The 192,789-nt window shown below is 64.7% G+C and carries 176 protein-coding genes and 2 pseudogenes; 86 read left to right on the forward strand and 92 right to left on the reverse strand.

Annotation, left to right across the window (positions count from 1 at the left end; genetic code table 11):
- Positions 1-166: 166 nt before the first annotated feature.
- The 5 genes from rnd to AC1RR3_RS29295 form a co-directional block, all read right to left on the reverse strand.
- A complete protein-coding gene (gene rnd / locus AC1RR3_RS29275) occupies positions 167-1,318 on the reverse strand; it encodes a ribonuclease D (protein ID WP_492827173.1) in 1,152 nt (383 codons plus the stop codon).
- A 412-nt stretch (positions 1,319-1,730) separates the two neighbouring features.
- Entirely contained in the window at positions 1,731-3,062 is a 1,332-nt protein-coding gene (locus tag AC1RR3_RS29280; RefSeq protein ID WP_492827175.1) for an ABC transporter substrate-binding protein, read from the reverse strand.
- Positions 3,063-3,073: 11 nt separating this feature from the next.
- Positions 3,074-3,943 (reverse strand): carbohydrate ABC transporter permease, encoded by an 870-nt coding sequence (locus AC1RR3_RS29285; RefSeq protein ID WP_492827177.1) that lies wholly within the window; start codon positions 3,941-3,943, stop codon positions 3,074-3,076.
- Positions 3,940-4,890: a carbohydrate ABC transporter permease gene (locus AC1RR3_RS29290; RefSeq protein WP_492827179.1), complete on the reverse strand. Its 951-nt coding sequence runs from the start codon at positions 4,888-4,890 to the stop codon at positions 3,940-3,942. Before AC1RR3_RS29290 ends, AC1RR3_RS29285 begins: the two co-directional genes overlap by 4 nt.
- 1 nt (position 4,891) lies before the next feature.
- On the reverse strand, positions 4,892-5,743 hold the full coding sequence (locus AC1RR3_RS29295; protein WP_492827181.1) for a phosphodiesterase: 852 nt from the start codon (positions 5,741-5,743) through the stop codon (positions 4,892-4,894).
- Between the two features lie 255 nt (positions 5,744-5,998).
- Here AC1RR3_RS29295 and AC1RR3_RS29300 point away from each other — a divergent pair, with 255 nt between their 5' ends.
- Both AC1RR3_RS29300 and AC1RR3_RS29305 read left to right on the forward strand, forming a co-directional pair.
- Entirely contained in the window at positions 5,999-7,012 is a 1,014-nt protein-coding gene (locus tag AC1RR3_RS29300) for a M23 family metallopeptidase (RefSeq protein WP_492827183.1), read from the forward strand.
- Between the two features lie 16 nt (positions 7,013-7,028).
- Positions 7,029-7,349 (forward strand): DUF805 domain-containing protein, encoded by a 321-nt coding sequence (locus AC1RR3_RS29305; RefSeq protein WP_492827185.1) that lies wholly within the window; start codon positions 7,029-7,031, stop codon positions 7,347-7,349.
- 11 nt (positions 7,350-7,360) lie between these two features.
- Here AC1RR3_RS29305 and AC1RR3_RS29310 read toward each other — a convergent pair whose 3' ends face one another.
- Together AC1RR3_RS29310 and AC1RR3_RS29315 are read right to left on the reverse strand one after the other, a co-directional pair.
- Positions 7,361-7,786 (reverse strand): hypothetical protein, encoded by a 426-nt coding sequence (locus AC1RR3_RS29310; RefSeq protein WP_492827187.1) that lies wholly within the window; start codon positions 7,784-7,786, stop codon positions 7,361-7,363.
- Between the two features lie 12 nt (positions 7,787-7,798).
- Complete coding sequence (locus tag AC1RR3_RS29315) at positions 7,799-9,274, reverse strand: protein adenylyltransferase SelO (RefSeq protein WP_492827189.1); 1,476 nt, start codon at positions 9,272-9,274, stop codon at positions 7,799-7,801.
- 195 nt (positions 9,275-9,469) lie between these two features.
- Here AC1RR3_RS29315 and aspS point away from each other — a divergent pair, with 195 nt between their 5' ends.
- The gene (gene aspS / locus AC1RR3_RS29320) at positions 9,470-11,242 is read left to right on the forward strand and encodes an aspartate--tRNA ligase (RefSeq protein WP_492827191.1); all 1,773 of its coding nucleotides are present in this window, start codon (positions 9,470-9,472) and stop codon (positions 11,240-11,242) included.
- Positions 11,243-11,395: 153 nt separating this feature from the next.
- On the opposite strand, the gene AC1RR3_RS29325 is transcribed toward aspS, so the two are convergent.
- A complete protein-coding gene (locus AC1RR3_RS29325; RefSeq protein WP_492827193.1) occupies positions 11,396-13,366 on the reverse strand; it encodes an aq_1923 C-terminal domain in 1,971 nt (656 codons plus the stop codon).
- Between the two features lie 247 nt (positions 13,367-13,613).
- Between AC1RR3_RS29325 and AC1RR3_RS29330 the strand changes: the two genes are divergently transcribed.
- The 4 genes from AC1RR3_RS29330 to AC1RR3_RS29345 all read left to right on the forward strand — a co-directional run bounded on the left by AC1RR3_RS29330 (position 13,614) and on the right by AC1RR3_RS29345 (position 20,541).
- Positions 13,614-15,923: an NADP-dependent malic enzyme gene (locus AC1RR3_RS29330; protein WP_492827195.1), complete on the forward strand. Its 2,310-nt coding sequence runs from the start codon at positions 13,614-13,616 to the stop codon at positions 15,921-15,923.
- 297 nt (positions 15,924-16,220) lie between these two features.
- On the forward strand, positions 16,221-16,673 hold the full coding sequence (locus AC1RR3_RS29335; RefSeq protein WP_492827197.1) for a DoxX family protein: 453 nt from the start codon (positions 16,221-16,223) through the stop codon (positions 16,671-16,673).
- A gap of 236 nt (positions 16,674-16,909) precedes the next feature.
- The gene (locus AC1RR3_RS29340) at positions 16,910-18,292 is read left to right on the forward strand and encodes an outer membrane protein (RefSeq protein WP_492827199.1); all 1,383 of its coding nucleotides are present in this window, start codon (positions 16,910-16,912) and stop codon (positions 18,290-18,292) included.
- A gap of 242 nt (positions 18,293-18,534) precedes the next feature.
- Positions 18,535-20,541, forward strand: a complete 2,007-nt coding sequence (locus tag AC1RR3_RS29345; RefSeq protein ID WP_492827201.1) for a tetratricopeptide repeat protein — start codon at positions 18,535-18,537, stop codon at positions 20,539-20,541.
- Between the two features lie 66 nt (positions 20,542-20,607).
- On the opposite strand, the gene AC1RR3_RS29350 is transcribed toward AC1RR3_RS29345, so the two are convergent.
- Positions 20,608-21,723: a helix-turn-helix domain-containing protein gene (locus AC1RR3_RS29350; protein ID WP_492827203.1), complete on the reverse strand. Its 1,116-nt coding sequence runs from the start codon at positions 21,721-21,723 to the stop codon at positions 20,608-20,610.
- A 344-nt stretch (positions 21,724-22,067) separates the two neighbouring features.
- On the opposite strand from AC1RR3_RS29350, the gene AC1RR3_RS29355 reads away from it, so the two are divergent.
- Positions 22,068-24,590, forward strand: coding sequence for an autotransporter domain-containing protein (locus tag AC1RR3_RS29355; RefSeq protein ID WP_492827205.1), 2,523 nt, complete (start codon positions 22,068-22,070; stop codon positions 24,588-24,590).
- Between the two features lie 62 nt (positions 24,591-24,652).
- Here the strand turns inward: AC1RR3_RS29355 and AC1RR3_RS29360 are convergent, their stop codons facing one another.
- The 4 genes from AC1RR3_RS29360 to AC1RR3_RS29375 form a co-directional block, all read right to left on the reverse strand.
- Complete coding sequence (locus AC1RR3_RS29360) at positions 24,653-25,216, reverse strand: dihydrofolate reductase family protein (RefSeq protein WP_492827207.1); 564 nt, start codon at positions 25,214-25,216, stop codon at positions 24,653-24,655.
- 7 nt (positions 25,217-25,223) lie between these two features.
- Positions 25,224-26,231 (reverse strand): polysaccharide deacetylase family protein, encoded by a 1,008-nt coding sequence (locus AC1RR3_RS29365; RefSeq protein ID WP_492827209.1) that lies wholly within the window; start codon positions 26,229-26,231, stop codon positions 25,224-25,226.
- Between the two features lie 163 nt (positions 26,232-26,394).
- Complete coding sequence (locus AC1RR3_RS29370) at positions 26,395-26,964, reverse strand: glutathione peroxidase (protein WP_492827211.1); 570 nt, start codon at positions 26,962-26,964, stop codon at positions 26,395-26,397.
- Between the two features lie 93 nt (positions 26,965-27,057).
- A complete protein-coding gene (locus AC1RR3_RS29375; RefSeq protein WP_492827212.1) occupies positions 27,058-28,698 on the reverse strand; it encodes a L,D-transpeptidase in 1,641 nt (546 codons plus the stop codon).
- 208 nt (positions 28,699-28,906) lie between these two features.
- On the opposite strand from AC1RR3_RS29375, the gene AC1RR3_RS29380 reads away from it, so the two are divergent.
- The gene (locus tag AC1RR3_RS29380; protein ID WP_492827214.1) at positions 28,907-29,455 is read left to right on the forward strand and encodes a CreA family protein; all 549 of its coding nucleotides are present in this window, start codon (positions 28,907-28,909) and stop codon (positions 29,453-29,455) included.
- Here the strand turns inward: AC1RR3_RS29380 and AC1RR3_RS29385 are convergent.
- Complete coding sequence (locus AC1RR3_RS29385; protein ID WP_492827498.1) at positions 29,445-29,654, reverse strand: hypothetical protein; 210 nt, start codon at positions 29,652-29,654, stop codon at positions 29,445-29,447. The genes AC1RR3_RS29380 and AC1RR3_RS29385 overlap by 11 nt on opposite strands.
- A gap of 416 nt (positions 29,655-30,070) precedes the next feature.
- Between AC1RR3_RS29385 and AC1RR3_RS29390 the strand changes: the two genes are divergently transcribed.
- Positions 30,071-30,232, forward strand: coding sequence for a hypothetical protein (locus tag AC1RR3_RS29390; protein ID WP_492827216.1), 162 nt, complete (start codon positions 30,071-30,073; stop codon positions 30,230-30,232).
- Positions 30,233-30,266: 34 nt separating this feature from the next.
- On the forward strand, positions 30,267-30,629 hold the full coding sequence (locus AC1RR3_RS29395; protein ID WP_492827218.1) for a hypothetical protein: 363 nt from the start codon (positions 30,267-30,269) through the stop codon (positions 30,627-30,629).
- A gap of 12 nt (positions 30,630-30,641) precedes the next feature.
- Here the strand turns inward: AC1RR3_RS29395 and AC1RR3_RS29400 are convergent, their stop codons facing one another.
- Complete coding sequence (locus AC1RR3_RS29400) at positions 30,642-30,887, reverse strand: DUF6719 family protein (protein WP_492827220.1); 246 nt, start codon at positions 30,885-30,887, stop codon at positions 30,642-30,644.
- 67 nt (positions 30,888-30,954) lie between these two features.
- Positions 30,955-32,424, reverse strand: a complete 1,470-nt coding sequence (gene pdxR, locus AC1RR3_RS29405; protein ID WP_492827499.1) for a MocR-like pyridoxine biosynthesis transcription factor PdxR — start codon at positions 32,422-32,424, stop codon at positions 30,955-30,957.
- A 75-nt stretch (positions 32,425-32,499) separates the two neighbouring features.
- On the opposite strand from pdxR, the gene AC1RR3_RS29410 reads away from it, so the two are divergent.
- The 5 genes from AC1RR3_RS29410 (at position 32,500) to kynU (ending at position 37,728) form a co-directional block, all read left to right on the forward strand.
- Positions 32,500-33,225, forward strand: coding sequence for a pyridoxamine 5'-phosphate oxidase family protein (locus tag AC1RR3_RS29410; RefSeq protein ID WP_492827222.1), 726 nt, complete (start codon positions 32,500-32,502; stop codon positions 33,223-33,225).
- A 52-nt stretch (positions 33,226-33,277) separates the two neighbouring features.
- Positions 33,278-34,555 (forward strand): ArgE/DapE family deacylase, encoded by a 1,278-nt coding sequence (locus tag AC1RR3_RS29415; protein WP_492827224.1) that lies wholly within the window; start codon positions 33,278-33,280, stop codon positions 34,553-34,555.
- 278 nt (positions 34,556-34,833) lie between these two features.
- Complete coding sequence (locus tag AC1RR3_RS29420) at positions 34,834-35,643, forward strand: hormone-sensitive lipase (protein WP_492827226.1); 810 nt, start codon at positions 34,834-34,836, stop codon at positions 35,641-35,643.
- A gap of 34 nt (positions 35,644-35,677) precedes the next feature.
- Positions 35,678-36,517, forward strand: coding sequence for a tryptophan 2,3-dioxygenase (gene kynA, locus AC1RR3_RS29425; RefSeq protein ID WP_492827228.1), 840 nt, complete (start codon positions 35,678-35,680; stop codon positions 36,515-36,517).
- Positions 36,518-36,525: 8 nt separating this feature from the next.
- Positions 36,526-37,728 (forward strand): kynureninase, encoded by a 1,203-nt coding sequence (kynU, locus tag AC1RR3_RS29430; protein ID WP_492827230.1) that lies wholly within the window; start codon positions 36,526-36,528, stop codon positions 37,726-37,728.
- Between the two features lie 83 nt (positions 37,729-37,811).
- Here the strand turns inward: kynU and AC1RR3_RS29435 are convergent, their stop codons facing one another.
- On the reverse strand, positions 37,812-38,624 hold the full coding sequence (locus AC1RR3_RS29435; protein WP_492827501.1) for a cobalamin-binding protein: 813 nt from the start codon (positions 38,622-38,624) through the stop codon (positions 37,812-37,814).
- A gap of 119 nt (positions 38,625-38,743) precedes the next feature.
- Here AC1RR3_RS29435 and AC1RR3_RS29440 point away from each other — a divergent pair, with 119 nt between their 5' ends.
- The gene (locus AC1RR3_RS29440) at positions 38,744-39,142 is read left to right on the forward strand and encodes a PaaI family thioesterase (protein ID WP_492827232.1); all 399 of its coding nucleotides are present in this window, start codon (positions 38,744-38,746) and stop codon (positions 39,140-39,142) included.
- Positions 39,143-39,294: 152 nt separating this feature from the next.
- Positions 39,295-39,906, forward strand: coding sequence for a GNAT family N-acetyltransferase (locus AC1RR3_RS29445; protein ID WP_492827234.1), 612 nt, complete (start codon positions 39,295-39,297; stop codon positions 39,904-39,906).
- A gap of 78 nt (positions 39,907-39,984) precedes the next feature.
- Here the strand turns inward: AC1RR3_RS29445 and AC1RR3_RS29450 are convergent, their stop codons facing one another.
- Positions 39,985-40,290, reverse strand: coding sequence for a hypothetical protein (locus tag AC1RR3_RS29450; RefSeq protein ID WP_492827236.1), 306 nt, complete (start codon positions 40,288-40,290; stop codon positions 39,985-39,987).
- Between the two features lie 103 nt (positions 40,291-40,393).
- Positions 40,394-41,080 (reverse strand): DUF2161 domain-containing phosphodiesterase, encoded by a 687-nt coding sequence (locus tag AC1RR3_RS29455; protein ID WP_492827238.1) that lies wholly within the window; start codon positions 41,078-41,080, stop codon positions 40,394-40,396.
- Between the two features lie 157 nt (positions 41,081-41,237).
- Here AC1RR3_RS29455 and AC1RR3_RS29460 point away from each other — a divergent pair, with 157 nt between their 5' ends.
- On the forward strand, positions 41,238-41,585 hold the full coding sequence (locus AC1RR3_RS29460; protein WP_492827503.1) for a hypothetical protein: 348 nt from the start codon (positions 41,238-41,240) through the stop codon (positions 41,583-41,585).
- Here the strand turns inward: AC1RR3_RS29460 and AC1RR3_RS29465 are convergent, their stop codons facing one another.
- Complete coding sequence (locus tag AC1RR3_RS29465) at positions 41,586-42,266, reverse strand: SDR family oxidoreductase (RefSeq protein WP_492827240.1); 681 nt, start codon at positions 42,264-42,266, stop codon at positions 41,586-41,588. It abuts the gene before it with no gap.
- A gap of 23 nt (positions 42,267-42,289) precedes the next feature.
- Positions 42,290-43,033 (reverse strand): tyrosine-protein phosphatase, encoded by a 744-nt coding sequence (locus tag AC1RR3_RS29470; protein ID WP_492827242.1) that lies wholly within the window; start codon positions 43,031-43,033, stop codon positions 42,290-42,292.
- A gap of 68 nt (positions 43,034-43,101) precedes the next feature.
- Here AC1RR3_RS29470 and AC1RR3_RS29475 point away from each other — a divergent pair, with 68 nt between their 5' ends.
- Positions 43,102-43,428, forward strand: coding sequence for an MliC family protein (locus tag AC1RR3_RS29475; RefSeq protein WP_492827244.1), 327 nt, complete (start codon positions 43,102-43,104; stop codon positions 43,426-43,428).
- Positions 43,429-43,539: 111 nt separating this feature from the next.
- Here the strand turns inward: AC1RR3_RS29475 and AC1RR3_RS29480 are convergent, their stop codons facing one another.
- Both AC1RR3_RS29480 and AC1RR3_RS29485 read right to left on the reverse strand, forming a co-directional pair.
- The gene (locus tag AC1RR3_RS29480) at positions 43,540-43,743 is read right to left on the reverse strand and encodes a DUF2735 domain-containing protein (protein WP_492827246.1); all 204 of its coding nucleotides are present in this window, start codon (positions 43,741-43,743) and stop codon (positions 43,540-43,542) included.
- Entirely contained in the window at positions 43,721-44,008 is a 288-nt protein-coding gene (locus tag AC1RR3_RS29485) for a hypothetical protein (protein WP_492827248.1), read from the reverse strand. The genes AC1RR3_RS29480 and AC1RR3_RS29485 overlap by 23 nt, the downstream gene beginning before the upstream one ends.
- Before the next feature lie 275 nt (positions 44,009-44,283).
- Between AC1RR3_RS29485 and AC1RR3_RS29490 the strand changes: the two genes are divergently transcribed.
- From AC1RR3_RS29490 to AC1RR3_RS29510, 5 genes are all read left to right on the forward strand, one after another.
- On the forward strand, positions 44,284-45,318 hold the full coding sequence (locus AC1RR3_RS29490) for a glutamine synthetase beta-grasp domain-containing protein (RefSeq protein ID WP_492827250.1): 1,035 nt from the start codon (positions 44,284-44,286) through the stop codon (positions 45,316-45,318).
- A 199-nt stretch (positions 45,319-45,517) separates the two neighbouring features.
- Positions 45,518-46,219, forward strand: coding sequence for a GrlR family regulatory protein (locus tag AC1RR3_RS29495; protein ID WP_492827252.1), 702 nt, complete (start codon positions 45,518-45,520; stop codon positions 46,217-46,219).
- A gap of 19 nt (positions 46,220-46,238) precedes the next feature.
- Positions 46,239-46,925, forward strand: coding sequence for a substrate-binding domain-containing protein (locus tag AC1RR3_RS29500; RefSeq protein ID WP_492827254.1), 687 nt, complete (start codon positions 46,239-46,241; stop codon positions 46,923-46,925).
- Between the two features lie 32 nt (positions 46,926-46,957).
- On the forward strand, positions 46,958-47,779 hold the full coding sequence (locus AC1RR3_RS29505) for a tetratricopeptide repeat protein (RefSeq protein WP_492827256.1): 822 nt from the start codon (positions 46,958-46,960) through the stop codon (positions 47,777-47,779).
- A 277-nt stretch (positions 47,780-48,056) separates the two neighbouring features.
- Complete coding sequence (locus tag AC1RR3_RS29510; RefSeq protein WP_492827258.1) at positions 48,057-48,761, forward strand: GrlR family regulatory protein; 705 nt, start codon at positions 48,057-48,059, stop codon at positions 48,759-48,761.
- A gap of 24 nt (positions 48,762-48,785) precedes the next feature.
- Here the strand turns inward: AC1RR3_RS29510 and AC1RR3_RS29515 are convergent, their stop codons facing one another.
- Positions 48,786-49,721 carry a hypothetical protein gene (locus AC1RR3_RS29515; protein ID WP_492827260.1) on the reverse strand — a complete coding sequence of 312 codons (936 nt, stop codon included), beginning with the start codon at positions 49,719-49,721 and terminating at the stop codon, positions 48,786-48,788.
- A 333-nt stretch (positions 49,722-50,054) separates the two neighbouring features.
- On the opposite strand from AC1RR3_RS29515, the gene AC1RR3_RS29520 reads away from it, so the two are divergent.
- The 3 genes from AC1RR3_RS29520 to AC1RR3_RS29530 all read left to right on the forward strand — a co-directional run bounded on the left by AC1RR3_RS29520 (position 50,055) and on the right by AC1RR3_RS29530 (position 53,533).
- Positions 50,055-50,849, forward strand: a complete 795-nt coding sequence (locus AC1RR3_RS29520; RefSeq protein ID WP_492827262.1) for a hypothetical protein — start codon at positions 50,055-50,057, stop codon at positions 50,847-50,849.
- 59 nt (positions 50,850-50,908) lie between these two features.
- The gene (locus AC1RR3_RS29525) at positions 50,909-51,679 is read left to right on the forward strand and encodes a hypothetical protein (protein WP_492827264.1); all 771 of its coding nucleotides are present in this window, start codon (positions 50,909-50,911) and stop codon (positions 51,677-51,679) included.
- Between the two features lie 231 nt (positions 51,680-51,910).
- On the forward strand, positions 51,911-53,533 hold the full coding sequence (locus tag AC1RR3_RS29530; RefSeq protein ID WP_492827266.1) for an ABC-F family ATP-binding cassette domain-containing protein: 1,623 nt from the start codon (positions 51,911-51,913) through the stop codon (positions 53,531-53,533).
- Between the two features lie 52 nt (positions 53,534-53,585).
- Here the strand turns inward: AC1RR3_RS29530 and AC1RR3_RS29535 are convergent, their stop codons facing one another.
- Positions 53,586-55,805 (reverse strand): alkaline phosphatase family protein, encoded by a 2,220-nt coding sequence (locus AC1RR3_RS29535; RefSeq protein WP_492827268.1) that lies wholly within the window; start codon positions 55,803-55,805, stop codon positions 53,586-53,588.
- 256 nt (positions 55,806-56,061) lie between these two features.
- On the opposite strand from AC1RR3_RS29535, the gene AC1RR3_RS29540 reads away from it, so the two are divergent.
- On the forward strand, positions 56,062-56,937 hold the full coding sequence (locus tag AC1RR3_RS29540; protein WP_492827270.1) for an MBL fold metallo-hydrolase: 876 nt from the start codon (positions 56,062-56,064) through the stop codon (positions 56,935-56,937).
- A 43-nt stretch (positions 56,938-56,980) separates the two neighbouring features.
- On the opposite strand, the gene AC1RR3_RS29545 is transcribed toward AC1RR3_RS29540, so the two are convergent.
- From AC1RR3_RS29545 to AC1RR3_RS29560, 4 genes are all read right to left on the reverse strand, one after another.
- Positions 56,981-58,072, reverse strand: a complete 1,092-nt coding sequence (locus AC1RR3_RS29545) for a type II asparaginase (RefSeq protein ID WP_492827272.1) — start codon at positions 58,070-58,072, stop codon at positions 56,981-56,983.
- A 242-nt stretch (positions 58,073-58,314) separates the two neighbouring features.
- On the reverse strand, positions 58,315-58,563 hold the full coding sequence (locus AC1RR3_RS29550) for a hypothetical protein (protein ID WP_135216116.1): 249 nt from the start codon (positions 58,561-58,563) through the stop codon (positions 58,315-58,317).
- A 93-nt stretch (positions 58,564-58,656) separates the two neighbouring features.
- A complete protein-coding gene (locus tag AC1RR3_RS29555) occupies positions 58,657-59,532 on the reverse strand; it encodes a dienelactone hydrolase family protein (protein WP_492827275.1) in 876 nt (291 codons plus the stop codon).
- A 25-nt stretch (positions 59,533-59,557) separates the two neighbouring features.
- On the reverse strand, positions 59,558-60,520 hold the full coding sequence (locus AC1RR3_RS29560) for an alpha/beta hydrolase (protein ID WP_492827277.1): 963 nt from the start codon (positions 60,518-60,520) through the stop codon (positions 59,558-59,560).
- Between the two features lie 127 nt (positions 60,521-60,647).
- Between AC1RR3_RS29560 and AC1RR3_RS29565 the strand changes: the two genes are divergently transcribed.
- From AC1RR3_RS29565 to AC1RR3_RS29575, 3 genes are all read left to right on the forward strand, one after another.
- Positions 60,648-61,325 (forward strand): nitroreductase, encoded by a 678-nt coding sequence (locus tag AC1RR3_RS29565; RefSeq protein ID WP_492827279.1) that lies wholly within the window; start codon positions 60,648-60,650, stop codon positions 61,323-61,325.
- A gap of 269 nt (positions 61,326-61,594) precedes the next feature.
- A complete protein-coding gene (locus tag AC1RR3_RS29570; RefSeq protein ID WP_492827281.1) occupies positions 61,595-63,610 on the forward strand; it encodes an FIST N-terminal domain-containing protein in 2,016 nt (671 codons plus the stop codon).
- A gap of 123 nt (positions 63,611-63,733) precedes the next feature.
- Entirely contained in the window at positions 63,734-63,937 is a 204-nt protein-coding gene (locus AC1RR3_RS29575) for a hypothetical protein (RefSeq protein ID WP_492827283.1), read from the forward strand.
- Between the two features lie 27 nt (positions 63,938-63,964).
- Here the strand turns inward: AC1RR3_RS29575 and AC1RR3_RS29580 are convergent, their stop codons facing one another.
- From AC1RR3_RS29580 to AC1RR3_RS29590, 3 genes are read right to left on the reverse strand one after another with little or no spacing between them, the layout of a single operon-like run.
- Positions 63,965-65,086 carry an HD-GYP domain-containing protein gene (locus tag AC1RR3_RS29580; RefSeq protein WP_492827285.1) on the reverse strand — a complete coding sequence of 374 codons (1,122 nt, stop codon included), beginning with the start codon at positions 65,084-65,086 and terminating at the stop codon, positions 63,965-63,967.
- A gap of 50 nt (positions 65,087-65,136) precedes the next feature.
- Entirely contained in the window at positions 65,137-65,481 is a 345-nt protein-coding gene (locus tag AC1RR3_RS29585) for a PilZ domain-containing protein (protein WP_492827287.1), read from the reverse strand.
- Complete coding sequence (locus AC1RR3_RS29590) at positions 65,478-66,584, reverse strand: DUF2336 domain-containing protein (protein WP_492827289.1); 1,107 nt, start codon at positions 66,582-66,584, stop codon at positions 65,478-65,480. The genes AC1RR3_RS29585 and AC1RR3_RS29590 overlap by 4 nt, the downstream gene beginning before the upstream one ends.
- A gap of 300 nt (positions 66,585-66,884) precedes the next feature.
- Here AC1RR3_RS29590 and AC1RR3_RS29595 point away from each other — a divergent pair, with 300 nt between their 5' ends.
- Together AC1RR3_RS29595 and AC1RR3_RS29600 are read left to right on the forward strand one after the other, a co-directional pair.
- Positions 66,885-67,832, forward strand: a complete 948-nt coding sequence (locus tag AC1RR3_RS29595; protein WP_492827291.1) for an AraC family transcriptional regulator — start codon at positions 66,885-66,887, stop codon at positions 67,830-67,832.
- A 37-nt stretch (positions 67,833-67,869) separates the two neighbouring features.
- Positions 67,870-68,460, forward strand: a complete 591-nt coding sequence (locus AC1RR3_RS29600) for an NADPH-dependent FMN reductase (RefSeq protein WP_492827293.1) — start codon at positions 67,870-67,872, stop codon at positions 68,458-68,460.
- 131 nt (positions 68,461-68,591) lie between these two features.
- On the opposite strand, the gene AC1RR3_RS29605 is transcribed toward AC1RR3_RS29600, so the two are convergent.
- Positions 68,592-70,673: a methyl-accepting chemotaxis protein gene (locus AC1RR3_RS29605; protein WP_492827295.1), complete on the reverse strand. Its 2,082-nt coding sequence runs from the start codon at positions 70,671-70,673 to the stop codon at positions 68,592-68,594.
- A gap of 120 nt (positions 70,674-70,793) precedes the next feature.
- A complete protein-coding gene (locus AC1RR3_RS29610; RefSeq protein ID WP_492827297.1) occupies positions 70,794-71,234 on the reverse strand; it encodes a DUF1810 domain-containing protein in 441 nt (146 codons plus the stop codon).
- A 190-nt stretch (positions 71,235-71,424) separates the two neighbouring features.
- On the opposite strand from AC1RR3_RS29610, the gene AC1RR3_RS29615 reads away from it, so the two are divergent.
- The 3 genes from AC1RR3_RS29615 (at position 71,425) to AC1RR3_RS29625 (ending at position 79,102) form a co-directional block, all read left to right on the forward strand.
- Entirely contained in the window at positions 71,425-72,390 is a 966-nt protein-coding gene (locus tag AC1RR3_RS29615; RefSeq protein WP_492827299.1) for a DUF2778 domain-containing protein, read from the forward strand.
- Between the two features lie 64 nt (positions 72,391-72,454).
- A complete protein-coding gene (locus AC1RR3_RS29620) occupies positions 72,455-72,712 on the forward strand; it encodes a hypothetical protein (RefSeq protein ID WP_071914482.1) in 258 nt (85 codons plus the stop codon).
- Positions 72,713-73,105: 393 nt separating this feature from the next.
- Complete coding sequence (locus tag AC1RR3_RS29625) at positions 73,106-79,102, forward strand: autotransporter domain-containing protein (RefSeq protein ID WP_492827301.1); 5,997 nt, start codon at positions 73,106-73,108, stop codon at positions 79,100-79,102.
- Positions 79,103-79,238: 136 nt separating this feature from the next.
- On the opposite strand, the gene AC1RR3_RS29630 is transcribed toward AC1RR3_RS29625, so the two are convergent.
- Positions 79,239-81,095: a tannase/feruloyl esterase family alpha/beta hydrolase gene (locus tag AC1RR3_RS29630; RefSeq protein ID WP_492827303.1), complete on the reverse strand. Its 1,857-nt coding sequence runs from the start codon at positions 81,093-81,095 to the stop codon at positions 79,239-79,241.
- Between the two features lie 417 nt (positions 81,096-81,512).
- Between AC1RR3_RS29630 and AC1RR3_RS29635 the strand changes: the two genes are divergently transcribed.
- Both AC1RR3_RS29635 and AC1RR3_RS29640 read left to right on the forward strand, forming a co-directional pair.
- Positions 81,513-82,100: a MarR family winged helix-turn-helix transcriptional regulator gene (locus AC1RR3_RS29635; RefSeq protein WP_492827305.1), complete on the forward strand. Its 588-nt coding sequence runs from the start codon at positions 81,513-81,515 to the stop codon at positions 82,098-82,100.
- A 138-nt stretch (positions 82,101-82,238) separates the two neighbouring features.
- Positions 82,239-83,330: a TRAP transporter substrate-binding protein gene (locus tag AC1RR3_RS29640; RefSeq protein WP_492827307.1), complete on the forward strand. Its 1,092-nt coding sequence runs from the start codon at positions 82,239-82,241 to the stop codon at positions 83,328-83,330.
- Positions 83,331-83,451: 121 nt separating this feature from the next.
- Here the strand turns inward: AC1RR3_RS29640 and AC1RR3_RS29645 are convergent, their stop codons facing one another.
- The 6 genes from AC1RR3_RS29645 to AC1RR3_RS29670 all read right to left on the reverse strand — a co-directional run bounded on the left by AC1RR3_RS29645 (position 83,452) and on the right by AC1RR3_RS29670 (position 88,634).
- Positions 83,452-84,231 (reverse strand): ABC transporter ATP-binding protein, encoded by a 780-nt coding sequence (locus tag AC1RR3_RS29645; RefSeq protein ID WP_492827309.1) that lies wholly within the window; start codon positions 84,229-84,231, stop codon positions 83,452-83,454.
- Positions 84,219-85,274, reverse strand: a complete 1,056-nt coding sequence (locus AC1RR3_RS29650) for a dihydrodipicolinate synthase family protein (protein ID WP_492827311.1) — start codon at positions 85,272-85,274, stop codon at positions 84,219-84,221. Before AC1RR3_RS29650 ends, AC1RR3_RS29645 begins: the two co-directional genes overlap by 13 nt.
- 6 nt (positions 85,275-85,280) lie before the next feature.
- The gene (locus AC1RR3_RS29655; protein WP_492827313.1) at positions 85,281-86,102 is read right to left on the reverse strand and encodes a GNAT family N-acetyltransferase; all 822 of its coding nucleotides are present in this window, start codon (positions 86,100-86,102) and stop codon (positions 85,281-85,283) included.
- Positions 86,089-87,126 (reverse strand): NAD-dependent epimerase/dehydratase family protein, encoded by a 1,038-nt coding sequence (locus tag AC1RR3_RS29660; protein ID WP_492827315.1) that lies wholly within the window; start codon positions 87,124-87,126, stop codon positions 86,089-86,091. The genes AC1RR3_RS29655 and AC1RR3_RS29660 overlap by 14 nt, the downstream gene beginning before the upstream one ends.
- 14 nt (positions 87,127-87,140) lie before the next feature.
- Positions 87,141-87,911, reverse strand: a complete 771-nt coding sequence (locus AC1RR3_RS29665; protein WP_492827317.1) for an ABC transporter permease — start codon at positions 87,909-87,911, stop codon at positions 87,141-87,143.
- 75 nt (positions 87,912-87,986) lie between these two features.
- The gene (locus tag AC1RR3_RS29670; protein ID WP_492827319.1) at positions 87,987-88,634 is read right to left on the reverse strand and encodes a TetR/AcrR family transcriptional regulator; all 648 of its coding nucleotides are present in this window, start codon (positions 88,632-88,634) and stop codon (positions 87,987-87,989) included.
- Between the two features lie 100 nt (positions 88,635-88,734).
- Between AC1RR3_RS29670 and AC1RR3_RS29675 the strand changes: the two genes are divergently transcribed.
- The 5 genes from AC1RR3_RS29675 to AC1RR3_RS29695 all read left to right on the forward strand — a co-directional run bounded on the left by AC1RR3_RS29675 (position 88,735) and on the right by AC1RR3_RS29695 (position 92,213).
- A complete protein-coding gene (locus AC1RR3_RS29675; protein WP_492827321.1) occupies positions 88,735-89,739 on the forward strand; it encodes an ABC transporter substrate-binding protein in 1,005 nt (334 codons plus the stop codon).
- A gap of 269 nt (positions 89,740-90,008) precedes the next feature.
- Complete coding sequence (gene minC, locus AC1RR3_RS29680) at positions 90,009-90,707, forward strand: septum site-determining protein MinC (protein ID WP_492827323.1); 699 nt, start codon at positions 90,009-90,011, stop codon at positions 90,705-90,707.
- Positions 90,708-90,726: 19 nt separating this feature from the next.
- A complete protein-coding gene (gene minD, locus AC1RR3_RS29685; protein WP_492827325.1) occupies positions 90,727-91,542 on the forward strand; it encodes a septum site-determining protein MinD in 816 nt (271 codons plus the stop codon).
- Positions 91,539-91,820 carry a cell division topological specificity factor MinE gene (minE, locus tag AC1RR3_RS29690; protein ID WP_008144923.1) on the forward strand — a complete coding sequence of 94 codons (282 nt, stop codon included), beginning with the start codon at positions 91,539-91,541 and terminating at the stop codon, positions 91,818-91,820. The genes minD and minE overlap by 4 nt, the downstream gene beginning before the upstream one ends.
- Before the next feature lie 207 nt (positions 91,821-92,027).
- On the forward strand, positions 92,028-92,213 hold the full coding sequence (locus AC1RR3_RS29695; RefSeq protein WP_492827327.1) for a hypothetical protein: 186 nt from the start codon (positions 92,028-92,030) through the stop codon (positions 92,211-92,213).
- Between the two features lie 25 nt (positions 92,214-92,238).
- On the opposite strand, the gene AC1RR3_RS29700 is transcribed toward AC1RR3_RS29695, so the two are convergent.
- On the reverse strand, positions 92,239-92,496 hold the full coding sequence (locus tag AC1RR3_RS29700) for a hypothetical protein (protein WP_492827329.1): 258 nt from the start codon (positions 92,494-92,496) through the stop codon (positions 92,239-92,241).
- Positions 92,497-92,599: 103 nt separating this feature from the next.
- A complete protein-coding gene (locus AC1RR3_RS29705; protein WP_492827331.1) occupies positions 92,600-92,986 on the reverse strand; it encodes a hypothetical protein in 387 nt (128 codons plus the stop codon).
- 130 nt (positions 92,987-93,116) lie between these two features.
- On the opposite strand from AC1RR3_RS29705, the gene AC1RR3_RS29710 reads away from it, so the two are divergent.
- Positions 93,117-93,902 (forward strand): SDR family NAD(P)-dependent oxidoreductase, encoded by a 786-nt coding sequence (locus AC1RR3_RS29710; RefSeq protein ID WP_492827333.1) that lies wholly within the window; start codon positions 93,117-93,119, stop codon positions 93,900-93,902.
- A gap of 1 nt (position 93,903) precedes the next feature.
- On the opposite strand, the gene AC1RR3_RS29715 is transcribed toward AC1RR3_RS29710, so the two are convergent.
- The gene (locus AC1RR3_RS29715; protein ID WP_063683845.1) at positions 93,904-94,134 is read right to left on the reverse strand and encodes a DUF6894 family protein; all 231 of its coding nucleotides are present in this window, start codon (positions 94,132-94,134) and stop codon (positions 93,904-93,906) included.
- A gap of 359 nt (positions 94,135-94,493) precedes the next feature.
- Positions 94,494-95,483 carry a hypothetical protein gene (locus AC1RR3_RS29720; protein ID WP_492827335.1) on the reverse strand — a complete coding sequence of 330 codons (990 nt, stop codon included), beginning with the start codon at positions 95,481-95,483 and terminating at the stop codon, positions 94,494-94,496.
- Positions 95,484-95,840: 357 nt separating this feature from the next.
- Between AC1RR3_RS29720 and AC1RR3_RS29725 the strand changes: the two genes are divergently transcribed.
- Together AC1RR3_RS29725 and AC1RR3_RS29730 are read left to right on the forward strand one after the other, a co-directional pair.
- A complete protein-coding gene (locus AC1RR3_RS29725; RefSeq protein ID WP_492827337.1) occupies positions 95,841-96,437 on the forward strand; it encodes a L,D-transpeptidase in 597 nt (198 codons plus the stop codon).
- Positions 96,438-96,559: 122 nt separating this feature from the next.
- On the forward strand, positions 96,560-96,760 hold the full coding sequence (locus AC1RR3_RS29730; protein ID WP_492827339.1) for a hypothetical protein: 201 nt from the start codon (positions 96,560-96,562) through the stop codon (positions 96,758-96,760).
- 22 nt (positions 96,761-96,782) lie between these two features.
- On the opposite strand, the gene AC1RR3_RS29735 is transcribed toward AC1RR3_RS29730, so the two are convergent.
- Positions 96,783-97,214 carry a COG4315 family predicted lipoprotein gene (locus tag AC1RR3_RS29735; protein ID WP_492827340.1) on the reverse strand — a complete coding sequence of 144 codons (432 nt, stop codon included), beginning with the start codon at positions 97,212-97,214 and terminating at the stop codon, positions 96,783-96,785.
- A gap of 170 nt (positions 97,215-97,384) precedes the next feature.
- The gene (locus AC1RR3_RS29740; RefSeq protein WP_492827342.1) at positions 97,385-97,849 is read right to left on the reverse strand and encodes a MarR family winged helix-turn-helix transcriptional regulator; all 465 of its coding nucleotides are present in this window, start codon (positions 97,847-97,849) and stop codon (positions 97,385-97,387) included.
- A gap of 103 nt (positions 97,850-97,952) precedes the next feature.
- Here AC1RR3_RS29740 and AC1RR3_RS29745 point away from each other — a divergent pair, with 103 nt between their 5' ends.
- From AC1RR3_RS29745 to AC1RR3_RS29755, 3 genes are all read left to right on the forward strand, one after another.
- Positions 97,953-99,875, forward strand: coding sequence for an FAD-binding monooxygenase (locus AC1RR3_RS29745; protein ID WP_492827344.1), 1,923 nt, complete (start codon positions 97,953-97,955; stop codon positions 99,873-99,875).
- Between the two features lie 144 nt (positions 99,876-100,019).
- Positions 100,020-100,988 carry an SH3 domain-containing protein gene (locus AC1RR3_RS29750; protein ID WP_492827346.1) on the forward strand — a complete coding sequence of 323 codons (969 nt, stop codon included), beginning with the start codon at positions 100,020-100,022 and terminating at the stop codon, positions 100,986-100,988.
- Between the two features lie 245 nt (positions 100,989-101,233).
- Positions 101,234-101,461 carry a hypothetical protein gene (locus AC1RR3_RS29755; RefSeq protein WP_492827348.1) on the forward strand — a complete coding sequence of 76 codons (228 nt, stop codon included), beginning with the start codon at positions 101,234-101,236 and terminating at the stop codon, positions 101,459-101,461.
- Positions 101,462-101,475: 14 nt separating this feature from the next.
- Here AC1RR3_RS29755 and AC1RR3_RS29760 read toward each other — a convergent pair whose 3' ends face one another.
- The gene (locus AC1RR3_RS29760; protein ID WP_492827350.1) at positions 101,476-101,754 is read right to left on the reverse strand and encodes a DUF3551 domain-containing protein; all 279 of its coding nucleotides are present in this window, start codon (positions 101,752-101,754) and stop codon (positions 101,476-101,478) included.
- A 112-nt stretch (positions 101,755-101,866) separates the two neighbouring features.
- Here AC1RR3_RS29760 and AC1RR3_RS29765 point away from each other — a divergent pair, with 112 nt between their 5' ends.
- Both AC1RR3_RS29765 and AC1RR3_RS29770 read left to right on the forward strand, forming a co-directional pair.
- Positions 101,867-102,073 (forward strand): hypothetical protein, encoded by a 207-nt coding sequence (locus AC1RR3_RS29765; RefSeq protein ID WP_492827352.1) that lies wholly within the window; start codon positions 101,867-101,869, stop codon positions 102,071-102,073.
- Positions 102,074-102,160: 87 nt separating this feature from the next.
- Entirely contained in the window at positions 102,161-102,526 is a 366-nt protein-coding gene (locus AC1RR3_RS29770) for a hypothetical protein (RefSeq protein WP_492827354.1), read from the forward strand.
- 19 nt (positions 102,527-102,545) lie between these two features.
- Here AC1RR3_RS29770 and AC1RR3_RS29775 read toward each other — a convergent pair whose 3' ends face one another.
- Together AC1RR3_RS29775 and AC1RR3_RS29780 are read right to left on the reverse strand one after the other, a co-directional pair.
- Entirely contained in the window at positions 102,546-103,115 is a 570-nt protein-coding gene (locus tag AC1RR3_RS29775; RefSeq protein WP_492827505.1) for a TetR/AcrR family transcriptional regulator, read from the reverse strand.
- Positions 103,115-103,459: a DMT family transporter gene (locus AC1RR3_RS29780; RefSeq protein WP_492827356.1), complete on the reverse strand. Its 345-nt coding sequence runs from the start codon at positions 103,457-103,459 to the stop codon at positions 103,115-103,117. Before AC1RR3_RS29780 ends, AC1RR3_RS29775 begins: the two co-directional genes overlap by 1 nt.
- 243 nt (positions 103,460-103,702) lie before the next feature.
- Between AC1RR3_RS29780 and AC1RR3_RS29785 the strand changes: the two genes are divergently transcribed.
- Both AC1RR3_RS29785 and pdxY read left to right on the forward strand, forming a co-directional pair.
- Positions 103,703-104,344: an FMN-binding negative transcriptional regulator gene (locus AC1RR3_RS29785; protein ID WP_492827358.1), complete on the forward strand. Its 642-nt coding sequence runs from the start codon at positions 103,703-103,705 to the stop codon at positions 104,342-104,344.
- A 48-nt stretch (positions 104,345-104,392) separates the two neighbouring features.
- The gene (pdxY, locus tag AC1RR3_RS29790; protein ID WP_492827360.1) at positions 104,393-105,211 is read left to right on the forward strand and encodes a pyridoxal kinase; all 819 of its coding nucleotides are present in this window, start codon (positions 104,393-104,395) and stop codon (positions 105,209-105,211) included.
- Between the two features lie 4 nt (positions 105,212-105,215).
- Here the strand turns inward: pdxY and AC1RR3_RS29795 are convergent, their stop codons facing one another.
- On the reverse strand, positions 105,216-106,499 hold the full coding sequence (locus AC1RR3_RS29795) for a hypothetical protein (protein WP_492827362.1): 1,284 nt from the start codon (positions 106,497-106,499) through the stop codon (positions 105,216-105,218).
- Positions 106,500-106,856: 357 nt separating this feature from the next.
- Here AC1RR3_RS29795 and AC1RR3_RS29800 point away from each other — a divergent pair, with 357 nt between their 5' ends.
- Positions 106,857-107,111: a hypothetical protein gene (locus tag AC1RR3_RS29800; RefSeq protein ID WP_492827364.1), complete on the forward strand. Its 255-nt coding sequence runs from the start codon at positions 106,857-106,859 to the stop codon at positions 107,109-107,111.
- Here the strand turns inward: AC1RR3_RS29800 and AC1RR3_RS29805 are convergent.
- Positions 107,108-107,431 carry a hypothetical protein gene (locus AC1RR3_RS29805; protein WP_492827366.1) on the reverse strand — a complete coding sequence of 108 codons (324 nt, stop codon included), beginning with the start codon at positions 107,429-107,431 and terminating at the stop codon, positions 107,108-107,110. The two genes, AC1RR3_RS29800 and AC1RR3_RS29805, sit on opposite strands and share 4 nt — an antisense overlap.
- Here AC1RR3_RS29805 and AC1RR3_RS29810 point away from each other — a divergent pair.
- Positions 107,430-107,576 carry a hypothetical protein gene (locus AC1RR3_RS29810; protein WP_220008240.1) on the forward strand — a complete coding sequence of 49 codons (147 nt, stop codon included), beginning with the start codon at positions 107,430-107,432 and terminating at the stop codon, positions 107,574-107,576. The two genes, AC1RR3_RS29805 and AC1RR3_RS29810, sit on opposite strands and share 2 nt — an antisense overlap.
- On the opposite strand, the gene AC1RR3_RS29815 is transcribed toward AC1RR3_RS29810, so the two are convergent.
- The gene (locus AC1RR3_RS29815) at positions 107,543-108,127 is read right to left on the reverse strand and encodes a bifunctional transcriptional activator/DNA repair enzyme AdaA (protein ID WP_492827369.1); all 585 of its coding nucleotides are present in this window, start codon (positions 108,125-108,127) and stop codon (positions 107,543-107,545) included. The genes AC1RR3_RS29810 and AC1RR3_RS29815 overlap by 34 nt on opposite strands.
- 129 nt (positions 108,128-108,256) lie before the next feature.
- Between AC1RR3_RS29815 and AC1RR3_RS29820 the strand changes: the two genes are divergently transcribed.
- The 3 genes from AC1RR3_RS29820 to AC1RR3_RS29830 all read left to right on the forward strand — a co-directional run bounded on the left by AC1RR3_RS29820 (position 108,257) and on the right by AC1RR3_RS29830 (position 109,680).
- Positions 108,257-108,673: a nuclear transport factor 2 family protein gene (locus tag AC1RR3_RS29820; RefSeq protein WP_492827371.1), complete on the forward strand. Its 417-nt coding sequence runs from the start codon at positions 108,257-108,259 to the stop codon at positions 108,671-108,673.
- Between the two features lie 87 nt (positions 108,674-108,760).
- Positions 108,761-109,573, forward strand: coding sequence for an EamA family transporter (locus tag AC1RR3_RS29825; RefSeq protein ID WP_492827372.1), 813 nt, complete (start codon positions 108,761-108,763; stop codon positions 109,571-109,573).
- Positions 109,546-109,680 (forward strand): hypothetical protein, encoded by a 135-nt coding sequence (locus AC1RR3_RS29830; RefSeq protein WP_492827373.1) that lies wholly within the window; start codon positions 109,546-109,548, stop codon positions 109,678-109,680. The genes AC1RR3_RS29825 and AC1RR3_RS29830 overlap by 28 nt, the downstream gene beginning before the upstream one ends.
- A gap of 23 nt (positions 109,681-109,703) precedes the next feature.
- On the opposite strand, the gene AC1RR3_RS29835 is transcribed toward AC1RR3_RS29830, so the two are convergent.
- Positions 109,704-110,054, reverse strand: coding sequence for a zinc ribbon domain-containing protein YjdM (locus tag AC1RR3_RS29835; protein ID WP_492827375.1), 351 nt, complete (start codon positions 110,052-110,054; stop codon positions 109,704-109,706).
- Between the two features lie 245 nt (positions 110,055-110,299).
- On the reverse strand, positions 110,300-111,133 hold the full coding sequence (locus AC1RR3_RS29840; protein ID WP_492827377.1) for a PhzF family phenazine biosynthesis protein: 834 nt from the start codon (positions 111,131-111,133) through the stop codon (positions 110,300-110,302).
- A gap of 79 nt (positions 111,134-111,212) precedes the next feature.
- Here AC1RR3_RS29840 and AC1RR3_RS29845 point away from each other — a divergent pair, with 79 nt between their 5' ends.
- Positions 111,213-111,488: a hypothetical protein gene (locus tag AC1RR3_RS29845; RefSeq protein ID WP_492827379.1), complete on the forward strand. Its 276-nt coding sequence runs from the start codon at positions 111,213-111,215 to the stop codon at positions 111,486-111,488.
- Positions 111,489-111,534: 46 nt separating this feature from the next.
- Here the strand turns inward: AC1RR3_RS29845 and AC1RR3_RS29850 are convergent, their stop codons facing one another.
- On the reverse strand, positions 111,535-112,242 hold the full coding sequence (locus tag AC1RR3_RS29850; protein ID WP_492827381.1) for a hypothetical protein: 708 nt from the start codon (positions 112,240-112,242) through the stop codon (positions 111,535-111,537).
- A 240-nt stretch (positions 112,243-112,482) separates the two neighbouring features.
- A pseudogene (locus AC1RR3_RS29855) lies at positions 112,483-112,950 on the reverse strand (lytic transglycosylase domain-containing protein); the annotation flags it as partial.
- Between the two features lie 288 nt (positions 112,951-113,238).
- On the opposite strand from AC1RR3_RS29855, the gene AC1RR3_RS29860 reads away from it, so the two are divergent.
- Positions 113,239-114,219: an ornithine cyclodeaminase family protein gene (locus tag AC1RR3_RS29860; protein WP_492827383.1), complete on the forward strand. Its 981-nt coding sequence runs from the start codon at positions 113,239-113,241 to the stop codon at positions 114,217-114,219.
- Between the two features lie 45 nt (positions 114,220-114,264).
- Entirely contained in the window at positions 114,265-115,272 is a 1,008-nt protein-coding gene (locus AC1RR3_RS29865) for a Bug family tripartite tricarboxylate transporter substrate binding protein (RefSeq protein ID WP_492827385.1), read from the forward strand.
- A gap of 12 nt (positions 115,273-115,284) precedes the next feature.
- Here the strand turns inward: AC1RR3_RS29865 and AC1RR3_RS29870 are convergent, their stop codons facing one another.
- The 4 genes from AC1RR3_RS29870 to AC1RR3_RS29885 all read right to left on the reverse strand — a co-directional run bounded on the left by AC1RR3_RS29870 (position 115,285) and on the right by AC1RR3_RS29885 (position 122,275).
- On the reverse strand, positions 115,285-115,800 hold the full coding sequence (locus tag AC1RR3_RS29870) for a ParB N-terminal domain-containing protein (RefSeq protein ID WP_492827387.1): 516 nt from the start codon (positions 115,798-115,800) through the stop codon (positions 115,285-115,287).
- A 232-nt stretch (positions 115,801-116,032) separates the two neighbouring features.
- Positions 116,033-116,662: a hypothetical protein gene (locus AC1RR3_RS29875; protein WP_492827388.1), complete on the reverse strand. Its 630-nt coding sequence runs from the start codon at positions 116,660-116,662 to the stop codon at positions 116,033-116,035.
- A gap of 183 nt (positions 116,663-116,845) precedes the next feature.
- Positions 116,846-118,246 carry a KAP family P-loop NTPase fold protein gene (locus AC1RR3_RS29880; protein ID WP_492827390.1) on the reverse strand — a complete coding sequence of 467 codons (1,401 nt, stop codon included), beginning with the start codon at positions 118,244-118,246 and terminating at the stop codon, positions 116,846-116,848.
- Positions 118,247-118,507: 261 nt separating this feature from the next.
- Positions 118,508-122,275, reverse strand: a complete 3,768-nt coding sequence (locus AC1RR3_RS29885; RefSeq protein ID WP_492827392.1) for a vitamin B12-dependent ribonucleotide reductase — start codon at positions 122,273-122,275, stop codon at positions 118,508-118,510.
- 760 nt (positions 122,276-123,035) lie between these two features.
- Between AC1RR3_RS29885 and AC1RR3_RS29890 the strand changes: the two genes are divergently transcribed.
- Together AC1RR3_RS29890 and AC1RR3_RS29895 are read left to right on the forward strand one after the other, a co-directional pair.
- Positions 123,036-123,932 carry a DMT family transporter gene (locus tag AC1RR3_RS29890; RefSeq protein WP_492827394.1) on the forward strand — a complete coding sequence of 299 codons (897 nt, stop codon included), beginning with the start codon at positions 123,036-123,038 and terminating at the stop codon, positions 123,930-123,932.
- 78 nt (positions 123,933-124,010) lie between these two features.
- Positions 124,011-125,183, forward strand: a complete 1,173-nt coding sequence (locus tag AC1RR3_RS29895) for a tetratricopeptide repeat protein (protein WP_492827396.1) — start codon at positions 124,011-124,013, stop codon at positions 125,181-125,183.
- A gap of 1 nt (position 125,184) precedes the next feature.
- Here AC1RR3_RS29895 and AC1RR3_RS29900 read toward each other — a convergent pair whose 3' ends face one another.
- The 3 genes from AC1RR3_RS29900 to AC1RR3_RS29910 all read right to left on the reverse strand — a co-directional run bounded on the left by AC1RR3_RS29900 (position 125,185) and on the right by AC1RR3_RS29910 (position 128,693).
- The gene (locus AC1RR3_RS29900; protein WP_492827398.1) at positions 125,185-127,440 is read right to left on the reverse strand and encodes a CHASE3 domain-containing protein; all 2,256 of its coding nucleotides are present in this window, start codon (positions 127,438-127,440) and stop codon (positions 125,185-125,187) included.
- Positions 127,437-127,859 carry a response regulator gene (locus AC1RR3_RS29905; RefSeq protein WP_492827400.1) on the reverse strand — a complete coding sequence of 141 codons (423 nt, stop codon included), beginning with the start codon at positions 127,857-127,859 and terminating at the stop codon, positions 127,437-127,439. The genes AC1RR3_RS29900 and AC1RR3_RS29905 overlap by 4 nt, the downstream gene beginning before the upstream one ends.
- A gap of 246 nt (positions 127,860-128,105) precedes the next feature.
- On the reverse strand, positions 128,106-128,693 hold the full coding sequence (locus AC1RR3_RS29910) for a BA14K family protein (protein WP_492827401.1): 588 nt from the start codon (positions 128,691-128,693) through the stop codon (positions 128,106-128,108).
- Between the two features lie 234 nt (positions 128,694-128,927).
- Here AC1RR3_RS29910 and AC1RR3_RS29915 point away from each other — a divergent pair, with 234 nt between their 5' ends.
- On the forward strand, positions 128,928-129,335 hold the full coding sequence (locus tag AC1RR3_RS29915) for an NADH:ubiquinone oxidoreductase subunit NDUFA12 (protein ID WP_492827403.1): 408 nt from the start codon (positions 128,928-128,930) through the stop codon (positions 129,333-129,335).
- Between the two features lie 519 nt (positions 129,336-129,854).
- On the opposite strand, the gene AC1RR3_RS29920 is transcribed toward AC1RR3_RS29915, so the two are convergent.
- Entirely contained in the window at positions 129,855-130,541 is a 687-nt protein-coding gene (locus AC1RR3_RS29920) for a DJ-1/PfpI family protein (protein ID WP_492827405.1), read from the reverse strand.
- Positions 130,542-130,633: 92 nt separating this feature from the next.
- On the opposite strand from AC1RR3_RS29920, the gene AC1RR3_RS29925 reads away from it, so the two are divergent.
- On the forward strand, positions 130,634-131,572 hold the full coding sequence (locus tag AC1RR3_RS29925; RefSeq protein ID WP_492827407.1) for a GlxA family transcriptional regulator: 939 nt from the start codon (positions 130,634-130,636) through the stop codon (positions 131,570-131,572).
- On the opposite strand, the gene AC1RR3_RS29930 is transcribed toward AC1RR3_RS29925, so the two are convergent.
- Positions 131,569-132,567, reverse strand: coding sequence for a Na+-dependent transporter (locus AC1RR3_RS29930; RefSeq protein ID WP_492827409.1), 999 nt, complete (start codon positions 132,565-132,567; stop codon positions 131,569-131,571). The two genes, AC1RR3_RS29925 and AC1RR3_RS29930, sit on opposite strands and share 4 nt — an antisense overlap.
- 16 nt (positions 132,568-132,583) lie before the next feature.
- The gene (gene lipP1 / locus AC1RR3_RS29935) at positions 132,584-133,531 is read right to left on the reverse strand and encodes a LipP1 family hormone-sensitive lipase (RefSeq protein ID WP_492827411.1); all 948 of its coding nucleotides are present in this window, start codon (positions 133,529-133,531) and stop codon (positions 132,584-132,586) included.
- A gap of 207 nt (positions 133,532-133,738) precedes the next feature.
- Between lipP1 and AC1RR3_RS29940 the strand changes: the two genes are divergently transcribed.
- Positions 133,739-134,797, forward strand: a complete 1,059-nt coding sequence (locus AC1RR3_RS29940; protein ID WP_492827413.1) for a DUF2155 domain-containing protein — start codon at positions 133,739-133,741, stop codon at positions 134,795-134,797.
- A 7-nt stretch (positions 134,798-134,804) separates the two neighbouring features.
- Here the strand turns inward: AC1RR3_RS29940 and aat are convergent, their stop codons facing one another.
- From aat to AC1RR3_RS29990, 10 genes are all read right to left on the reverse strand, one after another.
- A complete protein-coding gene (aat, locus tag AC1RR3_RS29945; RefSeq protein ID WP_492827415.1) occupies positions 134,805-135,485 on the reverse strand; it encodes a leucyl/phenylalanyl-tRNA--protein transferase in 681 nt (226 codons plus the stop codon).
- Between the two features lie 50 nt (positions 135,486-135,535).
- Positions 135,536-136,639: a sensor histidine kinase gene (locus AC1RR3_RS29950; RefSeq protein ID WP_492827417.1), complete on the reverse strand. Its 1,104-nt coding sequence runs from the start codon at positions 136,637-136,639 to the stop codon at positions 135,536-135,538.
- Positions 136,636-137,076, reverse strand: a complete 441-nt coding sequence (locus AC1RR3_RS29955) for a response regulator (protein WP_492827419.1) — start codon at positions 137,074-137,076, stop codon at positions 136,636-136,638. Before AC1RR3_RS29955 ends, AC1RR3_RS29950 begins: the two co-directional genes overlap by 4 nt.
- Entirely contained in the window at positions 137,073-138,590 is a 1,518-nt protein-coding gene (locus AC1RR3_RS29960; RefSeq protein ID WP_492827421.1) for a sensor histidine kinase, read from the reverse strand. Before AC1RR3_RS29960 ends, AC1RR3_RS29955 begins: the two co-directional genes overlap by 4 nt.
- A 106-nt stretch (positions 138,591-138,696) precedes the next feature.
- A complete protein-coding gene (gene accC / locus AC1RR3_RS29965; protein WP_492827423.1) occupies positions 138,697-140,055 on the reverse strand; it encodes an acetyl-CoA carboxylase biotin carboxylase subunit in 1,359 nt (452 codons plus the stop codon).
- A gap of 59 nt (positions 140,056-140,114) precedes the next feature.
- Complete coding sequence (gene accB, locus AC1RR3_RS29970; protein WP_492827425.1) at positions 140,115-140,603, reverse strand: acetyl-CoA carboxylase biotin carboxyl carrier protein; 489 nt, start codon at positions 140,601-140,603, stop codon at positions 140,115-140,117.
- A gap of 37 nt (positions 140,604-140,640) precedes the next feature.
- On the reverse strand, positions 140,641-141,108 hold the full coding sequence (gene aroQ / locus AC1RR3_RS29975; RefSeq protein ID WP_492827427.1) for a type II 3-dehydroquinate dehydratase: 468 nt from the start codon (positions 141,106-141,108) through the stop codon (positions 140,641-140,643).
- Positions 141,109-141,366: 258 nt separating this feature from the next.
- Entirely contained in the window at positions 141,367-142,188 is an 822-nt protein-coding gene (locus AC1RR3_RS29980; protein ID WP_492827429.1) for a DUF1236 domain-containing protein, read from the reverse strand.
- Positions 142,189-142,445: 257 nt separating this feature from the next.
- Positions 142,446-143,213, reverse strand: coding sequence for a DsbA family protein (locus tag AC1RR3_RS29985; protein WP_492827431.1), 768 nt, complete (start codon positions 143,211-143,213; stop codon positions 142,446-142,448).
- Between the two features lie 100 nt (positions 143,214-143,313).
- The gene (locus AC1RR3_RS29990) at positions 143,314-144,717 is read right to left on the reverse strand and encodes a M48 family metalloprotease (protein WP_492827433.1); all 1,404 of its coding nucleotides are present in this window, start codon (positions 144,715-144,717) and stop codon (positions 143,314-143,316) included.
- 201 nt (positions 144,718-144,918) lie between these two features.
- Between AC1RR3_RS29990 and AC1RR3_RS29995 the strand changes: the two genes are divergently transcribed.
- The 3 genes from AC1RR3_RS29995 (at position 144,919) to AC1RR3_RS30005 (ending at position 148,172) form a co-directional block, all read left to right on the forward strand.
- Positions 144,919-146,106 carry a pyridoxal phosphate-dependent aminotransferase gene (locus AC1RR3_RS29995; protein WP_492827435.1) on the forward strand — a complete coding sequence of 396 codons (1,188 nt, stop codon included), beginning with the start codon at positions 144,919-144,921 and terminating at the stop codon, positions 146,104-146,106.
- A gap of 90 nt (positions 146,107-146,196) precedes the next feature.
- On the forward strand, positions 146,197-146,754 hold the full coding sequence (locus tag AC1RR3_RS30000; RefSeq protein ID WP_492827507.1) for a biotin transporter BioY: 558 nt from the start codon (positions 146,197-146,199) through the stop codon (positions 146,752-146,754).
- Positions 146,755-146,837: 83 nt separating this feature from the next.
- Positions 146,838-148,172, forward strand: a complete 1,335-nt coding sequence (locus AC1RR3_RS30005; protein WP_492827437.1) for a dicarboxylate/amino acid:cation symporter — start codon at positions 146,838-146,840, stop codon at positions 148,170-148,172.
- Positions 148,173-148,197: 25 nt separating this feature from the next.
- Here AC1RR3_RS30005 and AC1RR3_RS30010 read toward each other — a convergent pair whose 3' ends face one another.
- Positions 148,198-149,082 carry an SDR family oxidoreductase gene (locus AC1RR3_RS30010; RefSeq protein WP_492827439.1) on the reverse strand — a complete coding sequence of 295 codons (885 nt, stop codon included), beginning with the start codon at positions 149,080-149,082 and terminating at the stop codon, positions 148,198-148,200.
- A gap of 92 nt (positions 149,083-149,174) precedes the next feature.
- Between AC1RR3_RS30010 and AC1RR3_RS30015 the strand changes: the two genes are divergently transcribed.
- Positions 149,175-150,011, forward strand: coding sequence for a helix-turn-helix transcriptional regulator (locus AC1RR3_RS30015; protein WP_492827441.1), 837 nt, complete (start codon positions 149,175-149,177; stop codon positions 150,009-150,011).
- 49 nt (positions 150,012-150,060) lie between these two features.
- Positions 150,061-152,157, forward strand: a complete 2,097-nt coding sequence (locus tag AC1RR3_RS30020; RefSeq protein WP_492827443.1) for a tetratricopeptide repeat protein — start codon at positions 150,061-150,063, stop codon at positions 152,155-152,157.
- 53 nt (positions 152,158-152,210) lie between these two features.
- Here the strand turns inward: AC1RR3_RS30020 and AC1RR3_RS30025 are convergent, their stop codons facing one another.
- From AC1RR3_RS30025 to AC1RR3_RS30035, 3 genes are all read right to left on the reverse strand, one after another.
- The gene (locus AC1RR3_RS30025; RefSeq protein ID WP_492827445.1) at positions 152,211-153,335 is read right to left on the reverse strand and encodes an alpha/beta hydrolase family protein; all 1,125 of its coding nucleotides are present in this window, start codon (positions 153,333-153,335) and stop codon (positions 152,211-152,213) included.
- A 157-nt stretch (positions 153,336-153,492) separates the two neighbouring features.
- Entirely contained in the window at positions 153,493-154,725 is a 1,233-nt protein-coding gene (locus AC1RR3_RS30030; RefSeq protein WP_492827447.1) for an NAD(P)/FAD-dependent oxidoreductase, read from the reverse strand.
- Positions 154,726-154,752: 27 nt separating this feature from the next.
- The gene (locus AC1RR3_RS30035) at positions 154,753-156,249 is read right to left on the reverse strand and encodes an amidase (protein ID WP_492827449.1); all 1,497 of its coding nucleotides are present in this window, start codon (positions 156,247-156,249) and stop codon (positions 154,753-154,755) included.
- 208 nt (positions 156,250-156,457) lie between these two features.
- Here AC1RR3_RS30035 and AC1RR3_RS30040 point away from each other — a divergent pair, with 208 nt between their 5' ends.
- Positions 156,458-157,105: a helix-turn-helix domain-containing protein gene (locus AC1RR3_RS30040; RefSeq protein ID WP_492827450.1), complete on the forward strand. Its 648-nt coding sequence runs from the start codon at positions 156,458-156,460 to the stop codon at positions 157,103-157,105.
- Positions 157,106-157,168: 63 nt separating this feature from the next.
- On the opposite strand, the gene AC1RR3_RS30045 is transcribed toward AC1RR3_RS30040, so the two are convergent.
- Positions 157,169-159,541, reverse strand: coding sequence for an Rne/Rng family ribonuclease (locus AC1RR3_RS30045; RefSeq protein WP_492827452.1), 2,373 nt, complete (start codon positions 159,539-159,541; stop codon positions 157,169-157,171).
- A 45-nt stretch (positions 159,542-159,586) separates the two neighbouring features.
- Between AC1RR3_RS30045 and AC1RR3_RS30050 the strand changes: the two genes are divergently transcribed.
- The 9 genes and pseudogenes from AC1RR3_RS30050 (at position 159,587) to AC1RR3_RS30090 (ending at position 171,951) form a co-directional block, all read left to right on the forward strand.
- Positions 159,587-160,345 carry a hypothetical protein gene (locus AC1RR3_RS30050; RefSeq protein WP_492827454.1) on the forward strand — a complete coding sequence of 253 codons (759 nt, stop codon included), beginning with the start codon at positions 159,587-159,589 and terminating at the stop codon, positions 160,343-160,345.
- Positions 160,346-160,954: 609 nt separating this feature from the next.
- Complete coding sequence (locus AC1RR3_RS30055) at positions 160,955-162,250, forward strand: N-acetylmuramoyl-L-alanine amidase (protein WP_492827456.1); 1,296 nt, start codon at positions 160,955-160,957, stop codon at positions 162,248-162,250.
- A gap of 275 nt (positions 162,251-162,525) precedes the next feature.
- Positions 162,526-165,036, forward strand: a complete 2,511-nt coding sequence (locus AC1RR3_RS30060) for a penicillin-binding protein 1A (protein ID WP_492827458.1) — start codon at positions 162,526-162,528, stop codon at positions 165,034-165,036.
- A gap of 109 nt (positions 165,037-165,145) precedes the next feature.
- Positions 165,146-166,277 (forward strand): peptide chain release factor 2 gene (gene prfB, locus AC1RR3_RS30065; RefSeq protein ID WP_492827460.1). Its coding sequence is split into 2 segments (ribosomal slippage): positions 165,146-165,214 and positions 165,216-166,277, totalling 1,131 coding nucleotides; the frame shifts between segments, so codons are not numbered across the junction.
- Positions 166,278-166,279: 2 nt separating this feature from the next.
- Positions 166,280-167,161: an NAD(P)-dependent oxidoreductase gene (locus AC1RR3_RS30070; RefSeq protein ID WP_492827462.1), complete on the forward strand. Its 882-nt coding sequence runs from the start codon at positions 166,280-166,282 to the stop codon at positions 167,159-167,161.
- A 13-nt stretch (positions 167,162-167,174) separates the two neighbouring features.
- A complete protein-coding gene (locus AC1RR3_RS30075) occupies positions 167,175-168,050 on the forward strand; it encodes a DMT family transporter (RefSeq protein WP_492827464.1) in 876 nt (291 codons plus the stop codon).
- Between the two features lie 171 nt (positions 168,051-168,221).
- Positions 168,222-169,250 (forward strand): hypothetical protein, encoded by a 1,029-nt coding sequence (locus AC1RR3_RS30080; RefSeq protein WP_492827466.1) that lies wholly within the window; start codon positions 168,222-168,224, stop codon positions 169,248-169,250.
- A gap of 445 nt (positions 169,251-169,695) precedes the next feature.
- Positions 169,696-170,607, forward strand: coding sequence for a DMT family transporter (locus AC1RR3_RS30085; RefSeq protein WP_492827468.1), 912 nt, complete (start codon positions 169,696-169,698; stop codon positions 170,605-170,607).
- Positions 170,608-170,716: 109 nt separating this feature from the next.
- Positions 170,717-171,951: pseudogene (locus tag AC1RR3_RS30090) on the forward strand (ABC transporter substrate-binding protein).
- On the opposite strand, the gene AC1RR3_RS30095 reads toward AC1RR3_RS30090, so the two are convergent.
- From AC1RR3_RS30095 to AC1RR3_RS30115, 5 genes are read right to left on the reverse strand one after another with little or no spacing between them, the layout of a single operon-like run.
- Positions 171,952-173,232, reverse strand: coding sequence for an O-antigen ligase family protein (locus AC1RR3_RS30095; protein WP_492827470.1), 1,281 nt, complete (start codon positions 173,230-173,232; stop codon positions 171,952-171,954).
- Positions 173,233-173,234: 2 nt separating this feature from the next.
- Positions 173,235-174,623, reverse strand: a complete 1,389-nt coding sequence (locus AC1RR3_RS30100) for a glycosyltransferase family 4 protein (RefSeq protein WP_492827472.1) — start codon at positions 174,621-174,623, stop codon at positions 173,235-173,237.
- Entirely contained in the window at positions 174,620-175,360 is a 741-nt protein-coding gene (locus AC1RR3_RS30105) for an ABC transporter ATP-binding protein (protein ID WP_492827474.1), read from the reverse strand. Before AC1RR3_RS30105 ends, AC1RR3_RS30100 begins: the two co-directional genes overlap by 4 nt.
- Positions 175,361-175,363: 3 nt before the next feature.
- The gene (locus AC1RR3_RS30110) at positions 175,364-177,292 is read right to left on the reverse strand and encodes a glycosyltransferase (RefSeq protein WP_492827476.1); all 1,929 of its coding nucleotides are present in this window, start codon (positions 177,290-177,292) and stop codon (positions 175,364-175,366) included.
- A gap of 7 nt (positions 177,293-177,299) precedes the next feature.
- The gene (locus AC1RR3_RS30115) at positions 177,300-177,464 is read right to left on the reverse strand and encodes a hypothetical protein (protein WP_492827478.1); all 165 of its coding nucleotides are present in this window, start codon (positions 177,462-177,464) and stop codon (positions 177,300-177,302) included.
- Between the two features lie 125 nt (positions 177,465-177,589).
- Between AC1RR3_RS30115 and AC1RR3_RS30120 the strand changes: the two genes are divergently transcribed.
- Together AC1RR3_RS30120 and AC1RR3_RS30125 are read left to right on the forward strand one after the other, a co-directional pair.
- Positions 177,590-178,477: a DUF6502 family protein gene (locus AC1RR3_RS30120; RefSeq protein ID WP_492827480.1), complete on the forward strand. Its 888-nt coding sequence runs from the start codon at positions 177,590-177,592 to the stop codon at positions 178,475-178,477.
- Complete coding sequence (locus AC1RR3_RS30125; protein ID WP_492827482.1) at positions 178,474-179,685, forward strand: DUF5666 domain-containing protein; 1,212 nt, start codon at positions 178,474-178,476, stop codon at positions 179,683-179,685. The genes AC1RR3_RS30120 and AC1RR3_RS30125 overlap by 4 nt, the downstream gene beginning before the upstream one ends.
- Before the next feature lie 57 nt (positions 179,686-179,742).
- Here the strand turns inward: AC1RR3_RS30125 and AC1RR3_RS30130 are convergent, their stop codons facing one another.
- From AC1RR3_RS30130 to AC1RR3_RS30140, 3 genes are read right to left on the reverse strand one after another with little or no spacing between them, the layout of a single operon-like run.
- Positions 179,743-182,853, reverse strand: coding sequence for an efflux RND transporter permease subunit (locus tag AC1RR3_RS30130; RefSeq protein ID WP_492827484.1), 3,111 nt, complete (start codon positions 182,851-182,853; stop codon positions 179,743-179,745).
- Between the two features lie 11 nt (positions 182,854-182,864).
- Positions 182,865-183,989 carry an efflux RND transporter periplasmic adaptor subunit gene (locus AC1RR3_RS30135; protein ID WP_492827486.1) on the reverse strand — a complete coding sequence of 375 codons (1,125 nt, stop codon included), beginning with the start codon at positions 183,987-183,989 and terminating at the stop codon, positions 182,865-182,867.
- A gap of 17 nt (positions 183,990-184,006) precedes the next feature.
- On the reverse strand, positions 184,007-185,536 hold the full coding sequence (locus AC1RR3_RS30140) for an efflux transporter outer membrane subunit (protein ID WP_492827488.1): 1,530 nt from the start codon (positions 185,534-185,536) through the stop codon (positions 184,007-184,009).
- A 240-nt stretch (positions 185,537-185,776) separates the two neighbouring features.
- On the opposite strand from AC1RR3_RS30140, the gene AC1RR3_RS30145 reads away from it, so the two are divergent.
- A complete protein-coding gene (locus AC1RR3_RS30145) occupies positions 185,777-186,424 on the forward strand; it encodes a TetR/AcrR family transcriptional regulator (RefSeq protein ID WP_492827490.1) in 648 nt (215 codons plus the stop codon).
- 38 nt (positions 186,425-186,462) lie between these two features.
- On the opposite strand, the gene AC1RR3_RS30150 is transcribed toward AC1RR3_RS30145, so the two are convergent.
- Together AC1RR3_RS30150 and AC1RR3_RS30155 are read right to left on the reverse strand one after the other, a co-directional pair.
- Entirely contained in the window at positions 186,463-187,827 is a 1,365-nt protein-coding gene (locus AC1RR3_RS30150) for a M23 family metallopeptidase (protein WP_492827492.1), read from the reverse strand.
- Positions 187,828-187,937: 110 nt separating this feature from the next.
- Positions 187,938-188,618, reverse strand: coding sequence for a peroxiredoxin (locus AC1RR3_RS30155; protein ID WP_492827494.1), 681 nt, complete (start codon positions 188,616-188,618; stop codon positions 187,938-187,940).
- Positions 188,619-188,813: 195 nt separating this feature from the next.
- On the opposite strand from AC1RR3_RS30155, the gene AC1RR3_RS30160 reads away from it, so the two are divergent.
- On the forward strand, positions 188,814-192,635 hold the full coding sequence (locus AC1RR3_RS30160; protein WP_492827496.1) for a YhdP family protein: 3,822 nt from the start codon (positions 188,814-188,816) through the stop codon (positions 192,633-192,635).
- The last annotated feature ends 154 nt before the right edge of the window (positions 192,636-192,789 follow it).

The following is a 192,789-nucleotide window of genomic DNA, read 5'->3' on the forward strand; positions in this document are numbered from 1 at the left end:
CCAAAACCGAAATCTCTCGATCAGCGAATTAGTGGACTTGCACAATTGCGAGGAGCGAAGCGACGAAGCAATCCAGACTGCCTCCACGGAAAGATTCTGGATTGCTTCGCTGCGCTCGCAATGACGATGCGGTTGGCATTGCGCCAGCCACAAAGGTGCCCGCGGGCTATTCCGCCCGCTGAACCCCGATCACGCGACCCTTCTCGATCGCCAGCGCCAGCTCGCCGCGCTTGAGCTTCAAGGCGGCGTCGCCGAACAGCTCGCGGCGCCAGCCGCGTAGCGCCGGCACGTCGGCCGCGTCATCGGCTGCGATCTCTTCGAGATCGTCGACGGTTGCGATCACCTTGCTGGCGACGGCGTGGCGCTCGGCGGTCATGCGCAGCAGCACCTTCAGCAGCTCGACGATCGCGGCGCCATTGTTGTTGTTGCGCGGCTTCTCCAGCTTCGGCAGCGTGGCGTGATCCCGCGCCAGCCCGCGCTCGACTGCGGCGACGATGTCCGCGCCCCATTTGGATTTCTCAAAACCCTTCGGCACCGAGCGCAAGTTCGCGAGCTTCTCCAACGTGTTCGGCGCATGCGTTGCGATGTCGCTGACGGCTTCGTCGCGCAGCACGCGGCCACGCGGCACGTCGCGGCTCTGCGCTTCCTGCTCGCGCCAGGCGGCGACTTCCATGAGCACCGCGAGATCCTTCGGCTTGCGCACCCGCGTCTTCAGCCGTTCCCAGGCGCGCTCGGGGTGGAAATCGTAGGTCTTGGGCGAAGTCAGAACCTCCATCTCGATGGAGACCCATTCGCTGCGGCGGCGCTTCTTCAAATCGGCATCGAGGGCGGCAAAGACGTCGCGCAGATGCGTGACGTCGGAGACCGCGTAATGCATCTGCTCCTTGGTCAGCGGCCGGCGCGACCAGTCGGTGAAGCGATGGGTCTTGTCCGGGCGGTGTCCGGTGACCTTCTCGACCAGGGCGTCATAGGCGATGCTGTCGCCATAGCCGAGCACCATGGCCGCGACCTGGGTGTCGAACACCGGGTGCGGAATGATGCCCGCCTGGTGCCAGATGATCTCGATGTCCTGGCGGGCGGCGTGGAACACCTTCAGCACGCCCTCGTTGCCCATCAGCTCGAAGAACGGCTTGAGGTCGATGCCCTCGGCCAGGGCGTCGATGACGATGGCTTCCTCGGGGCTGGCCATCTGCACCACGCATAGCAGCGGGTAGTAGGTGGTCTCGCGCAGGAACTCGGTATCGACGGTAATGACGGGGTGCTTGGCCATCCGGCTGCAGGCAGCCGCGAGGTCAGCGGTGGTGGTAATCAAATCCATGAACGGCCCATGACAAGTACATCAGCCGTTCTGCCGAAAGCGCTGTGATGTCAAGGGGCTCTAAGCGAATTCGAGCCTTGCATCGGGCTGGAATCGCGTCTTTCCGACGAAATTCCTATTCGTAACGGACCCGATTCGAGGATTTGCGGGCGCAGGGCAGCGCCACCACGACCACGCACATGGCCACCAGCGCCAGTCCCAGGAACTCGAAAACCAACAGATCCACGGCAAAACCCCTCGGAAACATTGCTAAACTTGTCTGGGGTGCGTTGAGGGTCTGTTAAGCGTCATGGTTACCGGCGGCGGGGGCGGCCGGATGGTGGACGGGGGGTTAACGGGGGGCAACCGCTCAAACGAATTCGGCGCCCCGTATGACGGAGCGCCGATATCCGTTTGCCGTTGCAGCCGGCCCTTACGGCAGCTTCAGCGAGGTCTCCGCATTGTACGGCTTCAGCGTCTCATCCGCGGCCTTCTGAGCGGCGACAAGGGCTTCCTTCGGCTGCTTCTTGCCGTTGAGGACCAGCATCACCTCGTCCTCCAGGGTCTTGCGGACAGGCACGGTCTTGTAGGTCGCAAACCACGGCTTGGCGACCTCGAGCTGCTCGACGGCGGTCTTGGCGTCCGGGTTCTTGTTGAGGAAGTCGACCATGTCGGGTGTCTTGTAGGCGGCCATGTTGGGCGCGAAATAGCCGGTGGCGCGGCTCCACCAGGCGCTCTTCTCGGGCGAGGTCATCCACTTGATCAGCGTCCAGGCGGCCTTCTGCTTGTCGCCTTCGAGGCCTGCCGGAACGATCAGCGAGGCGCCGCCGATCGGCACGGCGTTGCGGACGTTGCGCGGGATGAAGGCGACCTTGTAGTTGAACTTGGCGTTGTCGCGCACATAGGTCAGCGAGCCCGTCGAGAGCATCATCATCGCGGCGTTGCCGGAGATGAAGGAGGTGCTGACGGCCGGACCGGGCGTGGCGCCGGGCGGATGCACCTTGTGCTTGGTGACGAGGTCGTTCCACCAGGTCAGCGCGCCCAGCATCGAGGGCGTGTCGTAATAGACCTCGCCGCCGAACTCCTCGTTGTAGTAGCGCCCGCCATTGGTCATGGTGAGCGTTTCCATCATCCAGCCGCAATAGTCGTAGGCGCAGGGGATCGCGATGCCCCATTGGGTCACCTTGTCGCCCTCGCGCTTGGTGAGCTTCTTGGCCCAGTCGGTGAGCTCGGCCCAGGTCTGCGGCGGCTTGCTCGGATCAAGGCCGGCTTCCTTGGCCTTGTCGGCGTTGATGTAGAGCAGCGGCGTCGAATTGTGGAAGGGCACGCCGTAGACCGAGCGGTCGATCACCGCGTTGCCCTGCAGCGCCGGGAAGAACTGGCCCAAAAACTTTTCTTTGGTGGTGCCGTCGGCGGCGATCAGCGGATCGAGATTGGTGAGCTCGTTCTCGATCTGCATGTCGAGCAGGAAGTTCGCGGACATGATCACGGCGGCGGGCGGCTTGCCGGCCTTGATCGAGGCGCGTGTCTTGATCAGCGTGTCGTCATAGGAGCCGGTGTAGACGGCGGTCGCCTTGATCGCGGGATGGGTTTCGTTGAACTCCTTGATCAGGGTGCCCATGTCGCGGGCGAGCTTGCCGTCGACGGGAACGGGGAAGAACAGGTCGATCTCGGTCGGACCTTCGGCCATCGCCGGGACGGCGAGGGCGCCGGCCATAGAGCCTGCCATAGCAATGCCAAGCATAAGCCTGCGGGAAAACAGCATCGAAAAATCTCCTATTTGATGCCTGAGGTGACGAAAGAACTGATGAAGCGTTTCTGGAAGATCAGGAACGTGATGAGCAGCGGCGCGATCACCATCAGCGTGCCGGCGGCGATGGTGCCCCAGGCCTGCGTGCCTTCTGCCGTGGCGGTGAACACGGAGAGACCGACGGTGAGCGGCCGCTTGTCCGGCGAATTGATCACCATCAGCGGCCACAGGAAGTCGTTCCAGTGGCTGGTGACGGAGATGATCGCGAAGGCCGAAAAGCTCGGCATCGACAGCGGCACGTAGATGTGGCGGATGCGCTGGAACAGGCTGGCGCCGTCGATCAGGGCGGCATCTTCCAGCTCGGTCGGGATCGCCTCGAACGCCTGGCGCATCAGGAAGGTGCCGAAGGCCGAGGCGAAGAACGGCATCATCACGCCGGTCAGCGTGTCATAGAGGCCGAGCTGCGCCACGATGGTCAGGTTCGGCACGATCAGCAGCACCGGCACCAGCATCAGCTGCATGAGGAAGAGATAGAAGATCAGCGACTTCCCGGCGAAGTCGAGCCGCGCAAAGGCAAAGCCCGCCAGCGTGATCGTGACGAGCTGCACGAGCAGGATGCCGGTGCAGATGATCGTGGTGTTGAGGGCATAGCGCGGGAAATCACCGATCTCCCAGGCGTCCCTGATATTGTCCAGCGTCGGTTTCAGGCTCGGCATCAGCTCGGCCATGGTGTTGATGCCGTCCGAGGCAGGGCGCAGCGTCGCCACGCCCATCCACAGGAACGGGATCAGCCAGACGATCGCGAGCAGCACGGTCAGCGCAAAGCCGAGCTTGGGCGTGATCTCGCGGCGCGTGGCGAGCGGGGCGTCTCTAAGCAGCCAATCGATCAGTGTCATGCCCCGCCCTCGCGGCTCGCCATGGTGCGGAACGAGAGCGCGGTGAGGCCCATCAGCGCGGCGAGCGTCAGCAGCGTTGCCGCCGAAGCCTTGCCAACGTCGTAGTGCTCGACCGCCTGCTGATAGATGTAGAACAGCACGAGATTGGTCGCGTTCGACGGCCCGCCCTTGGTCATGACGAAGACATGGTCGACCTGCGTCACCGCATTGAGGATTGCGATCACGGTGACGAACAGGAAGGTAGGCTTCAGCTCCGGCAGGATGATGTGGCGCAGCCGCTGATACGGACCTGCGCCGTCGAGATGCGCGGCCTCCATGACATCCTCCGGCACGGACTGGAGGCCGGCGAGGAAGAACAGCATGTAATAGCCGGCGTTCTTCCAGATCGTGATGACCATGATCGCGTAGAGCGCGATGTCGGAATCGCCGAGCCAGTTCGGCAGCACCGGAAGCAGGCGGCCGATGTAATAGTCGAGCAGGCCGACATTGGGCAGGAAGATGAACAGGAATAGCGCAGACGCCGCGACCATCGGGATCAGCACCGGCAGGAACAGCGCGGCGCGAAGCGCGCTGCTCACCGCGCTGGTGCGCGACAGCGCCAGCGCGAACAACAGCGCTAGGCCGATGCTCGGGATCGCGGTGCCGACGGCGTAGATCAGATTGTTGACGACAGCGCCGGTGAAGGCGGGGTCGGCCAGCACCGCGGCGATATTGTCGACGCCGACGAAACGGATTGGCGCCTTGGGCGTGGCGCGCTGATACAGCGCGTCGATGATGACGCGCCCCATCGCGCCATAGGTGAACAGCGCGAGGAAGACCAGCGAGGGCAGCAGCAGCAGATAGGCAGGCAGCGAGGCTTTGAAGCGGCCCACGAACCGCTTCAGGACGTGCAGGCGCGGTGCCGCCGAAGTCGCGACCGGGAGAGCCGCGGGTTCAGCGAGGCTCATGTCATCGCGCCGGGAAGTTGAGCGCATAGGCGCGGCCGTCCACTCCGGCCGGTGGCTCGAAGGGGAAGCGCAGATTGGTGTCGAGGAAGTCGTGGCTGTGCACGACGAGGTTCTGATCGTCGATCAGCACCACGCCATAGGCCGGCGGCTCGTGGCTGGCGAGATGCTCGGTTGCGGTGGCGTCAAGCTCGAACCAGACCTGGTGGTTGGTGCCGCGCAGCGTCGAGAACGGGATCTTGCCGTAGCTGCCGAAGATCGGCCGGTGCACATGGCCGAAGAAGAGATGGCGGATGCGCGACCGGTAGGGCGCGATCACCTCGGCGAACTCCGCGCTCTGTGCCAGCGAGATTTCGTCCATCGCGTGCACGCCGACCGGGAACGGCGGATGATGCATGAACACGACGAACGGCATGTCGGCGGGCGCAGCGGCCAGCGTGCTCGCGAGCCAGCCGAGGCGCTTTGGGCACATCTCGCCGGCGTGGCTGGTCTCGTCGAGCGTGTCGAGGAAGACGAACAGGCCGTGCTCGGTGGTGCGCGTGCCCTGCACGAAGCCGTTTGGGTCGCGCGGCGCGGCCTTCAGGCCGTCGAGGCAGGCCACGCGCTTGTCGTGATTGCCGACCATGGCGATGTAAGGGATTTTCAGCGCCGCCATGGCGTCGGCGAAATTGGCGTAGGATTCAGCCTCGCCCCAATGGGTGAGGTCGCCGGTCACGACTGCGAAGGCAGCATCGGACTGGTGCGTGTTGATGTCGGCAATCGCCGCATCCAGCCGGGCGCGCGGATCAAGGCCATAGAGCTTCAGTCCGGGGTTCGCGAGATGCGTGTCGGTGATGTGGATGAATTTGAAGGGCATGGCGCGCTTTGTCGGGACTGTTGGAGGTTGGGCGCCTCCGGCAAGACGGCGCTGACAGGCCGTTAGAGCGCGAGTGTTTCAGTTTGATGACAGCGGTTCCGGCGGCGTGCCGATCATGTGGACAGGCCTGGACCAGCCGCCTGCCGCGGGATGACCTGTCCCGATTGAGGCGCGCGGCGCGGTCTACCTTGCCGCGAAGATGCGGCTATGGTTTGCTCAGGCTGCACATTGCATTTGCATCACGAGATCCTTCGCATGGTGACGCCGCGTGTTTTCCGCCAGTCGGGATGGCTTGCTGCGCTTCTGCTGCCGGTCCTTCTCTGTGCCATCTCCGATGTGGCCCGCGCCGAATTCAACTTCGCTCGCTACAGGGAGACCGATCTCGACGAATTCCTGGCACGGCAGCGGCCGACCGCCGGCCGGGACGTCTATCCGATGTCGCCTGTGAAGCTCGACGTCACGTTGGCTTCCCCTGGCGGGCCGTGTCCGAGCCAGGATTTCATGCGATCGCTGATCACGAGCGGCATGCCCAAGTCGGGCGCCGACGGCTTGCAGGTGACCAACTGCATCACGGTGCGCTCCGCCGGGGGACGTGAGCTCAAGGTCTTCATCCAGGATGTGGTCTACGGTTTTCTTCCGCAGGAGGTGCAGGTCGGGGACAAGCTGTCGCTCTATGCGATCCACATCTACACGTCGCCGGAAGGGCCGGGCCTTCTCGTCAATGAATTCCTGACCCCGAAAAGCGCTCCGCGTGCGGACACGCCGCCGCCGAACAAGGCGATGACGTCCTGCGGATGCTGGACCCAGGACGAGCATCCTGGCATCGATTACACCATGGAGAAGGCGGGCGGTCCGGTGGCGGCGATGGCGGACGGCGTCGTCGTCAAGATCGAAACCAGCGAGCAGGCGCCGGCCGATCTGCCTGTTATCGGCGGCTGTGGCCGCTACGTCGTGCTCAAGCACACTTATCCCAATGGCGGCATCATCTACACGCGTTACGTCCAGCTCGGCCGCATCAATGGGCCGAAGGGCGTGCCGCTCGCGGTTGGCGCGACCGTCAAGGCCAAGGACCCGATCGGCGAGATCGGTCCCAGCAAGGTGCTGCATTTCGAACTCCGCCCCGTCGGTCCCGGCAACACGAGGGCGGACAAGGCGTGGGCCGAGCGCTACGCCAAGGTGCCTGACATGGAATGGTCGCGTTACAATCCGGTCGATCCGCAGAAATTCGACGCAGCATCGTTCGGCGGAGTGAGGAAGGCGACGAAGTAGGGTGAGGGCGCCTGTCGTGGAAGTCTTACGGTTCCTGTTTTCATTCAGGGGACGCGTCAGCCGGTTCGATTATGTGTTTCGCTTCTTGATCCCGCTGGTTGTTGTTCATGCTGCGGTGATCGCTCTTGTCCCGCCACTTCAGTTTAACGTGGCATTCGGTGTCGTCGTTTTGCTCTCGCTCTGGCCGAGTTGGGCTGTCGGTGCCAAACGTTGTCACGATCGAGGGCGCTCAGGCTGGTTTCAGCTGATCGTGCTCATTCCCATCGTGGGACCGCTACGGCTAATGGTCGAGTTGGTCTTCCTGCCTGGCGTAGACACGACGATCAGTCGGTCATAGGCCGCAAACGCTCAATTCGGTTGTTTCGATGCCAGATATTTCGTCCAGCTGTTGAGCAAATCGGCAGCGCCCGCCTGACTTTCAACTGGTGCGATCCAGTCGGTCGCTTCGCGCGACAATTCGAGAGCGTCCAACACCTCGCTGACGAGTGGCTCAACCCCGTACTTAGCGAGATGCGACGCCTCGACATATATCGTCGGCCCCTTTGCGCCGTGATACTTCACCGAATATTCCAGCTCCGACACGAGCACCACACGTCCGGAAGAAAGCCTCAGCAGCATCCCGCTGGCGGGACCAAGCCCGTCTTCCTCCCAATGATCGATGTTGAAGCTAAAGCGACCAGCAATGTTGGCGACGCTTACGACAAGGCTAGCGATGGGCCAGTCGGTGGTTGAAAACCGGTAATCCGGAATTTGCACGACCTTGGCCTCAGGCATCCGCTCGTCGCCTCACGTCCCGCAGAACGTCTGCAACACCCGCTGATCCGGCAGCGGCGGATCGGCGTAGGCTGCGTAGTCAGGCTGGTCATCGAACGGCTTGGCGAGCACCTTCACCAGCTCCTCGAACGGCGCGTAGTCGTCGTTGTTGACGGCGGCCTGGATCACGGCCTCGACGCGATGGTTGCGCGGGATGAAGAGCGGGTTGACGGCGTGCATGGCGGTCTGCCGCTCGGCCGCGGATTGCGGCTCGGCCGCGAGACGCTCATGCCAGCGCTTGGCCCACTCATCGAAGGCTGCGGGGTCCGTGAACTGCGCGCGCGCGTCGTCCGCTACGGGATCTCCTGCAGCGTCCCCCAGCTTGCGGAAGGTGAGGGTGAAGTCGGCCTGGTTCTTCGCCATGGCGTCGAGCAGGTCCTGGATCAGCGCGTCGTCGCCGTCGCGCTCCGTGAACAGGCCGACCTTTCTGCGCAAGCCTGCCTGATAGGCCGTGCTGAACGTCTCGGAGAAGGCGCCGAGAATGTCCTGGGCCTCCGCGACCGCCTTGTCCTGGTCATCGGAGAACAGCGGCAGCAGGCATTCGGCAAGGCGCGTCAGATTCCACAGCGCGATGCGCGGCTGGTTGGCGTAGGCGTAACGGCCCATCTCGTCGATCGAGGAGAACACCTGCGAAGGGTTGTAGGCGTCCATGAAGGCGCAGGGGCCGTAGTCGATGGTCTCGCCGGAGATGGAGCTGTTGTCGGTGTTCATCACGCCATGGATGAAGCCCACCAGCAGCCAGCGCGCGACGAGGTTTGCCTGGCGCGCCACGACGCCGGCGAGCAGGGCGTGATACGGCCGCTCGGCGTCGATCAGTTCGGGGTAATGACGGGCGATGACGTGATCAGCCAGCCGGCGGACCGCCTCGGTGTCGCGGCGCGCGGCAAAGAACTGGAAGGTGCCGACCCGGATATGGCTCGCGGCAACGCGCGTCAGCACCGCGCCGGGCAGCACGGTTTCGCGCATGACGTGCTCGCCGGTGACGACGGCGGCGAGCGAGCGCGTGGTCGGGATGCCGAGCGCGTACATCGCTTCGCTGACGATGTACTCCCGCAACACCGGCCCGAGCGCGGCGCGGCCATCGCCGCGGCGGGAGAACGGAGTGGGGCCCGAGCCCTTGAGCTGGATGTCGCGGCGAAGGCCGTCCCTGTCGATGATCTCGCCGAGCAGGATGGCGCGGCCGTCGCCGAGCTGAGGCACGAAATTCCCGAACTGGTGGCCGGCATAGGCCATGGCGATGGGATCGGCGCCTGAGGGAACCGTTTTGCCGGCCAGGATCTCGGCACCCTCCGGGGTCTCCAGCATATCAGGATCGAGCCCGAGCTGGACCGCCAGGGGGCGGTTCAGCTTGATCAGCCGGGGGGCGGCGACAGGGGTTGGCGCGACGCGGGCGAAGAAGTTGTCCGGCAGCGCCGAATAGGAGTTCTGGAACGGGAAATGGACGGTCATGGAGGTAAAGATAGGCGGGGAACGCCTGATGGCAAAGGCTTGAGGTCCAATCGGCCAAAAATGGGCCTTTTGGGCCCAAAACAGCCCGTTCCCTTGGTTGCCGCTTTGGTCCTCCCGAGGTAAACCCTGCCGCAACTTTCGGACCGGCTGCCTCAGCCGTCCGATTCGATCCTCAGACATCATTTTGGGACGACCATGCATCGCTACCGGTCACATACATGCGGCGCGCTCCGCGAGAGCAACATCGGCGAGACGATCCGCCTCTCGGGCTGGGTCCATCGCGTTCGCGACCATGGCGGCGTGCTGTTCATCGACCTGCGCGACCATTACGGCCTGACCCAGTGCGTGGTCGATCCGGACTCGCCGGCGTTCTCGCTGGCCGAAAAGCTGCGCTCGGAATTCGTGGTCAAGATGGACGGCAAGGTCCGCCGCCGCCCCGAAGGCACCGACAATGACGATCTGCCGACCGGCAAGATCGAGATCTATGTCAGTGAGATCGAGGTGCTGGGCCCCGCCGGCGACCTGCCGCTGCCGGTGTTTGGCGACCAGGAATATCCTGAGGACATCCGCCTGAAGTACCGCTTCCTCGATCTGCGTCGCGAGAAGCTGCACCAGAACATCATGACCCGCGTCGAGATCATCAAGTCGATGCGCCGGCGCATGGAGGGGCAGGGCTTCTTCGAGTTCAACACCCCGATCCTGACCGCGTCCTCGCCGGAAGGCGCGCGCGACTTCCTGGTGCCGTCGCGCATCCATCCCGGAAAATTCTACGCGCTGCCGCAGGCGCCGCAGCAGTACAAGCAGCTGCTGATGATGTCCGGCTTCGACCGCTACTTCCAGATCGCGCCCTGTTTCCGCGACGAGGACCCGCGCGCCGACCGCTTGCCGGGCGAGTTCTACCAGCTCGACGTCGAGATGAGCTTCGTCACGCAAGAGGACGTCTTTGCGGCCATGGAGCCCGTCATCACCGGCGTGTTCGAGGAGTTCGCCAAGGGCAAGCCGGTGAGCAAGAACTGGCGGCGCATCCCGTTCGCGGAAGCCTTGCGCAAATACGGCAGCGACAAGCCGGACCTGCGCAACCCCATCGAGATGCAGGACGTCTCCGAGCATTTCCGCGGCTCCGGCTTCAAGGTCTTTGCGCGCATGCTCGAAGATCCCAAGAACCAGGTCTGGGCGATCCCGGCACCTGGCGGCGGCAGCCGCGCCTTCTGCGACCGCATGAACTCGTGGGCGCAGGGCGAGGGCCAGCCCGGCCTCGGCTACATCATGTGGCGCGAGGGCGGCGAGGGTGCCGGCCCGCTTGCGAACAATATCGGGCCTGAGCGCACCGCCGCGATCCGCGCGCAGATCGGCGTCAAGGAAGGCGATGCCGCCTTCTTCGTCGCTGGCGACCCCGACAAGTTCTGGAAGTTCTCTGGTCTTGCCCGCAACAAGGTCGGCGAGGAATTGAACCTCACCGACAAGGAGCGGTTCGAGCTCGCCTGGATCGTCGACTTCCCGATGTACGAGTACAACGAGGACGACAAGAAGGTCGACTTCTCGCACAACCCGTTCTCGATGCCGCAGGGCGGCCTCGACGCGCTGACGGGCCAGGACCCGCTGACCATCAAGGCGTTCCAGTACGACATCACCTGCAACGGCTACGAGATCGCCTCGGGCGGCATCCGCAACCACGTGCCGGAAGCGATGGTGAAGGCGTTCGAGATCGCCGGCTATGGCGAGCAGGAAGTGGTCGACCGTTTTGGCGGCATGTACCGCGCCTTCCAGTACGGCGCGCCGCCGCATGGCGGCATGGCGGCGGGCGTCGACCGCATCGTGATGCTGCTCTGCGGCACCACCAATCTGCGCGAGATCTCGCTGTTCCCGATGAACCAGCAGGCCATGGACCTGCTGATGGGCGCGCCGTCGGAAGCGACGACAAAACAGCTCCGCGAGCTGCATGTGAAGGTGAATTTGCCGCAGAAGTAAGTCTCGTGCCCCGGACGCAGCGCAGCGTCTCTTCGACGGTGCGCTGCAGAGCCGGGGCCCACACCTCGGCATCAGCGGCCTCTCTGGGTCCCGGCTCTGCGCAGCGTCACTGCGTGCCGCAGCGCGTCCGGGACACGAGATCAACCAGCTCTCCTACAGCCCCGTCGACGCCTCGATCCTGAACTGCGCCAGCGCGACGATCGGCTCGTGGTTCAGCACGTCCATGAGCTGAAGCACCGGCACCTTGCCGAGCGGCGTCAGCTTGATGGTCATCGTCTGTCCCGATGTCGCGACGAAGCCCGCGAGCGCGTCCACCGCCACCCTGGCGTCGAGATTGGAGGCCGCGATCCGCTCGCCCTGGGCCCGGATCATCTCGACGATGGCGCTGCGCGCGGCGTCGCGGCTGACATTCTGGATCCGCGCGAACTGCGCCACGACGAGATCGACGACGCCGCTGTCGCGCAACGAAAGCTCGATCGCGCCGGTCTCGATCTGCGCCGCCTGTCCGATCACCTGCGCCGCATCGAGCGAGAACACGCCGCGCGGCACGTTGGCGAGCGCGAGGCGGACTTGCGCCCTGGCAAGGTTGGCGAGGTCAATGGTGGCGGGCGTGAGCGCGAAGGTGCCGGACGACTCGGTCCATGCCGCGCCGAGATCGAGGTCGATCCCGAGCTTGTCGACGCCGGCCATGGTCAGCGCCCGCTGCGCCGGATTGGTCGGGTCGGTGGGGGTGACCATCTTCACGACCAGATTGGCCTTGCTCGGGATCGACCCGACCAGCTGGCCCCAGTTCAGCCGGATCGTATCGATGGTGACGGGCTGCCGCGTGTTCTTGAAAGGAGAGACCACGCCCTTGATCTCGGCGCCGTCGAGCACGCGGAACAGGCCCAGCATCTGATCGGGCGAGGGGGGCTGCCCGGGATTGGTGAGGCCTGCGGCCCAACGCATCAGGTTCGCCAGGCTGAGCGATTTGAGCGCGAAACGCTCCATCTTCACCTGGCCTTGCGGCGTCGGAGCATCGAGGCCCTCGAGCGCGAACTCGCCGTCCTGGTACTTGATCGCCCTGAGCCGGGGCGTCCCTTGCGGCGTCGTCATCGAGATCGTGCCGATCTCGATCTTGCCGACGCGCAGGCCCTCATAGAAGCCGGCGACCTTTTCCAGCATCTCGCGCGATTGCGCCGGCGTCGGCAGAACGGAGCGGTCCGCCGGCAGCAGCGCCAGGATCTCGGCCGGGCGGAATTTCGACGGCTGGACGGCGATGTCGGAGACGGCAATTCCGTCGATCTGCATGCGCATGCCCAGCGTCGACGTCGCCACATAGGCGCCGCTCGAGATCTGGCCGTAGACGCGATGATAGCTGTCGTCGCCCGCCTTCTGCGGATCGAGCGCGGCGGCGATCGCGGTCGAGTCGAAATCATTGATGATGATGGTGGAGATCTCGCCGGTCAGCTTGTCGGTCTTGCCCGCCTGCTGCACGTTGATCGTGAAGGTGGCGCGGTCCACCTTCATCGCATCAGCCTTGCCTCCGGCGAGGTTCTGGACCGCGAGGGCCGAATAGACGACCTCGCCGCTGCCGCCGGCGCTGTTACCGGCATCGAAATTGATGTTGATGGTCGGGGCGGTGACGGAGGTTGCGCTCACGCCCGCGTACTGATCGAGCACAAATCGGTACATGTCGATCAGGGAGCCGGACGCCGGCGCGCTTTGAACGTGCAGGGGACCGGCGAAGTCCCGCAGGCTCAGCTGAGGGATCTTGTAGGCGACTTTCAACTTCCCGGGGCCGAGCTCGTCCAGCGCGACCTCGAAGCCCGAGATCTCGATGCTGTCAGCCGCAAAACGCGTCTCGTCGACCTGGCGGACGCCGGCGCCCTTGATGGCACCGATCTTGACGCGCGCCTGGGGCTGGTTGGCGGGCTCGACCGCGATGTCCTCGACCGTCAGCGTCCGGCTCGACAGGTCGAAGGCCACCTTGCCGTGGCTCGCTTTGCTGCCGCCGGCGCGGAGCCGGTCGAACGCGGCTTCGACCTCGGCGGTGGCGCGGTGCTGGGCGTAGAGATTGAAGCCGAACCACCCGCCGGCAGCGAGCACGACGAGTGCGATCAGACCGATCAGAATTCGCTTCATTCCCAGCTCCAGTTGCTCGTTTTGCACTGCGCAACCTGGCATATTCGCGAAATACCGCGCGGTCCAGGGAAAGCTAGCGCTATCAGATATTTGACCATGCGCCCTGTTGATGAGGGCGCAATCGGATGTTGCCACCGGGCCTTCGGCCGTGCTTCATCCCGTTTCCACGGCCCGGAAATACCGTCCGCTTTGGACGGCCACTCCGGATGATGCATTTTGAGGCCGGTAACGCGAGGCAAGACACCGCATGTCGTCCTATTCTGATGATCTCCACCAGGCGGCGCTGGCCTATCACCGACTGCCGCGCCCCGGAAAACTCGAGATCCAGGCGAGCAAGCCGCTTGCCAACCAGCGCGACCTCGCGCTTGCCTATTCTCCGGGCGTTGCCGCTGCCTGCATGGAGATCGCCAAGAACCCGGCGGAAGCCGCGACCCTGACCACCCGCGCCAATCTGGTCGCCGTGGTCTCGAACGGCACCGCGGTGCTCGGCCTCGGCAATATCGGCCCGCTGGCCTCCAAGCCCGTGATGGAGGGCAAGGCCGTCCTGTTCAAGAAATTCGCCGGCATCGACGTGTTCGACATCGAGATCGCCGCCGACACCATCGAGCGCGTGGTTGAGACCGTGGCGGCGCTCGAGCCGACCTTCGGCGGCATCAATCTGGAAGACATCCGCGGACCGGAATGTTTCGAGATCGAGGCGCAGCTGAAAGAGCGCATGAAGATCCCGGTCTTCCATGACGACCAGCACGGCACCGCGATCATCGTCGCGGCCGCCGTCACCAACGCGCTCCGGCTCAACGGCAAGAAGCTCTCCGACGTGAAGATCGTGGCATCGGGGGCAGGGGCCGCGGCGATCGCGACCCTCAACCTGCTGGTCTCGATGGGCGCGCAGCGCAAGAACATCTGGGTCTGCGATATCGACGGCCTCGTGCACGAAGGCCGCAACACCACGATGGACCGCTGGAAGGCGGTCTATGCGCAGAAGACCGACAAGCGCACGCTTGGCGACGTCATCGGCGGCGCCGACATCTTCATCGGGCTCTCGGCACCGGGTGTGCTCAAGCCTGAGATGGCCAAGGCGATGGGCGACAAGCCGCTGATCATGGCGCTCGCCAACCCGACGCCGGAGATCATGCCGGAGGAGGCGCGCAAGGTGCGCCCCGACGCCATGATCTGCACCGGCCGCTCCGACTATCCGAACCAGGTCAACAACGTCCTCTGCTTCCCCTTCATCTTCCGCGGCGCGCTCGACGTCGGCGCCAGCGCCATCAACGAGGAGATGAAGCACGCCGCGGTCGAGGCGATCGCGCAGCTCGCGCGCGAGGCGCCGTCGGATGCGGTCGCGCAGGGTTTTGACACCGGCGAGACGCAGGGCTTCGGCCCGGGCTCGTTGATTCCGAGCCCCTTTGATCCACGCCTGATCCTGCGCATCTCGCCGGCGGTCGCGAAAGCCGCGATGGAATCGGGCGTCGCAACGCGCCCCATCACCAATTTCGACGAATACACCGCGCTGCTCGAGCGCTTCGCCTTCCGCTCCGGCCTCGTCATGAAGCCGATGTTCGCCAAGGCCAAGACCCAGCCGGTGCGCGTGATCTACGCCGAAGGCGAGGACGAGCGCGTGCTGCGCGCCACGCAAGTAGTGCTGGAGGAGAAGCTGGCGACGCCGATCCTGGTCGGCCGTCCGTCGGTGGTCGAAGCACGCATCAAGCGCTTCGGCCTGTCGATCAAGGCGGGCAAGGATTTCGACCTCGTCAATCCCGAGGACGATCCGCGCTACCGCTCCTACGTGCAGTCCTATGTCGAGGTCGCCGGCCGCCGCGGCGTGACGCCGGATGCGGCGCGCACCGTGGTGCGCACCAACAACACCGTCATCGCGGCGCTGGCGGTGACGCGCGGGGAGGCGGATGCGATGCTCTGCGGCGTCGAGGGCCGCTATATGAGCCATCTGCGCCACGTTCGCGAGATCGTCGGCTTCTCGCCGGGGATCGTCGACTACGCGGCGCTGGCGCTGCTGATCACCAGCAAGGGCGCGTTCTTCATCGCCGACACGCAGGTGCGGCCCAATCCGAGCGCGGAAGAGCTCGCCGAGATCGCATCGCTCGCCGCGGTCCACGTCCAGCGCTTCAACATCAAGCCGAAGATCGCCTTCGTCTCGCATTCGGATTTCGGCAGCTACGATACCGAATCCTCGCGCAAGATGCGCCGGGCGACCCAGCTGTTGAAGGAGAAGCACCCGGAGATCGAGGCCGACGGCGAGATGCAGGGCGACACCGCGCTTTCGGTGGCTGCGCGAAAAATGGTGCTGCCGCACTCCAAGCTGGAGGGCGAGGCCAACATCATGATCATGCCGACGCTGGACACCGCCAACGTCGCCTACCAGATGATCAAGTCGCTGGCGGATGCGCTCCCCGTCGGCCCGATCCTGATCGGCCCGGCGCGTCCGGCACATATCCTGACGCCCTCGGTCACCGCGCGCGGCATCCTGAACATGACGGCCGTCGCGGTGGTGGAAGCGCAGGAGCGCGCCGCCCGGCAGCAGCCGACGTTGTTTACGTAGGATGCCGTCTTACCCTCTCTCCTTGTGGGAGAGGGTGGCTCGCCGCGTTAGCGGCGAGACGGGTGAGGGGTCTCTATCCACGAGTCCCACTGCTATTGAATTCGCGGATAGATACCCCTCATCCGGCGCTTCGCACCACCTTCTGCCACAAGGAGAGAAGGTGCACCGCCCGCGCCAACTTTGAATTACTTTCAGTTCGCCATTTCCCCGTTTGTAAACCGGCGCACGACTCATCATAATCGCGCGGTAGTCTCGTCAAGACGCCGATTTCAAAAAGCCTGAGCCAAGAGGCCGATCATGCCAGCGTTCGTGACTTTCGGGCGAATCCTGTTCGCCGTGCTGTTCATCTACACGGGCGCAACGAAGTTGTTCGCCATCCAGGCGACGGCGGATTTCATCGCCACCAAGGTCGTGGTGCCAGATGTGATCGCGCCTTACGCCAAGCAGGTCGAGACGCTGACGGCCATGACCACGCCGCAGCTCTTGGCCATCGCGGTCGGCGGGCTCGAGATCATCGCGGGGCTGATGATCGCGCTGAACTTCGGCGCGCGGTTCTTCGCGATGCTGATGATCGTCTATATCGCGGTCTCGACCGTCCTGTTCTCCGATTTCTGGAATCAGGCGGCGCCCGACAACGCCAAGATGCTGGTCGACGCGCTGAAGAATCTCTCCATCATCGGCGCGCTGTTCATGATCATGGGTTATGGCCGTGCCACGCGTTCGGCAGAAACGGCCTACGGCGACGTGTAGCCGAGTCGAGGCTTTCAGAACGTCTTGGCGCGTCCATCGCGTGAACCCTCATTCACACATTATGGCTTTAAGATCACAGCGATTCCACAAAATCTTCGCCGCTGTGAATCGCGCGCGCCTGCGGGCTTGTCGAACTCTGCGAGTGAAGAATATTAGCGCTCGGGCGGTTGCGTGTCTGCAACCGGAGGCGACGGGGGCGGGACTTGGTTCATTCGAAGCGACGGGCAGCGCGTGCGGTGGCTGTTCTGGGGGCGGCGCATGTTGCAGCCTTTACTGCAACGGCGGCGGGCGCTGCTGACTTGCCCGTGAAGGCGCGGCCGCTGGCTGCGCCCGTGGCGAACTGGACCCAATTCTATGTCGGCGGTGGCCTCGGCTTCGACTTTGCGACGGGCCGGTCGCGCCTTGCGCCGGCTGGCGGTGGGGCGGATTTGTTCAATCTCGACGGCTTGCAGGGCGCCGATCTCGGTCTGTCGGCCTTCGCCGGCTTCGACGTCCAGGTCGCGCCGCGCGTCGTGGTCGGCGGCTTCGTCGATTACGACTGGTCGCGCCAGCGGACGACGGCTAGTGCATCGAGCCCGTTCTTCTTCGGCCAGAGCCTGAGCGCCGCGCTGCCGTCGCTCGACCAGGGCTGGACCATCGGCGGCCGCGCCGGATTCCTGGTGACGCCCGATATCCTGCTCTACGGCCTTGCCGGCTACAGCGAGATGCGGATCAACAACTGGAACCTGAACTACGTGATTTTCGGCGGTCCGTCGTTCACGGTTCAGGAGCCGGCGCTGACCTCGCACGGCTACACGGTCGGCGCCGGCGCGGAATATCGCCTCGCCAATAACGTGTCATTGCGCGGCGAATACCGCTATGTCGCGCTTGGCCAGCAGACCACGGTCGATCCGCTTGGCGCGGTCTGGACCACCGACCTGTCCCAGCATGTGGTCAGGATCGGCGCGGCCTATCGTTTCGGCCAGTTCGGCGGGCCTGCGACCGCAGCAGCAGCGCCGGTGCTGAATCCGACCTGGACGGGCGTCTATGTCGGCGCGGGCATCGGGGGCGACGTCATCACGCCCCATGTCGCCGGCTCGTTCGCCGGCGTGCTGGATATCAATGCGTCCGGTCTCGGTGGCGCCGATGTCGGCGGCACCTTCACCATCGGCTACGATCGCCAGGTCGCGCCGAAATGGGTCATCGGCGCATTCGGGCTGATCGATGCCGGAACCAATGGCGGCGCCAAGGTCAAGGCATCTGGCGCAGGTGTCGAGATCTCGTCGGATCTGGCCGCGGTGAAGTGGGGATGGACGGTCGGCGGACGTGTCGGCTATCTCGTGGCGCCGGAGACGATGGTCTATCTGCTCGGTGGCTATAGCGGAACAACCGCGCAGTCGATCTCGTACAATTTCCTCGGATTTCCCGGCACCGCTCCGACGCGGGAATATCACGGCGCGACGTTCGGCGGCGGCTTCGAGCGCTTCTTCACCGACAGCATCTCGGCCCGCGCCGAATATCGCGTGACGCATCTCGGAACGCGAGACGATCTGGCGTCGGATTTCATGACCAGCCTCAGCGCCGGCGGCACGGTGCACACGCTGCGCGGCGTGCTGGCCTATCACCTTCCGGCGCCGTAGGTCCCTTCGTAGGGTGGGTCAGCTTGGCGGTCGCGCGAAGCGCGGGCGCCGGGCGTAACCCACCAACGCTTCTCACCGCGGATACAGAAGTTGGTGGATTACGCCTTCAGCTACTCCACCCTGCCGCTCGCCGCCTGAGCAGCCGACCCGTGGACGCTCGCGGCGTGTCCAGCTTCGCGCAAGGTCGTTGCTGCAGGATGATTGGGAGCGAGTCATCGCGTCGATGATGGGGCCCCCTCATAATGTTTGCCGAAGCGTCGTCAGGCCCTGTGTCATTCGAGGCCGCTCTCGCGCATCATCGCGCAGGCCGCCTGCCGCAAGCCGAGGCGATCTATCGGCAGATCCTGGCATCCGAGCCGGATCATGTGGACAGTCTTCACCTTCTGGCGGTTGCTTCGCTCCAGGCTGGTCGCCCCGACACCGCGCTCGATCTCACCATCCGAGCCGTCAAGCTGCAGCCTCGCAACAGCATCTATCACGGCAACATGGCTAGCGCCTTGCGTGCGCTCGGACGAAGGGACGAGGCCATCGCGAGCTACCGGGAAGCGCTGCGGCACAAGCCCGACAATCTGGATGCGCATAATCAGCTTGGCATCTTGCTGGGCGAATGCGGCGACCTCACGGGCGCGGAGGCTCATTGCCGGCTCGTGCTGAGACATCCTCCCGGCCTCGACCTCAACGTCGCGCGCGCCCATGTCGATGCCCGTTTCAATCTCGCCAATCTGCTGGTGAGGCGGAAGCAGTTCGGCGATGCGATCAGCGAGTTTCGGCATGTGTTGCGGCAGAAGCCGGATTTTGCGGCGGCCCATTGCAACCTCGGGGCTGTGCTGTTCGATCTGTCCGCGTTCGAGGAATGCGAGCGCTGCTATCGCGAAGCCTTGCGCTTCAACCCGAAATTTGCGGAGGCGCATGCCAATCTTGGTGGTCTGCTCGTCAAATTGGGGCGCCTCGACGAAGCGGAGGTCAATCTTCGCGAAGCCTGCAAGCTCAAGCCAAATTTCCCCGAGGCCTTGAACAATCTCGGTGACCTGCTGCGACTGCAGGGACGTCTGGAAGAGGCAGAGGCGTGCTGCAGGGAAGCTCTGCGTCTGAAGCCGGACTATGTCCAGGCGCAACTGACCCTTGGCAATGCCCTTCGCGAGTCCGGTCGATTCCACGAAGCGGAGCCCTGCTATCGGGCCGCTCTCAATCACAATCCGGGCTGGCCGGAGGCGCTCAATAATCTCGGCACCCTGCTGTTCGATCTTGGGCGGCCTGACGAAGCCATTCGAAGCTTGCGAGCGGCGGTGTCGCAAAGGCCGGATTATCCCGATGCGCATTTCAACCTCGGGGTCTCGCTGTTGCTGGCCGGCCAGTTCGACGAAGGCTGGCGGGAATACGAGTGGCGGTGGAAGCAGGAGACGAAGAAGCCGTTTCTCCGCGGCTTCAGCCAGCCGCACTGGGATGGCGGCGATATCGGCGATCGGGTCCTGCTGTTGCATGCGGAGCAGGGGCTGGGCGATACGCTCCAGTTCTGTCGCTTCGTGCCGGCAATCGCGGCGGGGCGGCGGGTCGTCGTCGAGGTGCAGCGGCCGCTGATGCCGCTGCTGGCGGGCCTACCGGGTTTCGAGAGCATCGTCGCCCGTGGTGATCCGCTGCCGCCATTCGATCTACATTGCCCGCTGGTGAGCCTGCCGCGGGTTCTCGGCACCACGCTCGACACCATTCCGCAGCAGGCCTATCTCCGGGCCGATCCGCAACGCGCGGCGGCCTGGCGCCAGCGCGTCGCGCAGCTCGATGGCATCAGGGTCGGCCTCGTCTGGGCAGGCAATCAGACGATGAGCGGCGACCGGCGCCGATCCATGCCGCTCGAACGATTGTCAGAGCTGGCGGACCTGCCGGGGGTCAGTTTCGTCTCGTTGCAGAAGGGACCGGCGGCCAGCCAGTCGCCGCCGCCCGGTCTGTCCCTGCATGATTGGACCGGCGATCTCCACGACTTCGGCGAGACCGCCGCGCTGATCGAGGCCCTCGATCTGGTCATCGGTGTCGATACCGCGGTGGTGCATCTTGCCGGCGCGCTCGGCCGGCCTGTCTGGCTGCTCAATCGCTTCGATCGGTGCTGGCGGTGGTTGCTGAACCGCGACGACAGCCCCTGGTATCCGAGCTTGCGGCAATTCCGGCAGCCTCAGCCCGGCGATTGGGGCAGCGTCCTCCAGGACGTGCGCGTCGAACTCCAGAAATGCAGTTCGCCCCGAACCACCGTCGCGTGACGTCGCGCGCGAAGCAGGGTTGCTCTGCGCTCTGCCCATCCTCGTAACGACATGCTTTCCGAGCTATCAATCCGCACTCGGAGGCGCGATTTCGCGCATCCACCGGGAGATCGTCGCACTGTTCGTCGCGTCCGTGCCGCGCTGTACACCGAGCAATGCGGCCTCGCGCGCGGCGCGTGGGGTGATGCCATAGGCGGCCTTGAAGGAGCGGGCGAAATGCGCGTCGGTGCCGAGTTGCCAGCGCCGCGCGACCTCGCTGATCCTCAGGCTCCGCGCATCTGAATTGGCGAGGTCGAAGAAGGCGCGGTGCAGTCGGCGGCTGCGGATGTAGTCGGCGACACCGCCCACCGGCGCGAACAGCCGGTACAGCGAAGCCCGTGACAGGCCGAAATGGGCGCCGACCGATGAGGCCGACAAATCCTCGCTGGCAAGGCCAGCCTCGATGTGCTGGCGGATGCGCATCAAAGACGGGCTTGCCGTGGCCGAATGGTCGGCGTCAGCCTCGACGCGCTCGAGTTCGTTGCGCAGGCACGCGGCCAGCAGCGAGACCGTGCCCTCGACCACCGATTGACATTCGTCGAGTGTCATCCGGGGCGCAAATTCGAGCAGGGCGGTGAGGGGCCCCGCGAGGAGCCTTGCGATCACGCCGCTGCCCGGCAGCACAAGGCCGTGCAAGTCGTCGATCCGCAGGAGATGGGTGCCGAACATCGGGCGCGGCACGACCAGCGTGACATTCTCGAACGCCGTCGCCTTGGTCTCCAGCGGTTGGGCTAGGTCGAACAGGCAGATGTCGCCGGCGCGCACGCTGATCGGTCTGGCGCCCGCGATGCCGTCAAAGCCACCTGTCACATAGAGCTGGAGGATGATGTGGTCGACACCGCTGCGTGCAATCGTCTCCGGTGTGCGGCGGAAACGCTGACCGCTGGCCCGGCTCAACCCGATCAGCACAGGCCCCATGGCATAGGAACTGATGTCGGCGCGGAAGGGGCCCGGTTCGTCGGCGGCGAGTTCGTCAACGTCGAACAGCGTTGCGACCGCCTCGCGCCAGGCCGCGACATTCGCGTCAGTCTCCATTTGATCCGCGGCGAAGCCGAATGCCGGCAGCAGGGATGAAACCGGGGCGGCATCGCCCATCGGTCCGGATGATTCCTTCGGACCTGTCGTCGTGCGGTCGTCGGTCATGGTGGCGTGGTCGTGTCTCGATCGTCTTGGATGGTCGGGGCAAAGGCGGCGCCGTCCTGCCCGCCCATTGATGACAGGGGGTATAGGGAGATATCCGGAGCAGGGAAAGTCGTTCGTTTGTATACGAATCCTGCCGGTATCGTGGGGTGCGCAGCACCCGATCGGCGGCCTCGCCACGCCCCGAAGCCATCGGGCTTTTGCTCTTTTGTCTCAGTCTATTGATGCGGCGTTTCCAGGCCGCCCGCTCGTATTGACGCTGCGTCATGGACGCTCGAATAGCGCCCCGGGCACCGGGAGACCGGGTCCAGGACGGCATGATGCCGAAAGCGGGGCTAAGGACTGCAATGGTGTTGCGTGTTGATCTCGGGGCGGTCTTCGCGGGCCGGTCCGCTGACGGGTGGGTGAGCGCGTCGGTACGCTCGTTGACCGCCTGGCTCAGCACTTCGGCTCTGGTAACGGCGGCGCTGGTCGTGACCGTATCGCCCGCCGAAGCGATCGACGCAACCTGGCTTGCCACGCCCGGCTCGGGTACCTACGCGGCGGGATCGAATTGGAGCGGCGGCAGCGTGCCTGACGGCACCGCTTCGTTCGGAGCGTCCAGCATCACGAACCTGAGTATTCTAAGTATGCAATCGGTCGGCGGATGGACCTTCAACGCCGATGCAGGAAATTACGTGATCACCGTTGACGGTGAAGTGTCGTTGCGTTTTCTCGACGCCGGCATTGTCGTCAACGGCGGCAGCGTCGTGCTCGACATCAATGTCAGCGGCGTCAGGTTTGGCAACAACAGCACGGCGGGGACCGCGACGATCAATGTCAACGACGCCACGCTGTCCTTCACCCAGAGCGCCACCGCCGGCAACGCCGTCATCCGCAGCGACGGCGAGATCAATTTCAGGAACACCAGCACCGCCGGCAATGCCAGTATCAGCAATACAGGCACGGTCTATTTCGACGATGCAAGCACGGCCGGCAATGCCACGATCGCCAATACCGGCACAGGAACGATCTATTTCCACGATACGAGCAGTGGCGGAACGGCGCGCTTCATCAACAACGCCGACATCGACGTGTCGGACCGCTCGTCTCCCTTCATCACGATGGGGTCGATCGAAGGCTCCGGCACCATCTATCTCGGCTCGACGACCCTCGAGGTCGGCGGCAACAACCTCTCGACCGTCTATTCCGGCGTGCTGCGCGACGGCGGCAGTGGCGAGGGCTCGGGTGGCTCGCTGACAAAGGTCGGCACCGGCACGCTCACCCTGACAGGCACGAGCACCTATACCGGTGGTACCGTCGTTGCCGGCGGCGTGCTCGATGTGGAGGGATCCCTCAACGGGACCTCGTCCGCGACGGTGCAATCCGGCGCCGTGCTGATGGGCGCGGGCAGCATCGTGTCGCCGACGGTGGCGATCGATGGCGGCGGCACCCTCGCGCCGGGCAATGGCAGCGCGGGAAGCATGCTGACGATCGACGGCAGTCTCGCCTTTGCGTCCGGCGCGTTCTACCTGGTGCAGGTGAGCCCGTCGGCCGCCGCCTCGACGACGGTCACGGGAACGGCGGATCTGGGCGGCGCCACCGTGAAGGCAGTGTTTGCTCCCGGCAGCTACGTCTCGAAGACCTATACGATCCTCAGTGCGGCCGGCGGCGTCTCCGGAACGTTTGTGTCGCTCATCAACACCGGTCTGTCATCGAACGTCCATAGCTTGCTGAGCTATGACGCCAACAACGTCTATCTGAACCTCGCGCTCGATTTCGCGATCGCGCCAGACCTCAACGTCAACCAGCGCAATGTCGGCAACGGGCTGACGAACTCGTTCAACCGGAACGGCGGCATTCCCGGCGTCTATGCGGCATTGTCGGCGGGCGGGCTGACGCAGGCCTCCGGGGAGCTCGCAACACGCGTGCAGCAGACGACGTTCGAGGCGATGGGGCAGTTCGTCGGTTTGCTTGCCGGCCGCGGCGAGCCGGACTGCGCCGTGCCCGACGTCCAGGGCAAGCCTCGGCCGTGCCGCGAGGCTGCGCGTTGGAACATCTGGGCGTCCGGCTTCGGCGGGGCGCAGGAGAGCAACGGACATGCTGCTCTCGGATCGCACGATGCGACGAGCCGTGTGTTTGGGACCGCCGTCGGGGCCGATTACCGGCTTTCGGCAAATACGCTAGCCGGCTTTGCGCTGGCCGGCGGCGGGACCAATTTCAGTGTGAGCGGCCTCGGCAGCGGGCGTTCCGACCTGTTCCAGGCCGGCGCTTACATGCGGCATGTCAACGGGGCGGCCTATATCTCCACGGCACTGGCCTATGGCTGGCAGGACGTCACCACGGATCGGACCGTGGCCATCGCCGGTTCAGATCGCCTGCGCGCCGGGTTCAACGCCAACGCCTGGTCCGCGCGAGCCGAGGGCGGTTACCGGTTCGCTCCGCCCTGGATGAACGTCGGCGTCACGCCCTATGTGGCAGGGCAGTTCACCACCATCGCCTTGCCGGCCTATGCGGAGTCCGTGCTTTCAGGCAGCAGCGCGTTTGCGCTGACGTATGATGCGAAGAGCGTGACCGATCCCCGCACCGAACTCGGCATCCGCACCGACAGGGTTCTCGGCGTGAGCGACGGTGTCCTCACGCTGCGCGGACGACTTGCATGGGGGCACGATTTCAATCCGAACCGGACGATGGCCGCAACTTTCAGGGCGCTGCCTGACGCGAGCTTCGTCGTCAACGGCGCTGCGCAGGGGGCGGACTCCGCGCTCGTGACGGCCGCCGTCGAAAAGAAATGGCTGAGCGGCTGGTCGGCCCTTGCGGCTTTCGAGGGCGAATTTTCGAACGTGACGCGGTCCTATACTGGCAAGGGCGTCGTTCGTTATGCGTGGTGAAACCATAAGATAATTGCTGGTAGCAAAATACCGGTACTGTGCATGGGGTTGTTTTGCGAGTTTTAAGTGGAGCCTCTCGCCGGCCGCCACGGCGTGACGGTCACCTCATGCGCCGCGTCGAGCAGATACGGCGCCCCCGGCTTCAGCCCGTGTGACGCCAGCACCTCATGTGGCGTCCGCTCCGGCACGCCGACAAAGCAGCCTTCACCGCCGGGCAGCCGCACATGCGGAGCTTCCGACAGCCAGAACGTGTCGTAGCGGTCCATGAACATGTCGAACACGACGGGGCCGCCGATGATTGCGACCGTGCCGGACGAGACGTCGGCGAAAGCGCAGGCCTCCTCGAAGCTCGCATGCTCGGGATTCCACAGCGTCGCGTTCGGCATCTCCGGATCGACGGTGAGCGCCTTGATCTTGCGGGTGAGGATCAGCCGCTTGCGCTTCGGCGAATTCGGCTGCTGCTCGTGCGAGTGTCCGCCGTGCACGACGATCGCGGCGCGATCGAGCGCCTGCTCGAAAAAGCGCTTGTCGCCTTCGAAGACCAGCGTGGGCGGCATGATGTGCGACGGATCGGCAAGCATGCCGTCCGCCGATATGATGACGTAACCTTCAAACCGGAAAGACAAGTGCAGTCTATTCCGAGACCGTCGTCACGACGCTGTTGACCGGCCGGGTGCTCACCGTCGGCAGCTTGACGTCCTTGAGCAGCTCCTGGTCGTATTCGGGCAGCGTCGAGGCCGGGAATTTGGCGCGCATCGCCACCACCTTGTAGCCACCGGCCTTCAGGCGCTTGAGCAGCTCGGGCAGGGCTTCGGCGGTGTGCTTCTGGAAGTCGTGCATCAGGATGATGCCCTTGCCCTTGCTGTCGAGCTTCTTCATCACGGTCTCGATCACCTTCTCGGGCTTCGAGGCCTTGAAGTCGAAGGAGTCGATGTCGCAGGAGAAGATCGCGGTGTTGCGGTTGCCGAGATAGGTGACCATCTCCGGCGGATGCTGGAGCGCCGGGAAGCGGAAGAACGGCGAGGGCGAGATGCCGCCGAGCGCCCACTTCACCGCGGAAAGACCTTTCTCGATCTCTTCCTTGCGCTGCGCTTCGGTGAGCTTCTTGTTGTTGAGATTGGCGTGCGACCAGGTGTGGGTGCCGACCGTGTGGCCGGCCGCATAGACCTGCTTGAGGATCTCCGGCTCATAGGTCGCGTGCTTGCCGATCGAGAAGAAGATGCCGGTGGTGCATTCGTCGGCGAGCGCCTTCAGCACGGCGGGCGTGTTCTTCGGCCAGGGGCCGTCGTCGAAGGTCAGCACGACCTCCTTGTCGCGCAGGAAGTCGAGCTCCTTGAAATGCTCGAAGCCGAAGCCGGGACCGCCTGTCGTGTCAATCTCGACGGTGCGGGCGACGCCGAGCGCGCCCAGCGTGTTGCAGGCCGCGCGGGCCGGCTGCGGCGCCTGTTGCGGCGGGGGCGGATTGACGAAGCCCGCTGGCGCGGCGGCTACCGGCGCGGGAGCAGGTGCTGCGGCGGGCGTTGCAGCCGGTGCGGCTTGCGTGGCTGCCGCGGGCTTTGCGGCCGGCGTCTGCGACCATGCCGCGCCGGTCATGCCTAAAGACATCGCGCTTGCCAGAATTAGTCCTGCCGCCACACGCATGGTGTTGTCCTCGAGATTGATCCCGTTGTTCTGCCGTGGCTTTTCGCTTCCGGCAAAACCATCCTGCCCCAAACGATCCTAGCCTAGATGGTGGGCCCTCGCCATTGCAACGGCTGTTTGGCAACCCGCCACAATTGTGCCCAACCGGATTGGGCGCGGCGCGTCAGCTGTCGGCCAGCGCCTTGGCGACCGCTGTCTTGACCCGTGTGTCGGTGGGCTCGACCGCGGAGGCAAAGACCTCGGCAATATAGCCGTCACGGCCGATCATATATTTGTGGAAGTTCCAGCGCGGAACATCCTTTGGTCGCGCCTCGGCGGCCCATTTGTAGAACGGATGCGCCTTGGCGCCGACCACCACGGCCTTGGCCGCGATCGGGAAGGTAACGCCGTATTGGTGGTGCGCGGTCTCCGTGATCTCGCTCGTGCCGCCCGGCTCCTGGCTACCGAAATCGTTGGAGGGCACGCCGATCACGGTGAGCCCGCGCGCGCGAAACTCGCTCCAGAGCTCTTGCAGGCCGGCATATTGCGGCGTGTAGCCACAGAGTGATGCGGTGTTGACCACCAGCAGCGGCTTGCCGGCGAACGCGGCGAGGCGGATGTCGTCGCCGGAGAGCGCCGGGAAGGAGAAGGCGTAGGCGGGGATGCGGCTCATGCCGCCATCGGCGAGCGCGCGCGTGACAGGCGCGAGCGTCCCTGCAAGCGTCGCGATCAGCATGGTCCTGCGGTTCATCATGACGGAATCCCCCCGAAATGATCGAGGGAGGATGTTACATCGCCGCTGCGTGCCGGACTCGTCAACACCGCGTTATCGGGAGCGACAGCGCCTCTAGTACAGGCGGACGATGAAATCAGTGCCTTCGCCGGTCTCGCCCTGGTTGATGCCCTGATCGGAGACGATGATCGAGCCGCCGGAGGTCAGCATCTCGTTGACCTTCGCCATGGTGTCGGCGGGGATCGAGATGCGGTCGAGCGCTTCAGCCGGGCTGTCCGGCGTGACCACCGGCTTTGCGGCGACGGGGATCACCGCGGCGCCACCCTTGCGGCGCGTCACGCGGCTGTCATCCTCGCGCGCGGCGGAACGCGCGGAGACGGGCAGCGACACCACCGACCAATGCAGCGCATTGGAATCGGCCTTGTCGACTTCGGCGGTGAAGACATGCGTGCCGAGCGGGCGGTCGCTCGCGGCGATCGTGATCGGCACATCGAACAGCGGCGCAAAGTTCTGCCGCACGTAGAGCTTGGAATCCTTGCGGCTGATGAAGACCGCGATCTGGCCGGCCCGCTTGGGCGCGTCCGGCTTCGCGGCCGGCGCGGGATCCGCGACCCGGCTCTCGTCCTTCTTGGCATCAGGCGCAGGCGCCGTGGCGGTGACGGCTGCGTCAGGCTTCTTTGCGGTGTCGGCCGCTTCAGTCTTGACGGGCTCGGATTTGGTCGGCTCGGATTTGCTGACGTCCGACGTGGACGGTTCGCCCTTGGCTGGTTCGGTTTTCGCAGCCTCGACCTTGTCGGCGCTCGCGGCTTCTTCCGACTGCGGCTTGGCCGCGTCAGATGCGTCGGCCGTCGTGGTTTCGGACTTCGCTGGCGCGTCAACCTTGTCGGTCGGTGCCGTGGTTTCCTCGCGCGCCGGCGCATTGCCGGTGGTCACATCCGACATCACGGTGTGGCCGACCGACGAGCGCAGTTCGAGCACGCTGTCCGCGCTCGCGGTCTTTGTCTCCTGCGGCTTGGCTTCGGTGACCTTGGCTCCGGCCGCACCCTTGTCGGCCTTGTCGCCGATATTGGTCGGCGACTCCAGGCTGGCCGCGGGCTGTGGCGGTACGCGCACGGAGGCGAGCAACTGGTGCTGGAAGCTGTGCGGCGTCATCTCGCCCGGCGTGACGAGCACGCGCGCGCCCATCTTGGTCCAGTTCCACATCTTCACGGCGAACGCCATCGGCATGCGGATGCAGCCATGCGAGGCCGGATAGCCCGGCAGCACGCCGGCATGCATGGCGACGCCGGACCAGGTGATCCGCTGCATATACGGCATCGGCGCGCCGCTATAGATGTTGGAGTGGTGGAATTTGTGCTTCTGGATGACGCTGAACACACCCATCGGCGTCGAGTGGCCCTTCATGCCGGTCGACACCGGAGATTCCGCGAACACGCCATTGGTGTCGTAGACAGTCACCTTCTGCCGGTCGATCGAGACGACGATGACGAGCGGGCCTTGCGGTTTGGTGCCGACTTCCTTCTCGGCAACCACATCCTTTTTCTTGCTGGAGGCGCCGTGTTTCGGCGGCTTCTGTCGCGGCTCTTCAGGATGCCGTTCCTGCCGGCCGTAGGAGCCGTCGGAATAATCGTTCCAGTAGTAAAATGCTGCTTCCGCCTGGCTCGCCGTGCCGATCGCACCCGCCGCCGTCAAAATGGCGACCTGCCAAAGCCGCGCCGGCTTGGCAGAAACACCGGACCCGTTCACGCTATTCATCCTCGAATCCATAATCCAAATCAGACGTTAGTGTCGCAGAGGGGATACGCGTTCACCAGCAGGGCAGTTCTGCCGTCAGCTACTTTTGTCCAAGACGTAGCAAAAAAGCCTCACAGAGCGGTAAACGGCGGCCGCGATCGGGCCCCCGTCACCTTCCTGTCCGGCTGTCGCGTTCCTACATTAAGGGGACTCGTTACCGGAGAACTTCATGTCATCCCGTTTCCCCGGTCTTTCCGGCATCCGCTTGAAAGGCCTTGCTTTATTCCTCCTGGCTCTGGCCATGCCCATGGCTTCCGCGTCCGCCGCCGATGAGCCCGATCTGATCTTCCGCCGCTCCACCGTATTCAAATGGATGAGCCCGAACGACAAGCTCGCGACCTACGGCCTCGACGATCCCGAAGTCGATGGCGTCGCCTGTCATTTCACTGTGCCGGAGAAGGGCGGTTTCAAGGGCTGGCTCGGCCTTGCCGAGGAGGTCTCGGACATCTCGCTCGCCTGCCGCCAGATCGGTCCGATCAAGTTCAAGAACAAGATGGAACAGGGCGACGACATGTTCCGTCAGCGCCGCTCGCTGTTCTTCAAGAAGATGCAGATCGTGCGCGGCTGTGACGCCAAGCGCAACGTGCTGGTCTACATGGTCTATTCGGACAGGCTGATCGAGGGCTCACCGAAGAACTCGACCTCGACCGTGCCGATCATGCCGTGGGGACCGGCCGACGCCAACGTCCAGAAGTGCGGCGAATTCTTCACTCAGTAATGACGGTACGACCGGCGCGCGGCTTTGCGAGATGCGAGCCGGTCAGGCGCACGAACATCTGCGGCGCGGCCTCATAACCGCGGCTCGATTGCAGCGCCATTTCGCCAGGCGATGTGGCGCTGCTGCGGACTTGTCGTTGATCTCCGCGGTCCGTTCGTTGGTCCGCCTCGCGCGTCGTTGCGCGATCTTGCGCCACCATGATGGCCATTCCTCACGTGAATGCGCCCGGTGATCCGGGCGTCTCGGTTTCGATGGCTTGGGTCGCAGCCGAAGCGCCCCCGGTTCGACAGGGCCCAACCTTCGTTTGGCGTCTCTTCAGCAGAAAAACGTAAAACCCATGTGAAGCGTGCAAGGCGCGCGCATGACGATGCCCGCGTCCGGAGCACAGCCGCACTTGAACGAGGACTTGCCTCGTCACTTTGAGCTGAGGCGCAACCTGACTGAAATGATTGGCATTTTCCGAGAATTGTTTCGTCCCCACGGACCGGACGAAACAATTCGCACGAAGACGAAACCATTTTCCGCTTTTGGCGCATCACGCGCGAAACCGCCCATGGTTATCAGCTTCATAACGACGACGGCGCACCGCCGGCCTCGGAATTGAGGGACAAGACCATGCGCGCGCTCAGCTTCATCCTTGCTTTCGGTTTCGTGCTTGCAGGTTCGTCCTTCGCGGGCACGCCCGACGGCAACCTCCCGGGGATCGGCACCTTCCAGTACAGCGGCTCGCCGGTCATCGCTCCCGCACCGCAGCTCGTGGTCGCCGCACGCTTCTGATCGCCAACAAGAAAATCAGCCGTCAAAGGCCATCATGTTCCGTCGTCTCAGCGCCGCAGCGTTCATTTGTCTTCTGACGATCAGTTCCGTCCAGGCGCAGGTGCGCTCCCCCTCCAGGTTGCCTGATCCCCGCACCGAGTTCGTGAGGCAGTGCGCGCCGCGCATGCTCGGTCGCTGGGAGCATCCGGAAGCAGTTTGCGGCTGCCTGCATGATCATGCCGCCGCCGTCGTCGAGGACCGTGATCTGCGCGAGGCGCTGCTGCGCGGGATCAGCGAGACCGGCGTTCCGACGATCGAGACCGATTGGGTGCCGATGTCCAAGCAGGGCGAGATCGGGCCCACCTTCACCAAGATCGCCAAGCCGACCTTGCAGTGCATGTTCGATCCGGCGAAGTAGCGTCTCAGATTATCATTTCGACTTCGGACCGTGTCGCGGCACGCAGGAACTGGTGCGGGCGACCCCCTTCTCGGTCATCTTCGCGCCGCGCACCTCCTTGACCTGTCCGGCCGGGCAGGTTCCATCATCCACGAGCACACGCTGACCAAGCTTGAGATCGGCGATATCCTCCACACGCCCGACCGTGGCGGCACGCGCCGTCGATGCAAGCGCGCTGGCGATGAGGAGCGAGAGGCAGGCCGCGCGACAGAGTGACATGGTGAGGACTCCCGGAATCGATGCCGCAATGTAGGGAGCGGTCACCGATTCTGATAGGGAAGCTTCGTCACGCTCGCCGGGCCGACCTGCCTTTCACGCGCAGCGCCGCGCGCGATTCCCGCGCGAGCCGTTCCGCGGACGTCACGAGCTCGGGAACCGCGTGTCCCGAAAATCCCAGCACGAAGCCCGGCAGGGGGCGTGCGCGTGAATAGGTGTCGGCCAGCAGCCAGCCTTCCGCACCGGCCGCCCGCTTCGCTTCTGCGGCCACCGACAGATCAACCGACGGATCGAAGCGGGCGACAAGGTGCAACCCTTGCGACGGCACCGGCACGGACAGGACGCCGTCGGATCTGGCTTCCAGCGTCTCAGCCAGCGCATCGCGCGCTTCGCGATAGAGTTTTCGCACGCGCTTGAGGTTTGCGGCAAACGCGCCGGAATTGAGCATGTCCGCCACCGCGCCTTCCATCAGCGTGCCCGGAAAGCGGTCGAGCGCGGCGCGCGCGGCGGTCACGTCGGCGATCAGTCGCTCGGGCAGGGCGCAATAGCCGATGCGCAGGCCCGGAAACAGCGTCTTGGCGAACGTGCCCATGTAGATCACGCGCTGGAGATGATCGATGCCGGCGAGCGACATCAGCGGTGCGCCGTCATAGCGGAACTCGCTGTCGTAATCGTCCTCCAGCACGAAGGCGCCGGCCTGTCTGGCCCAGTCAAGTAACTCCAGCCGCCGCGGCATCGACATCTGCACGCCCAGCGGAAACTGGTGCGACGGCGTCACATAGGCCGCGCGTGCGTTCGGCCCCGCAGTTCGCCCCTTGGCGATGCGCATCCCATGTTCGTCCACGGGAACGGGGACGGCGCGATAGCCGCAATGCGCGATCGTCTTGCGCGCGGCGGGATAACCTGGGTCTTCGCACCAGACCTGGTCGTTCGGCTTGAGGATCGCGCTTAGCACGATGCGCAGCGCATGCAGCGTGCCTGAGGTCAGCATGATCTGGTCGGGGTCGCAGCGCAGGCCGCGCGCCGACAACAGATGATCGGCGATCGCGGCACGCAGCTCGCGGCTGCCGCGGGGATCGCCATAATGCAGATGCTCGGATCCGAACGCGCGCATGCGCCGGCCGACGAAGGCGCGAAAACGCTGCAGCGCGCGCTCGTCGATATGGGTACAGCCGAGCGCGAACGCGCCCTGTCGTGGTGCCTCGACCACGATCTTCGCTTTCTTCGGCCCGGCCGCAGGTGCGGGAATGCGCGCGGCGACGAAGGTGCCGGAGCCGACGGTGGCGTCGGCAAAGCCGTCGGCGATCAGACGTTCATAGGCGGTGACGACGGCGTTGCGCCGAAATCCGGTTTGCTTCGCCAGCGTCCGCGACGGCGGCAGCGGCTCGCCGGGTTTGACGAGGCCGGAGACGATCATCTCGCACAGCGCCTGATACAGCCGGTGCGCCGCGGAAGCGCCTGGCGTGATGTGGGGACCGGTGAGGTCGAGCGGCAGCTCGGCTTTGGCCGGTGAGGACGAATTGGTCGGAATTTTTTGCATGGAATTGGCACTATCGCAGACCAAATCCATGGCTACAACTCTCCTGGAATTGTTCCAGTCCCGACAGGAGCGGCCGTGAGCCAGACCGAAAGCCAGAATTCCTATCCGACCTCGGCGCGCAACCAGGTCAAGCGCCGTCATGACCGCGGCTTCTACGATCACGACACGGTTCACCGCATCCTGGATTCCTCGATGATGTGCCACGTCTCCTATGTCATCGACGGCCAGCCCTATTGCACGCCGACCTTCTTCTGGCGCGAGGGCACTAAGCTCTACTGGCACGGCTCGAGTGCCAGCCGCATGCTGCGCAACCAGACCAGGGGTGAGCGCGTCTGCCTGACGGTCGCGCATCTCGACAGCCTCGTGCTGGCGCGCTGCGGCTTCAATCACTCCGCCGATTACCGCGCGGTGATGGCATTCGGCACAGCCTATCTCGTTACCGATCCCGAGGAAAAGGAGCGGGCGGTGATCGCCATGGTCGACCGCTTCTTCCCGGATCGCACCGCGAGCCTGCGGGCAAGCAACACGCAGGAGATCAAGGCGACCTCCTTCATCGCCATGGAGATCGAGGAGGCCTCGGCAAAAGTCCGCGCCAAGGGTGTCGCCGACGATGATGAGGATTACGAATTGCCGATCTATGCCGAGCGCATTCCGGTGCGCACCGTGCTCGGTGCGCCCGAGCCGTGTCCGCGCCTGCTGGACGGCGTCAGCCGGCCTGCGACGCTCAATGGCTATTCGGAGGGCCGGCTGCTCGAAGATGCATTGCGGGAAGCTTATTTTGTGGAGTACCCGAACGGCTGAAATCGGCTAGCTTGCGCGCTCTTCGATTTGTTTGAACGTCTGGAGCAGCCTGATGAACGCCGAAACGCAGCAGAGGATTCTTGACGCCGTCGATGCCGGCTTCGAAGCCCAGCTTGCGACCACCCGTGATTTCGTCGCGATCCCGTCGACCCGCGGGGCCGAGGGACCGTGTCAGGACATGATCGGCGACCTCCTGCGCGAACGCGGCTACGAGGTCGACGACTGGCACATCAACGTCGACGATCTCAAGGATCTGCGCGGCTTCGGACCGATCGAGTATGACTTCTCGAAGGCGCGCACCGTTGTCGGCACGTATCGTCCGAAGACCGAGGCCGGCAAGTCGCTGATCCTCCAGGGCCACTGTGACGTGGTGCCGGCGGGCCCACTGGAATTGTGGGACACCCCGCCATTCTCGCCCGTCATCAAGGACGGCAAGATGTTCGGCCGCGGCGCCTGCGACATGAAGTCGGGCACGATCGGAGCGCTCTATGCGCTCGATGCGATCAAGGCCGCGGGCCTCAAGCCGACCGCGCGAATTCACTTCCAGTCCGTCATCGAGGAGGAGAGCACCGGCGTCGGCGCGCTCTCGACGCTCCAGCGCGGCTATCGTGCCGATGCCTGCTTCATCCCCGAGCCCACGGCCGGCAAGATGGTGCGCTCGCAGGTCGGCGTGATCTGGTTCCGCCTGCGCGTGAAGGGCCATCCGACCCATGTCGCCTTTGCCGGCTCGGGCTCCAATGCGATCATGGCGGCCTATCATCTCGTCCACGCCCTGCAAAAGCTCGAGATCGAGTGGAACGAGCGCGCCAAGGCCGACCGTCATTTCAAGACGCTGAACCACCCGATCAACTTCAACCCTGGCATCATCAAGGGCGGCGACTGGGCCTCCAGCGTTCCGGCCTGGTGCGACGTCGACTGCCGCATCGCGATCCTGCCGGGCTGGTCGGTGGCCGATCACCAGAAGGAGATTTTGGCCTGCGTTGCCGCTGCCTCGCGCAACCACCGCTTCCTCGCCAACAACCCGCCTGAGGTGGAATGGTCCGGCTTCCTGTCGGAAGGTTATGAGCTCACCGATTCCGCCGCACCGGAAGCCGCCTTCGGCAAGGCCTTCAACAAGGTCTATGGCGGCGCGGTCGAGGACCTCGTCTTCACCGCGCTCACCGACACACGTTTTTACGGTCTCAATTACGGCATCCCGAGCCTCTGCTTCGGCGCCAGTGGCGGCGAGATGCACGGCTTCAACGAATATGTCGAACTGGACTCGCTGAAGAAGACGACCAAGGCGATGGCGCTGTTCATCGCGGAATGGTGCGGAGTGGAGAAGGCATAGCGAGGGGCTCGGCTCTCTCCGCCGTCATTGCGAGGAGCTCTTGCGACGAAGCAATCCAGAGTCTTTCCATGGAGGCAGACTGGATTGCTTCGCTGCGCTCGCAATGACGGAGTGTGCTGCTAATTCCTCAGGATGAGGGGAAATATCTGGCCGGTCTGCTGCCCAATCCACCGGCTTTCCCAGATACTTTAAGCTTAAAATAAAGACTAGGATGCCGGCCCCTCCGGTGGCAGACTGGCGCCCGATCGCAGGGCTTTGAGTCCGCCGAAGGAGTCACGATGCGCGATTGGGATGACGCTTATGCCAATTCGGCCCATATCCCGGGCTCGGACAAGATGCCGGCACAGTGGGCGGAGCGGGCGGCGGCCTACCGCGCCAGTCTGAAGGAATTCCGCGCCGACATCGCCTATGGCTCCGGCGAACGCCAGCGCTTCGACCTGGTCCTGCCTGACGGCGACAGCAAGGGCCTCGTCGTCTTCGTCCATGGCGGCTACTGGATGCGCTTCGACAAGTCGACCTGGACGGACCTGGCCGAAGGCGCGCGGCATCATGGCTGGACGGTCGCACTGCCGAGCTACACGCTGACCCCCGCTGCGCGCATCTCCGATATCACCGCAGAAATCACCGCCGCGATTGCGAAAGCGGCCTCGCTCGTTGCAGGCCCGATCCGGCTCGCCGGCCACTCCGCCGGTGGCCATCTGGTCACGCGCATGCTGTGCGACGACAGCCGGCTCGAGCCCGCCGTCTACAACCGCATTGCCGGCACGCTCTCGATCAGCGGCCTGCACGATCTGCGTCCGCTGCTCAAGACTGGGATGAACGAGACGCTGCGCATGACCATGGAGGAGGCGACGCTCGAAAGCGCGGCGCTGCATCTGCCGCGCGGGCATTCGCCCGTGACCGCCTGGGTCGGCGGTAGCGAGCGGCCCGAATTCATCCGCCAGTCCGACCTGATGGCCAATGTCTGGACCGGATTCGACGTGCCGACGCGCCTCGTGGTCGAGCCTGCGCTGAACCATTTCACCGTCATAGACGGTCTCAAGGATCCGTCGTCGCAGATCACCGCGCGCCTGATCGGCCTCGACTGATGAGGCGGGGGATGATCGATCGAGAGGACCAGCCATGACGTCCAGCGATTACGATCCCGCAAGCGAAGGCGCCGAGACCGATTTTGCCCGGCGCATGTCCTATGGCGATTATCTGGGGCTGGATAAGATCCTGGGTGCGCAGCATCCGCTGTCCGAGGCGCATGACGAGATGCTGTTCATCATCCAGCATCAGACCACCGAGCTGTGGATGCGGCTTGCCATCCACGAGCTCAGCGCCGCGCGCCGCGCCATTGCCAAAGACGAGGTGCAGCCCGCGATGAAGATGCTGGCGCGGATGTCGCGCATCTTCGAGCAGCTCAACGGCGCCTGGGACGTGCTGCGCACGATGACGCCGAGCGAGTATACACGCTTTCGCTCGCAGCTCGGCCAGTCCTCCGGCTTCCAGTCACGTCAGTACAGGCTGATCGAATTCCTGCTCGGCAACCGCAACCACGCCATGCTGAAGCCGCACGCACACGATGTGGAAACGACGAAGCTGCTCGAAGCCGAGCTCGCGATGCCGAGTCTCTACGACGAGGTGCTCCGGCTTGCCGACCGCAACGGGCTGAAGATGCCGGCGGCGGTGCTGTCACGCGACGTCCGCGAGACCCACAGTTTTAACGAGGGCGTGCTGCAGGCCTGGCGTATCGTCTACGAGGCGCCGGAGACGCACTGGATGCTCTACGAGCTCGCCGAGAAGATGGTCGATTTCGAAGACTATTTTCGCCGCTGGCGCTTCAACCACGTGACGACGGTCGAGCGCGTCATCGGCTTCAAGCGCGGCACCGGTGGCACCAGCGGCGTCAGCTATCTCAAGCGCATGCTGGAGGTCGAGCTGTTTCCCGAGCTCTGGCGCGTCCGCACCATTCTGTAGAAATCCCCATGACCCGATATCGCGTCTACGACGACACCAAGGCTCTGTTCCATCTGCCCGACGGCGTGATCTATCTCGACGGCAATTCGCTCGGCGCATTGCCGCTGGGTGTTGCCGAGCGCGTCGGCCGCGTCATCACGACCGAATGGGGCAACGAGCTGATCCGCGCCTGGAACACGGCAGGCTGGTATGCCCAGCCGCGCCATGTCGGCGATCGCATTGCGCGGCTGATCGGCGCTGAAGCCGGCTCCGTGATGGTCGGCGATACGCTGTCGTTGAAAGTCTATCAGGCGCTCGCGGCTGCGCTCGACATGAGCGCGTCGCGCAAGATTGTCCTGTCCGACACCGGCAATTTTCCGACCGACCTCTACATGGCCGAGGGCCTGATCGCGACGCTCGGGCGCGGCCATCAATTGCGCCTGGTCGCGCCGGAGGCGATCGAGGCCGCGTTGTCGGAGGAGATCGCGGTGCTGTACATCACCGAGGTCGATTACCGCACTGGCCGCCGTCACGACATGGCGAAGCTGACCGCGAAGGCGCGTGCGCTCGGCATCGTCACGGTCTGGGATCTCGCGCACTCCGCCGGCGCATTGCCGGTCGATCTCGCCGGCTGCGGCGCCGATTTCGCCGCGGGCTGCACCTACAAATACATCAACGCCGGTCCCGGCGCGCCGGCCTTCCTCTACGTCGCGCCGCGCCACGCCGACACTGCGCGTGCCGCTCTGTCCGGCTGGATGGGCCATGCAAAGCCGTTTGCGTTTGAGCTAGGCTATGCTGCCGCCGGCGGCGTCGAACGTATGCGCGTCGGTACGCCTCCGGTGCTGGCGATGGCGGCGCTGGAAGCCTCGCTCGACATATGGGACCGCGTTGACATTGCCGAGGTGCGCGCGCGTTCGCTGGCGCTTGGCGATCTCCTGATCGCGGAGGTCGAACGCCGCTGTCCCTCTTTAAAGCTCGTGACCCCGCGCGCTCACGTTCAACGTGGTTCGCAAGTCTCGTTCGCCTTCGACGGCGGCTACGCCGCGATGCAGGCGTTGATCGCCCGCGGCGTCATCGGCGACTTCCGCGCGCCTGACATCATGCGGTTCGGGATCACGCCGCTGTATATCGGCGAGAGTGAGATCGTGCAGGCAGCCGAGATCATCGAAGAGGTGATCGCAGGCGAGGTGTGGCGCCGGCCGGAATATCAGGTCGCGAATGCGGTGACGTGAGCACGGCAGGTTGCCCCAAGCGTCATTGCGAGCGTAGCGAAGCAATCCAGACTGTCTCCGTGGAAGGATTCTGGATTGCTTCGCTACGCTCGCAATGACGGGATGAGAGAGGCCGGCCCACCCCACAACGCCGTCACGATCGCATCGAGTCCGTCCGTCAGCGCCGCCGGTCCAGGCTGTAGAATGATCGTGGACTTGATCTCGACGATGCGATCGTCGCGTACGGCCGGAATTTCACGCCAGCCGTCGCGGGCGCGGATGCGGGCACGGACCACCTTCTTGCCGCACCATGACGCGAGGATCACGTCGGGGGCGGCCTCGCGGACGGCTTCGGCCGAAACGATACGATCCTTCGCTGCCTGCCGATGGCGCAGCTCCGGGAACACATCCTCGCCGCCGGCGATCTCGATCAGCTCCGACACCCAGCCGATTCCGGAGATCAACGGATCGTCCCACTCCTCGAAATAGACCTTTGGCCGCGGCGAGGGGCGGGACGTTGCGGCGATCGCGGCGAGGCGGCGTTCGTAGCCTTGCGCGAGTTCCTCCGCTCGTCCGGCCGCCCCGACCAGCGCGCCCAGCGTCCGGATCATTGCGAGGATGCCGGAGACGTCGCGCTGATTAAAGACATGGACATCGACGCCGGCGCGCACGAGATCGGCGACGATGCCGGCCTGGAGATCGGAGAAGGCGAGCACCAGGTCCGGCTCCAGCGCCAGGATCTTCGGGATGTCTGCCGACACGAACGCCGATACCCTCGGCTTCTCACGGCGCACCTGCGGCGGGCGAACGGCGTAGCCGGAGACCCCGACGATGCGATCCTGCTCGCCGAGCAGATACAGGGTCTCGACCGTCTCTTCGGTCAGGCAGACGATGCGGCGGGGCGGGTAGTGACGCATGGTGAGACCATATGCGCTCATGCCGCCGCCGATGTCACGGCGGCCATGACCTCCGACGTCATTGCTTTGCCGCACGGAGCTATTCACCTTGAGACAACAACGAATTGGGAGGAGATCCGATGACGCCGCTCGAGAAACTTAAAGCGATGAAGATGCCGTTCGCCGAGCTCAAGGGCGTCGAATTCGTCGAGGCCGAGAAGGACCGCGTGGTGGCGCGGATGACGGTCAGGCCCGATCTCTGCACCCTCCACCACACCATTCATGGCGGCGCGGTGATGGCGTTCGCCGATTCCGTCGGTGCGGCCGCGACCGTGATTAATCTGCCCGAGGACGCCAAGGGCACCACGACGCTCGAGAGCAAAACCAACTTCATCGGCGGCGCGAAGGAGGGAACCACGGTGATCGCCACGGCCACCCCGGTTCACAGGGGTCGCCGCACCCAGGTCTGGACCACCCGGCTGGAAACCGAGGACGGCAAGCTGGTGGCATTGGTGACCCAGACGCAGCTGGTCCTGTAAGACTACGGGGCTTTGATTTTATTAACGAATTAGTCGTTTCCAGTGCTCGAAACTTGGGCAGGTTCCCGTCTTGAAAAACTTGTTGCGATGCACAATATAGGAGGTCTAGGGATTCGAACGCCTCCTCGAGGGACACCAAGAGGAGTTTTGACGTGGTACTTGAAGAGACCGCCCGCACGACGTCCGTTCCGGGCTATGTGCGGACCCTGAGCCAGCAGGAAGAATTGCCGCTTCTGCGCGATCACCTGCTGAGACTCGATGCCGGAAGCCGGCACGACCGTTTCAACGGTTTTCTCGACGACAGTTTCATCGAGCGTTACGCCGCCCGCTGCGCCGAGGACGGCACTGTCATTGTCGCCTACATCGTCGATGGCGTGGTCCGTGGTGCGGCCGAGCTGCATCCGCCGGAAGGCGATTCGCTGCCCGAGGTCGCCTTCAGCGTGGAGGCCTCCGCGCGGCGCCAGAACGTCGGCACGATCCTGTTCAGCCGCCTGATCGCGGAGGCGCGCTGGAAGGGCTACAAGAAGCTGCGTATCACCACGGGTGCCGAGAATCACGCCATGCGGGCGCTCGCCAGGAAGTTCGGGGCGCATCTCGCCTTCCGCCATGGCGAATCGACCGGCACGATCGATCTGGCCAAGACGCCGGAAGCTGAACTCGCCGAGCTCGCAGCGGCGCCATTCAAGGCCGGGCGCGCTCTTCTCAGCTTCAATTCGACCTGCTGGAAGATCATCTCCAGCATGTACGGCAATCGCGCCGCCTGACGCCAAAAGCGGACTGGAATCAAAAAGCGGACCGGCGATGCCGGTCCGCTTTCGTATTCTGGATCGAGAAATCGACGCTCAGGTGCCGGTGCGTGTGCTGGCGCCGAAGCGGCGGACGACGCGGCGTTCGACCACCACCGAGCGCTGCGCGCCCTGTTCGCCGGCAATCACGCGCGTGGCGGTGATGCGGCTGTTGGTGCGGGCCTGCTTTTTCACCTCGGCCTGGACGACATCGAGCGGCATCCCCATCAGAGCTGCGGCGATCTCGGCCTGCTGCTCCTGGTCGTCGGTGATGCCGACGGCGGCGAAGATCGCCTCGTCCAGGGTGGGCGGGTCGTGACGCACGCGCCGCGTGCCGTACTTGGTATTCCAGTCTGCGCTCATGGGGGCCTCGTTTCGATCCGGGATACCTAGTGCCGCCTATGTTGCATTGCAATATGAATTTGGTGTGGCATCTCAGCTATTCACGGCTTGCATTGATCCTGTGTCAGGGCGGTGACGGAGCACCTGCGTTGATCTCAATTTTTTGCTGCGGCCAGCGCTTCAGCGCGGCATGTCCGGCCGCGGTGAGCCCGTAGATTCCCCGCTCAGTGCGCTCGAACCAGCCATACACGTTGTTAAGCATGATCTTGCCGGCATCGGGACAGCGCACGCGCAAATCGCGCACCCGCTGCGGCCCGTCGGCGAGCGCCGAGGCACAGGCCAGCGCCTGCTGCCGATAGGCGGTCATGATCGGCGCACGCGTGCTGCCGCCCAGCACTGGGTCGCCCTGGCGGCGCTGATGCTCGGAAACGAGGCGCGAGCGTTTCTTCGGTTCGCGGCGCGGCGCGGCGGTGGGTGGCTTCACCAGCACCTCGACCTGGCCGCGGTCGGTTACTCCGAGCATACCGAAGCCGAGGCGGCGGCAGAGATTGCGATAGCGCGCGTCGCTCTCGCGCCCTTTGCCGCGGATCGACATCTTGGCGGCAATCCAGACCTCATCGCCGGCCGGCGCGCGGTCGACGGCCTGGAGGATCAGCTCGAGATTGAAGGCGACCTTGAGCTCGCCGATCACCACGACCGGCGGATCGCCGGCGCTGAGGCCGACCAGATCGCAGCCGCCGATCTCGCCCTTCACGGTGAAGCCGAGCTGTTCGAGGAAGCGTTTGACGGGCAGGTAGAGCGCGGTTTCCAAAGGTAGCGTCCGAGTCTTGCGTTCCGAGTCTTGCGTTCCGATCGGAGAATCAGTTGCGGTCAGTTTAGCCCGGATCGGACTCGGGGCTCCCCGCTATTTGATCGGGAACGGATGGTCCGGCTATCCTGCGGGCGGGACAGTCGGGCGCTTGACGAAGATGACAATCCGGAACGGGCTCTATCACATCCGCATCGAGATGCTGGATGCCGTCCAGGGCGGCAATCAGGGCGTCATGGTGCTGCGTGACGGCACCATGCGTGGCGGCGATTCATTCTTCTTCGCCTATGGCAGCTACACCTCGGCCGACGGCAAGTGGAAAGGCGAGCTGACCAACGAGGAACATTCGCCTTCGTTCGACCAGCGCCCGGTGTGGGGCCGCAAAGTCGTGACCATCGGCTTCAGCGGCACCTATAGCGACGAGACCGCCTATGGCGAGGGCATCGCGCTCGCCGGCAAGCAGAGCATCCGCTTCAAGGGCAATCTGCGGCTATTGGTGCCGGATTGATTACACCCGACCGCCGACCGGGATCAGCGCACCGGTGATGCCGCTCGCGGCGTCACTGGCGAGGAACAGGATCACCTCTGCGAGTTCCTGCGGCGTCACCCATTTGGAAAAATCCGCTGTCGGCATATCGGCGCGGTTGGCCTTGGTGTCGATGATCGACGGCAGCACCGCGTTGACGGTGACTTTGCCCTTCCACTCGCCGGCGAGCGCCTCGGTGAGGCGATGCACGCCGGCTTTCGATGCGGCATAGGGGCCCATGCCGGAACCTGCCTGGAGCGCGCCCATGGCGCCGATGTTGACGATGCGGCCGGCATTGGACGCAGCCAGATGCGGCAGTGCTGCACGCGAGGCGTTGAGCGCGGTCAGGACATTGAGTGCATACATGCGCTGCCAGGTCTTGATGTCGCCGTCGCCGACGCTCTCGAAGGCGAAGCCGCCGGCGATGTTGATCAGCGCGTCGAGCCGGCCAAAGTGCTTGGCCGCCGCATCAACCGCCGCCGTCGCCTGCGCCGCGTCGGACAGATCGACGCCGCCGATCTCGATGCTGTCAGGGGTTGCTGGTAATTGCGAGGGCGCGTGATCGATGCCGGCGATCCGTGCGCCGCGGGAATGCGCGACCTCCGCAACCACTTTGCCGAGAGCACCCAGCGCGCCGGTGACGATCAGCACCTTGCCTTGCATTGTTGTTCTCCCGACGATGCGGCCTACGATTGCAGATAGCGCGCCTTTAGCGCAGTGCGCTCTGCTGTGCCGAGCATGAGCCCGTCGCGCAAGTAGGTTTCGAGATCGCCATAGTCGCGGCTGACGGCTTCGAAAGCGGCCGCAAGGTAGGAGGCTTCGACCGAACCGATGGCGCTGCGCACGTCCTCGGGCAGATCGGTGGCGGCCGTCGCATCGCGCCGGTAGAACTGGTTGGTCAGCAGATAGTCTTCGGCAATGACGTCATCGGCGACGCCCAGCGCACGCAGGATCAGCGCGCTCGCAAAGCCGGTGCGATCCTTGCCGGCGGTACAATGGATCACCAGCGGCGCGCGGTCTTCCAGCAGATGGCCGAACAGCGCGCGAAAGCTGTGCGTGTTGTGGCGGACATAGTTGCGGTAGGATTCGCGCATGATCTCGAGCGCGACCGGTGCGGTCAGCGTGCCCCTTGCGAGCTCGGCGCGCAGTGCGGCGACCACGGTCGGCTCGATCGGCAGCGAATGCACGGTGATCTCGTTCACGACGCAGACGCCGGCTGTACGCTCCTCGACCCCGCGAAAGTCGAAGGCGCTGCGCACGCCGAGCGCGCGGACGACCTCGATGTCGGCCGCGGTGAGCTGCCCGAGATGATTGGAGCGGAAGATGTGTCGCCATCGCGTGGTGCGGCCATCGCTGGTTGGGTAGCCGCCGAGATCGCGAAAGTTGCTGGCGCCTTGCAAGGCGAGGTGGCGGGCAGGGGAATCTGGCATGAGATCAGCTTGGGTTATGTTTCCACTGGACGCTCGACGGCGTCCTTGAATGCATTCAGGGGGCAATCATGGGCCGGCACAAGGCCATTGTTTTGGCGATCACCATGCTCGCGGGCGGAATGATCAGTGCGCGGCAGGCGGACGCGCAGACGTTCCGGACCTATCGCTGCGCGGATGGTACGCGGTTCATCGTCGGGTTTTATGACCACGACACACGTGCCTTCCTCCAGATCGACGGCGAGCCTGCCACGCTGGAGAAGCGGCTGGCGCTGTCTGGCGCGCGCTATTCGGGGGCAGGGATCACGTTGAAGATCGGCAAGACCGGAGCAACCACGGTCAAGCATCTGAAGCGGCCGGTTACGGCCTGCGCCGTGATCGAGAAGCCCGGGCTCTAGCCGGGAGGCCGGCAAGAATCAAAAAGGGTCGAAACTTCGTTGTTTCGACCCTTTTTCAAACTTCCGTCAGTCGCTCCTGAGAGCGCGGCGGTACTGAACCAGACGCAGGCATCAGCGTTCCCATTTCGGCTTCGCCTCGTCGACGGCCTCTTGATGGTACCAGCTTCCGCTGCAGATCGTCTCGTTCACGGGAAGCGAGAGACGGTCGGCTGGAAGGCGGGCCTCACCATAGCGGCGACCTCCGAGAGCCGCGCGGCCCCCGGCGGGGAATTGATAGATCTTTGCAGATCCCTCACTCAGACCATTGTTCATCATTGCGATATCTCCTCGGGTCGAAGCGCTTGGCCTCCATGCTGCGCCCGACTCGTTTGATTGTGGTTACTGGAATCCCCATATCGGCCGCGCGCCCCAAAATGCAAAGTGCTGAAAAGAAAATCAGTTTCGGCTCATTTTCTAGGCAGTTTGCTTTCTGCATCCTCCGAGGCATCAGGTGGGTGACTAACGCTTGAGCCATTGCGAAGGTTGCTGGCGATGGCTCGGAGACTTTGCGAATATTGCCGGACGTTGATGCGCGTTTCATCGGCAACCTCCAGCACAGGCCTGCCTGCTCCAGAATCGGGCGTTTTCCGCGGGATTTTTGCGGTGCAGCTTCACGCAAAGGTGCGCCGCTATGACGCACGCCGCTGTGGACGGCAGGTCGGCGGCGAGGGGCAAGTGGCCGGGGTGGAAAACCTCTCGCTATGCGGCCTTTTGGCACGTTAAATGCTTGTAAACGGTCGGCCGATAGTGGCCGGGTAAACAATCGTGCGGGGGCCCTTGGGCCCCCACCTTTCGCATCATCTACAGAGAGGCTCAATGACCAAGTATAAGCTCGAGTACATCTGGCTCGACGGATATACGCCGACTCCGAACTTGCGCGGCAAAACACAGATCAAGGAATTCGCGTCGTTCCCGACGCTCGAGCAGCTTCCGCTCTGGGGCTTCGATGGCTCCTCCACCCAGCAGGCCGAAGGCCACAGCTCCGATTGCGTGCTGAAGCCGGTCGCCGTCTTCCCGGACGCCGCGCGCACCAACGGTGTGCTGGTGATGTGCGAAGTCATGATGCCCGATGGCAAGACCCCGCACGCCTCCAACAAGCGCGCCACCATTCTCGACGACGCCGGCGCCTGGTTCGGCTTCGAGCAGGAATACTTCTTCTACAAGGACGGCCGTCCGCTCGGCTTCCCGGCCTCCGGTTATCCGGCGCCGCAGGGCCCGTACTACACCGGCGTCGGTTTCTCGAACGTCGGCGACGTCGCCCGCAAGATCGTCGAAGAACATCTCGACCTCTGCCTCGCGGCCGGCATCAACCATGAAGGCATCAACGCGGAAGTCGCGAAGGGCCAGTGGGAATTCCAGATCTTCGGCAAGGGCTCCAAGAAGGCCGCTGACGAAATGTGGATGGCCCGCTATCTGATGATGCGCCTGACCGAGAAGTACGGCATCGACATCGAGTTCCACTGCAAGCCGCTCGGCGACACCGACTGGAACGGCTCCGGCATGCACGCCAACTTCTCCACCGAGTACATGCGTACCGTCGGCGGCAAGGAGTACTTCGAGGCGCTGATGGCCGCGTTCGACAAGAACCTGATGGACCACATCGCCGTCTACGGCCCGGACAACGACAAGCGTCTGACCGGCAAGCACGAGACCGCGCCGTGGAACAAGTTCAGCTACGGCATTGCCGACCGCGGCGCATCGATCCGCGTTCCGCATTCCTTCGCCAATAACGGCTACAAGGGCTATCTGGAAGACCGCCGTCCGAACTCCCAGGGCGACCCATACCAGATCGCTTCGCAGATCCTGAAGACGATCGCGTCCGTGCCGACCGAAAAGAAGGCCGTCGCCTAAGATCCTCCCGGCCCGGGCTAGGGGGCTGGCCCGGGTTGGTTCTCAATCCGCCGGAGCAGATCTGCTCCGGCGGATTTTTTGCATTTTGATGACAGTCGTTGTTGTGGGTCTGCCGGGCATGCCGGCTTGAAATCTGTCCATCGCCGCCGAAAGCGGGATAGAGTGCCCACGGATGCGCGCGGGGCCGGGGACACGGCTGGTGTTTGAAGGCTTCTACAAGGTGAGATTTCAGCTCGGCGACGGGGTCGGCCGGAGCGTGATGCATGCCGGCAACGGCAAGATGCTCGGCGGCAATTCGGCCTTCGCCCATATCGGCACCTACGACAAGACCGACGACGGTGTCGACATCGTCATCAAGACCGTCCGCCATAACCCCGACCCGAATTATCGCGCCATGGCCGGCACCGATGATGCGACCCTGCTGGCGAAAGGCTGGCCTGACGGCGATCTCTATCGCTTCAAGGGCGAGCTGAAGGAGCTGCCGGGCGTGCCCTTCCAGTCGGTGATGACGCCGATCACCGGGGACGAGGTGCCGATCGCCGGCGGCGTCGGCGAGGGTGGCATCGCCGATGGCCTCTACTCGATCCACCTGCACATGCTCGACGGCGTCGATGGCGGCCTGACCGGCGTGATGCTGCTCAACCAGGGCCGCATCCTCGGCGGCGACGCTGCGTTCTACTATCTCGGCAGCTACACCGCCGCGAACGGCCGCTGGAAGGGCCAGATCCTCAACCAGGAGCACACGCCGGCCAAGGACGATCCGATCTTCGGCGGCCACGAGGTCGGCATCGGCTTCTCCGGCAGCTATGACGCGGAGCAGGCGGTGCTCGAGGCAACGGCGCTGGCCGGCAAGCGCAGCTTGCGCCTGACCGCCGCGCTCAAGCTGATGCACCGCGCCTGATCGCTATCCGGGACACCCCATGACCAACACCATTCGCATGCTCTCGACACTCGGCCTGATGGGCGCGATGCGCAGCCTGTTCTCCGCCTTCGAGACCGCCAGCGGCATTCATGTCGATGCCGACTTCGCGCCGACCCTGGCGCTGCTGAAGCGGCTGCGGGACGGCGAGGCTGCCGATCTCGTGATCCTGACGCGCGAGGGTCTCGACGAGATGATCGGCGAGGGCCGCGTGATCGCCGGGAGCGCGGCCGATCTGGCGCGCTCCTTCGTCGGCATCGCCGTGCGGGCAGGGCAGCCGCATCCCGACATCGGCAGCGAAGCCGCGCTGCGCAATACGCTGCTTGCGGCACGGTCCGTGGCCTATTCGCGGCTGGGCGCGAGCGGCGTGTACTTCGCCCAGCTGATCGTGCGGATGGAGATCGCGGCCGAGATCAACGCCAGGGCGACCATCGTCGAGCAGGGCTTTACCGCGGAGCGGCTCGTCAGCGGCGAGGCTGATCTTGCCGTGCAGCAGATCAGCGAGCTGAAGCAGGTTGGCGGCATCGAGGTCATCGGCCCGGTCCCGCACGAGCTGCAAACCCCAGCCGTGTTCTCCGCTGGCCGCATCGCGAACGCAAAACATGCGGACGCCGCGGATCGGCTGCTGCGCTATCTGGCATCACCGGAGGTCGTGCCTGTTCTCCGCCAGTCAGGACTCGAGCCTTGAATTTGCCGGGACGGGGACGCAACGTAGCGCCCATGCGAACTTATCTCCTTGCCATCCTCCTCGTGCTTGCTGTGCCGCTGGCGGCGCATGCGCAATCGGCCGATCTCGTCCTGTGCGACCGGGTGGCCGCGGATCCCAGCGATCCCGACAAGCCGGCCGACGTGAAGGGCGTGGCGGAGATCGCTGCTGCCGATGTCACGACCGCTCTCAAGTTCTGCAAGCAGGCCGCGGGCTCATCCCGGCGTGCGATGTTCGCGCTCGGCCGCGCCTATGCCGCCAACCGGCAGACGGCGGAGGCGATCGCGGCCTGGCGCAAGGCGGCCGACAAGGGATCGAGCGCGGCGATGGTCGAGCTCGGTGTGCTCTACGGCACGGGTTCAGGAGTCGCGAAAGACGAGGCGCAAGCGCGAAAGCTGTTCGAGAAGGCGGCGCAGTCAGGCAATCCCCGCGGCGTCAGCAATCTCGCCGCGCTCGGCGGCGCGGCCGGCGCCGCGCCGGCCGATCCCGCGCAGGCCCGCGCGCTGCTGGCCAAGTCTGCCGAGACCAACGCGGAGGCGCAGTATCAGCTCGGCCTGATGCTCTCCGAAGGCACGGGCGGTGCAAAGGACGACGTCGCGGCGCGTGCGCTGTTCGAGAAGGCGGCTGCGCAAAACCATCCCGGCGCGCTGGAGCGGATGGGCGCCTTCGCGCAGGAAGGCCGTGGCGGGCCCAAGGACAAGGATGCCGCGAAGGCCTATTACGAGCGCGCCGCCGCGCTTGGCGACGACGATGCCAAGCAGGCGCTGGAGCGGCTGCGTTGTCCCTATGCGATCAAGGACAAGCAGGGCAAGCTCGTCACCACGCTGTGCTTCTAGCTCGCTTGTCGTCGTCCGCGCCGCGGGTTCGAAGCCCTTCTTGGGTCGCTCAAAACAAAAAGCGCGAAAACAACCCCATGCACAGTAGCCAAGTCATTGAAATTGCAAGTTTGCTGATTTTACGAAATTTGGGTTGACCCGTCGGGCAAAACAGGGGCATGATGACATCGTGCAGCGAAGGCTCCGGGCGCCCTGCGCGGAAAAGCCGGATGGCCTCGGTGCGGCGGCGGTGCTAGGTAGCCTTTCGATTCTTTTCTGATTTTGCGGGCTGATTGCGTTGCTGGACGGACTCTACAAGGTTGAATACGGCGTCAACGATGCGTTCGGCTGCAGCATCATGTGCCTGCACGACGGCAAGATGCTGGGCGGCAATTCGGGCTTCGCGCATCTTGGCACCTATGTCGAGCAGGGCGGCGAGATCATCGCCGAGGTCATCACCGAGCGGCATAATCTGGATCCGAACTACAAGCCGCTGATGGGCGCCGATGTCGCCTCGATCGGCGCACGTGGCCGGCTGCACGGCAACCAGATCCGTCTCGAGGGCGGCGCCAACACGATGCCGGGCGCAAAATTCTGGGCCAATCTCACGCCGCTCGACGACGAGGCGCTGCCTCCGAGCGGCGAGGTCGGTCCCGGCGGCATCGCCAACGGCCTCTATGGGATGAGCCTGCGCGCGCTCGATGGCGTCAAGGCCGGGCTCTCCGGCGTGATGCTGCTGATCGACGGCCGCATCCTCGGCGGCGATGCGTTCTTCTACTATCTCGGCTCCTATTCCTCGGCGGACGGCCGCTGGAAGGGCGAGATTCTGAACCAGGAGCACACGCCGGCGAAAGGCGAGAACCCCGTGTTCGGTGGCTATGAGGTCGGGATCGGCTTTTCCGGAACCTGCACGGCCGACAGCGGTGAGCTCGAAGGCATCGCGCTCGCGGGCAAGCGCAGTTTGCGGCTGGCGGCTTCGCTTAAGCTGATGCGAAGGGCGTGAGGCTACCGATCATCTTGTCGCGTGCTAGTCCTGGTTCTCCAATGCAGAGGTTCGTCGCACGATTTGGCTGGATCTCTCGCGCCACTCACGCGTCGTGACCAGATTGACCGCATCGGTGAGGTACATCCCCACTGCGAGCCCACGGTCATAGCTTGCCCAGAAACGCGGAAGAATCTCGATGTTGCGTCCCCCGCGTCCGATGATCCTGACGAGCCCGGCTGATTCAGCGGAGATCATCAGGTTGCGGACATGGGTTCGGGAGACGCCGAAACGGCTGGTGGCCTCGATATAGGGCACGACTGCGCTCGGGTCGCCGGCATCCATTGCAGCCTTGAGCACCGCATTCTGGATGAGCGGCCCGGCGGCATGGCTGAAGAACAGCATCGTGTCCGGCAGCGTCATCATGAGGCGAGCGGCTGCAGGATTGAAGGGCGAAGATTTGCTGCAGTTGAGGACGTAAAAGTCCCGATCGCGCGAAAATATCGGGCCGTAATCGTGACCGGGATACAGTGTGGCAAGGGGCACATAGTGAGCCACCAGCCATTCGATGTGATGGGCGCGCAGCCTGTCCGTGGTTGCCAGCAATCGGACGCGGCCGTCGTCGGGGGCTCTGCGCAATTCGAGAAACCCGACCTCCCGCAACCGCGCAATCAAATGATCCACCTGTCGGTCGCTCGCATATCCGAACAAGGCAAGTTGTTGTTTGAGGGCGCTGACGGTGAACCAGGTCTCGCGTCGGGAAGGGTCATGGGCGGCTTCGAGGACTGCCGCACAGTGGAAGACGAAGAACCGCCCTGCCTCCAGGAGAAGCCGAACCAGAAACGGCTCGCCTTCGTACACTTTCAGGAAGCTTGCCAGGTATGCGTGCCGCGCCTCGGGCAGGCGAGGATGCCGCACGATCTCATCAAGCGTCAATCGCAGCCGGCCCCCAACCAGCCACTCGAGTTCGTCCTGCTCCAAAGCTGCCCCCCGGTCTTGACGCGCGGAAAATATAAGAGAGGCGAAGCGATAGGCGCAATGTTTTCCATACAATCCTGAGTCGAAACCGCTAGGTTCGTGGCGATTGCTCGAAAGCCGGTGCGTTTCGGTTGGGCCAGGGGCGGCCAGCTTCGTGCGGCGTCGCAATCCGTTGCGACAGTCGGCAGCGATTTCGTTCACTTTCTAGGCGAGTGGCTGACATAAAATACGACTTTAAGTCGAAGATTGTCGCCAATTCATGGTGGAGTGTATCGATATGCCCGATACGCCTCCGCGACCTGATTTTTTGATTTTCTCAAATTTGAGGCAAGCGCGATGTCCAACGTTGATAATCTCTACAAGTACTGGGCGCACATCTCCTCCATTCAAAACAACTATTTGCCTCCCCGATTGGTGGGTTCATCGCCTGGCCAGGCTCTGGCGCAAAGCCGCTTCCAGCACACCTTGAGCTCATGGGCCGTCGCCGGCAGGCCGGACAATGACCCAGCAGCATATGAGTATTATCTCATCGAAGTGGACAGCATCCTGTATACCGGCAGAGACGGGGCGTTGAAACTTCTTGAATATGCCTACAACTTCAACATTGTAGATGAATCAAATCAGATCCTGCCGGACGTAGTCCTTCTAGCATATACGCCCGATACGATCGTTGGCGCCACCTCGTACTCGACTTCGATGAACGAGAGTATGTCGGCTAGCGCCGGCTTCTTCGGTACCGACCCGACCGCGACCGTCGGAGATACGGTGTCGTTCGGGCACAGCGTTACGCGGCAAATTCCCGACATTGAAATACGTAGCGAGTGTCTTCGGGAGAACGGGCAAAATGCCGGTTGGGATCTTGCTATCGCACCGCGAGCTCCGGCCCAGGGCGGAACGCTCCAATTTACCGCGCAAATGCTTTATCGCAGGGCGATTGATCCGGCCAAAGGCAACAAGCCAGTATTTGTCCGTATGAATTTCCGCTTGGGAACCGGAACGGCCGATATTTCCGACGACCATAGCCAAGAGGAATTAGGCGCGCACTGGCTGCCATTTCAGGGACACGATGACCCCGGTGACAATGGGCAGGCGTTCACGACTGTCGCCTTGAGCCAGCCGATGCTGCCTTAAGCGTCGGATGTCGCGGGCATAAATGATATTCAGTTCCAGCCTGCCGTAGGAGGGCAGCAATGCCTGTCGTGATTCAACTCGGCGCAGACGGGACAATTAGGGGCATCACGATACCAAGGCCCGGTTGGACCTCGGATACCAAAGGGAATGTTCCTACGACCAATGGTCAGGACCGTCGGCATATCGTGCCTTGGATCATCATCAGAGAAGGCATCATATCCGAACTCAAAAACAAAACCTTACCCGAGGCCAAAGACTATCTTGAGCGTTCCTTCCAAAATTCGGACGCAAGAGTTGGAGCGACATTGGCGGAGATCACGAAAGCGACCTCGGCGTTGGCGAGTGAAAAATTCAATATGGTCGAAAATCTTTTCGCCGGAGACTCCCAAGCCAATCGCGATCTCGGACGCAGAATTGTACACGCCAACCAGCTTTTGGAGAACCGAAACAAGCTGGACTACAAGGATCCCCCAAAAGAGCGATTTCCAGGGATGGATCACGACATTGAGCTATCCAGCCCGGAACTCGTCGTCGACTGGGCATACAACATGAATATCGATTGGATGACGAACGATCATATCATCGCTGGGAAAGAGGCATTTATCGAGTCGCTCAAGCAGAAGGGTACTTTCCTTCATAGTTCGGCGGTGCAGCGTGCCGGGGCCGTGACTGACGCCCAAATAGCCGAAGAAAAAAAGGATGACCAAAGGATGGATGAGTCCGAGGAACATAGTGATCCCGGGCGGATCGACCCTTCCTCCGATCCTAAAGAGGAAGAAATGCCCCCGCTGGAGGATCCCTCCCAGGAGGAGTCGATGGGCGAAGAATAAGACGACCGATGCGCTCTCCAAACTCCATTCTATAGACGCCAGACGAAGAACTGACCCATTTTCGTCGCGGCGTGCGATATCGATTCCGGATGCCTCCAGGCTAATTCCACGTAGCCAGCAAACCCTGCGTCCGGCATGCACTCCGTGCGATGATTGACGCGTTGACGGGCTTCCCCTGACGGCCCGCATGGCCTACTACGCTGCAACGCAAAATTCCCCTGAAAAGGCCTCATGATCCGCCTCGACAACGTCAGCAAGCAAGCCGGCCACCAGATCCTGTTCATCGAAGCCTCCGCCGCCCTCAACAAGGGCGAGAAGATCGGGCTCGTTGGCCCGAACGGTGCCGGCAAGACCACGCTATTCCGGATGATTGCCGGTGAGGAACTGCCCGACGAGGGGCAGGTCTCGACCGATCGCGGCATCACCATCGGCTATTTCAACCAGGACGTCGGCGAGATGTCGGGCCGCAGCGCCGTGGCCGAGGTGATGAACGGCGCAGGGCCTGTCAGCGAGGTCGCGGCCGAGTTGCACCAGCTCGAGGTTGCGATGGCCGACCCTGACAAGGCTGACCAGATGGACGAGATCATCGCGCGCTATGGCGAGGTGCAGCACGCCTTCGAGGAGCTCGACGGCTATGCGCTCGACGGCCGGGCGCGCGAGGCGTTGTCCGGTCTCGGCTTCAGCCAGGAGATGATGGACGGCGACGTCGGCAAGCTCTCGGGCGGCTGGAAGATGCGCGTGGCACTGGCGCGCATCCTGCTGATGCGTCCCGACGTCATGCTGCTCGACGAGCCGAGCAACCATCTCGATCTCGAAAGCCTGATCTGGCTGGAGAAGTTCCTGCACGATTACGAGGGCACGCTGCTGATGACCTCGCATGACCGCGAGTTCATCAACCGCGTGATCTCCAAGGTGATCGAGATCGATAGCGGCTCGCTCACCACCTATACCGGCGATTACGAATTCTACGAGCAGCAGCGGGCGCAGAACGAGAAGCAGCAGCAGGCGCAGTTCGAGCGCCAGCAGGCCATGCTCGCCAAGGAGATCAAGTTCATCGAGCGCTTCAAGGCGCGTGCCTCGCACGCGGCCCAAGTGCAGAGCCGGGTGAAGAAGCTCGACAAGATCGAGCGGGTCGAGCCGCCGCGCCGCCGCCAGAGCATCGCGTTCGATTTTCCGCCGGCGCCGCGCTCGGGCGAGGACGTCGTCGCGCTCAAGAACGTCTACAAGGGTTATGGCAGCAAGCGGATCTATGACGGGCTCGACTTCATGATCCGCCGGAAGGAGCGCTGGTGCGTGATGGGCGTCAACGGCGCCGGCAAGTCGACGCTGCTCAAGCTCATTGCGGGTGCGAGCGAACCCGACGAGGGGACGGTGGCGGTCGGCGGCAGCGTCAAGATGGGCTATTTCGCCCAGCACGCGATGGACCTGCTTGACGGCGAGCGCACCGTGTTCCAGTCGCTGGAAGACCAGTTTCCGACCGCGGGGCAGGGCTCCTTGCGCGCGCTCGCCGGCTGCTTCGGCTTCTCCGGCGACGACGTCGAGAAGCGCTGCCGCGTGCTCTCGGGCGGCGAGAAGGCGCGCCTCGTGATGGCAAAAATGCTGTTCGATCCGCCGAACTTTCTGGTGCTGGACGAGCCGACCAACCATCTTGATCTCGCCACCAAGGAAATGCTGATCACGGCGCTGGCGGATTTCGAGGGCACCATGCTGTTCGTCTCGCATGACCGGCACTTTTTGGCGACGCTGTCGAACCGCGTGCTGGAGCTGACGCCGGAGGGCATCCACCAGTTCGGCGGCGGCTACACCGAATATGTCGCGCGCACCGGACAGGAAGCGCCGGGATTGCGGTCGTAGCCGCGGCTGCAAGCGGGCATGGGCGCTGATCAGCGCCCATGCGTTGGCATCCTCAATCTCGGCGCAGGATCTCGCGCAGCACCTCGCCGTCGACCTGGTGCGGCCTGACGCCGAGAAGCTGCATGATGGTCGGCGCCACGTCGACATTGCGCATGCGGCGGATCGTCGTGTCGCGGATATCAGGGCCGGCGGCAATGAAGGTCGCGCTCATCACCGGCAGTTTGGGATCGTGGCCGTGGGCCCCGTAGAAATTCGGCATCGACAGCGTGGTCGTTGCCGCGTTGAACGGCGCATCGCCGAGGCGGGCGACGCCGGGGCTCTGGATGCCGTCGAAATTGTAGCCGGGCGCCATCAGCGCGAACACGTCGCCAAAGTCCTGGCCGATGGTCTTGCTGGTGCATTGCCCGATGCCGGCCTCGCACTGGAGCGGACGGGTCTCGACCACGGTGAAGAGCCGGCCGCCCTCGAGTGAGCCGTTGAACTTGGGGTTGGGATCGACAGCATTCTTCACGGCATCGGTGATCTGCGTCACCAGCGCCGCGTAGGTGGCGGGATCGACGCTGCCGCCGGATTCGCGTTGCTGGAGGTTGACATAGATGTTGACCGCTGGCCCTGAGGTGCGGATCGCCAGTTTGGTGGTGTCGATGCCGGCATTCTTCAGGATGTTCGCCATGCTGACGGAGCTATGGAACGGCGCGAAGCCATGGTCCGAGACGACGATGATGTTGCTGTCCGGCCCTGCTGCGTCGGCGATGCGCTTCACCGCCTTGTCCGCCGTCTGGTAGGCGAAGCGGATATAGGATGCGTAACGGGCGACCTTGGCGGGGTCCTGGCCCGCGCCGGTCGAGTTCGGGTCCTTCGGGTTGGTGCCCTGGCGGGGATCGGTGAGCAGGAACTGGTGCTCGGAGCCGTCGGGCTGTTCGATATAGACCATGACAAGGTCGGCGTCGGGATTGCTCTTGATCGCGCGCTCGCCGATGTCGGCCTGGTAGCGCACGAAGGTCTTGACCATGTCCTCGAACATCGCCTCGATCTCGACGTCGGGAAAGTTGGTGAAGCCAGGGCTCAGCCGCTCGGGAATGCGGAAGTCGGCCTGCGGCCGCCAGAAACCGATGCTGTTGTTGATGTCGTCGACATCGGCCAGCACCGGCGCGTTGCGCGGGATGAAGTTGGCGCCGTAGCGGGCGAAGCGCACCACCGAAAGATCGGATGCGAGCTGCGAGACGAAATACGCGGCGCCGACCCTGGCTCCGCTGCCATCGAAGAAGAACGGCGCGTTCTCGCCGCCGAATTTTGCGTAGGCAGGGCCGGTCGCCGGCGGGGCGAACGGTCCTGCCGTGATGCCGCGCGTGGTGTCGAAGAATACCAGGGTGTCGTAGTTCACTTTGTTGTCGTTGGTGGTGTCGAGCGCTGCAACCCGGATCGCATATTTCAGGTCTTGGGTTGCCGCGCTGGTGCAGGTCGCAGGTGCGGCCGAGGCGCATGAAAACGTCTCGATCGGCGTCGAGGTTGCCAGCACCGGGCTGAATGAGAAGCGGCCGGCGGCCTGGAGCGCGGTGGCCACCGCCGGATCCGGGGCGAAGTCGGTCTGGGTGAGCGAGAAACCCTGGGCACTCAGGCCGCCGAATGCACCGAATGGCACGGTGTAGTCGGTGATGCGGGTCGGCTGGGCGGGTTGCACAACGGTGCCGTTGATCGAGATGTCGGCGCCGTCGCCGCCGGGCCACGTCGCGGTGACCACCTTCTTGCCTTGCTGGCGCAGCTGCACCCACAGCGGTGAAGCCGTCGGCCGCGACGAAGGTCCAAGCGGGCTCTCGCGATAGCCGCCGATTGGCGCCGCGAAGCCGCTGAGGCTCGACGTGCTCGAGCCGACGATCGCCTGGAACGTGTTCGAGGGAATGTCGTTGTGGACGGCGGTGGAACCGGTGGCGATCTCGATATGCGAGACCGCGGTGAGCGATGGCGACGCCGTGATGTTCTGCACCGCCACCGCACCGCGGCGGCTCAGCCGCGCCAGTCCGCCGTCGCGCGGCAGCACGCCTTCCTCGATGAACTGCTTGATGAAATCGGGCTTTGCACCATCAAGCGAGATGATCACCACCGGCGGCGATCGGCGCCCATGATGGCGGCCCTGATCGTGGTCGCGATCTCGCGCATTATCGGAGCCGCGGTCGCGGCCGTTGTCATCCTGATCGGCACAGGCGGGTGTCGCTGCGCCGGTCAGCGTTGCTGCGAGTGAGATCGAAGATATCAGGAAGAAGAACTTTTTCACGAGACCGCCCTATGCTTTTTGTTGCGCAATCTGTGCGCGTGTATCTCAAGATGACACGGAGATTATCTGATGTGTCCGACGACGCGCGTGTGACGCCTGAGCGACGCATGTGCGTCGTCGAAGAATGCCGTCGCGAGAGTCCCATCGATAGATCTGTCACGCCAGCGAGGGGAACTCGTCGGCGCAAGAAAGAGCTCATGCGCCTTGAACGCTGCGAACTCGTTCGCTACGTTCGAGAAAATTGGGGAGTGAACGTGTGAAGCAGCTCAGGATCGGCGATATCACCATCGATGCGGTGATCGAGCGGGAGGGGCCGTGGCGGCGGCCGCAGGATTTTTTCCCGGCTTATGACGACGGCGTGTTCAAGCGCCATCTGCCGACCATGGAGCCCGAGGTGTTCGACGCCGCGCGCGGCATGATGGTGATCACCTATCAGACCTTTGTGGTGCGCACGCCGCGCTACACCATTCTGGTCGACACCTGCACCGGCGAGGACAAGGGCCATCCGCCGCCGTTCGACTTTCCCGGCAAGGAGCGCTGGCGCAACGAGCTGTTCGCGCTCGGCATCGGCTTCGAGCAGATCGACTATGTGTTCTGCACGCATCTGCACATCGACCACACCGGCTGGAACACGACGCTGCGCGACGGCGGCTGGGTGCCGACGTTTCCGAACGCGAAATACGTCTTCCACAAGGGCGAGTACGCGGCCTGGGAGGCCGAGAACGCCAGAGGTAACAACCCGCCCGGCACCGTCTTCCGCGACAATTGCCTGCCGATCGTCGAGGCGGGCCAGGCGCTGCTGGTGGATGACGACTACGCGCTCGGCGATACCGTCACGCTGACGCCGACGCCGGGGCATTCGCCCTGCCATTGCTGCGTGAACATTTTTTCGAAGGGCCAGCGCGCGGTGGTCGCCGGCGATCTCATGCATCACCAGATCCAGTGCCGCGAGGCGGACTGGTCCGCGAAGCCGGATTGGGATGCCAAGCAGTCGGCGGTGTCGCGGCGAAAGTTTTTTGCTTCCGTCGCCGACACCGACACGCTGATCCTGCCGATCCATTTTCCGGCGCCGACGGTCGGCCTGATCAAGCCGCTCGGCGCCGCCTTTGACTACCGCTTCAAGCGGGAATGAGGTTTTCGGTGGTCAGTCGGGGCTACAGACCTCACGGGATGGTCTAATACGTGTAGAACATCCGCTGGATCTCCTTGCTGTCGGTCGTCTTGGTCAGCGCCAGCATCAGCAAGATGCGCGCCTTCTGGGGGTTGAGCGTATCCGAGACGATGAAGTCGTGTTCGTCGTCCTTGGCTTCGCCATTGCGTGCGACGATGCCGTTGCCGACACGGCTGCTGCGAACGATCGCGACACCCTTCTTGTGGGCCTCGTCGAGAGCCGGCTCGACCGCGGGCCGGGCCAGGCTGCCGTCACCCGCGCCGGCATGCACGATCCCCTTCGCCCCTGCGGCGACAAACGCGTCGATCGCGACCCGGTTCATGTTGGCGTAGCCGTAGACGATGTCGACCTGCGGCAGGGTATCGAGGCTGGAGATGTCAAACTCGGAGTCCGCCGTGTGCCGGCGCGTCGATTGACGATAGAAATACGGCTTGTTTCCCTGCATGTAGCCGAGAAAGCCGAGCTCCGGTGTGCGGAAGGTGTCGGCGGTCGAGGTGTTGTTCTTGGTCACATCGCGCGCCGCGTTGATCTGATCGTTGAGAGCCACGAGCACGCCCTTGCCGACCGCCTCGTCACTGCCTGCGAGGATCACCGCGTTGAAGAGATTGATCGGCCCATCCGCGCTGATCGCTGTCGAGGGCCGCATCGCGCCCACGACGACGACAGGTTTCTTGCTCTTGACGACCAGGTTCAGGAAATAGCTGGTTTCCTCGATCGTATCGGTCCCGTGCGTGATCACGATCCCATCGACGTCGTCCTGGGCGAGGAGCGTGTTGACGCGCTTGGCGAGCTTGAGCCAGTAGTCATTGTTCATGTTCTCGCTGGCGATCTGGAAGACCTGCTCGCCCTTGACGTTTGCGACGGTTTTCAGTTCGGGAACAGCGTTCAGCAGGGTCTCGATGCCCACGGTGGCAGCGGTGTAGCCGACCACGGTGGTGCTGCTCGCCCCGCTGCCGGCGATCGTGCCACCGGTTGCCAGCACCATGACATTGGGCAGACCGGGGCCCCTTGCATGCGCGACGTCAAAACTGATGATCAGCGCGAAGAGCACGCTCATTGTCGCCATCGTGTAGTCACGCACTCGAAACTGCAACATCTCGACCACCCTTTGCTGGAAGATTCGTTGATGCGCCCCGGTTCGCTCAGCACTGCATGATCCGTCAGCCGAGGCCTCCTGTCCAGAGTGGCGGTGCTTTCGGATGATTTGGTTTGGACGCTGGCCTTACGGAAACACACACGCAAATGGCCGGGACATCTGGCGCGAACACGCGCTTCTGCCCGGCCATGACGGAGTTCGTGTGGCGATTGCCTGCCAAAGAAGCAGGAATGCGCGGCGCGTTACGCGCCGACTTCGCACTTCTTCATAAAGCTGTTCTTGGCGGCACCGGCGAGCGGCTTGCCGTCGGCGCTGACGGCCTTGGGCGTGCAGGCGTCCGCCTTGCACTTCTTCATGAACGAGGTCTTGGCAGCACCGGCCAATGCCTTGCCGTCCTTGCCGACCGCCTTGCTCTCGCAGGTGTCGTCCGCCAGGGCCGAGCCCGCTGCAAAGGTGGCAACGATCGCAGCCAGGAAAATTCGCTTCATCATGGGTGTCTCCCTAAACCAAAAGATAGCGCGCGAATTGGAGACCGGAATCGTGGCGCAATCAAGCAGGATCGGCCGGCGCCGTCCGCGTCCGGCTCAATTTTTCCAGCGATCGATGATGGCAATGGCCTTGACGAGCGCGTCGTCCATCGCCGCCTGATTCCCGGGCGCGGACTGCCGCCGGGACGAGGGCTCGTCGAAATCATGGGTGGCGCCGGGATAGACGGTGAGGTCGATCGGGTTGCCCGCCTGCTGCGATCGGTCGGCGACGCGCTGGCAGATCTGCGGCGAGACCTCCTCGTCATCGGCGCCGAGGAACATCGCGATCGGCGCCGTGGTCGAGATGGTCGGCGCGAGCAGCGCGGTCTGTCCGCAGCCCGGATAGAACACCAGCGCGCCGCGATAGCCGGCGGTCTTGTCGCCTTGCAGGATCATCGTGTTCAGCGCAGTACTGCCGCCGTTGGACCAGCCCTGGAGAAAGATCTGGCTGGCGATCACGTCGCCGCGCCCGCGCAGATAGGTGAGGGTACCCTCGGCATCGCGTGGCCGCACCGTCAGTTCGTTGACGTCGGCACGGTCAGGGTCGTCATGGGTGAAACGGCCGAAGCCGTACGCCTTGCCGCGTGGGCCAAAGCTGTCCGGGAGCAAGGCGAGGTAACCGTGCGCCGACCAGTATTCGCCCCACATCACGTGACGCCTGGACAGGGTGGTGGCGTTGCAAGGCGAGGCGATCCCGGCACCCACAAAGGTGCAGTCGGAATTGTCGTAGCTGGAATAGGGGCCGCCGCGGCCATGCAGCATGACGATGGCCGGCCAGGGGCCCGGTGTCGCTGGCTGGAACAAATAGCCGACCAGCGCGGTGCGGTTGTCGGCGCTGCGAAAATACACCGTCTGCGGCGCGGCGGAGGCGGCCGCGCCCGACAGCAGCAAGGTGGCGAGGCCGACGAAGAGACGGATGAGGTGATGTGGCAAGTCAGCCCGGCCTCGTCGCAACGGGTCAGGCCCCGCGCGTCAGCAATGCCTTGAAGTCGGCGCGTGCGCGCTGCGCCTCCGCGCGCGCGACCTCGGAGGCCTCGCCAAGGCCGAAATAGCCATGGATCAGGCCGGCGCCTTCGTGGTGCTTGACCCGCACGCCGGCGGCCTCCAACGCCCTTGCATAGGCCGTGCCCTCATCGCGCAGGGGATCGAACCAGGCGGTGGTCACGATCGCGGGCGCGAGGCCTTTGAGCGATGCGGCGCGCAGCGGCGAGACCCGCCAGTCGGCGGCGTCCCTGGGGTCGGCGAGATAGTGGCCGCAAAACCATTCCATCGTGGCACGCGTCAGGAAATAGCCGTCGGCATTCTCGGCGCGCGATGGAAAGCGTGCGTTCTCGCCCGCGTCCGCATAGAGGCCGACGACGTCGGTGACGGGATAGACCAGCAGTTGCGCGGCAAGGGTGATGCCGGCGTCGCGGCAGGCGATCGCGGTGGCGGCTGCGAGATTGCCGCCGGCGCTGTCGCCGGCAATTCCGAGGCGCTTTGCGTCGCCGCCAAATTCCGCGACGCGGGTGAAGATCTCACGCGTTGCGGCAAAGGCGTCCTCGAAGGCGCCGGGAAACCGCGTTTCGGGCGGACGGCGATAGTCGACGGAGACGACGACCGCGCCGGTCTCGATCACGAGGTTGCGCGCCTGCCGGTCGTGGGTCTCGAGATCGCCCGCGACCCAGCCGCCGCCATGGAAGAACACGACGGTCGGCGCGGGATTTTTGCCGATGCGATAGACACGGGCATCGAGCGGACCGGCGCCGCCCCCGACCTTGATATCCTCGACGGTATCGACCGGCGGGGGCGGCACGGCGGCGCGTGCGGCAGCCAGTGCGCGCAAGGAATCGCGGGCGCTCTGTGGCGTCATCGTCGCGGGATCACGCAGCGGCAGCAGCGGAATGATCTGGGCGATGACGGGATCGAGCGGTGCTGGCATTTGCTTAAGTCCTCGCTGGGTTCTTGGTCTTGCTTGCGGGTTAGCATAGATTTTGCGCGCCGCATCGGCAACCGCTCACGCGTTACAATTGCAGTGCTGCGGGATGAACGAGCAGGGAGGTCTTGAGGTGGAATTCGAAACGCTGGTCCAGTCGCGCCGCAGCGTGCGCGGTTTCAAGCAGCAGGCGGTGCCGCGCGCCGTGGTCGAGGCGATCATCGAGAGTGCCAAGCGTGCGCCGTCGTCGATGAACACCCAGCCCTGGCATGTCCACGTGCTCACAGGCAGCCCGCTGGAAGAGTTGCGCCGTCGCAACATGGAGGAGATGGTCGGCGGCGCCAAGGTCAAGCGCGACATCATCAGTCATGGCGAGTACCAGGGCGTGCATCGCACGCGGCAGGTCGATATCGCCAAGAAGCTGTTCGGCGCGATGGGGATCGCGCGCGACGACAAGCCGATGCGCCAGGACTGGGTGCTGCGCGGCTTTCGCCAGTTCGACGCGCCGGTCTCGCTGGTGCTGACCTATGACCGCGTGCTCGATCCCGGCGCGGTCTGCCATTTCGATCTCGGCGCGCTCTGCTACGGCATCGTGCTGGCGGCCTGGGACCGCGGCCTCGGCTCGGTCATCAACGGGCAGGGCATCATGCGCTCCGACATCGTGCGCGAGGTTGCGAAGATTCCGGAGGACGAGGTCATCATGACCTGCGTCGCGATGGGCTATCCGGACGACGACTTTGCTGCAAACGCGGTGCGCTCGGATCGCGAGGCGAATGGCGACTTCGTACGCTTCGTCGGATTCGCCGATTAGTGCACGCGAGCGTGCATGCGTTGGCGATGCGGGATCGCGCCGAGTCCGCTGCATGTCGCCGGCGTGATGTCGCCGTGTGGATTTGATCCAGATCAAAAGCACTGACGCGATCGGTATCATGAGCCCGCGAAACGATGCGACGCCGTAGTCCTACGGTGCGTATTCGCCGCGCATACGCTGGCGCGCGGCGTATTTCCTAACCGAATGGCAATTTCAAATCCGTAACTCATTCCTTTGAGACGCGTCGCGCGTCGAACAAGGATATTGCCATGCTCTCGTTTTTTTCCCAGGCAAGTCATAAGCAGCCCGCTCCGTCGATCGTTCCGGACGTTCGCGAGGAAGCGCCGGCTGTTCGCGAAGCGTGCGCCATCCGGGTGCTGGAGAGCGACGACCGGTTGCAAAATATTTCCGAGGGCGACTTCGTCGTGGCGGGCGCGCGGTCGCCGCTCGTGCTCGCATTCATTTCGCCGCACTGCGATTTCGCGCGCGTGGCAGCGTCATTGCAGAGACTGGCGGGTTCGACGCCGGTGATCGCGATGTCGACTGCGGGCGAGCTGTGCTCGGCGGGCCAGTCGCTCTACAAGCCGGCGGGATCGAGCTGGTCGTCCGTGGTCGTGCAAATCTTCCCGGCCGATCTGTTCCAGTCCATCAGCATCCACAGCGTTCGGCTCCACAATGACGACATCCGCAAGGGCGAACCGTCCAAGGCGCATGATGCGCGCATCGAGGCCATCACGCGCGAGGTCGCCGCGATCAGGACGCCTTTTGCGATCGACGTGCGCGATACGATCGCTTTCGCACTCGTGGACGGCGTGTCGGCGTCGGAGAACTATTTCATGGAGGCTGTCTACAGGAGCGGCAAGTTTCCGTGCGCCTTCGTCGGAGGATCCGCCGGCGGCAAGCTCGACTTCAAGCACACCCATCTCTACGACGGTCGGCAGGTGCTCGAAAATCACGCCCTGATCGTCTTCATGAAGCTGGCGCCGGGCCGGGCCTACAGCATCTTCAAGACGCAGAACTTCAAGAAGACCGGAAAATCCTTCGTTGTGATGGACGCCAATCCGGATCGGCGTACCGCCTCGGGCGTGATGGAGGGGAGCGAGATCAAGCCGTTCGCCTCTGTGGTGGCGAAGGCCCTGAACACCACGCCGGCGAACCTGATGTCGATGATGACGAAGCACTCCTTCGGCATCGAGGTCGGCGGAGACCTGTTCGTGCGCTCGGTCGCAAGCATCGATGCGGACAGCGGCGTCGTGTCCTTCTTCTGCGACGTCAATTCGGGCGACAAGCTCGAGCTGCTGGAAGCCACCGACTTCGTCGACCAGACGCGGCGCGACCTCGACACCTTCCTGCGCGGCAAGCCGCCGGCGATCGGCGCGATTCTCAATGACTGCATCCTGCGCCGCCTCAACAACGAGACTCAGCTCCGCAACATGAGCGGGATGTGGCCGATGCCGGTCGCAGGGTTTTCCACCTTCGGGGAGCTGTTCGGGATCAACATCAACCAGACGCTGACCGCGATCGTGTTCTTCGACGTCAGGGAAAAGCCGCTGAACGATCCCTTCATCGAGACGTTCCCGATCCACTACGCGCATTTCGTCGAATATTTCACGCGCACCCATCTCAACCGCATGGTGCTGCTGAACCGGATCAAGGACGGCATCGTCCATCGCCTGACCGAATATCTGAGCGCCAGCGCCACGCTGAGCGGAAAGGTCGAGGGCGCGCTGCACCAGACCGCATCGATCAACGCGATCGTGGAGGAGATCCGCTCCGTCATCATGACGAGCGCGCAATCGGCGGCGAAAGCGACCGACACGACCGCCTTGTCGCAGGAGTTCGCGGGCCTCACCGAGGCCATGAACGGGCTGCGGGAGATCCTGAAGATCATCGATACGATCGCCGGCCAGACCAATCTGCTGGCGCTCAACGCGACCATCGAATCGGCGCGGGCGGGCGAAGCGGGCCGGGGGTTCTCCGTGGTCGCGACCGAGGTGAAGAAGCTCGCGAACGACACCAAAAGCAGCCTTACGCGCACCCATGCCTCGATCGGAGGCATGGAAACGTCGCTCGAGTCGCTCGGAGCCAATATCAACGACACCCGGGGCCAGCTGATCCAGACCCAGGAGGGCTACAACAGCATCGTGACGCAGATCGAGGAGATGTTCAAGAATCTTCAGATGATCAACACCGTGCTGTCGGACCTCGAGAGCTTCGTGCGCGATCGCAACGGGGCGTTGACCAGCGCCATGAACGACATCGAGACGCTCAAGCGGATCGGGTAGGGCACAGAGCCTGCCGGTTCGCAAATTTCGGTGACGACCTCCCAGTTGGGGCTTGCAATCTCGTCGCGCTAGCAGGAACAATACGCCTTGTGAAAGGTTTGTTGCTGGCGCGAGGGAATTGGCATGCGGCGGCTGGCTAGCCTGGTTCGATGGTTCTTCGGCCCGCGTGTGCGGCGCCCGATCGATGATGATCCCAGTCTTCCCTTCACACCCGACGAGTTCGGCAGGCTGATCCGCAGCGGCAGACGCGAGGACATGAAGCTGCTCGCCGAAGGTCTGGCCTGCCGCTCGATTCCACGCAGGGCCAAATACCGGGCCACGCATTAAGGCCCGTGTTCGCGATGGCGGCCACGCTCACCGCGTGAGCGCCACCTGCTTGAACGAGGCGACCAGCGCCTTCTCCAGCTTTCCAGTCATGCCGCAGAGAATGTTGTAGGCGTCCACGCGCGGCATCGTCGGCTTGTAGTGGCGATGCTCGATCAGCGCCGCGAAGATGTCCGAGATCGTGAGAATCCGCACGGTATCGCCAATGCTCCCGGCGCAGAGCGCATCCGGATAGCCGCTGCCGTCGAGATATTCGTGGTGATGGCGCACGGCATCGAGGATTTCGGGTGAGATCTTGTCGTGCCCCTTCAGGAAGTCATAGCCCGCGGCCGGATGAGTCCCGATCATCGCACGTTCCTCGGGATCGAGGCGGCCGGGCTTGTCGAGGATGGCGAGCGGGATCCGGGCCTTGCCGATGTCGTGGAACATGGCGGCCGAGTAGAGCCGCTCCAGGTCGGTTTGGCCAATGCCGAGGCTGAGGCCGAAGTCGATGGCGACGCCGGTCACCAGCAGGCAGTGCTGATAGGTTCCCTCATGGTGGCGCCGCACCGTCGTGAGCCATTCGGACAGGCCATGCTGGGTGATGCGGTCGGCAATCCGGCGGCCGGCCTCCCTTGTGGCGTCGACATCGAGCGGCTGGCCGAGCGTGACGGCGGTGAACATCGATGCGATGGCGGTCGCGGCGGTTTCGACCGCGTTGTCGGGCTGCGCCGGGGCGCCTGGTGAGGCCGACACCGGGGCGGCGGTATCGGACAGCGCCGCCAGCAGTTTGATCCGGTTGACGACCCCTGGAAGCACGAGCGTCGCGCCGAGCGCGTAGGCCTGGGATATCCCGACGTGGGAGGTGTGCTCGAGGAGGAAGATCCGCTTCCTGGCTTTGGCCAGCCTGCCGGCCCGCTTCTTGATCGCCGCGATGTTGTCGACATCGCGCAAATCCGCGCGGATGACGATGGCGGACGGCACCTGCGCCAGCTTGGCGTCGGCGTCGAGCCGCTCGCCTGCAACGGTAAAGCGCTCCTCGAGGATCGCGCAGAGCCCCGACAATTTGTCAGAGGAATCTGCCAGCACATGCACGGAGGAGCGCGCGGCCTCCGCCTCTCGAAGGCGGCCGTCGCGATTGACGGAGCTTGGTATGGTTCGCGCGTTCTGCACGGGTTGACCTGAGTTCCAGTGATGTCCAAGGCCTGGAATGAAGTCTCGGATTATCTGTTTTGAGCAGAGCCTTGCGCAAAGCCTTGCGCGGTGGCCGCCGGTGCGCTGGCCGGCCTCTTCCTGCCGTCCGACGTGATGAAGTGGACGCCGGCCGTGGTGCCGTCGATCCACACCAGTTCACAGCGTCGATAGGCGAGGCCCGTCGACGACAGCACCAGGAAGAATTCCTTGGCCTGGAGCACGTCGAGCGTACCCTCGACCTCGACCTTCGCGCCGGACTGCGACACGTCGAGCAGGACGCAGCTGCGTCGCCAGGTGCCGTCCGATCCCATCAGGTTGACTGCTTGCTTGTGGTCCATCTTCACGCGAGAGGCTTTGCGGCCGTCGAACTTCATCGGTTAACCCCCATTTTGGCGCCGCGATTTCCCTGATCGCTTGTGTTGGCGCTTGCTGCGATTTCCCCCCAGCGCACTGTCCATTGGCTGGTCGACAAAAGAAGTGTCTCGAAGATGTGTTGCGCCCGTTCGCGCTCTGCGAAAGAGAGCCGCGCGCCGCTGCGGTTGCTCAGGATCGCGAGCGTGGTCGGCCAGTTCAGCCGCGACGCGCGGCAGGCCATGACGAGGCCCTCGCAATCGTCGTCGGTCATGACGTGTTCGACGATCTCGATCGGAGCGCCCGACAGCACCGACAAGGCGGTGAACAGATTGGCCGTCTCGCCGCGGATCGCGAAGCGGTTCACGGTGGAGTCGTTGAGCTTGCCGACGCGGTTGAGGGCAACGATCTCAGGCCTCGCATTCGCGTAAGCCGCCGCGCAGGGCAGCTGCGGCGGAGCAGATACGGCTGCTTGCGCCGCCGGAGCGGCGGAGGCGTTGGGCTTGGCCGGCGCCTTGGGGCTGGGCGAGGCGGCGAGCAGCTTCCGCACGACCTGGTCGGGCGTGCCGGGCCGCAGCGTCAGTGCCTTCACGATCTCGCTGTCTTCGCCGGACCTCGCGATCAGCGCAGCGTAGGCCGCCTCGGAGAACCTGGCTCCCGGGTTGTTGATCAGGGCAAGGCAGATCGGTCCGCCACGGTTGATCAACGCTTCCGTCACGACCGGCTCAACGCTGTCGCGCGCGGCGATCGCGCGTTGCTGCCGCTCGCCACAGGAGGCCGCGACGATCGCCAGATCGGACGCCGGGAGTGACTGCGAATTCAGCAGGACAGGACAGGCCACCTCCGGATCGTCGTGCGAGGCAAGACGCCGCAGCGTCTCCCGCGGAGCGACTGGGAGCGCGGCAAGCGCGGTGCCGAGTTCAATCAGCGCACCGACCTCGACCCGTTCCGTCAATCGCAGCAGAACGCCGTCGACCACACCGGCAAGCAGTTCCTGGGATCGGTCGCGGCTGCCGGCGAGCAGCTGCAAAATGCCGTCGAGGATACGTGCACAACGGTCCAGCGGACACGTTGCGACCGCGTCCTCCAATTCAACCAGAATATGGGCAGGCGAATTTGCCATCATGGCAGGAGCCTGAATTTAAAATGACTTCAACTATCGAACGGCTTCATTGCGTCCCAGAGGCGTTAATTTGAAATTTAGACTTGGACCCTTCGGGTATCAGTGCACCGCCTGCTGCACTGGAAACGTTATCGAAATTTGGCAGGACGCGAACCGTGACTTGTCCTTTGAGTTGGACCCTCGCCAACTGATCGAGACGGACCAGCATGATTCTTTCGGTCTAACGGGACAGCCGAAAGGGGGAATTCAGATCCGCGCTTTCGCCGGACACGCGTCTTTTCCTGGCGCGGTTTTCATTTTGCCATGACCATTGATGATGATGCGCCAGCGCTGGCGCCAAAGACATTTCGCTTTTCCGATGTCGACGAGTTTCGCAACGCGATCCGCGGGCTGAACTTCGAGTTCACGCCGTTCGTGCGCAGGATTTCGGCCGAGCAAACCATCCTGCAACTGCCCGGCTGCGACGTGAACGTGACGCGCGCGTTTCCGCGCGTGGTGGATGCGCAACTTGTCGCAGATTGCACAGCCGTCGGTTTTGCGATGGACGACCTTGACGTGCCCATCCGTTTCAATGGTGCGCAGCGGACCCGCGCCGTCATCGTCATCGGCAGCAGCGGGGCGGCCTACAACACCATCGAGGAGGTGCAGCGGCAAATCGCCTCGGTCGTGTTCCGCCCCAAGGTGAAGGATCGCGGCTGGCCCGAGACCAATTCCAGCTTCAAGATTTTCGAGACCAGTCCGCTGGCGCTGCATTGGCTGCGGAGGGCGGTCAGGGAGGTGGTGGCGGCCGCGTCCGAGCCCATCGATCCCGCCGAGGTCGCCCTGAAGGCCGCCGCGATGAAGGAGACGCTGTTCGGCGCAGTCGATGCGGCGTTCGCCAACATCGTGTCCGCACGCTGGACTTTGCGGCCCAACGACGAGCGTCAGTTCAGGATGTTCCAGGACATCCGCGCGCTGCTGTCCGACGATCTCGCCCAGCCGATCTACAGCGAGGAGATGGCGCGCAAGCTCGGCCTCTCCGTCCGCACCTTGCATGACGTGGTCCGTCGCTATCGCGGCATGAGCCTGCACCGCTATCTGCGCTTGCGCCGGCTGTGGCTGGTGCGTCGGCGCCTGCTCGCCGGCGCCGACAGTGTCAAGGCCGTCGCGCTGGCGTTCGGTTTCTGGCATCTCAGCGATTTCTCGAGAGGCTACCGCAATCAATTCGGCGAGACGCCCTCGGAAACGCTGGAGCGTGGGCGCCGGCGATAGCGCGACAAGCGGATCGGGTTCGTGCTAGATTCCGCCCATGAGCAATCGCATCCTCGTCCTCTACGGTTCCTACCGTTCCGACCGCATGGGCATCCGCCTGGCGAACTTCGTCATCAATCGCCTGCGTAGCCGCGGCGAAGAGGTCGAGTTCATCGACGCCAAGGCGATCGGCCTGCCGATGCTCGATCGCATGTACAAGGAATACCCCAAGGGCGCGGCGCCCGAGGCGCTGGAGAAGCTGGCCGGGCAGATCCGCGGCGCCGACGGTTTTGTCTTCGTCACCGGGGAATACAATTGGGGCATCCAGCCCGGATTGAAGAACCTGACCGACCATTTCCTCGAGGAATGGTTCTGGCGCCCGGCCGCGATCGTGAGCTATTCCGCCGGCCGCCTGTCCGGCGCACGGGCCTCGACGGCCTGGCACGGCACGCTGTCGGAGATGGGCATGGTGGTGGTGTCGAGCACGATCGGCGTCGGCCCGATCGCGCAGACGCTGTCCGCGGATTCCGAGCCGATCGGCGAGGGCGGCAAGGCGCTGGAGCGCTCGTTCCCGCGCTTTGCCGATGATCTCAATTGGTGGATCGAGGCGGCCACGGCACAGCGGGCGCGCAAGGCCCCGCCGTATTGATGGCCGTTACCGCGAGGACGGTCCCGTAGCCCGGATGGAGCGCAGCGCAATCCGGGGCGGTCCATCCACGCAGAGACCTTCCCGGATTACGCTTTCGCTCCATCCGGGCTACGACTCTCGCCGAGCCGCACTTACGCTGCCCTGACCTCGCCGAGGAAGCGGTCGAACTGTCCGGCGAGGTCGCGCGACTGGGTCGAGAGCTGCTCGGCGGCGCCCAGCACCTCCCGGGCGGCGGCTCCGGTGTCGTCGGCGGCGCGCTGCACGCCAGTGATGTTGGTGTTGACCTCCTGGGTGCCGCGGGCGGCCTCCTGGACGCTGCGGGAAATCTCCCGGGTCGCCGAGCCCTGTTGCTCGATCGCCGCGGCGATCGCGGTGCCGATCTGGTCGATCTCGGCGATGACGTCGGCGACGTTGCGGATCGCGGTCACGGTCTCGTCGCTGGCGGACTGGATCGCCGTGATCTGCTCGGAGATCTCGGTCGTCGCCTTGGCGGTCTGGCCGGCCAGCGACTTCACTTCGGAGGCGACGACGGCAAAGCCGCGGCCGGCTTCGCCGGCGCGGGCGGCTTCGATGGTGGCGTTGAGCGCGAGGAGATTGGTCTGCTCGGCGATGCTCTGGATCAGCGTGACGACGTCGCCGATCTTCTGCGCGCCCTCGGCGAGTGCGCGTGCGGTGTCGCCGGTGCGGCGGGCGTTGTCGACGGCGCGGGTCGCGATCTCCGTGGATTGGGCGACCTGACGGCCGATCTCGGCGATCGAGGAGGTCAGCTCTTCGGTGGCGCTGGCGACCGTCTGCACGTTGGTCGAGGTCTGCTGCGAGGCGGCGGCAACGACCGCGGCCTGGCTGTTGGTCTGGGCCGCCGTCGAGGTCATCGACTGCGCCGTGCTCTCCATCGTCGAGGAGGCGCGGGACAGGCCGCCAACGAGCTCGGTGATCTTGGCTTCGAACGCGCGGGTGAGTCCGTCGAGCGCCTGGGCGCGGCGCATCTTGCCGTCACTCTCGGCCTGCTTTTCGGCGGCGAGCCGGTCGGCGCGGATCATGTTGTCCTTGAACACCTTGACGGCTGCGGCCATCGCGCCGATCTCGTCCGAACGCTCGGCGCCGGGAATCTCTTCGGCGACCTCGCCATCGGCAAGCCGTGACATCCGCGTCGTCAGGTTGACGATGGGCGCGCAGACCCGGCGGCGGACCATCACGATGAGGCCGGCGCTGGCGATCAGCACGGCGAGGAGGCCGACGAGTGCGATGGTGAAGCTGGTGCGCGCGGCGGAGGAGGCGCCGGCGAGGATCTGCTCGGCATTGTCATAGAAGGCGTCGCGGACGTCGATGATGGTGCTGAGACCGCGCTGCGTGGCCGTGAAATAGGTGTCGACGTCGTGCTCGTACTTGCCGCTGATCGCGCCGTCCTTCACGAGCTTGAGCTCGCGGCCAAACTCCTCGATGTAGGTCGCGTTGAACTTCTCCAGCGCGGCCGCGACGTTCGCCGGCGTGGTCGGATTGCCCCGCAACTCCTGGAGCGTCATCACGATCTGGTCGTTGCGCCCCTGTGAGCGGCTGATGTCGGCCTTCTCCGCGTCGGTCGCCGGCTTCTTGCCGCCAACGAGGTTCTTGTGCAGGCTCGAGTTGAAGCCGCCGACGTCGCGCAGCGTCATCGCGACGTTGGCATAGCTGGCCTGGCGGTAGGCATCGCCGTTGAGGATCGCCATGCGGCGGACCTGCTCGTTGAGCAGGGCGGTCACGCCGGCGTTGAGCACGGCGTTGTCGCCCACGATCTTCTTGGCCGCATCCTTGCGCAGCTCCGCCGGTCCCGCCATCGCCTTGTCGATGGCCTCACGCAGCGCGGTGAACTTGGCATTGATGCCGTCGATGCTGTTGCCGGTGGTGGCGCCGTCGTCGAACGGACCGGGCAACTCCTTGCGCAGCACATTCATCTTGTCGCGCGCACCGTCGGTCTGCTTGCGCAGCTTGTCATGCTCGGACAGCTGCGCCGGATCGTAGGTCGCAGGTCCGTAGAGGATGTTGGTGGCAAAGCCGCGCTCGGGGTTGAGATAGCGCGGGATGTCGCTGACGGCGCGGACGATGGCGAGCCGCCCCTGGGCTTCAGTGATCCGCTCCATCGTCTGGTATTTTGTCACAGCGACGTAGACGGCGAGGCCGCCGCCGACGGTCGAGAGCGAGACGATGGCGGTGGTCAGGAGCGTACCGATTTTCATGATCTGTCCGGCAATTGGCGCGGGGAAAATTATTCTGCACGGACGATAGGCAGCCGGTGTTAATCCGGGGTTTACGTTGAAGGCAGGCATGCTCTGCGCGCATGCGTCCATTCGTCCGCGCTAGCGCGTGGCCTGATCGAGCTTCGCGAGGAGCTCCAGCGTCGCGCCGTCGCGCTCACCGGCGAAATATCGGGTGAGCGCCTCGCCGTAAATCGGCTCATCGGAGACCGCGCCGAACAGTGTCATCGACGAGCGAAATTTGGCATCATCAGGTGCGCCGAGGATGGCGTGGATGGTGCGCCCCTCCACGGCGAGCACAAGTCTGGTGCATTCGATCAGGCGCGGGCCGAGGATGGGGTGGGCGAGATAGGCCTCCGCCTCCGCGCGGGAGCCGATGGCGTAGCGCTGGGACATGGCGCTGAAACCGAGGCCCGCGATTTGCGGGAAAACGAACCACATCCAGTGGCTTTGCTTCCGCCCCCGGGTCAGCTCCCCCTGGATGGCGCAAAAAACCGGGTTTTGGGCCTGGACGAACCGGTCTAGGTCGAAAGGATTGGTCATGGGATACCCCGGGGGTGCCTGGCCGGCCGCGATTATGCCTAACTTTTGGCTCCCAATGTGGTAGCTGGTATAGAGTCTCCGGGCGGGGGTTGGGCCCCCCGGGGGTCGATTTGGGGATCTGATGGTTTCCGACCGCGCACGCGCCGAGAGGGTGTTGTCGCGCCGCCGTATCGGGCGAGCGGAGACGATATTGCTGTCTCTGGCCGCTGTCGCGCTGGCGCTGGGCGCCGCCGCCTGGGTCGCTGATATCGGCGATTCGAATTTGGGTGCCTCGACCCCGCTGGCTTCAGCTGCCCTCCCGCCGGCCAATACCCCTTCCTTCGACGACCGCTTTGCCTCGCTCTCGGGCAACCCGCCCGCCCGTGACCTCGGCCTGCGGACGATGGAGCGCTCCGCCCTCAATGCGGTCCAGCTCAAGCTGCGCGATGCCAAGGCGATGCTTGCCCAGAAGCTTCAGGGGGACGACTGGCGCTCGACCCTGACCGATGATGACCGGACGCCGGTTGACGAGCGGCGCCCCTCGCAGCGGGCCGACGCCGTCCCGATGCCGCGTTCACGGCCGGTCCAGGCGGACTTCTCGGCCCAGATCGCCTCCAGCCAGGCCTATGCCGACACCACGCCCAGGGTCGACAACCGCAACTTCTTCGAAAAATTCACTGACAAGATCAAGCTGGCCTCGCTGACCCCCGACAGCGGCCTGTTCGGCAAGGCGCCGGATCTTGCCGCCCTCGGCTACGATTCGCGCACGGCGGTCTATGACATCTCGGCCAAGGCGCTTTACCTGCCGAGCGGCATCGCGCTGGAAGCGCATTCCGGGATGGGCGCGCTGATGGACGACCCCCAGCATGTCGACCAGCGCATGGTCGGCGCGACCCCGCCGGCGACCTACGATCTGAAGCCGCGCGAAAAACTGTTCCACGGCGTCCGGGCGCTGCGCTTGACGCCCACCGACGGCACCAGCGCGCTCGGCCGCGTCGGCCTTCTCACCCACAATTACATGCTCGGGCCGCGCGGCGATTCCAACGGCTGCGTCTCGATCAAGGACTACGATCGTTTCATGAAGGCCTACGACAATGGCGAGTTCAACCGCCTCGTCGTGGTGCCGAGCCTCGGCGGATCGGCGACCGCCTCGCAGCGCGCGAGCACCGACTCCTGATATTTGCCGGGCGGCGGGGCTGCCGTTTTCCCTTCGTTAAGTCGTCCTCGTCCAGAAGCAGCCCATGAGCGATCCCCAGAGTTCCGAGACCCCGCTGCGTACGACGTTCAAGATCAAGCTGAACGGCGATACGCTGGCGATCGCGACCGTCGGCCAGGCGTACCAGTTTCTCACCAACTTCAAATCGGTCGAGTGGATGGAATTCCGCTCGCTGCACGAAGAGGCCGTCGCGGCGCTCGAGGGCGCCGCCGGCAATGCCATGCTCGCGGTGCAGGCAACCAACGCCGTCCGCGCGCTGTTCGTGAGCGCGAAGCTGCTCTGAAGCGTCGCGTGTTCCCGCCAGATGCCTGCATGTGCCTGCGAATTAGGCGAATTACGTCATCAGGTGTCCGCCTGTCTCAACCGTTCGGTTGATGTTGCTACGTAGCTACGAGACGCGGATAAATTACGGTTCCCGCTCGCAATTCCTCACCGGCCAGCAACGATTTGTTACGGTGGAGTCGCTTTTAGAAATGCGATTGGAATTGCAATGGGAACGGGCGGCGCGGACGACGGTCGAGAGGCCAGTTGCACTCGACGGCATGTAGCCCGCTCGATCGTCGGCATGAGGCGAGGGGGGCGACTCGTTGCCGCTGCACTCGTGGCGGTGTCATCGCTCTATGTCCTTCAGCCTCAAGATGCTCACGCACAATGCGTAACGACCGGAACTGATCCGGTGACGGTCACATGCGCGGCCAGCACCGCAACGACGGCGACCACGAATTCGACCAGTCCCAACGCTGCGACCAGCGACAGGACGCAACAGTTCAACGCCGATCTGATCGGGCAGATCAACGCGGGCGTGACCGTCAGCGGCGCAGGGCTCGATCTGGTCACGACGAAGCCGGGCGGCGGGATCAGCTTTACGAACAATGGCGCGGTCAGCTCCACCGGAGGTTCAAGCGCCTTGCAGTTGGACGGGGCGGGCGGGTCTGTGAGCTACACCGGTGCCGGCAGCATCCTGTCGGTCTTCAGCTCGGGCCTGACGGTAACGAACGGCGCGAGTTCCGCGAGCGGCAACATCACGATCAATTCGAGCGGCAACATCAGCAGCGACGCATTCTCGACCGCGGTGGTCGCCGGGGTCGCCAGTGCCACCAACAACGCCAGCGTCGGGGTGACGCTGGCGGGCGTGATTTCGGGCGGAAGTGGCGTCTCGGCGACCACGGCGGGCGGCGGCAACGTCACGGTGACGACGTCAGGCGGCTTCCTGACGAACGCCAGCGCGGCCGGCATCGCGACGGCCACCACCAGCGGCACCAATACGGTCAACATCAACGGAGGCCTCCATCAGGCAGGCGGTCCCGCCAACGTCAGTGCGACGGCGACCACCGGCAACGTCTTCATCAACATGACGGCCGGCACGCTTCAGAGCGCGGCCGGCTCGGGCGGTGGCGTGGAAGCGACCACGACCAGCGGCAATATCATTGTCAATGCGAGCGGCGGCACGATCGGAACCAGCTTCGTAGAGGTCAGCGACGGCGTGGTGGCGACGACGGCGAACGGGGCCATCAATATCACCACGACGTCCGTCTTCGCGAACCACATCGGCGTCAATGCCCAGGTCACGGCGGGCGGGAGCGGCGGCATCACGATTGTTGCGAACGGCGACATCAGCGCCCACAACAATGTCGGCATCCTCTCCGGCGTCGTCGGGGGGACCGGCAACACGTCGATCACCTACAATGGCTTGCTGGATACCAGCGAGGCCGTCACCGCGACCTCCAGCAGCACCGGCAGCATGAGCGTCGGTGGCACCGGCAGCATCATTACGGTCTTCGGACCCGGCCTAACGGTAACCAACACCGCGACCTCGACCAGCGGCGATATCACGATCAATCCGAGCGGCAGCATCAGCGTCAGTGACACTGGTGTCACCGCGCAGGTCACCAACGCAGCCAACAATGCAAACATCAATGTCACGCTGGCTGGTGCGATCACCGGCGCAGCGGCCGTGTCGGCGACGACGGCGGGCGGCGGCAACGTCACGGTGACGACGAGCAACGACGTCACCGCCAACAATGGCGCCGGGATCACGGCGGCGACCACCAGCGGTACCAGCACGGTCAATATCAATGGCGGCACGAGTCAGGCGTCGGCTGGTGCCAACGTCAATGCGAATGCGACCAGCGGCAATGTCGCCATCAACATGACGGCTGGCACGCTGACGGGATCAGCCGGCGGGGGCGGCCTCGACGCGACGACCACCAGCGGCAACATCCTGGTCAATGCGAGCGGCGGCCAGATCGGCACCAGCGCGGCGCGGGTCACGAGCGGCGTGGTGGCGACGACGGCGAGCGGGGCCATCAACATCACCACGACGCCCATTTTTGCGGTCAACAACGGCATCAATGCCCAGGTCACCGCGGGCGGCAGCGGTGGCATCACCATCGTTGCCAACGGGGATATGAACGTCGTCGGCAATGTCGACATCCTCTCCAGCATCACCGGCGGCACCGGCAATACCTCGATCACCTATAACGGCGCGCTGACCTCGACTGGCAATGGCGGCATCAGCGCGACCTCCAGCAGCACCGGCAGCATGAGCGTCGGCGGCACCGGCAGCATCAACGCGTCGATCGCGGGGCCCGGGCTGACGGTGACCAACAGCGCGAGCTCGACCAGCGGCGATATCACGATCAATCCCAGCGGCGGCATCAGCGCCCTTGGGCTTGCGAGCGCGATCTCGGCCCAGATCACGGGCCCGGCCAACAACGCCAACATCGTGGTGGCGCCGACCGGTTTGCTGTCGGGCGGAAGCGGCATCACGGCGACGACGGCGGGCGGCGGCAACGTCGCGGTGACGACGAGCAACAACGTCACCGCCAACAATGGCGCCGGGATCACGGCGACGACGACCAGCGGCACCAGCACGGTCAATATCAATGGCGGCACGAGTCAGGCGTCGGCTGGTGCCAACGTCAATGCGACCGCGACCAGCGGCAATGTCGCCATCAACATGACGGCTGGCACGCTGACGGGCGGAGCCGGCGGGGGCGGCCTCGACGCGACGACCACCAGCGGCAACATCCTGGTCAATGCGAGCGGCGGCCAGATCGGCACCAGCGCGGCGCGGGTCACGAGCGGCGTGGTGGCGACCACCGCGAGCGGGGCCATCAACATCACCACGACGCCCATTTTTGCGGTCAACAACGGCGTCAATGCCCAGGTCACCGCGGGCGGCAGCGGTGGCATCACCATCGTTGCCAACGGGGATATCAACGTCGTCGGCAATGTCGACATCCTCTCCAGCATCACCGGCGGCACCGGCAATACCTCGATCACCTATAACGGCGCGCTGACCTCGACTGGCAATGGCGGCATCAGCGCGACCTCCAGCAGCACCGGCAGCATGAGCGTCGGCGGCACCGGCAGCATCAACGCGTCGATCGCGGGGCCCGGGCTGACGGTGACCAACAGCGCGAGCTCGACCAGCGGCGATATCACGATCAATCCCAGCGGCAGCATCAGCGCCCTTGCGCTTTCAAGCGCGATAACGGCCCAGATCACGGGCGCGGCCAACAACGCCAACATCGTGGTGGCGCCGACCGGTTTGCTGTCGGGCGGAAGCGGCATCACGGCGACGACGGCGGGCGGCGGCAACGTCGCGGTGACGACGAGCAACAACGTCACCGCCAACAATGGCGCCGGGATCACGGCGGCGACCACCAGCGGTACCAGCACGGTCAATATCAATGGCGGCACGAGTCAGGCGTCGGCTGGTGCCAACGTCAATGCGAATGCGACCAGCGGCAATGTCGCCATCAACATGACGGCTGGCACGCTGACGGGATCAGCCGGCGGGGGCGGCCTCGACGCGACGACCACCAGCGGCAACATCCTGGTCAATGCGAGCGGCGGCCAGATCGGCACCAGCGCGGCGCGGGTCACGAGCGGCGTGGTGGCGACCACCGCGAGCGGGGCTATCAACATCACCACGACGCCCATTTTTGCGGTCAATAACGGCATCAATGCCCAGGTCACCGCGGGCGGCAGCGGTGGCATCACCATCGTTGCCAACGGGGATATCAACGTCGTCGGCAATGTCGACATCCTCTCCAGCGTCACCGGCGGCACCGGCAATACCTCGATCACCTATAACGGCGCGCTGACCTCGACTGGCAATGGCGGCATCAGCGCGACCTCCAGCAGCACCGGCAGCATGAGCGTCGGCGGCACCGGCAGCATCAACGCGTCGATCGCGGGGCCCGGGCTGACGGTGACCAACAGCGCGAGCTCGACCAGCGGCGATATCACGATCAATCCCAGCGGCGGCATCAGCGCCCTTGGGCTTGCGAGCGCGATCTCGGCCCAGATCTCGAGCGCGGCCAACAACGCCAACATCGTGGTGGCGCCGACTGGCGTGCTGTCGGGCGGACGCGGCATCACGGCGACGACAGCGGGCGGCGGCAATGTCACGGTGACGACGAGCAACAACGTCACCGCCAACAATGGCGCCGGGATCACGGCGACGACCACCAGCGGCACCGCAACGGTCAATATCAATGGCGGAACCGTTCAGGCTGGTTTCGGAGACGGCGTCGACGCCACCGCTACCACAGGTAAATCCGTCATCAATAATGCCGGCACCGTCACAGCCTCCGCGATCGGTGTAAATCTAACCGGCGGTACGACCAACGCGATCAGTAACTCCGGCAGCATCAGCGCCGTAACCGGCATCGCGACGTCGGCCGGCGCAACCAGCGTGTTTAATGCGGGCGCGATCTCCGGCAGCGGCGGCACCGCGATCCAGTTTGCGGGCGCCGGCAACACCCTGACCATCGCCCCGACCAGCATCATCACCGGCAACGCCGTCGGTGTTGGTACCGATACGTTCCAGCTGGGCGGTGCGTCCGGAAGCGGCAGCTTCGATGCCGCCCTGATCGGCCCGGCCGCGCAATACCGGGGCTTTGCCAGCTACAACAAGGTGGACGCCTCGACATGGACCCTGACCGGCACCAATGCCCTGGTGCTGCCATGGACAGTGCTGGCTGGTACGCTCAACGTGACCGGCACGCTCGCGAACTCGACCTTCACCGTGCAGGGAGGCACCTTGTCCGTCGATGGCACCGTCGGCGCGACCACGGTCAATGGCGGCTTGCTGGCCGGCAACGGCACGCTCGGTGGCCTGACCGTGAACGGCGGCATCGTCGGGCCCGGCCATTCCATCGGCACGCTGAACGTGGCCGGCAATGTCGGCTTCAGCGGCGGCGTCTATCAGGTCGAGACCAATCTTGCTGGCCTTTCCGACAAGATCGTAGCCACCGGCACGGCGACGCTGACGGGCGGGACGGTGCAGGTCATCGCTCAGGCGGGCACCTATTCCTCGGTGATCACCTACACCATCCTCACGGCGGCCAGCGGCAGGACCGGCACATTCTCCGGTGTCACCACCAATATCCCGTATCTCATGGCCACGCTGGCCTACGACGCCGACGACGTCTTCCTCAATCTCGTCCGCAACCCGACCTTCTTCCAGGACCAGGGGCTGACGCGCAACCAGCGTGCGGTCGGCACCGCACTCGACCGCTTCCCGGTCGGCAATCCGCTGTTCGCCGCGGCGGCGAATGTTGGCGCCAGTGCGATCCCCCGGACGCTCGACAGTCTCTCCGGCGAGATCCACGCCAGCGTGCAGTCGGTGCTGATCGACGACAGCCTGTTCGTCCGCGATGCCGTGCAGAGCCGGCTGCGCCAGGCGACCTATACCGGCACGAGCGGAGCCATGGCCGCGCTGGGCCTCGGCGGCCCGGTCGTAGCTTATGCCGACCCTGCGAGCGCCTACGCGTCGACAAGCCGGCCCGCGTTTCCGACCAAGGCGATCCCGATGGCCGTTCAACCGCCGGCGGAGTTGACCTGGTGGACGCAGGGCGTCGGTGCCTGGGGCAGTTTTGATGGTGACGGCAACGCCGCCGGTGTGTCCCGCAATCTCGGCGGCGTTTTCACCGGCCTCGACCGCCGCCTTGGTGACGACTGGCGTGCGGGTATCGCGGCCGGGTACACCAACTCGTCCGTCAGCGTGAATGCGCGCGCGAGCTCAGCCAATATCGATACTGCCCATGTGGCGGTCTACGCCGGCACCAGCCGGGGGCCGCTGAATTTCCGCTCCGGCGCCGCCTTTGCCTGGAACGAGGTCGGGACCAGCCGCTCGGTCCTGTTTCCCGGGTTCTTCGACAGCGTGACGGCGCATTACAGCGCCAGCACGAGCCAGGTCTTCGGTGAGGTCGGCTACGGCTTTGCGGTTGGCAAGCTTGCGATCGAGCCCTTTGCCGGGCTCGCTTATGTCCACCTCGACACCGGCGGCTTCAGCGAAGCCGGCGGTGCGGCGGCACTCGCCGGCACACGTGCAACCGAGGATACCGGCTATTCCTCGCTCGGCGTACGGCTGGCCGAGAGCTTTGCGCTCGTCAACGGGACGACGTTGGTCCCGCGTGTGTCCGCCTACTGGCAGCATGCCTACGGCAACACGATCCCCACGACGTCGCTGAGCTTCCTCAGCACCGGCAGCGCGTTCTCGGTTGCAGGTGTGCCGCTGGCGCGGGATGCCGCGGTCGTGGAGGCCGGATTTGACTGGCAGCTCAAGCCCAACGCCAAGATCGGCATATCCTATTTCGGCGAGCTTGCGGACCATGTCACCGACCACGCCGTCAAGGGCAGGTTTAGCTTGAATTTCTAGTCGAGCTTGGGCGAGGCCCGGGCAGGCTGCCGCGCTCCGCGGCAGCCTCGAAGTTTGCTATGGGACAGGCAGACGGTCCTCGAAGACCGTAGCCCCGCGCCGCGTCCGGGGGGGCACGCGAGAGACTGACAGCGCCTCAGTGCTTGTCGTCGCCACGCCCGTCGTCGTCATCGTTGAAGTCGTGGTCGCCGCCCGGCCTGAAGCCGGGATCGATGCAGGCAAAACTGCCGGCATCGTTGGTCAGGCCGCTGCCTTTATAGGCTGCAATCTTCGGATAGACGCAGAGCGGCCTCGTGCCGCTGGCCGGGAAGTTCGTCGCAATGCGCGGATCGAAAAGTCCGCCGGTCGGATAGGGCGAGGTCGCGTTGGTGTTGGCCGCGACGATGCGATCCGGTGCGATGCCTTGTTCGACCCAGTCGGTGATGGCCTTGATCTCGTTCCCGGCGAGGCTCGTGGTGGCCGCGCCGCCGCCGCAATGAGCCATGTTCGGCACCATGAACAGTCGCGCGAAATCGGTCGCACGACCGCTCATGTGCCTGTCCATGTTGCGATACCAGCGGGCGATCGCGGCGCCCGAGAAGATGCCGTCATTGACGGAGGAGGAGATGATCAGCTTGCCGCCGCGCGCCCTGAATGGACGCAGATCGGTCGAGACCGCCGCCATGAAGTCCATGCTGCTTTCGGGATAGGCCTGGGTTTTCGTGAAGATCTTCGGCGCGTCGGTGTCGAAGTTGAAATGGAACACGAAGGCTTCCTGGCCGTTCGGCCCGTTGACCGGCGTGACGACGGGCGGCGTCTGGAAGATCATCGGGAGCGCGCCCGCCCCGAGCGTCAGGTTGATGGCGGTGTTGACACCTGGCACCGGCGCGGTGACGACGTTCCACAATTGCCAGCCCGCGCCGGGCGCGGTGGGCGGCGTCCAGATGCCGGCATCCCAGAACCAGTTCGAATAGAGCCGCTGGCCCTTCGAATTGATCGGCCCGGCATAGATCTTCTTCAGCGCGTCGACCTGCGCAGCCGTCAGGCACGTGCCGCCATGCGGCGTGCTGCCGTGCGAGCCGGTGCCGCAGGTGTAACTGGCGAGCGCCGGATACACCTTCTTCGCCGTGCAGGCGTGATAATTGTCGATGATGCCGTCGACGAGGCCATCGAGCGCGTCGCAGGCGCTCAGGATCGCGGCCGAGGCCACCTGGAGATCCTGCGCGGGAAACGTGTCGGGAATGAACGGCTGTCCGTTGATGTCCGTGCTGGTTGAAAGCGTGCCGAGCACCTGCTCGTTCCAGGCTTCCGCGAGGCCCGCCTGCGGCAGGTTGAAGCCGGGATTTTGCGAGATCACGCCGTCGAACAGCCAGGGGAAGCGCTGCGATGCCATCATGGCGTCGCGTCCGCCGTTCGAGCAGCCCATGATGTAGGAATAGACGGTATCGAGGCCGTAGAAATAGGAGATGATCTCTTTCGAGATCGTCGCGGACTTCTCGATGCCGTTGTAGCCGTAATCCCTGCGCGCCTGGGCGTCGATCGCGAAATGCGCGGAGCCTCCGGCGTTGGCATCGTCGTCCTGATATCCTCCAACGACGTTGCTGGCGCTGTCTTCGTGGCCGCCGTCGTCAGCGGCGACAGCCCAGCCCTGGCCGAGCTCGACGCCGGCCGCGCCTTGCGGATCCGCATTGAGGCTGCCGTCAGTGCCGCCGCCGCCCATCATCTCGAAACGGCCGTGCCAGGTGTTGGGCAGGTTGAGCGCAAAGCCGATCCCGTAGGTGAAATGATCGGGGTCCTGCGTCGAGACGCGCTTGTTGATGATGCCGATCACGTTGCAATAGCCCGGCTTCTGGGTCGCGCTCAGGATCTGTGTGTTCGGCAAAGTGAGCCCGGTGAGGGCGGTACAGGACGCGCGCGGCGCGACGCCGCTCGGTGGCAGTCCGTGGGCGGCCGCTTGCGGGCCGAGAGACGCCCATGTGGCGATGATCGTCGAGGCGAGGAAAAGTCGTTTCATGTCATGCCCTCCCAGTTTCATCATGGATGATTGAACGAAAGCGTCCGACGCGCCGCCGGCGGGCGAGGCGTCGAGTGATCAGATTCATTTGCGAGATCGATGTCGGGAGAAATGCGCTTGCGTCCGCGATGAGCTGCAACGCAGCTTCGACTGCGCGGCATGATCATGCCGCCGCGATGCGCTCTGGCATGCGGATCGGCGCCCACCCTGATGGACGACACGGACGTTGGCTCCCCTTGACCCGCTCGTGTTACGGCAGGTTTCTACGATCCTTAGGCGAGCCATGTTGCCGTGTCAACATGACGCATTGCGCGATATTGCCGTGCAACCTGTCGTAGAAGCTGTACGCGTTCAGGCCGCTTCTCGATCAGGCTACGTTGCGTTAGACTCGCTGTCCGAATCCTCAAAACCGGCCGGATGCACCGCGACCGGCTTTCCGAAAGATGCGTGTCGATGCAGCCAGGCAAGGCACGGGTCGGGAAGCGGACCGCGCGACCGCGGCGGGCTGCACGCGTGACCATGCCGTCGCGATCGGCGCCGCGCGCGGTATCCGGCACGAAGACGGCCAAGGTGAAACCGCTTGCCCTCGGGGATCTCTCGCAGCTGCTGGGCTACAGTATTCGGCGGGCGCAGCTCTGGATCTTCAAGGAATTCAGCCGGCAATTGGCGGTCTTCGAAATCAGTCCCGCCCAGTTCTCCGTGCTCTGCGTGATCGACGCCAATCCCGGCGTCAACCAGCTCGCCGTGGCGCAACTGCTGTCGATCGAACGGGCAGGGCTCGGCAGGCTGGTGGATCATCTCGAAGGTCGCGGCCTCGTGCGGCGCACCGCGTCGGCGATCAACCGCCGCTATTATGTGCTCTATTTGACCGAGGCCGGCACGGCGCTGCTGGGCCGGATGAGGCCGGCGGCCGCCGAAAGCGATAAAGCGCTCGTCGCCAAGATCGGACCGCGCGCCTACAAGGAGTTACAGCGGGCGCTGTCGATCTTTGTCGGGGACGCCTGACCCGCGGCGGCCTGATTTGGCAGGTTGCCCCTCCTTTATCATGGCTTGAACTGCAGGGCGGGAACGGGCAAACGGTCCGCGAAGACCGTGGTCCGAAGTCGATATGCTTGAACTTTACTTCCAGGGAGAGACCCCATCATGAAACGCCGTACATTCCTCAAGGGCGGCGCGGTTGCCGGCGCGACGACGCTGGTTGCTGCACCTGCGATTGCGCAGAGCGCGCCCGAAATCAAATGGCGCCTGACCTCGAGCTTCCCGAAGTCGCTCGACACCATCTACGGCACGGCGCAGACCTTTGCGAAATACGTCGCCGAAGCCACCGACAACAAATTCCAGATCCAGACCTTCGCGGCCGGCGAGCTCGTTCCCGGCCTGCAGGCGCTCGATGCCGTCAGCGTCGCCACCGTCGAGATGGCGCAGACACCGCTGTATTTCTACATCGGCAAGGAGCCGGCGCTGGCCTATGCCACCGGCGCGCCGTTCGGCATGAACCACCGCCACCAGGAATCCTGGTGGTATTTCGGCGGCGGTGCCGACCTCACCAACGAGGCGCTGAAGCCGTTCAAGACCCACGCCATCCTCTGCGGCAATTCCGGCACCCAGATGGGCGGCTGGTTCCGCAAGGAGATCAAGACCGTCGACGATCTCAAGGGCCTCAAATTCCGCATCGCCGGGATGGGCGGCCACGTGCTGGCGCGGCTCGGCGTGGTGCCGCAGCAGCTCGCCGGCGGCGACATCTATGCGGCGCTGGAGAAGGGCTCGCTCGACGCCGTCGAGTTCGTCGGTCCCTATGACGACGAGAAGCTCGGCTTCCAGAAGGTCGCAAAATACTACTACTTCCCGGGCTGGTGGGAGGGCGGCGCGATGCTGCACATGATCGTCAATGACGAGAAATGGGCGAGCCTGCCGAAGCAGTATCAGGCGGTCGTCAACCAGGCCGCTTCCGCTGCGGGCGCATGGATGCTGGAAAAGTACGATAGCGTGAATCCGGCGGCGCTGAAGCGGCTGATCGCCAACGGCGCAGAGCTGAAGGCATTCCCGCAGCCGGTGCTGGAAGCCTGCTACAACGCGACCCAGGAGCATCTGAACGAGCTCGCCGCCAAGAGCGATCTGTTCAAGCGCACCAAGGACAGCCACGACGCCTATATGAAGGAGCTGCTGTTCTACACGCAGATCGCGGAGAATTTTTACGACAATTATCTGCTCGGCAAGATGCGCAACAAGACCTGATGGTGAGGAGGGCGCGGTGTTTACGCCGCGCCCGGCTTCGTAGCCCGGATGGAGCGTAAGCGTAATCCGGGGCCTCGCGCGTCATCGGCACTTTCCCGGATTGCGCTTCGCTCCATCAGGGCTACGAAGTGAGGCCCAGCTTCGCGTATATCCGCCGCGCATAGGCGCCGAACGCATCCGTGGTCTTCAGCGGCAGATCGCGCGGGAAGGGCAGGTCGATCGGGAAATAGTCGGCCATCTTCGCCGGCCCCGCGGTCAGCACGGCACAGTGCGACGACAGGAACACGGCTTCCTGGATCGAGTGCGTGACGAAGATGATGGTCTTGCCGCTCTCGCGCCAGATCCGCAGCATCTCCAGATTCATCTGCTCGCGCGTCAGCGCGTCCAGCGCGCCGAACGGCTCGTCCATCAGGATCAGTTTTGGATCGTGGATGAAGGCGCGCGCGATCGCGGTGCGCTGCTGCATGCCGCCGGAGAGCTCGCGCGGATATTTCTGCTCATAGCCTGAGAGGCCGACGAGGTTGAGCAGGTCGCGTGCCCGCTCGCGCGCAGCCTTCATCGGCAAGCCCACGATCTCGGCCGGCAGCAGCACGTTGTCCAGAATGGTCCGCCATTTCAGCAGCAGCGCCTGCTGGAACACCATGCCGATGTCGCGGGTCGGATCGAACGGACTTTTGGCATTGCCGATCTTCATGGTGCCGCCGTCGGCGCCGTGCAGCCCGGCCAAGATCTTCATCACCGTGGTCTTGCCGCAGCCGGAGGGGCCGACCAGCGAGACCAGCTCACCTTCCTGCACGTCCATCGTGACGTCGGACACCGCGAGAAATTCCGCGCCGCCGCTGCGGTAGACTTTCCGGACGCCGCGCAGGCTGATGAAGGGCTCGTCCGTCATGCCAGCCATTTGTTCAGGTTGTCGGCGACGAACGCATCATCGCTGAGGTCGGCATGCTCGCGGCAGACGCGGTCGATCTCGTCCTTCTGGCCCGGGCTCAGGCCCTCGTTCGGATCGAGGCACCACAGACCTTTCATCAGGCCCTGGCGACGCAGGATCTCGTGGCAGCCGGCGATGCAGCCGTGGAAATTGTTGGCGACGTCGAAGAAGGCGCTGTTGCAGTCGGTGACGCGGGCATCGAGCGCGAGCAGGTCGGCGGGCACGCTGTCCTTGTGCCGCGCCGCCTTGCAGCGCTCGAACTGCTTGACGGCGCTCGCGGTCCACACCGACCAATGGCCGAGCAGGCCGCCCTTGAAATAGGTGCGCGTGGTGACGCCGTTGTCGCGCAGGTCGAACGGCAGCATCAGGTCGAGCAGGATATGGTCGTCATTGCCGGTGTAGAGCGCGACGCGGTCGAGCGCGCCGGCCGCTGCGACGCCGCGCAGCACGTCAAGAGTCCTGTAGCGGTTGAACGGTGCGATCTTGATGGCAATGACGTTGTCGATCGAGGCAAAGCGCTGCCAGAACCGGCTGGACAGGATGACGCCGCCGACGGCCGGTTGGAGATAGAAGCCGACCAGCGGGATCTCGGCGGCGACCGCCGTGCAATGTGCGATGATCTCGTCCTCGGAGGCATTCTTCATCGCGGCGAGGCTGAGCAGTCCGGCATGATAGCCGATGTCGCGTGCGGTGCGCGCTTCCGTGATCGCCTGCCTGGTCGGACCGGCAAGGCCCGCGACCATCGCCAGCGGCCGCTTGGTCCAGTTCGCCGCGGTCTCGGCGGCGAGCTCCAGCACGGGACGGTAAAGGCCGACGTCGCGGATCGCGAACTGCGTCGTGTGCACACCGACGGCAAGGCCGCCTGAGCCTGCGTCGATGTAATAGCGCGTCAATGCGCGCTGATGCGTCTTGTCGAGCTGCCGCTCGGCGGTGAGCGCGAGGGGATGCGCCGGCAGCACGGTGCCCTCGGCAATCAGCTTGCGGATATCGGCGTTGATCTGGCTGTGGTGCATGATGTCCTATCCGAATTCGGGGCCGGCAACGGCGAATGGCATTTCCTCAGCCGCTGTCGTGGCGGGGCCGAACCGCATGCGCTGGAACGGACGCTCGATGGTCCAGCCTGAGGCGGTCAATCCTTCCAGGAACGCTGATTGCGACGCGACGGCATCGACCAGAAGCGGGCCGGTCTCGGATCGCGCGATCGCGTCAACCAGGGCCAGCGCCGCTGCGGCATTGTTGGCAAATAGCGGGCCAATATGGCGCGCGGTCCGGCCGTCGCGAACCAGCGCAATGGCTCCATTCGCGGCGACGATGCGCGAGCCGGAGCGCTGTGCGAAGGCGGAGAGCAGAGCGGTCCGGTCGAGGCCGGTGGCCCGCCGGTCCCGTGCACGCAACGCATCGATGGTCGCGGATGATGTTGGTGGTGCTTCGGCGCGCGCGGGCGTCACCAGCTTCAGCCGGCGCAATTGCAGGGTTGGTGTGAATCCGAGTGGCCCGTAGACGGCAGTGCCGTCAGGCGTTGCGTCGAGCCAGCTCGTCAGGCCGTTCTTGCGCGCGGTTTCCAGGCAGGCATCGACTAGGCGCGTTGCGAGGCCGCGGCGGCGATGCGTGGCTGACACCAGCACCATGCTGATCCAGGCATTGTTGCCGGAGTAGGGCAGCAGTGCGGCGGTGGCGACCAGCCGCATGCCGTCGCGGATGCCGAACACGACGCCGTCGCGCAGGAAGATTCGCCAGTCCTCCTCGGTCTGGTTCCAGTGGGCTTCCGTCGACAGCGCGAGCCCGGCGATCGCATCGTTGGTGCCGAGCTTCAGGATGGGCGGATCGTCAGTAGCGTCCATCGCGGACCTCGTATTTTGTCGGCTTGCCGAGGCTCGGCATGGCGCGGGAGACCCAGTCCGCGGTCCAGGCGATCAGCTGCTCGGTGTCGACGACGGGCAGGCCGAACAGCTCGACCGCCTTTGACGTGTCGGTGAGCCACGCCGTCGGCTCCTCCTTGCCCGTCAGCACCGGCGCACGGCCGAAGCGGGCGCCGAATTTTGCAGCGAGATCACGTACCGCGAGGATCTCGTGGCCGCTGACATTGATCGGCGAGGTCGGGGCGGTGCAATGCGCGAGGCACCGCAGCGCCTGCGCAGATGCGTCGCCCTGCCAGATGAAGTTGACGTGGCCGAGGCTGACGTCGATCGGCGTGCCCGTGAGCACCTTTGTGGCGATGTCGTGCAGCACGCCATAGCGCATGTCGATCGCGTAGTTGAGGCGGAACAGCCGGCCCGGCGTTCCAAACTTGCGCGAGAAATATTCGAACATGCGCTCGCGGCCGACGCAGGACTGGGCATATTCGCCCGGCGGGTTCGGCGCCATCTCCTCGCGCGCGCCTTTGCCGTCGACGGGGACGAACGGATAGACGCAGCCGGTCGAGAAAGCGACGATCCGCGACGACGGGAAGGCCTGTGCGACCAGCGCCGGGACGTGCGCGTTCATCGCCCAGGTCAGCGACAGATCGCCCTCGGCGCCGAACTTGCGGCCGGCCATGAAGATGATGTTCGGGGCCTTGGGCAGGGCCAGAATCGCGGCTTCATCGAGCAGGTCGCAATTGATGGTCTCGACGCCGCGCGCGTTCAGCCAGTCCCTCACGCTGGCCTCGCTGAAGCGCGCCACGCCGATGACGCGACGTTCGGGTGCGGCGGCTTTCGCCAGCCCCGCCAGCGTCGGGCCCATCTTGCCGGCGACGCCGAGGATCATGATGTCGCCCTCGACCTTGTTGAGGTCGTCGATCAGCGCCTGGCTTGGCCGGCACAGCAGATCGTCGAGGGCTGCGATATCCGGGATTGTCTTCGGCAGCGTCTGGCGGGTGAGGAGCATCGATGGGTCCTTCGTTAGCTTTGCCTGGCGTCGCCGACCACGAACATGCGTTCGAGGACGAGGACCAGGCCGTAGAGCGCGACGCCGAGCAGTGTCAGCAGCACGACCGCCATCACCATCGCGGGCGTGTCGAGCGAGGACTGCACCTGGATCATGAGGTAGCCGAGCCCGCGCTCGGAGGCGATGAACTCGCCGACGATGGCGCCGGCCACCGCGAGGATGGCGCCGACCTTCATGCCGGAGAACACGTAAGGCAGCGATCCCGGCAGCTGGATCTTGCGGAACAGCGTCCAGCGCGAGCCGCGCAGCGATTTGACGAGGTCGAGCAGGTCAGGCTCGACCTCGCGCAGGCCCCGCGCGGTGGTGAGCAGGATCGGAAAGAAGCAGATGCTGAAGGCGATCAGGATGTTGGGCAGGATGCCGTAGGAGAACCAGACGATCAGAAGCGGCCCGAGAGCGACCTTCGGGATCATGTTGAGCGTCACGAACAGCGGCAGCAGCACGAGGCTGACCAGCGGCGCCCAGCTGAAGATCACGGCGAGCGCGACGCCGACGAAGGCGCCGAGCGCAAAGCCGCCGAGGATCTCGATGGCCGTCACCAGCGTGTTCGCGCCCCAGGCATAGTTCGCGGTTCCCAGCGTCTGCACGGTCGCCAGCGGGGAGGGCAGGATGAATTTCGGGACGTGGAATGCGTCGACCAGGACCTGCCAGAGCACGAGCACGGCGAGATGCACGATCAGGATGATCGCAAAGCTGCGTGCCGGGCCTGCTCCGTCACCTGCCACCTTTTGCTCCCCGTTGCTTGCGGCCACGACGGCAAGCCTAACCGGCCTTGCAGCAACTTTCAACCAGTTGGTTGATTATGGCCGGAGCGACTGGAGCACGAGATCGACAACGTGCCGGCGCCGGGATCGGCGCTGGGTGCGGCTCGACAGGTCCTTGCCGAAGATCGCCGACAGCGTCGGGGTGTTGGAGAAGAAGAAATAGCTGAGGCCCGCAATGGAGATGTAGAGCTGGACGGGGTCGATCCCCTTGCGGAAAAGCCCGCTGCGCACGCCTTCATGGAGGATGTGGGAGACGCTTTTGACCAGCGGAGAATGCATCGCTTCCAGCCGCGTCGAGCCGCGGACATGGCGGGCGCCGCCGCGGTTCTCGTCGTTCAAAAGCACGATGAAATCAGGGTTTGCCGCCAGATGGTCGAACGAGGCTTCGATCAGCCGGCGGATCGCCTTGTCCGGCGCCAGGCCTTCCAGATTGAGCTTGCGCTCCTGCTCGCGGATGTCCTCATAGACCCATTCGAGCACGGCGAGGTAGAGCGCGTCCTTGTCGCCGAAATAGTGGTAGACGAGCTGCTTGTTGACGCCGGCACGCTCGGCGATCTCGTCGACGCGGGCGCCGGCAAGGCCGTGCCTGGCGAACTCCAGGCGCGCCGCCGTGAGCAGCTTCTTGCGGGTGGCGACCGGATCGCGCCGCTGCGGCACGGTGTCGCCAGATCGTTTTGCGGACATTTCCAACCAAACAGTTGACAAGTGGAGGGCGGACTTGTTGCATTGGTATCCTCACATGGGGAGAGCGACAAGCCGGGTCGCGGGAATGAGGAGAGATGCGATGAAGCATTTGCAGGCGGCTGTTGTGGCCCTGGCGCTCGGTTTGCCGGCGGTGCCGGCGAGCGCGGGCGAGGCGGTCAATCTGATCCTGAACTGGACGCCGACCGCCGACCACTCGCCGTATTATTACGCCAAGGCGCAGGGCTGGTACGAGAAATCAGGCATCGACCTCACCATCGAGACCGGCAAGGGCTCCGGCGTCTCCGCCGCCAAGGTCGGCTCCGGCGGCTCGCCGTTCGGCGTCGCCGATCTTGCCACCATGCTGGTGGCCAAGAGCAAGGGCGCCGACACCGTTGCGGTGATGAGCGTCTATGCCAACACCGGCCAGACCTTCTACTGGCTGAAAAGCTACGGCGTGAACGGCGTCAAGGATTTCACCGGCCACAAGATCGGCAATCCGCCCGGCGATGCCTCGCGCGTGATGTGGCCGGCCTTCGCCAAGGCCGCTGGCCTTGCGCCTGATGCCGTCGGATTCGTCAATATCGGGCCCACGGCGAAGGTCGCGGCGCTGAAGAGCCACACCGTCGATATCATCAGCGATTTCTACAATGAGCACGATGTCAAGGTGATCGAGTTCGGCGACGATCTCGGCTACGTCAACTGGAAGGACATCGGGCTCAACCCCTACGGCAACTCGCTGATCGTCAACGGCGCCTATCTCCAGAAGAACCCGAAGGTCGTCGAGGATTTTGTCCGCGTCACCCAGAAGGCCTTTGCGGCCTGCGTCGCCGACGTCGAGCCCTGCCTGAAGGCGCTGCTCGACCAGGTCTCCGGCCTCGACAAGACGAGCCAGGAGCGCCAGTGGGAGCGGATCAAGTTCCTGATGACGGACGAGTTCACGACGACCAAGAGTCTCGGCTGGATCGACGGTGAACGGATGAAGAAGGACTACGAGCTGGTCCAGACCTATCTCGGCATGGAGAAGCCGTTCGACGTCAGCACCGCGTTCACGACGAAGATGCTGGATCCCGGCATCAAGATGGATGCGAGCAAGGTGAAGAAGTAGGGGGCTGCGCTTTCTCCGCTCGTGCCCCGGACGCGGCGCAGCGTCTCTTCGACGGTGCGCTGCAGAGCCGGGGCCCATGTTGCGGGAGTGTACCGTGCCGCCTCCTGGGTCCCGGCTCTGCGCTGCAGCGTTGCACGCTGCAGCGCGTCCGGGACACGAGCAGCACCAACTAGGGCCCCACCCACGTAACCTCACGGAGAAATTAACCAGCCGTTAACCATATCCGCCGCATCGTTAACCATTCAATAACAGGGAACGAGTCGGCCGATATGGAGGCTGCAGCAAAAGTCCAACGCCAAATGGTGCGCCTGCGTGGGCGCTCCTATGTGGCCTTTGTGTTCGTGCCGACGGTTCCGATCCAGGACTGGCTCCAGGAGATCGACGCCACCATCGCCCGCTCGCCGGGCTTCTTCGCCGGCCGGCCCGTGGTGATCGACCTGTCCTCGGTCGATCTCAGCCAGTCCGGCATCGGCCATCTGCTCACCAGTCTTCAGGACCGCAACATCCGCGTGCTCGGGATCGAGGGCGTGGAGGAGGGCCGGCTGACCCCGATGATGCCGCCGCTGTTGTCGGGCGGGCGCAGCTGTGTGGTCGAACCGACCGCGCCCAAGAAGCCTGAGGCGAAGGTCGAGACCAAGCCGACCTCGCTGCTGATCGAGGCCCCGGTGCGCTCCGGCCAGACCGTGATCTTCCCCGAAGGCGACGTCACCATTCTGGGCTCGGTCGGCTCGGGCGCCGAGGTCGTCGCCGGCGGCTCCATCCACATCTACGGCGCGCTGCGCGGCCGCGCCATGGCCGGCGTCAACGGCCACACCAGTGCACGCATCTACTGCCAGAAGATCGAGGCCGAGCTGCTTGCGATCGACGGGTTTTATCAGACCGCCGACGATATCGACGCCGCCTTGCGCGGCCGGCCTGCCCAGGCCTGGCTGCAAGGCAACACCATGCGAATTACCGCGCTGAACTGACCAGAAGGAGATTTTTGAGATGGCCAAGGTACTGGTCGTGACGTCAGGCAAGGGGGGCGTCGGCAAGACGACGACGACTGCCGCGCTGGGGGCTGCGCTGGCGCAACGCGGCGACAAGGTCGTCGTGGTCGATTTCGACGTTGGCCTACGCAATCTCGACCTCGTCATGGGCGCCGAACGCCGCGTCGTGTTCGACCTCATCAACGTGGTGCAGGGCGTGGCCAAGCTGCCGCAGGCGCTGATCAAGGACAAGCGGCTGGAGAATCTCTGGCTGCTGCCGGCCTCGCAGACCCGCGACAAGGACGCGCTGACCGAAGAGGGGGTCGGCAAGGTCATCGCCGATTTGCGCAGCCGTTTCGACTGGGTGATCTGCGACAGCCCCGCCGGCATCGAGCGCGGCGCCTCCATGGCGATGCGCTTTGCGGATGAAGCCGTGATCGTCACCAATCCGGAAGTGTCTTCGGTGCGCGATTCCGACCGCATCATCGGCATGCTCGATTCCAAGACTGTGCGAGCCGAGAAGGGCGAGCGCGTCGAGAAGCACATTCTCATCACCCGCTACGATCCCTCGCGCGCCGCGCGCGGCGAGATGCTGACCATCGAGGACATCCTCGAAATCCTTGCGACGCCCTTGCTCGGCATCATCCCCGAGAGCCAGGACGTGCTGCGCGCCTCCAACGTCGGCACGCCGGTGACGCTGTCGAACGCCGAAGGCGCACCCGCGCGGGCCTATATCGATGCGGCGCGGCGGCTGTGCGGCGAGACCATCGCCATGCAGGTGCCGACCGAGCGCAAGGGATTCATGGATCGCCTGCTGCGACGGAGGGCTGCATGAGCATGGGTCTGCTCCGGCTTCTCCGCGGCAACAAGGCCTCTGCACCCGTCGCTCGCGAACGGTTGCAGATCCTGCTTGCCCATGAACGCGGAATGCGCGGCCAGCCCGATCTGCTCGGTGTGCTGCGTGAGGAAATTCTCGCTGTCGTGTCCAGGCATGTGACGCTGGACCCGACCAAGGTCATCGTGCGGCTCGAGCGCGGTGACGAGGTGTCGACCCTGGAGGTCGACATCGAAGTGCCGAACGATTTCGAGCGCAAGAAAGCGGCGGTCGCGTAGGGGACGCGACCGAGACGGCCCATTTGGGGTGGGTGAGAAGGCGGTCCGCTGGGCATAGCGGGCCGCCTTTGTCGTTTGGGCGGTTCGGGTTCCCGGGACTGCTGATGTGATCGGCCGTGGCCGGAACGGGACTCGCGGCGAGGTCGTTGTCGGAGAGCCGCGGAGCGCCGAGCCGGCGCCGCGGTGTCCTCAACCGGGAGAGCGCCCATGATGTCCGAGGTCCAGGTCCACACCGTCGCGCGGCAGATGCTGGAACAGCATGGTTTTGAAGCGATTGCGAAGGCCGCCGAACAGGCGCAGGCTTGCGAGGGCCGCGGCGAGGCCGAAGAGGCCAAGGAGTGGCGTCACATCGCGGACGCCATGAAGATCATGCGCGGGCCAGCCCACAGCTAGCCGACCCAAGCTTTCGACGAACGCCTCAGCGCTCGCCCTGTTCGCTGCCTTGCGCGCCGGACTTGTGTTGCGTCTGCGCCTGGCCGTGCTCGCTCGTTTCCTTGCAGGGGAGCTGCTCCCACGATCCGTCGGGTGCCTGCTGATAGGCGCTGCATGATGATGACGACGAGGTCGATTTATCCTCGCTCTTTTGCTGCGCGTCGGCATTCCGGGCCAAGGCGGGGGCGCTCAGCGCGGTGCTGATCGCGAGGCTGGCTGCGACAACGAGATGAACAATCCGCATGGGGGTCTCCTGTTCGAAGAGCCCGCATGCTGGCCAGGAATGTGACGATTATTGGCCGCGGCGAGGGTTCCGCCGCGGTGTGCTTAACGCCGCGGACGAGCGTCTAGCCGCCCTTGCTGCGGATCAGGCCGGCGGTCTTCTGCTTTTCGCACCAATTGCTCATGCCGAGCCGGCGCTGGTCGAGATCGGTCATCTGGGTGGCGACTGCGACCTCCGCCATGATGTCGTCGGCCTGCTTCTCGCCCATCTTGCCGCCGGTGTGCATCCAGGCGATCGCCTTGCGCACCTGCTCAGTGGTGCCGTCGGGCAGCTGCATCTGCTGCGCCTTTTGCACCAGATCCTGGTAGACGACGTCCGTGCCAGGACATTCGACCTTGGCGGCGAAGGCCTGCAGGACCATCGTGACATAGGTCGAACGCGGGTGGTCGTCGGCCGCCTGGGCCGGTGCGGCGATCAGCAACAGGCCTGCCATCAGAAAACCGGTGCGCATGCTTGGGTATCCTCCTCGATTTTTTGGGGAGGCTAGCGCCCGGCGCGCCGCTCCGCAATGGTGCCGGGCCGCAATTGTCGCGCCTGGTTGCGGTGCACTAAATTGGCGGCTCCCGGACCCGGAGAGCGTCATGAGCCTGTTCAGCACGCCGTTCGATCCCGCACGTGACACGGCGCTCGTCACCGGCGCCGGCAACGGCATCGGCCGCGCCATCGCGTGGGCGCTGGTCGGCGAGGGTGTCCGGACCGTGTTCGCCGATGTGAACGCGGACCGGGTCAGTGCCGCGATCAGCGCGAGCAGCAGGCCTGAACTGGCGGTACCCTGGGTCGGCGATCTCGCGAGCCTCGATGGTTGCGATGAGCTGCTGGCCGCCGCACATGCCGCGCTCGGCGAGGTCTCGCATTTCGTGCATAGCGCCTCACCGCCGCGCCGTGAGGCCGATCATGCGCTCGCGGTCGATCGCAGGACCTGGCGGGAGATGCATGCCGTCAATCTGGATGCCGGCTTTCACCTGGCACGTGAGCTTGCGAAGCGGTTGATCGCGGCGAAGCGACCCGGCTCGTTCCTGCTCCTCACCTCGCTGCACGCGGGCACGCCGCGCAACCTGCCGCATTACTCGACGGCGAAGGCGGGGATGGCGATGCTGGTGAAGGAGCTCGCGAAGACTTTTGGTCGTCACGGCATCCGCGTCAACGCGCTGGTGCCGGGTGCGATCGCAGCGGGCGGGTTCGTTGCGGATGCGTCGCTGTCGCGGCACATTCCGCTCGGGCGTCTCGGTGAGGCCAACGACCTCGCGCCGATGGCGCTCACGGTGCTGTCGAACAAGCTGTCCGGTTACGTCACCGGCGCGGCTTTTGTCGTCGACGGCGGATTGTCGCTGACGAACTGGTTCGAACCGCCGGTGCTGGACGAGTAGCTTAGCGCTGCCAGGCCGGCACGGGATCGAGCGGCGTGCGATAGACCTCGTTCTGATCGCGATCGGTGACGCGCACCGCGCAGCCCTTTTGCTGCAGCTCCGGCTTCACCTGCGACAGCTCGCACGCCAATTGATCGGCGCGATCAGAGGCAACCTCGATGTCTTCGAGGATGATTCCGCCCTGGTTCTTGAACTCTTCACCAACCACAAGATCGAAGGAGTAGTAAGGCATCCGAATTCCCCGGTGTGACGACAGAAGTCTTCAGCACAAGTCTCAACAACACGTATCGGATGGTACCACTGAGTCGATATCTTTCGAATGAACAGGCCGCACAATCTCTGTGCCTATGGCGCAGAAATGATGTGCAGCATGTGAGCCCATTAAGATTTTATTAAACATGTCGGCGCGATCATGAAGCATGGAATTGCAACAGAACCGGGCTCCGGGAACCGGCAGTTGCAAGAGAAGGCCGCCGGCATAAATCCCGACGGCCTTTTCTCTTGATGGAAGACGATCGAAACATCGCTTCCCGTAGTAACCCGGACTCAACGCTTCATGTCGACTCGGACAGCGTGCGCGACGTAGTTGCGCTAGCGCAGCGGCATCGGCGGACGCACGACCGGTCCGTCGTCATCGGCGACGGCTTGCGTCGTAGCCGGCGGCGGCGCTGGCGGTGGGACTGCGGCAGCCTGCGAAGGCGGCGGCGCGAGCGGCGCGGGCTGATAAGCCGGCATGTAGGTCTGCGACACGACCGGTTTCGGCTTGCGAACCGACGGCGGCGGCGTCGGTGCCGGAGCTCGCGGCGGAAGCGCGGACACACGCGCGCGCGGATCAGTGGGCTTCGTTTCAGCGAGCGGCTTCGGTGCGGAAGGCTTCGCCATCTCGCGCGCCATCTGCTCCTGTCCGGCCTTCAGCTCGGCGATGCTGGCCTTGAGCTGTTCGATCTGCTGCGCCATCAAGCCGATATCGCGCGTCATCGACTGCACCGACTGCGTTGCATCGGCGGGCTGCATTGCCGCGGGAGCAGCTGCTGCAACCTGAACTGCGGGTGGTGTTGCAGATTGATCGGCCGTTTGATCCGGTGCGGCGGCCTGCGCTGCGGCGACCGGCGCCGTTTGCGAGGTCGAAGGCAGCAGCGACGTCAATGCCGGCGTCCATTCGGCAAGCATTTGCGTCGCGGTGTCGCCGTGTTTCTCCCAGGCAATGGTGGCGGCCGCACTGCCGCCCGCAAACAGGAACGTGACGAACGCGCCGCGCAGCCACTTGCCCGCGGCGGATTTCTTCTGTCGGCCAGCACCATCGCTGGCCGCGACACGCACGGCGGTGTCGACTGACGGCGCTGCCGCCTGCGGCTCGGCGACAGGACTGAACTTCGGCTCCGGATTGACCTTGGGCTCCGGCGCGAATTTCGGCTCCGGACGTGCGGTGATCTCCGGTGCCAGCGCGGGCGCGACGCTGATGGGGCGCGAGGCCCGCACCATATCAGGCGAAATCTGAACCGCGTCGTGCGGATCGTTGTCCTTGACCGCGTCCTTCACGATCGCATCGACGATTTGACTGCTGTTCAGCGTCGCGAGCATCGCAGCTCCTTTGAAGACCTGGTGTTTCAAGTTCTGGTCGTCCGCATTGGCGCGAGCCGATCTGTGAAGGCGAGCCCATCCCAATTTGATGAGGTTGCCCCGATGACGCACGAGTCCAGCCGGGTTTGACCAAAGCAAGGCGAGGGGATGGAGATGATGCGACGCACTTCCGCCGTTTGTGGTGATGGAACCCAGCCGGCCAAACACGTGCACGTGTTCCGTTCCGCCTTGTTTTCAGCACGATTTGGGCAATATCTGACGCTGCTGGGGGCGCTGCCATTTGCTTATCGGGGGCCGGCGGTGCCAAGATTTCTACTCGCTTTGTTCGTTGTTGCCTCGCTGCCGCTCGGCGGCTGCATGCAAACGACTCTTTCGCCATCGACGGATGCGAGCATGACGCCGCGCGACCGGCAGTTGCTGGCGCACACGCCTTACGCCCAGGCCAACGTGCCCGAGCAATATCTCCGTCACATCGTCGATTATCCGCGCAAGGAGCAGCCGGGCACGATCCTGGTCGACACCGATGCGCGCTACCTCTATTTCGTGCTGCCCGACGGCAAGGCGATCCGCTACGGCGTCGCGGTCGGCGAGGAGGCCATGGCCTTCTCGGGCGTCGCGCGTGTGGGCCGCCTGGCCGAATGGCCGGACTGGGTTCCGACGGCAGAGATCCAGGCACGGCTCGGACCGTATCCGGCGCGTGTTACCGGTGGTCCCGCCAATCCGCTGGGGGCGCGGGGCATCTATCTCTATGCCGGCAACAAGGACACGCTCTACCGCATCCACGGCACCAACCAGCCCGAATATATCGGCCAGGCGATTTCGTCCGGTTGCATCCGGATGCGCAACGAGGACGTGATCGATCTCTACGACCGCGTGAAGCTCAATTCGACCGTCGTGGTGCTCCCGCCCGGACAGAGCGCGCAGGTCGAAGCGGGGAGAAGCTGGCGGGGCTGAGGAGGACGCTCACTCACGCGTGAACGCGCGCGGGAGCTGCGATCCCGCAAGGGTGAACTGGTTCACAGGCGATCTGCTCGCCTTGCGCTATGCCTCGATGGCCGGTTGCCATTGGAGGCATCATGCAAAAATTTCTTGATCAATTGAATGAAAGTGACCGCCGGGTTGTCCGCAAATGGCGGCTGGCCACGCTCGGCTTTTACGGGTCAATCCTGGCCGGAATGGTCTTGTACGTGGCGCTGCATTGGAATGCGGAGGTGAATTACGCCTCGGTTGATTCCAACACGCACGAGAAAGTCGCCGTGAGCAAGCCGCGACACTGATACGGCCGGCGTCGCTCGCGCGTCATTCCTCGGGCCGAGCGATCCGCCACTGCAGGGTCGTGGCATTGCCGTTGGCATCGCCGGGCGTCTTGTCGGCCGGCGATGTGTAGAGCGGGCGGTAGCGGTACGCCCACATCTTGCTGCCGTCGTTGCGGCTGATCACGGTGAAGTCGCCGATGGCCTTGGCATCGGCCGTCGCGGCCAGCGGAACCCAGCTCTCGGTGCACTTGCCGTTGCAGTTCGAGCTCTTGCCGTTGGTGTCGCGCTCGTAAGTGTAGAGCGTCATGCCCTTGGGATCGACCAGCTTGGGACCCTGCTTGGTGATGACCACCTTGGCCGGCGCGGTCGTCGCCTCCGGCTTCGGCGGAGGCGGGGCATCGCCGCCGTGGCCGTTTGCAAGCGCAGGAACGGTCGAGAGCGCGATCGCCGCGGCCGCCATGATGAACCTGAACATCGGAAAACTCCCGAACGGCAAAGTTAATCGCGCGTTAAGCGCCGAATGGGGCGGACGGTAGCAGCCGAAGGTTAGCTCCAGGTTTCGCGGCACTGCGACAAATACTGATAGAAATACGGGGCTCCAGCTTTTTTGACGCGAGCCGGTGTCCCCTCGCTCGAAAACGCTCTCTATGCCTGAACGTCGCGCAGCGGGGCGCGGCTGAGCTCGTTGCCGGCGGCGATGGCCTTGCGCAACAGCCGCATCAGCTCCTCGCCTTCTTTGGCGCTCAGGCCGCGCAGCATGATGCGCTGGGCGGACTCCACCGCCGGCGTGATCTTGCGCAGCGTACGCCGGCCCTCGTCGGTGATCCCGAGCTCGCGGGCGCGGCGGTCGCGGCTCGAGGCGCGGCGCTCGGCAAGCCCCTTCTGCACCAGGCGGTCGATTACGCCGGTGATGGTGGTGCGGTCGTAGGCGATCAGGCCTGCGAGCGTCACCTGGTCGAGCCCCGGATTGGCCTTGATGGTCGCAAGCGCCGCGTATTGCACCGGCGTGAGATCGAAGCCGACATCGCCGACCTCGGCCAGGAACACAGCGACCGCGATCTGCTGGAACCGGCGCGCCAGATGTCCGGGCATGTCGTTGTTGTCTTTCACCGAATTCTCCTGAGGTCACAGGGAGGGGCGCGATTATTGACAAGTATACTGATAGTCAGCATACTGAGCAATATCGAAGAAGACGTTGACGGGAGAGGTGCTCATGCAATTCCATCTCAATGGATTTCAGCCGGGCGATCCTGAAATCGCCGATCCCGCCGAGCGCGTGCAGGCCTCGGGCGCTGTGGGCGCCGTGCCTGACGAGGTCGATGTCCTCGTCGTCGGCTGTGGTCCTGCGGGCCTGACGCTCGCTGCCCAGCTCGCGCAATTCAAGGACATCAAGACCTGCATCGTCGAGCAGAAGCCGGGCCGCCTGCTTGTGGGTCAGGCCGACGGCATCGCCTGCCGCACCGTGGAGATGTTCCACGCCTACGGCTTCAGCGAGCGTGTGCTGAAGGAGGCCTGTTGGGTCAATGAGACGACGTTCTGGAAACCGGACGAGCGGAAGCCCGAGACCATCGTCCGCAGCGGACGGGTACAGGACGTCGAGGACGGGCTGTCGGAATTTCCCCACGTCATCCTCAACCAGGCCCGCATCCATGACGGCTTTCTCGACGTCATGCGCAAGGCGCCGGCCAAGCTCGAGCCGCATTACAGTCGCCGTCTGCTCGACCTTCGGGTCGATCCGGCCGCGGAGCCTGTCGACCACGCCGTGACGGTGCGCCTCGAGCGCACTGATGCCGCGAACGAAGGCAAGGTCGAGACGATCAGGGCGCGCTACGTCGTCGGCTGCGATGGTGCCCGCAGCACGGTGCGCAAATCGATCGGCCGCGAGTTGCATGGCGATTCCGCCAATCACGCCTGGGGCGTGATGGACGTGCTGGCGGTGACCGATTTTCCGGATATCCGCTTCAAGGCGCTGATCCAGTCGGCCAAGGACGGCAGTCTGCTGATCATTCCGCGCGAAGGCGGTTACATGGTGCGCATCTACGTCGAGCTGGCAAAACTCGATGTCGGCGAGCGCGTTGCCAACCGCAACATCACGGCTGATGACGTGATTGCGAAAGCGCAGCGGATCCTGAAGCCGCATACGCTTGACGTGAAGGAGATCGCCTGGTGGTCCGTCTACGAGATCGGCCAGCGCCTGACCGACAAGTTCGACGATGTGCCGGAGGCCGAGGTCGCCTCGCGCCTGCCGCGTATCTTCATCGCCGGCGATGCCTGCCATACCCATAGCCCGAAGGCGGGGCAGGGCATGAACGTCTCGATGCAGGACGCCTTCAACCTCGGCTGGAAGCTCGCGGCCGTGCTGAGGAAGCAATCTGCGCCGAGCTTGCTGCATTCCTATTCGGCTGAGCGCCAGACGGTTGCGAAGGAGCTGATCGACTTCGACCGCGAGTGGGCGGGGATTTTGGCCTCCGCGGCCAAGGCCGGCGGCGCCGATGCCGCCAAGACGCAGGACTATTTTGTCAGGCACGGCCGTTATACCGCCGGGACGGCGACGCATTACAGACCTTCGCTACTCACGGGCGCGACATCGCATCAGCATCTCGCGGAAGGGGTCATGATCGGCACGCGCTTCCATTCCGCGCCGGTCATTCGGCTGGGCGACGCCAAGCCTGTTCATCTCGGCCATGCCGGGCAGGCAGACGGCCGCTTCCGGATCTACGCGTTTTCTCCCGCCGAGAATCCCGCAGCGTCGGGCTCGGCCATTCGTGCCTTGTGCAATTTCCTCGCCGAAGCTCGGCAGTCGCCGGTCAGGCGCTATACCCCAGTGGGCGCCGACATCGACGGCGTGATCGATCTGCGCGCGGTGTTTCAGCAGGATCATCGCGAGCTCGCCATCGAGGCGATGCCGCCGATGTTGCTCCCGAGCAAAGGCCGCTACGGCCTGTACGATTACGAGAAGATGTTCTGTCCGGACCTCAAGAGCGGCCATGACGTCTTCACGATGCGCGGCATCGATCGCAAGGCCGGCTGCATGGTGGTGGTGCGGCCGGACCAGTACGTGGCGGTCGTGTTGCCGCTCGACGATTTTGCCGGGCTGGCGTCGTACTTCGATGCGTTCATGTTACCGGTGAATTGACGCTCGTGCGCGTCGTGCGGATGAACGACGGATGAATATTGAACCGCGCACTGCGCGTGTCTCAATCTTTTGACGAATGCGCCCCTCCTGGGCGGAACGCTCGTTTCGCCCACGCGTTCCGACTCGCAAGAGGAGGACTTCGCCATGAGGCTCAGAACCGCTTTAGTTGCTGCTTTGCTGCTTGCCCCGACCGCTGCGCTGGCCGCGCCGGGCATCGTTACCGTCTCGACCGGGCTGCGTGCCGGGCCGGGGTCGGGCTTTCCCGTGGTCGATCGCATCCCCGAGGGTGCCCGCGTCAACATCCATGGTTGCCTGCGCGGCAATGCCTGGTGCGACGTCAGCTTCTCCGATGATCGCGGCTGGGTGTCGTCGCAATATCTCGAATATCTCTACCGCAATCACTACGTCTATCTCCCCGACTATGTCGACGAGATCGACGTGCCGGTCGCGCCCTTCGTGCTGAGCTCGTATTGGTCGAGCTATTATGAGGGGCGGCCGTGGTATCGGCGGCACGCGTATTGGAATAACTACTGGACCTCGCATCAGCAGGTCGCAACGCGGATGACGATCGATCCGCATGCGGCCCGTATCGGCCGCGCGGCGACGCGCGATGCTGCGATCGCGCTGGGACGCAACGGCGCGAATGCCAGGGGCAATGCCGCAATCTCCGGACGTGATGCCGCAACGGCACGACACGATGCGTCTGTCGCCAGGCGCGACGCTGCGCCTGCTGCCGATCGGACACGCGCCGGGCGGAGCGACCGCGTCGTGAACGAACGGACCAATGCGCAGAGCCGAAATCCTCGCGATGCGCAGGCGCGCATCATGCATGATCATGCGGCGAGCCGCGCTGCTGTGCGCGCACAGCCGATGGCACGTGCGCATGAAGCGCCGCGCGTGTCGGCTGCGCCTGCCGCGCGTCCTGCGATGCCGCATGTGGCGCAACCGAACGTCAGTCACGGCTCGCCGATGAATGCGCACGCGCAGATGCCGGCGCCGCGTGCGGCCGCACCTGCCATGCCGCATGGCGGTGGTGGTGCTCCGCACATCAATGCCGCGCCTCGTGGTGGTGCGCCGGCAGGCGGTCCCGGTGGCGGTCATCCCAAGCACTAGTCTTGAGCACTAGCCTTGAGCACCAGCCTTGCCAATGAAAGCCCGGCCTTCGCGCCGGGCTTTCTGTTTGGGCGCCTCCGGTTCCCGGCGCGTATAATTTAAGAAAGTTCTTCGCGGGCAGATTTCATCGATCGTAAGATGTGTATCCAAAGATGTAAGCATCCACTCGGGGCAGAGGGGCACGGGAGGATGTCATGAGACAGAGCCAGGCGGAGTCGCGCCGCCAAAATGTCGCGAAGCGGTCGATGACCAAAGAGGCCAAACAGCTCTCCGGCCTGATCGCCGGACTGCGTAAGTCGCTTGACGGGATTCACAAGGAGCGGACGAGCACCAAGCTCTCCGGCGCCGAGATGGGTCTGCTCGACGAGCGCCGAAACAATCTGCTGCTCACGATCGCGGCCCTGGACGATCGCCTCTCGGCGGTGCAGGGGTTGATCGATCTCGGCCGCCCGCACGTCATACGCGTGCACTGAGCGGATCGCGGGCGTTAGCGGCTCCGTCGCGGCGGCGATGGGCCCGGGCCCGGCTGGCGATTTTGCATGGCATAGGGGTTGGCGTAGCACTGGGCGGATTGCCCGGACGCGCTCGCCATGCACTGCGCCATCGTCGCAAAACTGCAATCGATGCTGCTGCCGTCGATGGTGTAGACCTCGATGCAGACGGGATAGCGCGGATCATAGGTCTGCGCTGCTGCGGGTAGGCCGCCAAGCAGGTTCGCCCCAAGCAAGCCTGCGACAAGCAGAATCGCCTTCATGATGTCAGGCATTGATCGACCTCCGTCGTTCGGCCGGGGCCAGCACAATGCTGCCTGCGGATGGCACCAAATTGCCACGCTCCCGGCGAATTGCCGCCAAAGCCCGCTGCCACGAGGGAAGCGGGTGCAGGGCAACGCAAGGGGATGCGCATTGGCCTATAAGATGATCGCAGAACGCGATAATGAGAAGTGCAGTTTCGCCCGCGAGAGCCGGCTGCTCATCGTGGCGAAGGCGAGGGTGTGGGCGAGCGAGGGGTGGCAGGTTGTCATCACCGACCAGGACGGCAAGGCCTATACGCCGCCCGAATTCGATCAATTGCTGGCGGCGTGACCGCAGGACGGGAACTCTGGATCTTTGACGCGTTTTCTTTACGCGAACCGGTCATCCACTTCGCTTGAAAACGCTCTGGGGACGGCATTGATATCGCACTTTCGGCCGGGGCGTGGCCTGATCGCGCTCCTGATACTTCTTGCCGCGGCCGCCGGGCTGACGGCAACGGTTGCGACCGCACAAAATCTCGATGCCGGCAAGGCGCCCGACAAGCTGTTTGCCGACGGCTGCGCGACCTGCCATCGCAGCCCGCGCGGCCTTGCCAAGGGACGCATGAGCCTGACGCTGTCCTGGTTTCTGACGGATCACTACGCGGCCAGTTCCGACTCCGCCAAGGCGCTCGCTGCATATCTGCAGTCCGTCGATGGACCGCCGCCGCGGACCGCGGCCAAGCCCGACGCAAAATCATCGAAATCGGCGCGGCGTCAGCCAAAGCCGGTGCAGAGCCACTAGCAGCAGGTCAGATTCCCGGCTAGGCGCGCCGATAGGTCTGCGCGATCAGCCGGTCGTGCGCGGCGCGCAGCTCGGCATTCATGCGCGTCTGTCCTGTCGTGACATAGGACAGCCAGGCGCCGTCGGCGGCGAGGCGCACGACGTAGAGTTCGGGCGCCGCATCGGTTGCACGGTGGCGCTTGAGGCGCGCCTTCATCCAGTCGTTCCAGAGCCGGCGCAGGGACGGATCGGTGACGACGACCATGCTCAGCGCCGCCCAGGGCGTGGCGAAGCCGAAGGCTTTGCCGGTGAACACCGCATTGACATAGGCGCGCGTAAAGCTGCCGCGTGGCTTGGGATCGGCCTCAACCGCGGCGTCGATCTCGGCGTCGACGCGGGCAAGCAGATCGGCGAACAGGCCCTCGATCAGCGCCTGCTTGCTTCCGAAATGATGAAACAGCCCGCCCTTGGTGACGCCGGCCGCCGCTGCGACTGCCTGTACCGTGACGCCCGCGACGCCATGGTCCATGGCGATGGCGGCTGCGTGGTCGAGCAAAGCGCGCCGGACCTGCTCGGGCTGCTTGGCGCGGGTATAGGCGCTCGGCGGCATCAATGTGCCGTCGTCTGCGAGAACAGGTTGATGATCACCACCCCTGAGATGATCAGCCCGATCCCGACGAGGGCCGCCGCATCCAGCATCTGGCGGAACAGCACGAAGGAGACGGTTGCGGTCAGGATGATGCCGACCCCGCCCCAGATCGCGTAGGCGACGCTCAGGGGGATGACCCGGATCGCGATCGACAGGGCATAGAACGAGGCGACGTAGAACAGCACCATGGCCAGCGTCGGCCATGGCCGCGTGAACTGCGCGGATTGCTGGAGGAAGGCGGACGCGGTGACCTCGAAGACAATGGCGAGGGCAAGCGCTGCATAGGCATTGAAGGCGGACGTCATGACGGGCTCAAGTGTGGTACGCGAAAGATACCGCGCGGTAGGTATGTTTAGCACGCGCAACATGGCTTTTTCCCGAAGCAGGTATCACGTCTGAGTGACGAGCCTGCGACACTGGAACGCAGCGAGCTTGCGCGACGGCAAGATCATTCCTGATATCCCCATTTGCGGGCGAATATCGTTTCGGGTTTCGCTCGATGATGAGTTAGCCTCGCATTGTCCTTTGTCCAAATCGAGCAGCGCGCCATGCATGTTCTTCGTCCCCAGTTCCGTATCGAGGAGCAGCGTGCGCTGGAATTCGCGAGTAAGCGCGGCTTCGGCATGATCGTGGCGGCGGATGAGCGCGGCCCGCGCGCCTCGCATGTGCCCTTCGTGCTGGAGCAGCGCGACGGGCGCGCGATCGTTCAGATCCATCTCACCGCCAAGAATCCGCTCGTCCCGCTCGCGGATGGCGCGCGACGCTTCCTGCTGATCGTTGCCGGCGACGATGCCTATATCTCCAACGACTGGTATTCTTCGCGCGACAATGTCTCGACCTGGCTCTATGAGGCCGTGCACCTGTCGGGCGTGGCGCATTTGCGCGGACTGGACGAGAACCGCGGCCATGGCGATGCGCTGCTCGCGGTCGCCGAGGCGCGGTTGCCGAAGGCGCCCTGGGACCTCGCGCAGATGGAGCCGGACAAGCGCGAGACCATGTTGGCGGCGATCCGCGTCATCGATCTCGTGGTTGATAGCGTCGAGGGGCAGGCCAAGCTCAACCAGCACAAGAGCGATGCGGACCATGTCGCGGTCGCGGCCCGGCTGGCTCGCTCGAAGGAGAGCGGGCACCGGCGGCTGGCGCGGAAGCTGCAGGCTCTGCGGCCGGGGCTTGGGTACGACGTTTCGTGATCCCGGCCACGCTTGCCTTGCTGCGCATTTGATCCTACGGACCTCCACATGCTCGTCATCTCCATTCAAAGCCAGGTGGTCCACGGCCATGTCGGCAACAGCGCGGCCGCCTATGCCGTTCAGGCGGAGGGCGTCGACGTTGCGGCGGTGCCGACCACGCTGCTGTCGAACCATCCGCGCTATCCGACCTTGCGCGGACGCGTGCTGGAGACCGAGCTCGTGGCCGACCTCCTCAAAGGCGTCGAGGAGCGCGATCTCGTCGACGAGGCCGCGGTGCTGGTCACTGGCTATCTCGGTTCGCCAGGGAATGCCGCCGTCGTCGCTGATTTCGTCGAGCGGGCGCTAACGCGGAATTCGAAACTCGTCTATCTCTGCGATCCCGTGATCGGCGACGATGGCCGCGTCTATGTCGCCGATGGTATCCTGGACGTGGTGCGGCATCGGCTGCTGCCGGCCGCGAACCTGACGACGCCGAACCAGTTCGAGCTCGAGCTGCTCTCCGGCGTCACGATCGCGGACACGCAGGGCCTGCGCGCGGCGTGCACGGCGCTGGCGGGGACCGGCCGCATCGACGTCGTCGCCACGGGCTGCACGCTCGTCGATACGCCGGACGGGCAGGTGGAGACGATCCTCTGCGCTGACGGGGAATTGTCGCGGTTTGCGACGCCACGCCTGCCGATCCGCCCTTACGGCACCGGCGATCTCCTCACCGGTCTGATCGCGGCGCATCTGGCCAAGGGTAAGGCGATGGAGGCGGCGGTGCGGCTCGCAGTCGAAACCATCTTTGCCGTGCTGGTGCGCACGCAGGAAGCAGGGACAGCCGAGATGCGCCTAGTGCCGCTGCCGACGCCGGGACGGAAGCTGTAACGGTTCAGGTCGCGCGCTTGGCGGCCGATTGCGCCGACTTCTGCGGCTTGGCCAAGACCTTCTGCTCACGGGCCGCCTGTGCCTTCGGCGGCTTGGCGCTGGCCACGGCCCGGGCCTTCTTCGGCTTGACGTTGGCGGCCTCCCTGGTCGCAACGCCACGCTTCGAGATGTATTCCTGTCCATCGATGGGACCGACATGCGGGGGATCGCGGCCGAGATAGGGCCGGCCGATGCCGAGCGCCTTGCCGTTGGCATCGACCCATTTCCACAGCACTTCGGTCGAGACCCAGCGCTGCGCGCGGTTGTTGCCGGCGGTCGAGACGATGTCGGCCGCCATGCCGTGGCCATAACCGCCGCGCGTACTGCCGCCGTGATAGGAGCGGTCGGAAGCGGCCTTCAGGCCGCTCGCGATCGATTGGCGATAATCGTCGCGGAACGCGCTGGTGATGCCCGGCGAGAGGCCGGCGGCTTCCGCCGCGAGCAGCGTGCGAAACAGTTTTTGCTTGAAGCTCTTGTCCATGCCGCCGATGACGTAATCCATCATCGACATCTTGGCGTGCTCGGCCGCCTTCGGATCCTTCCAGCCAAAATCCTCGTCGACGAGCTTTGTGAAGCTGCGCATCACCGTGACCATCTTGCCTTTGCGCTTGACGGTGACAGCGCGGCGCTCCTCGACCTTGATCGAGTCCTCCTTGGGCGTGCGCTGGTACAGCGCCCAGAGATAGCGGTCGATGCAGGCGTCCATCACGAAACACTCGTCGAGCACGGCAACGGTGTCTGCAGACGGTGACGCTTTGCTCTCGGCAGGCGCCGGCCCGGTCGCGAGGGCCGCGGGTGACAGCGCTTCCGATGGCACGACATCGCCGGGATCGGCGGAGGCGAGCTTGACCATCGGCTCCTGCGCGGGGGCCGGTGTTGCCTCGCTGACGACGGGCTCGGGTTCAGGCAAAATCTGCGGCGCGGGCGGTTCGCTCGGCAGGATCAGCGCCGCATCGGCCGAGGCGAGCTTGATGGCGGGGGCGTCGGGCATTGCAGCCGCAACCGGTGCCGCAGCGACACTGGCCGCAATGTCCGCGGTCAAAGCAACGCCGTCCTCAAGGGTCGCAGCGCGCGGGATGTCGGCGAGCTCGAGCCGGCTGAGATCTTTCGCGCGCGAGACGGCAGCCGCATTGGCGCCGCTGTTTTCGATCAGGGCAGGGGCGTAGGCGGACAGAGAGAGCGCCAGCCAGCCGGCCATGACGGCCGAGGGGCACGAGACTGCCACCAGAAGAGACCGCCGATCGTTCATGATCCCTGCCTCCAAACGGTTTTGCTCAAACCGGTCTTGTCGAACAGTGTTGCACAGTCAGGCACGCGGTACGTCAATTGTTCGGAGGACGGTGTGGCGGCGCAATGGCGCAAATCGGCAGAAGCGGGCTTTTCGGGCAGGTGTTGCGCAGATGCAACGCAGGTTCCATTGCGGCTCCCGGGAGAATATCGGCAGTCCGGCACGCTAGGCGGATCCCGCTCAGCGTCCTGCCCAACATCTTGGGCGCGTTAAACATATCGCCATGCGCAGGGTGAGATATTGCAATGCAACAACGCATGTCGCATCGCAGCAAATCAGGCTTACATGGGCTTCGAACCTTCCTTTGGAGCATCACCAATGAACAAGAAGACTTTGTCGATCGCAGCCGCCGCCCTCGTCATCGCGGGCTCGACTGCCACCTTCGCCGCCGAGCTGCCGGCCTATGAGGCCCATGGCATTCCGGTTTCGCCCGTGCAGGTCCGCGTGCTCGGTGCCACCGCTGTCGAGCAGCAGGTAACGGCGCCGGCCACCAGCGTGACGGCGCTCCAGGCCAGCGTCCTGACGCCGCGCAAGCTGAAGACCGCGACGGCGACCACGGGCTCGGCCCGCTAGACCAGGCTTCCGGCGACAAGCAGTCCCGGCGTATCGTGCCTACCGCAAGATTCGGGTTTTAAGAAGAGCTCGTATCGCATTGAAGCCGCGTTCCCCACGGGGAGCGCGGCTTTTTTTGTTCCGACGAGAAATTGTGCATTTTCGTCGTCTGTGCGCGGATCGAGAAGCGGGCGCTGAAAAAGAATCGCGCAATCCCTTTCTTGTGTACAGCCGTTCAAGACGAGTGTGATCTTCTTAATAGTTGTTTTGCGGATCGCAGCGCCTGATGCGCGCGCCGCATATTGAGCGGCCAATTCTGGAATCAATACTGGAGCCGTCATGCCTGTTGCGCAAAAAGCCGTTGTTGCCAGCACCTCGCCGCGTGAGTTCATCGTCAGGCATCTTGCGCTGTTCGCGGCCGCCGCCTTGTTCGTGTTCGTGCTGAGCCTCACTTACGGCCTCGATCTCAGCCCCGGGTTCTTCTGAGTGTTGCGCAAGCTTGACGGCGAACGGCCGTAGAGTTCGGCGAACGCGGCGTTGAAGCGGCGCAGGCTGCCGAAACCGGCCTGGAACGCGATTTCCGTCATGGTGTGGCCGCTGGCATCGAGCAGGCGCTTGGCGCGTTGCACGCGCAGCGTCTTCGCAAGCTGCTGCGGCGTGGCGCCGACGTGGCGCTCGAACAAGCGTGCGAGATGACGCGAGGAGATGCCGAGCCGCGTCGCAAGCGTCACCACCGAACATTTGTCGAGCGCGCCGTCGTTGATCAGCTTCACCGCGCGCGCCACGGTCGAGCGCGTGCCGTTCCAGGCCGGGCAGAATGGTGCAGTCTCGGGACGGCAGCGCAGGCAGGGCCGGAAGCCCGCGGCCTCGGCGGCCGCCGCCGTCGGATAATAGGAGACGTTGCGCGTCAGCGGATGCTTGGCCGGACAGACCGGGCGGCAATAGATGCCCGTGGTCTTCACCGCCGTGAAGAAGCGGCCGTCATAGCGGGGATCGCGGCGCAGCCGCGCGGCGTTGCAGGTCTCGAAGCTCAGCATGGCCGGATCATAGCCCATGACGGTGCAGGCGGAAGTGCCGCCGGATGACCGAGTCCGATTGTGGCGAGCCGCAACGCGCATCGCGGCCTAGAACGCGGCTCACATCTCAATGCAGCCGGGGAGCCCGCCGTGACCAGCCCGAAAGACATCGTCCTCAACGCCTGGAAAACATTCTCCTCGCGCGACGCCGAGCGGATCGCCGCGCTGTTCACCGAGGATGCCGAATGGATCGCGCCGAAGGGCAACGCCACCGCGATCGCGCTCGACCACACCGACCACATGGTCGGCGCAGGGCAGATCGCGCGCTTCATCGCGCAAGAGATGCACAAGCTGTTTTCGGAGATCGATATCGCCTTTCGCAGCGTTCATGCCGATGGCGATGTCGTCATCGTGGAAGAGCGGATGCGCGCGACGCTCCCCGGCGGCAAGCCGTACGAGAACGACTATTGCTTCGTGTTCACGGTGGCGGGGAATCGCATCCGCGAGGTCAGGGAATACATGGATACGCGCAAGGGATGGCGGATGGTGTTCGGGGAGGGGACGTGACGGTGCGAGCGCGCGCGGCCGCTTTGCCTGCCAGCCCTGCAGCCGCGTGGGTTGAGCCGGCTCGCGCGCTGACATAAGGCTTGATCCATGGATCAGCGGACGAGCGGCGCTGACGCTCTCATTCACAAGAACGATGCGGCTCCGGCGCTTCTCGGCGTCGTCTGCGGCCTGTCGGCGGCGCTGTTCTGGGCGCTGGGCTTTGCCGGCACGCGGCATGGGCTGAAGGTCGGCTTCACGCCGGTCGATCTGCTCGTGCACCGCTATGTCTGGTCGGGCATCGCGTTCCTGCCGCTGGTTCTGCGCGCCGGAATCGGCGATCTCTGCGGCATCGGCTGGGGCAGGGGCCTTGTGCTGATGGTGCTCGGCGGCCCCGTGATGTCGCTGATCTCCTATACCGGCTTCCTGTTCGTGCCGCTCGGCCATGGCAGCGTGATCCAGCCGTCGTCCGCAACGCTCGGCGGTCTGCTGCTCGCGGCGATGTTCCTGAAGGAGAAGATCTCCGCCTCGCGGCTTGCCGGCGCGATCGTCATCGTCGGCGGCCTGTGTGTGATCGGCGCGGAATCGATCGGCCATATCGGCGCCGACGGCGTGCAGGGCGATCTGATCTTCGTGCTCACCGGTTTCATGTTTGCCGGCTTCGGCGCGCTGCTGCGGCACTGGCGCGTCTCGCCGGTGTCGGCCGCGCTCGTCATCAACGTGCTGTCGCTGCTGCTGCTGCCGGCCTATCTGTTGAGCGGCGGCCTCGCCCGCATCGCGGCGATCGGCGTCGGCGAAAACGCCATCCAGGCGCTGGCGCAGGGCGTGCTCGCCGGTCCCGCCGCGCTGTATCTCTTTGCCGTGTCCGTGCAGCGCCTCGGCGTCGCCGTGCTGCGGTGTTTCCGGCCTGCGTGCCGGCGCTGACGCTGCTCACCGGCTGGCTGCTGCTCGGTGAGGCGCCGACGATGTTGCAGACGGCCGGCCTCGTGACGGTGCTGTGCGGGTTTTATCTGGCGCAGCGGCAGCGGTGAGCCCATCCGGGCTGCGCCGCCCGCTACGCCTTCTTCACGAACTCCGATTTCAAGTTCATCGCGCCGATGCCGTCGATCTTGCAGGCGATGTTGTGGCCGTCGGTGGCGTCCTGCAGGCGGATGTTGCGGACCTTGGTGCCGCCCTTGACCACCGAGGAGGAGCCCTTGACCTTGAGGTCCTTCATCACGATGACGCTGTCGCCATCGGTCAGCACATTGCCATGGGCATCGCGCACGCCCGCCTCCTGCGGCGCATCCGCCACGGCGCCCGTCGCAGCGCTCCATTCATGGGCGCATTCCGGGCAGATCCAGAGATCGCGGTCCTGATAGGCATGCTCCGAACTGCAGTTGGGGCATCTGGTGGCGTCGGTCATGGCAGGTCTCGTCTCTCGCAGCTGGCATCGCGCGGCGCACCGTAGGGGCGGAGCGGGGGAATGCAAGGGAAAGTCCGCCTCGCACGGGCCCACCGGGAAGCCCTCCGACAAATTGTTCGAAAACAACCCCATGCACAGTAGAAATCGCGAGCGATTTCAATGATTCGGTAATACAGAAATTGGATTTGACCCGTCGGGCAAAACAGGGGTAATATGGCACGGTCGGCAGGTGCGGCGGCGAAGGGCTAGTCCATGAACCGCGCCGTGCCCGAGACCCGGATCGAGCTGCCTTTGGCCGCGCCGATCTCCGCACGGATCAGCGACCGCGCGCCCATGTCCTCGCCCTGCACGATGTCGATGGCGCCGCCATGCGGCCAGCCGATGTCGCGCAGATAGCCGGCGAACGCGGCGGCGGCCGCACCCGTCGCGGGATCCTCGACCACACCGCCGGCGGCAAAGGCATTGCGGACATGAAACAGCTGCGCGCTCTCCACGGTCACAAGCGCGACCGTGACCAGCCCCGCTTTCTCCATCAGGGCGCGGCCGCGCGCGAAGTCATAGTCCATGCGCGCCAGCGCCGCGCGTGATGTCAGCGCAAGCACGGCATGATCGGCCCCGCCGTGAATTTTCGCCGGCGGGATTTTCGCGTCGAGATCGGAGGCGGCGTAGCCGAACAGGTTCAAGAGCTCATCCCGCAGCCCTGGCTCGAGCGGCGCACTGCGCGTCGGCGGCGATTGCAGCGCGGCTGCAATCGTATTGCCAACGCTGTGGCCCGACACGGAAATGACGGCATCGTTCAGGTGCAGCGCGAAGCTGCGGTCGCCGTGGCGGTGCGCCAGCGCCGCGCCGAGGGCGATGGTGGCGTGGCCGCAGAACGGCACCTCCATCGCCGGCGAGAAGTAGCGGACGCGCCAGGCGTCGCCGCCGGGCGCCGCGAAGGCTGTCTCGGAGAAGCCGACCTCCGCCGCGATCGCCTGCATCCGCGAAGCATCCGGCAGGGCCTCGCCGATCCAGACGCCGGCGGGATTGCCGCCTCGGTTTCCATCGGAGAAGGCTGCGATGCGAAGCACTGTCGTCATGAATTTGATCCTGATGGTCAGCGAATTGACTTGCCTTGTTTTGAGTCCTTTTGCACTCTCTTGGCAAGGAGACCAACGCATGAAGATCATGACTGTCGCGTGCGCTCTCGGAGCGGCTCTGGTGCTGTTGAACCTGGGAACGTCTGGTGCTGAAGCCCGGGCGCGGAAGGTCCGTGTGGTTGCTGAGCCACGGCTGAGGGTGGACGTTCCGGTGCTCAGGCCAACGCCGTGGGACTACAATATTGTTCCACGCTATCGTTATCGCCCCGAGGACGACCGGGTCGATCCCTACGGCCCGCCGCTGGTGCCGTCGTATGTCCGCTATGAGGGATGGCGGTGGCCGTATTGGTGGTGATCGGCCACCGGCGGATGCGGAATTGATGGCGGCCTGCAGCGCGACGCTAACGTTTGCGTGGCGATGCAGATTGCTCCAGTTGAGGGTCATCCATGTATTCCTCCGCCAAGGCCCCATCCAGCACGCCGCGAAATTGCCCTGACCGGTAGAACTGGCGAGCTTTGGCTGTCTTCAATCGCTTCAGAAGATGCATCGTATCTTCCAGAACGTTGGAGACCACCACCTCCTCGCAAACCCAGATCGCCGGAACCGGCTCGAAATCGCCGGACCTTCTGCATTGAAATGGGGATGTGAGCTGACTGGCCGTATCGATCAATCCGTCGCACGATTTTGACCGGGGAGCCGATTGGCATTGCCGCAACTGCTGGACGAGGATCGGGCAAAGCTGCCTTGCGGGACACTCGCCTTCGCGGTCCCAGGTTCGATCGGAAAACGCTACTTTCAATCCGGCGAGTGATTGCCTTGCCCGGATTTCGATGTGCCCCGGAACGTTCCCGGGAGAGAAAAACCAGTTGAAGAAACATTGAGGGTCGCCTCGAGCGACCGAAACATGGGCGGTCTTCGCGGTCCAGGGGACGAGCCAAGCGGCGGCCTGCTGAAACGGAAAGAACGGATTTTCGGGCGTCCAGATGATCTCGAGGTCGGTCGGCTCGCTCAGTCCCGCAAGCTGAATGCGCTTGTAGAGATGTCCGTTCATTGGAAAGAAAAGGCTGTCCTGGGTCGGCGTCGTCCGGCTGCGATCCGGCTCGGGCATATAGGGTTGCTCGATCGGACAGTCCGGGACCGGGACCAGGTCCGTCCCCCGCATCAGGGCCTGGCCGCTCGCGCCTGACACGGCCGTGCATACGAGCAGGACCGCCCCCAGGAGGGATCGAAGCGTCCTCACTGCGGGGACGCACTTGAGAAAGCGAGGCGATGCCATCCAGCGTTGGTATCGCCCAGAGATTGCGGAATCCATAAGGGCGTTCTTCGAATTGAAGAGGCTGTCGCGACGCTAATCGCCGTCATCCGCCGCCAGCCGCAAAAACTGCCGCTTCATCGCGTTGACCCTGGCAAGATAGCCTGCGACGAGATGATCGCCGCAGCGCTCGTCGGCGATCATCTGAAACTTGCGGCGCGCATAGGCCGTGGCGGGACCGGCGCCGCAGAGATGGATGAAGGTGGCCAGATCCTGCTTCTGCTCGCGGCTTGCCTTCACGTCACCCGCGCGGGCGAGTGTGTCGGCCACATTGCGATCCAGATACACCGATGCCAGCTCGATGGCGTGGCTCGGGATCGCGCGGACGTAAAGGTTGGTGAAGCCGCAGCCGGTCTCCGTGACCGCGTTCCCGCGGACGCAGAACCGCGCGGCGTCGGCGAAAGCCGGATCGGTCATCTGGTAAAGGCCGACGGCGCTGGAGGCGGGCCGGTAGATCGCGAGCGGATTGAGGCTCAACCGCCAGCGCCAGTAGGTGCGCGCCACCATCCAGGCTACGGGGATCACTTGCGAGCGATCGGAATCGCCAAGTCGCAGGACGGGTCGAGCGGCTCCATGACGTTTTGTCGCGGCGCGGGCGTGGCTAAAAAAACGTCGCGGCGCTCAAATTCCCTTCAGAAGTGCCCGCATTTCATGAGATTTCAGGACCCGATTGCCTAGAAGGCAGCATTGAATTTTTATCTGAATACAGGAATAGTTGGACATGGATCAGATGCGTGCGGCGATGGCAGTTGCGATAGATTGGTTGAGCGGGTTCGCTGCGAAGGCGGTGCCATGACGCTGAAGCTTGCGGATGATGAGCTGCTGTATCTGTCGCAGGCGGATGTCGTCGCATGCGATGCGCAGGTCGGCGAGTTGGAGGCCGCACTCCGGCATGCCTTCCTTCGCCGCGCGGAAGGCGGGGTCTGGTCGCATCCCAAGGTCACGATCAGCGCAGGCGGGGCCAACATCTTCCGCGGCAAAGGCGCGGTGATGGATCGCCCGGGCTATGCGGCTTTCAAATGGTTCGGCTATTTCCCCGGCAACAGCAATGGCGTGCCGGACTTCATGCCGCTGATCGTTCTCAACGAGATCGAGACCGGACGGCCGGTGGCCATCATGGACGGTGTCTGGATTTCGGCGATCCGCACCGCGCTCATCTCGCTCGTCGCGGCGCGCACCATGGCGCGCGCCGATGCGGGCACGATCGGTTTTCTGGCGTGCGGCGCCCAGGCGCGAAGCCATCTCGATGTGTTTGCCGCGGCGTTTCCCTTGTTGACCAAGGTCGTTGCGTTCAGTCGCCGCCTCGAAACGGCCGAGGCATTCGCCGCCAAAGCCCGCGAGAAAGGCCTGCAGGCGCGCGCCGTGTCCGATCCGCGCGCGGCGATCGAAGGCTGTGACATCGTCATCAGCTCTGTTCCGCATGGTTCGCCGACCAATCGACAACTCGACGCCAACTGGGTCGAGCCGGGCACCTTCGTCTCGTCGGTGGATCTCGGCTTCGGCTGGCGACGCGACAGTCTTGCCGCCTTCGATCGCACCGTGACCGACGACCGCGAGCAGAGCACCGCCGGTCCAAAGGGAATCCTGAATTACGACGGACCGTTCGCCGGCGATATCGCCGATCTCGTGTCCGGTCGCATCGCCGGGCGCACCACGCGCGACGAGCGCAATGCATTGATCTTTTCGGGCGCGGGCCTCGCGGATGTCGCGGCCGCGGCTTTCATCTATGAAGCGGCACGCGCCAAGGGGATCGGCACGAGATTGCCGCGTTGAACGGGTTTTGACGCGTGTCTCACGCGTGACGGAATGGAGCACAGGATGAGCAAGACATCGTCGCCTGGACAGAAGACCATGATCGGCCGCCGGCGGTTCATGGGGCTTGTCGGTGGCTCCGCAGCGCTCTTGGCCGCGCCGCGGATCGCGTCGGCGCAGGCCTATCCTGACAAGCCGGTGCGCGCCATCGTCACGTTCGCGCCCGGCGGCACCGCCGATGTCTATGCGCGCCTGGCCTGCCAGTATCTGTCGGAAAAGCTTGGACAGCGCTTCGTGGTGGAGAACATTGCGGGGGCGACCGGCAACCGCGGAACAGTCCAGGCTGCGCGGTCAGAGCCTGATGGCTACACGATCCTGTTCGCGTTGAGCACGCATGCGGTCAACGCGTCGGTCTTCGCTAACATTCCATATGATCCGATCGCGGATTTCGTCGCCATCAACCTGTCGGTCTCCTCGACGCATGTGGTCTCCGCCAATCCCTCGATCCCAGTCAAGGATGCGAAGGAATTGGTGGCTTACCTGAAAGCGCGGTCCAATCAGAATTACGCGCATGGCGGCGTCGGGACCCAGGCGCATCTTCTCGCGGAGCGCTTCAGGGTGACGCAGAAGCTCGATATCGTCGGCGTGCCGTTTCCAGGCGCAGGCCCTGCGGTTCAGGCCGTGGTCGGCAACCATGTGCCGATCGGGTGGACCACCATGGCCTCCGCCGGACCGATGATTGCGGGGCGGCAACTCAACGCGCTCGCGGTCACCGGCAAGACCCGCTCGAAACTGCTGCCGGATGTTCCGACCATGATCGAGCAGGGCTTCCCGGAGATCCAGGGTGACACCTGGGTCGGCGTCATGGCGCCGAAGGGGACGCCGGACAGCGTGGTCGGGACCATCAACTCGGCGATCAGCGAATTCCTGCAACAGCCGGCGGCGCAGCAGCGCCTTGCCGAGGTCGGCTTCGACGTCGTGAACAAGGGCCCGGCCGACTTCTCCCGCATCCTGGTCGAAGAGACCGGATTCTGGAAAAAGATCGTGGACGAGACGGGCGTGAAGGTCGAGTAGGTTTTCGACCCATCAATAGCGTTCGCCGCTGCCCTTTTGCTGATTGATCCAGGCCGACAATGATTTCGGCGCCGATTTCGCGGCCCGGCCCGGTGATGCCTTCGCATTGTCGCGGACGCCTTTCGCCGAACGGGCGCGCGACGCTTCCGTTGCGCCAGCGCCCCTCAAGGCAGACGTCGATGCCTCTGCGGCTTCCTTCTCCAGGCGCAGCTGCTTCAATCGCGCCATCTTGATGCGCTCTGCCTCGACCTCGGGTCGCTCGGCGAGCAGCGGCTTGGGTTGAGCAAGCTCGGCCGGCACCAGGACGCCGAGTATGGTCGTCTCGCCGAGCGCCTTGCAGGCCTCTAACCGATGCAGTCCCTCGACCAGAACGAGGCGGTCTCCGTCGAGCCTGATGGAAATAGGCTCCTGCTGTCCGATGTCCAGCATACTTTCCGCGATCTCCGCGACGCTCTCGGGCCTGAGGGTCTTCTTCAGCTTCGTGGGAACGAAGATTTTCTCGATCGGGAAGCTTTCCGGTTTGGGCATAAGTTGACTCCGCTGCTACCGGGGCCGTCGGAAACCATGCCGGTGATAGTCGGAGTTTAGGAGGGAAGGGCTCGACCGCAAAGGAAATTTCGGCGGCGGGGTGTTGATGAGCACCGAAGCTGGAACAAATTTGCGATTGCGGCGACAGTGCACTTAATTGACGCCGCCCACCAAACGCGAGCGGAATCCGCGGATCAGTCGGACGGAGCGACTGAATCTAGCACGTGTTTGATCAACTCGTTCCGTCGATGCAGCTGTTGTGACGGTCGAGCAAGACAGCTCCGCCGCTTTCTTCGAATGCAAGGTCCGGCGAAGTGATAAGCGCAAATTGGCAAGTGCGTTGACGACGATAGGTATCGGTGTAGTCGATATGCCCGTACAGCAGGACTGTTCCTTCTCCGCGTCTTGCTCGCTCTAGCCATTCAACGGTTTCCGCCGTGAGCGACAAGGACATTGGGGTTGTCTGTCTTGGGATCAGCATTATTTTTGATGCTGGTCCGACCCGGGGAAGATCTTTGAAATCGAAGTGTTTCGAGACTTCTATTCTGCCAGGGCCGTACATTGAATTATGGATAGTTGTTGCGTCAAAAGCGGGCGTCTGGCCTCCATTGGTGAGTTCTAGAATCAACAAGCGCCTTTGCAGGTCAAATTTGTACGATGTTATTCCGACGTAGGCAGTCAGCGCCCTCTCGTTTGTCTCTTTTGCAAGGTTAAATTGTCCCAGTGCGACAATTAGAGCGAGGCTGGAAATCGCCGGTCCGAGTGTGGACACCCACTTTAGAAAGCGCTCCTCTCCAAGTGAGGAAATCAGGGCCGTAACTGTTGCGGACATCAAGACAACACAGGCTATCAAGATCTGCATTGGGTTTTCGCCTCCCTTCTCCCGAGGTTAAACGCTCGCGTCGTCCCAAATGCGCAACGGAGGAGCATCGCTTGCCTTGCTTGGTCCGCCCCTAACTTGGACGGCCAAACTGTCTTTGCTTCGCGATTAAGGAAGGGTATTGCTTCGCTCCGCCCATCCTAGGGGCTATACGCATTGCTCGCCTCAAGATGGACGAGGCGACAGGCGACCTGCGCTTCGTACGATCTCCGGATATTGTCGTATGACTGACATTGGAGCAGTACCAGTCGCATATTGATTCCCGTGTGCAATCGCAAACTCGTCAGACAATCGTTGAACGACCCATCGTGCATGTATGGCCGTTACATTGACATTGATGTCGTGAAGGCCTCTGTCCGACTGATTTATGAACTCAGCAGCCAACGAACCCGCAGAGACGAGCTCAGGCGGTCGACCGAAGTCAGGCGAACCAAAACGTACAGTCCAAGTTTCGGTTCCACCCAGTTTCTGAGCGAGTCGAACGAGCGCAGCAGCAAAATTGTGGCCATCCAGTGGTAATGCGTATCTCTGCTGATGAGCTACTGCTATCGGAAATAAGACACTCATCTCCAACTTGAGGCGGTTATCCCAAACAGTTACTACGCTACGCAGTATATCGTAGACTTGTTCAATGTCTCGAAGAGACAACCCGAAGAAATCAAATCCGTCACTCAAGTAGGCAGCCAAGCCGACAGCGGGTGGTAGCGAAATTTTTTCCAAATTCAGGCGCGTCTGCAAAAAGAGATTCTCAAGAAAGCCTTTCTTGGATGCGCGTTCGAAATAGTATGTGCGATCAAAGAAGCGCGAGAGATAGCCTTGGCTGTTGAAACCTCCACCGTACACGGCACCAACGGAATGGCTGAGCTGTGTAGTATCAGTTGCGACTACAAAGACTACCTGGTCAATTTCGAAGAGGTGCTTCATCCTCTCCAGCATGGCTATGGCGAATGGGGGGCGGCACCGATCCAGTTCATCAACGAAAACAAACAGTGGTAAGCTCTGTCCTTTGGAGGCGGCCTCTTTGAGAAAGTCATCTAGACTTTCTCTGAATCGAGCAATTGTTCTCCTTCCCTCGCGGAAATTTGCCAGAAGTGCCTTGCCTTGCTCATCGACAATGTCACCAAGGCGTTTCGCCAAATCTTCTCCCGCTTTTGCTGAATCGGGTGGCAAGTTAGTTGACAGGATCGTGCCTATCTCTTCGAGGCCGTCGCCAATAAGTTTCTTTGCGACTTGGACCGTTGCTCCTTTGGCTACCGCTATTGCGATGGCGGCGCCGGTTCTCTTAGCTTCGTTCCATCGATCCCGAGCGCGCTGCTCGCGCTCGACGAGAGGTGCAACGGCTCGATCAATGGCATCCATTACAGAAAGTAGAGGATCATCCGCATGATCGTCGTGCCAAGCGTTTACTTCCGCAACGAGATATTTGTCATCTCGTAGCATTCTCGCGAACCGAGAAAGGAAGAATGATTTCCCCTGACCCCATTGTGCGTCAATGTTCAGTACGTACGAGACTGGGCGCTTTGCTTCAGCGCGTTCAGCAACGCGGTTCAAGAGAAAAGATTTCAAGAATCGAGCGTCATCGGCTCGCCGAAGTAGGTCATCCGCCCAAGTCTCACAAGTTTCGTGTACAACTGTCATGCCAATGAAGCGGTCCGTTCGACAGCGAGAGCGGGGTCTGCACTTGCTCTTGACTGGACGTGAACTTGTTACGCGTATTTTAGCGGGCACTCGCCTCGGTTGTAAATAGAAGGGGGCGATCTAGCGATCGCCCCCTTCCTTGTAGTCAAGCTATTGTGGAGAGGACCGCATGCGGCACGTTTTATCGCCTCACGAACACCCCGTCGTGCTTCCGCAAGTATCGCACTTCATGCAGGTGCCATTCCGCACCAGCGTGAAGTTGCCGCACTCGCTGCACATCTCGCCTTCGTAGCCCTTGGCCTTGGCTTCCGCGCGGCGCTCGGCCTTGCTGGGAGCCGCGACGGTCGCTGCGCTGCCGGCCTTGCTCCACTGGAGGGCTTCCAGCTTCTCGGTGGGGGAGAGGTCGTGGGCCACTTCCTGCTTCAGCGCGACCGCGCCTTCCAGGACGTCGCCGGCACGGCCTGCGCCGTGGCCGGCGAGGGCGGTGACCTTGCTGCCGCCGGAGGGCGCGCTGTCGTTGCCTTGCGCGACCGCAGCCGAGCCGCCGCGCATCACGAACAGATTGTCGGTGCGGGAGCGGGTGAGGCCGCGCGAGACCAGGCGGGTGGCCTGGTGGTTCTGCTCGTCCGGCTCCTTGCCTTCCTCGACGCCCTTGCCGAGCGCGTCGAAGTTCGACTCGGTCGGATCGACATGGGCGAGGTCGAAGCGCGACATGTAGCTGACCGCGAGCTCGCGGAAGACGTAGTCGAGGATCGAGGTCGCGTATTTGATGCTGTCGTTGCCCTGCACGGGGCCCGCCGGCTCGAAGCGGGTGAAGGTGAAGGCGTCGACATATTCCTCGAGCGGCACGCCGTATTGCAGACCGAGGGAGACCGCGATTGCAAAATTGTTGATGAAGGAGCGGAGCGCTGCGCCTTCCTTGTGCATGTCGATGAATATCTCGCCGAGACGGCCGTCGTCGTATTCGCCGGTGCGCAAGTAGACCTTGTGGCCGCCGACGACCGCCTTCTGGGTGTAGCCCTTGCGACGATCCGGCATCTTCTCGCGCTCGCGCATCACGATGATGCGCTCGACCAGCTTCTCGACGATCTTCTCCGAGACCTGGGTGGCACGCGCGGCCATCGGCTTCTCGTAGAGGCTCTCGACCGCATCGTCCTCGTCGTCGTCATCGCTGATGAGCTGCGAGTTGAGCGGCTGGCTGAGCTTCGAGCCGTCGCGATAGAGCGCGTTGGCCTTCAGAGCCAGCTTCCACGACAGCATGTAGGCGGACTTGCAGTCCTCCACCGTGGCGTCGTTCGGCATGTTGATGGTCTTGGAGATCGCACCCGAGATGAAGGGCTGGGCTGCCGCCATCATGCGGATGTGGCTCTCGACCGACAGATAGCGCTTGCCGATCTTGCCGCAGGGATTGGCGCAGTCGAACACCGGATAGTGCTCGGCCTTGAGGTGCGGAGCACCTTCCACCGTCATCGCGCCGCAGATGTGGACGTTGGCCGCCTCGATCTCGCGTTTTGTAAATCCGACCGCCTGGAGGAGGTCGAAGCCGGGGGCCGCGATCGCCTCGGCACCGATGCCGAGCTGGTCGCGGATGAAATCCTCGCCAAAGGTCCACTTGTTGAAGGCGAACTTGATGTCGAAGGCAGTCGGAAGCGCCTTCTCGACCTTGGCGATGGCTTCATCGGTGAAGCCCTTGGACTTCAGCGTCGAGGCGTTGATGCCGGGGGCGTTGGAGAGCGAGCCGTGGCCGACGGCGTAGGCCTCGATCTCCGCGATATCAGCTTCGCGATAGCCGAGCGCGCGCAGCGCTGCGGGGACCGCGCGGTTGATGATCTTGAAGTAGCCGCCGCCGGCGAGCTTCTTGAATTTCACCAGCGCGAAGTCAGGCTCGATGCCGGTGGTGTCGCAATCCATGACGAGGCCGATCGTGCCCGTGGGCGCGATGACAGTGGTCTGGGCGTTGCGATAGCCGTGCTGCTCGCCGAGCTCGAGCGCCGCATCCCAGGCGGCCTGCGCATGGCTGACGAGGTCGACTTGCGGGCAGGCGACGAGGTCCATCGGCACCGGGTTGACGCTGAGCGCCTCGTAGCCGTTGGACTGGCCGTGGGCGGCGCGGCGGTGGTTGCGGATCACGCGCAGCATGTGCGCGGCGTTCTTCTTGTAGCCGGGGAAGGTGCCGAGCTCGGACGCCATCTCGGCCGAGGTCTTGTAGGTGATGCCGGTCATGATCGCGGTCAGGGCGCCGGCGATCGCACGGCCTTCCTTGCTGTCGTAAGGAAGACCCATGGTCATCAAGAGGCCGCCGATATTGGCGTAGCCGAGGCCGAGCGTGCGGAACTCGTAGGAGAGCTCGGCGATCGCGCGGGACGGGAACTGCGCCATCATGACTGAAATTTCCAGCACGATGGTCCAGAGCCGGCAGAGATGCTCGTAGCCCTCGACGTCGAAGCGCTTGGAGGGGATGTCGTAGAACGTCAGCAGGTTCGCGGAGGCGAGGTTGCACGCCGTGTCGTCCAGGAACATGTATTCCGAGCACGGATTGGAGGCGCGGATGTCGCCGGACGCCTTGCAGGTGTGCCAGTCGTTCATGGTGGTGTTGAAGTGCAGGCCGGGGTCGGCCGACGCCCAGGCGGCGTAGCCGATTTTTTCCCAGAGGTCGCGCGCCTTCAGCGTCTTGGTGATCTTCTTGGTGGTGCGACCCACCAGATTCCAGTCGCCGTCGGTTTCGACAGCGCGCAGGAAATCGTCCTTCAGCGAGACCGAGTTGTTGGAGTTCTGGCCTGAGACCGTGAGATAGGCTTCCGAATCCCAGTCGGTGTCATAGACGTCGAACTGGATGTCCTTGTAGCCCTGCTTGGCAAACTGGATGACGCGCTTGATGTAATTGTCAGGCACGAGGCTGCGGCGCGCGAGCTTGATCTCGCGGCGGAGGGCAGGGTTCTTCTCGGGGTCGAAGCAATCGTCGCCCGAGCCTTCGCAATTGACGCAGGCCTTCAGCACCGCCTTGAGGTGCTTCTGGTTGATCTTGGAGCCGGTGACGAGAGCCGCGACCTTCTGCTCCTCCTTCACCTTCCAGTCGATATAGGTCTCGATATCGGGGTGATCGACGTCGACGACGACCATCTTGGCCGCGCGGCGCGTGGTGCCGCCCGACTTGATCGCGCCCGCAGCGCGGTCGCCGATCTTGAGGAAGCTCATCAGGCCGCTCGAGCGGCCGCCGCCGGAGAGCTTTTCGCCTTCGCCGCGCAGGCGCGAGAAGTTGGAGCCGGTGCCGGAGCCATACTTGAACAGGCGGGCTTCGCGGACCCAGAGGTCCATGATGCCGCCTTCGTTGACGAGGTCGTCACCGACGCCCTGGATGAAGCAGGCGTGCGGCTGCGGGTGCTCGTAGGAGGATTTCGACCGGGTCAGCTTGCCGGTGAAGGGGTCGACGTAATAGTGGCCCTGGCCGGGGCCGTCGATGCCATAGGCCCAGTGCAGGCCGGTGTTGAACCATTGCGGCGAGTTCGGCGCGACCATCTGCATGGTCAGCATGTAGCGGAGCTCGTCGTAGAAGGTCTGGGCGTCCGCGTCGGAGGTGAAGTAGCCACCCTTCCAGCCCCAATAGGTCCAGCAGCCGGCGAGGCGGTCGAACACCTGCTTGGCGCTGAGCTCGCTGACATAGCGCTCCTTCTCGGGCAGGAGGCTAAGGGCTTCGGTGTCGGGCACGGAGCGCCACAGGAAGGAGGGGACGGACTCCTCCTCGACCTTCTTCAGGCGCGCGGCGACGCCGGCCTTGCGGAAATACTTCTGGGCGAGCACGTCGGAGGCGACTTGCGACCATTCGGTCGGCACCTCGACGTTCTCAAGCTTGAACACGACCGAGCCGTCGGGATTCCTGATCTCCGACGTGGTCAGCCGGAAATCGATCCCGGCGTAAGGTGACTGTCCCGAAGTGGTGTGGCGCCGCTCAATCCGCATGGTCTTGCCCCGTCCTTTGATGCCGGACTGCCTCCGCTGGGGCGCCCGGGCCGCTATTTCATTTCGCGAATCCGTCCGGCCCAAATGGCCTGGAAAGCTTCGCAGTTCAGCCGGTGGTTCCGGCCCTGTTTTTCCCGGGGATGTCGGGTGCGAGCACCTCTCATCCGCCGGCATGCCTGGCCACATCCGCCCCCAAGGGGATGAGACCGACATGCGTTCAAACGCCCCACAACGACACAACGTCTACCGATGCCATCCGAGCCTGTTGCCGGCCCGTTCTGGCGCCCGAAAAGTCCGCTTCCACAGGGCAGACAAGCCCTCATCCCGCTGCCTTCGTCTGGCTTGGCGGAGTGCAGTTTTGCGGACCCTTTGGGGGAGTGCCGGCGGGACGCAAACTCACTCGCGCCGAACGGACCGGAAGCTAGGACTCTCCAAAGCGCCCGTCAAGAACTAGTGCGAGTTCCTGAATCAAATACTAAATATGGTGGACAGTGGGGGATAACAGGGGGCAAGCCCGCGCCTGTTGTGGAGGCAAGTATCAGTGAGTCCTCAGGGATTCCCAACTGAAAAAATTTGCATCCCGTGATGTTCCGGAGGCTTCCTCCCGCTCTTCACAGGGCAGGTATATTTTTGGGCAACGGGGTTGCGGAGGTGGGACTCACGTAGGGCTACGGACGGTGAGGGCAGGCATGCCCGCTGAGGTGGTGGTGGAGCCCGCGAATCCGCGCCAAGCTGGGCTTCCTTTTGCCGGACTACCCACATGCTTGATTCGACCCGCCGGGATGCGCGAGCGCGCATCGCCCCGGCCGGCTTGATGTTCCTCGCGATCACCTCGATCGGCTGGGGCTTCAACTGGCCGGTGACGAAGTTCCTGATCGCCGAGCTGCCGCCGCTGACGCTGCGCGGGGTGACCGGGGTGCTCGGGGCGATGCTGCTGGCGGCGCTTGCGCTGGTCCGTGGCGACAGCCTGAAGGTGGCCAGGGAGATCTGGCCGCGGCTGCTGATCGCCGCCGTCCTCAACGTCACCGGCTGGATGGTGCTGATGGGGCTGGCGCTGCTCTGGCTGCCGGCCAGCGAAGCGGCGCTGATCGCCTACACCATGCCGGTCTGGGCCGCGCTGATCGCCTGGCCGGTGCTGGGCGAGCGGCCGACCTTGCTGCGCACGCTGGGGCTGGCGATGGCCTTTGTCGGGCTTGGCTCGATCATGGGCGGCAACGGCTTTGCCGCCAGCGAGGCGAAGCTGCCGGGGATCATCATGGCGCTGGTCGGCGCGGCCGGCTTTGCGCTCGGCACGGTGCTCTTGAAGAAATACCCGATCCATCTGCCGCCGGTCACGGCTGCGGCCTGGCAGATCGGCGCCGGCTGCCTGCCGGTCGCCATCGCCGGCCTGCTGCTCGAAACTTCCCACCTCGAGCTGGTGACGCCGGTCGGCTGGGCCTTGCTGGTCTATTCGACCGTGGTGCAGTTCTGCATCGCCTATCTCAGCTGGTTCGCCGCGCTCTCGCGCCTGCCGGCCTCGGTCGCGGCGATCGGCACCATGGCGGTGCCGGTGATCGGCGTCGTCGCCTCGGCGATTGCGCTCGGCGAGCCGCTGGGGCCGGGGCAGATCGCGTCGCTGATCTTCACGCTGGCCGCGGTGGTGCTGGCGACGCGGTGAGGCGGATGCTCTTGCGCAGAACCGTGCTAAATCCTTAGATCGGTTCCGAAAGACGTCACCTCGGTTGAGAGGCAAGTGATGAGAGTTGTCGCGTTGGCGGTGTTGGTCGGCCTAGTCCCGTCGCTCGGGTCGGCGCAGTCCGACCCGGACCGGGCTGCCTGCAATGCCTCGAACGACAGCCCGGAAGCGGTCGTGATTTCAGCCTGTACGCGGCTGATCGAGGCCGGCGTCGCGAGCCAGGATGAGCGTGCGGCCTTTCTTTACAATCGCGGGGCTGCGCATTGGCGCAATAGAGAATACGATGCGGCTATCGCCGACGAGGACGCCGCAATCGGGATCAATCCTGACTTTGCCGATGCCTATATGCGACGTGCTGCGGCCTATCTCGGTAAGGGCGACTACGATCGCTCCATCACCGACAGCACCAAAGCCATCAAGATCGATCCGCGGAATTTTCGCGCCTACGTCAATCGGGGTATCGCCCGTGAGAGAAAGGGCGATCCACGCGGTGCGATTGTCGATACGTCCCGCGCGATCGAACTCAACCCCGAATTCATAGCCGCTTACGTCGCACGGGAGGCTGAGCTCCGTCTCATCGGTGACACCGGCAACGCGTCGGCCGATCTCGCGGCGGCGCTCCGGATCGCGCCGGACGGCGGATTCGACGGGTACCGGGTTCGCGCGCTGGCCTACATGAGCAAGAAGGACTATGTCCACGCTATCGCTGACATCGATCACTGGATCGATATCAATCCAGCCAGCGCGTTCGCCTATGAGCTTCGCGCTGAGATCGACTTGAGTCAGGACAACACCGACCGCGCGATTGTCGACGCCAGCAAAGCGCTCGAGATCAATGCAAACCTTTCGTATGCTTTGAGACTCCGTGGCGCAGCCCATCTGCGCAAGCACGACCTTGACGCTGCAATCGCCGACTTCAGCGCCAGCATCGCGATCGTTCCGACGAGCGCTTACGTCTACGGTCTTCGCGGCCGCGCTTACGCGTTCAAGGATGATCAAGACCGGGCTATTGCCGACTTCACGAAGCAAATAGAGATCGCTCCTGCGAACGAGCAGGCCTATCGGGCGCGCGCCGCGGCCTACGAGAAGAAACAGGACGTCGATGCTGCAAGCGCCGACTACGCCAAGGCGAAGGCCCTGGCGGGTGTGCTCGGGCCTGGGTCGCTCTCACCAGAGGTTGCGAGGGCATTCGAGAAGAGGCGGCAGCCGCCGCCTCAAAGCACCCCGCAATAGCCTAGCTCGCCATCCCGCCGCCGCCCAGCGCCTTTCTGATCATTTCCGCGAGCTGGTTTCTCCGATACGGCTTCGTCAGCAGCAGCACGCCGTCGTCGAGCTTGCCGTGATGGACGATGGCGTTGTCGGTGTAGCCGGAGGTGTAGAGCACCTTCAGACCGGGGCGGCGCTTTGCCACTTCCTCGGCGAGCTCGCGCCCGCTCATGCCGCCGGGGATGACGACGTCGGTGAACAAGAGATCGAACGCCTGGCCGGCCTCGATCAATTGCAGCGCGGCCTGGCTGTCGGGCGCGGCAATGGTCTTGTAGCCGAGGCTCTGGAGCTGCGCGGTGACGAAGTTGCGCACCAGCGGATCGTCCTCGACCACGAAGATGGTCTCGGCGCCGCCTTCGGCCTGCGGCGCGACGGTTGCGGCCGCCTCCGTGGTGCCTTCGCCCGGCGGCAGATAGAGCTTGATCGTGGTGCCGTGGCCTTCCTCGCTGTAGATCTTGATGTGGCCGCCGGACTGCTTGACGAAGCCGTAGACCATGGAGAGGCCGAGGCCTGATCCCTTGCCGACCTCCTTGGTGGTGAAGAAAGGCTCGAACGCCTTCTGCTGGATATCGGCCGACATGCCGGTGCCGGTGTCGCTGACCGCGAGCATCACGTAAGCGCCGGGCCGCACCTCCGCATTGGCCTGCGCATAGGCTTCATCCAGCACGACGTGGTGGGTCTCGAGCAGCAGCTTGCCGCCGTTCGGCATGGCGTCGCGGGCGTTGATCGCCATGTTGAGCACGGCATTGGTGAGCCGGGACGGATCGATATGCGCCGTCATCGGCCCCTGTTCCAGCACGGTGTCGATCTGGATCTGCTCGCCGAGGGTGGGGCGCAGCAGTTTTGCGAGATCCGTAATCGCGGCGTTGATCTCGACATCGCGCGGCTGCAGCGGCTGCCTGCGCGCAAAGGCGAGCAGGTGCTGGATCAGCTCGGCGCAGCGCTCGGCCGCATCGTCGATCAGGCGCGCCACGCGCTGGAGCTCGGGCTGCTGCTTCAGGCTCGCCACCAGCGTCTCCGTGTTGCCGGAGATGACGGTCAGCATGTTGTTGAAGTCGTGCGCGACGCCGCCGGTCAGCTTGCCGATCGCATCGAGCTTCTGCGACTGGTGCAGCTGCCGCTCGGTCTCGCGCGAGGTGGTGGCATCGTGATAGACCAGCACGGCGCCCGAGATCTCGCCTTGGCCGTCACGCATCGGCCGGCCGCTGATCATGAGATGGCGCACCAGACCGCCGCCGTGCGGGCGGACGATCATCTCCAGATCCTCGAACGGCTCGCCGCGCAGCACGCGCGCCGACGGCAGCTCCTCGGCCTTCATCGGCATGACGCCGTCGCCGTGAAAGACGTCCGACAGCGCGCGCAGATTGCGCAGGTTCATGCCGGTGCGATGCAGCAGCATGCGCTCGGCGGCCGGATTGGACAGCAGGACCGTTCCCTCGGCATCGATGACCAGCACCGCCTCCGCCATGCTGCGAAAGGTGCTCTGGAGCACATTGATCGAGAGGCGCAGCTCGTCATGCGCGGTGACGAGGTGCTCGGTGCGCTCGGCGACCGCGACCTCGAGCTGCTCCTTGGCGGCCGTGGTCTCCAGCAGCGTGCTCTCGAGCGCCACCTGGGTGCGCTGGCTCTCGCGCATCACCATCACGACCAGCAGCAGGATCACCAGCGCGCCGGCGACGTCGATGCCGAGCAGCACGATGCCGGTGCGACGCGAATCCTGCGAGCGCGCGGCGAGCAACCGTTCTTCCTCTGCGCTCAGTTGGTCGAGATTGGCCATCACCGTGTCCATCAGGCCGCGGCCCTCGCCCTTGCCCTGGAGCGAGGCAATGCCGGCCTGGTCGTTCGCATTGCGCAGGCGGATCGCTTCAGCGGCGATCTCGACCCGGCGCAGCGCCAGCGGCTCGGTGCCCTCCAGCAATGCGACCTGATCGGGGTTGTCGTGTACGCCGCGCTTGAGGTCGGCGAGGGCCGGCGCGATCTGGGCGTGCACCGCCTGGAACTCGTCGCTGAAGCTCGCATTGCGGTAGATCTCGTAGCCGCGCGCGGCGCTCTCGGCGCGGCGCAACAGCACGCGCAGATCGGAGATCTTCTTCTGCACCTGGATGGTATGGTTGACCCAGGCCGTATCGGACCGCGACTTGACGTCGAGGCCGATCGAGGCGGCGGTGATGATCAGGAGGATGGCAAGTCCAGCACCGAGAATGACGCGCTGCGTGGGGATCAAGGGGCTTCTTTCTTGTCCTTCGGCAGTGCGTTCTCGCCCGTACCGGCGAGGCATTCCCGGATCGTGGTCAGCAGCGCTTCCGGCGTGAAGGGTTTGCGCAGGCAGCGCGCCGCACCGAGCTCCAGCGCCATGCGCAGGAAATCGGGAGTGGGCGAGGCGGACGAGGCGAAGGCATAGCCGGACATGGCGATCAGCGGGATCGCGGGCGCGCGCTCGTGAAAGATGCGGATGGATTCGAAGCCGCGCATATGCGGCATGAAGATGTCGACCAGCATTACCTCAAACGTCTGCGCTTCCAGCGCAGCCAGCCCCGTTTCACCGCCATCGGCCAGCGTGACGTCGAAGCCCTGACGTTGGAGGAGGACCTCGATGGTCGCGCCGACCATCGGATCGTCATCTACCACGAGGATACGCGGCATGACATTTCCCAGTACATCGAAGTCCCCGCATTGGTGATATCCGCGAATCGTGTGTCGGGTCAATTTTGGATTGGATCAGGGTAGATATGCACGGTGCGGTGAATAAAGGTCCGTTTGCATCGACTTGTACACAAGGTCGCGGGTGGCGAGGTGCACGCGAAACAGGTGAGGGGCACGGCGCACGGCGCACGTGAAAAAGGCGCCGCATCGCTGCGACGCCTTTTCCGCTAAACGTTGTCGATATGATTACGGGCAGGGGTGCCGCAGGCCGTCATTGCCGAGATACGTGCCCGATGCCGGATCGTAGGACCGGAAGCGCTGGACGCAATATCCGGTGGCATCGCCGCCGCCATCCGGGACCACCGCGACTGATGGCTCGTCATAGTAGCTGTCGTCGCCATAGTAGTATGGGTCGTTGTAATAGCCGCCGCCGTAATAGGCGTAGGAGCCTAGACCGCCGATCGCGGCACCCGCCGCGACGCCGGGCCAGAAGCCGCCACCGTGACGACGCCAGCCGCCGCCGTGCCAATTGCCGCCGCCGCCATGCCAGTTGTTACCTGCGGCTGCGAAGCTGCGGCCACCGCCGCCGCTGAAGGACGGCGCGGCGTTGGGACGCATCGCCGCTCCGGCCGCGAAATGACCGCCGCCACCGCCGAATCCGCCACCGCCCATCCGGGCGCCACCGCCACCGCCGAAGTGAGCACCGCCACCTCCGCCGAAATGGCCGCCGCCACCGCCGCCATGACCGCCACGGCCTTGTGCGAAGCTCGGTGTCGCCAGCGGAAGCACCAGCGCCAGTGCGGCCGCAGCGCTCAAAACTCGAAGACTGTTCATGGTCAAACTCCTTTTCCAGGGAGCAAACCCTTTGAAAGGGTGGTGGTTCCTGGGTTCACGCGGCTGTGCGCGTGCAAGGAGCAGATTTTCACGCGGTCGCTGTACCCGGCATGAACGGATCGCGCCGGCTTTGCGGCGAGGCACACGTTTGCGTGGGGCACAGCCGCACCCGGCGAACTGGACATTTCGCCGCCCGGATGGCATCAGGGCCAAACGAAGCAGGGCCCTTGCCGCATGAAACAGTTCTTCCTGAAGTTTTTCACCTGGTGGAGTGGCCAGACCTTTGGCACCCAGCTCTGGACCAAGCGGTACGGCGAGCTGGTCGGCCAGGACGATCAGGGCAACCTCTACTATCGCACCCGCGGCGGGGCGATCGATCCGGCACTCGGTTTCGAGCGGCGCTGGGTGATCTATAACGGCTACGCCGAAGCGAGCCGCATTCCCGCGGGTTGGCACGGCTGGATGCACCATGTCGTCGATGTGCCGCCGACGGATGAAAACTACCAGCCGCGCGAATGGCAGAAGCCGCACCAGCCGAATCCGACCGGCACGCCCAACGCGTACCGTCCTTCGGGCTCGACGCTCGCAAGCGGCAAGCGTCCCAAGGCGACCGGCGACTACCAGCCCTGGACCCCCGGCTAGGCTTCCGACCTCCGGTGAATCGTCATCGTCGGATTGGATGCACCCGCATCCGCCTTACGCCGCTGTGGACAACGGGAACAGCGGAGATGCCGCTTGCGCGGTCGTTGCGCTGACGCGGGCGATGCGGCTCAATGATCCCATCTTACGGAGATGGGAGACCATCGCGTTCGGTTCGGGCAACAGCTCGCGACTGTCCCGAAATGCAGCGGCCGCCGACCAGGACTCGATCGGGAGATAGGCCCCCGGTCTGGAAGTTCCGAAATCGCCCGATGAAATGTGCAGCCGCCGTGAGACAGGAAAGGCCGCTTGGGAAACCGGGCGGCCTTTTTCTTTTGGGGGCTTGTGGGTGTCTCGTGCCCCGGACGCAGCGCAGCGCTTCCCTGGCGATGCGAAGCATCGTCCAGTCAGCGGTGCGCTGCAGAGCCGGGGCCCATGCTACAGCGATCTGTCTGTTCCTGGGTCCCGGCTCTGCGCAGCAGCGTTGCACGCTGCAGCGCGTCCGGGACACGAGAGTGCGCGCTAGTTCACCCGCTCCGCCGCGCGCTTCACGGCCTCGAGCCGCCGCGCCTGGTTTTGCGCGCCGCGCTCTCTCAGCATCGCCAGCACCTCGGCCGGTGCCGTATCGGGCGAGCCTGAGTTGAACGGCGGTGCCGGGTTGTATTCCATCTGGAGCTGGATCGCTTCCGCCGTGGTGCGGTCGCGCAGGATCGACACCAGTGTCAGCGCGAAGTCGATCCCGGCGGTGACGCCGCCGCCGGTGACGCGATTACGGTCGATGCAGACGCGGGTCTTGGTCGGCGTCGCGCCGAACTGGCTCAGCATCTCCATCGCGCTCCAATGGGTGGCGGCGCGATAGCCCTTCAACAGGCCGGCGGCGCCGAGCGCCAGCGATCCCGTGCAGACCGAGGTGACATATTTGGCGCCTTCGGCCTGCCGGCGCAGAAAGTCGAGCACCTCTTCGTCGTTGAGCAGGTCGTTGGTGCCGTTGCCGCCGGGCACGCAGATCACGTCAAGTTGCGGGCAGTCGGCGAACGTCGTGGTCGGCGTCAGCGCCATCACGGAATCGCTCGGCACCGGCTCGATCCGCTTCCAGATCAAATGCAGTTTTGCGTCGGGCAGCATGGCGAACACCTGCAACGGGCCGGTGAAGTCGAGCTGGGTGACGCGCGGAAACACCAAAAGACCGATCTGGAGTGGTGCCGACATGAGAACCTCCAACGAAGAGCTTGACGGGCGCAGACTGGCATGATGCCCTCCAGTCCAAAATGGCGTAATTCCCTCACTTTCGGACATGACCCATGATTGGCATCCTGATCTTCCCGGACTTCCAGCTGCTCGATGCGGCCGGCCCGATCTCGGTGTTCGAGATCGCGGCGCGCGCCAGCGGCAAGCCGCTTGCGCTCCGCGTGCTGGCGGCGCAGGCGGGGCTGGTGGCGAGCTCGTCGGGTGTCGAGATGATGGCGCGCGATTTCAAATCGGCGAATGCGATCACGACGCTGGTCATCGCAGGCGGCGTCGGCGTCGCCGATGCCGCGCGCTGCGAGGTCACGCGCGCGTTCGTGCAGCGGCTGGCCAAGCGCGGCGTGCGGGTCGCGAGCGTCTGCTCGGGCGCCTATGTGCTGGCCGAAGCGGGCCTGCTCGACGGCCGCCGCGCCACCACGCATTGGGGGAGGACGCGCGATTTCGTCGCGCGCTATCCCAGGGTGAAGTTCGAGCCGGATCAGATTTTCACCCGCGACGGCAATGTGTGGACGTCGGCGGGCATCTCGGCGGGGATCGACCTCGCGCTGGCGATGGTCACCGAGGACCATGGCGAGGAGATCGCGCAAGAGACCGCGCGGCAGCTCGTGCTCTACCACCGCCGCAGCGGCGGGCAGTCGCAATTCTCCTCGCTGCTGGAATTGAAGACGCCGAACGGCCGTTTCGGAGCGCTGCTGTCCTGGGCGCGCGAAAATCTCGACGCGCCGCTGACGGTGGAGGATCTCGCCGATCGCGCCGGCATGAGCGCGCGGCACTTTGCCCGCGCCTTCGCCGCCGAGACCGGCACGACGCCGTCCAAGGCGATCGAGAAGTTGCGGCTCGAAGTCGCGCGCGAGCGGGTGCAGTCCTCGCGCGAGGCGATCGAGCTCGTGGCGGAAACGACCGGCTTCCGCGACCCCGAACGGATGCGGCGCGCCTTCATCCGCGCCTTCGGCCAGCCGCCGCAGGCGCTGCGGCGCGCGGCGCGGGCGGGTTAGGGCGGTTCGACGATCGCGGCGGCTTGCGTGTCCGCCGTCAGCCGCCGCGCGATCGGCGTCAGCAGATACGGCGCAAGATGAATCGGAAACTGCGTCAGGGCGAAATAGAGCCAGGTCGTGGCCGGCAGCGCGCCTGCGGTTGCGGCCAGCATCAGGCCGAGATTGCGCTGTGACACCATCAGCCCGACTGCGAAGGCGCGCTCGGTGCCGGCGCGGCGGAAGAGCAACGTCGTGACGATGAGCAGGGAGAAGTAGACCGCGAAGGCGAGCAGGGCGACGCCGATCGTGAACAGTGGGTCGGCGACGAAATCGTGGGCGACGTCACCCATCACGGCGGATGCGAACACCAGCAGGATGACAATGTTGAAGCCGTCGATCGGCCGCTTGTGGCGCTGGATCGCTTCCGCGCCGAAAATCCAGCGGATCGCCGTTGCGCCAATCAGCGAAACCGCGAGGATGGCGAGCAGCTTTACGCCGAGTGCGAGCGGCGAGATGCTGAGCATGCCGCCGAGGAACAGGCTGGCGAACAGCGAGGCGGTGAAGGGCACCAGTGCGGTCGCGGTGACCAGCGTGACCAGCGGGAGCGTGGCGTCGAGACCCATCAGTGCTGCGAGCGCGGGCGCTGCCATCATCGGCGAGGCCATGCCCTGGAGCATCAGCGCGAGGAAGAGGCCGGGGGAGCTTCTGTCGAACCCACTTCCATGGGCCATTAGCCCGATGATCAGCGGCACGCCGATCGTGGTCCAGACGGTCGCGCTCGCAATCAATGCGGGACGGCGGAGATGGCCGGAGAGCGCGACGAGGTCGACCCGCATGAAGGAGATGCAGAGCAGGCCGAGGATCGCCTCGGTGACATAGGGGCGCAGCAGTGCACCGAGCGGCGGCACCGCAACCGCGATGAAGGCGATGGCCGCGACAGCGCGAGTGCCCTGGCCGCCGAGCCAGGTCAGCGCGCGCAAGGGAATGGCGAAGACGGTTCGAAGAACGGACGGCATTTGGACGATGGCGTTCTCAGCCCAATCCCTTCAACCACGCGCCGATCTCGCTGACGGCGACATTGGCCTGTTGCAGCAGCTTGCCCATGGTGAAGAAGCCGTGGAATTGGCCGGGATAGTGCTTGTACGTGACGGGCACGCCGGCCTGCTTCAGGCGCGCGGCGTATTCGTTGCCTTCGTCGCGCAGCGGATCGGCGCCGGCGGTCAGCACATAGGCCGGCGGCAGGCCGGCAAGGTCTTTCGCCCGCGCCGGCGAGGCGCGCCAGTCGTGGATGTCGGCGGCGCCGTTGAGGTAGTGGTCGCGGAACCAGCGGATCACACTGTGCGTCAGCAGCACGCTGGTCTCGGGCTCGCTGTGGGAGCCATGCGTCATGGCGAAATCGGTCGCGGGATAGATCAGCAGCTGGCCCGCGATCGCGGGGCCGCCAGCGTCGCGCGCGGCGAGCGCTGTGACCGCGGTGAGATTGCCGCCGGCGCTGTCGCCGCCGATCGACAGGCGTGAGGCGTCGATGCCGAGCTCGCGCGCGTTCGCGGCAATCCACCTGGTCGCGGCAATGGCGTCATCGGTTGCGGCGGGAAATTTGTGCTCGGGCGCGAGGCGATAATCGACCGAGACCACGATCAGCGCGCCGGAATCCGCAAGCTGGCGGCAGGCGACGTCATGGGAGTCGAGATCGCCGATCACCCAGCCGCCGCCATGGAAGAACACCAGGGCCGGCGACAAGCCGCCGTTCCGGCGCGGCTCCTTCGGCACGTAGATGCGCGCGGGGATCGTCCCGTGCAGCGCCGGGATCGCGAGCGGCGCGACGCGAGCAAGCTCGGGCGGTTCGGGGTTGGTGGCAAAGCGGGCCTGGGCGTAATAGGTGCGCGCCTCGGGTGCGGTCAGGCTCTCATAGGCTGGGCGGCCGGCCTCCTGGAACGCCTTGTAGACGGCGGCGGCATCGGGATCGAGCACGACGGGCATGGTGGAGCGACCTTGGGGCTTCTGGTTATCGTTGGACGTCGGCACTCGGGGAAATGCCCGCTTCGGCCCCGGGGAGGAGCCTCCCAACTATCCCATTCGGCCGGCGGTCTGGCCAGCCGGCGGCGGGCGGGGCAGGGATGCCGCCCTTTCCCCGCCGTATTCGGCGTGTTAACCGGATGGCCTGCGAGCGGCGGTATCCCCTGTAGAATGTCCAGCAAGCCCGATTCGCTGTTGAAGCCGCGCGAGACAATGGTTCGAACCTTTACCCTTACAGGTCTTGCTCTTGCAGGTCTTGCGGTGCTTCTGGCCGCCACCGCGCTGACGGTTGCGACGCCCGCGCAGGCGCAGATCGGCACGATCTTTTCTGATCCGCCGCCGCTGCGACCGCCGGGCAGCATTCCGCGTGGCCAGCCGCAGCCTCAGGTTCCTGACGACGACGAGGAGGTCCCCGAGCTGCCGCCGCAGGGCCGTGTGCTGCCGTCGCGTCCGATGCCTCCGCCGCAGGGGCGGCAGGGCAATGTGATGCCTGGACCGGTCGAGACCCAGCCTCTGGCGCCGCCGCCGGGCTCCACCGCCGCGCCGCCGAACCAGCCGCCCGCCGTGGCGGTCGCGCCGCCCAATGCGCCGGGAGCCCCACCGCCGGGCGCCCCCGGTCAGCGCCAGCCGCAGCAGAAGGGCGGCCCTGTGCCGCAGACGCCGGCGAGCCTGCAGCCGGGCGACGAGGTCGTGACCGAGCCGCCGGCCCAGAAGATCGTGAACAAGAAGGCGACCTTCTCGGGCCTGGACAAGATCACCGGGCGCATCATCAATTTCGACGAGGAGATCGGCGAGACCGTCCAGTTCGGCGCGCTCAGGGTCAAGACCGACGCCTGCTACACGCGTCCGGCGACGGAAGCCACCAACACCGACGCGTTCGTCGAGGTCGACGAGATCACCTTGCAGGGTGAGGTGAAGCGGATCTTCTCGGGCTGGATGTACGCGGCAAGCCCCGGCCTGCACGGCGTCGAGCATCCGATCTACGACATCTGGCTGACCGACTGCAAAGAGCCGCAGCAGACCATTGCGACCGCGGCGCCCGATCCTGCGAACAAGCCAGCGCCTCCGCCGCCGCCTCCCGCGCAGAAGAAGGCCGCACCAAAACAGGCCGTGCAGCAGCGTCCGCCGCAGCCCTTGCCGCCGATGCAGCAGCAGCAACCGGCACCGCCGCCACCTCCGCCGGAGCAGCGGCCGGGTCTGTTCGGCATTCCGGGGTTTGGCAGCCGGTAAACCGGATTTATTGCCTGGAGGCGATGATCTCGAGCGCGCGTGCGCCCGGGATCGCGTCGCCGGACGAGAGCCTCAGGAAATCGCCGGGCTCGCCGGCGAGCGCCTTGTCGAGCAGCGCGGTGTAGCGCCGCCGCGAAATCTCGACCGCGCCGAAGCTCTTCAGATGCTCGGTGACATATTGGGTGTCGAGCAGCTCGAAGCCGCCATGGATCAGCCGCGCCACCAGATGCACCAGCGCCACTTTCGAGGCGTCGCGCGCGGTGTGAAACATGCTCTCGCCGAAGAAGGCGCGCCCGAGGCTGACGCCGTAGAGTCCGCCGACGAGGTCGTCGCCCTGCCAGGCCTCGACGCTGTGGCAATGGCCGAGCTCGTACAAGCCGCCATAGAGGTCACGGATGCGCTTGTTGATCCAGGTGTCCTCGCGGCCTTCCTGCGGCGCGGCGCAGCCGGCGATCGTGGCCTTGAACGCGGTGTTGACGGTGACGCGAAAAGCGTCCGAACGGACGGTGCGCGCCAGCCGCGAGGCGATGCGAAAACCTGCCAGCGGGATCACGCCGCGCAATTCCGGCTCGACCCAGAACAGGGTCGGATCGTCGGCGCTTTCAGCCATCGGAAAGATACCGCAGGCATAGGCGCGCAGCAGCACGGCCGGCGTGATCTCAGACGAGGCGGAATCGCGCGAATTCATGGTGGCCCACAATAGCAGGATCGCAACGCGGTTGCGACGGCCGGCGCGGGTCAGCTCGCTGCGGCGGTGTTGGCCTTGCCGGGCGCCATGGGCGTCCGGCGGAACCTCAGCAGGATGCGGGTTCCGCTGTGGGCGGGGTCGCGCTCGACCGAAGCGTCGAGCTTGGCGGCCATGGCCGCGACGATGCGCTGGCCCATGCCGGTGGAGCGCGGATCGGCCTTGACGTTGTCGCCGACGCCGTCGTCGGCGATCGCCAGCAGCAGATCCTCTCCTTTCGCGCTCAGCTCGACATGGATCGGGCCGGCGCCATCGGGATAGGCGTATTTCACCGCGTTCATCACCAGCTCGTTGACGATGATGCCGACCGCGACCGCGCGGTCCGGATCGATCTCGATCGGCTCGGCCTTCAGCGTCAGCCGCGACATCCGGTTACCTTCGGCCGAGCGGCGCAGATCCTCGAGCAGCGAGTCCAGATACTGGTTCAGCATCACGCTCTTGAGGTCCTGCGAGGTGTAGAGGCGGCGGTGCACCTGCGCGACGGCGGCGACGCGGCCCATCGCATTGGTCAGCGCGGCCTTGACCTCGTCCTGCCCGGCGGAACTGGCCTGAAGGTGCAGCAGCGAGGCGATGATCTGAAGCGAGTTGCCGACGCGGTGATTGACCTCGCGCAGCAACATCTCGCGTTCGGCGGCAAGGGCCGCGTAGCGGTCGCGCGAGGCGTGGATCTCGGCTTCGGCTTCCTCGCGCGCCTTCTGCAATTCGGCCTGGCGCAATGCGCCGTCGGCTGCGACGTGGAGCAGGGGGATGAAGTCGCCCTTGACGTCCTTGACGAGATAATCGGCAGCGCCCGCCTTCAGCGCGGTGACCGCGATGGTGGAATCCTGCGAGGCCGTGACGAACACCACGGGAGGGGCGCCCGGGATCGCCATGATCTGCTCGAGCGTCTCCAGGCCGTCCAGGCCCGGCATGTACTGGTCGAGCGCAACGACGTCGATGCCGCCCTCGAGACACGCGCGGCGAATGTGCTCGAGGCCTTCCTCGCCGCTTGCGGCATGAACGACCCTGTAGCCGCGCCGCGTCAGGCCGCGGTCGACCAGCCGCGCGAGCGCGTCGTCGTCGTCGATGTACAGCAGTGTTGGCGTGCGCTGGTTCATGTGGCGGCGGGCGGGACCTGGATGACGGAGAAGAACAGCCCGAGCTGCCGGATGGCGTTGGCGAAATTCTCGTAATTGACGGGCTTGGTGATGTAGACGTTGCAGCCGAGTTCGTAGCAGCGCTTGATTTCCTGGGAATCGTCGGTGGTGGTCAGCACCACCACGGGCGAGGCCTTCAGATATTTGTTCTCCTTGATCTGCTTCAGGATGTCGATCCCGGTCATGTCGGGAAGGTTGAGATCGAGCAGGATCAGGAGCGCATTGCCCTTTTGCACGAAGCCGGTGCCGTCGGCGCCGAACAGGTGCTTCATCGCGTCGGTGCCGTTGGCGAAGGAGATGATCTCGTTGTTGACGCCGGACCGTCGGATGTTGCGCTCGATCAGCCGCGCGTGTCCCTCGTCGTCCTCGATCATGATGATGCTGACGGGCTGAGTCATTTATCGGCGTTCCGGTTGCTGGCGTTCCAGGTGATGGGCAGCGTGATTGTGAAGGTGCTGCCCGTGTTCAGTTCCGATGATACCGACATCGTGCCGCCGAGGCGGCGCACAAGTGCACGCACGTGCGCAAGTCCGATGCCCTGACCAGGCTTGTCCTGGGTTCCCGCACGGCGGAACAGGTCGAAAATCCGCTGATGATCCTTCGGATCGATGCCGCGGCCGTTGTCGCTGATTTCGAAGATAGCGTAGCCGAGCTTGGTGCGCCCGCGAATTCGGATCTCGCCGGGCACCCCGGTCTTGAGATACTTAATGGCGTTATCGATCAGATTGGAGAAGATCTGCTCCAATGCAAGGCGATCGCTGACGATATTTGGCAGCGGTTCGATGTGAATCTCGGCCTGCGCTTCCGCCGCCTGATGCGCCAGCGAGGACACGATGCCCTCGATGAAATCGCGCGTCTCGATTCGCTCCGGCTGGAACTCGCGCCGGCCCTCGCGGGTCAGGTTGAGGATTGCCGAGATCAGCCGGTCCATCCGGGCAATCGAGGATTTGATGAAGCCGAGCGCTTCGGAAAAGTCGGCCGACAGCTGCTTGTCCGGGCCATCCAACGGAATGTCGCTGACGTCCGCCGGGGGTCCGCCCGCCGGCACCCCGGTGAGCCCTCCGATCCGGCGAAAGATGTCCTTGCCCAATTCTTCGAGTTCGCTAGTGAAGCCCATGATGTTGACGAGTGGCGAGCGCAGATCGTGACTGACGATATAGGCAAAGCGCTGGATCTCGTTGTTGGCCTCGCGCAGATCAGCCGTGCGCTCGTCGACGATGGTTTCGAGGTTCACATTGGCGTCGCGCAGCCGCGCTTCGGCCTCGTCGCGGGCCTGGGCGGAACGACGTATCAGCCAGACCGAGATGACGGCCAGCAGCACGACAAGGCCGGAGCCGATGCCGGTCAACGACGCGGCGAACGTCTGGCTGCGGTCGGCGTTGGTCGAACGGAGCCGGAACAACCGCTCTTCTTCCTGGATCATCGCACCAGCGAGGCCGCTGATTGCGGCGGTGGTGTCCGCGGCGGCGGCCTCGCGGACAAGCGCCGTGGCCTTGTCGGGCAATCCCTGCCGAACGAAATCCATCTCCTGGGAGAACTGGCCCAGCCGGTTTTCGATCGCTGAACTCAGCCTCTCGATATTGGTGCGTTGCTCCGGATTGTCACCAGTCAGACGCGTGACCCTGTCGAGGGCGGGTATGATTGCTGCGACAGCCTTCTCGTGGTCGGCCTTGAAATCCGGCGTCTGGGTCAGGAGATAGCCGCGAGCGCCGCTTTCGGCGCGGCGGATTTCGAGCAGCAGCGTATTGATCTGGTTCTCCACCTCGATGGTGTGAACCACCCATTTGTTGTCGTCGCGGGCCTTGTTGACGAGATAGACGGAGCCGGCGCTGATCGCGGTCAGCACAACGAGGCCTGCTGCGAACAGCAGGATCTGCCAAAATGCGCGCCGTCGCTGCGCCTCGGCTGTCACGACGGTCTCACTCTGTCAGGCTCAGTGGAATTCAAAACGCCCCCTTGGAACTGTCCCCTCCGACCAGAACGTGATTGGGGCCAAAGGGTTCCATGGGACGAGAGGATTATTTCGCGGCCGGTTCCGCCTTACCGGCGAGGTACTGTTCCAGCCAGTGGATGTGGTAGTCGCCGTTGATGATGTCGTCCTCGCGGACGAGGTCGCGGAACAGCGGCAGCGTGGTCTCGATGCCCTCGACCACCATCTCGTCCAGCGCCCGGCGCAGCCGCATCAGGCATTCGGCGCGGGTCTTGCCGTGCACGATCAGCTTGCCGACCAGCGAGTCGTAATAAGGCGGGATGGTGTAGCCCTGATAGACCGCGGAATCGATGCGCACGCCGAGCCCGCCGGGCGGGTGGTATTGCGTGATGCGGCCCGGCGAGGGGCGGAAGGTGTCCGGGTTCTCGGCGTTGATGCGGCACTCGATGGCGTGGCCGATGATCTGAATCTCGCTTTGCTTGGCCGGCAAGTCGCCGCCGGCGGCGATGCGGATCTGCTCCAGCACGAGATCGATGTCGGTGATGCTCTCGGTGACGGGATGCTCGACCTGGATACGCGTGTTCATCTCGATGAAGTAGAACTCGCCGTCCTCGAACAGGAACTCGATGGTGCCGACGCCGAGATATTTCATCTCGCGCATCGCCTTCGCGCAGGTCTCGCCAATCTTGGCGCGTGCCGCCGCGGCGAGCACGGGCGAGGGGCCTTCCTCCCAGACCTTCTGGTGGCGGCGCTGCAGCGAGCAGTCGCGCTCGCCGAGATGGATCGCGCCGCCGCGGCCGTCGCCGAGGATCTGGATCTCGATATGGCGCGGCTTCTGGAGGTATTTTTCAAGGTAGACCGAGGCATCGCCGAAGGCGGATTTGGCTTCGTTGGCCGCCGTCGACAGCGCCACCTGAAGGTCGGCCTCGCTCTGCGCAACCTTCATGCCGCGCCCGCCACCGCCGGCCGCCGCCTTCACCAGCACGGGAAAGCCGATCTTGCGGGCGATCGCCATCGCATCGTCGTCGGGGCCGACCGCGCCGTCGGAGCCGGGCACCACGGGGATGCCGAGCTTCCTGGCGGTCTTCTTGGCCTCGATCTTGTCGCCCATCAGGCGGATGTGCTCGGCCTTGGGGCCGATGAAATGCAGATTATGCTCGCCGAGGATTTCGGCGAAGCGCGCGTTCTCGGAGAGAAAGCCGTAGCCGGGGTGCACGGCATCGGCGCCGGTGATCTCGCAGGCCGCGAGCAGCGCGGGCACGTTGAGATAGCTGTCCTTGGAGGGCGGCGGTCCGATGCAGACGCTCTCGTCCGACAGGCGCACATGCATGGCGTCGGCGTCGGCGGTGGAGTGCACGGCGACGGTTGCGATCCCGAGCTCCTTGCAGGCGCGCAGGATGCGAAGGGCGATCTCGCCGCGATTGGCTATGAGGATCTTGTCGAACATGGTGTCCTTTGGGGACTGGCGCGCGGGACGCGGCGAGGGCGGCTGGCCGCCCTCAATCGTTACTCAATGATGACGAGCGGTTCGCCGAACTCGACCGGCTGGCCGTCCTCGACCAGGATCTGCGTCACCGTGCCAGCGCGCGGCGAGGGGATCTGGTTCATGGTCTTCATGGCTTCGATGATCAGCAGTGTCTGGCCGACCGAGACCTTGCTGCCGACCTCGATGAACGGTTTTGCGCCCGGCTCCGGCGACCAATAGGCGGTGCCGACCATCGGCGAGGTCACGGCACCCGGATGCTTCGACAAGTCGGCCGCGGCAGCAGCAGGCGCAGCGGCGGCGGTTGCCACCGGCAGGGCGGCGGGAGCGGCTGCCATCGGCATCGTCGCGGCAACGCTGATGTTGCGGGCGACGCGCAGGCGCAGGCCGGCGCGTTCGATCTCGATCTCGGTGAGGCTGGTCTCATCGAGCAGAAGCGCGAGTTCGCGGACGAGCGCGGAATCCTCGCTGGAAAACTTTGCGGCTGCTTTGTCGTCTGGCTGGCGCGCCATGTTGTTTGATCCGAATGTTCTGTGTGATGAGGGAGCGTCAGGCTTTGGGCTTGAGGCCGAGCTTGGCGGCGAGGCCCTGGACGGCGAGGCGGTAGCCCTCGATGCCGAAACCGCAGAGCGAGGCGAAGGCCGCGCGCGCGGTGTAGGAATGGTGGCGGAAACTCTCGCGGGCGTGGATGTTGGTCACGTGCACTTCGACGGTCGGGATCTGCACCGCGAGCAGCGCGTCGTGCAGCGCGATCGAGGTGTGCGAATAACCGCCGGCATTGATGATGATGCCCTTCATCTTGCGCGCATGCGCCTCGTGGATGAAGTCGATCAGCTCGCCCTCGCGGTTGGACTGGCGGCAGTCGGCCTTGAGGCCGAACGTCGCCGCGGTCTCACGGCACAGCGCCTCGACGTCGGCCAGTGTCGCGTGACCATACTTTTCGGGCTCGCGCGTCCCCAACATGTTGAGGTTCGGCCCGTTGAGAACGAGGATGGTGTCGGTTGCAGGTTCGGCCATTCCAATCCCGGAAGAGGTGCTTCAGCGTGGCGGGGGTTATAGGTAACAAAGCGTCCCAGGGGAAGCCTTGAAGGACCTCCCGGGAGCCTTCAGGTACCTCATCCGGGGTGCAAAAACCTGTGCGGAAGCTACGGAAATTGCTTGTTAACCAGTCCAAAGCATGGCTGCCGGCCGAGACCCTCCGGGAAGCCCGCCCCATCAGCCAAAAGCCCCTGCCGATCTCTCGGCAAGGGCTCATTTGGTCGTCAGCGAAGCAGCTTAGCCTTCGATGATGTAGACGATCTCGCGCGTCTGCGGACGGACGATCACGTACTGGCCGTGGACGAAGATCACTTCATAGCCACGCCACTCCGGGTAGATTTCCACGATCCGGGGCGGCAGCGGATGGAAGCGGACGGACGCCGGGATCGCCGTGCCGACCGAGATGTTGAAGTTGACGTTGGTGGTCTCTTCGATCTTGGTCGACTTGATCGCCGTTGAGATCTGGGTCCGCTTCTCGGCAGGCGGTGCAGCAGCGGTCGCGGGGGCGGTGCCGGTCGTGGTCTGGGACTTGGTGTCGGCGCCCTTGGTCTCTGCGCCCTTGGTCTGGGCGTTCATGTTGCCGCTCTTGGTGTCGGTCTCGGTGCTCTTCTCAGTGCTCTTGGACTTGTCCATCTGGGACTTGTCCATCGTGCTCTTCGACTTGTCCTGCGCGGACTTGTCCTGCACGCCCTGGGCGTGCTCGCCCTTCGCCGCGCCGGCCTTCTCGTCAGCCGCGTTCTTGTTCATCGTGCCGGACTTTTCCATCCCGCCGGATTTCTCAGCAGCGCCGGATTTCTCCATTGCGCCAGACGACTTCTCCTCGGCAGCCCCACCGGGCTTCATGGCACCGCCAGTCTGGCCGACGGTGCCCTTCTCGGGAGCCGCTTCCTTGCCCATCGCGCCGCGTTCAGCCGCGCCGCCCGAGGGCTGCGAGTGCTGCGTCGGCTGCGCACCTGCGCCGCCACCGCTGTCGCGGTTCATGGTACCCTGTGCGTTCGCAAGACCGGTGCCGGCGATAAGTGCGATCGCGGCGACCGAGATCATAAAGCGGTTAGACATTGAATTTCTCCTCACGTGTTTCGTGTTTATTGCGTCATTGCCCGCGCCAACAACGAAAGGAGGTATCAGGAGTTCCGGAACATCTGGGGTTCCGGGGGATTTGTTTGTTGAACGCCAGATGAATGCGCGCGTCGGATTTGGACACGATCGCGGTGACAGCAGCGCACAACGAAAAGGCCGGCTTTTCAGCCGGCCTCGCTTCATGCGTGACGTTGAACTGCGCGATCAGCAGGTCGCGTTGTTAGCAAGTCGCCTTGTTAGCAGGTCGCCTTGCCGCAGCGGGCGACGCCGATCTTTTCCTTGAGGCCTTCGAGGCCGACGGCGCCGATCACGATCTGCTTGCCGATCACGTAGCTCGGCGTGCCGTTCATGCCCATCGCTTCAGCGAGCTTGAAGTTCTCCTCGATGGTGGCGCGCACTTCGGGGCTGGCGAGGTCCTTCTCGATCTTCGCGGTGTCGAGGCCGGCCTCCTTGGCCGCCTGCATCGCGCGTGCCTTGTCGGCCGCGCCGCGGCCGCCGAGCAGCTTCTGGTGGAAGTCGAGATATTTCTTGCCGGTGGGATCCTGCATGCGCACGGCGACCGCGACTTGCGCGGCTTCCACCGAGCCCTGGCTCAGCACCGGAAATTCCTTCAGCACGACCTTGAGCTTCGGATCGGCCTTCATGAGGTCGAGCATGTCGCCCATGGCGCGTTTGCAATAGCCGCAATTGTAGTCGAAGAACTCGACGAAGGTGACGTCGCCGTCCTTGTTGCCGAGCACGACCTGGCGCGGCGAGTTGAAGATCGCATCCGAGTTCTGCGCGATGCTGGCCTCGTGCTTCTGCGTCTCGGCTGCGGCCTGACGCTTGGTGAGCTCGGCCATGGCATCCTCGAGCACCTCGGGATGGCTGATCAGGTAGTTCTTGATGATCGCCTCGATGTCGGTGCGCTGGGCATCGGAGAAGCTGTCGGCCGACGCGGGCGCGACTGCGCCGAACATGGCGAGCGCAAACAGCGCGGGAGCAAGCAGGCGCAGCGAAGGCATAGGCAAATCCTCTTATCCAAAGCAGGTTTCGGAAAACGTCCCGGCGGACTCAAAGCTCGGTGTCGTGACGTCGTGGTATCAGGCGTCGTTCCAGTTTTCGTTAGTTGCGCGACGGCTTCGCCGCGACGATGTCGTCGGCCTTGACCCATCCGGGCGTACCGACGGCGAAACGGGTTTTCGCGCGCGTGGCGAGCTCGCGGGCGGTCTTGTTGTCGCCGCGCAGGTAAGCGGCCTGGGCCGAGGCGAGATCCGCCTCGGCATAGTCGCCCTTGCGGCCGTAGGCCATCGCGAGCTGGGTATAGCCAAGCGGCGCCTCGGGCTCCCGTGTCACCGCGGCACGGAGAATCCGAACGGCGTCGTCGGTGTAGGCCTTATTATCGGTTCCAACCAGAGCTTGCCCAAGTAACATCTCGATGAGGGGGGCGTTGTTGGAGAGTGCGACAGCCTTGCGCAGGGGAGCGATCGCCTCGGCGGGCTTGCCGCTTTCCAGCAGGGCCTGGCCGCGGACCTCGTAGAAGTACGGGTTGTTGGGCTGGACCTGGATCAGCGCGTCGATCTGGGCGAGCGCACTGCGCAGATCACCGTGCAGATAGGTGCTGATGGCGCGGGCATAGCGCGCCGGCATGCTGTCGTTGGTCTGCGGGTAGCGGCGATACACCGTCTCCGGCCGTTCCATGAAGGCCGAGATCTTGGCGCGCACCATGTCGTGGCGGAGCTGGAGCGCAGGATCGTCCTTCTTGTCCCAATAGGGGCTGGAGCTGGCGAACTCCTGGAGCGCGGCGACGCGCTCGGCGGGCATCGGGTGCGACTGCAGATAGGGATCGGCGCCGCGTGCCGCGAACAGGCTCTCGCTGGTGAAGCGCTTGAAGGTCTCGTACATGCCCTTCGGCGACTGCTGGGTCGCGGTCAGGAATTTCACGCCGGCACGGTCGGCGTTCTCCTCCTGCTGGCGCTGATAGGACAGCAGCGTCCGGCGGATCATCTCCTGCGGACCGGCGATTGCGGCCGCACCGGCATTGGCGAGGCCGTTGTTGCCGGCGCTGTTGCTGCCGCGGGTGCTGCCCACTGCGATCGCGCCGGCGCCGAGCAGCATCGCGATGATCATCTGGGTCTGGGCATTGGAGAGCTGCTCGCGCAGCTTGGACAGATGGCCGCCGGCCAGGTGCCCGGTCTCGTGCGCGAGCACGCCGATGATCTGGTTCGGCGTCTCCGACTGGAGGATCGCGCCGTAATTGACGAAGATGCGGCGGCCGTCCGCGACGAAGGCGTTGAACGAGGCTTCGTTGATGATCACCATCTGGATGTTCTGCTTTTCCAGACCGGCGACGCGCAGGATCGGGCGGGTGTATTCGCGCAGCAGCTGCTCGGTCTCGGTGTCGCGCAGGATCGGCGGACCCTTGGCCTGCGCGCGCGCAGCCGGGACCGGCAACAACGCGATCGCCGCGGCGGTGACCAGGGCGGTGAGGGCGGAGGCCTTCTTGCGCAATGCGATCTGGAGCAACATCAAGCGGTCTTGGTCAAACGGGCTCGGTCAAGTGGTCTTGCAAGTGGTCTTGGCAAGCAGTTTCGTGATTGGTTTTGGCGATTGGCGGCGGACCGGATACGCGATATGCCCTTATGAGCCGTACAATACGGCCAGTCTGGGGCGCAAGCGCCCCGTTCCCGGACCGGACCGACCGGTTCGCCAGCGAAATAGCAGAAATCGATGCACGATGCGACATTGAGGAACCGGTTAGGGCAGTGGCTCGAGCCCTCCCGCCGCAGCGACGTTCCCCCGTTCATGGTGATGGACGTTATGGCCGCGGCGGCCCGAATCGAGGCGGCCGGCGGCCATGTCATCCATATGGAGGTCGGCCAGCCCGCGGCCGGGGCGCCGAGGACCGCGATTGCCGCCGCCCATGCGGCGCTCGAGGCGGGCCGGATCGACTATACCTCCGCGCTCGGTATCCCGAGCCTGCGCGAGCGTATCGCCCGGCACTACCGCGATGCCTATGGCTGCGACGTCAGCCCCGAACGGATCGTGGTGACCACGGGCTCCTCCGGCGGGTTCATTTTGGCTTTCCTGGCGATGTTCGAGCCCGGCGACCGTGTCGCCGTGACGGTGCCGGGTTATCCGCCGTACCGTCACATCCTCACCGCGCTCGGCTGCGAGCCGGTGCTGATCGAGACCACGAACGAGACGCGTCATGCGCTCACCGGCGAGGCACTGCTGGCGGCGCATCGCAAGGCGCCGCTGAAGGGCGTGCTGGTCGGCAGCCCCGCCAATCCGACGGGGACGATGATGTCCAAGGAGGCGCTCGCCGGCTTGATCGCAGCGGCGGAAGACGCCGGCATTCGCTTCATCTCGGACGAGATCTATCACGGGCTCGACTATGCGTTTCCGGCGGTGACGGCGGCGGCGCTGTCGGACCACGCACTCGTGATCAACTCGTTCTCGAAGTATTTCTGCATGACCGGGTGGCGTGTCGGCTGGATGGTCGTGCCCGAGATCCTGGTGCGGCCGATCGAGCGGCTCCAGCAGAACCTCTCGATCTCGGTGCCGTCGCTGTCGCAGATCGCGGCCGAAGCCGCCTTCGATGGCGCGGCCGAGATGGAGGAGATCAAGCACGGCTATCAGGAGAACCGGCGCATTCTGATCGAGGGATTGCCCAAGGCGGGCCTCAGCAAGTTCCTGCCCGCTGATGGTGCCTTCTATCTCTATGCCGACGTCTCGGACTTCACCTCCGACAGTTTCGAATTCGCCAAGCAGATGCTGGAACAAGCCCATGTCGCGGCAACGCCAGGCGTCGATTTCGATCCTATCCATGGCCGCTCGTTCATACGATTCTCCTATGCGCGTTCGGCAGCCGAGATGCGGGAGGCAGTTGACCGGATCGCTCACTGGCTTAAATAGCCGCCAGCTTTGACCAGCCTTCCGGAGTTCACCTTGTCTGACCGATCCGTCCCGTCCTCTGCTGCACCGCATTCTTCTCTCGCCGCATTGATGTGGCCGACCCGCCCGGGTGAAACCGTGGGCAGCTTGCGCGCCGTCGTGCTGATCGCGCTCGGCACCGCGCTGATGACGCTGTCGGCCAAGGTGAACCTGCCGCTGCCTTACGTGCCCATGACGTTGCAGACGCTGGTGGTGCTGATGATCGGCGCTGCCTATGGCTGGCGCCTTGGGAGCGCAACCATGATCGCCTACCTCGCCGAGGGCGCGCTCGGCCTGCCGGTGTTCGCCGGCCCGGTCGGCGGGATTGCGCCGCTGGTCGGCCCGACCGCCGGCTATCTGTTCGGCTTCGTGCTGGCTGCCTTCGTCACCGGATGGCTCGCCGAGCGCGGCTGGGATCGCGGCGTGGTGCTGCTGTTTGCGGCGATGGCCGTCGGCCACATCGTCATTCTGGCCGCCGGGTTCGGCTGGCTGGCCTTCGGCGTCGGCCTTGGCATGACCAAGGCCTGGCAGGTTGGCCTCGCGCCGTTCATCGCGGCCTCGCTGGTCAAGAACGCGCTGGGCGCGGCACTGATGCCGGCGGCCCGCCGGATCATCGATCGCCGCGGGTAAAGCGCGCCATTCCAAGCAGTTCCAATTGACAGGCCCGGCCAAGTTGATCTTGGCTGGCTCCGAGTGTGAGGGGGAGTGAAACAATGACGACGACAACGATGGTGGCGGCGCCGACAGCGCCAGCCGCAGCCAAGCCGTGGTACAAGGTTCTCTACGTCCAGGTGCTGATCGCGATCGTGCTCGGCGCCATCGTCGGCTGGCTCTGGCCGACGGTTGCCACCAACGACTGGATCAAGGCGCTCGGCGACGGCTTCATCAAGCTGATCAAGATGGTGATCGCCCCGATCATCTTCTGCACCGTGGTCTCCGGCATCGCTCACATCCAGGACGCCAAGAAGGTCGGCCGCATCGGCGTCAAGGCGCTGGTCTATTTCGAGATCGTCTCGACCTTCGCGCTGGTGATCGGGCTGCTGGTCGGCAATCTCGTCAGGCCGGGCGCCGGCTTCGGCAGCGCCGCGGCCAACGCGCAGGCCGTCGCCAATTACGCCAAGCAGGCCGAAGGTCAGAAGTCGGTCGACTTCATCCTGCACATCATTCCGGACACCGTGGTCGGTGCCTTCGCGCAGGGCGAGATCCTGCAGGTGCTGCTGTTCTCGGTGCTGTTCGGCTTTGCCATCATGGGGCTCGGCGAGCGCGGCCATGTGATCCGCAGCTTCATCGACGACGCCGCGCATGCCGTGTTCGGCGTGATCTCGATCGTGATGCGCGCAGCGCCAATCGGTGCGTTTGGCGCGATGGCTTTCACCATCGGCAAGTTCGGGACCGGCGCAATCCTCAACCTGATGGGTCTGATCGCGACGTTCTATCTGACCGCCGCGCTGTTCGTGTTCGTGGTGCTCGGCATCATCGCGCGGCTTGCGGGCTTCTCGATCTTCAAGTTCCTGGCCTATATCAAGGACGAGCTCCTGATCGTGCTCGGTACCTCCTCGTCGGAAAGCGCGCTGCCGTCCCTGATGGAGAAGCTCGAACGTCTCGGCTGCTCCAAGTCGGTGGTCGGCCTCGTGGTGCCCACGGGTTACTCGTTCAATCTCGACGGCACCAACATCTACATGACGCTGGCGACGCTGTTCATCGCGCAGGCGCTCGGCTTCGATCTCACCTTCGGCCAGCAGCTCACGATCCTGGTCGTGGCGATGCTGACCTCGAAGGGCGCCTCGGGCATCACGGGAGCGGGCTTCATCACGCTGGCCGCAACGCTCGCCGTGGTCGATCCGCGCCTCGTGCCGGGCATGGCGATCGTGCTCGGCATCGACAAGTTCATGAGCGAGTGCCGCGCGCTGACCAATCTGTGCGGCAACGGCGTGGCCTGCGTGATCGTCGCCTGGTGGGAGGGTGAGCTCGATCGCGACAAGCTCAACGCCAACCTCGCCAGGCAGATCGATCCGACCGACATGGAAACCGCTGTCACGACGGACTGATCTGCACTGGCGGTGCCGGGCGCCGTCAGGCCTTGAAGTAATAGGGCTGGTCGAGATCCTCGATCAGCCCTTTTTCTTTGGGTTCCCAGCCGAGGAGGGCACGCGTCTTCGCGCTCGAGGTCGGAACGTCGACGGCCGCAAATCGCGCGAACCAGCCGAAATGCTGCTCGGCTTCATCAGTGGATTTCGAGACCACCGGCACGCCGAGCCGTTTGCCGATCACCTCCGCGATCACCTTGAACGGTACGCCTTCCTCGGCGATCGCATGATAGCGTCCCGCAGTTGCGCCTTGCTCCAGCGCGAGGCGATAGACGCGCGCCGCATCGAAGCGATGTGCGGCCGGCCAGCGGTTCATGCCGTCGCCGATATAGGCTGCGGTGCCTTTCTCGCGCGCGATCGCGATCAGGCGCGGGACAAAGCCGTGGTCGCCCTCGCCATGGGTCGTCGGCGGCAGCCGCACGATGCCGGCGCGGACGCCTTGCTGCATGAGATCTTCGGCGGTCGCTTCCGAGACGCGCGGGAAGTGACGGGCCGCCGCATCATCCTCGGTCGCCAGCCGTCCCGGCGCCAGCAGCGCCACGCCAGAGGTAACGATGAGCGGACGTTCGGAGCCTTTCAGCTCTTCGCCGAGCGCGAGGATGGCGCGGCGATCGAGCTCGCAATTGTCGGCAAACTTCGAGAAATCGTGGTTGAAGGCAAGGTGCAGCACGCCGTCGGAAGCCGCCGCGCCGCTACGCAAGGACGCATGATCCTCCAGCGAGCCGCGATGGACCTCGGCGCCCAGCGCGGTGATTGCGGCCGCACCTTCATCGGTCCGGGCAAGGCCGGTGACGCGATGGCCGGCGGCGATCAGGTCGCGAACGACGGCGGAGCCGACGAAGCCGGTGGCGCCAGTGACGAATACACGCATGAGCAGTCTCCAAAGGGTTGGTGGAGACGACCATCTGCGCTAGGATTATCCAGGTAAAGTAGTGACGTTATCGGGGTATAATGGCTAACAGGATGAGCGAGACCGCCACAGCCGAGAACCTGCTCGGGACGTACCTGAAGGACCGCCGCACGCGTCTGGATGCCGCCGCTTTCGGCTTCGCCGGCAGCCGCAGGCGCACGCCCGGCCTGCGGCGCGAGGAGGTGGCCCAGCGCGCCAATATCAGCCCGACCTGGTACACTTGGCTGGAGCAGGGCCGGGGCGGGGCGCCATCGGCCGACGTGCTCGACCGCATCGCTCGCGCCCTGATGCTGACCGACGTCGAGCGCGAGCATTTGTTCCTGATCGGCCTCGGCCGCCTGCCCGAGGTGCGCTACCAGGCGATGGAAGGCGTCTCGCCGCGACTGCAGCGCGTGCTCGACGCGCTCGCATTCAGTCCCGCGCTGGTGCGGACCGCGACCTGGGACGTCGTCGCCTGGAACCGCGCGGCAACCGTCGTGCTGACGGACTACGGCGCGATCCCGCCGGGACAACGCAACATCCTGCGTTTCATCTTCTGCGATCCGCGCGTGCGCGCAGCGCAATACGATTGGGATAGCGTCGCGCGCTTCGTCGTGGCGGCATTCCGGGCGGATGCGGCGCGTGCAGGTGCTGTCTCGCATGTCGCCGATTTCGTCGACGAGCTCTGCCGCACCAGTCCGGAATTCGCAGCTCTCTGGCGCGACAATGACGTGCGCCATCATGGCGACGGCACCAAGCGGCTGCGGCACCCCGTTCACGGCACCATGTCGTTCGATTGTTCGAGCTTCAACGTCGAGGGCCGCTCCGATCTCAGCATGATCGTCTACAACCCGGCCACACCTGATGACGCCGAGCGCATCAGACAACTGCTCGCCGAGCGCGCCGACTGACGGAATTTTCGAGCTCGCGCGTTTAACCCGCATCTCGGACCTCGAAGGGGTGGGTGGTATCGTGGGCAATGCGGCTGTGAATCCGATTGTGGTGCAGGCGGCGGAACACTTTGCGGCGGGGCGACCGGACCAGGCGGATGCGCTCTGCGCGGAGGTTCTGAAGGCCGATCCGGATCATGTCCCGGCGCTGCATCTGGCCGCCGTCGCCGCCTTCGTCACCGACCGCGCGGCTGACGGCGCCGCGCTGCTCGGCCGCATCTTCAGCGTCGATCCCGAGCACGCGCCGGCGCTGGTCACGCTCGGCGATGCACTGGCGGTGAAAGGCGAGCAGGAGGGAGCGGTGGCGGCCTTCCGGCGCGCGCTGGTGCGACGGCCTGATGATGCCGGCCTGCACAACAAGCTCGGCGTTTCGCTCGGCGAGCTCGCCCGCTTCGACGAGGCCGAGGTCGCCTATCGCCGCGCGCTGGCGCTCGATGCGCATCTGACGCGGGCCTGCTTCAACCTCGCCGTCGTGCTTGCCGAGCAGGGGCGGCTGACCGAAGCAGAAGAAGCCTTTCGCGCCGTCATCGCGCGGGAGCCGTCCTATCGCGGCGTCTGGCTCAATCTCGGCAATCTCCTTGTGGACCAGAGCCGGCATGGCGAGGCCACGGCCGCCTACCGTTGCGCAGTCGCCGCTGATCCCGACAATCCCCAGGTCCTGTGCAATCTCGGCGCAGCGCTCTATGGCCAGCGGCTGCTCGAGGACGCGATCGCCCAGTATCGTCGCGCTGCCGCGCTGGCGCCGAATAACGTCGCCGCCCTGCGCGTCCTTGGACTTGTCCTGCAAGAGGCCGGCTACCAGCGCGAGGCCGCCGAGGTTTACAGGCGGACATTTGTGCTCGATCCGGCCGATCATATGGTTGCAACCAATCTCGGCGCCTGCCTTTGCGAGCTCGGCATGTTCGATGATGCGATCGCGGCTTGCGGGCATGCGCTATCGTTGAAGCCGGATCACGCGCCGGCCCTCACCAATCTCGGCGTCATCTACGAGAAGCTGGACCGTATCGACGACGCGGTGGCCGCACACCGGCGCGCCATTGCCGCCAACGCCTCTTACGGCAGAGCGCATGGCAATCTCGCGGTCGCGCTGCGCAATGCCGGCGAGATCGACGAGGCGCTCGCGGTCTCACACCGGGCCATTGCGCTTGATCCGGAGCGGCCGATCGCCCATTACAATCATGCGCATTTCCTGCTGATGAACGGCGACTTCGCAAACGGGTTCGAAGCGTATCGGTGGCGCCGACATTGCAAGATGTTGTCGGATGGCGATCCGATCTTCAGCGAGCCGGAATGGCAGGGCGAGCCGCACGACGGCCGCACGCTGTTGGTGTTTGCCGAATACGGGCTCGGCGATGCCCTGCATTTCGTGCGCTATCTTCCGATGCTGACGGCAAAGGGCGGCAGGATCATCCTGCAGGTTCAGCCCGCGCTGGCCTCGCTGCTGCGACAGCTCCCCGATGTCACCGTGATCCCCCGCGGCGAACCGCTGCCGCCGTTCGACCTGCAACTGCCGCTGTTGAGCCTGCCGCGCATCTTCAGTACCACGCTCGACACCATTCCAGCCAAGATTCCCTATCTGCATCCCGATCCCGCCAAACTGTCACGCTGGCGCGCGGCGCTCGCGGATGTGACGGCGCTGAAGGTCGGCGTGGTCTGGGCCGGCAATGCCAGGCACAAGGGCGACCGGCAACGGTCGTTGCCTGCCGCGGTCGTGCTGCCGCGCCTCGTGCTGCCGGGCGTGCAGCTCTACAGCCTGCAGAAGGAGCCGCGGCCTGGGGATGCTGAGGTGCTCGCGGCGCTTGGCGAGGACATCATCGACCTTGCGCCGTCGCTCGGTGATTTCGCCGATACCGCCGCCGCGGTCGCGGCGCTCGATCTCGTCATCGCCGTCGACACGTCGGTGGCGCACCTTGCCGGTGCGCTCGGCCGTCCGGTGTGGATGCTGACGCCTTACGCGCTCGACTGGCGCTGGCTGCGCGATCGCGAGGACAGTCCGTGGTATCCGACCATGCGGCTGTTCCGCCAGCGCAGCCCGCGTGAATGGGACGACCCGCTGATGCGGCTGTCGGCTGCGCTCGCGGTGCTTGCCGCCAAATGCGCTGACTAGACGTGACTCACGGTCAGCACATGGCTGAGCAGGCTGACGAGCGGACCCGTCGATCAATGTTCTGTAATATTCTGGCCGACCGCATACACGTGGCACGCTGTGCCGAAGCTGTTGCTTTGGCATTCCGCGATGGATTTGTCGCGCGCTTCCGCGACCGTCCGGCTGGCGCGGGCCAAGCCACAGCCTCCCTTGCCGTCGATGGCAAATGCCTTGGTGTCGCTGCGAATGGCGACGTAACCGGCGAACGCTTGCTGGCAGTCGGATGAAAGACCCGCAGGCGATGAAAGCTGGGCAGGTTCCGGTAGATCGACCGTGACCGCGGTCGGCAACCCAAGCTCGGCGAGGAATGGCTCGACGACGGGAAGCCAGCTGTCGGCCGAAGCCCTGATGATGAAATCGTGACCGTCAGTTCCGAAGGGCGGCAGGATATGCAATCGCGCCGGTGCGCCGCCAGTCGTATATGCGGCGAGCATCTGGCGCGCCAGCTCAGGGCCATATGATAGGTCGTTTTCAGCGTAGAGCCAAAGCGAGGCTACACGAGCGGTGCGGCCGAGTGCTGCCACCGTGCCGATCAGACGGTCCGGACTGCAGGTTTCGTCCGGCTTGGCCATCGAGTGGTAACCACCGTCGAAGTTCAGAACTCCGACCACGCCCACGGGATTTCGTTCAGCTACGGCGAGCATCGTCAATCCGCCAGTCGAATGGCCCAGCAGCAGGATGTGGTCGGGGTCAACCCACGGCTCGCGTCGAGCCGCCGCCATCGCCACAATGATATCGTCTGCGGCAACGCGTTCGGCCGCGAGGTAATCACAGGGTCTGAACAGTTGCTCGGAATAGCCTCCTCCGGACAGGCCGAAGCCGCGACGCATGATGGACAGGGTCGCATAGCCACGCTGGGCGAGAGCGACGGCTGCTGTGTTGAAAGCGGTCGGAGTGCGATTGGCAATGTTGCGGAAGAACGCGTCATCCCATCCGCCCGGAGTGCCATGGGTCATGATGACCAACGGAAATCGGCCGGGACGATCCGGTCGAATGATATAGCTGTCCAACGTCAAATCCTTGCCGGAAATCCTGACGGGCAACAGCATCGGCACGCTGATCAAACCCGGCAACAGTCTGCGGTCTTCGGCGTGAGCAACGGTGACGAAGAGCAGAAGCAGCGCTATCAGCGTTCGCACGTGAGGCTCCAGAACCAATACCCGCGTGTATCCCCGCCGTATTACTACTCGGACTGCGAGCCCGAACAAGACGCGGGAAGGGTCGAAGTCTGGATTAAACGGCGATGTGATGAAGTTGCAGGCTTCCTCGGGAAACAGGACATTCTGCGCCGATGACTTAAAACCGCTCGGGCCGGTACGGCGTCGGATCGATCGACGGCGTTTCGCCGCTCATCATCTCGGCAAGCAGGCGCCCCGTGGCGGGCCCCAGCGTAAATCCCTGGTGGCCGTGGCCGAAGTTCATCCAGAGGCCGGGATGGCGCGGGGCGGGGCCGAGCACCGGCAGCATGTCGGGCGTGCAGGGGCGGGTGCCGAACCAAGGATCCGGCTCGACGCGCTTGCCGAGATCGATCAGCTCGCGCGCGGAGGCCTCCGCGCTGGCGAGCTGCACCGGTGTTGCGAGTGCGTCCGGTCCGGTCAGCTCGGCGCCGGTGGTGATGCGGATGCCCTTGGCCATCGGACCCATGGCATAGCCATTGCCCTTGTCGACCATGGGCAGGTCGAGCGACGCGCCGCCGCTGTAATGCATGTGGTAGCCGCGCTTGCGCACCAGCGGGATGCGATAGCCGAATTTCTGGAGAAGGTCGGGCGACCACGGCCCGAGCGTCACGACGGCGTTGGCGGCGTCGATGCGGCCCTTGTCGGTGTCGACCGACCAGCCGGTTGCAGTCTGTTGCAGCGACTGCGCATCGCCGAGCACGATCGTGCCGCCGAGGCGCTGGAACAGCTCGGCATAGGCGGTGACCAGTGCACCGGGATCGGACACGGTCCAGGTATCGAGCCAGTGGATCGCGCCCGGCAGATCGTCGCGCAGGATCGGCTCGGCTCTGGCGAGCTCGCCGCCGGAGAGAACGCGAAAATTCACGCCGAATTCGCGCTGGTCTTGTTCGGCGTCCTTGATCGAGTGCTCCAGGGCGGCGTCGTCGCGATACACGGCCCGATAGCCCGCGCGGCGGATCAGATTGTCGGCGTGGGCTTCGCGAATGAGGACGTCGTGCTCCGGCGTCGCGTAGGCGATCAGCCGCGCCCAGCCGACGATCGCCTCGCGGTGGCGCTTCGGCGCCGAATGCCACCAATAGCGGAGCAGGGGTTCGATATGGCGATGAAGCGACGACAGGCTGTAGCGCACGTCGTTGGTACGACCGGTCGCGATCTTCATGAGCGTGGCGAGGTCGCGCGGCATCGGATAGGGACGCACCGCTTCCGCCTGGATCATGCCTGCATTGCCATAGCTTGTCTCGCGGCCGGGCTCCCTGCGATCGACCAGCGTGACCGACCAGCCGCGGCGCTGCAGATGCAGCGCGGCGCCCACGCCCACCATGCCCCCGCCGAGAATGATTGCACTTCGCATCGGCAGAAATCTCCTGTCAGGCCCGGGTCATTCCCAGGTGAGAAAATCGGGCGCGGCCGACAGCGGCGGCGCTGCGGCAAGCCGTGCGAGGTCAGGCACGGGCCGGCACATTTGCATATCGTCGGCGAATGCAGCCTCGATGCTCGCGGCAACCGAGAGCACGATGGCATCGCCGCCGCGCGGGCCCACGATTTGAAGGCCGAACGGCAGGCCGGCTTCGTCGAGGCCGAGCGGAATGCTGATCGCGGGATGGCCGGGAAGCGTCACGGCGTAAGCGAGCGCGAGCCAGTGGAAATAGGATTTGGTCGGCACGCCGTCGATCTCGGCGGGATAGAGCTCCGACCATGGACGTGGACTGAGCGTAATCGTCGGGCTGATCAGCACGTCGCAGGTTTCAAAGAAGGTCTGGTAGGCGCGATAGATCCGCGTCTGTGTCAGGGCGGCGCGCCCGTGGTCTTCGAGCGAATAGCCGAGGCCTTCCTCGACATTGGCGCGAACATTGGGGCCGAGCATCTCGGGACGCTCTTTGTAGTTCTTGCCGTGCATCGCCAGGAACAGGCCTGCACGCAGCACGGCGAAGGCATCGTCGGCGCCTGAGCAGTCTGGGGTGGCCTCGCGGCTTTCTGCGAACAGCGGCGCGAGCTTGTTCACGCGCGCGCGGAACACGCGGCGGATCGCTTGCTCGGTCGGTGCGAAGCCGAAGTCTTCGGTGAAAGCCAGACGCAGCTTGCCGAGCTCTGCCGGGCGTGGTGCGGCCCAGCGCTCGGCGCGCGCTCGCACGGGCTCGCCGGGCAGCGTGTAGGCCAAGGGATCGCGGGCATCGTCGCTCGCCATCACCGACAGCATCAACGCGGCGTCGGCGACATTGCGCGCCATCGGTCCGTCGGTCGACAGGTTCGACCAGCCGAAGATGCGCTTCTCGCTGGGCACGAGACCGTAGGAGGGACGCATGCCGACGATGCCGGAAAAGCCGGCCGGATTGCGCAAGGAGCCGCCGGTGTCGGAGCCCGAGGCGAGCGGGGCCATGCCGCAGGCGAGCGCGACCGCCGAACCACCGGAGGAGCCGGCCGCCGAGCGCGAGGGGTCGAAGGGATTGCCGGTCGCGCCGAACACGGGGTTACGGGTGTTGCCGCCCGCCGCCCATTCCGGCGTGTTGGTCTTGCCGAAGATGATGGCGCCGGCGGCGCGTAAGCGCGCGACAGAGCCCTGGTCGGCGGCCGGAATATTGTCGCGCAGGATCGGGCTGCCATAGGTGGAGCGCATGCCCGCGGTGTCCTGGGTGTCCTTGATCAGGACGGGAAGCCCGTGCAGCGCGCCGCGATCCTCGCCGCGCAGGATGGCCGCTTCGGCCTCTTTCGCGGCAGCGCGCGCCCCAGGCTCGTCCAGCGTCACGACGGCGTTGACGGCGGGGTTGACGGTGGCGATGCGGGACAGGCAGGCGTCGAGCAGCTCGACGGGCGAGATCGCCTTGGTGGCCAGCAGGCGGCGCAGCTCAACAGCACTGGAATCGCACAGTTCGGACAACGCCAACCCCTTTCAGATTATGAAAACGATTTAGCATATCGGAAAGTGAAGATGACGCACCAATATTCGTCAAATCGGTGTGTCCCATGCACAAATCATGGCTCTGATGCCCAGCAGGCAACCAAACGAGCTGCCCAAGGCCAGTCTTGGCCGAAAATATTAGACCGATAGGTCAACAATTTTTCCGCCGCCGTGATAGGGTTGTCGCATGAGCGAGATCACGACGCCCGAAGGGGCCAATTCGCAGCTCGGCCAATGCCTCAAGGCCGCCCGCCAGGCGCGCGGCCTGACGCTCAAGCAGGTGGCGGAGCGGACCGGCATGGCGCTCTCGACCTTGTCCAAGGTCGAGAATGGCCTGATGTCGCTGACCTACGACAAGCTGGTCCAGCTCACCGCGGGCCTGAAGATGGAGATCGCCGAGCTGTTCAATCCGGTGGTCGCGGCGCCCGCGCAAGGTCGGCCGGTCACCGCGCGGCGGAGCATCAGCCGGGCCGGGCAGGGCCAGGTGATCAATACGAAATTCTATACCTACACCTATCAATGCACCGACCTGATCGGCAAAGGCATGGTGCCGATCGTGGCCGAGGTCCGCGCGCGCTCGCTGGAGGAGTTCGGCCCGCTGCTGCGTCATGGCGGCGAGGAGTATTTTCTGGTGACGAGCGGACGCGTTGCCGTCCACACCGAGTTCTACGCACGGGAGATCCTCGGCGTGGGCGACGGCATCTATCTCGACAGCACCATGGGGCACGCCTATCTCAACGCCGGCGAGGCACCTTCCGCAACGGGCGTCTGTCTCTGCACCAGCGAAGCGCCGGATCTGTACGACCAGCTCCGCCAGATCGCCGCGCGCGAGTAGGCAAGTTCTGAAACGAAAAACGCCCGGCTTTTGGCCGGGCGTCTTTTTGATTCTGCGTCCGGCTTATTCGCCGCCGCCGAAGCGGCGGGACCACCAGCCGGCGCGACGCGGGGCGGCCGGAGTTTCGGTCGCCGCTTCCGGCGAAGGAGCCGGCGCGGGCGGAGCAACCGGCTCTGGCGCTGTCGCGACCGGTGCTGCCGGCTCGCTCGCGCTGCTCGACAGGAAGCTCACCTTTTCGCGGACCGTGGAGCGGCGTCGCGCGGCCTTGTCGTCGGCGGGCTCTTCGTCCGCTGCGGCAGGAGCGGGTGCGGGCTCCGGCTGGGCCGGTGCCGCGACCTGCACCTCGGCACGCGGTTCGGGTTGGGTGAACTGCGGCTCCGAGCTGTGCTCGGCCTGCGCGATCGAGGGCGCAATCTCGCCGCTGGCGCCGTCGAAATCGGCCACGGCGTCGGCAGCTTCCGACGGCGCATTGGCCGCGAGCTCGTCGCCGATGGAGCCTGCAAGACCCTCTTCGCCATTACCGCGCCGACGGCGTCCGCCCCTGCGGCCACGCCGGCGCCGGCGCTCGCTGTTGCCCTGCTGCTCGCCACGGGCTGCCTGTTCCTCGCCTTCCTCGCCATCCTGCTCGGACTCGGCCTCCTCGTCGCCTTCGCCGGCGGCAACAGCCGCCTCGGGCGGCGTGGGGGCGCCATCCTCGCGGATCTCGCCGTCGCGCTGGCCACCGCGGCCGCGCCGGCGGCGGCGGCGCTTGCGGCGCTGACCGTCCTGGTCGGGGGCTGCCTCACCGGCAGCCTGCTCTTCGGAAAGACCTTCGGTCTCCTCGGTCTCGACCTCGGATTCCAGCTCCGGATCGAACTCCTCGTCGTCATAGACCTCTTCGGCCTGAGGCGGCGGGCTCGCAGCCGCCTGCGCCACGAGCAGCGCCTTGGCTGCTTCCAGCGTATGGACCTGCTCGCCGCGGTCGATGAGATAGGCCTGCGGACCGCTGACGCTGGGGTCGGCGATGACCGCGAGCGTGACCTTGAAGCCGTTTTCGAGATCGCGCAGATGGCCACGCTTGTGGTTCAGCACATAGAGCGCGACGTCGGTGCGGGTGCGGACCACGAGATTGTGGGTCGCGCCCTTCATCAGAATCTCTTCGAGGCCGCGCAGCAGCTGAAGTGCAACCGAGGACACCGAGCGGACATGGCCGGTGCCGCCGCAATGCGGGCAGGGATCGGTCGAGCTCTCAAGCACGCTGGCGCGGATGCGCTGGCGCGACATCTCGAGCAGGCCGAAATGCGAGATGCGGCCGACCTGGATCCGCGCGCGATCCTGCCTGAGGCAGTCGGACAGCTTGCGCTCGACCGCGCGGTTGTTGCGCTTCTCGTCCATGTCGATGAAGTCGATGACGATCAGGCCGGCGAGGTCGCGCAGGCGGAGCTGGCGGGCGACCTCTTCCGACGCCTCCAGATTGGTCTTGAGCGCGGTGTCCTCGATATGGTGCTCACGGGTCGAGCGGCCGGAGTTGACGTCGATCGAGACCAGCGCCTCGGTCTGGTTGATGACGATGTAGCCGCCGGAACGCAGCTGCACGGTCGGCGAGAACATCGCGTCCAGCTGGCTCTCGACGCCCATGCGCGAGAACAGCGGCTGGCCGTCGCGATACTGCTTCACCGCGCTGACATTGGCGGGCATCAGCATCTTCATGAAATCGCGCGCTTCGCGGTAGCCGGATTCACCGGCGACCGAAATCTCGTCGATCTCCTTGTTGTAGAGGTCGCGCAGCGAGCGCTTGATCAGCGAGCCTTCCTCGTAGACCAGGGTCGGGGCCTGCGACTTCAGCGTCAGGTCGCGCACCGTCTCCCACATCCGGATCAAATATTCGAAGTCGCGCTTGATCTCAGGCTTGGTGCGGGCGGCGCCCGCGGTGCGCAGGATGATGCCCATGCCCTCGGGCACGTCGAGATCCTGCACCACTTCCTTGAGGCGGGAACGGTCCTGCGCGCTGGTGATCTTGCGGCTGATGCCGCCGCCACGCGCGGTGTTCGGCATCAGCACGGCGTAGCGGCCGGCGAGCGACAGGTAGGTCGTGAGCGCTGCGCCCTTGTTGCCGCGCTCTTCCTTGACGACCTGCACCAGCATGACCTGGCGGCGCTTGATGACTTCCTGGATCTTGTACTGGCGGCGCGGGCGGAAGGTGCGCTCCGGCACTTCCTCCATGACGTCGTCGCCCCCGACGGATTCGACGTGTTCCTCTTCGGCTTCCTCGCCGTCCTCGTCCTCGTCGTCTTCCTCGTCGTCGGACTCCTGATGAGGAGCCTCGCTGCTCTCGCCGGCAGCGTAGACGGCGTCGGCCGGTTCAGCGGCTGATGTCACGGCTTCGGCGAGAGCCTCGGCGTGCGCTTCGGAGGTGTAGGCCTCCTGCGGTTCGGCAGCGGTCTCAGTCGCGACCACGGGTTCGGCACCGACGGCTGCGACAGGCGCGGGCGTCTCGTCGGCATGATCATGCTCGTGATGATCGTGCTCGCCGGCATGACCATGGTCGTCATGATCATGATGGTGATCGTCGTCATGGGCGTGGTGATGGTCGTCATGCCCATGATCGCCGTGATCATGGTCATGATGATCATGCTCGTGATGATCATGACCTTCGTGTTCGCCGTGATGCTCGGCATCGGCGTGCAGATGCTCGCCCTCGTGCGGAGCGCCCTCGATGTGCTCCGGCAGCGCCGCGCCCTCGACCGGCTGGACGCCGGCGTCCGCACCCTCGACGACGTCGCTGCGCACGCGTTCGCCATGACCGCGGCGGCGGGCGTTGCGGTGGCGCGAGCGGCGGCGGCCGTGCGAGCGGTTCTCGCTCTCTTCCTCGGCCTCGCGATGGGCCTGTTCCTCGGCCTCGATCAGCGCCTGCCGGTCTGCGACCGGGATCTGGTAGTAATCGGGATGGATTTCGCTGAAGGCGAGGAAGCCGTGGCGGTTGCCGCCATATTCGACGAAGGCGGCCTGGAGCGAGGGTTCGACCCTGGTGACCTTGGCGAGGTAGATATTTCCCCGCAGTTGCTTGCGTTGCGCGGTCTCGAAATCAAACTCTTCGACGCGATTGCCGCGGACCACGACGACCCGGGTCTCCTCCGGGTGGGTGGCATCGATCAACATCTTGTTGGGCATGTCTTAACTCTTGGCGGCGGCGGGCGCGATCGACCGTGGGCGCGATGTGCGCTGCCGGGTGACGCGACGGTCCACCTGATTCGGGGGTGAGGGGAAGGCCGAAACGCCGTCTCTCGCGCCTTGCCGAAACGGAAGCTTCAGGACCGAAGCGGCGCGCGGGATTGTCTCTCCGCAGCGTCGCGAATGGTCCTTCAGAATTCGTCGGCACAGTCTGGCGCATCAAGCGTCGGCCCGTATGAAACATTGGGCGGCGGGGCCGCCCCTCAATCAGTTGCTGTTGGCCAGGCATGGCGCGAGCGCGCTCGCCTTGGGATCGGAACCGCCCCCTTGGGATCAAGGGGCCGGGTAATGGGTTGCGCCGCTGTCAGAACCGTCCCGGAAAATTGGTATCCGAGAACCGTCCGCCGCCGGGGCTTGACCCGCTCCACCTCGCTGCCGCGCACCGCGCTGGACTTAGAGGAGAACGGAAAACGCTGGAATTCCCAAACCTTGAGAGTTCCGGCGCTGCACCGGGAGGCTGAATGCGACACAACCGGAAATATCGGCCGTCAGCATTCCGTACATACGAGGAATGGGCCATCCGTGCAAGGGAGCGTCGCACGGCGGTCACAGTCAGCGAGTTTCGCTAATCTGTCATTAAGGATCGATTAACCCTGTGGTTCTATTGCGTTAAAAAAGCTGCTCGGAGGCACGGAATCGGTGGCGAGCCGCAGAAATCAAAGGGTCTTGCTGGGATGCGTGCTGCTGTGCGCTGCGGCATTGCCGTGCGCTGATTCCTCGCGCCTGAGCGCGGCGGAGAGTCAGTCGCAACCCTCTGTTGCGGTAGTGAATTTTCCGACCGCCTCGGCCGCCCGGCTGGCCGGCGATGGCAAGCAGACCCGCTTCATCCTGGACATCGACCAGACCATCAGCTTCCGCGCCGTGACGCTCGCTGACCCCTATCGGGTCGTGGTGGACGTCCCACAGATCAATTTTCAGCTGCCCGCGGGTACCGGGTCCGGGGGACGGGGACTGGTCAAGGCCTTCCGCTACGGGCTGGTCATGCCCGGTGGTTCGCGAATCGTGTTCGACCTGACGGGCCCGGCCAAGATCGCCAATTCCTACGTGCTGGAGGCAGCCAACGGCCAGCCGGCCCGGCTGGTGCTCGAGCTGGAGGAAGTCGACCGCGCCGCCTTCGTGCCATCGCTCGCCCCGGAAAACCGCCCCGAGTTGCGGCCCGCGATCGCCGACGCACCGCCCGCAACGGTTCCCGCTGCGGCGGTCCCGGAAATGGCGCAGCAGAAGGCCGATGGCCGGCCGGTCGTCGTGATCGACCCCGGCCATGGCGGTATCGACAACGGCACGCAATCCAGCGGCGAGAGCGAGAAGAACCTGGTGCTGGCCTTTGGCGTCGCGCTGCGCGACCGGCTGGAAAAGGCCGGCAAATACCGGGTGGTGATGACGCGGAACGACGACACGTTCATTCCGCTCAATGACCGGGTCAAAGTCGCCCGCAACCTCAAGGCCGCGCTGTTCGTCTCGATCCATGCCGATGCGCTGCCGCGGGCCGAGGGCGATGCGCAGGGGGCCACCATCTATACGCTGTCCGACAAGGCATCGGACGCCGAGGCGCAGCGGCTGGCGGACGCCGAAAACCGCGCGGACGCGATCGCTGGCTTCAATCTGGCGGAGGAGCCGACCGACGTCGCCGACATCCTGATCGATCTGACGCAGCGGGAAACCCGCACGTTTTCAAACCGTTTTGCGCATGTGCTGATGGGCGAGATGAAGTCGACCGTGCGGATGCACAAGCATCCCCTGAAATCGGCCGGTTTCAGGGTGCTGAAGGCGCCTGACGTGCCGTCGGTGCTGGTCGAGATCGGTTATGTCTCCAACAAGGGCGATCTTGAGCATCTGGTCTCCGAGGGCTGGCGGTCCAAGGCCGTGGGCTCGATGGCACAGGCGATCGACGGGTTCCTGGCCAAACGGCTGGCGACGGCGGGATCGTCGAATTGACGACCTGGGATCGTCGAAGGACGACCTTGGGATCGTCGAATTGAAGAAGGGTTTTTCCGTCCCGCCGCAAAAGCCCTAGTTTGGCCACAGCGGGCGATTTATAAAAACGCCGCAGGGGGTTCCGGAATCGGAGAGAATCCCGCTCGGCAAGCGTCTTTAGGTCCGGCTTTGGTGTGATTGCGTAGGCCGGTGAATTCGCGACGTGAGGTTGGCACCAGTTTTGGTGCCAAGGGCTGATACTGGGCTGATCCAGAGTTTGAACGGATAAACACATAATGCGCTTGCTGGTGCGGTTCATGGGCTTCCTGTTCGCCGCGGGAACAGTGGTGTTCCTGGTCGGTGTCGGGGCCGTGGCAGGCCTGATCTGGCATTTCTCCAAGGACTTGCCTGATTACTCTCAGCTTCAGGATTACGAGCCGCCGGTGATGACGCGCGTGCACGCGGTCGACGGCTCGCTGCTCGGCGAATACGCCAAGGAGCGGCGGCTGTATCTGCCGATCCAGGCGGTGCCGAAGCTCGTGATCAACGCCTTCCTCGCCGCCGAGGACAAGAATTTCTACGAGCATGGCGGCATCGACTACACCGGTATGGCGCGTGCGGGTGTGCTCTATCTCCAGAATTTCGGCTCCAACCGCCGTCCGCAGGGTGCGTCCACGATCACCCAGCAGGTCGCCAAGAACTTCCTTCTGACCAACGAGGTCTCCTTCGCCCGCAAGATCAAGGAAGCCTTGCTGGCGATGCGGATCGAGAAGACCTATTCGAAGGACAAGATCCTCGAACTGTATCTGAACGAGATCTATCTCGGCCTCGGCGCCTACGGCATCGCAGCCGCTTCGCTGGTCTATTTCGACAAGTCGGTGAACGAGCTGACGGTGGCGGAAGCGTCCTATCTGGCGGCGCTGCCGAAGATGCCCGCGACCCTGCATCCGGTGCGCAACCGCGACCGCGCCATCGAGCGCCGCAATTACGTGATCGATCGTCTGCTGGAGAACGGCTGGATCAAGCAGGCCGACGCCGACAAGGCCCGCAAGGAGCCCTTGGCCGTCACCAACCGCTCCAACGGCGCCCACACCTTCGCCGGCGAATATTTCGCCGAGGAAGTCCGCCGCGACATCTTCGAGCGCTACGGCGAGAAGAAGCTTTACGAGGGCGGTCTGTCCGTCCGCACCACGCTCGATCCGAAGATCCAGGTCATGGCGCGCAAGACCATGGTCTCTGGCCTCGTGAATTATGACGAGCAGCAGGGCTATCGCGGCGCCATGAGCAAGCTCGATATTTCGGGCGATTGGGGCGTGAAGCTCGCCGAGATCAAGTCGCTGTCCGACATCTCGCCATGGCGCATGGCGGTGGTGCTGGAGACCAGCGACCAGTCGGCGCGCATCGGCTTCCAGCCGAACCGCGAGCTCGGCGGCGCCATCAGCAAGCAGCGCGAGACAGGTCTCATCACGCTCGACGGCATCAAATGGGCGAAGGCGCTCTCGGGGGCTGCGAAGGGCAGGACGGCGACTGCGGTATCGCAGGTGCTCCAGCCCGGCGACGTGATCTATGCCGATCCGCTCTACAGCAAGGAGGGACAGCCGGTCGAAGGCCAGTACCGCCTGCGCCAGATTCCCGAAGTGTCCGGCGCGATGGTGGTGATGGACCCGTGGACCGGCCGCGTGCTGGCGATGGTCGGCGGCTTCTCGTTCGACCAGAGCCAGTTCAACCGCGCTACCCAGGCCTATCGGCAGCCGGGCTCGTCGTTCAAGCCGATCGTCTATTCGGCCGCGCTCGACAACGGCTATACGCCCTCGACCGTCGTGCTCGATGCGCCCATCGAAATCGACCAGGGCCAGGGCGCTGGCGTGTGGCGGCCGGAAAACTTCTCCTCGGGCAAGTTCCAGGGACCGGTGACGCTGCGCAATGCGCTGCGGCAGTCGCTCAACACCGTGACGGTGCGCCTCGCACAGGACATCGGCATGCCCCTGATCGGCGAATATGCCCGCCGCTTCGGTGTCTATGACGAACTGCCGAACTATCTGTCCTACGCGCTCGGCGCCGGCGAGACGACGGCGATGCGCATGGTTACGGCCTATTCGATGATCGCCAATGGCGGCCGCCGTGTGAAGCCGACCCTGATCGACCGCATCCAGGACCGCTACGGCCGCACCATCTTCAAGCACGACCAGCGCGAATGCCGCGGCTGCGACGCGCCGGGCGGCTGGAAGAACCAGAACGAGCCGCAGCTGATCGACCGCCGCGAGCAGGTGCTGGATTCCATGACCGCCTATCAGATCACCGAGCTGATGGAAGGCGTGGTCCAGGCCGGCACCGCGACCGTGGTCAAGGAGGTCGGCAAGCCGATCGCCGGCAAGACCGGCACCACCAACGAGGCCAAGGACGCCTGGTTCGTCGGCTTCTCGCCCGACGTCGCCGTCGCCATCTATATGGGCTACGACAAGCCGCGCGCGCTCGGTAAGGGCAACGCCGCGACCGGCGGCCATCTGGCCGCGCCCATCGCGCGCGACTTCCTCAAGCTCGCGCTGGCCGACAAGCCCGCGGTTCCGTTCAAGGTGCCGGCCGGCATCAAGCTGGTGCGCGTCGTCGCCAAGACCGGCATGCGCGCCGGCCCCGGCGAGACCGGCGGAACCATCCTCGAAGCCTTCAAGCCGGGCACGGCGCCGCCGGACAATTATTCGGTCATCGGCGTTGCCGACGCCGACGGGCGCGGCGGCGTGCCGGCGTCGCAACAGCAGCAGCCGGATTCCGGCTTCTTCATGCGGCCGGGCACCGGCGGCCTGTATTAGCGTATAAGACGGACGATCGCGGCTCCGGCGGTTGCGCTTTGCAGCCGCCGCCGCTACATCCCGCATCTCCATTGCACGCGGAACCAATTCCGCGAGATCAGAGAACGACATGCGCGCCGAAATCGAACGGTTGGTAGAAGAGATCAAGCAGTCAGTCGGGCTGCTGAGGAGGCATCTTTGACGTCGAGAAATCGACGGCGCGCCTCGCTGAGCTGAACAAGCTCGCAGAAGATCCCAACCTCTGGAACGATCCCCAGAAAGCCCAGAAGCTGATGCAGGAGCGCACCTCGCTTGAGGATTCGCTCTCGGGAATCGGCAAGGTCGAGCAGGAGCTCGAAGACGACATCGGCATGATCGAGCTCGGCGAGGCCGAGGGCGATGCCGGGGTCGTGGCCGAAGCCGAAGCCGCGCTGAAGAACCTCAAGAAGGAAGTGGCGCGGCGCGAGCTCGAGGCGCTGCTCTCGGGCGAAGCCGATCGTTTCGATTCCTATCTCGAAGTCCATGCCGGCGCCGGCGGCACCGAGAGCCAGGACTGGGCGCAGATGCTTTTGCGCATGTACACGCGCTGGGCCGAGACGCACGGCTTCAAGGTCGAGTTCCTCGAAGAGTCCGAGGGCGAAGAGGCCGGCATCAAGTCGGCGACCATCCAGGTCTCCGGCCACAATGCCTATGGCTGGCTGAAGACGGAAGCCGGCGTGCACCGGCTGGTGCGCATCTCGCCGTTCGATTCCAACGCGCGGCGGCACACCTCGTTCTCGTCGGTGCAGGTCTTCCCCGTCATCGACGACAGCATCAAGATCGACATCAAGGAATCCGATGTCCGTACCGACACCATGCGCTCCGGCGGTGCCGGCGGTCAGCACGTCAACAAGACCGAATCCGCGGTGCGCTTGACGCATATTCCGACCGGCGTCGCGGTGGTCTGCCAAGCCGGCCGCTCCCAGCACAAGAACAAGGCGCAGGCCTGGGACATGCTGCGCGCGCGGCTTTACGAGATCGAGCTGAAGAAGCGCGAGGAGAAGGCCGCCGCCGACCAGGCCGCCAAGACCGATATCGGCTGGGGTCACCAGATCCGCTCCTACGTGCTCCAGCCCTATCAGATGGTGAAGGATCTGCGCACCGGCGTGCAGACCTCCGACACCTCGGGCGTGCTCAATGGTGAGCTCGACGACTTCATGGCCGCGACGCTGGCGCAGCGCGCCTTCGGCACCACCGGCGCCGACATCGAGGATGTGGACTAGCCATGCCCCGAATTGCCTTCATCGGGCTCGGGCGGATGGGCCATGGCATGGCCGGCCGCTATCTCGATGCCGGCTTCACGGTGACGCTGTGGAATCGCAGCAAGGCGAAGGCGGAAGATTTGATCGCGCGCGGCGCGCATTGGGCGACCTCGCCTGAGGATGCCGCGATAGATGCCGATGCTGTCGTGACCATGGTTGCCGACGACGAAGCCTCGCGCGCGGTCTGGCTTGGGCCGCAAGGCGCCGCCAAGACGGCGAAATCAGGCACCATCGCAATCGAGTGCTCGACCGTCTCCTATGATCACGCCCGCGAGATGGGCCGCGAGCTCAACGCGCGCGGGTTGATCTATATCGACTGCCCCGTGACGGGATTGCCGGATGCGGCAGCCGCCGGAAAACTGACGCTGCTCGCCGGCGCAGATAGCGCCGACCTCGAACGCGCCCGCCCGTTCCTCGAACCGATCGGCTCGACCATCCGCCATTTCGGCGCGGTCGGCGCCGGCACCGTCTACAAGCTCATCAACAATCTGATGGGCGCGATCCAGATTGCGGGCCTCGCCGAGGGCCTCGCCATCGCCGAGCAGGCCGGGCTCGACATGAACCTCGTGCTGGAATCGATCCAGGCGGGCGTTGCAGCGAGCCCGCAGGTGCAGCGTCACTCCAAGCGCATGGTTGCCCGCGATTTCAGCGGCGCGACCTTCACGGCGGCGCTGCGGCACAAGGATGCCGCCTACGCCGTAAAGCTCGCGGAAAGCCTGCTGGCGGACAAGCCGCTGGTCTCGCGTGCCGCGGTCGAGTCCTACGCGCAGGCGAAGGCCGCGATGCCGGATGACGATGAAGGCAGGATGATCGAGCTGGTGTCGCGGCCGAAGAAGCCGTCTTAACTGGTCGCATCACATGGGGCAGCCTCGATCGGAACGCGGCCTCGGCATTGCCCTCGTCATTGCAGCCGCGGTTGCCTGGAGCACCGCGCCGTTCTTCACGCGGCTGCTGCCGTTCGATCCCTGGACCATCCTGTTCTGGCGCGGCGTGTTCGCAGGCAGCCTGATCAGCGTATTTCTCGTGGCGATGCAGGGCCGCGCCGCCTTGTGGCAATTGGTGGTGCCGGGACGTGGCAGCTTGCTCGTCGCCTCATTGTCCACACTCGGCATGGTGTCCTTCATCCCCGCGCTTCAGATGACCCAGGTGATGAACGTCGCCGTGCTGATCGCCACGCAGCCATTCGTCGCCGCGGCACTGGCATGGCTTTGGCTTGGCGAAGCCGCGACATGGCGCACGCTGGTTGCGAGCCTCGTCGCCTTCGCCGGCGTCGTCATCACGGTCGGCGGTGTGCAAGCCGGCGCCGATCTCGGCGGCGTGGCCCTGAGCTGCCTGATGGTGCTCGCCATCTCCGCCATGACGGTCGTCATCCGGCGCCATCGCCAGACCTCGATGGTGGCGGCAGCAGCGCTGTCGAACTTCCTGGGAAGCCTCGTCAGCCTCCCATTCGCCCACGACATCGGCCATGTCGGCGGCAGCAGCCTCGCAATCCTCGCGATGTTCGGCTGCCTTCAGGTCGCGCTCGGGCTGACATTCTACATGCTCGGCTCGCGCCTGCTGCCCTCGGGGCAGGCCTCCCTGATCGCGACGCTGGAAACGCCGCTGATGCCGTTCTGGATCTGGGTGGCCTTCCGGGAGGTGCCCGCCGTGCATGCGCTCATTGGCGGAGCCCTGGTGATCGGGGCGGTGGTTGCCGACATCGCTGGTGAGACGCGGAAGAGGCCAGGCTCCTAGTCTTGAGCGCCGAAGAGCGAGCAAGTGCAGCATTCCACGGTGGCCCTACGGGCTAACGCTTGCGATCAGGTAAGCTGCTCTCGACTTGTTTATTTGACATGGGCATCGCGCGTTGGTTGCAATACTGAAGCCCTGAATTATATTTCTCTGGTAGGCCACAGGGAGAACCTGGTGGTGGTATCACTTGGCAAGTCTGTTAAGCGGGCTTGGCACATCGGTCTCAAGGCCGGTGACGTGGTACGTTTTGCTGCAAACGGCGCCATAGTCGTAGGTGCAGCTTCCCCGTTTCTAGCGTTGGCAAGTTCGTACGTTCGCGACCACCACGAGATTCTTTTTCCCGTCGTTGGAATTGGAGCGGCGACGTTCGGTGCTGCGATGACACGGTGGACTGCTGCGCGCATTCGCACGCGGCGACAGCAAGTCATGATCGATCACGCATGGGCAAAGCTGCAAGCAGCAGAGAGCGAATTCAATTTGAGGGCGAACGAACTCCTGCGTCTTAAGCTTAGTGGAAAGAGGGTGCCACAAAAGAAGCTGGCCGAATTGAAGGCGACTCATCGGGAATATCTCAGGCAAACCTGTGTATCCGCCACGGAAATACTGGCAGCGATGAGAGACCAGAACGTCACCTTCGAGGCCAATATCAAGCGCATTGATCTGATGCCAGCAGTAGGCAATAGCCGCTTGCTTCCACACTATCGGCCGCTTGTGCGGTCCTATGCAGATTTCACTCGGATCCGCTATGATGATTGGCTGGAGAGAAATCCCATTCCGGTTGGGCAGAATGCCGCATATCGACAAATGATACCGAGCGATTCCGTCTCGCGTGGCTATTACGTGCCTAAGAAAGACTACTTCGCGTGCGGCGATGTCTCGGCATTCATCGCGGAACTAGAGTCGCATGGTGAGCAGTTTGTGGAACCAAACAAGGCCGTCACCGGACAATTCTATCAATCGTTCCTGGTGATCCCAATCTCGGGACGTACAGAGTCGGCGAGCCCGGATTGGCTCCAGGTCGATGGGCAGGTCTTCCCGGCGTTGATTTGCATCGACACGCAAAAGGCGGGTGTATTCGATCGCCAGGAAAGCCTAGCCTTGACGGTCGACCTCCAAGTCATGCGGCGTTTAGCCAACGACGCATTCAAGACATTCGAGGTGCTTGGTATGATCTTGAAAGGAGAACGGGTGGGCTATGGATAACGTCATCCACCTCGACAAGAACTTGAGACTACCGCTCTCTACAGCGGGATTTCCTGCGGAGTTCTTCGATGTGCTCTTCGCGATCGATGCGAGCGATGTCTGCCAAGTAGTCTCTCAGAGACGTGTCCGTTCCGCCATCGCCTGATCCGGTGCGAGAGGGAGAAGTAAGGGACGATGGCTCTCGAGACCACATAGAAACGGACTGCTTGAGCATGTCATTTCCGATCGAAAAAAGTACGCTACTGATATTGAAAGAAAGGTCTTAGGCAAAGAAGAAACCTATCAAGCGCAATTTATTTTGAAGCGCTGTGGATTGGGAGTCACATTCGTGCCAGCGCGAAAAGCGCTCGGCGCCATGAGAGAGTTTGTCTTTATTGTCGGAAATCGGGTGGCAATTGGATTGCTCTTATTGTACGCGACTGTCTCACCTGTCGATCTGAGACCCATGCTCCCGAACGATAACCGGATCGACACGCGAGACTGGTCGCTGCTCGCGGTGCTTTCGGTGCTCTGGGGCGGCTCGTTCTTCTTCAACGGTGCGGCGCTGCGGGAATTGCCGCCGCTGACGCTCGTGTTCCTGCGCGTGGTCCTCGGCGCGGCCATTCTCGTGCCGTTGCTCCGCATGCAGGGCATCGGCTTTCCCAAGGGCCTGACCGGCTGGACACCGTTCATAGCGATCGGACTGCTCAACAACGTCATCCCGTTCTCGCTGATCGTGATCGGCCAGACCTTCATCCCGAGCGGACTGGCCTCGATCCTGAATGCCACCACGCCGCTGTTCACGGTGATCGTCATGGCGATGGCGGGCGACGAAGCCTTGCAGATGCGGCGGGTGGCCGGCGTGGCGCTCGGCGTCGCCGGCGTGGTCATCCTGCGCGGATGGGGCATCGAGACGAGGCCGGGGCAGGGGCTCGGCATCCTGCTCTGCCTGGGCGGCGCGCTCAGTTACGGCTTTGCGGCGCTGGCGGCGCGGCGGCTGTTGAAGGATTCGCCGCCGCTCGGGACGGCGACGTTTCAACTGATGGCCTCGACGGTGATGATGGCGGTCGTCGCCGGCGTGGTGGAGCAGCCCTGGCATCTTGCGATGCCGGGCATTGCGACCTGGCTTGCCGTGCTCGGCCTTGCCGGCCTGTCGACGGCGCTCGCCTACATTGTCTTCTTCCAGATCATTCGGCGCTCGGGCGCGACCAATGTGATGCTGGTGACGCTGCTCATCCCGGTCACCGCCATTCTGCTGGGATGGCTGGTGCTGGGTGAGCCGATCTCCGCGCGGGAGATTGCCGGGGCCGTCGTCATCGGCAGCGCCTTGCTGGTGATCGACGGGCGCGCACTGAGTCTGCTGCGGCGCGGCGCGTAAGTTCCAGCTTCGCCGTTTTATCCCGCGGAAAATCTCGGCGCTTGCCAGCCGCGAGCCGCCTTGCGACACTCCCGGCAAAACAAGACTACAAAATACAGGGGAGAGAACGATGCCGGGTCGTCGCCAAAACCTTGCTGCCCTCGCCATGCTTGCTGCCGGAGTGCTGGTTACGGCACCGGCCTCGGCGCAGAAGAGATACGACCCCGGCGCCAGCGATACCGACATCAAGATCGGCAACATCATGCCCTATAGCGGGCCGGCCTCGTCCTATGGCGTGATCGGCAAGACCGAAGCCGCGTTCTTCAAGATGGTCAACGACCAGGGCGGCATCAATGGACGCAAGATCAATTTCATCAGCTATGACGACGCTTATTCGCCGCCGAAGGCGATCGAGCAGGCGCGCAAGCTGGTCGAGAGCGACGAGGTGCTGCTGATCTTCCAGCCGCTCGGAACGCCCTCGAACTCCGCAATCATGAATACATGAACGCGAAGAAGGTGCCGCAGCTGTTCGTCGCCTCCGGCGGCACCAAATTTGGTGATCCGAAGAATTTCCCGTGGACCATGGGTTTTCAGCCGAACTACCAGAGTGAGGGGCGGATCTACGCAAAATACATCCGCGACAATTTTCCGAACGGCAAGATCGCGGTGTTCTGGCAGAACGACGATGCCGGCAAGGACCAGTTCAAGGGTCTGAAGGACGGGCTCGGAGACAAGGCGAACATGATCATCGCCGACAAGTCCTATGAGGTCAGCGATCCCTCGATCGACTCGCAGATCGTAGCCTTGCACGATTCCGGCGCCGACATCTTCTTCTCATGGGCCGCGCCGAAAGGCTCGGCGCAGGCGATCCGGAAGGTCGGCGAGCTCGGCTGGAAGCCGAAATTCTTTTTGGCCAACACCGCGACCTCGGTCGCCTCGGTGCTCAAGCCCGCCGGGCTCGACTATTCCAAGGACATCATCTCGACCGTGTATCTGAAGGATCCGACCGACCCGACCTGGGACAAGGACCCTGCGGTGGTGAAGTGGCGCGAATTCATGGACAAATATTATCCTGATGGCGACAAGGCCAACGCCAATAACGTCTATGGCTACGTGCAGGCCGAGGCGATGGCGCAGGTGCTGAAGCAGTGCGGCGACAATCTCACGCGCGAGAACGTCATGAAACAGGCCGCGAACCTCAGGGATTTCCACACCGACCTGATGCTGCCGGGCATCATGGTCAACACCTCACCGGACGATTACTTCCCGATTGAGCAGATGCAGCTGATGCGCTTCAACGGGCAGGCCTGGGAGCTGTTCGGCGACGTCATCACCGGCGAGGTCGGCCACGAGCGCAGCCAGTAGTCAGGGCTGGCTGTCAGCTTTCGCCTTCAGCGCCATGCCGCCGGCGACGCCGACGCCGAGCACATACATCCAGCCTTCGTGAAAATCGAACAAATGCGAGTTCAACAGCGAGCTCGCAATGTTCTGCACGACGACCACGAGGCCGATCCAGGCGGCAAGGCCTTCGCCCAGGAACAGGCGAAGCTGCGCGATCCACATCGCGTAGAGCAGGACGACACCCAAAAGGCCCCACTGCACCGCGACGTTGAGGGTCTGGTTGTGCGGGTTGCTGACGATTTCCGCATCGAGCCTGCTATCGGCGGTGGCGGCGCGTTCGAACTGGCGCTTGATCGAGCCGGTGCCATGGCCGATCAGAGGGGCCTCGGTAAAGGCGTGCAGCGCCTTGCGCCAATAGGTCAGGCGCTGCGCGGTTGAGGCGCGGCTGAAGTCCTCATGGCCGTGGCGGTATTCCACCGCGACGTCAGTGATGCGCTCGCGCAGATAGGGCGACGTCGTCCAGGCCAGCGCGCTTGCGGCAACAGTGCCTGCGAGGAGGAGCAACGACGCCCGGCGACCCAGATGCTTCCAGGCGAACAAGGCCAGCAGCACCGGGATGCAGAGCAGGGCGGTGCGGCTTGAGGCGACGAACACCATGTTGGTGGCGAACAGCAGAATCAGCGCCAGGCACACGGCTCCCGCGATCGCGCTTCCACCACGCCAGAAAGCGAGCGCGGGCAGCGCGAGCGCAATGGCGCAGAGCGTGAACTCCTGGCTCTGGTCGATGTAGTTCTTGACGGGAACGCCGGCCGATGCCGTCGCAGTGATCTTCCAGGCGGGATTGAACAGCACGATCCAGGAGAAGACCGCAAGCAGCGCGCAGGAGGCGAGAAAAGCAAGGCAAACCCAAAAGCCGCGCTCCGACCGGCTGAAATGGTGGAGCAGCGGCGGTATCAGCACGAGCTTTGCGATCGGCTTGATCGCATGCAGCCGGTCCGCCCAGGTGCCGTCCGACCACAGCATGCCGACGAGCGCGAGCAGCAGAAAAACAAAGGGCAGGGCGAACGCCGGCCGTGCGAGCTTGCGCCCATAGTCGCGCCAGTCGATGGTCGGCGTGATCGCGAGCAGCCAGAGCCCGACGAAGATCGACGGTGCCGTGGTGGACCAGGGTAGTGACGCCGCGATCAGGGCGGCGAGCACGTCGGCCGCCCGGATCAGCGCGGCCGAGTTGCCCAGGGCCTGCCATCGGCCGCGCCGGCCTTGCGGATCGGCTGGCCCGGACCATGTCGCGGAGTCCGAGGTCATCCTTACGATGCGAGTTGTGTGGCGGGGAGGCTTTCCGTGCGTATCGCGTGGCCGAGGAAATCGCGGGCCTGGGTCTCGTAGCCGAACCGTTCGGCGAGCTCGTGGTGCCGCGCCCGGATCTTGCCGCGCCACTCCTCCTGCCGCGTCAGCACGCGGGTGACGGAGGCTGCGATCGCCTCGGTCGAGAACGGGTCGAAATAGTCGGCCAGCTCGCCTGCGACCTCGCGAAACACCGCGATGTCCGAACACAGCACCGGCGTGTTCGCGGCCAGCGCCTCGATGATCGGCACGCCAAAGCCTTCGGCAAAGCTCGGCATGATCAGGCCGTGGGCGTCCGCGATCAGGGCGGCCTTCTCGTGCTCGTCGACATAGCCCGCAAAACGGACGTTCGGCGGCAGATTGCGCATCCGGCTGATCTCGCCGGCATAGCCGATCACGACGAGATCGGCCTGGGGCACGCCCCGGAAGGCGCGGATGACGGTAGCGACGTTCTTGCGCGGCTCGTTGGAGACGATGACGACAAAGCTCGGCCGCCCCGGACGCCCCGACGGGGCTGGCAGGTGCAGGACATCCGGGGCGTCGAACCGGGTGCGGGGATACACGACCCGCGCCGGTAGGTGAGCAAATTGCGGCAACAGGTCCCTGAACCGCATCATGCTGTAGTTTGAAACGAAGGCGAGCTCGTCGGCCTGACGCAGGCTGGTGAGCAGCCGCGACAGGAACAGCCGCGTGGCGATGTCGCTGAGCTTGAGGTCGGTGAGCGGCAACAGATCGTGGACGACGCAGATCACCTTGGCACCGGGCCTGCGCTTGATTGCCACCCGCGTCGGGGTATCCACGACGATCACATCGTAGTCGCGCGCATCGACCCGCGGCGGCGGCAGCAGGAAGAAGGCCGAGGAATCCTGGTAGCTGTAGAAGCCGGGCTCGAGCTGGAAGTCGCGGAACAGCTCGAGATGGCGCAGGTCCGGCGGGACGTATTCGAGCGCGGCGGTCCTGTTCTCGATCAGCCGGGCGTTGAGGCCACGCAGGCCGACCGCGCGCAGCAAGCAGGCGATATAGTCCCACGACACCGACATGGTGGCTTTGTGGCGAACCCAGTCGAGCGTGCGGCGCAGGCCGCCGCGCACGACCGGCTCGCCCATATTGACCTCGTCGAGGAAGCGGTACAGCGCGAGCAATTCGATGTTGCGCGACTGCACCGGAAACAGCCTGGTGCGCCGCTCGCGCTGGCGCAGCTTGCGATAGCGCCGCGTGGTCTCCACCAGCAGCGTCAACTCGTGACCCTCGGCGGCCAGCGAGCGCATCAATTCGCGCGTGAAGTGGAAGATTCCGCGCTTGTGGTTGGGCTCGCCCAGCGCTTCGGAGACGACGAGGATATTCTGTTTCATGCACGTTTCTCGCGGAGCTCAAAGGGGGGCGTGGCCGGCGGCTCGACCGCGACGGTCGAGGCGATGCGGCCGTGATCGAGATTGATGATGCTGGTGCAGGTGCGGCGCAGCAGCGGCTGGTCGTGCGAGGCGATGATCACGATCGCGGCCTGCGATACGAGGTTCAGCAGCCGTTCCTGCGCCTTTTCCGCAAAATGCTCGTCGACCACGCTGAGCCATTCGTCGAGCAGGAGGATGTCGGCCGGAAAGGCGGTGGCGGTCGCAAACAGCACCCGCATCAGCATGCCCGAGGAGAACATCCGCAAGGGAAGCCGCTGCATGCGCGTCTCGAGCTCGGTGAAGGCCCAGATCTCGTCGATCACGCTGCGGGTCGGCTTGCGGCCGCTGATCCGCAGCAGCAGCGCGATGTTGTCCTCCGCCACGAAATCCAGATTGACGCCGGCGTTGAGGCCGAGCAGGGGCACGACATTGCCCTGGACCGAGAGGCTGCCGCTGCTCGGCGGATAGACGCCGGCGATCAGCCGCAGCAGCGTCGACTTGCCGGAGCCGTTGGGACCGGCCAGCCCGATCCGGGCGCCGGCTTCGGCCTCGATCGTGACGTTGTCGACGGCGCGGATGATCCGCATCTCGCCGGGCTCGCGGATGAGGTGCCCGAGCAGCCGTCGCTTCAGCGAGAAGTCGTAGGCGCCGTAGAGCGGGTAGTCGAGACAGATATTGCGAAGGCTGATCGAGACCATGCGTCAGATCCAGAATGCGGCTTTGCGCAGGTGGATCAGCGTCAGCACGCTCGCAAAGACCAGGAGTGCGAGTGCGACCAGCACGTAGACGAGGCTGACGGGATCGACATGGCCGCCCGCCAGCGGCTCGCGCCACACCGCGAACAGATGCGTCAGCGGATTGAGCCGCATCACCGTCGAGCGATGGTTGATCATGTCCGACGACCAGATCACGGGCGAGGCGAGAAAGGCGAGCATCAGTGTGGATTCGATGATCGGCTTGAGGTCGCGATAGCGGGTTGCCATGGCGCCGAGGACGAGGCTCAGGGCGAAGGTGCAGGCCACGAAGAGAAGCAGGCCGGGCAACGCCGCCAGCGCGTGAGAGAGGTCGTGCGGCGAGAGGACGAGCCACAGCAGCAGCGGCACGCAGGCGTTATGGAGCGCGAACAGCCCCTGGCGGAACGTGCATTGCAGGAGGAAGATGACCGGCGGCAACGCACGGTCGCGGATCAGGCTCGCCGAGTTCTGCAGCGCCGTGGTGGCATCGAGCACGACGCTGTTGAGGAAGGTCCATGCCGTCATCGACAGCGCCAGCATCGGCAGGCGTGCCAGCATGCTGGCGTTCGACATCTGGCCGATCACCGACCCCAGCACGGCGACCACGATCGCCATCTGCAGCGACATCCAGAACGGACCGAGCAGCGAGCGGACGTAGCGGTGCCGCATGTCGGACCATGCCAGCGCCCCCGCGATCCGGACCGTGTCCAGCCAGCCGGTGGCCTGCGGCAGTTCGCTGACCGCCGATCGCTCCTCATTGGATGCGGTGACGGCGTTGCGGTAGACGGTCTCCATGCCCTGCTTGAAGGCGGTGGCGGAATAGCGGGTGAGGGCGCGCGTGCGTGCCGAAAGTCCCATGCGGCGGCGGCGCTCGGGGTCGCGGATCAGTGTGTCGATGGCCTCGCCCAGCTTCTCGGCATCGCCCGGCGGCACGGTGATCGCCTCCATGCCATGGCGTGCGACGCGCGGCACCGCGGTCTCGAGCGCCGTGTTCACGACCGGCCGGCCCGCGGCCATGGCCTCGAGCTGAACGAGGCCGAAGGTCTCGGCATTGGTCACCGACGGCATCACGAAGACGTCGGCGAGGCACATCAGCTTGATGCGCTCGCAATCGTTGACCGTGCCGAGCAGGCGGACGCGGTCGCCGAGGCCGTGGAAGCGGATCAGTTCCTCGAGCCGCAGCCGCTCGGCGCCCTCGCCGATGATCCAGACCTCGAAATTGTGCGCAGCCGCGGCGCGGATCAGGACGTCAAACCCCTTGTAGGGCACGAGCCGGCCGCAGGCGAGCACGAGCCGGCCGCGATCGTTGACATGGTGCGGTTCGATCTTCGAGCAGTCATAGCGCGTGGTGTCGATGCCGAACGGCACGACGTGGCACTTGTCCTCGAATTCGCGCAAGAGCGGCGTGTTGTCGACCAGCACGTGATCCGAGACGATGATCGCCTTGGCGCGGCGCAGGGTTCGCCGCATCAGCGGTTCGATGAACCAGCGCAGGCCGGCATGGGTGACGATGTCGGCGTGCCAATGCACCACCAGCGGCCGCTTGGCGCCGAATCCGAAGGCGAAGACGAGGTCGGCAAGCGGGAAGGGGGCGTGGAGCGCGAGCAGATCGTGCTCGGCGATCTTGCGCCAGAGCCGCCAGGGATAGGCGGGGGCAGCGGGCAGCGACATCACATTGCCGAACGAGCGCACGCGCTCGACCGGCACGTCGTTGACGACGATCTCGCGCCGCTCGGCCGATTGCGAACAGACCAGGACGGCGGAGGTGAAGGCGTCCTTCAGGCTCGTGCAGATGTCGCGGATCACCGTGAGCGTGCCGCCGAACAGGTCGGGATAATAGATCTTGAAGATGTGCAGCACCGACGGACGGCGCGGCGATTCGCTGATGTGATGCATGATGTGGTCAGCCTGCGAGAAGTGCGGCGACGAAGGGGGCAGCCAGCACCGAGATGAAGATCACGCCGCGCACGAGTGCGGGCAGCATCGGCTCGATCCGGCCGTGACTCCCCCGGTCGAGCATTGGAATCGCATGCGTTGAGCTGGAGATGCGGGCCAAGCGGTCGGCCATGGTCAATGTCCCTTTAAATCGCGCCCTCAGTGGCTCCTCGTATATGTGGGAAAATTTACCACGTCAATCGTCAAATGGGAAAAAGTGGGATTGTGTCCCACGTGAGGCACCGGTACAATTCAGACATGAATGCCAAGTCCGGGTCCAAAGCAGCGGCGCCGCAGCCGAACGCTGCCGAGAAGCTGCACGCGCCGCTGGCGCGGCTGCTGCGCCCGCTCGTGCGGCTTTGCATCCGTAGCGGCATGACCTTTCCGGCGCTGGCCCAATTGCTTCGCGAGCTCTTCGTCAACGTCGCCGAGCATGATTTCGCGCTGGAAGGAAAGGAGCAGACCGACAGCCGCGTCAGCCTGCTCACCGGCATCCATCGCAAGGAGGTGGCGCGGTTGCGCGGCGCGGGCGCGCCCGTGCACGAGGCGCCGGCGGCGGTGTCACTGACCAGCGCGGTGATCGCGCGCTGGCTCGCGGCGCCTGAGTTTACCGATCCCAAGGGCGAGCCGCTGGCGCTGCCACGCACCGCCGAGGGCGATGCACCGTCATTCGAGATGCTGGTGGCCTCCGTCACCAAGGACGTGCGCCCGCGCGCGGTGCTCGATGAATGGGTCGATCGCAAGCTCGTCACCATCAACGGGAAGGACGAGATCGAGCTGGTCGAGGCAGCCTTCGTCCCGAGCGGCGAGGACGACAGCAAGTGGCACTATCTCGGCCGCAATTTGCATGACCATATCGCGGCCGCTGCGCAAAACGTTTCGGACGGGCCGCGCTTCCTCGAACGCGCGGTGCACTACAACAACATCTCGCCGAAGCTGGCGAGGCGCCTCGAGGCTCGTTCGCGCGAGCTCGCGATGGACGCGCTGAAGACCGCCAACCGCGAAGCCAATCGGGCGCTCGCCAAGGACAAGGGCGGTGACGCCCGCTGGAATTTCGGCATCTACATCTACAGCGAGGACGCCGACGAGGAGGGCGAGGCCAAGGAGGGCGGCAAAGAGGGCAGCAAGGAGGGCGGTTCCTCATGAGCCGGCCGCCGCTCATCTCCCGCCGTCTGCTGCTGACGGGATTGTGGCTCGCCGGCACGGCGATGGCCCGCGCGCAGGTCAGGCGCGGCACCGATCAAGGCATCGGGGGCACCGGAATCACGCGCGGCGATGATCACGGCATCGGCGGCACCGGCATCGTCGGCGTGATCCAGCGCTTCGGCAGCATCTACGTCAACGGCGAGCGCGTCACCTATGCCAGCGACGTTCCGGTCCGAATCGACGGCGAGGCGGCCAGCGCCAATGCGCTGCGCATCGGCCAGCTCGCCCGCGTGGTCGCGACCCGCCAGGCCGACGGCACGCTGGTCACGCGCAATATCGCGATCGCGAGCGAAGTTTCGGGCCCGATCGAATCGGTGAAGCGCGGTGAGCTCACGGTGCTCGGCCAGAAGATCGTCACCGACGGCAAGGAGAGTAAGCTCCGCGCCGGCACGCAGGTCGCCGTCTACGGCTTGCGCCGCACCGACGGCGTCATCGTTGCAAGTCTGGTCGAGCCGCGGCGCGAAGCAACCGCACGTGTCGCCGGTCTCGTCGAGCGCGGGCCCGATGGTCTGCATATCGGCGGGCTGAAACTGAACGGCGTCGATCCCCTGCTCGTCGGCCAGCGCGTCCAGATCGAGGGCAGTGCGGGCCAGGGGGCGATGCAGGCCGCGCGCACGCGGATCGACGATTTCTCCGATCTCGTCGGTGCGAGCCGCCTGTCGATCGAGGCCTATGTGCAGCGGGCGGGCGCAAACCTCCAGCTCGGCTCCGGGCTCATCGCCCGTGACGGCTCGCGGTTCGGGCCTGCGGCCGGCGAAGCGCGCATGGTGGTCAACGGCGTGTTCGATCGCTCGCGCGGCCTCCAGCTCGATTCGTCGCAGGCGATCGGCCAATTCCCGGGATCGCCGAAGCAGGCGCCCGGTGGCAGCGGTGGTCCCAACCGGTCGCCGGGTGGCTCGATCCTGTATCCAAATCGCAGCACGGCCAATCCGGGCGGCAGCCAGCCCGGCCCGGCGGGTGCGCCTGCGCCTGGATCGAGCCCCGGAGGCCCCGGAGCAAACCCCGGCGCCGCACCATCGGGGCCGAGCGGTCCGTCGGGGCCCGGCGGGTTTGGATCGCCCGGCGGCGGGCCGATGGGGCCCGGCGGCGGCATAGGTGGAGGTGGTTTCGGTGGTCCCGGAGGCGGGATGGGCGGCGGCCGGCGCTAGCGGAGCCGCGCAGGTCGGTCGCATTGCCTGGTGATCCGTGTTCGTCACGTGTTTCCATCACCGGGCTGCGTGCAGCTCGCCATTCGCTCCGAGCGCGGCCGTATCGCGTTTCACCGCATCGTCGCCCGTCGCCGTAGAATGGTCGGCTGCAAGCAGAACGTAGAACGCCGGCACCACGAACAGGGTGAACAGCGTTCCGATCGAAAGTCCGGAGGCGATGACGAGCCCCATGTTGAAGCGCGAGGCGGCGCCCGCGCCGGATGCGGTGATCAACGGCATCACGCCGATCACCATGGCCGCCGTCGTCATCAGGATCGGGCGGAGCCGGATCGCGGTTGCTTCGATGACCGCATCGCGCTTGGAGCGGCCGGCATGCTGCAGCTCGTTGGCGAACTCGACGATGAGAATGCCGTGCTTGCTGATCAATCCCATCAGCGTCACGAGGCCGACCTCGGTGTAGATGTTGAGGCTCGCGCCCTTGATGCCCAGCATGATGAAGATCAGCGCGCCTGCGATCGACATCGGCACCGAGACCAGGATGATGAGGGGATCGCGGAAGCTTTCGAACTGCGCCGACAGCGCCAGGAAGATGATGATCAGGGCAAATCCGAAGGTCGCCGCGAAACCGGAGGATTCCTGGATGAACTGCCGCGACTGTCCGCCATAGTCGATGGTGTAGCCCTTGGGCAGGGTGCGGTCCGCGATCTCCTTCAGCGTCGCGAGCGCTTCGCCGGTGATCACGCCCGGCATGGCCACGCCGGAGATGGTGGCGGCATTGACCTGCTGGAAATGGTTCAGGGATTGCGGAACCGTGGTCGTTTTCAGCGACGCCACCGTGGACAGCGGAACGGACGTGCCGTCGGAGGTCTTGATGTAGTAGTTCAGCACCTGATCGGCGTTCAGCCGCTGGCGCTGCTCGACCTGGGGGATGACCTTGTAGGAGCGACCGTCCAGGCCGAAATAGTTGACGTACCCGCCGCCCAGCAGGCTGCCGAGCGCGCCACCGACATCGCTGAGCTTCAGCCCGAGCTGCGCGGTCTTTTCCCGATCGATCAGCACTGTGGTTTGCGGCTGGTCCACTTTCAGGTCGTTGTCGAGGAAGATGAACTTGCCGCTCTTCAGGGCCTCGGCGGTGAATGCCTTGGCGATGCCGTCGAGACGCTCGAACGGGTCCGTGGTCTGGATCACGAACTGGATCGGAAGGCCGCTCGCGCCCGGCAGCGGCGGCAATTGGAACGCCACGATCTTGGCGCCGGCAACCCCGGCCATCTCCTGCTGAAGCACCGGCTGCAGTTCCGCTGCGGTCTTGTCGCGCTTGTCCCAGGGCTTCAGGACCCAGCCCGCAATCGAGCTGCCGGTGAGATCAAGCTGAAACACGCCCGCGGTTTCGGCATAGGTGGAAATGCGCCGGTAGACCTCGGCGGAATACAGCAGCTTCTGCTGCAGCGTCGCGTTCGGCGCCAGCGTCGACTGCATCAGGATCGCGCCCTGATCCTCCTCCGGTGCCAGCTCGTTCTTGGAGTTCGTATAGAGCCAGTAGATGCTGCTCAGGACCAGGGCCGCGAACACGACCGTGACCGGGATCGTCGTCAGGCTGCCGGTGAGCAGGCGCCGGTATCGATGCTGCAACGTCTCCATCCGCGCATCGATGAAGGCGACGATGCGATCGTCGAGCGTCGGCTTGCCGGTCGTCGGCGGCTTGAGGATGTAGGCGCAGCACATCGGCGTCAGTGTCAGCGCGACGACGGCCGACACCGCGACGGCGCCGGCAAGGGTAAAGGCGAACTCGGTGAAGAGCGCTCCGGTCAGGCCGCCCTGGAATCCGATCGGGACGTAGACCGCGATCAGCACCACGGTCATGGCCACGATCGGACCCGCAAGCTCGCGCGCGGCGGTGATCGCGGCCTGCAACGGCTTTGCGCCCGCGGCCAGATGCCGGTTGACGTTCTCGACCACGATGATGGCGTCGTCGACCACAAGACCGATCGCGAGCACCAGCGCCAGCAGCGTCAGGAGGTTGATCGAGAAGCCGAGCGCGAGCAGCAGGGTGAAGGTGCCGACCAGCGAGAGCGGAATCGCGATCACCGGAATCAGCACCGAGCGCCACGAGCCGAGGAACAGGAAAACCACCACGGTGACGATGAGAAGCGCTTCGACCAGGGTATGGATCACCTCGTCGATCGAGCTGTTCACGAATTCGGTGGAGTCGTAGATGATCTCGGAATTCAACCCGTCCGGCTGCTGCGCCTTGATGTCGGGGTAGACCGCGCGGATGCCCTTGATGACGTCGAGCAGGTTAGCGTTCGGCGCCACCTGGATGCCGACATACACCGCGCGCTTGCCGTTGAATCCGACCGACGATTCGTAGTCCTCGGAGCCCAGGGTGACGTTGGCCACATCCGACAGCTTGACGTTGGAGGCGCCGGCCTGCTTCACGACCAGGTCGCGAAACTCCTGCAGCGACTTCAGGTTGGTCGCGGCCGTCAGGTTGACCTGCACCATCTGGCCCTTGGTGGTGCCGAGCCCGGCGATGTAGTCGTTGGCGGACAGCGCGGTTGATACGTCCGACGCGGTGAGCCCATACGCCGCAAGCTTGATCGGATCGAGCCAGGCGCGCAGCGCGAACGTCTTGTTGCCGAGCAGTTCCGCGGTCTGCACGCCCGACACGGCCTGGAGCTTCGGCTGCACCACGCGGATCAGGTAGTCGGTGATCTGGTTCGGCGCCAGTACGTCGCTGCTGAAGCCGAGATACATGGCATCGATGGTCTGACCGACCTTGACCGTCAGCACCGGCTGCTGCGCGCCGCTCGGAAGCTGATTGAGCACCGAGTTCACCTTGGTGTTGATCTCGGTCAGCGCCTTGCCGGAATCGAAGTTCAGCCGCAGGTTGACGGTGATGGTCGAGGTGCTCGACTGGCTGTTCGACGTCATGTAGTCGATGCCGTTGGCCTGCGCGATAGCATTTTCCAGCGGCGTGGTGATGAAGCCGGCGACGATCGCCGGATCCGCTCCGTAATAGGTCGTCGTCACGGTGACGATCGCATTCTGGGTCCGCGGATATTGCAGGATCGGCAGCGCAGTCATCGACTTGAGACCCAGCACCAGGATCATCAGGCTAACGACGATCGCAAGCACCGGCCGGCGAATGAAGAGGTCGGTAAAGGACACGTTCTGGCTCCTCACTGATCGGCGGGTGCCGGATTTGGCTCGTTTGCCACGGCAATGGAGTTGTCGACCTTCAGCAGGGTGCCGTTGCGCAGCTTGATCTGGCCGGCAGTGACGACGGTTGCGCCCTGGTCGAGACCCGAGATCACCGCCACCTGATCGCCGCGGGTGGCGCCGGTCTTGATGAAGGTCTGGCGTGCGACCAGTCCCTGCTTGCCCGCGGCCTCGCTCTTGACTGCCAGGAACACCGAATCTCCGTAGGTGTTGTAGACGATGGCGGTCTGCGGCAGCGTGACGTAGCTCGTGGCGTGGCCGATGGTGAGATCGATCCGCGCGAACATGCCGGGCAGGAGCTTGCGATCTGAATTGTCGAAGATCGCGCGAACCTGCACGTTGCGGCTGGTTTGATCGACCTTGGAATTGAACGCCTGCACGACGCCCTTGAAGGTGCGTCCCGGAAACGCGTCGATGCGGGCAACGACCTCCTGCCCGACCTTGACCTGATCGACCGCCTGCTGCGGCAGTGTGAAGTCGACAAACAGACGATCGAGCGCCTGCAGCGTGACGATGGCGGTGCCCGCGGTGAGATATTGGCCGACATCGACCTGGCGCACGCCGAGACGCCCTGCAAACGGTGCCTTCAGGGTCTTCTGCTCCAGCAGCGCCTGCTGCTGGGCGACCAGCGCCAATGCGTTGCGCTCATTCACGAGATCACTGTCGACCGTCGCCTGGCTGACCGCATTGATCTTCAACTGGCCCTGATCGCGCCGCAACGTGATAGCCGAGCCGTCAGCGGTGGCCTGCAGGGATTGCAGCTTGGCGACGTCGTCCTCCTTGCGCAGGTCAAGCAGCACGTCACCCGCGGCGACATCCTTGCCGGACTCCAAGTGCACGCTGTCGACGATGCCGGACTGCTGGAGCGAGAGATCGGCGCCGTTGACCGCGCGAAACGTGCCGATGGCGGTCAGGGTCGACTGCCAGTCGCTGAGCACCGCATCGGTGGTCGACACCGTCTGCGGCGGATCGGCGAGGGCGGCCATGGCCTGCCTGATCATGCCGGCGCGGAAATTGACGAACCAGGCCAGCGCGGCGAACACCGCACCGACGACACACAGCATGATCATCATGCGCTTCAACATGGCTTCGGACTCTCGGATCAGTTGGCTGGTGGGGTCGGCTGTGCCGGCAAGGCCCCCGCGGGAGTGAATATCGCGGCAATGCCCGCGGGCTTGACCTCGGCGGCCGGTGTTTCATCGACGCGATTCCACCAGCCGCCGCCGAGCGACTGGTACAGCGCCACGGTGTCGGCATAGCGCGAGGCCTGCGCCTTCACGCGGTTGATGCGCGCCGTCAGCAGCGTCTGTTCGGCGTTGATGACGGAGATGAAGGTGGTGGAGCCGGCCTTGAACTGGGCCTGGGACATCTTCAGGCTTTCGGCCGAAGCCTTTTCCGCCTCGAGCTGGGCCTTCAGCAGATCAGCATCCGATTGAATCGCGCGGAGCGCATCGGCGACATTCTGGAACGCGGTGATCACGGTCGAGCGATATTTTGCGCCGCTCTGCTCCAAAGCTGCGACCTTGGACTCCTTGGTGTGGAACAGGGACCCGGCATCGAAGATTGGGCCCGTGACGCTCGCCGCCACGCTCCAGGCGGCCGATTGCGGCCCATAGAGTCCCGACAGCGCCGACGCGGAGCTGCCACCCGAGGCCGACAGCGTCACGCTCGGCAGCATGTTGGCCGTGGCGACGCCAACGTTCGCGCTGGCCTGATGCACCTGGCTTTCGGCGGCACGGATGTCCGGGCGCTGCCGCACCAGCAACGACGGTACGCTGACCGGCAGATCGGGCGGCAGGCGCAGGTTTGACAGCGGCACCGCCTCGCCCCTGTCCTGGCTCGGCAGCCGGCCGAGATAAGCCATCAGCTGGTTGCGATTTTGCGCGCGCGACTTTTGCAGCGGCGGCAGCGTCGCAACCGTCTGCGCCAGTTGGGCCTTCTGAGTCAGGACGTCGCTGCTGGCAACGGCGCCGAGGGCAAACTGCTGTTCCAGCAGCGCGACCAGCTGGCGCTGACCGTCGATCTGTTCCTGGGTGACGCGAATTTGCGCCGCATAGGACGCATCGCTGATAGCGGTCGTCACGACGTTTGCCGTCAATGTCAGGTAGGTCGCCTCGAGCTGGAAGCGCTGATAGTCCGCATTGGCGAGATCCGCCTCGATCCCGCGCGCCTTGCCGCCGAAGATGTCCGGCGTGAATGAAACCGGGACCGAGGTCTTGTAGAGGGTGTAAAGGGATGATGGTCCGGTTTGTCCGGACTGGGCCAGCGGCACTTCGTTGCGTGTCACACTGCTTTCCCCGGTGATCGACGGCAGCAGCGCGCTGGTGTCTGCCGCCGCAACTTCGCGGGCCTGGCGCAGCGCCGCCTGGGCTGCGGCGAGATCCGGATGGTTGTCGATTGCTTCACGGACGAAGGCTTCGATCTGCCGCGAGCGGAACACCTGCCACCAGACCGCGGGCACGTCCGCACCGTGTGCGAACCGCTGCGCCATGCCGCCGGGTCCGTCCGCGCCTTGCGTCGCGGGCAGTCGGCCCGCCGTGTAACCGCTCACCGCCGGTGCGGCCGGCGACTCGAAATCAGGGCCGACCGCGCAGCCGCCGAGGGACAGGGCAGCCTGGATAATAGGTACCAAAGCACCTCTCTGGAGCAATGTTTTAACCGACATCCGTCGCCTGTATTGAACTGAACCGTTCAGTACTTGACCGGGTCGATTAGGATTGTCAACAGTACTGTACTGTTTAGTTTTTTTGCGGCGTGCGACGCTTTGATGTACGCGCGTGCAATCAGGATCCGGTTCTTTGTTCTTTCAAGTCGTTGATGCGCCGTCATTGTGCGCGCTGACACCAGCGACACCGATTCGCCAGCCGACGGAGTGCCATCATTGATCGAAACGATCGCCCATCCTGCTCCTGAGCAGCCGAGCGCGCCGGCGGGCCGCAAGATGGACACCGTCATCCGCGCGGCGTGGCAGCTGTTTCTCGACCACGGCTTTTCCGCAACCAGCATGGACGCCGTCGCCAAAGCCGCCGGTGTGTCGAAGGCCACGCTCTACGCGTATTTCCCGAGCAAGGAGGCCTTGTTCGCCTCTTTGATCGTGGCGGAATGCGAGAGCCTGCAACACGATCTGCCGATACCCAAACTGTCGGCTGGACTATCCGAAGCGTTGCGGGAGTTCGCCAGGCAATACATCCGCACCTTCATCCACCGGAAGGACGTCGCCTTCGTCCGTATCATCGCCAACGAAAGCGGACGGTTTCCTGTGCTCGCGCGGCTGTTCTATGAGAGCGGACCCGAGGCGACGATCCGGCGGCTCTCTCAATTCCTCGAAGAGGCGAGGGCGGCGGAGCTCCTGGAATTTGACGACCCGATTGGAGCCGCCAAACAATTCCTGAGCCTGGTCCGCGGCGAGCTACCGTTGCTGATCGTGCTGGGTCTCAACGAGCTCACGGAAGGGATGATCGAACAGGAGATCGAGGCGGGACTCAATTTCTTCCTGAAGGCGTGTCAGCCTCGCGCCTGAAGCTCTCACGCATGTTTTCATGAAGGCAGAGGCCAGCTCTAGCCCGCGCTGAGGCGCACGCCGGCGCGCAGAAATTTTTGCGGGTCGACCGCTTCGCCGTCGATGCGGGTTTCGTAGTGCAGATGCGGGCCGGTGGAGCGGCCGGTCGAACCGACGAGGCCGATGACCTGGCCGAGCTTGACGATCTCGCCGACCTTGACGTTGATCTCGGAGAGATGGCCGTAGCGGGTCGAGAGCCCGTTGCCGTGATCGACTTCGACCATCCGGCCATAACCACCGGACCAGCCGGCCGACACCACCTTGCCGTTGGCGGTGACGCGGGCGGGATCGCCGGTGGCGGCGCGGAAGTCGAGGCCGGTATGCATCGCGGGCCGGCCGAGGAAGGGATCGCTGCGCACGCCGAAGCCGGAGGTGAACTCGACTTCGCCGATGACAGGCTTGCGATAGGGCACCAGCGCCAGCGTGCGATTGAGCCGATCCATCTCGGCGCGGGTGACGTTGATGCGATTGAGCTGCTTCTCGAACGGCCCGGCATTGGCCGTCAGCTTGACCGGGACGAAAGGCCCGCCCATCGCGCTGCGCGGCACGGCGGCCTCGAGATTGGCGAGGTTGAGGCCGAGGTCGCTGACGACGCCGCGCATCCGGCGCATGCGTGAATCCATGCCTTCCTCGACGGCGCTGAGCGAGGCCATCTGGCGACGCTCGACCTGATCGAGCGAGGTCGTGAGCCGGACCAGGACATTGTCAAAACCCTGGTTCTTGGCGAATTGATTGGTCGGGGGCGCCATGACAGCCGGCGCGCGTGACTCAAGCCGCGCTTCGCGATCCGGCGGCGCCACGAAGATCACGGTGTCGCTGATCGGCGACGGTTTGGGCGTGCCCTGCGTCGTGGTCTGGCCGGCGTCGCCACGCTGCGGGGCCGCGCGGGGAATCGATCCTGTCACGTCGGGCATGGCGCCCAGCGCCGTGGCCCGGGACTCCAGCGCCGTCTGGCGCTTCATGATCTGGTCGAGCTTCTGGTCGAACTGCTCCTGGTCGAGCAGCTGACGGCTGGTGGTGCGGTCGACCTTGGCGCGCAGCTCGGCGATGCGGTCCTCGTAGGCGTACTGCATCTCGGCCTGGCGGGCGATCAGCCGGGTCAGAACGTCGTCGCGGAAGGCGAAATAGGTGGCGGTCGCAGCCGACCACAGGCCGAGCAGCACGACCGTGCCGACCACAATCCAGAACACCACGGGCCCCAGGCGGACCTGCTTGCCGTGATGGACGATGGTGTAGGCGTCGTCAGCGTCGGGAAGAGGAATCGCGGCCGCCACCGCGGCGGCAGGACGCCGAGGGAAGGCTCGTCCGTGGTCGTGGGGGTGATGCTGGGGGTACTGCGAATATTGGGCAGAACTTTTCGACATCGGCACTCCCGCGCCGGTCGGATGAGTCCGTACGGCTTAATTGCCGCAGCAATCTGGGCCGGTCATGGTTAATTTTTCGGAAACGGAACCGCTAGAACTTAACGAGCTGGTTAAAGACTTCTTGCCGCTTCCAATACCTGGTCGGCATGGCCGTCGACCCGGACATTGCGCCAGATCTTGGCCACCTTGCCGTCGCTCCCGACCAGTAGCGTGGTGCGAAGAATCCCGAGGAAGCTCTTGCCATACATAGATTTTTCGCCCCAGGCGCCATAGGCCTCCAGCATCTCGTGTTTCTCGTCCGAGATCAGCGGGACGCCGAGGCTGTGCTTGTCGCGGAACTTCTCCTGAGCCTTTAACGAATCCGCGGAGATGCCGAGCACGGCGGTGCCGGCAGCGGCGAACGCGCCCGCCAGGCGGGTGAAGTCGATCGCCTCCTTGGTGCAGCCGGGGGTATCGGCGCGGGGATAGAAAAACAGAACGAGCTTCTGTCCGGCATAGTCCGAAAGGGTGGCCACGCCGCCGCCGTCGCGGGGCAGGCGGAAGGCGGGCGCCTTCTGGCCCTCGGTCAGGGCGGCCTTCGCCACGGTCGCCGATTTGGAGGAATTTAACTGTTTCGATGCGGCCCCATGCGATGCTGTCTTTGCTATGGTCCCGGTTGATTTGCGCGCCGGTGTCCGCTGTGTTTTCGCAGATTGTGTTTGAGTTGATGCTCGCGTTTTCAGGGGCTTCTTTTTAGGCGTCGGACTGCTGGAGGGCGCTTTGGGCGATTTCTTTCGGGATTTCTTGGACATACGCCTTCCTTTCGACGCTTTCGGCGGGTCAACCAAAGCGGTATTGCAGCTCTCGTCCGGCACGCCGGATTCGCGCCCCTGGCTGGGCAAGTCTGACGGCGCCGGAGTATGGTTACAAGGAATTCCACGCACCACCCCACTGCTCGTTGAACGCGCTCCCGGGGCGACATGACGAACAGCAGGAATATTCGAGGTATGGCGGCAACGCCGGGGCGGGGTGCTTCGATCCCCGTCGACGGCTGCGGTCCGGGCGGCGCCCAATCCCACGATGGGCGCCTGTATCGAGAGGCAATGGCAAGGAATACGTCGCCCCAGGATCACAATCGGGATTTCGATCGGCGCGGCGGCCATCAAGAGCCGCCGGAATGGGACGAGGCCGACTGGGACCCGGATCAGGAGGAGGAGGCGGGGCATCGCGCGCGCCGCCTGCTGTCGCGTTCCAATTCGCGTTTTCGCGTCGGTGACAACTTCTCATGGTTTCGCCGGGCCCTGCCGAGCGGACGCTGGCTTCGCCGGATCGCGGTCGTCGTAGGCGCCTTGATCGTCATCTTCGTCGGCTGTTTTGGCGCGCTGTGGTGGCGGCTCGGCGCAGGTCCCATCAATCTCGACATCGCGACGCCCTGGCTTGCGGCGGCGATCGAGGACAATATCGGCCACGGCAACACGGTTGAGGTCGGCGGCACCCAGATCGAGCGGGCCGGTCGAATCCGTATCGCCGTCCGCATCCGCGACATCATCGTCCGCGACCACGATCATGCCATCGTCGCCACCGCGCCGAAGGCCGAGGTGAAGCTGTCGGGGGCGGGCCTGCTGATGGGCCATTTGCGCGCCGAGAGCCTCAATCTCGTCGACGCCGAGCTGGCGATCCGCATTGCACCCGACGGCACCGTCACAGTGTCGGCCGGCGACACCGCAAAGCCGCTCGCAACCGGCGTTGCCTCCAAGAAGGACGCGGGCCTGCCGCCGACATTCCCGCGCAACGGCGTCCCGCCGCCGCCCTTCGCCACCGCGCCTGCGGGCCAGGACCCATCCCAAGCCGCATCGCAAACCGCACCTCAGACGACGGCGCAGAGCGGCATTCTTCAGGGGCTCGACTGGCTCGACAGTCTGAGCATGACCGGCCTCGACGGCCAGAACCTCAACGAGATCGGTCTGAAGAACGGCAATCTGATCGTCGACGATCAGCAGCGCGGCAGCAAATGGACGTTTGAGAACATCACGCTCAGCCTGCGCCGGCCGAGCCATGGCGGCGTCGCGCTCAGCCTCGGCGAGGAAGGCGCGCGCCCGTGGTCGCTGCGCGCCACGATCGGCCCCGCCGAGAATGGCGTGCGCTCGGTCGACATCCGCGCCGACAAGGTTTCCACCGCCAACATCCTGCTGGCGCTTCGGGTGAAGGATCTCACCTATACCGCCGACCTGCCGCTGACCGGGGAGCTCAAGGGCGAACTTGGCCGCGACGGCGTGCCAACCTTCTTCCGCGGCAAGATCGCGATCGGCGCCGGCAACATCATCGACACGGATACGCCCGACTATCCGATGGCAATCGACTCGGCCGAGATCAATGTCGAGTGGGACGCCAATCGGCGCGTGCTGGTCGCCCCGTTCAAGATTCTCTCGGGCGCCAACCGCCTGACGCTGCTGGCGCATCTCGAGCCGCCGAACGGCAGCATCAACGACTGGCAGCTCGGCTTCAGCGGTGGATCGATCCTCCTCGGCGGCATCGACAACGAGCCGCCACTGGTCTTCAACCGGATTGCGATCGGCTTCCGTTTCGACACCGACCACAAGCGCCTTCTGCTGACGCAAGCCGACATCTCCAATGGCGAGATCGGCGTCGCCGGCACCGGCGCGATCGACTATTCCGGCGAGCCGAGGCTGACGCTGGGTTTTGCGGGAACGCCGATGTCGGCCTCCGCGCTGAAGCGGATGTGGCCGACGCTCGTCGTGCCCGAGTTGCGCGAATGGGTGATCGAGCGGATCGAGCGCGGCACGCTCCAGCGCATCGAGATCGGTGTCAATTCGCCGACCAAGAACCTGCCGCGCAAGGGCCCGCCGATCCCTGACGACGGCCTGTCGGTGAACATCGTGGCGAGCGGCGTTGCGGTTCGGCCCGTCGATGGGATGCCGGTGGTGCACGATGCCGACCTGAAGGCGCGCGTGACCGGACGCACGGCGACCGTGACAATCGGGCAAGGCATCGCTGACACGCCCGCGGGCCGCAAGATCACGATTTCCGATTTTACCTTCGAGGTGCCGGACATGGCGCCGAAGCCCTCGCCGTCGCGGAGCAAATTCCGCGCCGACGGACCGGTGGCGGCGGCGGCTGAAATCCTGTCCAACGATCGTCTGAGCGATCTGTCGGCAACCTTTGTCGATCCCAACACCAGCAAGGGGACGTTCTCGGCCAACATCCAGCTCGGCCTGCCGGTCAAGGGCGCGCTGACCAAGGCCGACACCAGCTACGCCGTGACCGCCGACCTCAACGGCTTTGCCGCCGACAAGCTGGTGATGAACCAGAAGCTGGAGGCCAACAACCTCAAGATATCGGCCAACAACCAGGGCTATCAGGTCAAGGGCGACGTCAAGATCAACGGGCAGGCCGCCTCGCTCGACTATCGCAAGCCGACCGAGGGCGATGCGGACGTCAAATTGCAGGCCACGCTCGACGATGCGAGCCGCGCGCGTCTCGGCTTCGACCTCAGCCCCGCCGTCAGCGGCTCGTTGCCGATCAAGCTGTCGGGCAAGATCGCCGGCGGCGCTGACCAGACGACCAAGCTCGGCGTCGAGGCCGATCTGACCTCGGTCAAGCTCGACAACATCCTTCCCGGCTGGGTCAAGCTGCCGGGCAAGTCGGGCAAAGCCAGCTTCAAGGTGGTGCCGACGGCGCAGTCGACGCGTTTCGAGGACATCGTCATCGAAGGCGGCGGTGCCTCGATCAAGGGCTCGCTCGAGGTCGATCCGAATGGCGACCTCATGAACGCGAACTTCCCGATCTATTCGCCGTCCGACGGCGACAAGACGTCGTTGAAGGTCGAGCGCAGCCAGGACGGCGTGGTGCGGGGCACCATGCGCGGCGACGTGTTCGACGGCCGCGGCTTCCTGAAGTCGGCGATCTCAGGCAATTCCAAGGACGATTCCAAGAGCAAGCTGAAGAACGTCGATTTCGACATCGACGTGAAGCTCGGCGCCGTCGCCGGCTTCAACGGCGAGGCGATGCGCAGCGTCGACGCCAAGATGTCGAAGCGCGGCGGCGCCGTCAGGGCCTTCACGCTCAGCGGCAAGATCGGCCGCGACACGCCGGTGGCAGCCGATTTGCGCGGCGGGCGCGCGCAGGGTGCCCGCGAGGTGATCTATCTCCAGACCAACGATGCCGGTGCGCTGTTACGCTTCACCGACACCACCAACAAGGTCTTCGGCGGACAGATCGTGGTGGCGATGGAGCCGCCGACGTCAGAGCCTACGAGCAGGGAAGGCCTGATCAATGTGCGCGACTTCACGGTCAAGGGGATGGATCAGCTCGATCGCGTCGCGGCCGGCGGTCCCAATGGCGCGCAGAACGGCGTGTCGTTCACGGCGCTGCGCGCGGAGTTCACCCGGCAGAACGGCGCGCTCACGATCCGTGACGGCGTCGTCAAGGGACCGATGATCGGCGGCACCATCGAGGGCTCGATCGACTATCCCAGCAACCAGGTGTGCATGAGCGGCACGTTCGTGCCGATGTACGGGTTGAACAACATGTTCGGCCAGATTCCGGTACTCGGGTTGTTCCTGGGTGGTGGCAATAACGAGGGACTAATCGGCGTGACCTACGAGGTCGTCGGCACGCCGGCCGCGCCCGTGATGCGCGTCAATCCGATCTCGGCGATATTTCCCGGCGTGACTCGGAAAGTCATGGAGTTCAACACCGGCAAGCAGAACACGCCGTTCGACGAGCAGCTGCCGTCGGCACAATCCGGCGACAGCCCGACCGGATCAGCAAGGCCGCTGTCGAGCGGTTGCAACCTCGCGCGGCGCTAGCGCGGCGCTGCTTTCCGCCGGCGTCATGGCCGGGACAAGCCCGGGCATGACGATCTCCTGAAACGTTCCGCGCTGCCTACGCCGCGCGCACGCCCTTCAGGAACGTCCCGACTTCGCCGGAGAGCTGCTCGGCCTGCTTGGAAAGATTTGAGGC

It is taken from the genome of Bradyrhizobium sp. GW821-FHT13H05 (genome assembly GCF_058804065.1).

Coding starts and splice junctions, on each gene's coding strand:
- AC1RR3_RS29605 (WP_492827295.1), bottom strand. CDS start 70,673: ATGAAAATCGGTACGCTCCTGACCACCGCCATCGTCTCGCTCTCGACC.
- AC1RR3_RS29995 (WP_492827435.1), top strand. CDS start 144,919: ATGCACGATGCGACATTGAGGAACCGGTTAGGGCAGTGGCTCGAGCCC.
- AC1RR3_RS29640 (WP_492827307.1), top strand. CDS start 82,239: ATGAAACGCCGTACATTCCTCAAGGGCGGCGCGGTTGCCGGCGCGACG.
- kynA (WP_492827228.1), top strand. CDS start 35,678: ATGACGTCCAGCGATTACGATCCCGCAAGCGAAGGCGCCGAGACCGAT.
- AC1RR3_RS30115 (WP_492827478.1), bottom strand. CDS start 177,464: ATGGCCGACCGCTTGGCCCGCATCTCCAGCTCAACGCATGCGATTCCA.
- AC1RR3_RS30110 (WP_492827476.1), bottom strand. CDS start 177,292: ATGCATCACATCAGCGAATCGCCGCGCCGTCCGTCGGTGCTGCACATC.
- AC1RR3_RS29460 (WP_492827503.1), top strand. CDS start 41,238: ATGACAATCCGGAACGGGCTCTATCACATCCGCATCGAGATGCTGGAT.
- AC1RR3_RS29490 (WP_492827250.1), top strand. CDS start 44,284: ATGACCAAGTATAAGCTCGAGTACATCTGGCTCGACGGATATACGCCG.
- AC1RR3_RS30150 (WP_492827492.1), bottom strand. CDS start 187,827: ATGTCGAAAAGTTCTGCCCAATATTCGCAGTACCCCCAGCATCACCCC.
- AC1RR3_RS30005 (WP_492827437.1), top strand. CDS start 146,838: ATGACGACGACAACGATGGTGGCGGCGCCGACAGCGCCAGCCGCAGCC.
- AC1RR3_RS29980 (WP_492827429.1), bottom strand. CDS start 142,188: ATGTCTAACCGCTTTATGATCTCGGTCGCCGCGATCGCACTTATCGCC.
- aspS (WP_492827191.1), top strand. CDS start 9,470: ATGCATCGCTACCGGTCACATACATGCGGCGCGCTCCGCGAGAGCAAC.
- AC1RR3_RS29520 (WP_492827262.1), top strand. CDS start 50,055: ATGTCCAACGTTGATAATCTCTACAAGTACTGGGCGCACATCTCCTCC.
- AC1RR3_RS29315 (WP_492827189.1), bottom strand. CDS start 9,274: ATGACCGTCCATTTCCCGTTCCAGAACTCCTATTCGGCGCTGCCGGAC.
- AC1RR3_RS29285 (WP_492827177.1), bottom strand. CDS start 3,943: ATGACACTGATCGATTGGCTGCTTAGAGACGCCCCGCTCGCCACGCGC.
- accC (WP_492827423.1), bottom strand. CDS start 140,055: ATGTTCGACAAGATCCTCATAGCCAATCGCGGCGAGATCGCCCTTCGC.
- AC1RR3_RS29930 (WP_492827409.1), bottom strand. CDS start 132,567: ATGCCGTCCGTTCTTCGAACCGTCTTCGCCATTCCCTTGCGCGCGCTG.
- AC1RR3_RS29695 (WP_492827327.1), top strand. CDS start 92,028: ATGATGTCCGAGGTCCAGGTCCACACCGTCGCGCGGCAGATGCTGGAA.
- minC (WP_492827323.1), top strand. CDS start 90,009: ATGGAGGCTGCAGCAAAAGTCCAACGCCAAATGGTGCGCCTGCGTGGG.
- AC1RR3_RS30030 (WP_492827447.1), bottom strand. CDS start 154,725: ATGCGAAGTGCAATCATTCTCGGCGGGGGCATGGTGGGCGTGGGCGCC.
- AC1RR3_RS30000 (WP_492827507.1), top strand. CDS start 146,197: ATGTGGCCGACCCGCCCGGGTGAAACCGTGGGCAGCTTGCGCGCCGTC.
- AC1RR3_RS29940 (WP_492827413.1), top strand. CDS start 133,739: ATGTCCAGCAAGCCCGATTCGCTGTTGAAGCCGCGCGAGACAATGGTT.
- AC1RR3_RS30075 (WP_492827464.1), top strand. CDS start 167,175: ATGGGGCAGCCTCGATCGGAACGCGGCCTCGGCATTGCCCTCGTCATT.
- AC1RR3_RS29390 (WP_492827216.1), top strand. CDS start 30,071: ATGCGCGCGCTCAGCTTCATCCTTGCTTTCGGTTTCGTGCTTGCAGGT.
- AC1RR3_RS29480 (WP_492827246.1), bottom strand. CDS start 43,743: ATGATGAACAATGGTCTGAGTGAGGGATCTGCAAAGATCTATCAATTC.
- AC1RR3_RS29435 (WP_492827501.1), bottom strand. CDS start 38,624: ATGCGTCACTACCCGCCCCGCCGCATCGTCTGCCTGACCGAAGAGACG.
- AC1RR3_RS29525 (WP_492827264.1), top strand. CDS start 50,909: ATGCCTGTCGTGATTCAACTCGGCGCAGACGGGACAATTAGGGGCATC.
- AC1RR3_RS29465 (WP_492827240.1), bottom strand. CDS start 42,266: ATGCAAGGCAAGGTGCTGATCGTCACCGGCGCGCTGGGTGCTCTCGGC.
- AC1RR3_RS29545 (WP_492827272.1), bottom strand. CDS start 58,072: ATGTTGCAGTTTCGAGTGCGTGACTACACGATGGCGACAATGAGCGTG.
- AC1RR3_RS29990 (WP_492827433.1), bottom strand. CDS start 144,717: ATGTTGCTCCAGATCGCATTGCGCAAGAAGGCCTCCGCCCTCACCGCC.
- AC1RR3_RS29780 (WP_492827356.1), bottom strand. CDS start 103,459: ATGACGTCCGCCTTCAATGCCTATGCAGCGCTTGCCCTCGCCATTGTC.
- AC1RR3_RS29870 (WP_492827387.1), bottom strand. CDS start 115,800: ATGCCCAAACCGGAAAGCTTCCCGATCGAGAAAATCTTCGTTCCCACG.
- AC1RR3_RS29375 (WP_492827212.1), bottom strand. CDS start 28,698: ATGAATAGCGTGAACGGGTCCGGTGTTTCTGCCAAGCCGGCGCGGCTT.
- AC1RR3_RS29345 (WP_492827201.1), top strand. CDS start 18,535: ATGTTTGCCGAAGCGTCGTCAGGCCCTGTGTCATTCGAGGCCGCTCTC.
- AC1RR3_RS29280 (WP_492827175.1), bottom strand. CDS start 3,062: ATGCTGTTTTCCCGCAGGCTTATGCTTGGCATTGCTATGGCAGGCTCT.
- AC1RR3_RS29440 (WP_492827232.1), top strand. CDS start 38,744: ATGACGCCGCTCGAGAAACTTAAAGCGATGAAGATGCCGTTCGCCGAG.
- AC1RR3_RS29650 (WP_492827311.1), bottom strand. CDS start 85,274: ATGCACCACAGCCAGATCAACGCCGATATCCGCAAGCTGATTGCCGAG.
- AC1RR3_RS29335 (WP_492827197.1), top strand. CDS start 16,221: ATGCCAGCGTTCGTGACTTTCGGGCGAATCCTGTTCGCCGTGCTGTTC.
- AC1RR3_RS29365 (WP_492827209.1), bottom strand. CDS start 26,231: ATGCGTGTGGCGGCAGGACTAATTCTGGCAAGCGCGATGTCTTTAGGC.
- AC1RR3_RS29835 (WP_492827375.1), bottom strand. CDS start 110,054: ATGACCGACGCCACCAGATGCCCCAACTGCAGTTCGGAGCATGCCTAT.
- AC1RR3_RS29550 (WP_135216116.1), bottom strand. CDS start 58,563: ATGATGAAGCGAATTTTCCTGGCTGCGATCGTTGCCACCTTTGCAGCG.
- AC1RR3_RS29805 (WP_492827366.1), bottom strand. CDS start 107,431: ATGACGGCTCCAGTATTGATTCCAGAATTGGCCGCTCAATATGCGGCG.
- AC1RR3_RS29350 (WP_492827203.1), bottom strand. CDS start 21,723: ATGACCGACGACCGCACGACGACAGGTCCGAAGGAATCATCCGGACCG.
- AC1RR3_RS30070 (WP_492827462.1), top strand. CDS start 166,280: ATGCCCCGAATTGCCTTCATCGGGCTCGGGCGGATGGGCCATGGCATG.
- kynU (WP_492827230.1), top strand. CDS start 36,526: ATGACCCGATATCGCGTCTACGACGACACCAAGGCTCTGTTCCATCTG.
- AC1RR3_RS30085 (WP_492827468.1), top strand. CDS start 169,696: ATGCTCCCGAACGATAACCGGATCGACACGCGAGACTGGTCGCTGCTC.
- AC1RR3_RS29875 (WP_492827388.1), bottom strand. CDS start 116,662: ATGCAGATCTTGATAGCCTGTGTTGTCTTGATGTCCGCAACAGTTACG.
- AC1RR3_RS29670 (WP_492827319.1), bottom strand. CDS start 88,634: ATGTCCGCAAAACGATCTGGCGACACCGTGCCGCAGCGGCGCGATCCG.
- AC1RR3_RS29910 (WP_492827401.1), bottom strand. CDS start 128,693: ATGAACAGTCTTCGAGTTTTGAGCGCTGCGGCCGCACTGGCGCTGGTG.
- AC1RR3_RS29500 (WP_492827254.1), top strand. CDS start 46,239: ATGACCAACACCATTCGCATGCTCTCGACACTCGGCCTGATGGGCGCG.
- AC1RR3_RS29715 (WP_063683845.1), bottom strand. CDS start 94,134: ATGCCTTACTACTCCTTCGATCTTGTGGTTGGTGAAGAGTTCAAGAAC.
- AC1RR3_RS30105 (WP_492827474.1), bottom strand. CDS start 175,360: ATGGTCTCGATCAGCCTTCGCAATATCTGTCTCGACTACCCGCTCTAC.
- AC1RR3_RS30095 (WP_492827470.1), bottom strand. CDS start 173,232: ATGACCTCGGACTCCGCGACATGGTCCGGGCCAGCCGATCCGCAAGGC.
- AC1RR3_RS29785 (WP_492827358.1), top strand. CDS start 103,703: ATGCATGTTCTTCGTCCCCAGTTCCGTATCGAGGAGCAGCGTGCGCTG.
- AC1RR3_RS29675 (WP_492827321.1), top strand. CDS start 88,735: ATGAAGCATTTGCAGGCGGCTGTTGTGGCCCTGGCGCTCGGTTTGCCG.
- AC1RR3_RS29745 (WP_492827344.1), top strand. CDS start 97,953: ATGCAATTCCATCTCAATGGATTTCAGCCGGGCGATCCTGAAATCGCC.
- AC1RR3_RS29955 (WP_492827419.1), bottom strand. CDS start 137,076: ATGACTCAGCCCGTCAGCATCATCATGATCGAGGACGACGAGGGACAC.
- AC1RR3_RS29475 (WP_492827244.1), top strand. CDS start 43,102: ATGGGCCGGCACAAGGCCATTGTTTTGGCGATCACCATGCTCGCGGGC.
- AC1RR3_RS29630 (WP_492827303.1), bottom strand. CDS start 81,095: ATGAAACGACTTTTCCTCGCCTCGACGATCATCGCCACATGGGCGTCT.
- AC1RR3_RS30120 (WP_492827480.1), top strand. CDS start 177,590: ATGAATGCCAAGTCCGGGTCCAAAGCAGCGGCGCCGCAGCCGAACGCT.
- AC1RR3_RS29610 (WP_492827297.1), bottom strand. CDS start 71,234: ATGACCAATCCTTTCGACCTAGACCGGTTCGTCCAGGCCCAAAACCCG.
- AC1RR3_RS29985 (WP_492827431.1), bottom strand. CDS start 143,213: ATGCCTTCGCTGCGCCTGCTTGCTCCCGCGCTGTTTGCGCTCGCCATG.
- pdxY (WP_492827360.1), top strand. CDS start 104,393: ATGCTCGTCATCTCCATTCAAAGCCAGGTGGTCCACGGCCATGTCGGC.
- AC1RR3_RS29395 (WP_492827218.1), top strand. CDS start 30,267: ATGTTCCGTCGTCTCAGCGCCGCAGCGTTCATTTGTCTTCTGACGATC.
- AC1RR3_RS29810 (WP_220008240.1), top strand. CDS start 107,430: ATGCCTGTTGCGCAAAAAGCCGTTGTTGCCAGCACCTCGCCGCGTGAG.
- AC1RR3_RS29760 (WP_492827350.1), bottom strand. CDS start 101,754: ATGCCTGACATCATGAAGGCGATTCTGCTTGTCGCAGGCTTGCTTGGG.
- AC1RR3_RS29400 (WP_492827220.1), bottom strand. CDS start 30,887: ATGTCACTCTGTCGCGCGGCCTGCCTCTCGCTCCTCATCGCCAGCGCG.
- AC1RR3_RS29840 (WP_492827377.1), bottom strand. CDS start 111,133: ATGACGACAGTGCTTCGCATCGCAGCCTTCTCCGATGGAAACCGAGGC.
- AC1RR3_RS30015 (WP_492827441.1), top strand. CDS start 149,175: ATGAGCGAGACCGCCACAGCCGAGAACCTGCTCGGGACGTACCTGAAG.
- AC1RR3_RS29595 (WP_492827291.1), top strand. CDS start 66,885: ATGACCATTGATGATGATGCGCCAGCGCTGGCGCCAAAGACATTTCGC.
- AC1RR3_RS29370 (WP_492827211.1), bottom strand. CDS start 26,964: ATGATGAACCGCAGGACCATGCTGATCGCGACGCTTGCAGGGACGCTC.
- AC1RR3_RS29635 (WP_492827305.1), top strand. CDS start 81,513: ATGCACCGCGACCGGCTTTCCGAAAGATGCGTGTCGATGCAGCCAGGC.
- AC1RR3_RS29705 (WP_492827331.1), bottom strand. CDS start 92,986: ATGCGCACCGGTTTTCTGATGGCAGGCCTGTTGCTGATCGCCGCACCG.
- aat (WP_492827415.1), bottom strand. CDS start 135,485: ATGAATTCGCGCGATTCCGCCTCGTCTGAGATCACGCCGGCCGTGCTG.
- lipP1 (WP_492827411.1), bottom strand. CDS start 133,531: ATGCCCGTCGTGCTCGATCCCGATGCCGCCGCCGTCTACAAGGCGTTC.
- AC1RR3_RS29850 (WP_492827381.1), bottom strand. CDS start 112,242: ATGCCCGAGCCGGATCGCAGCCGGACGACGCCGACCCAGGACAGCCTT.
- AC1RR3_RS29885 (WP_492827392.1), bottom strand. CDS start 122,275: ATGCGGATTGAGCGGCGCCACACCACTTCGGGACAGTCACCTTACGCC.
- AC1RR3_RS30050 (WP_492827454.1), top strand. CDS start 159,587: ATGATCATGCTCGTGATGATCGTGCTCGCCGGCATGACCATGGTCGTC.
- AC1RR3_RS29600 (WP_492827293.1), top strand. CDS start 67,870: ATGAGCAATCGCATCCTCGTCCTCTACGGTTCCTACCGTTCCGACCGC.
- AC1RR3_RS29915 (WP_492827403.1), top strand. CDS start 128,928: ATGAAACAGTTCTTCCTGAAGTTTTTCACCTGGTGGAGTGGCCAGACC.
- AC1RR3_RS29825 (WP_492827372.1), top strand. CDS start 108,761: ATGGATCAGCGGACGAGCGGCGCTGACGCTCTCATTCACAAGAACGAT.
- AC1RR3_RS29385 (WP_492827498.1), bottom strand. CDS start 29,654: ATGGTGGCGCAAGATCGCGCAACGACGCGCGAGGCGGACCAACGAACG.
- AC1RR3_RS29730 (WP_492827339.1), top strand. CDS start 96,560: ATGCAAAAATTTCTTGATCAATTGAATGAAAGTGACCGCCGGGTTGTC.
- AC1RR3_RS30040 (WP_492827450.1), top strand. CDS start 156,458: ATGAGCGAGATCACGACGCCCGAAGGGGCCAATTCGCAGCTCGGCCAA.
- AC1RR3_RS29575 (WP_492827283.1), top strand. CDS start 63,734: ATGCGGCGGCTGGCTAGCCTGGTTCGATGGTTCTTCGGCCCGCGTGTG.
- AC1RR3_RS29720 (WP_492827335.1), bottom strand. CDS start 95,483: ATGCTCGCGACGCTGAACAGCAGTCAAATCGTCGATGCGATCGTGAAG.
- AC1RR3_RS29295 (WP_492827181.1), bottom strand. CDS start 5,743: ATGCCCTTCAAATTCATCCACATCACCGACACGCATCTCGCGAACCCC.
- AC1RR3_RS29420 (WP_492827226.1), top strand. CDS start 34,834: ATGCGCGATTGGGATGACGCTTATGCCAATTCGGCCCATATCCCGGGC.
- AC1RR3_RS29530 (WP_492827266.1), top strand. CDS start 51,911: ATGATCCGCCTCGACAACGTCAGCAAGCAAGCCGGCCACCAGATCCTG.
- AC1RR3_RS29710 (WP_492827333.1), top strand. CDS start 93,117: ATGAGCCTGTTCAGCACGCCGTTCGATCCCGCACGTGACACGGCGCTC.
- AC1RR3_RS29450 (WP_492827236.1), bottom strand. CDS start 40,290: ATGAGCGCAGACTGGAATACCAAGTACGGCACGCGGCGCGTGCGTCAC.
- AC1RR3_RS29330 (WP_492827195.1), top strand. CDS start 13,614: ATGTCGTCCTATTCTGATGATCTCCACCAGGCGGCGCTGGCCTATCAC.
- AC1RR3_RS29655 (WP_492827313.1), bottom strand. CDS start 86,102: ATGGACGCTACTGACGATCCGCCCATCCTGAAGCTCGGCACCAACGAT.
- AC1RR3_RS30155 (WP_492827494.1), bottom strand. CDS start 188,618: ATGTCCAAGAAATCCCGAAAGAAATCGCCCAAAGCGCCCTCCAGCAGT.
- AC1RR3_RS29725 (WP_492827337.1), top strand. CDS start 95,841: ATGCAAACGACTCTTTCGCCATCGACGGATGCGAGCATGACGCCGCGC.
- AC1RR3_RS29380 (WP_492827214.1), top strand. CDS start 28,907: ATGTCATCCCGTTTCCCCGGTCTTTCCGGCATCCGCTTGAAAGGCCTT.
- AC1RR3_RS29470 (WP_492827242.1), bottom strand. CDS start 43,033: ATGCCAGATTCCCCTGCCCGCCACCTCGCCTTGCAAGGCGCCAGCAAC.
- AC1RR3_RS29845 (WP_492827379.1), top strand. CDS start 111,213: ATGAAGATCATGACTGTCGCGTGCGCTCTCGGAGCGGCTCTGGTGCTG.
- AC1RR3_RS30060 (WP_492827458.1), top strand. CDS start 162,526: ATGCGCTTGCTGGTGCGGTTCATGGGCTTCCTGTTCGCCGCGGGAACA.
- pdxR (WP_492827499.1), bottom strand. CDS start 32,424: ATGCAAAAAATTCCGACCAATTCGTCCTCACCGGCCAAAGCCGAGCTG.
- AC1RR3_RS29310 (WP_492827187.1), bottom strand. CDS start 7,786: ATGCCTGAGGCCAAGGTCGTGCAAATTCCGGATTACCGGTTTTCAACC.
- AC1RR3_RS29815 (WP_492827369.1), bottom strand. CDS start 108,127: ATGCTGAGCTTCGAGACCTGCAACGCCGCGCGGCTGCGCCGCGATCCC.
- AC1RR3_RS29750 (WP_492827346.1), top strand. CDS start 100,020: ATGAGGCTCAGAACCGCTTTAGTTGCTGCTTTGCTGCTTGCCCCGACC.
- AC1RR3_RS29585 (WP_492827287.1), bottom strand. CDS start 65,481: ATGAAGTTCGACGGCCGCAAAGCCTCTCGCGTGAAGATGGACCACAAG.
- AC1RR3_RS29660 (WP_492827315.1), bottom strand. CDS start 87,126: ATGCTCCTCACCCGCCAGACGCTGCCGAAGACAATCCCGGATATCGCA.
- AC1RR3_RS30100 (WP_492827472.1), bottom strand. CDS start 174,623: ATGAAACAGAATATCCTCGTCGTCTCCGAAGCGCTGGGCGAGCCCAAC.
- AC1RR3_RS29415 (WP_492827224.1), top strand. CDS start 33,278: ATGAACGCCGAAACGCAGCAGAGGATTCTTGACGCCGTCGATGCCGGC.
- AC1RR3_RS29920 (WP_492827405.1), bottom strand. CDS start 130,541: ATGTCGGCACCACTCCAGATCGGTCTTTTGGTGTTTCCGCGCGTCACC.
- rnd (WP_492827173.1), bottom strand. CDS start 1,318: ATGGATTTGATTACCACCACCGCTGACCTCGCGGCTGCCTGCAGCCGG.
- AC1RR3_RS29355 (WP_492827205.1), top strand. CDS start 22,068: ATGGTGTTGCGTGTTGATCTCGGGGCGGTCTTCGCGGGCCGGTCCGCT.
- AC1RR3_RS30160 (WP_492827496.1), top strand. CDS start 188,814: ATGGCGGCAACGCCGGGGCGGGGTGCTTCGATCCCCGTCGACGGCTGC.
- AC1RR3_RS29860 (WP_492827383.1), top strand. CDS start 113,239: ATGACGCTGAAGCTTGCGGATGATGAGCTGCTGTATCTGTCGCAGGCG.
- AC1RR3_RS29895 (WP_492827396.1), top strand. CDS start 124,011: ATGAGAGTTGTCGCGTTGGCGGTGTTGGTCGGCCTAGTCCCGTCGCTC.
- AC1RR3_RS29290 (WP_492827179.1), bottom strand. CDS start 4,890: ATGAGCCTCGCTGAACCCGCGGCTCTCCCGGTCGCGACTTCGGCGGCA.
- AC1RR3_RS29775 (WP_492827505.1), bottom strand. CDS start 103,115: ATGCCGCCGAGCGCCTATACCCGCGCCAAGCAGCCCGAGCAGGTCCGG.
- AC1RR3_RS29890 (WP_492827394.1), top strand. CDS start 123,036: ATGCTTGATTCGACCCGCCGGGATGCGCGAGCGCGCATCGCCCCGGCC.
- AC1RR3_RS29735 (WP_492827340.1), bottom strand. CDS start 97,214: ATGTTCAGGTTCATCATGGCGGCCGCGGCGATCGCGCTCTCGACCGTT.
- AC1RR3_RS29325 (WP_492827193.1), bottom strand. CDS start 13,366: ATGAAGCGAATTCTGATCGGTCTGATCGCACTCGTCGTGCTCGCTGCC.
- AC1RR3_RS30135 (WP_492827486.1), bottom strand. CDS start 183,989: ATGTTGAAGCGCATGATGATCATGCTGTGTGTCGTCGGTGCGGTGTTC.
- AC1RR3_RS29800 (WP_492827364.1), top strand. CDS start 106,857: ATGAACAAGAAGACTTTGTCGATCGCAGCCGCCGCCCTCGTCATCGCG.
- AC1RR3_RS29755 (WP_492827348.1), top strand. CDS start 101,234: ATGACCAAAGAGGCCAAACAGCTCTCCGGCCTGATCGCCGGACTGCGT.
- AC1RR3_RS29950 (WP_492827417.1), bottom strand. CDS start 136,639: ATGAACCAGCGCACGCCAACACTGCTGTACATCGACGACGACGACGCG.
- AC1RR3_RS29700 (WP_492827329.1), bottom strand. CDS start 92,496: ATGCGGATTGTTCATCTCGTTGTCGCAGCCAGCCTCGCGATCAGCACC.
- AC1RR3_RS29505 (WP_492827256.1), top strand. CDS start 46,958: ATGCGAACTTATCTCCTTGCCATCCTCCTCGTGCTTGCTGTGCCGCTG.
- AC1RR3_RS29300 (WP_492827183.1), top strand. CDS start 5,999: ATGGTGACGCCGCGTGTTTTCCGCCAGTCGGGATGGCTTGCTGCGCTT.
- AC1RR3_RS29925 (WP_492827407.1), top strand. CDS start 130,634: ATGATTGGCATCCTGATCTTCCCGGACTTCCAGCTGCTCGATGCGGCC.
- AC1RR3_RS30010 (WP_492827439.1), bottom strand. CDS start 149,082: ATGCGTGTATTCGTCACTGGCGCCACCGGCTTCGTCGGCTCCGCCGTC.
- minE (WP_008144923.1), top strand. CDS start 91,539: ATGAGCATGGGTCTGCTCCGGCTTCTCCGCGGCAACAAGGCCTCTGCA.
- AC1RR3_RS29645 (WP_492827309.1), bottom strand. CDS start 84,231: ATGGCTGGCATGACGGACGAGCCCTTCATCAGCCTGCGCGGCGTCCGG.
- AC1RR3_RS29795 (WP_492827362.1), bottom strand. CDS start 106,499: ATGAACGATCGGCGGTCTCTTCTGGTGGCAGTCTCGTGCCCCTCGGCC.
- AC1RR3_RS29485 (WP_492827248.1), bottom strand. CDS start 44,008: ATGAAACGCGCATCAACGTCCGGCAATATTCGCAAAGTCTCCGAGCCA.
- minD (WP_492827325.1), top strand. CDS start 90,727: ATGGCCAAGGTACTGGTCGTGACGTCAGGCAAGGGGGGCGTCGGCAAG.
- AC1RR3_RS29560 (WP_492827277.1), bottom strand. CDS start 60,520: ATGCCAGCACCGCTCGATCCCGTCATCGCCCAGATCATTCCGCTGCTG.
- accB (WP_492827425.1), bottom strand. CDS start 140,603: ATGGCGCGCCAGCCAGACGACAAAGCAGCCGCAAAGTTTTCCAGCGAG.
- AC1RR3_RS30125 (WP_492827482.1), top strand. CDS start 178,474: ATGAGCCGGCCGCCGCTCATCTCCCGCCGTCTGCTGCTGACGGGATTG.
- AC1RR3_RS29570 (WP_492827281.1), top strand. CDS start 61,595: ATGCTCTCGTTTTTTTCCCAGGCAAGTCATAAGCAGCCCGCTCCGTCG.
- AC1RR3_RS29865 (WP_492827385.1), top strand. CDS start 114,265: ATGAGCAAGACATCGTCGCCTGGACAGAAGACCATGATCGGCCGCCGG.
- aroQ (WP_492827427.1), bottom strand. CDS start 141,108: ATGGCCGAACCTGCAACCGACACCATCCTCGTTCTCAACGGGCCGAAC.
- AC1RR3_RS29905 (WP_492827400.1), bottom strand. CDS start 127,859: ATGCCGCGTATCCTCGTGGTAGATGACGATCCGATGGTCGGCGCGACC.
- AC1RR3_RS29620 (WP_071914482.1), top strand. CDS start 72,455: ATGAGCGATCCCCAGAGTTCCGAGACCCCGCTGCGTACGACGTTCAAG.
- AC1RR3_RS29590 (WP_492827289.1), bottom strand. CDS start 66,584: ATGATGGCAAATTCGCCTGCCCATATTCTGGTTGAATTGGAGGACGCG.